Source organism: Xanthomonas sp. BRIP62409 (assembly GCF_003992965.1).
Taxonomy (GTDB): Bacteria; Pseudomonadota; Gammaproteobacteria; order Xanthomonadales; family Xanthomonadaceae; genus Xanthomonas; species Xanthomonas euroxanthea.
Map to the genome: position 1 here is coordinate 633,353 of NZ_QEZJ01000020.1, position 171,085 is coordinate 804,437.

Below are 171,085 nucleotides of genomic sequence, written 5' to 3' on the forward strand. Positions count from 1 at the left end.
ATTCCGACAAAGTAGCTTTGCCGTGATGCCTAACAATTCATTCAAGCCGACACCGCGGTGCGGCGCGGCTTCATTCAGGCGTTAGGCCATACAGGGGACTCTGTTGCAATCTATCAAATTCTTCGCATTATCGTGTTTGGCGGTGGTCGTGTTTGATGCGGTCACATCTCTCGCGTCTCTGGTGCTTGGCTTTCCTTACACTTACGCAGCGTTCGGATCCGCTATTCTCTACATCGCATTTGCATTCTTCGCTGCTCGTAAGTTTGGGTTCTGGGCTGCAGTTTTGCTCGGTTTAGCTATGGGCATCACTGATGCAACGCTTGGTTGGGCCGTCTCTTGGGCCATTGGTCCAGGCCGCCTTGCCGCAGGCACTCTTACCCTGTCGGTTTGGCTCTACACTGCGACGTTTGTCGTAGTCTTTGGCGCAATTTACGGGCTTATTGGCGGTGGCATTGGTGCGGTCACGGGGCGGTGGCGTGTGGCCTGATAATTCATTCAAGCCGAACCGGATCCTAACGGCCTAATTCAGCCGTTAGGAGCATAAGGAGTGCAGCCATGCATCAGGAAGCTGAAAGGACCATCAATCACGGCCTCAGCCATGGTGCGAGACTGCTCCTTGGCGTCTTTGCCATGCTGTTTTGCGCCGTCATGGTCGTTGTTGCGCCGCCTACCGACAAGGCGATTTATTTCTACTTGTTTGCCGCTTTTTGCTTGCTACTCGCCCTTGCCTGCTTTACTCAAGGCCGAGTCAGGCAATTCATTGGCAGCCTCATGGGAACAAGCACTGGCGTACGTGACTAAAGAGGTAAGATCTTTTATTAAGAACTCATCTACCTCACAGGCAAATGTGCTTCGCATCGCTACCGCAGTATGTGTCGGTTTTGTCGATGATGACTTGGTCGAGGTTTGGCCCGCAGATGAGGGCTAATTCAAGCCGACGCCGCTTAGCGACGCGGCTTAATTTAGGCGTTAGGCACCATGCCGAAGTGTTTCGTAATCGAGGACGAGAGCCACGCCGAGCAGATCGGTGAGTACGCGTCGCTAGACGACGCCTGGGCAGAGTTAGGGCGGCTGGCCGCCATCCCTTGGGACAAATTTCCAAACGTTGCACCTTGCACGAGCTGGCAAACCTGCGGCCGCACCTATGAGATCATCGAGTACGAAACCTCAGGCAGGCCATGGAAAGAGAAAAGGCGAGTTGCCGGCCTTGACGTAAGCGTCAATGGTGTAGCGTGGGGCTCCGAGGCGCCTCTTTATGGTTCCTAAGAATTCATTCAAGTCGAACTCGCTTCGCGGATCGGCTTAATTCAGGCGTTAAACGTGCAAGACAATAACCCGCTACTTGCGAAGCTAGAGGCCGAGCTATCCGACACTACGGGCGTGTACGTCAATTCCGGCGTTGACGCCAAAAACTACTTTGCTGGGCTAACGGATAGCATCCGGCGCAACGTCTGCAAACCATTTCCCGTTAGCGCTACAGTCATGACGCCTGGCTTTCCCGACATGGCGCTTGGCCAAGTCATCTGGCGTCAATGCGTCGCTCATCAAGCAGGCTACTGGCTCGTGTACCAGCCAGAGCAGAACCGTTTCTATTGCTTTTGGGGTGAGAGTGCAAGCAACCTTGGTGCCCATGGCGTGTTCGGCAGCCCACTACATTGCTGGTCTGCGTAGGCACGTCTAACAATTCATTCAAGCAGAACTCGCTTCGCGAGTCGGCTTAATTCAGGCGACAGGCACTGCATGAAAGTTCGATGGCTATTTGTTGCATGGGGAATCTTTGCAGCTCTGGTTCTTTTGCTGCGTTTCGGTGTGGTCGGCCCACGAGAGTGGCTGACCACGCTCTATATCGTGGGTAGTCTTGCACTTGCCGGCGGTGCTGGCACCCTACTCAACATCCGCTTTCGTCGAGATCTTCTGGCAGTTGATCGAGCCACCTGGGAACACCTCACGCAATTTCCTGGTCTTGGTCCTGGCTACCACAACAATTTTCGTGAGCTAGGCTGGATCGCACGACCGTCGTCTACTATCCCGCCCCACCTCAAACCGCTGTGGCTCCGGGCACGTAAGCTCGTCTGGCTACCAGTTGTTTGGTTCCTAACCACACCGGCAATCTGCATTATTGTAGGCGTCGGCGGTACCTAGCAATTCATTCAAGTCAGACCCGCTTTGCGGGCCAGCTTAATTCAGGCGTTAAATGCAATGAAAAGAGAACTTCCACTCCCAGATGGGGCTGCCGAGGACTTGGATGCCTTTGAGGTGGCACGAATTTGGGTAACACGGCAAGATCTTTTGGTATCCCTCAATGTTGGCCTTTATCCACCAGAGGAGAGTGCTGGAGAGACGACTGCTTGGGGAGACATTCTGGCTGACACGGTCAAGCATTTGGCCAAAGCTCTCTCACTCCGCTACGACCAAAATCCGGCGGTGCTAGAGCAAGAGATCATTGCCAGGTGTAATCTGTCGCTCGGACAGTTCCGCAAAGACATCTCGGGCAGCCTTAAAGATTGCAGCTAAAAATTCATTTAAGCCGAACCCTCTTCGCGGGTCGGCTCAACCAGGCGTTAGGCGGCAGAGCAGACATGATCGCAACTCTATTTATCGCACTTCTCGCTGCTAGCTCGTCGACTGTGCCTGCCACTGAGCAACCCGCGCTTCAATGCAACATTGGACCGGCCTTGAAACAGTTCGGAGGCAAGGAGTGGTTGATATATGGCTGCGCTGACGGGCATTCCGTAGTGGTCGCTGCCCGCGCGCCCAATCCCGCTGCTCCGTTCGTTTTTATCCTCACGCCGGACGGTAACGGTGGCATTGAGTTGCGCGGCGAAGGTAATGGGACCGAGTCCGCTACCAAACCCACGTATGACAGGCTCAGCAAGATGTCCAGCTCGGGCCTGGCCGCGCTTTTTCAGGGGGCTAGTCGTGCCAGTCGGCGGTAAGCTGCCGCTGAACACTTCATTCAAGCCGAACACGCTTCGCGGGTCGGCTTAATTCCAACGCTAGACACCGCAGGAGGGATTCTTGAGCCCCAAGCAACGCCATCGCCGCATCCCACAAGCTTTACTGTTGGCGGTAGCCCTGATCTCGGGTACTTTGGCGACCCTCTTTGGCTTCTTCTACTTTTCGCTCTATTGGCCATATCGCTGCCTTTTCAACGAGGAGGGGCGCTATTTCGACGGGCGTAATTTAGTTGTCTATCACGAGCAGAACGGCCTGCTCATAGTTCCCGCTCTTGCATTCTTGGCGTCCGCGTTATTCTTTGCTGTCGTATGGTGGGTTCGCCGTCGCCCCGTCGGGAGCATCACGGATGGGCCCTAATAGTTCATTCAAGCCGAATCCGCTCAGCGACACGGCTTAATTCAGGCGTTAGGTCGCAAGGGAGACCGCGTGGAAGGCCCAACCAACAAGCTCCTCATCGTCGGCGGCGCATTGAGTGGCGCTGCAGCACTGATACATCTTGCGTGCTTAGTAGTGGGCGCGCCACTGTTTCGCCTCTTGGGCGCCGGAGAGCAGATGGCGCATCTTCACGCTGAAGGCAGCTGGTATCCCACAGTGGTCACGCTCGCAATCGCCGCCGTCTTGACCACTTGGGGAGCGTACGCGCTCTCGGCCGCGGGCGTATTCCGGCCGTTTCCGCTACGTCGAACAGTCCTTACGGCGGTCACAGGCATTTACATCGTTCGCGGTGTAGCGTTCGTCCCGGTCATGGCCTACTTCCCTGGCAACAGCCTCACCTTCTGGGTCGTGAGCTCGGCGATCTGTCTCGCCATCGGTCTGGTGCACCTCGCGGGGCTTCGCAAGTCGTGGGGCGGGCTGCGTCAGCTTGCGGCCTAACAATTCATTTAAGCCGAGCCCGCTTCGCGGGTCGGCTTAATTCAGGCATTAGGTAACCCAGATTAACTTAATCGTGCCGCTTACCGAAGACCTGTCTGTCGGCGTTTTCACCCTCGACGTAGAAGACAACCAGTGAGATATCATCGGCACATTCGAATCTACACGCGCAGACCTTTCCGAGCACGTGACAAGCCACGTGATACTAAACCAGGGAGCACCAGCCGGCTTCTTCATAATAGATCTCGACTATCCGACACGTTATGCATTTGCGGCTGCCGGGTCGGTCGGACTAAGGTCATTTCTTTATTGCTAGCAACTACCAGGGTAAAGGCTTGGCGAGGCGCGAATTCCATAATCTTTCCACATATCTCCAGGCCCAACGAGTAAAGGCAAGACTGATATTCTTAATGGTAAACTTTCGGAACACGGCAGCAGCGTCCCTGTATCGCAAGTGTGGCTTTGTCGATAATGGCAAGCTGCGCTTGAGTGGTTCGCGCGGTCCGCAGCACATTATGGCTCTACCGCTCACTTAACTATTCATCCAATCCGACGCCGCTTCGCGGCGCGGCTTAACTTAGGTGTTAGGCATAATGAAGATCAGTGCCCACGGCCTTGACCTGGAGCTCAAACCACGGAGCGCCGCATCCGATGAGGGCTGGTTCCGCGTGAACGTCTCCGCTCGGACCACCGGTTTCGAGGGAAGTTTTGATGCGTGGCTCCAAACCGACGATATAGTGGCGTTCGAATCAGAGCTCAGCTTGCTGTACAAGAATTTTGGCCAACCTGGCACCGCTGCTCTGGCGTCAGCTGAGCCCGACATTAAGATCGTTCTCACGATCGATCGTCTGGGAAGCATCGTTGGAAATTACTGGCTAGAGAGCGAACGCCCTGGTGGAGTGCCAACCCAACTGTCTGGTCGCTTTGAGGCAGATCAGAGCTACATTCCAGGCCTCCTAAGCGATCTTGAGACGCTCCTCACCAACGTCGGCGGCATTCGTGAGGCCTAACAGGTCGTTTGACCCGGGCAGGCAATGGCATTGCGCCACAAGGCCTGCTGGCGAGCGTGCGCTTTGTGGCGCAATGCCGTTGCCTGCCGGCCAGCTCCGATGCTAGAGGGCTATGGACAGTTCTGATGTCATCGCAGGTCTTTCACTAATTGTCAGTGTGGCATCTGCCTATATTAGCTACAGAGCCTACGCACTCCGTCGGGGTGCATGAGTTTGAGTCAACTCTCGTCGCATTTGAGAGAGATAAGTCTGAGCTGCTCATGCACGTGGAGCAGAGCCGTAACCTCTTCCCCTCAGCGCGCCGAGAGATTGAGCAACTACAGCTTATGTTGTCTCATGAGCCTCCCCAGGTGCAAAGCACCTTGAAGAGCTGCGACAATCTGTTCACTGAGTCCCTGCCTAGGCTTGTTGGCTCTGAGCGACAAGCCGGCCTGTTCTGGGATGAGATCTATAAGTGGCGTGACAAATCGGGCAGGAGTGCTTTCGCTCACCACACGCCAAGATTCAGGTTGCTAATTGAGAACGACTGCGCGGCGCACGACTCTGCTTTATTCTGCACACAGAAGGTAAGGGCGCAGCTGACACGCGCGCAGGAGCTTTTCAACAGAGGATTGCTTGGTTAGCCCTCTAACAGTTCATTCAAGCCGAAACCGCTTCGCAGCTCGGCTCAATCCAAACGTCAGGGCTTACCAGCATGTCTCGCGTCGCTAGATACAGAACAGTTTATGTTCTCATATTTGGGGGGCTGGGCGCGCTAACCTATGTTGCGGTCCGTGCGGCAGGCGGCTCCAGCTCTGCATTACTTGCGGCCGGCCTCCTCCTTTTCATGCCTGGCAGGCTTCAGGGCTTGCTCTTGCGGCCGCTGTTTCGAGGACAGCGCGCACTCGCCCACGGCAAGCCTGAGGAAGCGTTCCGCCACTTTCATTACCAGCTCAGTCAGCTCCAGGCCCAGCCGTGGCGGCGTCTCGCGCTATGGCGGGGTTGGTCTACGTACACTCCAAGCCTCGCTGCCATGGTCACCAACAACCTCGGAGCAGCTCACGCGGCGCTAGGTGAGCTTGAGCAGGCGCAAGCTGCGTGGAGACACTCATTGGCGCTAGACCATCTGTACCCGATTCCGTATGCCAACTTGGCGGCCGCGGCTGCCGCCCGTGGTGCATCCGACGAGGCCCACTCGCTATTGGGCCAAGCACAGGAACTTGGCTACAGCGGCGGTCCTTTGGATCAGGCCACGCATCGAGTGATGCAACTACTCGCCGCGGTGGAGTCTCGAGGGCCAGCGGCGTGAGGCCCTAGCAGGTCATTCAAGCTGATGCCGCTTTGCGGTGCGCCTCGGCTCAAGCTCTAGCCGATGGTGCAGCACATCAGTTGGTGACTTCGGCTTCGGTAGATTCGCTGGCAGCGGCCGGCAACGGTGCTTAGTCGCCACCATTGCTGGTTGCGATAAATTCGGCGATTTGCCCGCGCCCTTATCGCCACACTCCACTCATTGCTCTTGGATTAGGTGGCATCAGGTGCCGCCGTACCGCTGGGCAGGCTCCGTCTCGCAAACTATGGCAGACTCCGTCCAGGCGGCAGTGCTGGGGAGCATGGTCGTACCATCCAAACTTTGCGGCACTTTAATTCAACCGTTAGGCCGCAGGAGGCAACATGCGCGCGCTTATGACGAGTTTTGGCAGATTTGTTCAGCCGTCACGTCGACCCGCAACTATTTCCCTGCTCCTGATCACGACGCAGCAAGGGATATCGCTCTTTACGTCGAGGCCATCGCAGGCAGAGGCCCTTTTGCGGGACAACAATTTCAGTACTCTTGTATCGGGGCTTGCTCTGACAATCAAACGGAGCTGTCCTGGTTGCGGCTGGATGAGATCCAGTCGGCCCGGAGAAGTGACTGCGGCCCAATGACTCTGAAGCATCCGGACTGTTATGAAATCGAGGTTGGCTCAGGCGTCGGACGGTTCCCTAAGGTGTTCCGGGTGTACGGCAGCAACTACATGAACAAGACAATCGTCGTTCGCGTATCCGTTGATGTAGGCATGACACTGGCGGGTCAGCGGATTAACAACTCCATCAAGCCGATGCCGCTTTGCGGTGCGGCTTGACTCAGGGGTCAAACTCGGGGAAAGCATGCGACGCATACTGCTAGTTCTAATTGCCACACTCATTCCAGCAACTTCCTTCGCAGGAGTTCCCTTCGAGGCCACGCTTGAGGAAATGGCGCAAGGGGCTGATCACATCTTGATTGGCCGCGTTACCGGCGTTGACATGATCGACGGCCGGGGCAGACCCATTCGGGACAGGAAAACAATGACTGGCCCTGGGCTCAAGAACACCATCAGGCTACTCGTTGCGGTTGACGAGGTTCTTATCACGAATGCGGCTTCTGTACCGAAAGTTCTGGCGGTTCCGCTGGCCAGTCATCTGCACTACAATCTTGGGCAAATTACTGATGCACACGCCGGCGATACGACGGCGCGACTTGCGCTCCTTCAAAAAAACTTTGTTGGCATAAAGCCCGGCGTTTTCATGCGTCCTGTTAGCGACAAGGATGAAGCTCTTCGCATCTACCACGCTACGCATCCATAGGCCCCCGGCCCGGTGATTCATTCAAGTCGAACCCACTCCCAGGCTTGGCATATTCAAGTGTCAGGCGCCGCACCTCAGTGATTGCAGCATGAGGGGCGAAAGCGAACAACGATCAGTCCCAAATCATTGGCGGCAGGTATTTCGGGATGTCGTAGCTGCCTTCGCCACTGCCGACTATCGTCTCGGAGGAATTCCAGGAGTCGAGCCAATCTCAACTCAGACGGCCACTCAGATTCAACGCAGCGTCCATAGCTATGGCGCCACATTGACGGCGCTCCCGGATGAGACTTGGGGTTCTTCTGTTTGTATCTGGACCGGTAGCAACTGGGACGTGCTTGTCGACCTGTGGACCCAAGAAGAGGGTCGGGGTGACCTAGTGCTCCATGCCCAGGTTACCGACGCTGCTTTCTCGGTTAAAGTTCATCAGGTCTATGTGCCGTAAGTGGGTGGCACCTACCACTTCATTCAAACAGACGCAGCTTCGCGTCGCGGCTTAATTCAGGTATAAGGCGCATGACCGATCTTACTCGCAAGCTTCAGTTTGCGCTTCAGACAGATGGCGATTGGCCACCTGTCTCTAGCGAAGCAGTCTGGTGTAAAAGCGTTGGGACTGCATTCCAGTTGAAAAATGCGCCATTTTTTATCAAAGGCGTGGCAGTTGGCGATATCTTTAAGGCTGAGCCTGATCCAGTCAACAACCACATCTTTGAGTTTGAGGTCACTCAGTCCTCCGGACATTCCCTCATCTGGCTTCTCAACAGCATTCAAGAAGACGCTGGCCCAGTACTGTCACGGCTTGGGCGGCTTGGCTGTTCAATCGAAAGCCTGCAGAGATTCTCGATTCATGCGATTGATGTCCCACCTCACGTTCCAGAGGCAGAATTGAGTGCTCTTTTGGACCTCGCCGATAACACAGGATTTGATCTTGCATTTCCGGTTTGGAGGCGCCAGTGAGACCCGTTCCATGAGGGGCCACCCACGCGCCCCACAACGCTGCACCTTTGGCTACGGCTACTACCCCGACAGCCACCAACGCATCCCCACGCTGCGCCTACGCGGCCGCTGGCTGGAACAACTCGGCTTCACCATCGGCAGCAAACTCCACATCCGCATGCGCAACGGCGAGCTGGTCGTCACCGTGGCACCCAAGGACTAAGCAGATGCGCCGCGCAGCATGCACGCCAACGCCCGCATCAAGCGCAACGCGTTTAGCATCACACCTTGCGCGCTCACTACTCCTCGTGCAGGACCAAGATGGAGCACCAAGCCGTCGTCCTGCATCTCACGTTGGATCAACTTGACTATGGCATGGCACACGGTCACGGCCAGCCGCACTGGCATAACGAGCGTTTGCTGCAAAGGTTTGCGGCGATTGACGGCCATGGACGACTCGGCGAGGATTGTTTTCACACCGCACACGGGCAGCCCCAGTAATGGTCAGGCGACTTTGGAGGTTGGGATGGAGTTGATGCTTCTATTGGGTGCGGTACTTGCTCTTGGCAATATCGTCGCATCGGTTGCAGTGCTTCGCGTTTCGACGCTGTCGCCATCACAACGCGCATTGCAAGTTGCTGTCATCTGGCTTGTTCCAGTCATTGGCGCGGTCGTTTGTGCGGCATTTGCTTCTTCTCAGGCACCTGGCTCCACATCGTCCAGTACAAGTGACCCGCTCTATCTGTCATCCGATGGTGGCGCATCGGGTGGTCAGGACATTGGGTTCTCCGGCTGCGATGCGGGGGACTTTGGCTGTGCCGGGAGCAGTGACTAGTGGCGACGCCTGGCAAGTCGTTCAAGCCGGATCCACCTCGCGGGCTGGCTTAATCCAGTTGTTAGACCGCTAGAGATGTTTCGAGAGAGACAGATGATTCTTTGGGGATGGGGCGAGCGAGTGCTGACCTTCGACCTGGCAGAACATGAGTACTGCCAGAGGTGCGAGCAGAAGCAGGACTTCACGCTGCGTCTCAAGTACAAGTACGGACACTTCTATCATCTCTTCGGGTGGGTCATCTCCAAGCAGTACCAGCTCATTTGTCCTGTTTGCTCCCACGGCTGGATAGTTAGCGCTTCGGCGGCAGAAGCGCAGATCGGGTGCAACCCAGTGCCGTTCCATCAAAGATCAGGATGGATCGTCATGCTTGTGCTTGCAGCAATCATTTGGTTTGCAGCCGTGACGTATCGGCATGCGGCCTGACAATTCACTCAAGCCGGAACCACGTCGCGGGTCGGCTTGACCTAGCGATTAGGCCCTATGAAAAAGATTATTGCAGCCCTTGCTTTTCTCCTCTTCGCATCAGGCGTAGCCTGCTCGGCATCCGCTCCAAAAATTGACGTCTCTGGTCTCTCCGAAGCTTCCATGAGCTTCGATCAGGATGGGGTTGGACCATTCCTACATGAGTTGTCTGGCTCTGTCAGTACCAATCTAGACGCCGACGCACTCAAAGAATCAATCGATGCGTTGCCGGTTGAGACAGTGGGCAATTGGGAGTTCTCGGCCACCTTAAATGGTAAACGCGAGCGCTTGGTGGTGGTTGCGTTCAAGGATGACGTGGACGCCCCTGACCTTGCGTTCTACACGTCACCGGAGCTAGCTGCCAAGGTTCAGCAACAACTTGAATCATTTGCGCAGGCTCAGGGGTGGTAGGGCCCAACACCTCATTTAGGCGTTAGGCCGCTCTGCACATGTGCACACATCCGAAATCAACAAAGACGCCGGTTGGATATCGGGCGCTTCGGCGATTGGCTGCGCTACTGGTGGTCTTCGGTGCTTCCGTTACGCTCATCTGGTGGCATCACACCAAAACTCCTTCGCCCTGCGCCACTTTTGCGTCCACCGCAAGAGACCCGGTCGCGTGTCATTCTGGCCTTTGGCTGTTCGGCATGTCCTGGGCGGGGCTTGCCGCTTTTCTGCTTACGCTCTTCGGCGTCTGCTTGCTCTTCTCATGGGCATGGTCCTTGACTCGCCGCAGGCGAAGCTAAAGCCTTAAAATCTGTCCAGTCGCCCAGCGATCCGATCTCCTAGTCACGCCTTACCGCCAAGGAAAGCATGTTCTCCATCTTCAAGAAGAAAGCCGCTCCGTTATTGATCGTTCGCGCCGATGGGCGAGAGTTGTGTCGCGTTGACCAGAGCGATGTCCCGTGTGAGATCAAGCCTTCTGCGTGGTTGAAAGCCGATAGCATCCTGGAGTTTGCCGACTCGGCGGGGGAGGTGCACCGGCATGAACTTGGTACTGCGACCGGATGGTTCCACTTCTCGGTTCGCGTACATCCCAACCTCGGGTGCCAGGCGGACTGCGTCATTTCGCAGACCGAGCAGCTCGATCCGGACGCATTTGCGACCGGCAAGGCATCCGGGATCAGGTTTCAGCCGTTCTTCCTGCCGGGTGCCAGCGTCAACAGTTCCGCCCTTGCGGGCAAGGGGCTGTTTGCCAGGGGGCTGCACTTCAACGGCTTGGTCACAAATAGCAACGTGGTGCTTTCCTGCGAATGCGACCATTGCAAGCGTTCGTTCCTGATCCGCTCCTACCACGCCGGCTTTAGCAACGCGGGATACTTCTACTCGGGGTCTGGCAACTACACCATCACGGTCGATAGCCATCTGCCTGGCAGCCCTGCAGCGCTGTCCGACCCGGATGCCGAAGCGCTTGCTGCGCTGGAAGATGCCCTGCCGTTGGCGCCGGATGGGTCCCGCTACGCCTACCTCAATCCCTTCCGCTGCCCGCATTGCTCCGAGCCTTACATCGATTTTGAGGCGAACCCGGGTTTGCGGGCGGGCGAGTATTACGGGAATTACTTCGAGGGTTCGACGCTACTGCGATACGCGCCGGTGGATGTCTAGCATCCTTCCGGATGGCTCCATTGTTGCGTTGCCGCTGGTCTGGCCTTGCTCGCTAGATAACGCTTCCCTAACGGTTCTGAACCCGCTTGAGCGGGCGTCTAATGACGCGTCGCTTGCTGTAAAACATCGGCCTTTTGGATGTCGTGACTTCACGCTGCCGCTGACCCAGCGCGCAGGCTCCTGTGTTGCAACGCGAGCCCAAGGCATTAAAATGAAGGCCGTGGTGTGTGTCAGTGACCGCCTGCGCAGTGCAGGGCCATCGCCAGGCGGATCGGTTCAACCATCAACGAAGGAATGCTCATGTTGAAACCAGCAGATACCAAGCTCTATTCCAAATTGGTCGGCGCCAGCATTGCCATCGGCGCAGGCCTTGGGGCGGCCCTCGGGGGAGCAATGGGCAACCTGGCTCAAGGGATCGGTCTGGGTCTCTCGCTTGGCTCCGTTTTCGGCATTGCCTTGGCGCGTCGGCGTGGGGCCATCTGACGCCTGCATGAGGTGACAGGGGCATGTCGCTAGGCCGACGGCGCTGTGCCGCTGGGGCTGAGGTTGATTCCGTTTGGTAACCGCTGTGAAATGCGGCCTTGGCAGCGGATCCGCAGCTGTTTCGGTACCGCCCCTCGATGCCGGTCGGCAAGGTACTTTCATGCGCTACCATTCGCCGATGAATATTAGATCGTGTCTTGCAGTGTTCCTGCTCGGTGTCTGTGCATCGGTTTCAGCCCAAGGGATTTCGCCCGCCACCACGCGCGAGGTCGGTCAGCTTTTCAGGGTCCTTGAACACTCCAACTGCGAGTTTTCGCGCAATGGGTCGTGGTACGCGGCGCCGAAAGCCAGCGAACATCTGCAGCGCAAGTACGAGTATCTGCAGAAAAAAGGACTGGTGACGTCCACCGAGTCCTTTATCGAACTTGCCGCCACCAAGAGCAGCATGTCGGGCAAGCCGTATCAGGTGCGTTGCGGCAATGCTGCGCCTGTATCGAGCCAATCCTGGTTCACCGGCAAGCTGCGCAAGCTACGCAAGTAGTCGGCAGGCGTCAGCATCAGGCCCTGCGCTGCGGCATCTGCCTTGCAGCGCCGCCTGTTGTAGGCGCTGGCAACGCCGCTGGACAGTTTCTGTGGACCGGCAGGCCGAAGGCGATGGTTGCACCATCGGCCTTGGAAAACCCGGCGTCAGCTCCGGCGATCAGGCAAGATGACGCGTGGTGCTATCGCGCGCCGAAGATACGCTGATGTAGATCAGGCAACGCGCAGCCGCTGCACTGCACCAGCGCTGCCATCGCGCTCGTCGGCCACAAACGCACTCACTGCATCCTGCAGCTGCGCGGCATGGTCGCCCATGGCGCGTGCGGCGGCGCTGGCGTCCTGCATGCGAGTGACGCCGTCGCGCATGTCCGTATCCACACCGGCGAGGGTGTGATGCACCTGCGCGATGCTGCCCGCCTCTTGTTGTGAGGCGGTGGCGATCCTGCTGAGCGTGCTGCTGACCTGGCCGATGGTGGCGACGATATGCTGCATGCCTTCGCCTGCGTGGCGCACCTGCTGCACGCCGGCCTGCATATGCGTGACCGATTCGCCGATCAGGGTCTTGATCTGGCTGGCGGCGGTGGACGAGCGCAATGCCAGCGCGCGCACCTCGCCGGCGACCACGGCAAAGCCGCGGCCTTCCTCGCCGGCGCGTGCGGCTTCGACCGCGGCATTGAGGGCCAGGATATTGGTCTGGAAGGCGATGCCGTCGATGACCGAGACGATGTCCTGGATGCGGCGCGAGGCCTGTTCCATCTGCTGCATGGTGCCCATCGCCTGGTGCATGGTGTCGCCGCCGCTGCGCGCGGCCTCGGATGCGGCGGCAGTGAGCTTGTCGGCGTCGGCCGCCTGCGCGGTGTGCTGCTGCATGGTGCCGAGCACGGCCTGCATCTGGGTGGCGGTACGGCCCAGGGTGGCCGACTGCCGCTGCACCTGCTGCTCCAGCGCATCGTTGCGGGTGAGGATCTGGCCGGCAGCGTCAGTGATGGCGGTACTGGAGCTGCGGATCTGCGCAATGATGCGCGCCAGCTCGTCGGCGGTGGCATTGGCGTCGCGCTTCATCTGCTCGAACACGCCTTCGCAGTGACGGTCGATGCGCTGCGACAAATCACCACGCGACATCGCCGCCAGCATGCGGCGCATGTCCCGCAGGCTGTCGTCGGTGATGGCGAGGAACTGGTTGACGCCCTCGGCCAGCTGGCCGAGCGTGCCGCCGCTGGCGTGCCCCTGCAGACGGGCGCCGAGCTCGCCACGCGTCGCCTGTGCAATGACGGTGGCCAGCTGTTCTTCCAATGCCAGGTCCTGCGTGCGGTCCTGCCACTCCACCACCACGCCCAGCGAGGCGCCGTCGTGATCGCGGACGGGGGTGATGTTTTCCTGCAGCTGCAGCGCCGCCAGCGCGCGCGTCCTGCTGGTGCCGGCGTCATGCCCGGCCTGCACCGCATCGGCCAGTGCGCTGTGCAGCACCTGTGGGTCGACCTGCGTGCTCAGTTGCTGGAACGACTGGTTGCGATAGATGGCAGCGCCCTGCCCGTCGACGATGGCCACGGCCATTGCCGATGCATCCAGCGCCAGGCGGATACGGCGATTTTCCAGCAGCAGCTGCTGCTGTTGGGCGATGCGCTCTTCCACCTGCACGCTCATGCGCACCAGCGCCTGCGCCAGCGAGCCGCTGCGGAAGGGCTGCTGCAGGATGGCCGGCGGCAAGGTCGCACCGGTGGCCAGGGTGTCGGCCAGTTCGACCAGTGCCTCGGCCTCGTGGTCGAGGGCATCGACCTGGCGGCGCAGTTGAATCGCCATCACGCAGACGAAGGCGGTTTCGACGATCACATAGCCGGCGTGCAGCACCACGATGCCGAAGCCGCTGCCGACAGTGAACGCCTGCACCGGCATGCCACGCGACTGCAGCCAGTAGAACGCCAGGTGATGCACGGCGATGGCGCCTGCGGCGACCACCACCGGCAGCCAGTCGCGGTAGTACAGCAGCAGCGCCAGGATCACGAATACACCGAAGTGCATTTCCACCAGGCCATGCGCCTGCTGGATGGTGGCCGCGACCAGGGCCATCAGCACCAGCGCATTGGTGATGCGGGTCAGCCGCGTACCGGGGTTGGCCTGCACTTGCCAGGCCATCAGCAGCAGGCTGGGCAGCGTGACGGCGACAAACGTGGTCCATTGGCCCTGGTACCAGGCCAGGCCCAGCGAGCCGATGCCCTGCAGCACGGCCAGCCACAGGAACAGCCGGTCGGCCTTGATCGCCAGGCGGGTGGCGTAGGTGGAGGTCGGCGGTGCCGATGCGGACAGTTCCATCATGACAGCGACTCCACGGCACAGGGACAAGGGGACACCAGCGCGGCACCGGGGGTGCGCGCCAGGACATCGGGTAACCAGCGCGACCACTCCGCCGCGCCGGCCGTGCCGCACACGGCGCCACCGTCTGCAGGGCCGGCATAGCGCGGTTGGCCGTCGGCGCCGAGCAGCCACACGGCATAGCCGCTGCCACGCAACGCAGGGGTGTCGAGCATGCGCACCTGCCCGCCACGCGCGCGCACCGCGCTGCTGAGCACGGCCCAGGCACGATCAGCGGCCAGATCGCTACACGCACAGGCGCCTGCGACGCCGATCAGCATCGGCGTCTGCTGCGCGGCCGGCAGGCTGGCCTGGACCTGCGTCCACGCACTTGCCACGTCGTTGGCGTGCGCAGGTGGCGTGGTCCAGGCCACGGCGATCCAGCCGCACCATAGCGCGAGCAGGGCAGCGCCCAGGGTGCGTCGCGTTGAGGCGGACAAGGTGCCGAAGACAGGCATGGCGCGGCGGATTCACGAGATCAGGTGAGCCCTTATCGGATACCGGTGCATGCGCTTGAGCAGGCGTGCGATTGAAATTTGCGATGGCGGTGATAGCGCGCGGCCGGCCCGTGATGCATCAAGGGTTTGCGGGCTGCGGCCCTGATGGTGGCGCCATCGGGCGTTTATCCGGCGCGGGATTTTGTGAGCACCATTTCACAATTGCCATTGGTGCACCGGCGTGCCGGCGGTGCCGCAGAGACGGCGGCGGCAACGTGCGCAGCGGCCATCGCGGCAGCTCGCTGTTGGCGTAAGGCGGCCGTGATGCCCTCACCCGTGGTGTGGATCACACGCCGGACTGCGCCTGTCGACGGCAGCGGCGCACGACACGCCCTCGCCGGGGCTGACCCGCGCTTGAGGGACCGAAGACCGATGCGCCACCAATGCACGAGCAGCCCTTGGCAAACGTGGCATCGGCCCACCGCTGCATCCCTGTCCCGCACACCGACGATCAAGCAGCGCGCCGACCGGCCCACCCGGCAGTCAGCGCCACCAGCTTCCTCTTCATTACGGCAGGCGGATGCTTATGCCATCGCTTCGTCGGCATCCAGCGCAACCGCCGCCTGCTGGGCACGATCGAAGCGTTCGCGTGCGGAGCGGATGGCGGCATGGTTTTCGCCTGCCCAGTTGAGCAGCTGCGAGATCGGGTCGAGCAGCGCCACGCCTAGCTTGGACAAGGCATATTCCACGCTGGGCGGCTTGGTTGCGTAGACCTTGCGGGTGATCATGCCGTTGCGCTCGAGGTTGCGCAGGGTCTGGGTCAGCATCCGCTTGGAGATGTCCGGCACGGCGCGCTGGATGGCGCTGAAGCGGGAGGGACCGGGGATCAGCGTCAGCAGGATCAACATGGTCCATTTGTCGCCGATCTGATCGAGCACGTCGCGCACCGGGCACTTGGTGGCGTCGAACGGCATGCCTTGCAGGGACGGCGGCGGTGGAAACAGAGCAATCGCGTTCACTGGGATATCTCACGGTAACCAGGGGGTGGAAAACTGCCTCCTTGCGGAGGTTTGAACGGCACTGACAATAGGTGCGCGGACCAAGAGTCTAGATAGTAGACCACACCTCTTATCAATACCTACTGGAGTTCACCATGGCACACACCTCCCCCCTGATCCTCGTCACCGGCGCCAGCGGGCAGCTGGGCGCATTGGTGGTCGAAGCACTGCTGGCGCGTGTCCCGGCCGCACGGATCGTAGCAACGGCCCGCGATACAGCGTCACTCGCGCAGTTCGCAAAACGCGACATCAACGTGCGTCGCGCCGACTATGCGGACCCGCAGAGCCTGGACCAGGCCTTCGCGGGCGTGGGCCGGGTGCTGCTGGTGTCGTCCAACGCGGTGGGCGAGCGCGTGCCGCAGCACCGCAACGTGATCGAGGCGGCCAAGCGCGCCGGCGTGGACCTGCTGGCCTACACCAGCGTGCTGCACGCCGATACCAGCACGCTGTCGCTGGCACCCGAGCATGTCACCACCGAAGCGCTGCTGCGCGACAGCGGCGTGCCGCATGTGCTGCTGCGCAATGGCTGGTACACCGAGAACTACACCGGTTCGATCGCGGCTGAAGTGGCGCATGGCGCGGTGATCGGCAGCGCCGGCGAGGGCCGGATCAGCGCGGCCACGCGCGCCGACTATGCCGAGGCCGCCGCAGCGGTGCTGGCCGCCGACACGCCGCAGGCCGGCAAGGTCTACGAGCTGGCCGGCGATACCGCCTTCACGATGGCCGAGTACGCCGCCGAGGTGGCGCGGCAGTCCGGCAAGCCGGTGGCCTACCACGACCTGCCCGAAGCCGACTACGCGGCGGCGTTGGTGCAGATCGGCCTGCCGGCCGCCTTCGCACAGGTGCTGGCGCAATGCTCGGCGTCCTCGCGTGGCGGCAGCCTGTTCGACGACAGCCACACGCTGAGCCAGCTGATCGGCCGCCCGACCACGTCGCTGCCCGATGCGGTGGCGGCGGCGTTGCAGGCGGCGCCGGCCGGCTGAGGCGAGCCCTGGCATCGCGCTGCTTGACACCCTGCAGCAGCACTGGCCCGGCAACCTGCCAGGCGTTGAGTGATCCGGCGAAGGTGGGCGACGACCCGCCTTCGCCCCGCTCTGATTCACCGCCCCCTCGCCCGCTCGCGCGAGAGGCAACCGCCGCGCCGCGGCCCTGTACGGCGTGCGGCTACGGCCTTGCACGGACACCCGCATCCTGCTTCACCGTCTCCGCGTGGCCCTGCGTGGCCTGGTGCCAGCATGGCACCACAGGCGCCCGGCGCCCGACCTGCGCGCCGATGGGCCCGCCTTCCGTGCGTCGCACAACTGACACGCGCCGGACACGCAGCTGACACAGCCTTGCGCCTTGCAGGCTGCCGATGTCACCAAACTGACATCAAATCTAAATATAACTGCACGCATTGCCGCACCGTCAGGACGACCGGTCGCCCTGGTGGCGTGCCGGTGCCGTGTTCGCCGCCCCGCCGGGCAGCGCCGGCCTGATGCTGCCGCCGACCCGTTTCCCTTGCACGAGCCGGACCCATGAAAAAACGCAATCTCGCCACCGTCCTGTACGCCCTCAGCGCAACCGCCAGTGGCAGCACGCTGGCTGCCGAGCTGGAGCTGTACGTAGACCGCAAGACCAAGCAGATCTTCGCCGAGCCGGCCCCGGGCCGCGACAAGCTGGGTAAGTTCGTGCAGGTGGACGAGAATGGCAAGCTGCCGGCGTCGGCGATGCCGGCCGCCCCGGCATTGCCGCCCGCCCCTGCAGCGCCAGTGCCAGCCGATACCGCCATCGCCCAGGCCGCACCTGCGCCCGTGCCCGCACCAGCGCCGGCCAAGGCCAGCGAAGCCGGCAAGAAGTGGTACGACAAGCTGAGCCTGCGCGGCTACACGCAGATCCGCTACAACCAGGGCATCGGCGGCGACGCGCAGGATCTGCGCGCGCCGGGCGACCGCTTTATCGGCAACGACCAGAGCCTGGGCATCCGCCGCGCGCGCCTGGTGCTAAGCGGCGATCTCAACGAGCACGTGTCGCTGTACTTCCAGCCGGACTTTGCGAGCACGCCGACCGGGTCGACCACCTCCAACTTCGCGCAGCTGCGCGATGCGTATGCCGACATCTACTTCGACAAGAAGCGCGAGTACCGCGTGCGCGTGGGCCAGTCGAAGATGCCGTATGGCTGGGAGAACCTGCAGTCCAGCCAGAACCGTCTCACGCTGGACCGCGCCGACGCACTCAACTCCGGCCTGCGCGACGAACGCGATATCGGTGCGGTGTTCTACTACAGCCCCACCGTGGCCAAGGGCCGCTTCCAGGACCTGGTCAAGTCAGGCTTGAAGGGCTCGGGCGACTACGGCGTGATCGGTGCCGGCGTGTACAACGGCCAGGGCGCCAACCGCGCCGAGCGCAACGACAGCATGCATGCGGTGGTGCACGCCACCTACCCGTTCAAGTTCGCCAACGGCCAGTACCTGGAAGTGGGTGCCGACGCCTACAGCGGCCGCTTCGTGCCGACCGCGGCGGCGGTCAACATCGGTGGACGCAGCTTCACCCCGGCCATCACCGACCCGAACGGCTACACCGACCAGCGCGTGGCCGCGCACATCATCTACTACCCGCAGCCGTTCGGCCTGCAGGCCGAGTGGACGGTAGGCCGCGGCCCGGAGCTGGATGTTGCACAGCGGCGCATCCGCACCCGCTCGCTGAGCGGCGGTTATGTGCAGGCGATGTACAAGCACGATGGCAGCTACGGCACCTTGCTGCCGTACCTGAAGTGGCAGACCTACCGCGGCGGATCCAAGTTCGATACCAATGCGCCGCGCATGCGCCTGGACGAAGTGGAAGCCGGCGTCGAGTGGCAGCCGATGGATGCGCTGGAACTGGTGTTCGCCTATTCGAAGATGAAGCGCACCGACGTCACCACCGCGCCGTACCCGGTGGTGGAAGGCGACCTGCTGCGGCTGCAGCTGCAGGTCAATTACTGACCCCTGCCCGCCGATGGAAAACAAACAAGCCCCCGCATGCGGGGGCTTGCTCGTTGTTGCTTCACCGGTCGTGACCAGCCGTGGCGGCGGCAGGATCGTACTCGCCTCGGCCCTGGTGCCTTGACCGCCGATCCAGTGCCGGCACCGGCGTGCTAGCGGGCTGCCAGCTCTCCACGAATGATCTCTGCGCCCGCACTGAGTGCCTTGAGCTTGCCCCTTGCGACGTCCCGGGCAAGCGGCGCCATCCCGCAGTTGGTGGACGGGTAGAGCTTGTCGGCATCGACAAAGCGCAGCGCCTTGCGCAGCGTCTCGGCCACCTCCTGCGGTGTTTCGACGGTATTGCTCGCCACGTCGATGGCCCCGACCATCACCTTCTTGCCGCGCACCAGTTCGATCAGATCGATCGGCACGTGCGAGTTGTGGCACTCCAGCGAGATGATGTCGATCGACGATGTCTGCAGCTTGGGAAACGACTCTTCATACTGGCGCCACTCCGAGCCCAGGGTCTGTTTCCAGTCGGTATTGGCCTTGATGCCGTAGCCATAGCAGATATGGACGGCGGTCTCGCACTTGAGCCCTTCGACCGCGCGTTCGAGGGTGGCCACCCCCCAGTCGTTGACCTCGTCGAAGAAGACATTGAAGGCCGGCTCGTCGAACTGGATGATATCCACGCCGGCCGCTTCGAGCTCCCTGGCTTCCTCATTGAGGATCTTGGCAAATTCCCATGCCAGCTTTTCGCGGCTTTTGTAGTGCGCATCAAACAGGGTATCGATCATCGTCATGGGACCGGGCAGCGCCCATTTGATCGGCTGCCGGGTCTGCTGGCGCAGGAACCTGGCATCGTCCACGAAGACGGGCTTGGGGCGGCTGACCGCGCCAACCACGGTCGGCACGCTGGCGTCGTAGCGATTGCGAATCCTGACGGTTTCGCGCTTTTCGAAATCGACGCCGCTGAGGTGTTCGATGAAGGTGGTGACGAAATGCTGGCGGGTCTGCTCGCCATCACTGACGATATCGATGCCGGCATGCTGCTGTTCCTGCAGCGACAGGCGCAATGCGTCCTGCTTGCCTTCGATCAGTTCGGCGTCCTGCAGCTTCCAGGGAGACCAGAGTTTTTCCGGCTGCGCGAGCCAGGAAGGCTTGGGCAGGCTACCGGCGGTAGATGTGGGGAGCAGCTTTTTCATGATGAGTGGTGTCTTGCGTTCCTGTTGGTTAGACAGCGTGGCTGGAGGCCCACTGCGCGAGCATCGTCCCGTAGGGCCTGATGAAGTGCTCTTCGGTGAATTTCCCCTGCGTCACCGCGAGCTGGCTGCGCTCTTCGCGGTCGTAGACGATCTGGGTAGCGGAATAATCCTGGTGCTTCAGGCTCGGCTGGTAGATGGCCCCTGCCGCGGAATTGGCGTTGTAGATCTCTGGCCGGTAGATCTTCTGGAACGTTTCCATGGTGCTGATGGTGCCGATCAGCTCGAGGTTGGTGTAGTCGTTGAGCAGGTCGCCGATAAAGTAAAAAGCCAGCGGGGCAACGCTGTTCGGCGGCATGAAATAGCGCACCTGCAGGCCCATCTTGGCGAAATACCGATCGGTCAAGGAGAAGTCGTCCTGCCGGTATTCGATGCCCAGGATGGGATGCCGGTTTCCGGTTCGGTGATAGAGCCTGCTGGTGGAGACGCTGATGCAGATGACCGGCGGTTTGGTGAAACGCGCCGTGTAGGCGTCCGAGTCCACGAAGTGCTTGAACAGCGTTCCGTGCAGGCTGCCGAAATCGTCCGGGATGCTGAAGCCGGACGCATCCTGATTGTGCGCTGGCAGCAGCACGCTGAAATCGTAGTCGCGCACGTAGGAGGAGAAGTTGTTCCCTGCAATGCCCTCGATGCGCGCGCCGGTGGTCTTGTCGAGGATGCTGGGCTTCAGGATCTCGATCAGCGGAAAGGCATCGCTGCGTTCGCGCGCATCGATGTGCATCTGGACCGAGATGATGTCCAGTTCGACAGCGTAGCGGTCGCGCCCGGGGTTATCCCAATGCGCCAGGTCGTTGCAGCGGTTGTCGATCATCGCAAGCGTGTTACGCAGGTTTTCCTGCCGACGCTGCCCTCTGGCCAGGTTGGCAAAGTTGGTCGTGTTGCGCGTATTGGCCGCGGGACGGTAGTCCTCGTCAAACCGGACGCTGTTGATGCTGAAGGTGAATTCTTGAGTCATTGCAAGCTGACGCCTTGTTTCCGAGTTGAATACGAGCGCAGTTCTCGGCGCAGGTATGGATACCCGCCGGGTGGATGCCGCCACTCCGGACCGGCCGGCAATCACCCACCGATCCTGTGGCCGGCGACGGGTGTGGCGGCCCGCCGAGCAGCTGTGGGCTGGATGGCCTCAGGCCGCAGCCACGTCTTCTGCAGCGATGGCACGTGCCTGCCGCGTCAATGCGATCAGCGGCAGTGCCCGCTGCACCGCCAGCCTGGCCCGCTCGGCCAGGGCCTCGTTGTGCACGCGGTAATCCAGGAAATCGCGGTCGGTGGCGTAAACGCCCAGTGGCAACGTGCGTGCCTGGAAGAAGCTGAAAAGCGGCCGCAACTGGTGGTCGATCACCAATGCATGGCGCTCGCTGCCACCGGTTGCCGCCAGCAGCACCGGCGTGTCGATCAAGGCATCCTGATGGATGAAGTCGAAGAAGTGCTTGAACAGCCCGGTGAAGGAGCCGCGATAGACCGGCGTGGTCACCACCACGACGTCGGCCTGCTCCACCGCCGACAGTGCCTGCTCCACCGTTGCCGGCAGCTGCGAGCGCCACACTGCACCGGCAAACTGCGGTGCCAGCGCCCCGAGTTCGACCAGCTGTTGCTCGCACGGCACGGCCTCGGCGATCAGGCCCAGCAGGTGCTCGGCCAGGGCGACGGCCTTGGAGGGGCGCTGCAGCCCGCCGGAGACCGCGACGACGCGGAGGGGATGTGGCACGTTGACAGTCATGCGGGGTCGACCTGAAACGACGAACCCCGATGCTAGGGCTCGCATTCAATGAAGTAAAATGGTGTTATTTCAACAATCCATGAATTCGGATCATCTGAATGCTTGAGCGCATCCATCTCACCATCGTCCAGCAGGTCGAGCAGCAGGGCTCGCTGACAGCCGCCGCAGGTGTGCTGAACCTGACCCAGTCGGCGCTGAGCCACAGCATGAAGAAGCTGGAGCAGCAGCTGGGCACCGACGTGTGGCTGCGCGAAGGCCGCAACCTGCGCCTGACCCAGGCGGGCCAGTACCTGCTGGCAGTGGCCAACCGGGTGCTGCCGCAACTGGACCTGGCCGAAGAGCGCCTGGGGCAGTTCGCGCAGGGCGAACGCGGCGCCCTGCGCATCGGCATGGAGTGCCATCCCTGCTACCAGTGGCTGCTCAAGCTGGTGGCGCCCTACCTGGCCACCTGGCCGGACGTGGATGTGGACGTCAAGCAGAAGTTCCAGTTCGGCGGCATCGGCGCGCTGTTCGGCTACGAGATCGACCTGCTGGTCACGCCCGACCCGCTGTACAAGCCCGGGCTGCGGTTCGAGCCGGTGTTCGACTACGAGCAGGTGCTGGTCGTGGCCAAGGGCCATGCGCTGGCGTCGGCGGCCTACGTCAAGCCCCAGCAGCTGACCCGGGAGGTGCTGATCAGCTATCCGGTGGACCTGGAGCGCCTGGACATCTACAGCCAGTTCCTGCTGCCAGCCGGGGTCACGCCCCGGCGCCACAAGGCCATCGAGACCACCGACATCATGATGCAAATGGTCGCCAGCGGCCGCGGCGTGGCCGCGATGCCACGCTGGCTGGTGGAGGAATATGCGTCCAGGATGGACGTGGTGCCGGTGCGGCTGGGCGCGCGCGGCATCCCCAAGCAGATCTTCCTGGGCGCACGCGAGGCGGATATCGCCGTCGACTACCTGCGTGCCTTCATCGAACTGGCGCGCCAGCCCGCCAATGGCACCGCCAACACCACCGCCGACACAACGACCACTCCGCCGGGAGCCCACTGATGGACAGCATCGCCACGCGCACGCCACTGCCACTACCTGCCGGCCACGACAAGGTCTTGCTGCATTCCTGCTGCGCGCCATGCTCGGGTGAGGTGATGGAGGCCATGCTGGCGTCCGGCGTCGACTACACCATCTTCTTCTACAACCCCAACATTCACCCGCGCAAGGAATACGAGCTGCGCAAGGACGAGAACATCCGCTTTGCGCAGCAGTGCGGCGTGCCCTTCGTCGATGCCGACTACGATCGGGACAACTGGTTCGAGCGGGCCCGCGGGATGGAGAACGAACCCGAACGCGGCATCCGGTGCACGATGTGCTTCGACATGCGGTTCGAACGCACCGCGCTGTATGCGCACGAACATGGCTTTCCGGTGATCACCAGCTCCCTGGGCATCTCGCGCTGGAAGAACATGCAGCAGATCAACGACTGCGGCGTTCGCGCTGCGGCCAGGTATCCCGGCCTGATGTACTGGGAGTACAACTGGCGCAAGGGCGGCGGTTCCTCGCGCATGGTCGAGATCAGCAAGCGCGAGAACTTCTACCAGCAGGAATACTGCGGCTGCGTCTACTCGCTGCGCGACACCAACCGGCACCGCGCCGAAAGCGGTCGCAATCGCATACAACTGGGCGTGAAATTCTATGGCGATGGGGAACAGCAAGACTGAATGCCTCGCCAGGGCAACGACGCTGTCCGGGATCTCAGTCTGTGTCATGGCGCCCTTCCCGCTCGCCCAGGGCCCACGTAGCGGCGCCACCCAATGACCACCAACGCACGGCAAGATCGTTTGACTCATCCGCACACGCCACGCCTGGCCAGCACCATCACCGATGCCTATTCCCTGGAGGTCAGCGCAACCGACATTGCCGGGCTGAGCGCAGCGGCGCCCGCGCTCATGCGTGGCGCGACCATTGCTATCCCCTACCTGCCCAACCAGGACGACGCCGCGCGGCTGGCCGCCGCATGCATGGTGCGCAAGCTCGGCTTTGCGCCCATGCCGCACCTGTCCGCGCGCCGCATCGGCTCGCGCGACGCACTGCACGCCTTCGTCAGGCGCGCCGTCGATGAGGCTGGCGTCGAGCGTTGCCTGGTGATCGCGGGCGATCCACCGTCGCCGATCGGGCCATTTCCGGACAGCGTGTCGCTGATCGACACCGGGGTCTTCGAGCGCTGCGGCATCCGGACCATCGCCGTGGCAGGGCATCCGGAAGGACATCCGGGCATGCCCGCAAGCGAGCGCTGGGATGTGCTGGAACGCAAGTGTCGCAGCATCGCCGAGCGCGGCATGGCACCGCTGATCGTCACCCAGTTCGCCTTCGATGCCGACCTCGTGCTGACGTGGTTGCACGCGCTGCGCGCGCGTGGCATCGCACACCCCGTGCGGGTGGGCGTGCCTGGTCCCGCCGGCGTGGCGGTGCTTGCACGCTATGCCGCACGCTGCGGTGTCGGCGCCTGCGCCGCGATGCTGTCCAAGTACGGCATCTCGCTGGGCAAGCTGTTGGGCACCGCCGGGCCGGATCGCTTTGTCGATTGCCTGGCCACCGGCCTCACCGGAGCGCATGGAGAGGTCAGCCTGCACTTCTTCCCGTTCGGCGGCATCGCGCAGACGGTCGCGTGGGTGGAGCAGTACCGCGCCCGCACCGCGCCGCACCGCGCCGACTGACACCTGCCGGGCACGCCGCGCGTCATCGGCCGCAGACCTCGAATGGGCGAGCACGAACGTGCGGGTGGGCGAGCTGTCCACGACCTGGATCACAGTCTGGAATGCTTCATTTCTGTGGCTGTGCTTGCGGCGCGCCGGGTGCTGCAGCGCACAGCGGACCTGTCACACGGGCGCGGTATAACCATCGGCGAATCGCGGCGAGGGGGCGCTGCATCCGGTGTCGTTGCACTGCGCGACGGCATCGCTTCTGCAACGTTCAAGGAGAGATGTCGCCATGCCGAAGCCGTCGCTGTTGTCCTTGCTGTGCACCCTGTCGCTGGTTTCCCTGCCGCTTGCCGCGGCCGAGCTGCAGCCCAAACAACTGGCTGGCCCGCCGGAGGAGTTCGCGCAGATGCGCGCACCCGACCCGGCCGAGTCGGCGATTCTGTCCAAGAGCGCCTTGCTGCCGGTGGAATTGACGCCAGCCGGCAACTCCGCACGCTGGCAAGGCACGCTGCCGGTGGAAAACGGCCATCTGCGTTTCATGGTGCTGGCCGGTGACCAACCGTGGGAGGCGGCGGTGACTGCACCACGCATTGCCGGCGCGCGCGCGGCCGCCGTTGCTCCGCAACTGCAGGCGCAGCGCACGCTGCTGGGCACCGCAGAAAGCGGCACCAGCGGCATGCGCTATGCGGTGGAATCGGCGCAGAACGGAGCGTGGTCGCTGACCCTGCAATCGGCAACGCCGGTGGCGCAACGCGGCTATGTGCTGATGGAAGGCGATGCACGCACACAGCTGGCCTCGTACCCGCGCCATCGCCGGCAGCAGGTCGGCCAGACGCTGACGCTCAACGCACTGCTCAGCGGCAACGATGCGCGCGGTGCGACCCTGCTTGCCGCACAGGCCGGGCAGATCGACACAGCGAGCCTGCGCGTGATCGATCCGCAAGGGGGCATCCGCACGCTGCCGATGGCAGACGACGGGCAACACGACGATGGTGCTGCCGGCGACGGCGTGTATGGCGGCACGTTCCAACCGACGGCCGAAGGCACCTGGATTGCGCAGGTGATGGTGCGCGGTCACGACCAGGCCGGGCAGCCATTCGTGCGGACCAGCGAGCACGTGTTGCCGGTGCTGGACACCTCGCTGCGCCTGCTCGGCAATGCCCTGAGCGCACGTGCGGCCGACGGCACACGGCTCAACATTGCCTTGCCCATCGCCGCACGCGGCAAGGCCCCGTCGCATTACCGCGTGTTCGGCCAGGTCTGGGGCACCGATGCCAAGGGCAGGCAGGTGCCGGTGGCATGGATCGGCGGCATGTTGACGCCGCAGCAAGGCCAGCTGCCGTTGAGCCTGGACGAACGCTGGATCGCGCGTGCCGGCGCGCGTGCGCCGTTCACGCTGCGCGGGCTGCGTATCGAAGATCCGGACCATTACATCCCGCTGGTGCAGGCCGACACGCTGCCGTTGCAGCTGCCCGCGTTGCGCCGTGCCAGCATCGCGCGGTCTGCCGGTGCCATCGACGAAAGCATGCGCATGGGGCCGCGCCCGACAACGCTGGCCCGCGCCAGTGCGATGGCGCAGCCGCAGGCCACGGGGTCGCAACTGGTGCTGGTACATGGCTATTGCTCCAACGGCGTGTGGCCGCAGGCGCAGTTCACCAACGCGTCCTCGTTCCTTGATGCCAAACAGAACCGCAGCAACGACCAGTTCGCACAGCGCTTGGCGCAGTTCGCCAGTCAGTGGTCCTCGTTCGCGACGGTGGCGCACAGCCAGGGCGGCATGGCCGCGCTGCATCTGTATACCTACTACTGGAGCGGGCTGGATAACGCCACCGGTGGGCGGGTGATGCAGTCGGTCGGCACGCCCTACCAGGGCACCAATCTGTCCGGCATCCTGGCGGCCGTGGGCTCGTGGTTCGGGGTGGGCTGCGGCACCAATACCGACCTGACCTACGACGGCGCCAAGGCCTGGCTGGCCGGCATTCCGGCCGATGCGCGCGCCAAGGTGAACTACTACACCACCTCGTTCGCCAAGACCAACTGGTACACCAACGACTACTGCAACGCCGCTTCGGACCTGGTGTTGAACGACCCGGAAGACGGCACCGTGGAGCAGGTCAACGCGCAGCTGCCGGGTGGCGTGAACCGTGGCCACACCACCGGGCAATGCCACACCACCGGCATGCGCGACCCGGCGCAGTATCTGGACGCAAGCCGCAATGCAGTGATGAACGCCAACGCCGCGAAGTGATGCGGCATCCATTGCAGGGTCCGTGGCCGCCCACCACGCACGCCGTACATGCGTGCGTGGTGGTTCCGATGCGGCCTGCCGCCTCGGCTCCCGCGAAGGTAGGCGGACAAGCCCGCGCTGCGACGAGGTCCGCGTGATGCGGGCAGCGCACACCGCGCTGCCCGCCATCCACCGCCTGCATGGGCTGCACGGTCCCGACGACGACATTGACGAGCCTGCACCCCACCCTTCGTAGGAGCGTGCCAGCGCGCGACGCACATTGCCGAAGAGTCACCGACTGCAGGTCGGTGACCCAGCACACTCACACCCTCAACCAACGCGTCGACACCGCCACGCCCACCATCAACACCGCGACACCGAGCAGGGCGCCGACCAGGCCGATGCCATGCGCGGCGAAACCGATCAGTGCCGGCCCGGCCAGGATGCCGGCGTAGCCCAGGGTGGTGACCGCGGTGATGGCGATGCTCTCCGGCATGCGCGTCTGGTTGCCGGCCAGCGAGAACAGGGCCGGCACGATATTGGCGCAGCCCAGGCCGACCAGCACGTAACCGGCCAGCGAGGCCTGCCACGGGCTCACCAGCGTGAGCACCAGGAAGCCGGCGCTGGCCAGCAGCGCGCCCACCACGATCGAGCGGATGCGCCCCAGGCGCTCCACCACCGCATCGCCGAGCAGGCGCGTCACCGTCATGGTCAATGCAAACGCGACATAGCCCACGCCGGCGGTGCTCGGGGCAACCTGGTGCACATCGGCCAGGAACACCGAGCTCCAGTCCAGGATGGTGCCTTCGGCCAGAAACACCACAAAGGCCAGGATGCCGATGAACAATACGATGCCTCTGGGCAGGGCCAGCAACGGCCCCTGCTGCGCCACGCGCTCGGTCCGCCAATGGCGCACCGACAGCACGCCGACCACGAGCATGGCGATCACCCCGGCGAGCGCCGCGCTCAGCGGGGAAACCCGCGCCGACAGCAGCAAGGTCATCGCGCCGGCACCGACGAAACCGCCGATGCTGAAGAACGCATGGAATCCGGACATCATCGCGCGCCGGGCATCGCGCTCGACCACCACCGCCTGCATGTTCATCGCGCAATCCATCGCGCCCACGCCGGCACCGAACACGAACAGCACCGCGCCCAGCATCCACGGATTGGCGACAACGGCCAGCAGCGGCAGGCTGAGGCAGATCAGCGCCGCCGTCCCCGCCATGACCGCACGGAAGCCGAAGCGAGCCGACAAGGCACCGGCCAGCGGCATCGCCAGAAACGAGCCTGCCCCCAGGCACAACAGGATCAGGCCGAGCGCGCCATCGTCCACGCCGGTCCTGGCTTTGGCAAACGGCACCAGCACCGCCCAGATCGCGGCAGCAAAGCCGGGAATGAAGAACGCCGCGCGGGTGGCGTGCTGTTGCGCGCGAGCGCTGGAGCCGGGGACAAGCGACATGCAGGCAATTCCAGAAGGGAGCGGCGAACCGAGTGCGACGGTGGGCGCCAGGCCGGCGCGTTCGCGGGCCGTGGGGTGGCTTGAGCACCACGCCACATGCGTGCTGCAAGCGTCCCCGCGCCATGCGCAACGGTGCGCTAGCGAAACACCACCGTGCGATGGCCATTGAGCACGATGCGGTGTTCGACATGGCGACGCACCGCACGCGCGAGCACCAGCGATTCGGTGTCGCTCCCCAGCCGCACCAGGTCGCGCGGTGTCATCGCGTGATCCACGCGCGCCACGTCCTGTTCGATGATCGGGCCTTCGTCCAGGTCTTCGGTGACGTAGTGCGCGGTGGCACCGATGATCTTGACCCCGCGTGCGTGCGCCTGGTGATACGGCTGCGCGCCCTTGAAACTGGGCAGGAAGCTGTGATGGATATTGATCGCGCGCCCCGCCAATGCGCGGCACAACGCCGGCGACAGGATCTGCATGTAGCGCGCCAGCACCACCAGATCGATCTGCAGCGCTTCGATGAGGGCAAGCAGCTGCGCTTCCTGCGCAGCGCGCGTGTCGGCGCTCACCGGCAGATGGTGGAAGGCGATGCCGTAGGAGGCGGCCAGCGGCGCGAAATCGGCGTGGTTGGACACCACGGCGGCGATATCCACCGGCAATTGCCGGCTGTGCATGCGGAACAGCAGATCGTTGAGGCAATGCCCCTGCTTGCTCACCAGCACCAGCAGCCGGGCGCGACGGCGCGCATCGTGCAGCTGCCAGTCCATCTGGAATTCCTCGGCCAGCTGCGCAAAGCGGCGTTCCAGCCCGGCAATCTCGGTGCCCGGCGGCTTGTCGAAGTGCACGCGCAGGAAGAAGCGGCCACTCTCGTCGTCGCCGAACTGCTGTGCGTCGAGGATGTTGCAGGCCAGGTCGAACAGCAGGCCGGTTACGCGATAGACGATGCCGGTGCGGTCGGGGCAGGACAGGGTGAGGATGTAGTCGGAGCGCATCGGCACAATGATAGCCAATGCACCCGGCTGCGGGCGCAGTGCTTGCGCCCGTAACTTTCCCGTGCGGCTCAGCGCGGCGGCAGGCGCAGCATCAGTCGGCGGTTGATGTCATCCAGTTGCGCCATCGATGCCTCCACCGAGGTCTCCATCGCTTCCTGGGTGGTGATGTGCGCACGCAGATGCGCAGGGTCGGCCAGTTCGCCACGCACCAGGAACACGTTCTCGCCCACCTCGCCGACGTGCCGGCTGAGCACCACGTAATCCACCTGGTCGAAGCCATGCTGCTTGGCCAGCGGCAGCAGGCGCGCGGCCATGCGCACACTGGCCTCGTCGGTGGGTTTGTCCAACTCGGCATCAAGTACGGCCACCGCTTCGCGGATCTGCGCAAACAGATAGTGGTCCGGATGCTCGGGATGGTCCGGGCCCACCGGGCCCTGGTCGACGACCGGTGCGGCGGTCATCGTCTACCACCGGCGCAGCGCAGTGCGCGCGGTGTGCGCCCGGTCGAACCGAGCGTGATATGCAGGTGTCGCATCGCATCCTCCCTGGAGCGGCGGCTGTCACGAGCCGGCATTTTAGAAGGTCTGCTGCATGTTTAGGTGAGTGAGAGATGGGCTGTGCTGCTTTGAAGCGACGCGGCCTGAGCGTGGGCGGCAGATGTCGCTGACAGCATGCGACATCTGCTGCATGGGCTTCGCCCCGTGCCCTCACCTTGACCCCCGCTCCGCGCCCCCTGCCCGCGCTGGAGCGCGGGCGCTTCAAGGCACGCACGCCAGTGACGCGCAAGCGGTGCCTTCCCGCCTCGCCGAGAGCGTGGCTAGCTCCGCCTTGCGGATGCGGCGATCAGGCCTGCCCTGCCCGCCGCGCCGATACCTCTGCCAGCACGGCCCAGTCGGCATTGCCGTCGCCATGGGCGATCGCCTCGTCCAGGCCGGCGCGCAGCAACTCGCCCAGCGGCATCGGCACCTGCTTGTCGGCACCGGCCTGGATCGCCAGGTCCACGTCCTTGCGCCCCAGGGTGGCGGTGAAGCCGGCCGGCAGATAGGCGCGCTGCATGATCAGGCGGCCATAGCCCTGGTACGCGGGTGCGGCGAACAGGGTGCTGGTGAGCATGCCCAGGAACTGGGTGGCGTCCACGCCGTGGCCGCGTGCCAGCGCGCTGGCTTCGGCCATGGCGCCGATCGCGCTGGCCAGGCAGAAGTTGGCCGCCAGCTTGACCGCATTGGCCTGCTCGGGGGTGCGGCCGATCTCCCAGGTGCGTAGACCGAGCACGTCGAACATCGGCTGCACGCGCGCCAACGCTGCCTCGTCGCCGGCGGCCAGGATGTTGAGCTTGCCGGCTTCGGCCACATCGACGCGGCCAAGCACCGGTGCGGCCACGTAGGCCACGCCGCGCTCGGCATGCAGGGCGGTCAACTCGTGCGCCAATGCCACCGAGATGGTGGCCATGTTGACGTGCACGCTGCCGGCCGGCAGCGCGTCCAGCACGCCATGCTCCAGCAGGGTCGCGCGCACCGCGTTGTCGTCGGCCAGCATCGAAAACAGCAGCGGGCCATGCGCGGCGTCGCGCGGTGCATCCACCACCGTGGCGCCGGCTTCGCGCAGCGATTGCGCGCGCCCGGGCGAACGGTTCCACACACTCAGTTCGAACCCTCCGCGCAGCAGGTTGTGCGCCATCGGCAGGCCCATCGTGCCCAAGCCCAGAAATCCTATCGGCATCTGTTTTCCTTATTCGATCTTGCGTCAAGAGCGGCAATCCAGACACCGCACGCTCTGCTTCTTTACCACTCCCCGCGTTAATCAGCTGGCGAACACGCCACGCGCCTCACGCGGCTCGCAGCGCAGGTATTGCGGCGCGGGTGCGACCGACGCACCAAGTGCAGCGGCCGCATGCCACGGCCAGCGCGGGTCGTACAGGATGCCGCGCGCCAGCGCGATCGCATCGGCCTGGCCGTCCTGCAGGATCGCCTCGGCCTGCGCCGGCTCGGTGATCAGGCCCACGCCGATCACCGGCGTGTTGACCTGCGCCTTGATCTGTTGCGCAAACGGAATCTGGTAGCCCGCCTGCACGGGAATCTGCTGGCGCGGATCCAGCCCGCCGCTGGAGACATGGATGTAGTGCGCACCGCGCGCATCCAGCGCCTTGGACAAGGCGATGCTCTGCTCGACATCCCAGCCGCCCTCCACCCAATCGGTGGCCGAGATGCGCACGCCGATGGCGATCTTGTCCGACACCGCCGCGCGCACCGCATCGAAGATGCGCAGCGTCAGCCGCATGCGGTTTTCCAGCGAACCGCCATAGGCATCGCTGCGCTGGTTGCTCAGCGGCGACAGGAACTGATGCATCAGATACCCGTGCGCGGCATGCAGCTCGATCAACTCAAGACCCAGGCGTTCGGCGCGCTGCGCCGCATCGACGAATGCCTGCACCACCGCATCGATACCGGCATCGTCCAATGCCTGCGGCAGCGGCTGGCCGTCACCGAACGCCAGCGCCGATGCGGACACGGTCTGCCAGCCATGCGCGTGATCCGGCGCGATCGCCGCGCCGCCGTTCCACGGCAGATCGGTGGAGGCCTTGCGCCCGGCGTGCGCCAGTTGGATGCCGATCGGCATCGGCGACCAGCGCCGCACCGATTGCAGTACCTCATCCAGCGCCTGCTCGGTGGCATCGTCGTACAGGCCAAGGTCCGCATAGGAGATGCGCCCCTGCGGCTGCACCGCGGCCGCTTCCAGGATCAGCAGGCCGGCACCGGATTGCGACAAGGTGCCCAGATGGATGCGGTGCCAGTCGCTGGCGCGGCCGTCCTGCGCGGAGTACTGGCACATCGGGGCGACGACGATCCGGTTGGCGAGCGCAAGCGGACCGAAGCGGATGGGGGAGAACAGCTGGCTCAAGAGGACATCCACAGATGACACGGGGGTGCCCATTGCACTGCGCCGCGCGCGTGGGCACAACCGCTGCGATGGATCACTGCGTCATGCCGAGCGCGCACTGGCGTCATCGATGCTGCGTGCAAGCAACGGGTCGAACGGCGCGTGCAGGAATGCCAACGCCTGCGCGCACGACTGTTCGACCTTCAGGCTGAGCAGCTCGTCCGCGCGGGTGCGCCCGAAGTTGAGTGCGGCGATCGGCAGGCCGTTGCGTGCAGCGGTCTGCACGAAACGAAAACCCGAATACACCATCAGCGACGAGCCCACCACCAGCACTGCATCGGCCGCCTGGAGATGCGCAAACGCACGCTCCACACGCTCGCGCGGCACGTTCTCGCCAAAGAACACCACATCCGGCTTCAGCACGCCGCCACACACCGGGCACGGCGGCACCGCAAAATGGTCGAAGGCCACATCGTCCAGGTCCGCATCGCCATCGGGCGCCTGCGCCGCGTCCAGGTCGGCCCAGCCGGGGTTGGCCTGTTCGAGCAGCAGCTGGAAGTCGGTACGCGGCATGCGCCGCTCGCAGCCCATGCAGCGCACCACATCGAGCCGGCCATGCAGGTCGATCACCGCCTGGCTGCCGGCCGCCTGGTGCAGGCGATCGACGTTTTGCGTCAGCAGCACTTCCAGCTGGCCGCGCGCTTCCAGTGCGGCCAGTGCGTGATGGGTGGCGTTGGGCCGCGCCAGGCCGAAACGCGGCCAGCCGACCAGGCTGCGCGCCCAGTAGCGCTGCCGCGTGGACAGCTCGCCCATGAAGGCCTGGAACGTCACCGGTTGCGGGCGCTTCCAGCCGCCTTGCAGATCGCGGTAATCGGGGATGCCCGAATCGGTGCTGCAACCGGCGCCGGTGAGCACGAACAGGCGCCGGTGGCGTTCGATGAAGTCCTGCAGCGGGTTGCCGTCCTGCACCGGTGACGCCGTCATCGTGCAACTCCGGTGGCCATGAGGTAACTGTGCAGCAACACCACCAGTTGCGCCTGCAGCGGCGCAATCCGTACAGCCGGCGCGCCATCCTCGAGCAGGCTCTTCAACGGCCCGGTGATGGCCGCCATGCCGATCTCGGCCACCGCCTTGCAATCGTCGAAGCGCACATCCGAGGCGGTGGCGAGCGCGGCGGCGAACGCCTGCTGCGAGCGCCTGCGCGCCTGCGCGCCCAGGATGGCGCCACCATGCAGCTCGGCAATGGCGTACAGCGCACGCGACACCTCCACATGCTGCAGCTTGGCCTGCACGAAGGCACGCACCAGCGCCTGGCACTGCTGCGCAAGCGTGCGCCCGTGCTGTTGCGCGCAGGCCAGCTCCACTGCATCGATCACCGTCTGCAGATGCCACTGCAGCAGCGCGATCAACATCGCCTGACGATTGGGGTAGTACTGGTACACGCTGCCGACCGACACGCCGGCGCGCTCGGCTACCCGCGTGGTGGTGCAGCCCTGCAGGCCGTCGGCCACCAACACCTGGATGCTGGCCTGGCGAATGACCTCCACGGTGGCGCGCGAGCGCGCTTGCTGCGGGGCTTTACGCGGTGCGGGCAGGGGCAGGGAGGTGCTCACGAATGCGAATGTCCACATGGATGGATGGCACATAGTCTGGGGGCCTTCTGCCTGATTCCAAGGAAGCGCCTCGTCCAGCTCCGCCCCGGTGGCGCTGATCGCCGACGCCGGCCGCGCTTGATGCCTTCACCGCCCGCCGCGTACGGTTGAAGCCGCTTGAAAACAGGCGCCACGTCACAAATCGTGGTGCCGGATCACGCAGTTAGCGTGATCCGGTGCACACGCAACGCTGCGGAAACATGGCACAGCGACAGTGGGCAGCTCCCCCGCTACCCCCCATCCCTGCCATGCCCTACACCCACACCCGGACGCGCTCCGGAGTGCGTCGTGCCGTGTCGCGTCGTCCGCTCGTCGTCGCGCTGGCACTGACCCTGGCCACCCCCGCGCTCGCGCAGGAAGCCGCGCCCGCCACGCCTGCCACCCGCAAGGGCGAGGACGGCATCTTCTCGCTGGACCGGATGATCGTCACCGGCGCCGGCCAGGCCCAGAACCAGTTCGACGCCTCGTATGCGATCACCGCGCTGACCGCCGAGCAGATCGACAAGCTGGCCCCGCTCAACCTCGCCAGCCTAATCGGCTCGATGCCGGGCATCTATGCCGAATCCACCGGCGGCGAAGTGCAGAACGTCTACCGCATCCGCGGCATTCCCGACGAAGGTGCGTTTGCGGTGATCCAGGAAGACGGCATCAGCCCCTACCCGGACAACAACGGCTACTTCTACAAGACCGAAGGCCTGGTGCGCCCGGACCTGATGGTCGAATCGGTGGAGACCGTGCGCGGCGGGCCCTCGCCGATCTTCGCCTCCAATGCCGCGGCCATCGTCAACTTCGTCACCCGCCAGGGCGGCGACACACCCGAAGGCGCGGTGCGCACCACCGTCGGCGACACCGGGCTGTACCGGCTCGACGGCTATTGGTCGGGCAAGCTGGCCGACGGCTGGTATCTGGCTGCCGGCGGCTTCGTGCGCCGCAACGACGGCTACCGCGACGTGGACTTTCCGGCCGACGAGGGCGGGCAGTTCCGCATGAACCTCACGCACACGCTGGACCACGGCAAGATCACCTTCACTGCCAAGCATCTGGACGACAAGAATGCGTTCTACATGCCGATCCCGCTGTACGACCCGCGCGACACCACGCGTTCGCTGGACCCGTTGATCGACCGCTTCACCGGCACCTTGAGCACCGCGCAACTGAAGCACGCCAGCATCGTGTCCAGCGATGCCGACGGCGCGCCGCAGCGCGAACTGCGCGACCTGTCCGATGGCCGCCACATGAAATTCAACCATCTGGGCGCGAACCTGGACCTTGCCTTCGACAATGGCTGGAGCCTGTCCAACAAGGCCATCGTCAATCGCCTGGACATGACTTTCGACGCGCTGTATTCCAGCAATGCGCCGCAGGACGCCAGCGCGTATGCCAACAGCCGCCGCGCTGCCGCCAGCGCCGCGTTTCCCGGCCTGAGCTCGCTGGGCTACGTCTACACCGACGATGGCAGCCGCTTCGATCCGGCCAGCACCGACGGCCTGGTGATCCAGGGCCAGTACCGCGCCATGAACGTGCGTGCCGATTCGTTTGCCGACGACCTGCGCCTGCATCGCCGCTTCGACTGGGGCGGCGACACCCACGACATCACGTTGGGCGTGTACGGCGCCTACTACGCGCGTTCCTACAATTCGCGTTACCAGAGCTATCTGTTGGAGATGCGGCAGAACCCGCGCACCATCGACCTGCTCGGCTACGACGCGGCCGGCAACGTGGTCGGCGGCGTGACCAAGGACGGTGTGGTGATCTATGGCGCCGACCGCACCCAGGGCAAGGCCTACACCAGCATGCTGGCGCCCTACATCGCCGACACCTGGCAGGTGACCGATGCGCTGCGCCTGGAAGCCGGCGTGCGTCACGAGCGCTACCGCTACCGCGCCTGGAGCATGCTGCGCAGCACCGGCAACCTGGGCATGGCCGACACCCTGGCCGACGATGCCGCGCGCCTGTTCACCGGGGCCCGCGCGCACACCGCGCTGGACGTGGGCGTGACCAACTGGACCGCGGGTTTCAACTACGACATCAACCCGACGGTCGGCATCTATGGCCGCGCCTCGCGTGCGCACCGCGCGCCCAGCGAGGGCGCCAACGAAGGCAACGTAAACATCCCCACCGCCGACCAGTTCGAGCTCGGCACCAAGCTCAACTTCGACACCCTGGACGTGTTCGCCACCGCCTTCTACACCAAGTACGACCCGTACAACATCGGCACCAGCGCGGTGAATCCGCAGACCGGCGCGGCCGAATCCAAGGACTACCGCGGCAGCGTCACCAACCCCGGTATCGAGCTGGCGGCGGTGTGGACGCCGGCGCAGTGGCTGCGCTTCGACGCCAATCTGACCTACAACGACACCCAGGTGTCCGACCTGACCGAGGTGGTTGCCAATGGTGCGGTGGCGGTGGTTGATGTGGACGGCAACATGCCCAACCGGCAGCCCAAGCTCTATGGCAATGCGGGGCCAACGGTGTTCTTCACCACCGGCGCGTTCGATTGGGAAACCTCGTTGCGCTACGCCTATGTCGGCAAGCGCTACGCCGACCTGGAGAACACCACCGAGCTGGCCGCCTACGACACCCTGGCGGCCAACATCCTGGTGCGCAACGGGCCGTGGGATGTGCAGCTGTCGGTCGACAACCTGACCAACACCTTTGCGCTGACCGAAGGCAACCCGCGCACCGACACCATCTCCGGCCAGGGCACGCGCGAACCGATCTACGGCCGGCCGATCTACGAGCGCAACTCGCGGCTGGTGGTGACTTACCACTTCTGAGTGCACCGATGTCCGGGGTGTCGCAGCCTCGCTACCAGCGCTCCACTTCCCGATCCATCGCCTGCAGCGTGGCGTACGCGCTGCAGGCCACAAGGACTGCCATGACACCTTCCCCTATTGCCTGTGCGCTGCTGTTTGCGGCAGCGACCTGTTCCGGTAATGCCGCCGCCTGGGGCCACCGTGCGCACGCGGCCATCGACAGCGCCGCCGTGCAGGCACTGCCCGACGACGGCCCGGTCTTCCTCAAACAATACGCGCAGGTGATTGCCGACGGCGCCACGCTTCCGGATGGCTGGCGCAGCGAGAGCGAGCCGTTTCTCAAGATCGAAGAAGACCCCAACCACGGCTGGTTCCGCGAGCAGTTCGCCTTCATGCAACACCCGCCGCGCTCGCGTTACGCCTTCGTGCTGGCGCTGTATGACGAACAGCGGCGCATCGCCAGCAGCGACCCGCAACGGGCGCAGCGCATGAACGTACGCTGGGCCGGCACCTTGCCGTACGCGGCCACCGAAGGCTACCAACGCATCGTGGCAACCATGCGGCAACTCCGCACGCTGCGTGCCAAGGGCCAGGACACCCGCGAGCTCGAACGCACCTGCGCGTTCTATGTCAGCTGGTTCGCGCACTACATCGGCGATGGCGCACAGCCGCAGCACGACAGCATCCACCACGACGGCTGGCAGGGGCCGAACCCGAACGGCTACAGCACCGACCCGAAGGTGCACGGCAAGTTCGAGAGCGATTATGTGGACAAGATTGCGCTGACCCCGCAGGACCTGCTGGGCCGCATGCCGGCCCTGGCGCATCAGCAGGGCGATGTGTTCGAGCAGATCCTGGACTTTCTCGACGTGGGCACCGGCCGTGTCGAGCAGGTCTATCGCCTGGAAAAGGCCGGCGCGTTCGACGATGCCTCCAGCAGCGACGGCCGCGCGATGGTCTACCGCACCGCCGGCGATGGCGCAGCGATGCTGCGCGACCTGCTGGTGCGCGCCTGGCGCGAAAGCGCGCTGCAACCAGAAACATCCACGCGGCCGCGCAGCATGGATCCCAGCCATCCGCAGTACGACCCGGCCACCGGATCTGCACCTGCCGGTAGATCGCCCACCGCATGACCGCCGTTGGCGACATCGGCTGCCGCCAGCGGCGTGCCGACCTGCGCGCCGGCACCGCTCGCTGCGCGCCTGTCGGCAGGACGGCGCAGCGGGCCCTGCGGCTCGGTCCTGCCGTCACGCGGCGTCAATGGACCTTGTTGAGCTGTTGGACAAAGCGCAGCAGATCCTGATTGACAAGCGCTGCCACCGGCAACCGCGCGCGCCAGCTTTTACGACTCCCGAATCCCGAATCCCGAATCCCGAATCCACCAAGCCAACCACCCGCATGCCGGGCACGCCCATGCAACGCGCAGCTGGCGTCCATATCGGCCTCGGTGGTTCCCGGATGCTCGCGCCGATCGCTCCTCACTCGCCGCGTGCGGGATGCGGCGCAAAGCGCCCGTACGGCCGCGCGTCGTCGGCGCGCTGGCGCAGCACGTAGGCCGCCGCAAAGGCGAGCGCCAGCAAGGTCAGGCACATGCCGACCAGGGCGCCCCAGCCACCGTGCTGCCAGAACCAGCCGCCGAGCGCGCCGATTACGCTGGAGCCGGCGTAGTACGCCAGCAGATACAGCGATGCGGCATGGCTGCGGTGCGCACCGCCGAGCCGGCTCACCCACGCGCTGGCGGCCGAATGCGCAATGAAGAAGCCGATCGTCAGCAGCACGATGCCGGCCACCACCAGCGCCAGCACATGCGCCAGGGTCAGTGCCACGCCGAGCACGCACAGCACGATACCGGTGCTGACCACCGGGCCGCGCCCGAAACGATCCGACGCCGCGCCGGCCACCGACGAACTGACGATGCCGAACACATAGGCGCTGAAAATCATGCCGATCTGGCTCTGGCTCAGGCCGAATTCCGGCCCGCCCAGCCGGAAGCCGGCGTAGTTGTAGAGGCACACGAACACGCCCATCAACAGGAACGGCAGCGCGAACAGGAACGGCAGGTTGCGGTCGCGCAGATGCCCGGCCCAGGCGCGCAGATGGAAGCGCAGATTGATGCCGTGCCGGCGCACGAAGTTGCGCGACGGCGGCAGCAACCAGAAGAATGCCAACGCGCACAGCAGGTCGAACACGCTCAACATCGCCAGTGCAGTGCGCCAGTCGTAGTGATCGGTCAGCACGCTCATCACGATGCGCCCGCTCATGCCGCCAAAGGCATTGCCGGCCACATACAGGCCAGTGGCGGCGCCCATCTTGTTGGCCGGCAGCTCTTCGCCCAGGTACACCATCGCCACCGCCGGCACCCCGCCCAGCGCGATACCGGACAAGGTGCGCACCAGCACCAGCGCGCCCCAGTGCGGCAGGAACGCGGCGAGCAGGTTGAGCAGCGCGGCCAGCGCGATCGACACGAACATCAGCCCGCGCCGGCCCAGGTTCTCCGACACCGCGCCGGCGCAGAAGATCGCCAGGGCCAGCGCGCCGGTGGCCAGCGACAACGGCAGCGAGGCGGTGGCCGCGTCCACGCCGAAGGCGCGCGCAAACTCGGGCAGCACCGGCTGCACGCTGTACAGCAGCGAGAAGGTGGCAAAGCCGGCCAGGAACAAGGCCAGCCGGATGCGGCCGCTGGCGGGCGCGTCGGCGGCGGGTGCGTCGGCAGGGCCGGCGTGCGTGCCCGGCGAGCTGCCGGCGTGGCGATCAGGAGAGGACACGGGCGCAGCATCGAGACAGGGGACGGCGAGTATTCGCCCGCTACGACCCCCTGTCCAATATATGATGCTGGCAGTTGCCATATGCAGGACAGATAGCATGGAACTTCGCCACTTGCGCTATTTCCTGGCCGTCGCCGAAGAGGGCAACTTCACCCGGGCCGCAACGCGGGTGGGGATCGGCCAGCCGCCGTTGAGCCAGCAGATCCAGGCGCTGGAACGCGATCTGGGCACGCCGCTGTTCCGGCGCACCCACAGCGGCGCCGAGCTGACCCCGGCCGGCGAGGCCTTCCTGGTCGAGGTGCGCCGCGTGCTCGCCGACGTGGAGCGCGCCGCAGAAACCGCGCGGCGGGTGGCGCGTGGCGAATCCGGCCGGCTGCGCCTGGGCTTCACCGCCTCGGCCGCGTTCAATCCGGTGGTGCCGCACCTGATCCGCGACTTTCGCAGGCAATGGCCGCGGGTGGAGCTGTTGCTGGAAGAAACCAATACCGCCGGGCTGCTGGTGGCCCTGGCCGAAGGCCGCCTGGACGCGGCCTTCGTGCGCTACGGCCTGAGCACGCCGCCCGACCTGCAATTGCTGCGCTTTGCCGACGAGCCGATGAAGATCGCCGTGCCCACCGCGCATCGGCTGGCCGCCCGCAACAGCGCGCCGTTGGCGGCGCTGGCGGGCGAGCCGTTCATCCTGTTCCCGCGCAGCTTCGGTTCCAGCCTGTACGACGAGATCCTCGCTGCCTGCCGGCAATCCGGCGTGACCCTGCGCATCACCCAGGAAGCGCCGCAGATGTCGTCCATCGTCAATCTGGTCGCCGCCGAACTGGGCGTGTCGGTGGTGCCCGCCTCCACCGCCCAGCTGCAACTGCCCGGCGTGCGCTATCTGGAGATCGAAGGCCAGATGCCGCTGGCCCGGCTCGCGCTGGCGGTATCGCCGGGCGCCCTGGACACGGCGCCGCTGGTGCGGCATCTGTGGGCGCTGGCGGAAGTGCTTTAAGCGAGGTTGCGTTGCGCCAATAACAGCGAACGCACCGCGGCTGTTGTAGGAGCGCACCTGGGCGCGATGTGGCTGTCCCGGTAACGCCCTCGCGCACGAGTGCGCTCCTACCCGCAGGCAGGCTTACGTTGCTGGGTCGCGTTCCTCACCACCGGCTCTAGCGCTGGCTTTTTTGAGCCGACATCTGACTAACACACCCTGTCAGCCACACAAGCGACCGCTGATCTTGTAGAAGTGCGCATGCGCACGATGCGGCTGGCCTGCAGACATCATCGCGACTGAAGCCTCTGCCACAGACATCACGCGCCTCGCTATCGCTGGCAGATGCTCTACAGAATTCGAACACATGGCTTGACCTCAACCGCGATTGAGGTCGTTCAATGCCCGCTTCTTCCACCACCTGCGCCTGCCATGCATCTTCGTCACCTGTTGCTGCCCTGCCTCGACCCCGACCTCAGCCTGCGCTTCTATCGCGACGTGCTGCAGCTGCCGCAACACGGCAACAGCGTTCGCATCGGCTGGAGCACGCTGGAATGCGTACAGGCGCAGCAGCCGGTGGGCAGTGTGCATCTGGCGTTCAACGTGGCGCCCTCGCGCTTCGACGCCGCTGCGCAGTGGATTGGCGCGCGCAGCAACCTGCTTGCCGATCCGCACGGCCGCCGGCAGTTTCGACTGGATGGCGTGTGGCAATCGCACTCGGTGTATTTCGCCGGCCCCGATGGCGCGGTGCTGGAGTTGATCGCGCGCCAGGCCGTGCAGGACGTGCTCACCGGCGACGGCGCGTTCCACGGCGAAGAACTGCTGTGCCTGAGCGAGATCGGGCTGCCCAGCAACGATGTCGCGGTGGTGACCAGCAGCGTCGCCCATCACTTCGGCGTGCGGCCATTTGCGCCGGCGGTCGAGGGCTTTGCCGCGCTGGGCGACGATGATGGCTTGTTGATCGTCGTCGATCAGGCACGCCGCTGGTTTCCACAGCAGCGGCAGCTGCCATGGGCCAGCGGTGTGCGGGTCAGCGTGGATGCACCGCAACCGGGGCTGCGCCTGCGCGATGCGCAGGGCTGGGAGTTGCTGGCGGCGTGATTGCCCACGCCGCGCACCTCATGCCGCGGCTGCAGGCGCGGGCAGACGGAAGAATGCCCGCGCGGCGGCCGTGCTGTTGGCCGCGGTCAGCGCCACGTCCTCGCCACGATCGCGCGCGAGTTCTTCGACGATATGCGACAGGAACCTTGGCTCGTTGCGGCGGTCCTTGGGCATCGGCTTGAGCGTGCGCGGCAGCAGGTAGGGCGCATCGGTCTCGATCATCAACCGGTTGGCCGGGATATTGCGCACCAGCTCGCGCAGATGCCCACCGCGGCGCTCGTCGCACAGCCAGCCGGTGATGCCGATGTAGTAATCGCGGTCCAGGTAGTCGAACAGTTCTTCGCGGGTGCCGGTGAAGCAATGCACCACGGCCGGGCCCAGGCGGCCATCGAAGCTGCGCATGATCGACAGGAAATCGTCGTGCGCCTCGCGCTGGTGCAGGAACAGCGGCTTGCCGTTGTCGGCGGCCAATTGCAGCTGGCGCTCGAAGGCCTTGTGCTGCGCCGGGCGCGGGGCGAAATCGCGGAAATAATCCAGCCCGCATTCGCCCACCGCCACCACCTGCGGATGCGCCTGCAGCGTGCGCATTTCGGCCTCGCATTCGGCGGTGAATTCCACTGCGTGGTGCGGGTGCACACCGGCGGTGGCGTAGAGGAATCCGGGGTGCTGCTGGGCCAGCTGCAAGGCCAGCGGCGAATGTTCCCGGCTGGCGCCAGTGATCACCAGCTGCGCAACGCCTGCCTCGCGTGCGCGTTGCAGCACTGCGTCGCGGTCGCGGTCGAAGGAGTCGTGGGTGAGGTTGGCGCCGATATCGATCAACTGCATGCTGCGGTGTCGCCTGAAAGAGCAGATGTAATTGTACTGGGTGGACGTTGCCCTCATCCGCCCTGCGGGCACCTTCCCCGCAGGCGGGAGAAGGGAGACACACGGCGTCAGCTGCGTGTTATCGGCGTACCTGCATGCGAATGGCCGTACCTGTATGCCCTCATCCGCCCTGCGGGCACCTTCTCCCGCGGGCGGGAGAAGGGAGACACACGGCGTCAGCTGCGTGTTATCGGCGGTGCCTGCATGCGAGTGGCAGTACCGGTATGCACTCATCCGCCCTGCGGGCACCTTCTCCCGCAGGCGGGAGAAGGGAGACGCACTGCGCCAGCTGCGTGTTATCGGCGTACCTGCATGCGAATGGCAGTACCTGCATGCCATCGGCCTGCACGAACGCACGGTCTTTCCCCTCTCCCGCCTGCGGGAGAGGGGCAGGGGTGAGGGCCGCTTGCGCAGCACACTCACCCCACCACCGGCACCACCATCGCATCGATCTTCGCCGCCAGCGCCTGGATCGCCAGTTGCGCCGAGCGCGAGAGTTGCCGCTGCGGGGCCACGCACAGCGCCAGCGTCATCGGCTTGGTCAGGTGGCGGCGGAACGGCACGAACGCCAGCCGGCCGTCGGCCACATCCGGTGCGGCATCCAGCCACGACATCAGGCCCACGCCGGCACCGGCGCGCACCAGCCCGCGCAAGGTGCGCACGTCGTTGCAGTGGGTCAGCCGCTTCACGTCGATGTGCTGGCGCTGGTACAGCACCTTGGCATGCTCGCCGACGATCAACGGCGCGGCCGGCAGCAGCAGGCGATGCTCCAGCGTCTCGCTCAGCTGCAGCTCGGTGCGGGTGCTGAGCGGGTGGCCGACCGGCATCGCGATGCCCAGCGGGACGTCGGCAAAGGCGCGCACTTCCAGGTCCACACTGCTCACCGGGTCCAGCAGCAGGCCGATGTCCACATCGGCCGAGGTCACCATTTCCATCACCCGCTGGTTGCGCGCGGTGGACAGGTTGAAGGTGATGCCGGGGTACTCCTGCACCAGCGCCGCCACCGCTGCCGGCACCACGCCCTCGCTGAGCGCGTCGATCATGGCGATCTCCACATGCCCGCGGCGCAGCCCCTTGAGCTCGTCGAAGCGCTCCAGGGTGCGGGCGTAGGCCTTCTCCCAGCCGCGCACGTCCACCAGCAGCAGCTCGCCGGCGGCGGTCAGCCGCAGCCGCCCGGGCAGGCGCTCGAACAGCTGCGCGCCCAGCTCTTCCTCGGCCTTGAGGATCTGCCGGTCGATCGCCGAGGCCGACACGTGCAGCACCTCCGAGGCCTTGCGGATGCTGCCGCAGCGGGCCACCTCGATGAAGTAACGGGTGAAGCGGGAAAAGGTCAGCATGCGGCGGGGCCCGGTTGGTGTTGCATTTTTTGCAATGGCTTGGCTGAAAATCGATGTTTGATAACACACCCCCGGCTTCCTAGAGTCAATCCGGCACCGCTCCCGCCCTCCGCCAGAGACTGGACCCATGGATGTCGCCGTCCCCGCCCTGCCGCTGCACTGCACCTTCGCCGCCGCCGATTGGCAACGCCTGGCCCAGCACTGGCACGCGGTGGCGCTGAGCAGCGAGGTGGGCGAGGCGCCATTCAAGGCCACCCTGCTGGACGAGCCGCTGGTGCTGTACCGGCTGGGCGAGGAGCTGGTGGCCGCGCGCGATGTCTGCCCGCACCGCGGCGTGCCGCTGAGCATGGGCACCGCCGATGGCGGCGGCGTGGTCTGCGCCTATCACGGGCTGCGCTTCGGCGCAGGCGGGCGCTGCAACCACATCCCGGCCAGTCCCAATCAGAACATCCCGGCCAAGATGCGCCTGCACACCTATGCGGTGGCCGAGCGCTATGGCTTGATCTGGGTCTGCCTGGCCAAACCGGCCGGCGTCAGCGAGGCCGAGGTGCAGATCCCGCCGATGCCGGGCTGGGACGAGGAGGGTTTCCAGCAGATCGTCTGCCCGGCGTTCGATATCGGCGGCAGTGCCGCGCGCCAGCTGGAAGGCTTCATCGACGTGGCGCATTTCGCCTTCGTGCACACCGCCACCTTTGCCCAGCCGGACAAGCGCGAGGTGCCGGCCTACACCACCACCGAAACGCCGACCGGCTTCAATGCCGACTATCTGAGCTCGGTGGCCAATTATTCGGTGGACATGCCACTACCGGACGTGGACCCCAACTTCCAGTGGCTGCGCCATTTCGAGGTGCACCTGCCGTTCACCGCCACCCTCACCATCCACTTCCCGGTGCCGGGCAAGCGGCTGGTGATCATGAACGCGGCCAGCCCGGTGTCCAAGCACAAGACGCGCCTGCTGGTGCCGATTGCGCGCAACTTCGACACCCATCTGCCGGTGGAGGACGTGCACGCCTTCAACCTGCGCGTGTTCGAGGAAGACCGCGCCATGGTCGAGGCGCAGCGCCCCGAATACCTGCCGCTGGACCCGCTGCTGGAAGTGCATATCCCGGCCGACCGCAGTTCCATCGCCTATCGCCGTGGCCTGCGCAGCCAGGGCTATAGCGACTTTTTCCTGCGCTGAAAGCCGAGGAGCACGCCATGCAGTTGCACGAGGTGCGCGTTGCCGAGGTCGTCGACCAGGGCCATCGCCAACGCGCGATCCGGCTGGAGCCGGTCGGCGCGCAATTGCCGGCCTTCGAGGCCGGCGCGCATGTGGACCTGCATCTGCCCGACGGCATGATCCGCCAGTATTCGATCGCCAGCGCGCCGCATGTGCGCGATCACTATCTGCTGTGCGTGAAGCTGGCCGACGCTTCGCGCGGTGGCTCGCGGCATCTGTGCGAGCAGCTGAGCACCGGCGATCGCCTGCGCATCTCCACACCGCGCAACCTGTTTCCCCTGCATCCGGGCGAGCGCCACGTCCTGCTGGCCGCCGGCATCGGCATTACCCCGCTGCTGTCGATGGCCGAAGCGCTGGAAGCGCGTGGCGAGCCCTTCGTGCTGCATTACTACGCGCGCCGGCACGCCGATGTGGCGTTCGGGCAGCGGCTGCAGCAGGGCTTCACGCATGGCCAGGTGCAGGTGCATCTGAGCGACGGCGGCGAAAGCCCGCGCGTGCATGTGCCCGACGAACTGGCACAGGCACGTGCGCGCGACCAGCTGTACCTGTGCGGGCCGGCCGCCTTCATGGACCATTTCACGGCGCTCGCCAAGGCACACGGCTGGACGTCCGAGCAACTGCACCGCGAACACTTCGCCGCCGCCGCACCCAGCCTGACCCACGATGCCGACAGCGCCTTCGAAGTGGAGCTGGCCGCCAGCGGCCGCGTGGTGCAGGTGCCGGCCGAGTGCAGCATCGCCAGCGCCCTGCTGGATGCCGGCATCGAGGTACCGCTGTCCTGCGAGCAAGGCATGTGCGGCGCCTGCCTGACCGGCGTGATTGCCGGAACGCCCGATCACCGCGACAGTGTGCTCAGCGACAGCGAGCACGCGCAGAACCGGCAGATCACGCTGTGCTGTTCGCGTAGCCGCTCGCCGCGGCTGGTACTGGATCTTTGAAGGTGCCTGTCTGTCGTGACTGCCTAAGCAGTGACATTGCCACCACGGCTGTGCACGCGTGACGACTGCACTGACCGATGCAGCCGGCGACCACGGCGCATGACAACCCGCGATACCGATGGGCCCGACACACTGCCCAGCGTCGCAAGGGCACAGTGTCCGTCCGGGACAGCGAGGCAATGCGCACCGCGCAGGTCCCGCACGTATCGTGTGCCCGACGTCGGAGAGCACTCCGTCCATGCAGCGCGATTATTTGCAATGCCCCTGTGCGTGTCACGCCAACTGTGCGGACGCGCAGCATGCAAAGCAGCGCGTCCGCAAGCCGCAGCGCTGGAAGCCAGCGCTCCGCATCTGGCGGGCGACATGCGCAGCTGCTCACGCGTTGCGTCATGCAACGCGGAGGTGTCTTGCAGCCTCACCCGTGCAACGGGCGGCCGGCGTGATCTCCCGTGCCAACCTAAACCACCTCAACCGCTGGCCGTCCACCGCGCTGCAAGGCATTCTTTGTGTCTACCGGCGCCGTGATTGCGCCATTGTTTTTTCTTTCCGAGTTCTCCAACGCATGTCCATCGTTCATCGCAGCCTGCTTTTGGCGTTATGCGTCCTGTTGCCCACCGCCGCGCAGGCACGCAACCAAGCCTTGCCTGCACAGCAACGCGAGCAGCAGGTGGCGCAGCTGTTGCGCACCGCCGCCGATCACCCTGCGCAACTGCGTGCCTGGCTGCAGGCGATGCCCAAGGGTGGCGACCTGCACAATCATCTGTCCGGCTCGGTGTATGCCGAGGACTACCTGCAGTGGGCCAGCGACGATGGCGCCTGCGTGCAACTGGACGAGCTGAGCCTGCGCGCGCCGCCGTGCGCCAAGGGCCAGGAGCCCGCACGCGACCTGGCCACGCGCAATGCCGCGCTGTATGGCCAGCTGGTGGATGCCCTGTCGATGCGCAAGTTCCTGCCCAGCCCGTCGCAGCCCACCGGACACGACCAGTTCTTCAGCACCTTCGGCAAGTTCGACGCGGTGGTGCGCATGCGCGTTGCCGACACCGTGGCCGCGGTGCTGGACCAGGCCGCGCGCGACCGCGTGCCGTATGTGGAAATCATCGCCAACCCGCCACAGATGGACCAGGCGGCAAAACAGATGCAGGCGTTGCCATGGAAGGGCGACGACGACGCGGCCAACCTGCGCGCCCTGCAGGATGCCTTGCCACCGCTGGTGCAGGCCGCACAAGCCGCGCTTGCCGACACCGACGCGCAGGTGCGCCGTGTGCTGCACTGCGACCAGCCCACTGCGCGTCCCGGCTGCCAGGTGACGTACCGCTACGTGCCTTATGTGCTGCGCGTGTTGCCGCAGCCGATGGTGTTCGGGCAGATGGCGCTGGCGCACGCGCTGATCGCCGCCGGTGGCAGCCGCGCGGTGGCGTTGAACATCGTCGCGCCCGAAGACAACCCGGTGGCGCTGGCCGATTACACCCGCCACATGGCGATGTTCCGCTTCTTCGCCACGCGCTATCCCGACGTGCCGCTGTCCCTGCATGCCGGCGAGCTGGCACTGGGCCTGGTGCCGCCGGCGCAACTGCGCTCGCACATCCGCCAGGCGGTGGATGTCGGTGCACGCCGCATCGGGCACGGCGTGGACCTGCCCTACGAAGACGACGTCGATGGACTACTGCAGCGCATGCGCGACCAGCAGGTTGCGGTAGAGATCAACCTCACCAGCAACGATGTGATCCTTGGCGTCAAAGGCGCCGCGCATCCGTTGGCGATGTATCTGCGCGCCGGTGTGCCGGTGGTGCTGTCCACCGATGATGCCGGCGTCTCCCGCGCGGACATGACCCACGAATATCAACGCGCGATGCAGGAACAAGGCATCGATTACCCCACGCTCAAGCAGCTGGCCCGCAACGGCCTGACCTACAGCTTCCTGCCGGGCGCCAGCCTGTGGGATGCCGACGGTAGCGCTGCGCAGGCCTGCGCCACCGCGTTGCAGCGCGACACCGATGATGCTGCCTGTCGAGCATTTCGCCAGGGCAGCGAGAAGGCTCGGCTGCAATGGCAGCTGGAAACCGACCTGGCCCAATACGAGCGCACGCTGTTGCATGTAGGAGCGCGCCCGAGCGCGAACGGGCTTTCCCGGTAACGCCACATCGCGCGCAGGCACGCTCCTGCCAACGCGCCTTCCGATCCATCGCCGCTGCAATGCATCCCACCTTCCACGACAAAAAACGCAATGACTCACCCGCACACCCCCTCCTCCAAACGCCGCGTCATTCTCGAAGACGACATCGATGGCTTCACGCCTGCGCAGCTGTTGCTGTTGCAGTCGCCCGAGGTCGAGGTGCTGGGCATCAGCGCGGTCAGCGGCAACATCTGGCGCGACGAGGTGCTGGCGCATACCTGCCGCCTGCTGGAACTGGCTGGCCATCCCGACATCCCCGTGCTGCCCGGCCCGGTGCATCCGCTGCTCAACAGCGAGTTGGCCACCGAGCGCTGGGAAGCGCTCTACGGCAAGCTGGTCTGGAAAGGGGCATGGACCAGGCACTGGGTGGACGGCGACACCGTGCAGAGCGCGCCGCGCTATCACGCCCACGACGTGGTGCCCGAGCTCGCACTGGGCAATCCCAGCGTGGTGCGCGCGCGTGAGGAGCCAGCCGCGTTGTTCATGCTGCGCATGGTGCGCCAGTATCCGGGCGAGGTGAGCATCATTGCCACCGGCCCGTTGACCAACCTGGCGCTTGCGCAATCACTGGATCCGGCCTTCGCCACGCTGGCGCGCGAGCTGGTCTACATGGGCGGCAGCCTCAACCCGCGGCAGCAACGCAACAGCATCAGCGCGCAACAGTTCGCACGCGAGTTCGTCAACTCGCCACGCCGCGAATTCAATATCCGCTGGGATCCGGAGGCGGCCAGCATCGTCATGCGCGCACCCTGGCGCAGGATCACCATGGTGCCGGTGGACCCATCGACCGCGACCGAACTCACCCCCGACCTGCTTGCGCGCATGAGCGCTGCCGATACCAGCATCGGCCACGCATTGCGGCGCCGCGAACCGGGCTTTCCGATGTGGGACGAGCTGGCCACCGCGGTATGGCTGCGCCCGGAGCTGGCGACACGGACCGAAACGCTCTATGTCGATACCAACACCGCCTTCGATGCGGGGTACGGCGACATCCTGTCGTGGGCACCTGGGTATCAACCGGGGCTGGGCGAGCAGGCGCAGACGGTGGTGCACGCGGTGGATGTCCAGGCGTTCGAGCAATTGCTGGTCGACCACCTCACTGCGCCGCAACCACCGGCAGTCGGCTTGCCGCTCCCCAGTCTCCCCTCGGGAGAAGATGCCCGAGGCGCGGATGAGGCAGCGCCCCCGAGCCGTGGCGATTGACTGGCAATGCTGAAACGCCGCGCCTGTCATCCACCTTGGTCGTGGCAGCAACCGCAGCTCACTTGACGCATCTGTGCATCCTGCACCATCCGCCGCAGCCCACCAGCCGGTCCAGCAGCGGCGCATTCGCACCACCTGCAGGCCGCGACATCGACTCCCGACTCCCAACTCCCAGCCCTTGACCAGGTGACCCCATGCAACTTCCAGCGCAGTGGCAGGCCGGTATCGATCGCAATACCGAGGTGCTGCGCGGCCACGCGCAGCTGCTCGCCAGCTTCAACGCCCCGCGCCCCGCCGCGCCGGACACCGCCACTGCGCGCGGGTTGATCGCCTCCATCGTCGGCGCCACCCGCAGCCAGCCCACGCTGGCCGCACGCCATGCCACCCAGACGCTGGCGCGCATCAACCAGGCCAACGACAGCCTGCGCGCGATCACCCGCCTGCTGCCCACACGCGCCGCCGCCGATGCCGCGCGCGTGCAGGCCGCGCTGGCCGGTGGCAGCGACGGCGGTGCGCTGGCCGGCGTGCCGTTCGTGGTCAAGGATCTGTTCGACGTCGCCGGCCAGGTCACTACCGCTGGTGCCGCCGTGCGTGCGCAGTGCGTGCCCGCCAGCCGCGATGCGGCCGTGGTGCAACGGCTGAGCGATGCCGGCGCGTTACTGCTCGGCACCGCCAACATGGACGAGTTCGCCTACGGCTTTGCCACCGTCAACGCGCACTACGGCACCACCGCCAACCCGCACGATCATCGCCATCTGGCCGGTGGCTCGTCGGGCGGCTCGGCCGCCGCGGTGGCCGCCGGGCTGGTGCCGTTCGCGCTGGGCTCGGACACCAACGGCTCCATCCGCGTGCCGGCCGCGCTGTGCGGTGTGTACGGGCTGCGCCCCACGCACGGCACGCTGCCACTGGAGGGCGTGTTCGGCTTCGTCGATGCGCTGGATGTGGTGGGCCCGTTCGCCACCTCCATCGCCGACCTGCGCCGCGTCTACGAAGTGATGCTGGGGCAGCCACTGGCCCACTGCACCGCCGGCAACTTGCGCATCGCCCGCCTGGGCGGCTGGTTCCAGCGCAACCTGGATCCCGCGCTGGACGCCGGCCTGGGCGAACTGCTCACCGCCTGCAATAGCACCGCCCTGATCGAACTCCCCGACGCAGAGCGCGCCCGCGCCGCCGCCTTCGTGCTCACCGCCGCCGAGGGCGGCCACCGCCATCGCGCCGGCCTGGGCACGCACGCCGAGCAGTTCGACCCGGCCACCCGCGACCGCCTGCTCGCCGGCCTGCAACTGCCCGCCAGCGCGGTGGCCGATGCACACCGCTTCGCGCAGTGGTTTGGCGCGGCCATGCAGCGCCTCTGGGACGAGGTGGATGTGTTGATTGCGCCGGCCACGCCCTGCGTAGCACCGCGCATCGACCAGGACAGCATCCAGATCGACGGCCTGCCGGTATCCGCACGCGCCAACCTGGGCATCTTCACCCAACCGCTCGGCCTGGCCGCGTGCCCGGTGCTGGCCGCGCCGTTGCCGCGCCCCGGTCGCCTGCCGCTGGGCGTGCAGCTGATTGCCGCACCCGGCCGCGAAGACCGCCTGTTCGCGCTCGCCGCGCACCTCGAACGCGACGGCCTGCTCGCCTTCAGCCCGCCAGCGGAGACACGCTGATGCTGCATACCTTGCGCGCACGCCGCGGCATGGTCGTGGCCCCGCATCACCTTGCCGCGCAGGCCGGGCGCGATGTGCTGCGCGACGGCGGCAACGCCATCGAAGCCGCCGTCGCCACCGCCGCCTGCCTGGCCGTGGTCTACCCGCACATGACCGGCATCGGTGGCGACGGCTTCTGGCTGATCCACGACCCCGACGGCCGCGTGCACGCCATCGACGCCTGCGGCCGTGCCGCGCAGGCCGCGACCCTGGACTTCTATCGCGGCCACGCCAGCATTCCGTGGCGCGGCCCCGGCGCGGCCAATACCGTCGCCGGCACCGTCTCCGGCTGGGCGCTGGCCCTGCAACAGGCAGGCGGCGGCCTGTCGCTGCAGCGCCTGTTGCAGGACGCCATCCACCACGCCAGTGCCGGCGTGCCGGTCACGCTGGGCGGCGCGCACATCGCCGCCAGCAAGAGTGCCGAACTGCGCGTGCAACCCGGTGCCTACGCCAGCATCTTCGAACCGCACGGCGCGCCGCTGCACGAAGGCGCACTGCTGCAACAACCGCAGCTCGCACACACCCTGCAGCGGCTGGCCGACCAGGGCCTGGACAGTTTCTATCGCGGCGCACTGGCCGAGGACATCGCCGCCGACCTGCAGGCGCTCGGCAGCCCGCTGCGCGCGCACGATCTCGCAAGTCATCGCGCCGAGCCCAGCGTACCGCTCTCGGTCGCCATCCACGGCGCACGCCTCTACAACCACGCGCCGCCCACGCAAGGCCTCGCTTCGCTGCTGATCCTTGCCTTGTTCGATCGCCTGCAGGCCGAACACGCCGACAGCTATGCGCACCTGCACGGCCTGATCGAAGCCACCAAACAGGCCTTCCTGATTCGCGACGCGCACCTCGGCGACCCCGCCTGGATGACGCTGGACGCACAGGCGCTGCTCGATGACAGCGCCGCGCTCGATGCGCTCGCCGCACGCATCGACATGCGCAGCGCACTGCCCTGGCCGCAGCCCTCGCAGGCCGGCGACACCGTCTGGTTCGGCGCCATCGACGCGCACGGCCGCGCGGTCAGCTGCATCCAGTCCACCTATTTCGAATTCGGCTCCGGCCTGGTGCTGCCGCGCACCGGCATCACCTGGCAGAACCGTGGCTGCAGCTTCCGCCTCGCCGCCGACGGCTGGAACGCGCTCGCCCCGGGCCGCAAACCCTTCCACACCCTCAACCCTGCCCTGGCCACCTTCGACGACGGCCGCGTCATGGCCTACGGCACCATGGGCGGCGAAGGCCAGCCACAAACCCAGGCCGCGATCTTCTCCCGCTACGCGCGCTTCGGCATGCCGCTGCAACAGGCCATCACCGCACCACGCTGGCTGCTCGGCCGCACCTGGGGCGAAGACAGCACGTCACTGAAGCTGGAAGACCGCTTTGATCCGGCGCTGGTGCAGGCACTGCGCGATGCCGGGCATGCAGTGGAGCTGTTGCCCGCCTACACCTCGGTGATGGGACACGCAGGCGCACTGGTGCGTGAAGTGGACGGCGTGATCAGCGGGGCAAGCGATCCGCGCTCCGATGGTGCGGCGGCCGGGTGGTGATGGTCGGGGCTTGTCGGCGCTTCCTGCATCTGCCTCGGTGAGGGGTGGACGTTGCCGGCAGCCAGCTGCGCCATCGCGCCGGAGCGGCGGCTTGCACGCTGGCAGAGGCGAGCGCTAGCGATCAGGACTCCAGCCAGGGCGGAACATGGCATAGACTCCGGGCATGCTCTCCAAGGCGATGATGGCGGACCCAGCCGCGCCGATCGCTGCACAGGACGCGCTTGCTTTTTTGGGCATGCGGGGCGATGAAGAGGGATGTCGCCGCGCTTATTCGACACACGCATCAACCCTTCCACCAAGGAGAGCCACATGACAGAGCAAGACGACAACCAACCGAACCTGGAGGACGTCAAGCTGGCGTTCGACGGCCAGAGCGTGGATTGGTATCTGCAGAAGCTGGTTGCCACCGTCAACACCTCGAACGTGCAGTTCGGCATCACGCTGTTTGTCGAAGGCATCATCGTGTCGGGCCAGCTGGTCAGCGGGAAGCAGTACTTCGAGGCGTTTGCGCAGGAATTCTCTGCCGCCTATCCCGGCGATGCCGAGGAAAAAGAGGATATCCGTCGTGCGTTTGCCAGCCACGCCAGCATCTACGACACCGAAGAAGATGCCGAGCAGAGCAGCACGCCGCCGCAGTTCCTCCACCTGATCGACTCGCGGTGCTTCTCGCCCGGCGGCCAGCCCCTGCCCAGCAACCGTGGCGTGCTCTGGCGCGGCAAGCTCAATGCCGTGTCCGGCTTCACGCTGGGATCGCTGTCGGCGGATTGAGCCTGGCAAGCTCCACGTTGGTGTGAGGTGCTCGCCACCTCACAGTGGACTATTGGAAATAACGCCAGGAGCACGCTCACGGCTGCACAGCAGCCAAGCGTGCTTGCGCTTGCTGACAACGGTGCGCTCGCCAACGCCTTCCGTTGGCTCTCGGCATCAGACCGGCGCTGCTCGAATGGCAGCAGCGCCGCGCAGCAATGCCGACGCAGACAGCTTGAGCGTGGGCCGCGGGCTGTGGCCAATGGCAAACGTCACTGCCGCGCAAGGCACGCGCGCTCGTGGCTTCGTGATGCGCTTCAGAAAATCCGCTGCCGCCCTCGCGTCGTTGCGTGACACGAACTGGCCTCCACGCACTGCGCGCTGCATCGCGCAACCGCCGGCACTCACGGCTGCAAACGATCGCCCCGCCCTGCAACCAGTGACGCTGCCAGCAGCAACACGCTGGCACCGACGAAGGTGGCGCCGATCGACACATGATCCAGCAGCACGCCGCCTGCGGCGCCGCCCAGCAGGATCGAGAGCTGGATTGCGGCCACCATCAGGCCGCCACCGCTTTCCGGTGCGTCCTTGACGCAGCGGCTCAGCCAGGTGGACCAGGCCACCGGCATCGCCGAATTGAGCGTGCCCCAGGCAATCATCGCCACGGCCACGGCCCACACCAGATGGCCGGCCAGCAGCATGCTGATGGTCGCCACACCCAACGCAACCGGCAGCACGCTGAGCAGGGTGAACAAGCGCTTGGGCACCAGCGCGGTGGCGGCATAGGTCCCGACGAATCCGGCCAGGCCCAGGCCGAGCAGCAGCAACGACAGCTGCGACACATCGACCTGCGCGACGGTTTCTAGAAACGGGCGGAAGTAGGTGAACGCAGAAAACGCGCCGGCAAACCCGAGCATTATCGCCAGCATGGCGCGCGCCACATACCCACGCTTCAACAAGGTGACGATGCCACCCAGCGAAGTGGCGCCCTGCGCGGGCATCGATGGCAGGCTGCGCCATTGCCAGAAAATGGTCAGCGCCACCAGCGGCAACATGCCCCAGAACACCCCGCGCCAGCCGATGGTGGCGCCCAGGTAGCTGCCCAGGGGCGCGGCGAATGCAGCAGCGACCGCGTTACCGATAAATATGATGCCCAAGGCCTTGGGCACCGCATGCTCGGGCATGATGCGCATCACCGTGGCAGTGGACAACGCCCAGAACCCGCCGATGGTGATGCCGAGCAGCGCACGCGCCACCATCAACATGCCAAAGCTGTGCGCGTTGGCGATCAACAGCAGCGACACCAACATCACCCCGGTCAGGGCGAGCAACACATGGCGCCGGTTGAAGCGCGACGACAACGGTGCGATCAGCAGGCTGGCGGCCACCGCGAACAGGCCGGAGATCGAAATCGCCTGGCCGGCCATGCCGGCGCTGGCATGCAGATCGGCAGCGATTGGCGTCAGCAGGCTGACCGGCATGAACTCGGAAGCGATCAGCAGCGCAACGCAGAGCGACATCGAGCCGACCGCGCTCCAGGAACGGCGTGTTGCGACAGGTGCGGCGCGCGAAGATGGATCGGTAGCGAGCGAACTGGCTTGCATATTTGGCCCTTGTGCGAAGTGGCATGCGAGACGAACGCCACGCCGCAAACGCGCTGACGCGGCGCTCGATGGCCAACGTGGTGTCCGGAAGGAATGCGCTGCAGGCAGCGATGCACTGCATCGACCTGCCACCGCAGCGACGCACGACGGGCGCGATGCAGCAACGGATGCTGCGGCTCGGGCATGCGTATGCCTGGAGGTGCCGCAGCTTACGCAGGCAGCGGGCGGCGATAAAGCTGGTGGATCAGCACAGGCCTATGAAGCCGGCTCATCAACCGCGCATCCGTAGGTGATCGTGCAGCGTGATGCGCCACCATCGTTCGACACCGACTTCGGTTTGCGCGAGTGCAGCGCAGGCGTGCGCCCATGCTGCGATCGCACCGGAACGATCGGTCGGTGCCAGCTGTGCCGGCTGCGCGCATCGGTGCTGCCGGCAACGCGGCAGATCCATCAGCCTTTGTAGCGCAAGGCGTCGACCACCAGGTTGAAGGCGGAGGAGGAATGTCGGCGGCTGGGGTAGAACGCGTGCAAGCCCGGCCAGGTCGGCGACCAGTCCTTCATCACCCAGCGCAGCCGCCCGGCTTTGATGTGCGGGCGCGCCAGATCCTCCTGCACGAACGCGATACCGAAGCCGTCCACCGCCGCGTCCAGTGCTTCGTAAGTGCCGTTGAAGGTCAGCTGGCCGTCCACGCGCACGATGACTTCGCGGCCGTCCTTTTCCAGCTCCCAGGCATAGATGCCGCCGGCGGTTTTCATGCGCAGGTTGATGCAGCTGTGCGCGGTGAGGTCCTGCGGCGTCCTGGGAACGGGGCGGCGCGCGAGATAGGACGGCGCGGCGACGATGGCCATGCGCATGTCCGGCGCGATACGCGCGGCGATCATGTCCTTCTCGACCTGATCGCCCAGCCGCACACCCAGGTCGTAACGGTCGGCGACGATGTCGGTCAAGCCGTTGTCGACCACGATTTCGACCTTGATTTCGGGGTAGTCGCGCAGCAGCCCGGACAGCTTGGGCCACAGGATCGCGCGCGCGGCGTAGTCGGTGGCGGTGATGCGCACGGTGCCTGCGGGGGTGTCGCGCATGTCGCCGAGCGCAGCCAGCGCCTCCTCGATTTCCGCAAAGCGCGGCGCCACCGTCTGGATCAGCCGCTCGCCGGCTTCGGTCGGCGCCACGCTGCGGGTGGTGCGGGTCAGCAGGCGCACACCCAGCGTCGCTTCCAGCCCGCGGATGGTGTGACTCAGCGCCGACTGCGAAACCCCCAGCTTGGCGGCAGCACGGGTGAAGCTGCCCTCGCGAACGATGGCGATCAGCGCCAACAGGTCCTTGAAGTTGTCGCGCGCCATTGGTGAATCTCTTTCATGGAATACGGGAAACTGTAGCAGTTGGTGCCATGGGGACCGCGTGGACTGCGCTTCTCCCGCTGGGGACGCTGATGCAGCGCCTGCACGCGACGAGCGTGCTTGCAGTGGTGCGACCGCGCCAGCGATTTCTCGACCAGGTAGCCGGTCAGGAACTCCAGCCCGATGCGGTCGGCTGCCCAGCGCGGGCCGGGGCGCTGCGCGAAGGTTCGGGTGAGGGTACGTGGCCAAGCAGGCGAGGTGTCACTTCTGAATCCGCGTGGCGGCGCGTTTGTCATTGCAAGGGCTGACACCCCTGTGCGGCGCCCCCCTCATCCGCCCTGCGGGCACCTTCTCCCGGCGGGAGAAGGTGCACAACGCTATGCAAGCTGCCTGTCGCATTTTTTGCAACGCGCACCCCTAAAAAAACCGCTTTGGGGTGACAGGGCCGGTTCGTATAGTCCAATCGACAGGCGCCGCCTGGCACGCGTGCCTGTCGCCACGATGTCACCGGGCAATCGCCGGGCAATGGACCGCCCAGCGTGCTCCCCCTTCCACGCCGCCTGCGGAGGCCTCATGCATCAGTTCCTGTCGCATCGCGGTCCTGGCAGCGCCGGCAGAACACCACATTCGCACGGCACCCCATGCTGAGCGCGCAACGCACCTCATCCGCCCCCTGCTCGGGCGCACGCGCGGTTGCCCGCTGCGATGCCCTGGGACTTGCGCCCTACAGCGACACACCCGCCGGGCTGTTCCGCGCCTGGCTCAGCCCGGCGCATCGCGCCGCCGTTGCACAGGTGGGCCAGTGGATGCACCAAGCCGGCATGCAGGTGCGGCTGGATGCAGCGGCCAATCTGGTCGGGCGCTACGAAGGCGCACGCGCCGACGCACCGGCGCTGCTGATCGGCAGCCATCTGGACAGCGTCCGCGATGCCGGGCGTTACGACGGCCCGCTCGGCATCCTGCTCGGCATCGAATGCGTCGCCGCGCTGCATGCGCAGAGGCGGCGCCTGCCGTTCGCGATCGAGGTGATCGCCTTCGGCGACGAAGAAGGGTCGCGCTTTCCTGCCTCGATGTTCTGCAGCCGTGCAGTCGCCGGCACGCTCGACCCCGCCACGCTGGCGGTCACCGATGCGGCCGGCATCGACGTGGCCAAAGCGCTGGCGGAGTGGGACCTGGATATCGCCCAGATCCAGCAGGCCGCACGCGCGCCCGGGAGCGTGCTGGCCTATCTGGAAACCCATATCGAACAAGGCCCGGTGCTGGAAGCGGCAGGCCTGCCGGTCGGCATCGTCACCGCGATCGCGGCGCAGCGGCGCTTTGCGCTGCGCTTCGACGGCCGCGCCGGCCACGCCGGCACCACCACCATGGCCCTGCGTCGCGATGCATTGAGCGCCGCTGCCGAGGCCCTGCTGGCGATCGAAGGGATTGCACGCGCCGGCAGCGACGACCTGGTCGCCACGGTCGGCAAGCTCAACGTCGCACCCGGCGCCACCAATGTGGTGCCGGGCCGGGTGGACTGCACGCTGGACGTGCGCGCCGGCGACGACGCAACGCGCGATGCGGCGGTGCAGGAGATCGAACAGGCGCTTGCACGGATCAGCGCCAGCCGCGGCATCGCCATCGCCCTGGATCCACTGCAGACCTTGGCCGCCAGCCCCTGCGCACCGGCGCTGATGACCCGTCTGCAACACGCAGTCGCCGCACAAGGCATCGCGCCACGCCAGCTGGTGTCCGGCGCCGGCCACGATGCGATGGTGATGGCCGCGCTCTGCCCCACCGCGATGCTGTTCGTGCGCTGCGCCGGCGGCATCAGCCATCATCCGGACGAACACGTGGCCCCGGCCGATGCCGAGCTCGCACTGGCGGTCATGCGCCACTTCATCGAACACCTGGGAGATCCCCTTGTCACCTGATCTGCGTCACCTGCCTACCTTCGGCGAACTCGATCCCCCGCAACGGCTGTTGATGGGCCCGGGCCCGGTCAATGCGCATCCGCGTGTGCTGCGCGCGATGGCGGCCGACCTGCTCGGCCAGTTCGACCCGGAAATGACCACCTACATGAACGAGGTGATGGCGCTGTACCGGCCGCTGTTCGGCACCGAGAATCGCTGGACGTTTCTGGTCGATGGCACCGCGCGCGCCGGTATCGAAGCGGCGCTGGTGTCGCTGGTCAGCCCGGGCGACCGCGTGCTGGTGATCAACTTCGGCCGCTTCGGCCTGCTGCTCACCGAAATCCTCGGCCGGCTCGGTGCCGACGTGCACACCGTGGATGCGCCCTGGGGCGAAGTGGTGCCGCTTGCTGCAATCGCCGAGGCGATCGAGCGCGTGGCCCCCAAGCTGGTCGCTACCGTGCACGGCGACACCTCCACCACCATGGCCCAGCCGCTGGATGGCGTGGGCGCGCTGTGCCGCGCGGCCGGCGCGCTGAGTTACGTGGATGCCACTGCCACCATCGGCGGCATGGAGATCGCCAGCGATCGCTGGGACGTGGACGTGGTCACCGGCGGCCTGCAGAAATGCCTGGGCGGGCCGTCCGGCTCGGCACCGATCACCGTCTCCAACGCGGCGGCCGAGGCGATCTTCGCGCGCCGCCATGTCGAACGCGGCATCGTGCGCGCCGACATCGTCGACGGCAGCGGGCCGCGCATCGCCTCCAATTATTTCGATCTGGCGATGATCATGGATTACTGGTCCGACAAGCGCCTCAATCACCACACCGAAGCCACCACCATGTTGTACGGCGCCCGCGAATGCGCGCGCGTGGCGCTGCAGGAAGGCCTGGACGCCCGCTTCGCCCGCCACGCCGCCGCCGGGCGTGCGGTGAGCGCGGGCATCCGCGCGTTGGGGCTGGAGGTGTTCGGCGACGATGCGCATCGCATGAGCAATGTCACTGGCGTGGTGATTCCACCCGGCATCGACAGCGATGCGGTACGCCGACGCATGCGCGAGGATTTCGAGATCGAGATCGGCACCGCGTTCGGTCCGCTGCAGGGCAGGATCTGGCGCATCGGCGCAATGGGCTACAACGCGATGAAGCACAAGGTGCTGATCACCCTGGCCGCGCTGGAAGCGGTGCTGCGCGCCGAAGGCTACGCCTGCACACCGGGGCTGGCGGTGGATGCCGCCCTGGCGGCCTGGCACGCGGAGCCGCATGCATGAACACCGCGCGCGACCTGGTCGGCTATGGCGCCACCCCACCTGCGGTGCAGTGGCCCGGGGGCGCACGCATCGCGGTGCAGTTCGTCATCAACTACGAAGAGGGCGCGGAAAACTGCGTGCTCAACGGCGATGCCGGCTCGGAAGCCTTCCTGTCGGAAATGGTCGGCGCCCAGTCGCAGCCCGGCGCGCGCGCCATGGCGATGGAAAGCCTGTACGAATACGGCAGCCGCGCCGGCTTCTGGCGGCTGCATCGGCTGTTCACCACGCGCAACGTGCCGGTGACCGTGTTCGGCGTGGCGCAGGCCTTGGCCTCCAATCCCGAGGCGGTGGCCGCGATGCAGGCGGCCGACTGGGAAATCGCCAGCCACGGCCTGCGCTGGATCGATTACCAGCAGGTGGACGAGGCCACCGAGCGCGCGCATATCGCGCAGGCCATCGCCGTGCACACCCGTGTCACCGGCAGCCGCCCGCTGGGCTGGTACCAGGGCCGCACCAGCCCCAACACCGCGCGCCTGGTCGCCGAAGAAGGCGGCTTTGTCTACGACGCCGACAGCTATGCCGACGATGTGCCGTATTACGACACGCGCCACGGCCGCGCGCAGTTGATCGTGCCGTACACACTGGACGCCAACGACATGAAGTTCGTCGCCTACAACGGCTTTGCCGATGGCGAGCCATTCTTTCGTTACCTGCGCGATGGCTTCGAGCAACTGCGCAGCGAGGGCGGCCGCATGCTGTCGGTCGGCCTGCACGGGCGCATCGTCGGCAAGCCGGCGCGTGCCGCGGCCCTGGCACGGTTTGTCGATCACGTGCTGGCTAGCGGCGATGCCTGGATTGCGCGCCGCATCGATATCGCGCGGCATTGGCTGCAGGTCCATCCGGCATGAGCATCGACACCACCGACATCGACCTGCCCGAGGTGATCGCGCAAGTGACCGCGGCCTTCCACGCGTACGAACAGGCGCTGATGGACGACGACATCGCCGCAATGGACGCGCTGTTCCACCCCGCACCCAGCACGGTGCGCTACGGCGTGGGCGAAGTGCTGTACGGCATCGAGGCGATCCGCGCCTTTCGCATCGGCCGCGGCGGCTCGCCGCAACGACAGCTCGTGCAGGTGCAGGTGCACGGCTTCGGTCACGACTTCGCCACCACACATGCGGAATTCGTTCGTGCCGGCAGCAGCGCGCGCGGCCGCCAGAGCCAGAGCTGGGTGCGGTTTTCCGACGGCTGGAAGGTGGTGGCCGCGCATGTCTCGCTGCAGGGGACGCATGCATGAGCGTGATCGACGACAACATGCTGGACGATGCCGCCTTCGTGGCACGCTACCGCGAGCTGTTCGAGCATTCGCCGTGGGTGGTCGAACGTGCTGCACGGCGGCGCCCGTTCGCCGATGTGTACCGCGGGCTGATGCAGGTGGTGTTCGACGCGTCGCAGGAGGACCAGGTTGCGTTGATCCGCGCCCATCCGGAGCTGGCCGGCAAGGCGGCGATCGACCGCACGCTCACCGCCGCATCGGCGGCCGAGCAGGCCGCGGCCGGATTGGACAGGCTCAGCGACGCCGAGTTCAAGCGCTTCCACGCGCTCAATCAGGCCTATCGCCACCGGTTCGGATTTCCGTTCGTGATCTGCGTGCGGCTGCACGACAAGGCCGGCATCCTGGCCGCACTGGAACGCCGGCTGGATGCATCGCGCAGCGAAGAACTGTCCACCGCCCTCGCCGAGATCGGCAAGATCGTTCACCTGCGCCTGGAGGCACTGCCATGAGCCTGGCCCAACTCGAACGCGAGCTCCACCACGATCTGCAACGCCTGGCCCACGGCGGCGATGCATGGACGCAGCCGCGCGTGCATCCGGCCGGGCACGTGTATGACGTGGTCATCGTCGGCGCCGGCCAGAGCGGCCTGGGCGCGGCGTTCGCACTGCAACGCGAGCGCGTGCACAACGTGCTGGTCATCGATGAAAACGCCGCGGGACAGGAAGGTCCGTGGGTGACCTATGCGCGCATGCAGACCCTGCGCACGCCCAAGCAGATCACCTCGATCGACCTGGGCGTGCCCTCGCTGACCTTCCGCGCCTGGTGGGAAGCCCAGCACGGCAGCGCCGGCTGGGACGCGCTGGACAAGATTCCGCGCGGCAGCTGGATGGACTATCTGCGCTGGTACCGCGCGGTGCTGCGCTTGCCGGTGCGCAATGCCACCCAGCTGGCGCGCGTGGAGCCGGACGTGGCGCCGGGCATCCACCGCCTGCATCTGGCCATGGGCGCGCCGCTGCTCACGCGCAAGCTGATCCTGGCCACCGGCATCCAGGGCGGCGGCCAATGGATGGTGCCGGACTGGATCAGCCGCGCCCTGCCCGCGCAGCGCTACGCGCACACCTCCGGCCACATCGACTTCGCCGCGCTGGCCGGCAAGCGCGTGGGCATCCTGGGCGGCGGCGCCTCGGCATTCGACAATGCCTGTTTCGCGCTGGAGCAAGGCGTCGCCAGTGCCGAAGTCTTCGTGCGCCGCAGCGCATTGCCGCGCATCAATCCGTTCCGCCACATGGAACAGGCCGGCATCATTCCGCGCTTTCTCACGCTGCCGGATGCGGACAAGTACCGGATGATGGCCAGCTTCTTCGCACACAACCAGCCGCCGACCAACGACACCTTCCAACGCGCCTGCGCGCATGCCGGCTTTGCGCTGCACCTGGGCGCGCCGTGGCTGGAGGTGGCCGAGCGCGATGGCGAAGTGGTGGTCCGCACACCGCAGGGCGAGCATCGCTTCGATTTCCTCGCCGTTGCCACCGGCCTGGTCACCGACCCGCAGCTGCGCCCGGAACTGGCCGCGCTGTCCGGGCGCATCGCCTGCTGGGCCGACCGCTACCAGCCGCCGCCGGGCCAGGCCAATCCGGTATTGGATGCACATCCCTACCTGGGGCCGGGCTTCGAACTGCTGCCGCGCACGCCCGAGGATGCCGCGCTGCTGCATGGGGTGTTCGCCTTCAACTATTCGGCGCTGATCAACCACGGCCCGTCGGCGGCAGCGCTGTCCGGGCTCAAGGTCGCATTGCCACGGCTGGCCCGCGCGGTGGCCGATCAGCTGTTCCTGGACGACCGCCAGGCCATCGTCGACAGCTACCTGGCCTACGACCAGCCCGAATTCGTCGGCCAATGGCCGCAACCGACCCAGGCGGTGGCATGAGCACGCTGTCCACCCATGTGCTGGATACCGCCACCGGCCGCCCCGCCGCCGGCATCGCCTTGCGTCTGTTCGCCGACGCCGGCCTGCACTTTGCCGGGGTCACCAACCAGGACGGGCGTTGCCCCGAACTGGCCGCGCTCACGCTGCAACCCGGCCGCTACCGGCTGGAGTTCGAGGTGGCCGGCTATTGGCGTGCCACCGGCACCGCACTGCCGGACCCGCCATTCCTGGAGCAGATCCCGATCGCGTTCGGCATCGCCAACGACGGCCATTACCACGTACCGCTGCTGCTTTCGCCGTACGGGTATTCCACCTACCGCGGCAGCTGAGCGGTCGCCGCTTCGGCAACGGACCGGCGGGGCATACGCCGCGTTGCGCATCGGCCCCGTAGAATGGCGCCTTTCCGGCGACAGGCCGGGGCCCCGGAATTGTCATGATCCACAACGATGTACTGCGCAGCATCCGCTACATGCTCGACCTCAGCGACGACAAGGTAGTGGAGATCACCCACCTGGCCGACCCGGAGTTCGCGCTCGACAAGCCGCAGGTACAGGCCTGGCTGAAGAAGGAGGACGAGCCCGGCTTCGAGCCCTGCACCGACGCGATGCTGGCGCGCTTCCTCGACGGCCTGGTGCTGCGTTTCCGCGGCCGCGACGAAAGCCAGCCGGTACGTCCGCTGGAAACCCGTGTCGGCAACAACCTGGTGCTGAAGAAACTGCGCGTGGCCTTCGAGCTGAAAGACGTGGACATGCACGCCATCTTCGCCAGCGCCGGCTTCCCGCTGTCCAAGCCGGAACTGTCCGCGCTGTTCCGCCAGCCCGGCCACAAGAATTTCCGCCCCTGCGGCGACCAGCTGCTGCGCGCCTTCCTCAAGGGCCTGACCGCCCGGATGCGCGAAGCGGGTTGACGACCTGATACCGAGGTCGGCCTGGTGTGGCCTGATCGTCTGACGACGCCGCGACTTGAACTCGCAGGTTTTTAGCGCAGTTTTCGTGTATCTCGAAGTGGCTGGATGGTGTCGATGGATCGATCGTGGAGCGGTTGATCTGTTGCTTGGCTGCAGGGCCCTTGCCCGCCCACCATCGCAGGACACGCCGTGAATCCGTCCATGGAGGCTCTTACGCGGCATCCATGCCGCGTAAGGTCCCGCGACGGTGGGCGGGCAAGGACCAGTCGAGATGGTCGGTGTGCTTGGTGCAAGCAATGCACGACGTGTGTTGTTCGGATTGTGGGAGCCCAGTGAGCCCCTCAATCGAAGCCGAGCAACAGGCAAGCGGTGAACAAGGCGATCTCAAACTCCTCGGCGTTCCAAAGCAAAAACGGGTTTTGACCCGGCCACCGACCAACGCTCTGGTGCGGTGTCCTCGTCGATTGCGGGACCGTGTGGCGGCATCGATGCCGCCACCGAGCCTCACGGATGGATTCACGGCGTGTCCCGCGAGCGGTGAGGGCACCGCACGCTCGACCGACCAGGCGTTTGACCTAGCTGTTGACTGCAGCTAGGCGTGTGCCTGGCATCTTTGCGCGTGGTCCTGTGTCACGCCGCAGCCGCCAGGCGCGGCCGGCGTGCATCCAGACGGAACACCGCTACCGCTTCGCTCAGTTCCACCGCCTGCTCTTCCATCGCTCGTGCTGCGGCGGAGGCCTCTTCCACCAGTGCGGCATTGCGCTGGGTGGTTTCGTCCATGTCGTTGACCGTGCGGGCGACCTGCTCGATGCCGGACGACTGCTCGCGCGACGCCGCGGAAATTTCCGCGATCAAGGTGGTGACCTGCTGCACCGACTGCACGATCTGCTGCATCGTCTGCCCGGCCTGATCCACGCGCGCGCTGCCACGCTCCACGCTGTCCACCGAGGCATCGATCAGGTGCTTGATCTCCTTGGCCGCGCCGGCCGAACGCTGCGCCAGCGCTCGCACTTCCGAGGCGACCACGGCGAAACCACGGCCCTGTTCGCCCGCCCGTGCGGCTTCCACCGCCGCGTTCAAGGCCAGGATGTTGGTCTGGAACGCGATGCCGTCGATGACGCTGATGATCTCGGCGATCTTCTTCGACGAGACCTCGATCTCGCCCATGGTGTCGACCACGCTGGCCACCATCTCGCCGCCGCGGCCGGCGATCTCCGCGGCCGCCTGCGCGCCGCGGCTGGCCTGCTGCGCGGTGTCGGCGTTCTGGCGCACGGTGGAGGTGAGTTCTTCCATCGAGGCGGCGGTTTCTTCCAGGTTGGCGGCCTGCTGTTCGGTGCGCTGCGCCAGGTCGTTGTTGCCGGCAGCAATCTCCGCCGAGGCGGTGCGGATGGTCTGCGCGGCCAGGGTGATGTCGCCGACGATATCGGTCAGGCGCTGCACGGTGGCGTTGGCATCGTCGCGCATGCGCGCGAACACGCCTTGCTGGTTGCCGTGCATGCGCGCGGTCAGGTCGCCATCGGCAATCGCCTTGAGCAGCTGCGACAGCTCGGCCAGGTTCTGGTCCACGTTCTGCATCAGACCGTTGACGCCGCTGACCATGGCGCGGAATTCGAACTGATAGGCCTCTGCATTTCCGCGCGTGGCGAAGTCGCCGGCCGCAGCCGCCTCGACCAGGCCACGGATTTCGCCGTTGATCGCCGCCAGGTTGCGCTTGGTGGTGTCCATCGCCTCGGTGATCTGCGCCTTCTCGCCCGGCAGGCGCGGCATGTCCACCGACATGTCGCCCACGGCGTAATGCTGCATCACCTGCAGCATGTCGCCGATCAGACCGACCTGTGCGCCGATCAGGCCATTGGTGTCGTCGACCATGCGGCCGTACGCGCCCGGGAAGGCCTGCGCGTCCATGCGGTAACTCATCTGCCCGGCTTCGTGGCGCTGCGCCATGTCGGCCTGCGCGGTGGAGACATCGCTGAGCGTGTTGACCACCTGGCCCATGGCCTGGCCGAGCAGACCGATTTCATCGCGATTGCTGACCGCCGCACGCACCGACAGATCGCCGGCTGCCACCTGGCGCGCCGCGCGTGCGACGTGTTCGATCGGGCGCACGATCGAGCGACGGATCCACCAGCCCAGCGCCGCCACCAGACACAACGCCGCCACGATGGTGGCCACCGCCGACAGCACCAGCTTGTGCTGCGCCGATTGCGAACCGGCCAGCACCGCGGCACCGGCCAGGGTCTTGCTGCGCGTCACCAGCGCTTCCAGCGTCTGGCTGGGCGCGCGGTCCTGGCCCTTGACCAGCTGGTCGCCGACCTGGGTGTCGTAACCGGCTTCGGCAAACTTGCCCAGCGCTGCTTCGTAGTGGCGCTGCAGGCCCAGATGCGCCTTGGCAAAGTCCTGCGCCAGCGTCCGCACCTGCGGGTCCCGGGTTGCCTTGGCCAGCGCCTCGGTGCCTGCCTGCACCTTCCTGCCCTGCTCGCGGAAGGCGCCCAGGTGCTTGTCCAGCTGCGCCGGGTCGCGTCCGCGGATCAGGACATTCTTCCACTCCTGCACCTGCAGGCGGAAGTCGCGGGTGATCTCCTCGCTGCTGGAGGCCTGCGCCACCTCCGGCGGTACCTTGCCCGACAGGCTCAGCCACGCCGTGCCCAAACCACCGAGGGCACACAGCAGGATGACCGACAGACCTAGCGCGAGCGCGCCGAGCAGCTTGCTTTGCAGGCTGACGAATTTCGGTGTGGCAACAGACATGGGGCGTCCAGAGTGGGAATTGCACCGGTTATCGACAGGTGTACTACCGATCTGAAGCAGCGCCCGGCGCCAGAATCTGCCTTGAATGCCCAAAGAGGTGAGCACTTCCGGATTCCCCGACAGGCTTCACCCGTCCGCCCGACCATCGCGCCATCGGTGGTGGCCCCGTATCCTTCCCGCGCATGACCGAGCCTGCTTTTCCGATCTCCCCCCTGCTGCCGCAGGTGTGCGACAGCCTGGCCGCCCATCCGCGGCTGGTGCTGGAAGCCCCTCCCGGCGCCGGCAAGACCACCCAGGTGCCGCTGGCCTTGCTGGACGCGCCATGGCTGGCCGGTCGCAAGATCGTGATGCTCGAACCGCGCCGCGTGGCCGCCCGCAGCGCCGCCGTGTTCATGGCGCGCCAGCTGGGCGAGCCGGTCGGCGAGACCGTGGGCTACCGCATCCGCTTCGAGAACAAGACCTCCGCGCGCACCCGCATCGAGGTCGTCACCGAGGGCATCCTGACCCGCATGATCCAGGACGACCCGATGCTGGAGCACGTCGGCGCGCTGCTGTTCGACGAATTCCACGAACGCCATCTGGCCGGCGACCTCGGCCTGGCGCTGGCGCTGGACGTGCAGGCACAGGTGCGCGAAGACCTGCGCATCGTGGCGATGTCGGCCACGCTCGATGGCGAGCGCCTGGCCGGCTTTCTCGACGCGCCGCGCCTGAGCAGCGCCGGGCGCAGCTTCCCGGTGGAGATCGCGCACTTCCCCGCGCGCCGCGACGAAGCGCTGGAGCCGCAGACCCGGCGCGCGGTGGAACACGCCCTGGCCGCCCATCCGGGCGATGTGCTGGTGTTCCTGCCCGGCCAACGCGAGATCGCACGCGTGCACGGCGCCCTGCAGGACGTGCTGGACCCGGCGGTGCAGGTGCTGCCGCTGCATGGCGAGCTGTCGGTCGAGGCGCAAAGCCAGGTGCTGCAGCCGGACCCGTCGGGGCGCCGCCGCGTGGTGCTGGCAACCAATGTGGCCGAGTCCTCGGTGACCCTGCCCGGCGTGCGCGTGGTCATCGACAGCGGGCTGGCGCGCGAGCCGCACTACGACCCCAACAGCGGTTTCTCGCGGCTGGACATCACCACCATTGCGCAGGCCTCGGCCGACCAGCGCGCCGGCCGCGCGGGGCGCGTGGCCAGCGGCTGGGCGTACCGGCTGTGGCCGCAGTCGCAACGGCTGGAACCGCAGCGGCGCGCGGAGATCACCCAGGTGGAACTGGCCGGCCTGGCGCTGGAACTGGCCGCCTGGGGCAGCGCCGCGCTACGTTTCGTCGATGCACCGCCGGCCGGCGCGCTGGCTGCCGCGCACGAGTTGCTGCAGCGGCTGGGCGCACTCACCGGCAGCGGCGGCATCACCGCGCTGGGCCGGCGCATGCTCGCGCTGGGCACCCATCCGCGCCTGGCCGCGATGCTGGTGCAGGCCGGCGATGCGACACGCGTGGCGCTGGCCTGCGACCTGGCCGCCTTGCTGGAAGCACGCGACCCGCTGCGTCAGGGCGGCGATGGGCTGGCCGCGCGCTGGCGCGCACTGGCTGCCTTCCGGCAGGGCCGCAGCGCGCACGATGCCAACCGCGGCGGCCTGGCCGCGATCGACAGCGCCGCCAAGCAATGGCGACGCCGGCTGCGCTGCGACAGCGCCCCGCCTGCCAGCGTGGAGGCGCATGCACTGGGCGACCTGCTCTCGCACGCCTTCCCCGACCGCATTGCCGCGCGCCACCCCAACGACCCGCTGCGCTACCTGCTCGCCAACGGCCGCAGCGCGCGCCTGTTCGACCACAGCGACCTGCGCGGCGAGCCGTGGCTGGTCGCCAGCGAACTGCGTTACGAAGCCAAGGACGCGCTGCTGCTGCGCGCCGCGCCGGTGGACGAAGGCTATCTGCGCCGCAGCGTGCCAGAGCGCTTCGTGCAGCAGGACCTGGTGCAATGGGATGCAGACAAGCGCGCCCTGGTCGCGCGCCGGCAATCCAGCTTCGACCGCATCGTGCTCGACAGCCGCCCGGCCGGCCGCGTCGATCCGGCGCAAGCCGCCGGCGCCCTGACCGAAGCTGTGCGTCAGCTGGGCCTGGATGCCTTGCCCTGGACCGACGGCCTGCGCCAATGGCGTGCACGCCTGCAATCGTTGCGCGCCTGGATGCCCGAGCTGGCGCTGCCCGATCTGTCCGATACGGCGCTGCTGGACACGCTGGACACCTGGCTGCGCCCGGCCTTCGCCGGCAAGACCCGCCTGGATGCGCTGGACGACGCCACGCTGGGCGAAGCGCTCAAGGCCGCCCTGCCGTGGGACCGCCGCCAGTTGATCGACCGCCACGCGCCCACCCGCATCAGCGTGCCCTCGGGCATGGAGCGGCAGATCGTCTACGCCCTCGACCACGCCGGGCAGCCGTTGCCGCCGGTGCTGGCGGTCAAGTTGCAGGAACTGTTCGGCCTTGCCGAAACCCCGCGCATTGCCGACGGCCGCATCCCGCTGACCCTGCATCTGCTCTCGCCCGGCGGGCGCCCGTTGCAGGTCACCCAGGATCTGAAGAGCTTCTGGGTCACGACCTATCCGGATGTCAGGAAGGAGATGAAGGGGCGGTATCCCAGACATCCGTGGCCCGACGATCCTTGGACTGCGACTGCAACCCATAGAGCAAAACCACGTGGCACTTGAGGCCCCTCTCCCCGCGGGAGAGGGACTGGGGTGAGGGTACGAGCGAAGCCACGTGTGGTTGAACAACGCGCGGGCATCGCCCGTACCCGCATCCGCCCTTCGGGCACCTTCTCCCGGTGGGAGAAGGGAAGCGACGCGCATGCGCATCGCTCTGTTATTTACCGCTACTCAGACGCCCGCGCCCAATGCGCCCCACCTCATTACTTAACCGCAAGCCAAACAAGCTCCACCACCGCTAACACGGTCTATACGCATCAGCCCACACACTGCGGCCCACGTACTCAGAAAGGAAACGCCTCCAATGAGCAAGCTGACTGTGATCACCGAACGCGCCCTGGAGCGTGCCCTGGAACTGGCTGGCAATGCTGGCGACCACCTGCGTCACGCCGCATCCAATGCTGGTGATCAGGCCCGTCATGCAGGCAGCAGCCTGCGTCATTTCGGCCCGGGCGCCAGCGAATGGTTGAAGACCGGCGCAGCACTGGGTGCCGTGCGGACCGGCGGCAAGGTCGTTGGCAAAGCGGTCAAGCGCAACCCGGCCGTCACCGTGGCTGCTGCCGTCGCCGGCCTGGGCCTGATCGGTTATGCCGTGTATCGCAAGCGCCAGCGTGACCAGCAGCTCCCCGGCGGCAACGTGCACCGCCTGGATCGCGAAAACGCCAGCAATGCCAGCGCACGTCGCGCGGCCTACCAGCGCCGCGGCGCGGTGACGCCGAGCGACGGCATCGAATAAGCCGTCCTTCCAGGCACAAACAAGAACGCCACGGCCCTGCGCCGTGGCGTTGTTGTCTGTGGATGACATCGGTGCGACCACCTCGCTAAGTCATCGACACCCACTCGCGCGGTCGAGGAATGCGGCACACCATGTGCGGGTCCAGACCATCGTCGCATTGCCTGTCCACACCCGCGCCCCTCTCAGCAAGCATGTCCTGAAGCACTGCAGGTCGAGGCATCGTTGGAATGGATGGCCGTCCAGACACGCAACCGTTGCATCCTTCCTGCGTTGCCAATCCAGCGGGTGATGCTGCATGGGCGGTGCAGTAAAGCGGCCGGTGTACTGAATGCATCAACTCAGCGTCGCGTGCGGTGAAGCTACCGCGGTACCGGATGCATCAGGCTCAGAGTCGCGTCCTGCCCGGCCGCGCGGCATGCGGCTGTTCGACGCGCCATTGGCCGGGCGCAAGCGCATCCAGTCTCCAGTCGCCGATCGCCACGCGGATCAGACGCAGGGTCGGAAGGCCGACCGAGGCGGTCATGCGCCGCACCTGGCGATTGCGGCCTTCGGTGATCTGCAGTTCCAGCCAGGCATCGGGCACGGTCTTGCGGGCCCGCACCGGCGGATCGCGGGGCCACAGGTCCGGTGCCGGGTCGAGCCTGCGCACCTTGGCCGGACGGGTCGGGCCGTCGTTGAGCAGCACGCCATCGCGCAAGGCCTGCAGGTGCGCAGGCGCCGGGTCGCCTTCCACCTGCACCCAATAGGTCTTGGGTTGCTTGTGGCGCGGGTCGGTCAGGCGATGCGCCAATGCGCCATCGTCGGTCAGCAACAACAAGCCTTCGCTGTCGTGATCCAGACGGCCCGCCGCGTACACATCGGCCGGCAAGCCGAATTCGGCCAGCGTGCGTTTGGGCGGCTGCGAGCGGTCGCTGAATTGCGACAGCACGCCATAGGGTTTGTTCAACAACACCAACATGCCAGTCCTGTTGCGCAAGATCGTTGCAGGCCAGGCGCGTGGCGCGTGGGTCGTGCACCGAATTGAAGAAATCGCGCCGCGCGCGACGCCGAGGCGCTGCACCTGCCTGCAACGGCGTTGAATGCGGATGCAGCAAGCATCGCGACGCGGGCGCTGCTGCAGCATTGGCCTGCTGCGGGCGACCACCGCTGACCGCGCTATCTGTACGGCTGTGCGCCTGGTAGCGCCGTCATCGCATGGCGCACGTCATTCCAGCAGCGACGCACCGCGACGGACCGCCAAAGACCTGCACGCCGACGCGCGATGCGTCGGCATGCAGGCAAAGCCTCACTGCTTGACGAACTTCAAGGTCATGCGGTCGCTCTCGCCGATCGCCTTGTACTTGGCATCGTCGGCCTTGTCGTGGCTGTTGCTCGGCGGCAAGGTCCACACGCCACCGGGATAGTCCTTGGTGTCGCGCGGATTGGCGTTGACCTCGCTCTTGCCGGCCAGCTTGAACCCGGCCGCTTCGGCCATGGCAATCAACTGCGCCTGGCCGACATAGCCGCTCTTGTCGTCGGCCGGCACGTCGGCCTTGGCACGGTGCTCGACCACGCCAAGCACACCGCCGGGCTTGAGCACCTTGTAGAAGCCGGCAAACATCGCCTCGGCATTGCCGGCCATGCGCCAGTTGTGCACGTTGCGGAAGGTCAGCACCAGATCGGCCGAATTGTCCACGCCGAACGAGGGCGTCTTGGGCACATAGGAGACGAACGACGGCTTGCCGTACACCTGCGGCTTGGCGGCAAACTTCTTCTCCAGCTCGTCGCGCCCGCGCTGCGCCGAATCGCGGCCACGGCCTTCCGGCACCGCCGCCGGGTCGACCACTGCCGCCACGTACTTGCCCTTGTCGCGCAGGTAGGGCGCCAGGATCTCCGAGTACCAGCCGCCGCCCGGCGTGATTTCGATGACGGTCTGGGTCGGCTTGATGCCGAAGAACGCCAGCGTCTGGCCCGGATGACGATAGACATCGCGCTGCACGTAGACACGATCGCGCCAGTTGCCGTCGATGGCTTTCTGCAGCGCCGCGTCGGGCGCCGGCAGGCTGGCGCTATCGGCCGGTTTCATTGCCATTGCCAGTGGCGCGCTCATCGCCACTGCCATCCCCACCACACATGCACACACCAGCTTGTTGCGGATCATCGCAGCGCCCTTTGCGGGAAAAAGTAGCGCGAGCCTAGCATGCGGCCGGAAGCCTGCCATGTGCATGGATCAAGGCGCCGCATGACGCGTCGCACCAGGCGGGAAGCGACATGTTCAAATGATGTGAGTCGAGGAGGGCGATCGGCGGAACGCAGAATCCACGCAGGTGTCACACGCAACATCGACACGCATGACTATGCTGTCGGCAGTTCGAATCAGGAGCATCCGTGATGACCCATTCCCGCGCGTTAGGCCGCTCCGGCCTGCAGGTTCAACCGATCGTCTTCGGTGGCAATGTGTTTGGCTGGAGCGCCGACGAGACGACCTCGTTTGCGTTGCTCGATGCCTTCGTCGATGCCGGTTTCAATCTGGTCGACACCGCCGATGCGTACTCCGGCTGGGTGCCGGGCAACCGCGGTGGCGAGTCGGAAACCATCATCGGGCGCTGGCTCGCACGCAGCGGCAAACGCGACAAGGTATTGATCGCCACCAAGGTGGCCAAGTGGAGCGAGCATCCGGGCCTGTCGCCGGAGAATATCGCCGCTGCAGTGGACGATTCGCTGCGCCGTCTGCAGACCGATGTGATCGATCTGTACCAGGCGCACGAAGACGACGCATCGATTCCGCTGGAAGCCACGCTGGCCGCGTTCGGCCGCTTGATCGAACAGGGCAAGGTGCGCGCGATCGGTGCGTCCAACTACAGCGCCGCCCGCCTGCGCGACGCACTGGATGTTTCCGAGCAGTACAAGCTGCCGCGTTACGAAAGCCTGCAACCGGAATACAACCTCTACGACCGCGCCGGCTATGAAGCCGAGCTGGAGCCGCTGGTGCGCGAGCGCGAGCTCGGGGTGATCAGCTACTACTCGCTGGCCAGCGGCTTTCTGACCGGCAAGTACCGCAGCGCCGACGACGCCGGCAAGAGCAGCGCGCGTGGCGCCTCGGTGGTCAAGCAATACGTCAATCCGCGCGGCCTGCGCATCCTGCAGGCGCTGGACGATCTGGCGGCCACCCACACTGCGACGCCGGCCCAGATCGCACTGGCCTGGCTGATCGCGCGTCCGGGCCTGACCGCACCGATCGTCAGTGCCACCAGCGTGACCCAGTTGCACGATGTGCTGGCCGCTGCACAGCTGTCGCTGAGCGCCGATCAGATTGCACAGCTCGATGCCGCAAGCGCCCCCGAGCCGGCCGACGCGGCCTGACGCATCGGTTTGCAGCACGCGCGCATCGCAGCGACGGACACAGGTCTTCCCGCGTGCAGCCGCCAGCGCGGCTGTGCCTTCCGGCCGCGTACGCGCGGCCCTTTCCGCAAGGAATCCCCATGACATCGATCACCAACCGCCGCATCGTGCTGGCCTCACGCCCGCACGGCGAGCCGAGCGCCGACAATTTCCGCATTGAAGAGGTTGCCCTGCCGCCCACCGGGCACGAACAGATCCTGGTGCGCAATCGCTTCCTGTCGCTGGACCCGTACATGCGCGGACGCATGGACGACGGCCCGTCCTACGCCGCACCGGTGGAGATCGACGCGGTGATGGAAGGCGGCACCGTCGGCGAGGTGCTCGAATCGCACCATGCCGGCTATCAGCCCGGCGACCTGCTGGTGCTGCCCGGCGGTTGGCAGAGCCATAGCCTGCTCACGCCCACCACGCCGCTGCGCAAGCTACCCAAGGACGATGCCCTGCCGCCCAGCACCGCGCTGGGCGTATACGGCATGCCCGGCTTCACCGCCTACGCCGGCCTGCACGAAATCGGCAAGCCGCAGGCCGGCGAAACCCTGGTGGTGGCGGCGGCCAGCGGGCCGGTCGGCGCCACCGTGGCCCAGCTGGCGCGCCTGCAGGGCCTGCGCGTGGTGGCCATTGCCGGTGGCGAGGAAAAGGTGCGGTACCTGCGCGAGGTGCTGCGCGTGGACGTGGCATTGGACCATCGCGCCGACGACTTCGCCGAGCAGCTGCGCGCGGCCACCCCGGACGGGATCGACGTGTACTTCGAGAATGTCGGCGGCAAGGTCTTCGATGCGGTACTGCCGCAATTGAACGACTTCGCGCGCATCCCGGTCTGCGGCGTGATCGCCACCTACAACAGCCGCGGCCAGGCCTCGCCGGGGCCGGATCGCCTGCCGGAGTTCATGGGCCAGGTGCTGCGCAAGCGGCTGACCGTGCGCGGCTTCATCCAGCACGACTTCATCCGCCTGATGCCCGCCTTCCTGCGCGAGATGGGCCAGTGGCTGCGCGAGGGCCAGATCCAGTACCGCGAACACGTCCTGCACGGCCTGGACAGCGCCCCGCAGGGCCTGATCAGCCTGCTGCGCGGCGAGAACTTCGGCAAGGCCGTCGTTGCCCTCGACTAGCTCGACTCGCAGCGCCGGATACGTTCCGCGCTTTTACGATTCCCCATTCCCGATTACCAAAGGAACACAATGACAGTCCCCGCATTCGGCCTCGGTACCTTTCGCCTCAAGGACCAGGTCGTCATCGACTCGGTGCGCAACGCACTGGCGTTGGGCTACCGCGCCATCGATACCGCGCAGATCTACGACAACGAAGAGCAGGTTGGCCAGGCCATCGCCGCCTCCGGGCTGCCGCGCGACCAGCTGTACCTGACCACCAAGATCTGGGTCGACAAGTTCGAACGCAGCGCCTTGCTGCCCAGCCTGCAGGACAGCCTGCGCAAACTGGGCACCGACCATGTCGATCTGACCCTGATCCACTGGCCTTCGCCGAAGGATCAGGTGCCGATGCGCGAATATCTGGAAGCCTTGAACGAGGCTCGGAAGCAGGGCCTGACCCGTGCGATCGGTGTGTCCAACTTCACCATCGCGCTGATCAGGCAGGCCATCGAGATCCTGGGGGCCGATGCCATCGCCACCAATCAGATCGAAGTGCATCCGTATCTGCAGAACCGCACCCTGATCGCGTTCTTGCGCGAGCAGGGTATCCATGTCACCTCATACATGACACTGGCCGTGGGCGAGGTGCTGAAGGATCCGGTGATCCAGGCAATCGCTGCGCGCCACGACGCCACTGCGGCGCAGGTCACGCTGGCCTGGGCCTTGCAGCAGGGGTATTCGGTGATTCCGTCCTCGACCAAGCGCGACAATCTCGAAAGCAATCTCAAGGCGCAAACGCTGCGGTTGAGCGAGCAGGACATGACCGAGATCGCCGCCCTGGACCGCGGCCAGCGCCTGGCCAATCCGAAGGCCATCGCACCCGACTGGGATTGAAGTCCCGGCGGTGCCACGGATCGGCGCTGTCCGGTCCGTGGCACCGCCACCGCGGCGACCGCTCGTCGTCGCGTGCTGGTTGCACACGGCAGGCGCTGCTACGGTGCCAGGCACAGGGGGGTAGCCTCGGCAACGGAGTCCTACCCATGCATAGCGCATCCGTCTTGACCCGCCGCACCGTCAATCTCGATACAGAGATCGCCTACTGGCGCAATGCCCACGCCGAAGGCCACCTGGGTGGCTACGCCTTTGCCGATTACGCCCGGTTACTGACGCTCGGCTACGATATCTATCTGGCCTATCCGCGCGCGACCGAAGCGCAGCTGTACCGCGTGCTGCAGGACGGCTATTACCACTGTCGACCGATGCTGTCGGTGCCCTGGGACCAGGCGCGCTGGATCGTGCGACATGCCTGGCGCCATCTGGAAGAAACCGCGGTCCGGCATTGAAGCGACCGCCCTGACGTAACGTGACCACTGCGACCACTGCGCAGCCAGTGCGGCCGCGCAGCGCCTCAGCTCACTGCCCCAGCGCCATCGCCTGGCGATCGATGCGGTGCTTGTCGGCCAGTGCCTGCATGCCCTGCAGCGTGGCGGCGATCAGGCTGGCATAGCGCAGCCGCCACAGCGTGGCGCGGGCGTTGTCGTCGTGGGTATTGCCCAGGCCATCGAGCACCTGCGGCAGACGGCGGTCGGCCAGTGCGGAAGCGGCCAGGTACGGCTTTTCCGGTGCAATCACGTCCACCGGTGCGCGCCAGTCGTTGGCAACCTGCTGGGAAATGCCGGCCAGATGCGAGAGCTGGTGCATGCCGATCAGCGTCTCGTGCAGCATCTCGCGGCACGCCCACTGCCAGAGCGCCACCTTCTCCGATGGGTCCTTGGCAATCTCGGTGAGTGCCAGATCAACCTTGTCGATGCGTAAGTCGCGCATTGCTGAGCTCCGATGCTGCTGTGCAACATAATTCACACCATACACCGTGAGTATCGAGTGAGCCAAACGTTTGAAAGATGTGGGCGCGCCGATGCTCGACCCCCTCACGCGGTGCGCCATCGGCCCCCGGCCGCCGCCGCGGCACCCTGACTTCCTGCCCATGGCAAGGCGCGCAGCCGCACGCCATGCTGCCGCATCCCCGCTCCCAGGCATCGTCATGCGCTTGCCCACCGTCCTGGCCCCGCTCCTGCTGCTGGCGGCCTGTAGCGCACAGGCCACAGCCGCCAAGCCGCAGGTGTCCGCCGAACAGTGCGATGTCAGGACCTCCTACGACGTGCTGGCCGACAGCGGCGGCATCTGGCTGCGTCGCAAGCAAGGCATACCGCGCGAGATTTTCTTCCACGGTGGCGAGCTCAACATCGACCGCCAGCCACAACCGGTCAGCGCTGCCGATGCGCAACGCCTGCGCGACCTCGAGCAAGGTGCCCGCGCCTTGATGCCGGCCGTGACCGCAATTGCCCGCTCGGTGGTCGACATCAGCTTCGACGCACTGGCCGGGGTGGTGCAGATGCTCACCGACAGTACGCGCCAGGAGCGCAAGGTCGAGCGCCTGCGCGGCACCGCGCTTGCGCAGGTCGATGCCACGCTGGGGCGTGGGCGCTGGGAACAGGCACTGTTCGACGAACGGTTCGAAGCCAGTGTCGAACGCGCTGCCGACGCCCTGGCCGGTAGCCTGACCCGCAGCGTCATGTGGACGGTGATGACCGGACGCATTGCGCAGCTGGAGCAGCGCGGCGAACAACTGGACGCACGCATGGAGCAGCAGATGCAGGCACGCAGTCAGGCGCTGGAAGCGCAGGCACAGACGCTGTGCACGCAGGCGCAGGCACTGTATGGGCTGCAGCAGGCGCTGGAATATCGCTTCCAGGGCGAGCGGCTGCAGATGCTGGAACTCGACACGCACCGGCAGAACGACCAATCCGATGTGCCGGCGTCCAACAGCGTCGTGGTGACGGCGGCGCACTGACAGCGGCGATGCAGTGCAGGCGGCATGGGCGTACCTGCAAATCGGTTCTCGCAGCACACTGGCTCGCGTCGACTGTCCGGTTGCGGTGAGTGCGCATGACATGGTGCATGCATGCATCACGTATCAGCCAACGGCGCGTTGATGGTCTTGCCAGAACCGCTGGTCTTGAGCTGGCTCAGTCCGCGCTGGTTGACGCCCTCTGCCGCAGGGCGGTCGCACGGCCACAGGCGTGGTTGCGTCAGCTCTTCTGCCGCAGTCAGGCGAGCAACCAGTGGCGCAGCGCATCCGATACCGCCTGCGGCTGCTCCAGTGGCGACAGATGCCCGCAGGCAGGCACCTTTACCAGCCGCGCGTGTGCTGCCAGTGCGGCCATTTCCTCGTGCAATGCAGGCGGAGTGATCGTATCGTCCTGACCGCACAGCACCAGCAGCGGGCCGGCATAGGCGCGCAGCAGTGCGCGGCCGTCCTCCCGCTCCAGCCGGTTCTGCCGCAGGAATACCTCCACGCCCAGACGTTGGGTCATGCCACGCACCCGTTCCAGCAAGGCCTCGTCGTGCCAGCGCGAGGGGTGCACATAGTGCCGCAGCAGCCGTTCGCCGAATCCGTGGAAGGCACTGGCGCCACGCACGCTCGCTTCCTGCGCGCGCCGTTGTGCCGCGCGCTCGGGCGAATCGGCACGTGCAGAGGTATCCAGCAACGCCAGCCGCTCGACGCGCTCAGGGGCGATACGCAGGATGTCCTGCGCGACGTAGCCACCCAGCGAAAACCCCGCCAATGCAAAGCGCGGCGGCATCTGCACCAGCAGCTGCGTTGCCAGCGCGCGCATGCTCTCGCCCCGGGCGAGATCGCCGACCACGCAGTCGGCAACGTCGGCCAGTGCCGCGCGCTGGGCGTGCCACAACTGCGCATCGTTGAGCAGACCGGGAAGCAGTAACAAGGTGGGACGCGTTGCGCTCATGCGCAGCAGCGTCCGATCGAGGGCGCAGAAACAGGCACTGTCATCGCCACAGTGTGCCGCGCGGCGATGCACATCACCAGCACATGCATGCGCATCCAGATGCGCGTCGCATCGACTGCTATGGCGTCTCGTCCCGCGGGCGTGCCAGGTTGCGCTGTCGGCGACGCCGGTCGCCGGTGGTTCTGCGCAGCAGCGCTGCGCTGCTGCAACAAAAACGGCCCGACGCATGCGCCGGGCCGTTTCTGGCGCCACCCCATGGCGCGGGTGGCGATGCTGGCGTGGATCAGGCCAGGGTCAGGGTGACGTCGATGTTGCCGCGGGTCGCGTTGGAGTACGGGCAGACCTGGTGGGCCTTGTCGACCAGCGCCTGCAGTTCGGCCTGATCCATGCCCGGCACTGCGATGCGCAGTTCCACGGCAATGCCGAAGCCGCCCGGAATCTGGCCGATGCCGACGCTGCTGTCGATGCTCACTTCGCCCGGCAGCTTGAGCTTGTCCTGGGCCGCGACAGCTTTCATCGCGCCGATGAAGCAGGCAGCGTAGCCGGCAGCGAACAGCTGCTCCGGGTTGGTGCCATCGCCGCCGGCACCGCCCAGCTCGCGCGGGGTGGACAGCTTGGCATCCAGGGCCTTGTCGGAAGACACGGCGCGGCCTTCGCGGCCACCGGTGGCAGTGGCGTGGGCGGTGTAGAGGACTTTTTCAAGTACAGCCATGGTGGTTCTCCAGGTGAGCGCTGTCAGCGCGTGATGTGAATGAATAGTTGGCGATTGAATCGTGTGCGACATGTTGCATGGTACATAGGCACTGCTGGCTCGCCTTACCCCGCGCCGAGGTTGGAGCGTAATGTCTCCAGCTGCTGCTTGAGGTGACGCAATTCCTCCAGGGAACACGCCGAGGCACAGAAGACCTGCTCGGGTACTGCGCCGGCCTTGGCGCGCAGCGCGCGGCCGCTATCGGTCAGCGCGATGATCACCTGACGCTCGTCGCTGGCAGCGCGCGTGCGGGTGACCAGTCCGGCGGCCTGCAGCCGCTTGAGCAGCGGGGTCAGCGTGGCCGAGTCCAGGAACAGGCGCTCGCCGATCTCCGACACGCTGCGGCCATCGGTTTCCCACAGCACCAGCAGCACCAGATATTGCGGATAGGTCAGGTCCAGCGTCTTGAGCAGCCCGCGGTAGAGCTTGTGCATCGCCAGATTGGCCGAATACAGCGCAAAGCACAGCTGGTTGTCGAGCTGTAGCAGCGCGTCGGTCCGGGCGGTGGGGGCTGTGGCGGTGTCCATGCCTACAATCTACATCGCACGCTATTTAATAGCAAGCGATTTCCGGTGTGCCGTTCCTGCGGGTAAGCGGCTGCGCCACCGCCACGCCACCGCCCTGAGCCACGGCTCAGGTGAACTGGATGAAGAAATGCCCCGCCGCAGCGCCGTCGCCCAGCTTCCTGGCGCGCTGGTCTGCAAACAGATAACCGGTGCCATCACCGAACAGGCCGGCGTAGCCGGGATCGACGCGGCGTAATTGCGACTCTACAAACTGAGCAAGGAAGTAGTAGCGCGGGCTCGTATGGATGGGATCGTGCACCCAGCACGGTCGCCCAAGTTGCTTGCTCATGCCTGCGCCGTTGTCGTCGTCTTCCAGTTCTTCGGCCATGTCGTCGTCATTGAATGGCTGCAGACCGATCCAATGACGCCCGAGCAACAACGCACCGTCACCGACGCACACTTCCTGCGCGGCACGTCGATGCAGCAGCACCTTGCTGTGGCCCAGTGCGAGCTTGTCGCATTCACCTTGCTGATTGACGGTGAGCCTGCGGAGCGACGATCGGCTGTGACCGCCGCCAGGTCGTTCGATCGAGGCGAAGACGGTCAGCGCCATCTCCTCGGGCAGATACGGCGTGGGCAGGAACGACCCGGTAAGCATGACGATGGGCAGCATCGGCTGCCCGGTCGCTGGATCCGTTGGCCATCGCGCGGCATCGTGCAACCAGGCACCGCCGCCGAACTGGCCCAGGCCGCGGTCTTCGTCGGCAACGACGATCTTGTGGAGTCCGGGGCCGGGGCGCGCCTGCATGTCTATGCGCGATGCGCGGTGGCCAGATAGTCGGCGCTCTGCATCTCGATCAGGCGCGAGGCGGTGCGCTCGAATGCGCCGGCCAGGCGCTGGCCGCTGTATAACGCGGGCGGGGCGTCCTGCGCGGTGCAGACCAGGTTGACATGGCGGTCGTACAACTCGTCGATCAGATTGACGAAGCGGCGCGCGGCGTCCTCGTTCATGCGGTCGAAGTGCGGGATGCCGCCCAGCAACACGGTGGTGAACTCACGCGCGATCTCGATATAGTCGCCCGGGCCGCGCGGGCCCTCGCACAGCGCGGCAAAATCGAACCAGGCGATGCTCTTGCCGCGCGCACGCACGGCAATCTTGCGTGCCTCGATTTCGATGTTGCCGCTGCGCGCCTCGGAATTTCCGCTCAGTTCGCCCCAGCGCTGCAGCAGCCACGCGTCGGCCTGCGCATCCAGCGGCGCGCGATACACCGGCGAGCGCGTCAGCGCGCGCATGCGGTAATCCTCGGTGCCTTCGGCATAGAGTTCCACGCAGAACTTCTGCAGCAGGCCGATCGCCGGCATGAAGCTGTCGCGTTGCAGGCCGTTGGCGTAGAGGTTTTCCGGCGCGGTGTTGGAGGTGGTCACCAGGGTCACGCCTTCGGCGAACAGGCGTTCCAGCAGGCGCGCCAGCAGCATTGCATCGCCGATGTCGGTGACGAAGAATTCGTCCAGCACCAGCACGCGCAGATTCTCCCGCCACTGCTGCGCGATCTTGGCCAGCGGATCGCTCTGCCCGGCGTGCTCGCGCAATTGCTCGTGCACCCCGCGCATGAAGCGATGGAAATGCGTGCGGTACTTCTGCTTGATCGGCAGGCCGTCGTAGAACAGGTCGACCAGAAAGGTCTTGCCGCGCCCCACCCCACCCCAGAAATACAGGCCGCGCACCGGCTCGGGCTTCTTCCAGAACGCCGACAGCCGATCCAGCCAGCCGTCCTGCGCGCTATCCACCAGTGCCTCGTGGATGCGGTCCAGTTCCGCCAGGGCCGCCTGCTGCGCGGGGTCGGCGCGCCAGTCGCCGCGTTGTACGCCGGCGGCGTAGCGCTGCGACGGGGTCATCTCACTCATCGTGTTCTCCGCGGGCCGGCTGCTGCCTTGCCCGCTCAACGGCGCATCGCCGGGCGATACGCATGGGCCCTGCCGCAGTCAGACGGCGGCCGGCAACCAGCGCCGGACACCATGCTGGATCGCACCGCGCAGGTCGATCAACTTGCGGTGGAAAAAGTGACTGGTGTCGGGCATGCGGACCAGTTCGGGCTGCTGCTCCAGGGTTTCCAACCAGTCGTACACCGCCTGCGGGTCGACGATTTCGTCGGCATCGCCCTGGATCACCAGCCAGTGCGCCGGCGGCTGCACGTCGCTGAAATCCCAGCGCCCGGCCGGCGGCGCGATCGAGATCAGCACCTGCGGCTCGAGCGAGCCGGCAGCACGCAACGACACATAGGCACCGAAGCTGAAACCGGCCAGCCACAGCGTGTCGCCCGGGCGCTGGCTGCGCACCCACGCGGCAACCGCGCGCAGGTCGTTCTGCTCGCCATCGCCATGGTCGAACGCACCGGCCGAATTGCCGACACTGCGGAAATTGAAGCGCACCACGGTGATCCCCAGCTCGCGCAACGCGCGCGCCGCCATGGTGACGACCTTGTTGTGCATGCTGCCGCCCTCGGTGGAGAGCGGGTGGCAGACGATGGCGGTGACCGGTTGCACGGCGGCATCCGGCTCGGGCAGATCGACCGCGACATCCAGCGGGCCGACCGGCCCATCCAGCGTCAACGCAGCCGATTCGGTGGGGAATAAGGGATTGGACATACCGTCATAATAGCCGCCCCGCCGGCCGCGTTCATCGCCCTGCCTGCACACTTCGTTGCGTTGCCCATGCATTTTCTGTTGTTTGCCGTCGTTTGCAGTGTCCTGGTGTCGGTGGTCCTCAAGCTGCTGCCGCGCTATCGCCTGGACGCTGCGCAGGCGATCACCTGGAACTACGCCACTGCCGCGCTGCTGGCGTGGCTGACCCTGCATCCGTCGCTGGACACGCTGCGCGCGCCGACCACGCCCTGGCTGGCACTGTTCGCATTGGCGGTGGCGCTGCCTGCGATCTTCATGCTGCTGGCACGTGCGGTCGCCACCGCCGGCATCGTACGCACCGACATTGCACAACGGCTCTCGCTCCTGCTCTCGCTGGCGGCGGCCTTCACGCTCTTCGGTGAACCGGTCAATGCCTGGAAGCTGGCCGGACTGGGGCTGGGCCTGCTGGCCATCGTCTGCATTCTGCAACGGCCACGTCACCACACCGCTGCGGATGCAACGCCGACCTCCATCGGCTGGCCGTGGCTGGCAGGCGTGTGGATGGGCTTTGCCCTGATCGACCTGCTGCTCAAGCACATTGCACAGGCCGGCACGCCGTCGTTGACGTCATTGACGCTGTGCTTTGCCCTGGCATGGGTACTGATGCTTGGCTTGCAAGGCATCCGCCGGGGCGGTGTCGCAGGTCTGAGCTTGCGCAACCTGCTCGCCGGCGTACTCCTCGGCGCGCTCAACTTCGGCAACATCCTGTGTTACGTGCGCGCCCATCAGCTGCTGCCGCATAGCCCGGCCACCGTCTTCGCCAGCATGAACCTGGGCGTGGTCGTCCTGGGAGCGCTCGTCGGCAAACTGGGGTTTGGCGAGCACATCGGCCGCCGTGGATGGGCGGGGCTGTTGCTGGCGGCACCGGCAATTGCGGCGATCGCCTGGGGGATGCGGTTGGGCTGACGAAGGCATTCGGCCGGCGCGACTCCGGTTCGCAACTCGCCTCGAGGGCGCGGCAGCGCTGGCTATCATGCGTGCAGATGACCCACGGGAGTGTGTGATGCGCCTGAGTCACTTATTCGGCAGCAGTCCTCGTGTCGCGCCGGACCCGCACAGCGCCAACTCGACCGAAACGACGCCTTTAATTGCAGGCGCCTCACCCCAGCACCCGCTGTCTCGAGCCCCCAAGTCCGCCGCAGCACAGGGCGCACCGAACTCGCATCGCGGCATGCTCGCCTCCGCGCGTAGATCGCTGGCATCGTTGCGCAAGCAGCTGCCGTTGACGTGCATGGGCTCCCCGACGCTTGAATCAGTGGAGGGCCCACCTGCACGCACGCCACCGGTGACGCCCGGTCGCACGCAGCAGATGCACGGGAAGCAAACCCGCGTCGATGAGCGTCGGCAGCCACCCATGCCCCATAGAACGGATCATCAGCGGGTGCAGTGGCCGCAACCGCAGCAGGCGCCGCCCACCAGGCCGTCCGTTTCGATTCCGTCTAAGCCATCGCGTGCGCAGCAGCTGCACGGGCAGCAACGTCCCATCGATCCGAGAATGCAGGCGCCTGTCCCCGAAAGAATGCGCCGTGACGAGGGGCCAGCGCCGCAGCACGGCATGCCGGCGTCGGATTCGGTGCCGATCACGCCCAAGCCCTCGCGATCGTCGGTGCCCTCTCCACGCCCCCAGCTCGGAAGGCACCCCTCCTTGCGCAGCCTGGATCGGGAATTGGCCGAGATAACCAAGCGGTGCAGCGACATTCAAAAACAGCTGTTCATCGAGGACCGCGAGGCCACTCCGGAGGAGCAACAACTGCTCGAGACGCGTGCGGTCCTGATCGCCCGGCGCAATGAGGTCCGCGACAGTCAGCTCGATGCACTCTTGGTCGCGCTTGCACCGATGGAAGACATCCGTGCACCACGGACCACGACCAGCGGCCTGGCCATGGTCCAGATGGACGTCATGCAGCACAATCGCCGCGAAGTCCTCAAGGCACGGCGCAAATCCGTCGACAGAACTGCCCTGGCCAAAAATTACGCGCGCGCGGAACGACGCCTGGAGTCCCTGAAGAAAGGCGACGCACCCGACGACCAGATACGGCGCCTGCAACGCATGATGCAGGGCTACCGAAACATGCTCGCGTTGGAACAGATCGTCAAAAACACCGACGACCAGTTGGAAAGGCTGGGAGCGCCACGGCTGATGGCCGGCATCCCCACCACCGCCGAAGAGCGCCGGCAGTCCGTCAGGAAAGAAAGGGATGCCCATCAGGAGGCCATCGACAACGGCTACTCCTGAGGGTCCGGACAGCGCTGCTTGCACGTGCGCGCTGCCCGGCTGCCGCCTGTGAGGCATGCGACGCGTCGCCACGTAGCGCCGCATCTGCACGCCGCACCGAAGATGCAAGCCCGCAGCCGTTCGCATCCAGACAACGAACGACGGATGTCGACAGCGTAATCCAGCCCGCCATCAACGCTCCCAGTGCGGAAACGGATCGTCCAGCAGTTGCCACTGCGCCGGGCCCTGGCGCAGTTCGTAGTCGCTGAGCAGGCAGGCATCCAGCGCAGCGCGCGTGCGTGGCGCATCCATGTCCACGCCGATCACCGCCAGCTCCTGGCGGCGGTCGCCCCACAACGGGTGCCACAACCGCTGCATCGCGGCGTATTCGCCGGCATCGCCTACTTCGTGCAGGCGCGGCAATGGCGCGGTCCAGCATTGCGTCTGCTGACGCTGCCAGCCGATATCGGTATACGGCAGTGGCGTGATGCTGGTCTGCAGCGGCTCGCCGATGGCGTGCGCATCCACCCGGTGGCGTGCGGCAAACCAGAAGCCGGCTGCATTGGTCTGGGTCGCGCCGCCGACGCTGGACAATTCACCGACCCAATCCATGCGGCTGGCCAGCCAGAAAAAGCCCTTGCTGCGAATCACCTGCGGCAGCCCGCGCTGCACCATGCGCGCAAAGCGCTGCGGATGGAACGGCCGGCGTGCGCGATAGACGAAACTGCTGATGCCGTATTCCTCGGTTTCCGGCGTGTGCTGGCCGCGCAGCTCCTGCATCCAGCCCGGTGCCAGCTGCGCACGGGTGAAATCGAAGCGGCCGGTATCGAGCAACTGTTCCAACGGTACCTGACCCTGCACGGCGTCCACGATCGCCGCCTCGCGATTGAGCGCACGCAACACCGCGCGCAGGCGTTGCAACTGCCGTGCGTCGATCTGGTCGCACTTGCTGATCACCAGCACGTCGGCGAACTCCACCTGTTCGCCCAGCAACTGCACCAGCCCGCGGGTATCGTCCGGGCCGGCCTGCTGGCCGAGCTCGGCCAGCGTGGCGGCCGAGGCGAAATCCTGCAGGAAGCGGCTGCCGTCCACCACCGTCACCATGGTGTCGAGCCGGGCGATGTCGGCCAGGCTGAAGCCGTCGGCATCGGGCACCGCAAAGGTGGCCGCCACCGGCATCGGTTCGGCAATGCCGGTCGATTCGATCAGCAGATAGTCGTAGCGCTTCTGCTCGGCCAGCCGCCGCACTTCCTGCAGCAGATCATCGCGCAACGTGCAGCAGATGCAGCCATTGCTGAATTCCACCAGCGTCTCTTCGGTGCGTCGCAAGGCCGCACCGCCATCGCGCACCAGTTGCGCGTCGATGTTGATCTCGCTCATGTCGTTGACGATCACCGCCACGCGCAGGCCGGCGCGGTTGTGCAGGAGGCGATTGAGCAAGGTGGTCTTGCCTGCGCCAAGAAAGCCGGACAACACGGTGACGGGGAGGCGTGGATCGCGCTTGGGGGACAGGGACATCCTGAGAGCCTGGCTGGAGCGAAGTGTTACTATATAACACTTACTCGACAGGACCCGCTCCATGCGTGTTACCGCTTCTGTGCTGGACAACTCGGCCATCGCTCTTTCCAGTCTGTGCCTGCTGCACTGCCTGGCGCTGCCACTGTTGGCCGCCGCGCTGCCGCTGCTGGGCGCGTGGAGCCGGGCCGAATGGGTGCATGTGGTGTTCGCCGCGGCAGCCGTGCCGCTGAGCGGTTATGCGCTATGGAGCAGCCATCGCCGGCATGCACTGCCAGCGCCGGTATGGGCACTGGCGGTCTTCGGGCTGGCCGGTCTGGTCCTGGGCGCAAGCGGCGTGGCCGGCGCGGCGCTGGAAACCCCGGTCACGGTGACCGGCAGCCTGCTGCTGGCCAGCACGCACCTGGTCAATCTGCGGCTACGTCGCCGGCATGGAAAGTGCACGCGCTAGGGGCACGGCCGACCACCGGCGCTGCTACAGCGAAAAGCCCAGCAACACCGGATCATGGTCGGAACTGCGCCACGGGCCGGGCAGGTTGCGCTTGGCGTAGCCGGCGTCGTCGCTGGCATCGGCGTTGATATGCCATTCCACCGCGCCGCGCAGCTGCTTGGCCATCGCCGGGCTCAACAACGCATGATCCAGCCGTCCGCTCATGCCGTCGTAGACATAGCTGTAGGGCTGCTTCACGCCAGCCACCGCGAAGGCGTCCTGCCAGCCGCTGGCGCGCAGGCTGCGCATCGGGGTTTCCATGGCGTAGGCGTTGAAGTCACCCAGCAGCACGGCCAGTTTGGTCTGCGCGCCGGTGGGGTCGGTCTGCAGCCACTGGTGCAGGCGCTTGGCCGACTCGGTACGGGTGGCGTTCCAGCAGGCCTGGCCATCGCGCTGGTCGGCATCGGCGCCGCTGGCGCTGCCGCAGCCCTTGGACTTGAAGTGGTTGGCGACCACCACGAAGGTCGCCCCGCGGGTGCTGCGGAAGGCTTGCGCCAGCGGCACCCGGCTATGGCTGTCGAACGGGCCGCCGGTCAGCGTGGCCGGCTTGCCGACCGGGGTGACCTGGGAACTGCGATACACGATGCCGACCCGGATGTCGTCATCGCCCGGGCCGCTGCCGGTGTCCACGAACTGCCAGTCCTTGTCGGTGCCGGCCGCGTTGAGCGCGGCGACCAGTTGCGCCACCGCCGCATCGGCGCCATTGCCGTCGTTTTCCAGCTCCATCAACGCGGCCACATCGGCGCGCAACGGCACGATGGTGGACACCAGCTTGGTCAGCTGGGCCTGGAACTGCTCATGCGTGCGCGCACCGCGCTTGGTCGGGAAGCCGCCGCCGCGGCCATTGCCGTTGAAGAAGTTCTCCAGATTGAACGAGGCGATCCGCAGATCGCCACCCACCTGCGGCGCCACCGCGGTCGGTATGGCCGGCAGCGTCAACGGAGTCAGCACCTGGATGCGGTAGTTGCCGTCGTAGCGCTGGTCGACAATGCCATCGACCGACTTGAGCAGGCTGCCGGTGCGCAGCGCCGGATCGGCCGGCAGATAGGTCACCGTCTTGGGGCTGCGGCCGTTGCGTGCATCGTCCAGCACCACCCGGCGACGGGCGTTGTCGGCCTCCACCTGCGCAAAGGCCGGGGTGCCGGCGGCGGCCACTTCGCTGGGCTGCCACAGGCGCCCGCCGAAGGCGGCGACCAGCTCGCCGTCGCCGTCCAGGCGATCGCTGCCGTTGAGCGTCAGCGCGGCGATGCGCACGTGCTCGCCCTCCAGCGCTTCCCAGCTGGCCGGCGGCCCGCTGAGCATGCGCACCGGTACCGGCTGGCCGCTGGCGAGCCGCTCGATGCTGCTGGCATCCAGCGTGGTCAGACTCGCCTCGCCACCTGCCGACACCTCGCGCACCGTACCGACGATGCGCACGCGGTCGCCCACCGCCACCTCGGCATTGCCGGCACCGGTGACGAACAGGCCATGCGAGCGCCGCGGCTCGAAGCCGGGCTGCTGCACGAACAGCCCGCCCAGGCCGACGCGCGTATCGGCGGTGACGATGCCCTCCACGTCGACCACACGGCCGTCGTGGGGGCTACGGGTGTCTTCGCCCTGGACGTCGGCGATGGACAGACGTTGCGGCGCGCCCTCGGCGGCACTGCCCAGCAGTGGCACCAACAGACCGATCACACCGAGCACAACCAGCGAGCAACGCGACATCGACACACTCCGGAAAGACCTGGACCACCTGCAGGCGCCGCCTTGAAGGCGGCGCGTGAGAACCGTGACAGGCTAGCAAAACGTTGCAAGTGGCGACCAGCTGCTGCGTGGATGACGTGGCCGGTGCACAGCTGCCGGCAATTGCGGCATTCCCCTAAAGCAACGGTGCTGAGGCGGTCGCGCAAGGCTGGCGTCGTCGTGCAAGCACGTCGCGCAGCGAGCGCAAACGCGCGCGCAATGCCTGCCGCCTATAAGAAAAAGCTTGCTCCCGTGCGCGCAGGCCTCGCGGTTGCCAGTCGACGCACCCGCGCACGGCATGCGGCCACCTGGCCACACACCGACTGCCTGTGTCAGCCACGTGTTCCAGGCGCTTGCTGCTTTAGAGGCTTACTTCAGATTGCTCAGCATCCAGTCGACCGTGGCCCGCACCTGCTCTTCGGTCAGTGCCGGGTTGCCACCCTTGGGCGGCATGATGCCGCCGTCCGGACCGGTGTAGCCCTCGATCGCGTGCTTGTACAAGGTGTCCTTGCCCTGGGCGATGCGCGCGTCCCAATGCGCATGGTCCAGCGTCGGCGCCTTGCCCACGCCGGTGGTGTGGCAGGCCGTGCACAGGTTGTCGAAGATGGTCTTGCCGTCGGTGCTGCCACCGTAGGCGGACTGCGAGGCGGCCTTGGCCAGCGCTGCGGCCTGGGCCGCGGCCTGTGCGGACGCACCGGTGGTGCCGGCATAGACCGCGCCGGCCGGGGCGATGCGTTGCTGCACGCGTTCGGCCGCGGCGGGCGAGACTTCGTCGGGAATGGCGCGTTGCAAATAGGCTGCCAGGGCAATCAGGCCCAGGGTGATCACCACCAGTAGTCCGATCACCATCGAGAATTTCTTCAGGAACTCGAGGTCGTAATTCCGCACGCGCTCACCCCTGGCTGTTGGTCGAAGACCTCTGCTAGCGCCGGAGTATAGAGCACAGTTCGCGCCCGTCTGGCCACTGTGCATGACAGTGATTGCAGCGGTGTGCGCTGCGCCCTGGCGCGCTATGGGTCCTGCAGGCACGCCGGTCTGCGCAGCCCGATGAATTGCCGCAATGCCGCATGACACGTTGGTCTCGCTCGAGGGAATTGCGTATCATTCCCATCAATCCACGGTGACGCGGTTCTCGCCTCGCCCGGTCCCGCCTACGAGGAGTCGCCGCGATGAAGTCCTTCCTGCTGTCCTGCCTGGCCTTGGCCAGCATCAGCCTGTCTGCCCAGGCCCACGAGATCTGGATCGAGCGCGACGGCAGCGGCCCGGTGCGCATCTACTTCGGCGAGCCGGCGCAGGACACCCTCGACCATGGCGAAGACGAGATCAAGCGCGTGGTCAAGCCGACCGTGTTCGGCACGGCCGGCAAGGCCGGCGCCCTGCAGCGCGGCAACGCGTTCCTCACCGCGCCGCTGTCCGGCAGCGGCGATGCGTGGCTGAGCGACGACAGCGTGTTCGAGCCATGGAAGGGCGAAGCCGGCAGCTTCGAGACGGTGAGCTACTACGCACGCGCCGGGCGCGCCACGCCGTCGGCCAAGCTCGATTTCGAGCTGGTGCCCACCGCTGCCAACAGCAATACGCTGACCGTGCTCTATCGCAACAAGCCGCTGCCCAAGGTCGAGGTGACGGTGATCGACCCGCAGAAGTGGCAGAAGACGCTGACCTCCGATGCCAACGGCGAGGTGACCCTGCCCAAGCTGCGCGCCGGCCGGCACATCCTGGTCGCCACCAATAAGGAGCCGGTGAAGCGTGAGATCGCCGGCAAGCAGGTGGCGATGATCCACCACATCAGCACGTTGACCTTCCTGGCCGAGTAAGCCGGCCACACGCGCCGCCGATCCGATGGCTACCGCACCGTCCCTGCCGCTTCCCTGGTTCAGGCGCCCCTGGCTGGGCGTGCTTGCACGCACGCTGGCGGCGATGTTTGGCGGCTATGCGCTCGCCAGCGCCACCAATCTGCTGCTGGCGCTGGTGTTGCCGCTGCCACGCAGCGAAGCGGTGCTGACCAGCATGCTGGTCGGCATCGTGGTGTGTGCCTGCGCGCCGCTATGGGCCTTCGCCACCGCCAGCGTGTGGCGCGCCTGGGCCGGCATCGCCGTGCCGGCGGCGCTGATGTTCGCACTGGCCGCATGGCTGCAACGGGGCGTGGCATGAAGCAGGGATTCCGCCAGTCGATGGCGTGGCTGCACACCTGGACCGGGCTGCTGGTGGGCTGGGTGTTGCTGTTGATCTTCATGGGCGGCACGGCGAGTTATTACCGCGACGAAATCAGCCGCTGGATGCGCCCGGAACTGCCCACCACCACGGTGAGCAGCGCGACCGCGCTGCGCAGTGCCGAGCAGTATCTGCAGACGCATGCCGCCGATGCGCAGAGCTGGAACATCACCTTGCCGGACGCGCGCAATCCGGTGGTCAGCATGTACTGGCAAAACCCCGCGCCAACCGATGGCAAACCGGCCAGTCGCCGCGAGATGTATGGCAACGCCATCATCGACCCGGCCACCGGCAGGGAGATCGCCGCGCGCGACACCCTGGGCGGCGAATTCTTCTACCGGCTGCATTTCGATCTGCATTATCTGCCGGTGATGTGGTCGCGCTATATCGTGGGTTTCTGCGCGATGTTCATGCTGGTGGCGATCATCAGCGGCGTGATCACGCACAAGAAGATCTTCAAGGATTTCTTCACCTTCCGCCCGGGCAAGGGCCTGCGCTCGTGGCTGGATTTCCACAACGTCAGCGCGGTGACCGCGTTGCCGTACCACGCGATGATCACCTACACCGGCATCGTGACCTTGATGTTCATGTACCTGCCGTGGGGCATCAAGGCGCAGTACCCGGACAACGAAATGCGGTTCTACGAAGAATCCGCCAACCGGGTCGCCGATACGCGACAAGCGTCTGGTACCCCGGCGCGCATGCTGCCGCTGGAGCAATTCGTGGCGCGTGCGCGCAGCCACTGGCGCGGTGGTGAGGTCGGCAACGTGGCGGTGTCGCTGCCCAACGATGCGCACGCAGCGGTCGGCGTCACCCAGGTGTCCGATCGTCTGTCCACCAATGCGCCATCGATCCTGTTCGATGCGGTCAGCGGCCAGCGCCTGCAGCACAGCGGACCGCCCGGTGGCGCCAGCCAGACGCGCGGGGTGATGGTGGGCCTGCATATCGCCCACTTCGCCGGGCCATGGATGCGCGCGCTGTTCTTCGGCTCCGGCTTGCTCGGTTGCCTGATGGTGGCCAGCGGCGTGGTGATGTGGGCGGTGAAGGAACGCCCCAAACACCTGAAGGCCGGGCGCATCGGTTTCGGGCTGCGGCTGGTGGATGCGCTCAACATCGGCACGGTCGCCGGGTTGCCGATCGCCTTTGCCAGTTTCTTCTGGGCCAACCGGGTGTTGCCGGTGAGCCTGGAGGCGCGCGCGGCAATGGAGGCCAACCTGTTCTTTGCCGCATGGGCCGCTGCATTGCTGGCGGCGTTCGTGTGGCCACGGCGCGCGATGTGGAGCTGGCAGCTGTATCTGGGCGCGGCCTTGTTCGCCTTGGTGCCGGTGGTCAATGCGATCACCACCGATGTGCATCTGGGCGTGACGCTGCCGGCCGGGCAATGGATGTTGGCCGGGGTCGATCTGGTCTGCCTGTTCCTTGGCGTGTCGCTGGGCGTGGCGGGCTGGCGCCTGCAGCAGTGGAAGGCACCACAAGCCGCATCGGCGCGACGCGCGCGCACCACTGCCGCCGCGCCTGCGCAGGGCAGCGTGCCGCTGCAGGAAAGCGCATGAGCGTGTGGCTGCTGCTGGCGCTGAATTTTTCCGGATTCGCCGCGCTGTGCCTGGCGATGGACAAGCATCAGCAGGACGTCACGGGTCGCACGCTGGGCGCGGCGCGCTCGCGGCAACTGCGCGTGCTGGGCTGGCTGCTGGTGCTGCTCACCTTCGGCCTGGCGGTACACGCACAAGGCTGGGGCGTCGGCCCGGTGCTGTGGCTGGGCACATTGACCGGCGCTGCCGCGTTGCTGTCGCTGTGGTTGCTGCCGTATCGGCGTGGATTGATCCTGCCCACGGCAGTGGCCGCGCCGCTGCTGGCGGGTGCGCTGCAGCTGTTGGTGGGGTGAAGGACGTCCGTCGCTACGCCACGATCGGCGGATCGCCCCAGCTGCGCCCGTCGCGCGGCAGGCGACCATCGTCGAGCACGCGCAACACGTGTTCGGGCTGCAGCATGTCCATGAACAGCACCACGTTGATGCCGTCCGGCAGCGCCATGCTGGGAAAGATCACGCCAGGAATCTGCGCCTCGCGCAGCAGGTCGCCGAGCACCCAGCTGACCGGTTCGATCTTGTTGACCAGCGCCTTGCGCCAGTCCTCGGTCCAGTCGGCCCAGAGCGGATCCCAGCTCGCATCGAGCAGGCGCAGATCGGCCAGCGCCGGCAGGTCGGCCGCATAACTGACCAAGGTCAATGGCGGCAGGAACAGCGCCGCTTGCGCGTATTCGGCTGCGGCGGTCTCCAGTTGCAGCGATAAATACAGGGCCGGCTGTCCAAAGCGATTGAAGCGCCCGCCCGAGCGTGCCGCACCGGCGCCGCTCAACGGTTCGGCAGCCCAGCGCGGCGTGAAGGCGCGATACAGCGTGCAGTGCGCCGGAGCGCTCAGCTTCAACCGGCGGCCCCCGCGGCAACGGTGCGCAGATAGGTCAGCGCATCGTCGGTGCGGCCCTGTTCGACCACTTCCAGCAGGGTTGCGAACTCGAACGCCGGAATCGGGGTGTTCTTGAGATGGAACACCACCTGGCGTTCGTCCGGCTGGACTTGCGTCATCGCCACCAGCAGGCGCGACAGGTTGCGCAGCAGGTCCTGTACGCGCGGGCTTTCCGGATGCACGCGCAGGCTGTTGCGATGCACACCGGCCAGCTCGGCCAGTTCCTGCTGCGACAGATCCAGCAGGCCGGCCATGGCCGAGGGCGACAGGATGGTGCGATCCGGCACGCGCAGGCGTTCGGTCAGGGCCAGGGGATTGAGAACGGCGACCATTGCACGACTCCGGCAGGGCGGGTGCACAGTATATGCACAGTTATCTGCCTCGGCACAGCCCAGCAGCACGCCCGGTCAGTGCACTGTCAGACCGCCGGCTGCCGCGCGCCCACCGCGCGCAGGCAGAACCCGCAGATCGCCTCGACCAGCTGCTCGCCCTGCTGCGGATCGCTGCGACTGGGGGCGATCGGTCCCACCAGGGCCTCGGTGAAGGCGCCGACGATGCACGCCGCCGCCGCGTCCAGCGACTGCTGCGGGAACTCGCCGGCCGCCACGCCTTCGGCGAGCAACTGGCGGAACACCTCGCCGAACAGGCGTCGGCCACGGATGCGCTCGGCATCCACCTCGCTTTCCACCGGCTCGGCAATGAAGGCGTACGCCAGCGCGGGGCCGGCCAGGGCCCGCCGCACGAACGTGGCGATCGCATTGCGCAGGCGCTCGGCAGCACTGGTCTGGGTGGTGGCGATGGCGCGCAGGATGGCCATCTCGCGCTGCACCGCCTCGTTGAGAACTTCCACGAAAAGCTCGGCCTTGGACGGGAAATGACGATAGATCTGCCCGGTGGACACGCCGGCGGCAGCGGCGACGGCGGTCACCGGCGCGTTGCGGTAGCCGCCTTCGGCGATCAGGGCGCGGGCCGCGTGCAGGATGCGTTCGCGGTTGCCGGCCAGGCGTTCTTCCATCAGGGCGGAGCGTCGATAAGCCATGGTGTGATTCTTGGTTCAATAGTTGAATTTTAGTTCACTTTTTTACTGCGGACCGCTAGGCTGCGCACAAGCGCCGTGCGGCCTGCCCGCTCCCACCCGGCACATCCCGATCCCTGCGGAGTCGCTCCATGCACGTGCCGTCCCTGAATTTTGCGCTTGGCGAAGACATCGATCTGCTGCGCGAAAGCGTGGCGGCCTTTGCCAGCCACCATATTGCCCCGCTCGCGGCCACGGCCGATCAGGACAATGTCTTTCCCGCCCAGCTGTGGCGCCTGTTCGGCGAACAAGGCCTGCTCGGGCTGACCGTGGAAGAAGAGTACGGCGGCAGCGGCATGGGCTACCTGGCGCATGTGGTGGCGATGGAGGAAATCTCGCGGGCCGGCGGGGCGATCGGCCTGTCGTACGGCGCGCATTCCAACCTGTGCCTCAACCAGCTGCGCAAGAACGCAACGCCCGAGCAGAAACAGCGCTACCTGCCCAGGCTGTGCACCGGCGAGCACGTCGGGGCACTGGCGATGAGCGAGGCCGGCGCCGGCTCGGATGTGGTGTCGATGAAGCTGCGCGCCGATGCGCGCAGCGACCGCTATGTGCTCAACGGCAGCAAGATGTGGATCACCAACGGCCCGGACGCCGATGTGCTGGTGGTGTACGCCAAGACCGACCCGGAGGCCGGCGCACGCGGCATCACCGCCTTCATCGTCGAAAAAGGGATGGAGGGATTCTCCACCGCGCAGAAGCTCGACAAGCTGGGCATGCGCGGCTCCAATACCTGCGAGCTGGTGTTCAGCGACTGCGAAGTGCCGGCCGAGAACGTGCTGGGCACGCTCAACGGTGGCGTGCGTGTGCTGATGTCGGGCCTGGATTTCGAGCGTGTGGTGCTGGCCGGCGGCCCGTTGGGCCTGATGGCCGCCGCGATGGATGTGGTGCTGCCGTACGTGCACGAGCGCAAGCAGTTCGGCGCGCCGATCGGCACCTTCCAGTTGATGCAGGCCAAGCTAGCCGACATGTACGTCGGGCTCAACGCCTGCCGCGCCTATGTGTATGCAGTGGCGCGCGCCTGCGACGCGGGGCTGACCACGCGCCAGGATGCGGCTGGTGCGATTCTCTACGCCGCCGAAAAAGCCACCTGGCTCACCGGCCAGGCGATCCAGGTGCTGGGCGGCAACGGCTACATCAACGACTACCCCACCGGGCGCCTGTGGCGCGATGCCAAGCTGTACGAAATCGGTGCGGGCACCTCGGAGATCCGACGCATGCTGATCGGCCGCGAGCTGTTCGAACGCACCGCCTGACGGAGCCACCATGAGCGTGATCACCAGCCAGCTGCAGGCCAGCGGCGAAAGCTTCCAACATAACGCTGCGGCCATGCGCACGGTGATCGAGGATCTGCGCCGCACGCTGGCGCAGACCGCGTTGGGCGGCAGCGATGCCGCGCGTGCCAAGCACACCGCACGCGGCAAGTTGCTGGTGCGCGAGCGCATCGATGCCTTGCTGGATCCGGGCAGCGCCTTGCTGGAAATCGCGCCCCTGGCGGCGCACGGCATGTACGACGATCAGGTGCCATGCGCCGGTGTGGTGGCCGGCATCGGACGGGTGTCCGGGGTGGAATGCGTGATCGTGGCCAACGACGCCACCGTCAAGGGCGGCACCTATTACCCGATGACGGTAAAGAAGCATCTGCGTGCGCAGGAAATCGCCCAGCAGAACCGCTTGCCGTGCATCTACCTGGTCGATTCCGGCGGCGCGTTCCTGCCGTTGCAGGATGAAGTGTTTCCCGACCGCGATCACTTCGGGCGCATCTTCTACAACCAGGCCAACCTTTCGGCCAACGGCATTCCGCAGATCGCCTGCGTGATGGGCTCATGCACCGCTGGCGGTGCGTACGTGCCGGCGATGAGCGATGAAACGGTGATCGTGCGCGAGCAAGGCACCATCTTCCTCGGCGGTCCGCCGCTGGTCAAAGCGGCCACCGGCGAAGAAGTCAGTGCCGAAGAGCTCGGCGGTGCGGATGTGCATACGCGCATCTCCGGCGTGGCCGATCACTTCGCCGACAACGACCTGCAGGCCCTGGCACGCGTGCGCGCCATCATCGCCCGGCTCAACTGGCGCAAGCCGGCGGCATCGCTGGCCCTGCAGGCACCGCTGCCGCCGCGCCATGCGGCCGACGAGCTGTATGGCGTGATTCCCGCCGATACGCGCAAGCCCTTCGATGTGCGCGAAGTGATCGCCCGCATCGTCGACGACTCGCAGCTGGACGAATTCAAGCCGCGTTATGGCAGCACCCTGGTCACCGGCTTTGCGCATCTGCATGGCTACCCGGTCGGCATCATCGCCAACAACGGCATCCTGTTTTCCGAGTCCGCGCTCAAGGGCGCGCACTTCATCGAGCTGTGCACGCAGCGCGGCATTCCGCTGGTGTTCCTGCAGAACATTACCGGCTTCATGGTCGGGCGAAAATACGAACATGGCGGCATCGCCAAGGACGGCGCCAAGCTGGTGATGGCGGTGGCCTGCGCCAAGGTTCCCAAGTTCACCGTGGTGATCGGCGGCTCGTTCGGTGCCGGCAATTACGGCATGTGCGGCCGTGCGTACTCGCCGAACTTCCTGTGGATGTGGCCGAATGCGCGCGTCGGTGTGATGGGCGGGGAACAGGCCGCCAGCGTATTGGCCACCGTGCGCCGCGACGGTATCGAAGCCAAGGGTGGCGCCTGGTCGGGCGAGGAAGAGGATGCGTTCAAGGCACCGATCCGTGCCCAGTTCGAGCAGCAGGGCCATCCGTATTATGCCAGCGCGCGCTTGTGGGACGACGGCATCATCGATCCGGCCGACACCCGTCGCGTGCTGGGGCTGGGGCTGTCGGCCGCGTTGAATGCGCCGATCGAGCCGACACGCTTCGGCGTGTTCCGGATGTGAGGTGGTGATGCCCGCTTGCATGTACGGCTCTTCATTGCCAGGCACTGCGCGTGCACCTGCACGCAGGGTGCCGCGTGTTGCCTGGAGCAGTGCATGAGTGCGCGCACGTTATCTGCTCCAAGCAGTGAGTTGCGTTCGCGCAGTGCGGCGTCGGCCATCGCATTGTGTCCCGCGTACTCCGTGCAGCCGTTTTTCCATCGCAGTGCCCGCCGCCATGGCGGGGTGCAGAGACCCTTGCCATGACCCAGCGCGATTCCACCGCCGCAGCAAGACAGCCGTATTTCGACAAGGTCCTGATCGCCAATCGCGGCGAGATCGCCTGCCGCGTCATCGCCACCTGCCGTAAGCTCGGCATCGCAACGGTGGCGGTGTACTCGGATGCCGACCGTGATGCGCGGCATGTGCGGCTGGCCGATGAAGCGATCCACATCGGTGCCGCACCGGCGCAGCAGAGTTATCTGCGTGGCGATGCGATCCTGGATGCGGCATGCAGGAGCGGCGCACAGGCAATCCATCCCGGCTATGGATTTCTGTCGGAAAACGCGGCATTTGCCGATGCCTGTGCGCAGGCCGGCATGGTGTTTATCGGCCCGCCGGCGGCAGCCATCCGCGCGATGGGCGACAAGAGCGCGGCCAAGGCGCTGATGCAACGCGCTGGCGTGCCGCTGACGCCTGGCTACCACGGCGACGAACAGGCGCCGGCCTTCCTGCGTGCACAGGCCGACGCGATCGGCTATCCGGTGTTGATCAAGGCCAGCGCCGGCGGCGGCGGCAAGGGCATGCGCCGGGTGGATGCGAGCGCGGCATTCGAAGACGCATTGGCCAGCTGCCAGCGCGAGGCGCAGTCGGCATTCGGCAATGCGCAGGTGCTGGTGGAAAAGTACGTCGAGCGGCCGCGCCATATCGAGATTCAGGTCTTTGGCGATACCCGGGGCGAGGTCGTCTATCTGTTCGAACGCGATTGCTCGGTGCAGCGCCGGCACCAGAAAGTGCTGGAAGAAGCGCCCGCCCCCGGCATGAGCGAACAACGTCGCGCCGCCATGGGCAAGGCGGCCGTGGATGCCGCACGCGCGGTGGGTTATGTCGGCGCCGGCACGGTGGAGTTCATTGCCGGCCCGGATGGCGATTTCTATTTCATGGAAATGAACACCCGGCTGCAGGTCGAGCACCCGGTGACCGAGTTGATCACCGGCACCGATCTGGTCGAGTGGCAATTGCGTGTTGCCGCGGGCGAACCGCTGCCGCTGCGTCAGCAGGAACTGCGCATCCATGGACATGCGCTGGAAGCGCGCCTGTATGCCGAAGATGCCGACCGCGGCTTCCTACCTTCCACCGGCACGCTGCACCAGTTGCAGTTTCCCGCAGCAAGCGCGCATGTACGTATCGATGCCGGCGTGGAGCAAGGCGACAGCATCAGCCCGTACTACGACCCGATGATTGCCAAGCTGATCGTGTGGGATGTGGATCGCCCCGCCGCACTGGCACGCATGCGCCAGGCGCTGGCGCAGTTCCATGCGGTGGGTGTCACCACCAACAGCGCGTTCCTTGCGCGCCTGATCGGTACGGCGTCGTTTGCGTCGGCCGATCTGGATACCGCACTGATCGAACGCGAGCAGGCAGTGCTGTTTCCCGATGCGGTGAGTCCGGCCACTGCCTGGTGGTGCCTGGCAGCGGCGTTGATCGCCGAAGCGTTGCCGAAGGCCGCCGCCGCCGATCCAGCCGACCCGTTTTCGCCGTGGCAGCACACCGATGGTTGGCGCATCGGCGCGCATGCGGCACACACCATGACCCTGGAAGCGTTAGGCGAGCGCCGCCAGTTCGGCGTGCGCCCGCTTGGCGATGGCTGGCAGGTGACGTGCGCGGGCCATACCCACACGCTGCGCTACCACGTACAGGACGGGGCACTGCGCGTGGAAATGGATGGCCGGCAATGGCGCATGCAGGCCCTGCGCGACGGCAATGCACTGACATTGCGCGATGCCACGCAGCGGGCGAGCTTCCGCCACCATGACGCGCTGCTCGAAGCCGATCAGCCCGCGCACGACGCCGGTGGCCTGACCGCACCGATGCCGGGTCGCATCGTGTCGCTGGTCGCCCCCGCAGGGCAGCCGGTCACCCGCGGGCAGGCCCTGGTGGTGCTCGAAGCGATGAAGATGGAGCACACCCTGCACGCGCCCAGCGACGGCACGGTGTCGGCGTATCTGGTGGCAGAAGGCGAACTGGTCGCCGAGGGTGTCGCGTTGGTGGAATTCGTGTCCGCGTCTGCGTAGCGGCGCCTCGCAGCGTGACCAACGGCACGTCCACAGGGACGGACCTTGGCTCTAGCGTGAGGAAAGCGGCTGGAATGGCCGCGCTCACGACCGGAGACCTCCATGCAACGCCTGCTTCTTGTTTCCAGCATGCTGCTCGCGCTGTCTGCCTGCAGCGATAAAACCGCGCCCGCCACCGACAAGGCCGCCACGCCGGCCCCGGCTGCTGCTGCGGCACCCGCGGCACCGCCCGAACTGATCACCCGCGATGCGCTGTTCGGCAACCCGGAGCGGGCGAACGTGAGCATCAGCCCGGACGGCAAGTACCTCAGCTGGATCGCGCCGCTGGACGGCGTGCTCAATGTCTGGGTCGCCCCGGTGGATGCACCGGATCAGGCGCGCGCGATCACCAAGGACACCGCACGCGGCATCCGCAATTATTTCTGGACCTATCAACCCAACACGTTGCTGTACCTGCGCGACAATGGCGGCGACGAAGACTTCCATCTGTTCTCGGTGAATCTGAGCGATGGCAGCAGCAAGGACCTCACCCCGTTCAAGAAGACCAACGCCGAGGTGTATCGCGTCAGCGCGCAGCACCCCGAGTCGATCATGGTCGGCATGAACGACCGCGATCCCAAATGGCATGACCTGTATCGGGTGGACCTGGCCTCGGGCAAGCGCAGCCTGGTGCAGCAGAACACCGACAGCCTGGATTCCTATCTGCTCGACGGCAACTACCAGCTGCGCTACGCCACGCGCGCCACCGACGATGCCGGCAGAGAGCTGCTGGTACCGGATGGCAAGCGCTGGAAGCGCGTGGACCGCATCCCGTTCGAGGATGTCAGCAACACCTCGCCCGACGGACTGACCGACGACGGCAAGACGCTATACATGCAGGATTCGCGCAATCGCGACACCGCGGCACTGTATGCCATCGACACCGCCAGCAATGCGCGCACGCTGCTGTTCGAAAACCCGCGCACCGATGTCGGCGCCACCTTGAACGACCCCAGGACCGGCTTGGTGCAGGCCGTGTCCACCGACTATCTGCGCGAGGAATGGAAGGCGCTGGACAACGGCATTGCCGCCGACCTGCAAAAGCTCAAGTCACTCGGCAGCGGTGATGCCAGCGTTGCCGCACGCACGCTCGACGATCGCATCTGGATCGTGGGGTATTCGGCGGCAGAGACACCGCTGAGCTACTACCGCTACGACCGTGCAGACGGCGGCAAGCTGACCAAACTGTTCTCCGCCCGCCCCGCGCTCGACGGCAAACCGCTGGTCCCGATGTGGCCGCAGGAACTGACCGCGCGCGACGGCCTCAAGCTGGTCAGCTATCTCACCCTGCCCTCTGAGGCTGACGCCAATCACGATGGCAAGGCCGACAAGCCGGTGCCGCTGGTGCTGTTCGTGCATGGTGGCCCGTGGGCGCGCGACAGCTACGGCTACGGGCCGTATGAGCAGTGGCTGGCCAATCGCGGCTATGCGGTGCTGGCGGTGAACTTCCGTGGCTCCACCGGCTTCGGCAAGGCCTTCACCAATGCCGGCAACGGCGAGTGGGCCGGCAAGATGCACGACGACCTGCTCGACGCCGTGCAGTGGGCGGTCAAGCAAGGTGTGACCAGGCCCGAGGACGTGGCGATCATGGGCGGCAGCTATGGCGGCTACGCCACGCTGGTCGGCCTGACCTTCACCCCGGACGCGTTTAAGTGCGGCGTGGACATCGTCGGTCCGGCCAACCTCAACACCTTGCTCGGCACCGTGCCGCCGTACTGGGCCAGCTTCTACAAGCAGCTGACCAAACGCATGGGCGACCCGGCCACCGACGCCGGCAAGCAGTGGCTGACCGAACGCTCACCGCTCACCCATGTCGACAAGATCAGCAAGCCGCTGCTGATCGGCCAGGGCGCCAACGATCCACGCGTCAAACAGGCCGAGAGCGACCAGATCGTCAACGCGATGAAGGCCAAGAACATTCCGGTCACCTACGTGCTGTTCCCGGACGAAGGCCACGGCTTCCGGCGGCCGGAAAACAGCAAGGCCTTCAACGCGGTGACCGAGGGGTTCCTGGGCCAGTGCCTGGGCGGCCGCGTGCAACCGATCGGCGACGACCTGGCCGGCTCCAGCATCACCGTGCCGGAAGGCGCCGACAAGGTGAACGGCCTGAGCGAAGCGTTGAAGACGCATACGCAGGCGATTCGGCGGTAGGTCTGCGGACGTGGTGGCTTGCTTTACATCTACGTCGTCGCTCGCCTGCAAAGACGAGCGACGACGGCTGTATCGATGTTCTCCAACGCGCCGCCACGCCGGTATTCCCGCCCAGCGATCCAGACAGGAAGATGCCTGACTTGGTTGCTCACTAATGTGGGGCGGTGTCCTTGGCGGCCTCTGAATCAAGACCAGCCGGCCACACTGCCCCACCGGGATCCAACTCGGTGTTGTTCATTTCCTCGCCCCGCCAACCGAACCCACAGATGGCGAGCGGGCCGTCCTGCAGGCCGTCCAGGCCAAGTGCCTGTTCGATATCCACCTCGTTGATTGCCGAGGTGACAAATGCGCCCAGGCCCAGGTCGGTCGCGCTCAGATACAGCGTCTGCGCAATATGGCCGACATCCAGAATCATCGCGCGGTAGGCCTTGGCGTGGTTCCGATACTTCCAGAAACTACGTAAAAACCGCGGCACCAGGATCACCAGCACCGGCGCATCGGCAAACCAGTGCTGCCCGGACACAGCGCGACGCGCAAACTCCGCAAGCGGCTGTGGTGGCGACTGCAATGGCTGCAATGCATGATCGACAGGGCGATAGTGATAGAGACCGCTCGTCATTCCCTCGACACGCTGGACCAGCAAGTAGGTTTCGGTGGGATGGAGACTGCCTCCCGAGGGCACCGGTTTCTTCAAGAATGCGGTGTCGTGCCCCACTTCGATCCGCGCACTTGCCATGACGCTGCGCTCAAGCATCTGGCCCAGCAAGCTGTGTGACAGTGGACGCTGCGTATCGAAGTTGCGACAGGTGACGCGACGCGACAGCAGCTCATCGAACGTGCCCGGGGTTGACCGTGGCAAGGCAATGCGCGCTTCGATGCCCCCCTCGCCTCGGTCTACGATCTCTGCTGGGGGGGCGCCCAGTCGGCCGACCATGCCTTCCGCAGTAGTCAGGCCGTGTGCTTCCATCGTCGCCACGCTGTCCTCGCCGCGCCAGCGCGCCGATCGATGCCACAACGCGGCTAGCGGCCACCAACGCTGCTGCTGCACGCACTCGTCGTTGCGGCGATGCTGAACGTGTTCTGGTTGATCGCTGACCACAAGACCTTGCTCGATCAAACGCGCCACCTGGAACGGCAAGGGCTGCATCTGATCGATGCGATGCCAGCGCGAGGGACTCAACCCGCCCAACCATTCGCGCTCGTCCTTGGAAACCTCCACATCTCCATCAAGATGAGGCGCCAGCGCCAGCCATCGTGTGCGGCGATTCACGCCATCTCCACCGGCAAGCAATCGTGCAAGATCAAACACCGCATCGTCGCGCAGCTCAAAAAACAACGTGGTACAGCGACGAATTTGCATAGGAACATCTCAAGGACGCATGAGCACGGTCGATATTGTGTCAGGTCCCATGTCATACAACACCACAGACCCTCACTCTCCAGGCAAGACACACCATGACCGACTCCGCCCCCCAAACCCATTTTCCGTTTGATGCATCCACCGCCGACAAGCTGCTGGAACTACTGGCAACCGACGACGACTTCCGCGACTGCTTTCAATGCAATCCGGCGCAGGCGCTTGCCCGGATCGGTGCACCTGGCGTGAGCGCCGACAATGCCGCCCCCAGCGCAGGACAGGCCTATTACTGCATGACGACCAGTCAGCTCGCGTCCAAGCAGGACATTGCAGCGGCTCGTGCCGAGCTGCAAAGCTACTTGACCGAAAAAGCCAATCACACCGTCATCTTCGCCTTCGAATCGGACAGCATGCGCTCTACCCTGCTGCGTAAGTAAGCAGGCAGACCCGATACGGGCCAGGCGCGCACGAATGCCTGCGCCTGTTCGCGCGCCTGCTGGGTATGGCCGAGTGCATGCAGCGACTCGGCCATCCAAAGCTGCGCCAGACGTGTATCGGCAACATTGAGCGGCTGCAGCGTTTGCGACGCATTTGCTTCTATATATGCACGCCCACGATGGAGATACAGCCAACGTGCTTGCTGCAACGCTTCAGCGTGCCGACCACTTTCGTGCAGCAGCATGTATAGCGTCACGCGCGTCTGGAAAAGATCGTCGTCACTGATTGGCAGACGCGCGATGGCGGCCGCGCGGTCGCCCGACAGCGCCAGCTGCTGGGCTTCGACAATGGCGCGCAGTTCGGCAAGCACCGGCGTTTCATGCACAAGTGCCGGCTTGATCGCCGCAAGCGCGCGGACGGTGAGACTGTCATCGCCGGCCCGCTGCGCCTGGCTTGCCAGGATCAGCACCATTGCGGCATTGTCCTGCAGGTTTACCGTTGCCGATCCATCGTCGATGACTGCGGACACCAGCCGATCAAACGTCGGCTTGAGCGCTGCCGCTGTCGACAGGGATGGGTCGCCCAATGCATCGGTGGTCAGTGCAATGACCGAGAATTGGCGATGGTTGAAATCGTCGCCTTGCCTGCTGCGCCTCAGGCCTTGTGTGATTGCTGCGCGTGCGGCGGTCCAGTCGGCCTGATCGATCGCGATGCTGGTGCGATCGATCAAGGGCACCACATCATCGTTGGCATAGCCTTTCTCAACGATCCTGTCGAGTGCCTGTTTCGCTTCGGCATGACGATTCAGCACCGCAAGCGCGTTCGCTTGACGCCGGAGCGGGCCGGCGCGATCGGCATCACCGGGAGCGGAAAAGCGCTGCAGAGCCGCTTCTGCCTTTCCCTGCGCCAGCAAAATACGTCCAACCCGATCAGTCGCAATCGCGCGCAGCGGGTCCTGCGGAACATCAGCCGCCTGCGCATACGGCAGCGCCTCGGCAAATCGATTGGCAACGAACAGGTGCCACGATGCATTGGCGGTACCGGCAAAATTGTCCGGGTAGAGCGAGCCCAACGTTCGCCACAGCGTCAGTGCCTTGTCGGGTGCAAGCAGCTCGGACGCCCATGCATCCAGATACAGTTGATCGCGCTCGGGCAAACGTTGGCGGAAACGAATTGCCTTCTCCAAATACGGGAGCGCGCTACGGCGATCGGAGACCGCCACCTTGATGCGTGCCGCGCCCAGATACGCGAGCGCAAACTCCGGATCTATTCCCACCGCGCGCTCGAACAGTTCCAGACCTTCTTTCCATTGGCCTTTCACCGTTGCATCGACTCCCAGGGCGTACGCCCGTAGTGCATCCAGGCTGGAGGTGGTCACAGCGGGTAACGGCACAGAATTCTTGTCTATCGAGGCCACCACCTCACCCAGGCCCTGCCTGAGCTTACGGGTGACCTGATCCACCGAGGACAATGCCGATGGCAAGCCATCGCCTTGTACAAACTCCGAGTAGACCGTGGTCTGGGTACGTGGATCCACCAACTCCACGCTGAAACGAAGCTTGCCTCCAATCTCGGCGACAGTCGGCAGCAACACGGCGCTGGCACCATCACGCAGCGCCACTTCCGAGGCGATGGCGCGATCGACGATCACGCGATCCGGATCACGCTTCATCCGGGCCATGGTGTCGCGCACTTTCATATCGCTCAGGACATTGACATAGCGCGACTGTTCCAGACTGATGCGCAGCGCCTGATCAAGCGAACTGTCGAGCAATGTGTTGCCGGTCAGATTACGTAGATCGCCGACCACCACCCACCCACGTTCGGAAAACGCAATGGCTGGCTCGGAACGGGTGAAAAACCACACCGAAACACACACAGCGACGACCAATACCGTCTCCGCCAGAAGTGCCGCCGGCCGCCGCCACAGCGGAACATCGCGCCAGGCCTTCGCCGAATTCTTCGGCGTGCGCAATGGCGTCAGGCCGACTTCGCCGACTTCATAAATCTCCATTGGCGTGGGGACGCCCTTGAAGCGCCAGCGGCCGTGGGATTTCCACAGGATGCGTTCGCCGCGGTCGCCCAGTTCGCGTGCGGCGCGGTGGGTCAATGACTCGGCCACCGCCGACAACAGGATCTGCCCGGGCCGCGCCATCGACATCAGGCGTGCGGCGGTGGGCTTGGCCAGGCCTTCGACTTCCAGCGGTTTGGCACCGATGCTCACTGCTTCGTCGCTGTTGCGCCAGGTCAGCACTTCGCCGACGTGCAGGCCCTGGCGGGCGCACAGCGTCAGCGCGCGGGCATCGCCCATCGCCTTGAGGCCGCGCGCGTAATCCAGCGCAAAGCCCAGGCCGTCGATGGGGCGATCAAACAGCAACAGCAAACCGTCCGAACGGTCGATCAGGCGGCCACGCCACTGCTGCTGCAGTTTGACCACCAGCCGGTCATGCTCGCGAAACAGCGCGGCGGCGGCGTTGTCACCGATGCGCTCGACCAGCGCGGTCGAATCGCACAGGTCGGTCAACAACAAGGTACGCAAGCGCGGTGCCTGGATCGCTTCCGACGACGCATCCTTGCGTGCGTGGGCGCGGGCGCTCATTGCTCAGCGATTGTCCGACGTGGTGGCGTTGCCGGATGGCGGCGTGAGGCCCGACGCCAGCGTGTCATGCATGCACAGCACGTTGCCGCCCTGTCGCTTGGCCTCGTACAACGCGCTGTCGGCCAGCGTGTACCAATCGTTCCATGCCGCGTCGGGGTCGATCATGCACAGGCCCAGGCTGACCGAGCAGCCCTGCTCGCTCTGGCCATTGCACAGGCGCGCTTCCACCGCGCGCACGATGCATTCGCCGATGTGGTGCAGCAGTTCCTGGGTGCCTTGCGCGACCAGCACACAGAATTCATCGCCGCCGAGCCGGCAGGCGAGGTCGCCGTCGGCGATCACCGAACGCAGCGCATGGGCGACGTTCTGCAGCACGCGGTCGCCGGCCAGGTGGCCGAACTCGTCGTTGATGCGCTTGAAACGGTCGCAATCGATCAGGATCAGGCCAACGCCGGGCACGTTGCCGGCGCGTCGGCATTCCTGCAGATGCAGGGCGAGCCCGCGGCGGTTGTGCAGGCCGGTGAGCTCGTCGGTGCGGCTGAGTTCTTCGGTGTGGTTGAGCTGGTGCGAGGTGACGTAGAGATTGTCCAGCGCCGCTTCCAGGTCGTGGTTGCGGCGGCGTAGCTGGCGGATCAACAACTGCTCGTTGTTGACCACGCGCACGATGGAGCGGCGCAGAAAATGCGCCACCATCGATGGGTCGTGGTCGACCAGGCGCTGGAAGTCCTCGTGCGCCAGCTCGATCAGGCGGGTGTCGGTGGATGCCGTGGCGCCGGCACTGCGCGCATGGTCGCCGATCAGCAGGCCAAGTTCGCCGAAGAATTCGCCCGGGCCCAGGTGCTTGAGCATCAGGTCTTCGCCGAAATCCAGATCGATCTGGCCGCTGACCACGATGAACATCTGCGTGCCCACCGCCCCGCGCTCGAACAGCGCCTGGCCGGCCGCCAACTCACGGGCACGCCCGAAGCGGGCGAAAAACGCCAGCTCCTGGGCAGTCATCAGCGCATGCAGCCCGTCCGACAGCGTCTTTGCAACGCTCCCCGTCGGCTCTACTGCGCCGGCAGTGTTATGGCACGTCATCCAAATCCCTTAGACCGACCTGCAGCGCCGGCCTGCCCTGGCATCGTACAGCAGCGTTTTGTTCAGTACCAGGTCACACTCGTTCTCACAGCGCTCGAGACGAAATGACGGGTATCGGCAACAAAAATGGGCTCGGTTCTCCGAGCCCATCCCCCTCCCGGCAGCGGCCTGCCGGCCATCTGTGACAGACCACGAGCGATGCGGGCGCCGTTTCGCGGTGCTGGTACGGGCCTGCCGGTGGGCGTCGACCGCACGCTCCGAACCACCCCGCGGCCGCCGGGCGACCGCCCCGTCGCCCCATACGCTGCCTTAGGCCGCCTTTTCGCCGTGAAACTGCTCTTCCTCGGTCGAGCCACGCAGCGCGGTGGTGGACGACTGACCCTGCTGGATCGCCTGCGTCACCGCGTCGAAGTAGCCGGTGCCCACCTCGCGCTGATGCTTGACCGCGGTAAAGCCCATCTCGGCCGCCGCGAACTCGGCCTGCTGCAACTCGACGAAGGCGCTCATCTGGCGGCGGGCATAGCCGTGCGCCAGGTTGAACATGCCGTAGTTCAGGGCGTGGAAACCGGCCAGGGTGATGAACTGGAATTTATAGCCATAGCTCGCCAGCTCGGTCTGGAACCTGGCGATGGTGGCGTCGTCCAGGTTCTTCTTCCAGTTGAAGCTCGGCGAGCAGTTGTAGGCCAGCAATTTGCCGGGGAACCTGGCGTGGATGGCTTGCGCGAAGGCGCGGGCAAATTCCAGATCCGGCTTCCCGGTTTCGCACCAGATCAGGTCCGCGTACGGCGCGTAGGCCAGCCCGCGGCTGATGGCCTGATCCAGCCCGTTGCGGGTCTTGAAGAAGCCTTCGACGGTGCGCTGCCCGGTGGTGAAGGGCTGATCGTTGGCATCCACGTCGCTGGTGATCAGATCGGCAGCTTCGGCATCGGTGCGTGCGATCAGCAACGTGGGCACGCCCAGCACATCGGCCGCCAGACGTGCGGCATTCAACTTTTCGATCGCCTCGCGGGTGGGCACCAGCACCTTGCCGCCCATGTGGCCGCACTTCTTCACCGATGCCAGTTGATCTTCGAAGTGCACGCCGGCCGCGCCGGCTTCGATCATCGCCTTCATCAACTCGAAGGCGTTGAGCACGCCGCCAAAGCCGGCTTCGGCATCGGCCACGATCGGCTGCAGGAAATCGATGTCGTCGTTGCCTTCGGCGTGATGCAGTTGATCGGCGCGCAACAAGGTGTTGTTGATGCGCTTGACCACCGCCGGCACCGAGTCGGCCGGATACAACGACTGGTCCGGATACATCTGTCCGGCCAGGTTCGCATCGGCGGCGACCTGCCAGCCGGACAGGTAGATCGCCTTCAACCCGGCCTTGACCTGCTGCATCGCCTGGTTGCCGGTCAACGCGCCCAGCGCATTGACGAACGGCGTGGCGTGCAACGCGTTCCACAACTTGTCCGCGCCCAGCCGCGCCAGCGAATGCTCGACATGCACGGTGCCGCGCAAGCGCACCACATCGGCGGCGGTGTAGTTGCGGGTGATGCCGGCCCAGCGCGGGTTGCTGGCCCAGTCGTGCTGGATCTGTTCGGCGGTCTGCAGTGTGCTGCTCATGGTGCGTTCTCCTGGCAGGAATACGACGGATGCAACGAGGAAGGACGGTGCGTCACGGCGCGCGTGAGGCATGGCAATGCCGTCGTTGCGCGCATCGGCGCAACGGGCGGTGTGGTGCATTACGTGGACGGATTGCAGCGACAGCGCGCGGACGCCGGCGTGTCGCTGCCGCGTTGGCTCACTCGATCAGGCGATATGCCGGCACGGTGAGGAAATCGGCCAGCGCATCGGCACGGCTGAGTGTGTCCAGCAATGCAATGGCGTCGTCGATGCGCGCGGCGCCCGGCAGTGCATCGGTCGCGCCCAGGCGCGCCGGCAGCGCACGCAACGTGGCCTGCAACAAGGGCTGGTCGATCGCGGTGCCGTCGTCCAGATGCTGGCCGTGATGCAACCACTGCCACAGCTGCGCGCGGCTGATCTCGGCAGTGGCGGCGTCTTCCATCAGGTTGTGGATCGGCACGCATCCATTGCCGTCCAGCCATGCGGCCAGATAACGCACGCAGATTTCGACATTGCCTTCGAAACCGGCGCGGGTGATGGTGCCCGGCGAAGGCGCGATCAGCATGTCGCGCGTCACCTGCACGTCGTTGCGCAGGACATGCTGCTGATGCGCGGTGGGCATGTGCTCGTCGAAGATCTTCATCGCCACCGGAATCAACGCCGGATGCGCCACCCAGGTGCCATCGTGGCCGGCGCTGACCTCGCGCAGCTTGTCGGCACGCACCCGTGCCATCGCCTGCTCGTTGGCGGCCTCGTCGTGATTGATCGGAATCTGCGCGGCCATGCCGCCCATCGCATGTGCGCCGCGGCGATGGCAGGTCTTGATCAGCAGTTCCGAATACGCCTTCAGGAATGGCTGGGTCATGGTGACCTGGCCACGTTCGGGCAGCACGCGGTCGCGATGCGCGCGGAAGGTCTTCAGGTACGAAAAGATGTAGTCCCAGCGCCCGCAGTTGAGCCCGACGATGCGCGCGCGCAGCGCGTGCAGGATCTCGTCCATCTCGAACACCGCCGGCAGCGTCTCGATCAGCACGGTCACCTTGATCTGGCCATGCGGCAGGCCGAGCATGGCTTCGATATGCGCCAGCGCGGTCTCCCACAGCGCGGCCTCTTCCATGCTCTGCAGCTTGGGCAGATACAGATACGGGCCGCGATCCCTGGCCAGCAGCGCGCGGGCGTTATGGAAGGCGAACACCGCCGCGTCGAACAGCCCCCCGGCCAGCGGCTGGCCATCGATGAGCACGTGCTTCTCATCCAGATGCCAGCCACGCGGACGCACGATCAGCACTGCGCGCTCGGCTTCCGGGCGCAGCGCGTAGTGCTTGCCGTTGGGCGCATCGAAGCTGAGATCGCCACGCACCGCAGCGGCCAGCGTGCGCTGGCCGGCCAGCAGGTTGCGCCAGGTCGGCGCGGTGGAATCCTCGAAGTCGGCCATGAACACCTTGGCGCCGGAATTGAGCGCGTTGATGACCATCTTCGGATCGGTGGGGCCGGTGATTTCCACCCGGCGGTCCTGCAGCGCCGCCGGTAGCGCGGCCACGCGCCAGTCGCCATCGCGGATGGCGCGGGTGTCGGGGCGGAAGTCCGGCAACTGGCCGGCATCGAACTCGGCCTGGCGGACGCGCCGCTGTGCCAGGCGTTGCTGGCGGCCGGGCTCGATGGCCCGGTGCAGCGATACCAGCAGGGCCAGCGCAGCGGCCGGCAGGAGGTCGGCCTGGCCTGCGACCTGCGTGGTCAGCGACAGACCGGGCGTGGCGCGTTCGGTGGGACGTGGGGCGAAAGCGGTGGCAGACATGTCGGGAGTCCTTGTGCATCCGGACCTGCACCGTGCGCCGCATGCAACTATTTGACAAAGCAGTTTTATCAATGCTGTAAATAAGGCAGGCTTATACAGCGTCGTTGCAGACATCCAGATGGCGCCAACTCCTCGATTTTCCTACAAATCTGATCGGCTCAAGCCGCTGCGTGCGTTCTGCCAGACAGTGCGTTTTGGCTCTGTCTCACGGGCGGCTGAGGCGCTTTATGTGAGCCAGCCGGCAGTGACCTTGCAGTTACAGGCGCTGGAACGTGACCTGGGCGTGGCCCTGTTCGAGCGCTCGGGGCGACGCATGGCACCCAGCCGCGAGGGCCAGCTGCTCTACGACATGGCGCTGCCGCTGGTGGAGAGCCTGGACGGGCTGGAGGCCAGCTTCCGCGAAAAGGTGCGCGGCCTGGATGCCGGCGAGCTCAATATCGCCGCCAACAGTTCCACCATCCTGTACCTGCTGCCGCGCATCGTGGCGAAGTTCCGCGCGCGCCACCCGGACGTGCGCCTGACCCTGCACAACGCCATCAGCGCCGACGGCACCGACCTGCTGCGCGAAGATGCAGTGGACCTGGCGATCGGCTCGATGCTGGACGTGCCGGCCGACCTCAATTACGCGCCGGTGTATCGCTTCGAACAATTGCTGATCACCCCGCACGACCACCCGTTGGCCGGCACGTCCACGGTCACGCTGCAGGACCTGTCGCCGTATCCGCTGATCCTGCCGCCACGCCGGCAGGTGACCTATCGGCTGGTCGACCTGGTCTTCCAGCAGGCGCGCGTGCCCTACACCGTGGCACTGGAAGTGGGCGGCTGGGAAGTGATCAAGCAATACGTGGCGATGGGCATGGGCATCTCCATCGTCACCGCGATCTGCGTCACCGAGGCCGACCGCGACACACTCGCCACCCGCTCGCTGAAGGATTACTTCCCCACCCGCAGTTATGGCGTGGTGGTGCGCAAGGGCAAGTATCTGTCGCCGCAGGCACGCGCCTTTATCGAGCTGATCCAGCCGGATCTGTTTCCCCCGCGCGGGTATGACGAAAGTGGTGACTCGGAGCGGTGAATCTTGTGACTGCTGCAGGCGTGAGTTCGCATGGCGCCTGAGCTTGCTCGCCATGCGCTGCGTATGAGGTCACCATGCGCTCTTCATCGGCGATGCCGTGTGCGGTATGCGGTACGCCATTGAAGGCGTTGCTTGATCAAGCCATGCGAGCGCAGCACTGACGGTTGATTCCAGCGTGCAGCGCGAACCACTCCGCATTGCGTTGCATCGATGTCGGCCCGATCTACTGCACGATGGTTGTCGTCATAGACTAGGCCGATGCTGTGGGTATCACTGCAGGTCATCAACGGCTGGTCAATCCGGGGACTCACTGACCAGATGCGTAGCCGTCCTGCACCGCGGGGCGAGCCGACTCAACCAACCAAGGCTGACGCAATGAATCCGACCACGTTATTGCTGGTGCAGTTGGCGCTGATCCTGGGCGCGGCACGTGCGTGCGGCGCGCTGCTGCAGCGCGTCGGGCAGCCGCCGGTGATCGGCGAAATGGCCGCCGGCCTGCTGCTGGGGCCGATCGCATTCGGCGCGTGGCTGCCGGAATTGCATGGCATGTTGTTTGCCTCCGGCAGCTTGCCGCCGCTATCGGGCCTGGCCAACATCGGCGTGGTGCTTTTCATGTTCGTCGTCGGCGTGGAGCTGCGCGCGCCGGAAGGCACCGCCGCGCAGGTGCGTGCGTCGGTGCTGGTGGGCCTGTCCGGCATCGTGCTGCCGTTGCTGCTGGGGCTGGCCGCCGCACCGTGGTTGTTTGCGCGCTTTGCACCGCAGGGCATCGGCTTCTGGCCCTTCGCCTTGTTCATTGCCGCGGCGATGTCGGTGACCGCGTTTCCGGTGCTGGCGCGCATCCTCAAGGATCGCAACATGACCCGCACACCCGCAGGCCGGTTGGCGCTGGGCGCGGCGGTGATCGACGATGCCACGGTGTGGATGTTCCTGGCGATCGTGCTCACCCTGACCGGCGGCAACAACCATGGCGGCGTTGCGTTTACTGCGACAGCTGCGGTGGTGCTGATTGCGGTGGTGTTCGGCGTGCTGAAGCCGCTGTATGCGCGCGTGCTCAAGCCGCGCGCACGCGATGGAGGCTATGCGCCAACCGCGCTGGTGTGGGTGCTGATCGGTCTGCTGGCCTGCGCCGCGGTGGCCGAATGGATCGGCCTGCATGCGATCTTCGGCGCATTCCTGTTCGGCGTCTGCGTGCCGCGCGACGACCGCCTGCAGGAACACCTGGCCGGGCGCATCGAACCCCTGGCGATCACCTTGCTGATGCCGGTGCTGTTTGCGGTCGCCGGCCAGGCCACCAGCCCCGGCGTCTTCGTTGGCGCAGGCATCGCCGGCTTTGCGTTGGTGGTCGGCGTGGCGGTGACCGGCAAGCTGGCCGGCTGCACCCTGGGCGCGCGCCTGAGCGGCCACGACTGGCGCGACAGCCTGAGCGTGGGTTCGCTGATGAACGCACGCGGGCTGATGGAACTGGTGGTGATCAAGATCGGCCTGGACAGCGGCGTGATCGGGCCGGACCTGTTCACGCTGCTGTTCGGCATGACGCTGGTGACCACGGTGATGGCCTCGCCGATGGTGGCCTGGTGCCAACGCGGCCGGCAGGCCGCCACAGCCACCGGGCTGGGTGCGGGCCAGTCGCCGCAATGACGAGGCAGCGCTCAAACACGGTGCGGCGTCGTTGCGCGACATGGCGCGTCACGTCTGCCCGCGCATCGCAGGCCATCACGCGCGCCCGTACAAACCCAGGAACATCGCCACCGCCGATTCGGCCACCTGCGTGCGTTGCTGCGGCGACAGGGGCGGCTGGCCCATGGCGATCTGCGGCCAGAACGCGAAGCCCTTGATCAATGCCTGCAGTTGCTGCGCGCCGACCTCCGGCTCCACGCCTGCCAACCGGCCGTCGGCCAATGCGGCGCGCACCCAGGTGGTGGTGCCTTCCTCCTTGCTGCCCAATTGCGCGATCAGTTCGCGCGCGCGCGCGGGCGAATGGATGCCTTCGGCAATGGCGACGCGCGACAGGTCGATGAACGCCGGGTCGTCGAGCAGGTGCAGTTTCTGCTGCAGCAGCTGGATCAGCTGCGCACGCAACGGCTGGTCGGGCCGGTAGACCAGAGTCACTGCATCGGCGCTGCGCTGCCACAGCCCGCGCAGGATCTCGCCAAACAACGCGTCCTTGCTGGGGAAGTGGTTGTAGACGGTGCGCTTGGATACGCCCGCATTGGCCGCCACGCGGTCCATGCTGGTGGCCTCGAAGCCATGCTGGCGGAACTCGGCAATGGCCGCCTCGACGATGGCGAGGCGCTTGCGGTCGGTCAGCCGTTGCGGCGCAGTCGGGGGGGAAGATGCAGTCGACATTGGGTCATTTTACACCGGACAGTTTACTTTCAGCCCGATGAAACTACACTGCTCAGTGTAACTTTTCCCTGTTGTCACCCCCCTGCCCGGTCGGATTCCCCAATGGCTTCCTCGCGCCCTTCCCGCTATGCCGCTTCGCCACAGTTTCGCGATGGCCGGTTCCGCAATGCAGTGCCGCTGCCGACCACCGTGCTCAGCCTGCGCGAGCAGATCGGCCTGATGTGGAGGTTCTTCTTCGACAAGCCCGGCACCACGGTGCCGTCCACGCCGCTGCCGGTGCAGCCGCTGACCCGCGCGCAGCTGCTGGCCGCGCCCGACCGCAGCCTGTATCGCCTGGGCCATTCCACCGTGCTGATGAAGCTGGCCGGCGGCTTGTGGCTGACCGACCCGGTGTTCTCCAAGCGCGCCTCGCCGGTGCCCTTCGCCGGGCCAAAGCGCTTTCATGCGCCGCCGATCGCGCTGGACGCGCTGCCGCCGCTGGCCGGGGTGATCCTGTCGCACAACCATTACGATCATCTCGATCGCACCAGCATCCGTGCACTGGCCGACCGCGTCGGCGTGTTCGTCGCGCCCTTGGGCGTGGGCGATCTGCTGGTGCGCTGGGGCGTGGACCCGGCCAAGGTGCGCCAGCTGGACTGGTGGGAGGCGATCACCATCGATGGCCTGCAGCTCACCGCCACCCCGTCGCAGCATTTTTCCGGGCGCGGCCTGTTCGACAGTGGGCGTTCGCTGTGGTGCTCCTGGGTGATCCAGGACCGCGAGCTGCGCCTGTTCTTCAGCGGAGACGGCGGCTACGGCCCGCATTTCAAGACCATCGGCCAACAGCTCGGGCCCTTCGACGTGGCGCTGATCGAAAACGGCGCCTACGACCAGCAATGGCCGCACGTGCACATGCAACCGGAGCAGAGCCTGCAGGCCTATCTGGACGTCGGCGGGCAGACCCTGCTGCCGATCCACAACGGCACCTTCGACCTGGCGATGCACGCGTGGCAGGAGCCACTGGACCGGATCGTGGCACTGGCCGACGGCGCCGGCGTTGCGCTGGCGACGCCGCGCATGGGCGAGCGGGTGGACCTGGAAGCGCCCGCCAATCGCCTGCGCTGGTGGCGACAGGATGCTGCGACGCAAGCCTCGGACGGCCTGGTGGCAACGCGCTAGCTGAGTGCATCGCAGCGTTGGCGTTGGCGCATGAGCGGGCGGCGTTCACGCATTGCCCTGCGCCATCGCGGCGGCATGCATGCTTGCTGCCTACAAAACTCTGCGCTGCTTCGTCAGCGCAGGGCGCCAATGCCGCCGATTCGGATCATGTGCAAGCGCGCACCACGCATCACAGGCGCTGCCACTCCAGATGGGGCAATCGCACCCCCGTCACCTGATGCACCAGCCGCAAACAAGAACGGGATGGCGCGTGGCCATCCCGTTGCGATTGCTGACTGCAGCAACTACACACGCATGCGCCAACGACGCATGCACATCACTCGGTCACTCACTCGGTCAGACCGCGATTTTCCAGCAGCGCCTTGACGCTGGGGTCCTTGCCGCGGAAATCGCGATACAACGTGGCCAGGTCGACCGTGTTGCCGCGCGAAAGGATCTTGGCGCGGAAGATGTCGCCATTCTTGCGGTTCAAGCCGCCGTGTTCCTTGAACCATTCGAACGCGTCGTCGTCGAGCACTTCCGACCAGAAATACGCGTAGTACCCGGCCGAATAACCGCCGCCCCAGATGTGGTCGAAATAGCTGCTGCGGTAGCGCGGCGGCACTTCGGCCAGGTCCACCTTGAAGCGCTTCAACGCATCGGCTTCGAACTTGCTCACGTCCTGCAGCGGCGCGTCGGCCGGCTGGGTGTGCCAAGCCAGGTCGAGCAACGCGGCCGACAGGTACTCGGTGGTGGCGTAGCCGCTGTTGAAGGTCTTGGCCTTCTTGATCTTCTCCACCAGCTCGGCCGGCATCGCCGCGCCGGTCTGGTAGTGCTTGGCGTAGTTGGCGAAGACCTTGGGATCGGAGGCCCAGTGCTCGTTGAACTGCGAGGGAAACTCGACGAAGTCGCGCGAGGTGCTGGTGCCGGCGATCGAGGGATACTTCACCTTGGAGAACATGCCGTGCAGCGCGTGGCCGAACTCATGGAACAGCGTGGTGACGTCATCGAAGCTCAGCAGCGCCGGCTGGCCGGCGGCCGGCTTGGTGAAGTTGCAGACGTTGTAGACCACCGGCTTGGCACCGGTGAGGCCGTCCTGCTCGACGAACACATCCATCCAGGCGCCGCCGGACTTGCTGTCGCGCTTGAAGTAGTCGGTGTAGAACAGCGCCATCGAGGTGCCGTCCGCATCGAACACTTCATACACCTTCATGTCGGCGTGATAGGTCGGGATGTCGGTGCGCTGCTTGAAGGTGATGCCGTACAGCTGCGTGGCTGCGTAGAAGACGCCGTTCTGCAGCACGTTGTCCAGCTCGAAATACGGCTTGATCTGCGCCTCGTCCAGGTCGTACTTGGCCTTGCGCACCTGCTCGGCATAGAAATCCCAATCGGACGCGGCGAGTTTGAAACCACCCTTCTGCGCGTCGATCACCTTCTGCATTTCGGCCACTTCGCGGCGTGCCTTGGCGGTGGCGGCCGGCACGGTGTCGGTCAGCAGCTTGAGCGCGGCGTCCGGGGTCTTGGCCATCTGGTCGCCCAGGCTGTAGGCGGCGTAGTTGTCGAAGCCGAGCAGCTTGGCCTTTTGCGCGCGCAGCTGCGCCAGGCGCTGGATGGTCTGGCGGGTGTCGTTGGCATCGCCCTTTTCCGCGCGCGTTTCCGAGGCCTTGAGCACCTCGGCGCGCAGCTGGCGGTCCTTCAGCGAGGCCAGCACCGGCTGCTGGGTGGTGTTCTGCAGGGTCAGCAGGTACTTGCCATCGAGCTTGCGCGCCTTGGCCGCATCGGCGGCGGCGGCGATATCGCCCTCGCTCAGGCCATCGAGCCTGGCCTTGTCGTCCACCACCACCGCGCCGGCGGCCGAGGCGGCCACCAGACGGGTATGGAACTGCGTGGAGAGCGTGGTCTCCTCGATATTGAGCTTGCGCAGGCTGGCCTTGTCGGCCTCCGACAGCTGCGCGCCGGCGCGCACCAGCTCTTCGTAGTCGCGTTCGACCAGGCGCTTCTGCTCCGGCTCCAGGCTCAGCGTGTCGCGCTGGTCGTAAATGGTCTTGACCCGCGCAAAGAGCTTCGGGTCGAGATTGATCTCGTCCTGGTGCGCGGCCAGCTTGGGCGCGACCTCTTCCTGGATCTTCTGGCGTGCGTCGCTGGTATCGGCCTGCACCAGGCCGAAGAAGATGCGCGATACGCGCGTGAGCGTTTCGCCGCTGCGCTCCATCGCTTCGATGGTATTGGCGAAGCTGGGCGGCTCGGGGTTGTCGGCGATCTTGCGGATGTCGGCCAGGTGCAGGCGCATGCCTTCCTCGAAGGCCGGCAGGTAATCGGCGTCCTTGATCTTGTCGAACGGCGGCGCCTGGAACGGCAGCGTGCTGGCGGTCAGCAGCGGGTTCGGCGCGGCATCCGCGGCCGGGGTGGTGGCGGTCTTTTCGGGCACGGTGGTGGACTCCTTACCGGACGGCTCTTTTCCGGAACAAGCGGCCAGTGCCAGGGTGATGGCAGCGGCCAGAACGACGGTACGCGACATGGCGTGTGATTCCTGAGTGGGTAGTGCAGCCGGCCACGCTAGCGGGTTTGCGCAGCGTCGGCATGTGCCGTTGGATTGGATGGAGGGGCGCGGTCGAGGATGCGCGCTACAGCGTCTCGTCCTTGAAGATGGCCACGTGCGGGGTACCATCGGCGCCGATCCAGCCGCGGTACATGCCCTCGGTATTGAACGGGAATGCGGCGTTGCCCTGTGCGTCCAGCGCGATGGCGCCGCCGTCGCCGCCGGCCTTGGGAATCTGCTGGTCGATCACCGTCTCGGCCGCCTGTTGCAAGGACTGCCCGGCGTATTTCATGCGTGCGCAGATGTCGTAAGCGGCCACCGCACGGATGTAGAACTCGCCCCAGCCGGTGCCGGACACCGCGCACTGGCCGTTGGCGTAGGTGCCGGCACCGATGATCGGCGCATCACCGACGCGGCCGTAGCGCTTGTTGGTCATGCCGCCGGTGGACGTACCGGCGGCCAGATGGCCGTCGCGATCCAGCGCCAGCGCGCCCACGGTGCCGAAGTGCTTGGCGGTTTCCAGGTCCAGTTCGGCCTGCGCCTGACGGTCGCCGGCTTCGGCCTTAAGCGCTTTTTGCAGCTGCTGCCAGCGCTTGTCGGTGCGGAAGTAGCGTGGGTCGACCAGGGTGACACCCTGCTCGCGCGCAAACTGTTCGGCGCCGTCGCCGACAAGCATCACGTGCCTGGAATGGTCCATGACGCTGCGCGCCAGCTGGATCGGGTTCCTGACCGTGTGCACGCCGGCAATCGCACCGGCCTTGCCGGTGGCGCCATCCATGATCGCGGCATCCAGCTCGTTCTTGCCGTCATGGGTGAACACCGCACCGCGCCCGGCGTTGAACTGCGGCGCGTCCTCCAGCACGGTGATGGTGGCCGCCACCGCGTCCACTGCACTGCCGCCACGTTGCAGCACCGCATGCCCTGCGCGCAGCGCGCGTTGCATCGCCTCGCGCGCCTGGGCCTGTTCCTCGCTGGAAAGACTGGATTTCTCCACGCCTGCGCCGCCGTGGATCACCAGCATCGGCGTGGCCGCCCATACCGGGCCGGCGGCGAGCAGGAGAGAGATGGACAGACACAGTGCACGTGCGGACAGGCCAATCATGGTGTTCCCTCGATGGAGGTCGCAACGTGCCTGGCGACGCCAGGCATGGATGCAGGCGACCCGGAGCGACAAAAACCCCGGCGCGGTGGCAAACGGAAGCGGTCCTGGCGATCGGTCATCGGCACTCGGGATCGGCACGCAAGGTCGCGCCTGCCAGCACCTGTGCGCGCACGACTCGCCCTTCGGCAGCGGTGCGTGAGGTGCATGAGCGACTTGCCGCCCGCGGGGGCACGCTCACAACGTATCGCGATGCTTGCCGCGCCACGGCCGGTACCAGGCGCGGATGGCGGCGATATCGGCGGCCATGTCGGTGCCGGTCCAGAACGGCTCGCCGATGCCCACGGTCTTGCTGGGGTAGTCGAAATACACCGGCAGGATCGGCACCTTGGAATCGGAGGCGATCTTCCAGAAGCCGGCCTTCCAGTGCTCCACCCGCTTGCGGGTGCCCTCGGGGGTGATCACGTACCACATCTGTTCGGAATTGCGGATCAGCCGCACCGCCTGGCCGATGGTGCCCTGGGGCGAGCTGCGGTCCAGCGGGATGCCGCCGAGCTTGCGCAGCAGCGGGCCCAGCGGCCACCAGAACAGCTGCGCCTTGCCCAGCACGCGCACATCGAAGCCCAGCGCGAACTTGGCCGCAAAGCCCAGGAAGCCGTCCCAGTTGGACGAGTGCGGCGCGACGATCATCACCAGCTTGGGTTCGTCGGGCAGTCGCCCGAGCAGGCGCCAGCCGGTCAGCCGTAGCGCCGTGCGCCCCAGCCAGCGGCCGAAGCGGCCGTGGGCGCGGGGCATTCTGGGTGGAGAGGGCTGCAGCAGGATGTTGGCCTGTGTTACCGGTGGCAACGACGGGTCGGTGTGACTCACGCTTACTCCCAGTGGGACGCAGAGCGTCCACGCTTGATATGGCTGCGCTCACGCTTGGCATCCAGCCGCCGCAGCTTGGCACCATGACTCGGTTTGGTGGCGACCCGGCGCTTGGGCACCGACAGGCACGCACTGATGATCTCGGCCAGCCGCTCGCGCGCATCCTCGCGGTTGCGGTCCTGGGTGCGGAAGCGCTGCGCGTCGATCACCAGCACGCCCTCGGCGGTCATGCGCCGGTCGCGCCGCGACAGCAGCCGCGCGCGCAACGGTTCGGGCAGCGACGGCGAGCCGGCCACGTCGAAGCGCAGTTCTACCGCAGTGGAGACCTTGTTGACGTTCTGCCCGCCTGCGCCGCTGGCGCGCACGAAGCGCTCGACGATCTCGCTGGGCGGGATCGTCAGGCTGGGGGTGATCTGGATCGGGTCGCTGGCCATTCAACCCGATTGTATCGGGACCGGCATGGACGCGCGCGCGAACGCCGGCTTCCCGTATGCTGCGGCCGGTTCCCCAGCCTGCAGGATGCTCCGATGACCCCACCCCGTTCCGTCGCCACCGCCCGCGCCCTGGCGCGCCGCCTGATCGTGCTGGCTGCGCTGGCACTGGCCACGCCCGCCGCCTTCGCGCAGGCGCCCAGCGATGCCGACATCAACCGCCTGCTGGCCGCCTCGCGCGCGCAGACCATGCTGGACACGATGCTGCCGCAGATCGAAGCGATGCAGCAGCAACAGTTCGCCCAGCTCACCGCCCAGCGCCAGCTCGACGCCGACCAGCAGGCGCAGCTGCAGCGCATCCAGGAGCGTACCCGCCAGACCGTGCGCAAGGCGCTGTCGTGGTCGGAGCTGCGCCCGATGTATGTGGACATCTACAAGCGCTCGTTCTCGCGCGAGGACGTGCTGGCCATGGCCGAGTTCTACGAGAGTTCGGCCGGCCAGAGCCTGCTGGACAAGACCCCGGCGCTGACCCAGAACCTGATGGGCGCGATCCAGCAGAAGATGCTGCCGCTGTTCGCCGATTTGCAGAAGGATCTGGAGAAGATCGTCAACGAGCCGGCGGCGGCACCGCAGAAGCCCTGACGGGCGGGGATTGGGGATTGGGGAGTCGCAACGGCGTGCTTGCTGCGGCGGTTGCGGATCCGGGGTGAGTGCGTTGCCGGTTATCGCAATGCTTCAACTTTTCCGCTGACCGAAGCAGCCCTCCCCCATCGGGGAGAGCCGCGGTCCTGAGGCTCGGTGGCGATCAGGCCCCCCATCCGCCCTTCGGGCACCTTCGCAAGCGAGGGAAGGACGCAACTTGGAAGGCGAGCGGGGAAGGCGGGAACGCGGGAAGGCGGGCAGTGGGCGTCGTGCTTGAGCCCCTCCCGCCTGCGGGAGAGGGGTTGGGGTGAGGGGGACGCTTGCGCAGCTTTCTTGCATGCCGAGTGGACGTCTCGATCTCTGGACCAGGCACGCCAATCACGCCGCCGGCATGACTCCCAACCCCGGCATCTCCCACCCGAACAACGCGCAGGCCTTGGCGAATTCCACATCCAGCGGCGCAGTGACGCTGATGCGCCGTCCATCGGCCGGATGCGGGAATCCCAGGCGCTCGGCGTGCAGCAGCATGCGGTGGATGCCAAGCATGCGGAAGCTGCGGTTGTGCCGGCCATCGCCATGGCTGGTGTCGCCGATCATGTGATGCGACAGGTGTTTCATGTGCCGGCGGATCTGCCGGAACCGCCCGGTCTGCGGCTGGCAGCGCAGCAAGGCATAGCGCGAGGTGGCAAAGCCGGTGGACGGGATCTCCAGCTCGCCGGTGGCCAGGCGCTGGAAGTGGGTCACCGCCGGCTTCTTGACCGGCTTGCCGGGGCCGCCGTCCAGGTCGTGGTCGACGCTGAAGCGCTCCTCGGCCGGCCAGCCGCGGCACACGGTCAGATAGTCCTTCTCCACTTCGCCGGCCATCAAGGCCTTGCCCAGCGCACTGGCGGCCTCGCGATCGAACGCCAGCAGCAGGCAGCCGCTGGTGGCGCGGTCGAGCCGGTGCACCAGGAAGATCGGCCGGCCCAGCTGTTCGCGCAGGCGGTCGGCCAGGAAGTCGTCCTCCCCGCGCGCCAGCTTGCTGTCGTGGACCATCAGGCCGGCGGGTTTGTCGACGACGGCCAGGACCGCGTCCTGATGGAGAATCTGCAAGTGCTTGGGGGATGTGCTCACCGGCGGATTATCCGCGCCGTGGGCAGCGCATGCCACTGCGCCGGCGCGCCATGACGCCGTTGACCGCACCCGGCGCCGTCAGAGCAGGTGGCGCATACCAGCCGTGCGGCTTGGGGCGTGAGGTCTGGCAGGTGGGCAGTGCACGCTCAGGCCCCGCCGCACACCGCCAGCAACTCGCCCTTGCCCACCGGCACCACGCTGCAGGTGACTGCCGGATCGTCAGCCAGCAGCGCGGTGAACGGCGCCAGTTCGTCGGCATGCGAGAGCGCATTGTCGACCACCAGCAGGCCACCGCCGCGCAGCACGCGGCGTAGTGCCGGCCACCAGCGCACGTACTCGCCGCGCGCCGAATCCAGAAAGACCAGATCGATGCTGGCGCTGGCCGCCTGGGCCAGCCATGCGCCGCCATCGCCGTGCACCAGCTCCACCGATGCCGCCAGGCCGCTGCGCGCCAGCGTGGCCTGCGCCAGGGCCACCTTGTCGGCCGCATGTTCCACCGTGGTGACATGCCCACCGATCGCCGCGGCCGCTTCGGCCAGCCATAGCGTCGAATACCCGTTGGAGGTGCCGATCTCCAGCACGCGCCGCGCAGCGGTGGCACGCACCAGCACCGCCAGCAACTGCCCGGTGTCGGGCGTGATGTTGAGCATGCGCCGGTCGCGCGCCAGCTGCTGCGCATCGTTGTCGCTGCCGAACCGTGCCAATTCGTCTTTCAACGCCTGCAGATCGATCATCACCACCTCGCCGGGAACGGCTTCGTCATCGTGCTGCTGCAGGCACCGCCGCTACCCAGCCGGATGCAGCAGGCCACCTGCGGCAGTGCTTCAGCATTAGTGCTTCAGCGCCGTAGCCAGGCGACCAGCAGGGCCACCGAGCCGGCCGCGCCGCTGATCCAGCTCCACACCGGCACCGTGCCCAGGTACCAGCCATTCGGGTGCAGGCCATACAGCACCGCGGCCACCACCAGCAGGCCGCTGCCGGTGATGGCGGTGACCACGCGCGTCTGCAGCTTGCGCAGGCTCAGGTCCAGCGCGCGCAGCTCGGCCGAACGGATGTCGAGCTGATGGCGGCCCTCGACCTGCTGCTTCAACCAGCTGTGCACCAGGCGCGGCATGTCCGGCGCATGCGTCATGATTTCCGGCAGCCGCTTGCGCAGCTCGCCGAGCACGCGGCGCGGGCTGTAACGCTCGCGCAGGATGCGTTCGAGCACCGGCCGTGCCACGGCCCAGATATCCAGCCTGGGGTCGAGCTGGCGGCCGACGCCTTCGATGTTGAGCAAGGTTTTCTGCAACAGGATCAGCTGCGGCTGCAGCGTCAGTTCGTAGCGCTGCGCGACGCGGAACAGCTTGATCAGCACTTCGGCCAGCGAAATCTCCGACAGCGGCCGGGTGAAGTACGGCTCGCACACCGAGCGCGCGGCCGCTTCCAGTTCGTCGATGCGCACGTTGTCGGGCATCCAGCCCGCTTCCACGTGCAGCTCGGCCATGCGGCGGTAATCCTTGTGGAAGATCGCCATGAAGTTCTCGGCCAGGTAGTACTGATCCTCCTGCGAGAGCTGGCCCATGATGCCGAAATCCAGCGCGATGAAGCGCGGATTGAGCCGGCGCTCCGGATCCGAATCGACCCAGATGTTGCCGGCATGCGCATCGGCATGGAAGAAGTTGTCGCGGAACACCTGCGTATAGAACACCCGCACGCCCTTGGCCGCCAGCGCCTTGCGATCAATACCGGCCGCATCGAGCCTGGCGATGTCGTCGGACGGAATGCCGTACACGCGCTCCAGCGTGAGCGCACGCTCGGCGGTGTGCGACCAGATCACCTCGGGCACGTACAGATCGTCCGAGCCTTCCCAGAACCGGCGCAGCACGCTGGCGTTGGCGCCTTCCCGCTGCAGGTCCAGTTCGGCCGACAAGGTGCCTTCGATCTCGGCCACCACCTCGCGCGGCCGGATCTTGTCCGCACGCGGGTGGGTGCGCTCGACCAGCGTGGCCAGCGACTGCAGCAAGGCGATATCGGCATCGATCTGGCGCTCAATGTCCGGGCGCAACACCTTGACCACCACCTCGCGGCGCACGCCGTTGGCATCCGGCGGCAAGGTGGCCGCATGCACCTGCGCGATCGAGGCCGAGGCCAGCGGTACGGTATCGAACGCGGCAAACGCCACGCTCACCGGCAGGCCCAGCGCGCGCTCGACGATCAGCCGCGCCGCTTCGCCATCGAAGGGCTTGACACGGTCCTGCAGCAGGGTCAATTCATCGGCCACGTCGGCCGGAATCAGGTCGCGCCGGGTCGACAGGATCTGCCCGAACTTGACGAAGATCGGCCCCAGTTCCTGCAACGCCAGCCGCAGCCGCGCACCGCGCGATTGCGCGGCGATCTCGGCACTGGCGCGTGGCACGAACGGCTTGGCCAGGCGCAGCCAGCGCTCGGCCGGGGTGTCCTGCAGCAGGTCGTCCAGGCGATAGCGCAGGATCACCCGGCCGATGCGGCTGGCCCGCAGCAGCGCCTTCATGCCGCACCTCCGGCCGCGCGCAGGCGCGCCACGCGTGCGGCCAGCCGTTCGACGTCGTCGCGCAGTTCGTCGACATCGTCGTGGAAGGCCTCCAGTTCGGCGCGCGGCACCACATCGCGCGATTCCTCGGTCACGAATTCAGCCGCGCTCTGCGCCAGATCCACCGCGCTGCGGCGGGCCTGCTGCAGCGCTGCGCGCACCGCATTGGCGATCTGCACGCCGAGGATCTGCCCGAACACCGCCACGAACGGCAACTGCCAATCCGGATCGAAACGGCCGGCCAGTTGCTGCAGCTGGCGCGCCAGTTCGGCATCGCCGGAGACCTTGAGCCGCCCGGCCGGTGCGCCGCTGCGGCGCGCATTGGCCAGGAACGGCAATTGGCCGAGCAAGCCGGCCAGGCTGCTGCGCACGGCCAGATCCGGCTCCTGCGCCTGGTCCACCGGGCCGACCAGCAAGCGGCGCTCGTGCACGCGGATCTGCAGGGCCAGCGCAGGCGCCTCCAGCGTCAGTGCGATGCGTTGGCCTTCCAGCGGCAGCAAGGCGTCGCGGGTATCGGGGTCCAGTGCCAGCGCGCGGTTGAGCGCGGCTTGCAGGGCCTGGCCGGCGAGCGGCTTGAGTGAGTTGAACAGGGATCCGGGCATGGGCGCATTCTACCGTCCCTGCATGTCGCTACTGCTTGATGGTGTGTGGCAGGTGCAGGCCGGAGACCAGGATGACGCGCATCGCAGGGCGCCTCGGCAGCCAGGCCGCAGCAATCGCAGCCGCATCCCCACCACAGACAGACCCGGCCGTTGACCGTGCACCTGCCCTGGATCGCCACACCGCATACGGCGGCGATGCAGGACTTCCGTCGGCGCGCCTGCCGCGGGCATGCTGGCGACCTCATCACGCCAGGTGGCAGGAGCAGGCAATGCGCAAGATCCGGGTCGGTCTCATCTTCGGCGGCAAGTCGGCCGAGCACGAAGTCTCGCTGCAGTCAGCGCGCAACATCCTCGATGCGCTGGACCCGCAGCGCTTCGAGCCGGTGCTGATCGGCATCGACAAGCAGGGCCAGTGGCACGTCAACGACCCCGACAGTTTCCTGCTCAATCCCGACGACCCGGCGCGCATCGCCCTGCATCGCAGCGGTCGCGGCGTGGCTTTGCTGCCGGGCGCGCAGCAACAGCAATTGCGTCCGACCCAGCCGGAGCAGGCGCTGGCGCAAATCGATGTGGTCTTCCCGATCGTGCATGGCACGCTCGGCGAAGACGGCTCGTTGCAAGGGCTGCTGCGCATGGCCAACCTGCCCTTCGTCGGCTCCGGCGTGCTCGGCTCGGCGCTGGCGATGGACAAGGACCTGGCCAAGCGCGTGCTCCGCGATGCCGGGCTTGAGGTGGCGCCGTTCGCCTGCTTCAACCGCCATACCGCCGCAGGTGCCGACGTGGATGCGTTGATCGCGCAGTTGGGTTTGCCGCTGTTCGTCAAGCCGGCCAACCAGGGTTCGTCGGTTGGCGTCAGCCAGGTGCGCAGTGCCGATGCGTTTGCCGACGCGCTCGCATTGGCGCTGGCATACGATCACAAGGTATTGGTGGAAGCGGCGATCGCCGGGCGCGAGATCGAATGCGCCGTACTGGGCAACGCCAGCCCGCAAGCCAGCGTCTGCGGCGAAGTGGTGGTGCACGACGCGTTTTATTCCTACGAGACCAAGTACATCAGCGAACACGGTGCCGACATCGTGATCCCGGCCGACATCGATGCGCCGACGCAGCAACGCATCCAACAGATTGCGCTGCGGGCCTACCAGGCGCTGGACTGCGCCGGCATGGCGCGTGTGGACGTGTTCCTGTGCGCCGATGGCCGCATCGTGCTCAACGAGGTCAACACATTGCCGGGCTTCACGCGAATCAGCATGTATCCCAAGCTCTGGCAGGCAAGCGGGCTGGACTATCGCAGCTTGATCACGCAGTTGATCGAGCTGGCGCTGCAGCGGCATGCAGACGATCAGGTGCTGCGCAGTGCGGTCGGTCCAGGCGCATGAGCCAGGCCCGTGTGCGTGCGGTGCAACGCGACGACCACCGCGCACTGCTCGCGCTCAATAATGCCCATGCCACCGAATTGTCGCTGCTGGATGCCGATGGACTGGCCGCATTGCTGCAACTGGCCTGGCACGCACGCATCGTCGCGCCTGCGGATGGTCTGCTGATCGCGCTGGATCAGCGCGCCGTGTACGCCAACCCGAACTTCGCCTGGATGGCGCGACGCTTCGCGCGCTTTGTCTACATCGACCGCATCGTGATCGCTGCGCATGCACACAGGCGCGGGCTTGCCAGGCAGCTGTATGACGAACTCATCCACGCCGCACGTGCAGCGGCGCAGCCGCGCCTGGTTTGCGAGGTCAATCTGGTCCCACCCAATCCGGCATCGCTGGCGCTGCATCTGCAGCTGGGTTTTCAGCCTATCGGCGATGCGCTGCTGGGCAACGGCAAGCACGTGCAGTATCTCGAGAAACTGCTTTGAACCAGCCGTAATTGAATTTTTGAGTATCCACAACGCACATGGCCCGCCTCCTTGCGGAAGCGGGCCATGTGAGCGTCCGCCGGCAGCGCCGCTGCCGTAACGTATCGCAGCTAGGCGTTATACCTTGCCGCGACGGAACATCGAGATCACTGCCAGGATCAGGAACACCACGAACAGGATCCAGGCGATATTGGTCGCCGCACCGGCGATACCACTGAAGCCCAGCACGGCGGCGATGATGGCGATGACGAAAAAGATGATGGCGTAATGCAGCATGGCAAGGATTCCAGAAGTTGTCGTGCCGAATCGGCGCAGACGTATCCTGAACGCATGACGGTCTTTATCGAGTGATGGCGATGTCGTTGGAAGATGAGGATCGCAGCCGTTGCAGTCCTTCCTCGATGCTGACCTGCGGAACATAGCCGAAATCACGGCGTGCCGGTTCCATGCTGTACCAGTGCGGCGTACACAGCTGTTCCACCAGAAAACGCGTCAACGGCACTTCGCCAGGCAGACGCAACAGTGGCCACATGGTCTCGCAGATTGCACCGATTCTGTACGCGGTCTTGAACGATAGCGAACGCGTCACTGCCGGTGCATCCACCGCGGCCAGCAGGCGATTGAGCAACTCGCGCATCGGCAGGGGCTCGCCGTTGGAGATGAAGTACGCCTTGCCCGCACACGCGGCACCGGGAGCGAGATGCGCGAACGCATCGAAATGCGCCTGCGCGGCATTGTCGATGTAGGTGCTGTCCACCAGGTTGCTGCCGTCGCCGACCATGCGCAGGCGGCCGGCACGCGCACGCGCGGCCAGGCGCGGCAACAGATGATTGTCGCCCGGGCCCCAGATCAGGCGCGGGCGCAAGGCCACCGTCGCCAGTTGCGCATCGTTGGCCGCCAGCACCGCGCGCTCGGCGATCGCCTTGGTTGCGGCATATGCAGCGCGCAGATCCTCGCCATACGGCACTTCGTCGGCGCCCAGGCCTTCCACCGGATTGGTCGCGCGATGGGTCACGCTCGGTGTGGAGGTATAGATCAGGCGCGGCACACCGTTGGCCCGACACGCGTCGAGCACGTTCTGCGTGCCCACCACATTGGCCTGGTGATAGCTGTCATAGCTGCCCCATGCACCGGCCTTGGCGGCGTTGTGGAAGACCGCATCGATGCCGGCGAAGGCATGCCGCACCGCCTGCGGGTCGGCCAGGTCGCCACGGATCTGGCCCACGCCCAGGGTCTGCAGCACCGGATAATCGCCGCGCTGGAAACTCACCACCTCATGCCCGCGCGCGCGCAGGCCGCGGCACAACGCCTGGCCAAGAAAGCCACCACCACCGGTCACCAGGATGCGCACGCATCACCTCCATCGCAAGGGTGCACACCATAGCGGGCGCAGCCGGGATTGGCGATGCGGCCAAGTCCCTGCGCGATGTGCATCGACAGCTCAGCCACGTTGCTGCGCCGCCCAGATCGCCAGCGTTTCGCGGCCAATCTTGGCATTGTGGCGGATGTCCACCGGAAACCCGGAATGGCGCAGGAAACGCGTGATGCCTGCGGTGTGCGGATGCGCCGCGCCCAGCGCGCGCAAGGCGGTTTCCACTTGCGCAAACGCCGATGCCGCAACGCCTGGCTGTAGTTCCACGCACAGCACCGGCTGCTGCTGTCCGGGCGCGCCGACACCGACCAGGGCAGTGCGCCGCACCTGCGGGTGCACGTTGAAGACCGGTTCCACCTGCTCGGTGTAGAGCGGGCCGGTGGCCGTTTCCACGCGGTGGGTCTTGCGCCCGCAGAACCACAAGCGTCCTTCGGCATCGAAATACCCCACATCGCCCATGCGATGCACGATGCGTTCGCTGCCATCCGCGTTGCGCTCGCGGATCTTGGCAATCCGCGTGGCCGCGTCGCGGTTGAAGTAGGTGTCGGTGGTGGTGGGGCCGGCGACGGTGATCTCGCCGACCTCGCCCACCGCCAGCACGCGCGCGCCGCTCCATTCGGGAATGGCCGCATCGTCGATGGCGATGATGCGCACCTCGTTGGGCGCGACGACCTGGCCGACACAGGTGCCGGCACCGGCCTCGGTGGCCGCGCGGGTGGCATCCAGCGTGCGCCCTTCGATCGCCGCCACCGGCAGGCATTCGGTGGCGCCATACGGCGTCCAGAATTGCGCATCTGCCGGCAACAGCGTGCGGATCTTGGCCACCACATCCGGCGGCACCGGCGCGCCGGCCGAGGTGGCCAGGCGCACGTTGGGAAGCGGCTGCCCATAATCGGCCAGCACGCGCATCAATGCCGGCGAGCCGAACAACTGCGTCACGCCGAAGCGGTCGATCGCATCGTGCAATTTGTGCGGATCGGCGGTGGCCGGGCGGGTCGGATCCATGTCCGGAATCACCGAGGTCAACCCCAGTGCCGGATCGAACAAGGCAAATGGCGGGAACGTCGGCAGATCCACGCCGCCGGGCTGCATGCCGAAGGCATTGCGCAGCAACTCGATCTGGCCGACGAAATGCCGGTGCCGGTACACCACGCCCTTGGGCACGCCGGTCGAGCCGCTGGTGAACAGGATGGCGGCCACATCGTCCGGCCCGGTATTGGCCAGCTGACTGCCGGCGCCGACACCATCGCGCTCCACGCGTGCCAGTGTCACCCCGCCCCAGCCGTAACGGCCACCGACGCTGACGATCTGTTTGGCAGAACGCGCCCAACGCAACAGCCGACGCGCCAGCTGCGCAAGCGGAATGCCGATAAACGCCTGCGGCTGCGCTTCGTCCAGGCATTGCTTGAGCGCGCGCTTGTCGATGCCCGGATCCACCAGCACCGGCACCGCGCCGGCCTTGAACAAGGCAAACATCAGCAGGAAGAATTCCGGCGACGGCCGCACCATCACCACCGCGCGCGCACCGCGTCCGATGCCGTGCAGCGCCAGCCCGGCGGCGATCGCATCGCTGCGCGCATCCAGCTCGGCATAGCTCAAGGTCACATCGTAGGCGGCAAACCCATTGGCGCCGCGGCGGCCCGGGCAACGGATGGCGATCTGGTCGGGGCGCTCGCGCGCGAGCTCCGGCAGGGTGGCGGCGATATTGCAAAGAGTGGTCATTGCCGCATTATCACCCATCCGCCGACGGTACCGGCCGCTTGCATCCGGCTCAACGTCGCAGATGCACGCGACGCTCGGCGACGGCACAACGATGGTTTTGCCTGCAAGGCAACCAGGCCTTGGCAGCGCAAGTGAGCAGTAATCACTGCCGCCTCCCGCGCCTGCGTCTTTTATTTTCAGGCGCATTGCAACGTGGTCGAGTGCCTGCGAAAACGCGCGTCAGCGATTCCCCCGGTCGCTGGTGATCGTTCTACACGCGATCACTCTGGCGATGCCGACGCGGCAGGCGGTCGTCAGCACCCGACAGGCAACCTGCTCGCCCCCAGCGCGCAACGCTCCTCCGGCGCGCACGCGCATGAATCACTAACCTGCCGCCGCGATGCGCCACTTGTATCGCGCCGTGGTTCGGTCAGAATGCCGCGCTCTCCACGTTGTTTTGCCGCGCAAGGCCCGGCATTCCATGGCACATCCCTGCCTTACCTGCGGCGCCTGCTGCGCCTACTTCCGCGTCAGTTTCCACTGGAGCGAAGCCGACCCGGCATTGGGCGGCAGGGTGCCGATCGAGCTGACCGATGCGCTGCGCACGCACGAGCGGGTCATGCGCGGCACGTCGCAATCGCAGCCGCGCTGCATCGCGCTGGACGCAGACATCGGCCGCTACAGCCGCTGCAGCATCCATGATCGCCGACCCTCCTCCTGCGCCGCCGTACCGGCCTCGCTGGAGTTTGGCCAGCGCAGCGCGCAATGCGACAAATCCCGGTTGGCGCACGGCCTGCATGCACTGACCGAAGCCGACTGGCTGGGCGTGGACGATGCCCAGCGCAATCCGCTGCCGCCGCTGTAGCGACTATCGCTGCGGGTGCATGCACGCCTGTTTACGGCGCGCGGCACCGCACGCGACGCGGCCGATGCCCGGCATCGGCCTGGCCACTGACCTACTCCAGCCCCGGCGCGTGCCCGCACCTACCTGCCGGGCGCCCGCGGCATCCTGGTGACCGGGTCAGAGCGGATTGCGCTCCAGGAACGCACGGATCGCCGGCACCAGCACTTCGTGCTTGTCTTCCAGCACGTAGTGATTGGCATCGTCGAACGCGGTGACTTCGGCGTTCGGCAATGCCTTGCGAAAGCCGGCCAGGAAGTGCTTGTCGAAGCAGATGTCGCGCAATCCCCAGGCGATAAACGCCGGCCGGTCGGCGAACGCGGGCAATGCCTGCGCCGAGCGCTCCAGCAGCGACCAGGCCTGGTCCGCCGGCGACAGCGGAATATCCTGCATGAAGCGAATGGTGGAGATGCGGTTGCGCCAATTGTTGTAGGGCGCCACATACGCACGGCGTACATCGGCCGGCATCCGCCGCGACACGCCGAACCAGGACGCACCGGAGGAAAACGCATTGAACGTGCGGATGAACCACTCGCCCGGGCCCCAATGCCGGCCCATCGCGATCTGCCATGGCATCGGCTTTTCCGGCGGCAACGGGAACGCAGCGGTATTGGTGATCACCAGCCGCTTGACCTGCGCGTGATGCGACAACGCCCAGCCGAACCCGATCATGCCGCCCCAGTCGTGTACCGCCAGCGTGACCGGGCCGGTGATGCCCAGATGCCGCAGCAGCGTGTCCAGGTCGTCCACGCGCGACTGCAGCGTGTAGTCGTAACGTGGCTGCGCGTCGGGCGCATCGTCCGGCTTGTCGGACAGCCCCATGCCGATGTGGTCCGGCACGATGCAGCGGTAACGGTTCGACAGGCCGCTCACCAGATTCCGCCACAGGTAGCTCCACGACGGATTGCCGTGCAGCATCACGACCACCTCGCCATCGCGCGGACCTTCGTCCAGATACGACATCGCAATACCGGGACGCACCTCAAGGCGCTGGGGAGTGAAGGGATAGCCGGGGTAGGTCATGGATCTCTCTATTTGCTGAAGCTTGGACTGGGTGCGTCTGGCACGTCGCCAGCTACATCGCCACGACAGTATCGAACATACGCCAGGTGTCTCTGCATCGTCGGGAACGGCCGTGCGCAAACGAATCGCTCACAGCGGCTGCGCTCCTTCGCTGAGGATGTCGAGATAGGCGTGATAGGCGAAAATACGATGCCGCTGCTGGCCGGTGAGTTCGTTGACGATTTCCAGCTCCTGCAGGGTGCGTACTGCGGCACGGATGGTGGGCGCACTCAACGACAGGGCGGGCGCCACTTGCGGCACCGCCAACACCACGCGCCGCGCGAACTGCTCAAACACCAGGCCGACGTTACCTGCTCGCTGGTTCAAAGCGGCAATGCGGGCCCGATCACGTGCCAACAGTGCCAGCAGGCGCTGCGCGGTGTCGACGGCTTGTTGCGCGGTCTCTGCCACACCATCCAGAAAGAAACCCAGCCATCCTTCCCAGTCACCGTTGAGTCGCACCGCATTGAGGCGGTCGTAGTAATCGGCGCGACGGCGCTTGAAATACAGGCTCAGGTTCGACATCGTCGACAGGCACGCCCGCTGCCGCATCCATCTCGAACAGCAACAGGTCCGAGAGCGATGACTGGGTCCCTTCGATCTGGGACGACAGCAAGGCTTCCTTGCGGATGTACTGATAAAGAAACAGTTCCGGGTCCGGCAGCATCAGCGTGATGCCGTCCAGTCGCCCTAATGCCTGGTCGGCGCGCTCCTTGCGGGCCACCAGTTCGGCCTGTGCGAAATCCAGTGCCGGCACTGGCGGCAACGGATCAGGAACGAACGCCTGGTAACGGCTCCCTGCGAGAGCGCCAGCAACGTCGTGTCCGGTGATGCGCTGAGCCATCGTCTTTCCTTACAGACCGCATGCATTCCTGCAAGGAAACTTAGATACCACTTCCTTACCTAAGCGGTAATATTGCCCGGCGTACAAGAGCAGCGACCGGGCACTATCACACGCATCACCAGACCACTTCGGCCATCGAGCAGTTCAGCCCCGAACCGATGCCCATCAACGCGATGCGGTCGCCCTTCTTCAAGCGGCCGAGTTCCTTGAGCTTGCTCAGCACAATCGGCACCGAAGCCGGGCCGATGTTGCCGTGTTCGCCGAAGATGGTCATGACCTTGGCCGGATCGATGCCGAACGACTTCACGAATGAAGCGGTGTGCGGGCGGCTGACCTGGTGGATGACGAACTGGTCCAGCTCGTCCACTGCCCAGCCCATCGCCTGCTTGGCGGCCAGGAAGGTCTTCTGTGCCAGCTTGATGCCTTCGATCAGCAACAGGCGGGTGTCGGTGACCATGCGGTCCAGGTTGCCGCGACACAGCTTGTTCCACTCGGTGGCCGACCGGGTCACGCCACCCTTGTAGCGCGGCGCGTCGGGCACCAGCTCGGTGCGCGCCATCACCATGGCCGCGGCGCCGCAACCCAGGGTCAACGCAGCGAGTTCATTGCGGAACTCTTCTTCGGTGACGTCGGGCGAGGTCATGCGCTCGAGGGTCTTCTCGTACACCAGGTTGGCGGTTTCACCGTCGACGACCAGCGCGTAGTCGATCTCGCCGCGCTCGAGCATGCGGGCGGCGATGTCCATGCCGTTGATGAAGGCGAGGCAGGCGTTGGCCACGTCGAAGGTGACGCAGTGATCGCCGACCCCGAGGTTGCCGGACACGATGGAGGCCGTGGACGGCTCCAGGTAGTCGCGGCTCACCGAAGTGTTGACCAGCAGGCCGATCTTCTCGATGCCGATGCCGGCGTCGAGCAGTGCCTTGCGTGCAGCCTGGGTGGCGGCGTCCGAGGCCTGGACATCCTGGTCCCACAAGCGCCGTGCATGGATACCCGCAACGTCGCCCAACACGTCGGTCCGAATCCCGAGGCGGTCGTAGGTCGGTTGCAGGCGCTCGTTGATTTCCTTGGAAGTCAGCGTGTGCGGCGCATCAATATGCGCCAGTCCCGCGATGGAGACATTCTGGAAGAGCATCGAAGTAGCGCCATGGCGTCAGGCGAGGGGGCGCTAGTCTAGCCGCTGGCTCGTTTTACCGCATCTTTACAATTGCAGCAGCCGCGCCCCAGCCCAACGGTTCAGCGCGGCGGGCAGCGGAAGGCATTGAAACGCTGGCTGCCATCGGCCGGCTGACCCTGCGCCTGGACCGTATTTGCATTGGCGCCCGGCGCCTCGTTGCGTGCCAGCGTTTCCAGCTCTTCCTGCACCCGCAACGGGTTACGGTTGTAGAAGCCGACCTTGCTCTTGACCGACACCACCACCTCGCCCTGCTGCTGACAGCCAGCTGGCACAGGGCCTGCGGGCAGCACCTGCACGTTTTTGCCGCTTTGTTCGATGGGCACCCAGGTGCAGGCCGCGGTGGTGGCGGCAACCAGAACAGACAGCATCAGCACGCGCATAAGTCGTAGACCCCTGAGGAGGAAGCCGGATTGTGCCGCAGTTGCCGGCCGGCGATCTGGTTGCGCCGCATGGCCGCACGCCACTCGTTCAGCGCACTGAACGTCGCCCCGATCGTGGTGTTTTCTCGATTCCACCGGTGTCCGCCGCCCGCACACACGTCCGGGTGTCCGGACGCGGACACAGCCTCCTCGCATAAATCCCTTGCAAAACAATGATCTGCCATTGGCACGTTGCTTGCTCCATGTCATGGGCAGGCAACGGACCCAGTTGTCTCGACGACTGAAAATGACTGCAGGCTGAATAAATAAAATCGCGCCGCGAAAGTCGTTGCACTTACCGAAACGGTGTACTACCTTACTACCACACCACTGATCACTCACACCAAGAGACCTCGCCATGAAGACCCAGACCCTGCGCATCGCTCTCTCCGCCGCCCTGCTTGCCGGCACCACCCTGGCCGGTTTCGCCCAGGCCAACAGCCTGACCACGCTGGACACCGTGCAGGTGCGCCCATCGGCCGACCAGCTTGCCCAGCAGACGCTGGAACGCACCAGCGCCATCCGCACCCTGGCCGCCGTGCAGGTGCGTCCGTCCGCCGATCAGCTGGCCGCCTTGGCCGCCGAACAGGCCGGCCCGCGCGTCGTCACCCTCGCTGCGATGCAGGTGCGTCCGTCGGCCGACCAGCGCGCCGCACTGGTGACCCGCAGCACCGCTGCCACCGCGCAGAGCACCTCCGGCCAGGCTGCCGCTGCCATCGGCGCGCTGATGGGCCAGGTCATCGTCAACCTGCCGGTGCCGCAGCTGCAGCCGGCGCCGGTCGAACTGGAAGCGCTGGTCAACGCCGCCATCAGCCTTTGAGCATGCGCGCAGCTACACTGCGCGCATGTCAGCCCCCGTCCTCGATGTCATCCTGTTCCAACCGGAAATTCCGCCCAATACGGGCAATGTGATTCGCCTGTGCGCCAACACCGGCGCGCGCCTGCACCTGATCGAGCCGCTCGGCTTCGACCTCAGCGACAAGCAGCTCAAACGCGCCGGCCTGGACTATCACGAATACGCCACCCTGCAGGTACATGCCGACCTGCCCACCGCCCTGGCCGCGATCGCGCCCAAGCGCGTGTTTGCACTGAGTACGCGCAGCACCGTGCGTTACGACGCACCGCAGTTTGCCGATGGGGATGCCTTCCTGTTCGGCCCGGAAACCCGCGGCCTGCCCGCTGACGTGCTGGAGTCGATCCCGCCGCAGCACCGGCTGCGCCTGCCGATGCGCCCGGACAACCGCAGCCTCAATCTGTCCAACACCGTTGCGGTGATGGTGTTCGAAGCCTGGCGCCAGTGGGACTTCAGCGGCGGCAGATAGCCGCGGCGATGCGGACGGCTGCCTGACGGGGAATCCATCCGCCCGCTGCCGACGCGCTGCATGCCGCACACGGCGGTCCAGCGTCCGGCGCATGCTCCACGCGCATGACCGCCCCGGGCGTTGCGGTTTGCTTGCCGCTGCGGAGCACGTGCCAACGCCTCACTGCATCACCCGGCATCGCTTGCTGCCTGCAGCATGCCACGGCAGCCTGCCCACAACGCCACCGCCAGCACGGCGATGCCGCCCAGCGCCAGAAACGCGATGCGATAGCCGAAGGCATGCGCCAGCCAGCCACCCACGGCAGGGCTCAGCGCCGCGCCCACGCCCTGCACCGTCATCACCGCGCCCTGGCCGACATTGACGCGCCCGGTGCCCTGCAGCAATCGCGCCACCAGCGCAGGCACCACCACGGCCTGCAGGCCGGCGCCGAGTCCGTCGAGGATCTGCACCGGAAACACGCCCCAGCCCTGGATCAGCGATGCCGCCACCAGCGCACGCAGTGGCAAGGCCATGAAGGCCACCAGCAGCACCCACCAATGCCCGTGCACGCGGATCCAGCGCATCGCCAACAATGCCACCACCACCATGGTGGCTTGCGCGACCACGATGGTGGTGGCCGTCAGCGCGTTCGCATCGCCTGCATGCGCAGCCACGATGGCCATGCCGTAGAGCGGCAACATCGCCGCATTGCCCAGGTGGAACAACCCCAGGGTGATGGCCAGCAAGGCCAGCGGTCGGCAGGTCAGCAACACCCGCCAGCCGCTGAGGCTGTCCGCGCCATCGGCCTGGCCCAGGCCGCGCGCGGCGCGGTGGTCGATGGCCGCAGACGGAATCAGCAGCACCGCCGCGATCGCCAGCACGCCGAAGGCGGCAGTGAGCACGAACACCGCCGCAAATCCGAAACGCCACCCCAGCCAGCCGGCCAGCACTGCGGCCAGCATGTTGCCGGCGTGGTTGGCGACCTGATTGCGCGCCAGTTGATGATCGAACCCGCGCGCGTGCACCAGGCCCAGGGTGATGCCGGTGAGCGCAGGGCCAATACCGGCTGCCGCCAACGCCGAAACGATCTGCGCGGTGACCACGCCGGAGGACGTCGGGTGCAGCCAGATCAGCGCCGTGGCCAGCAGGATGGCCAAGCAGCCAACCACCACCACGGCGCGCTTGCGCCGGGTGGTGTCGACCAGTGCGCCGGCCGGGGTGGTGGCAAGCATGCCGGCGATGCCGCCCGCACTCATCACCGTGCCGATCGCTGCCACCGACCAGCCCCTGGATTGCAGGAACACGCTGAGAAACGGCCCCAGCCCGTCCTGCACGTCGGCCACGCTGAAATGCAGCGCCTCCAGTGCGCGGCTGCCACGGGGACGCGGTGTGCTCATGCGCATCGGCGCTCTCCACGAAACGATGAAAGGCGACTGCGCGCGCTGGGCTGCATGGGCAACCCGATGCCGATCGCATCGCGCCAACGCGGCAGTCGCATTGCGTGCTGCTAGTGCTTCGGCTTCGGCTTATGCGCACCCGGGCCATGCGGATGCTCGATCTGCTTCAGCGACGCGGCCTTGGTGCCCAGCGCATGCGCGTGGATCAGCACGCCGTGCGGGGTTGTCCTGGTATCGCCTTCGGCCACCAGCGTCTTGCCGACCACCAGTTGTTTGGCGAAGTCCGCACCGGCGTGCGGCGGAAACCGCACCGTGACCTCGTCGTCCAGCAACACGCCATGCACCTGCCCATGCGGGCCATGCAGCAAGCGCGCGATGGTGCCGCTGTGCTGGCTAAGCTGCGGCTTGGGCGGCTTGCCGGCGGGCGGTTTGGGCTTGGGCTTGGGCTTGGCGTGCGGCCCGTGCGGGCCGTCATCGACGATGCGTTTGCCGCCTTCCGGATCGATCGCCAGGGCCACCAGCATGTCCACATCGCGCGGCTTGAGGCCACGCACGGTCAAGGTGCTGCCGGGCTTGAGCGCCTTGAGCAAGGCGGCGGACAGATGCGGCGGCATGTGCACCTCGGTGCCGTCGGTCAGCAGCAGGCCGTCGATATCGGCCTTGGGGTTGAGCAGAAAGCGCGCCAGCGTGCCGCGGGTTTCGGGGAGAAAATCAGGATCGACCCAATGCATGAAAGAACTCCAGAGAAGGAAGGACCGGCCACTGCCGGCAAGCCGCGCCCGCCGCCACGCATGACACGTGGCGGAAGGTGCATAAAGGAAAGCGCAACGGAGGTACGCGCCACCGCGTGGACGGCGACGCCGTGAATCAACGCGGCGCCGGAGCTGGCGGCGGCGGTGCTGCTGGCGGAACAGGCGGCGCCGGCGGTGCGGGCGGCACCGGGCCGTCCGGGCGCGGTGGGCTGAACAACGCGCGCTGCGAGGCACGATCGCGGCCCAGTTGCGTGGCTTCGATGGCGCGGCCGTTGGCGGTGGCCACCCCGAACCCGCTCACGCTCAACGGCGCGCCAGCCCGCAGCAGATCGCCGAACTGCAGTGCCAGGTGCGGCGGCATCCGCACCAGCGTGCCATCGCTGAGCAATGCACCATTGGTCTCGCCACCCGGGCCGTAGACCAGCCGCTCGATGCGGCCTTCCGCCTGTAACGGCGTCAACGCGGCAGGTGCCGGGGGCGCTGGCGGCATGGCGGCGGTTGGCGGGCGATCGACCACCTCACGCCCTCCACGATTGGAACGGATGCTGCTGGCGCGCAGCACCGGCAGGCTGCCCAGGCGATAGCCCTGCACGCTCACCGTATCGCCACGGCGCACCGCTTCCTGCAACTGCCCGGACAGATGTGGCGCAAACGCCACCTGGGTGCCATCGCGCAACCACAGGCCATCGACCTCGCCGTTGGGATTGAGCATGAAACGCTCGACCGTGCCGGTGATGCGCACTGGCGTGGCGGCCAGCGGGGCAGGCGGTGCTGGCGGCAGCGGCGGTGCCGGCGGTGGCGTGCCGACCGGCGCACGCGGTGCCACCGGTGCCGCAGGCGGTGTGGGAGCCTGCGCGGCGGCGGTCGCCACGCTGCAGGCCAGCGCGAAAGCAAGTGCGGTCTGACGAATCATGCGATGTCTCCAACGCGGCAGGGATGCCGCTCGCCCTGGAGATAAAGCAGCAATCGTGCCAACGTCGAGTCCGTTGTTTTACAAGGGTTTGCAGGTGCACGCTTACGGACAGGCGTCTGCGTTTCATACACCGCTGTCCGCTTTGCAGACACTTTGTAGCCAGGGTTGTGCGTCGACTCTGCAGGGCAAGAACGTGTTGGACACGCTCAACGGCGGCGCGCGCGTGCGGATGTCAGGGCTGGATTCACACGTGTGGTGCTGCACTTTCGGCTGCACCGTTTGACTGCTTGCTGGTGGAATGCCCTTGGCCAATGCTGCAAGTGGCAGCGGCGGCAAGCAACCAGCAACAGTGCACGCGGCAACAAGTGCGCGTGCTGCTGTGCGCTTCCTGCGTCGTGACCAACGCGTCAGCCTGCACACATGGCGTTCGGCCTGATCGCTGCGACTACTGCAAGCCGTACTCATCGAGCTTGCGGTACAGCAGCTGGCGATGGATGCCGAGCCGGCGCGCGGCTTCGGCGCGGTTGCCGCTGCTGTGCGCCAGTGCGTCCTGGATCATCTGCTTCTCCAGCCGCGCCACTGCCTCGGGCAGGGTGCCTTGCAGCGGCGCGGCCGTCAGGGGTTGCTCGGCACTGTGATCGAGCGCGTCGCCCAGATCCGCGGCAACGATGCTGTGGCCGCGCACCAGCAGCTGGCTGCGTTGCATGACATTGCGCAGCTCGCGCACGTTGCCGGGCCATGGGTAGGCCAGCAGCCGCGCTTGCGCATCCGCTGACAACGCACGCGCCGCACCGTCGCCGGTACGCAGGAAGTACTGCGCGAGCAGCACGATGTCCTGCCCACGCTCGCGCAGCGGCGGCAGTTCGATCGGCACCACATTCAGGCGATAACGCAGATCGCTGCGGAACTGCCCTGCGGCCACCCACGCGGCCAGATCGCGGTGCGTGGCCGCCAGCACGCGCACATCCACCTTCTGCGCGCCGCGCCCGCCCAGCGGCGTCACCTCGCCTTCCTGCAGGAAGCGCAACAACTTGGCCTGCATCGGCAGCGGCATGTCGCCGATCTCGTCCAGGAACAGCGTGCCGCCATCGGCTTCGCGAATCAGGCCGATGCGGTCGCTGGTCGCCCCGGAAAAGGCGCCCTTGCGATGGCCGAACAATTCGCTTTCCATCAACTCCAACGGAATCGCCGCGCAATTGACTGCAACGAATGCCGCCGCTGCGCGCGCACTGGCGCGATGCAGGGCGCGCGCGACCAGTTCCTTGCCGGTACCGGTTTCGCCGGTGATCAACACCGGCAGATCGGAAGCCGCCGCCAGCCCGATGCGTTTATGCACGTTGCGCATCGCCGGGCTGTGGCCGACCAGGCCATCGTCGTCGGGTGGTTCGCTGGCTTCGGCATCGGTGTGTCCATCGGCGCGACTTGCCAATGCACGCTCCACCACCTCGACGATATCGGCACGCCCCACCGGCTTGACCAGATGATCGAATGCACCCAGCGTCATCGCCTCGATGGTGTTGCCGCTGGACGCGTACGCGGTGAGCATCACCAGCGGCACCTGGCGCGCGCGCGGATCGTCCGCACGCGCACGCAGCACCTGGATCCCGTCCATCCCGGGCATGCGGAAGTCCACGAACGCCAGCGCGATGCCGCCCTCGCTCAGGCGCATCAATCCATCGGCGCCGTTATCGACCGCGATCACCGTATGGCCGAGCGAGCGCAGCGTTGCCTGCAAGGTGGCCAGAAACGCCGCGTCGTCGTCGATGATCAGGATGCGCGCCATGGCAGCTCCAGGATGAAATGGGTCATGCCGTCGGCGTGTGCGTAACGCACCTGCCCTCCATGTGCGCGGGCGATCTCGCGCACCAGCGCAAGCCCCAGGCCATTGCCGTCGCTGCGGCCGCTGACGAACGGCTCGAACAGCTGCGCCGCGATGGTCTCGGCGATGGCCGCGCCACGATTGCTCACCTGTAGCTGCAGCAACCCATCGCTGGCGCTGGCCTCCAGTGTCACCGTGCTGCCGGCATCGGCGTGCTGCAGCGCGTTGCGCAGCAGATTGTGCACGGCGCGCCCGAGCTGCTGTGGGTCGAACGTCCACTGCAGCGGCGTGTCCGGGGCACGCAACCGGGGCGCAGGCGCGCCTGGTGGGCGCAAGGCCGGATTGAAAAAGGTCGCCAGCCAGTCCTGCACCACCACCGTTTCCAGCTGCAGGCGGATCGGCTGCACCATGCCGAGCAGGCTTTCGACCACCCCGTCCAGGCGACGGATCTGCCCCAGCATCAGCTCGCCGTGTGCGGCATCGTCCGGCGTGTCCTGGCGCATGGCGATGTCGTTCTCCACCGCCAGGCGCATCGTGGCGATGGGGTTGCGAATCTCGTGTGCCACCGTGGCCGTCAGGCGTCCAAGGGCGGCCAGCCGCTCGTGCCGTGCCAGCTCTTCGGCCAGCCGCCGTGTCTGCGCCAGGGCCTGCGCATTGCGCTGTGCGTAATCGCTCACCGCAGCGCCCAGCCGGTCCAGTTCGGGGGCACCGGTGACCGGAATCTGCGGAAGTTCGGTATCGGCGGCCAGCGCCTGCTGGATGCGCTGCAGGCGCTGGCTCCAGCGCCGCACCACCACGCCCAGCGCGATCGCCGACACCGCCACCATGGCGAAGATCAGCAACATGCCGATCACCAATGGCCGCCAGGCATCGGAGGTGCTCGCCGGCACCCGCGACATGGTCCATGCCACCGTGCCGGCGGCCAACGGGCAGGCGCTGATCAACACCACTTCACGGCTGCCGTCGCGACGGAACTCCACGGCCTTGTTGCCCACCGCACTCTGCCGTGCAGTACTGACGATCGTGGTCCACTCGGCAGCCGGGATATCGGTCTTGTGATCGCTGCCGTCATAGGTGGGATAGGCGTAGGCAACGAATCCCTTGTCGAGATTCCACACCCCGCCCTCCACACCGGGCGCATCGGCCAGCACCAGTTGCACCACCACTGCAGCCAGCCCGGCGCCGTTGTCACCGCTGCGCGCCGCCTCGCTCGCGCCGGCGTAGCGCTGCACGATGCGCGTGCACTGCGCGGTCAACTGCTGGCGCGCCTCGTCCAGGCGCACGCCTTCGGTCTGTCGGTACAGGCCATACAGCATCGTGGCCACGCCCACGCAGGCAGCCAGGATCACCACCCAGATCAGCAGCAACTGGCGCAACAACGAACGTGGCATGCGAGGGTCCGGTAAAGACGTGCAGTTTCAGAGCGCTGCCACTGTGTCAGCGCATGTTGGTCTTGACCAGATCGATCACTTCATCGCCGCGCCCGCTCATCACTGCCTTGAGCAGATACAGGCCCATGCCTTTGGCCTGTTCCAGCTTGATGGCCGGCGGCACTGCCAGTTCCTGCGTGGCGATGCGCACATCCACCAGCGCCGGGCCGGAATGCGCGAAGGCCTGCCGCAATGCGCGCTCCAGTTGCGCGGACTCATCGACGCGGATACCCAGGATGCCCATTGCATTGCTCATCGCAGCGAAGTCCGGATTACGCAGCTCGGTGCCGGTATCCAGATAGCCGGCAGCCTTCATCTCCATCGCCACGAAGCCGAGCGAGGCATTGTTGAACACCACGATCTTCACCGGCAGGCGCAGCTGCGCCAGCGAGATGAAATCGCCCATCAGCATTGCAAAGCCGCCATCACCGGACAGCGCAATCACCTGACGGCCCGGATATGCCGACTGTGCACCCAGCGCCTGCGGCATCGCATTGGCCATCGAACCGTGGTTGAACGAACCCAGCAAGCGGCGTTGTCCGTTCATGCGCAGGTAGCGTGCGGCCCACACCGTGGGCGTGCCGACATCGCAAGTGAACACCGCATCCTGGTCGGCGATCTGGCTGATCATGCGCGCCACGAATTGCGGATGCAGCGGCTCGCCCGGATCGGCCGGCACCGCCAGATCGTCCAGCCCTTCGCGCGCCTTGCGATAGTGCGCCAGCGACTTGTCCAGGAAGTCGCGTTTTTCGCGCCGCTGCAGCTGCGGCAGCAAGGCGGCGATGGTTTCGCCTACGTCCGCTGCGATGCCCAGCTGCAATGGCGTGCGCCGTCCCAGCGCGCCCGGGTCGCGATCCACCTGCACGATGGTCGCGTCCTTCGGGTAGAACTGCCGATACGGGAAGTCCGTACCCAGCATGATCAAGGTGTCGCAGTTGAGCATCGCGTGGTAGCCGGAGCTGAAACCGATCAGGCCGGTCATGCCGACGTCGAACGGGTTCTCCCACTCCACGTGTTCCTTGCCGCGCAAGGCATGCACGATCGGCGCGCCCAGGGTGTCGGCCAATGCCACCACCGCATCGTGCGCACCCGCGCAACCGCTGCCGCACAGCAGCGTGACTGCTTCGCTGCGCTGCAGCAGTTCGGCCAGCTGCTGCACATCTTCGGCGGCCGGCAGCACGCGCGGCTGGCGCAGTGGCGGCCAGGCCGTCGGGAGGTGCTTGTCCACTTCCAGCAGCGCGATATCACCGGGGATCACCACCACTGCCACACCTTGCTGCAGGATGGCCGCACGCATCGCGCGGTGCAGCACTTCCGGGAGTTGCGCCGGGTTGGTCACCAACTCCACAAAGTGACTGCACTCGCGGAACAGTTCCTGCGGATGCGTCTCCTGAAAATAATTCAGCCCGATCTCGGACGAGGGAATATGCGCGGCAATCGCCAGCACCGGCTGGCGGCTACGATGGCAATCGAACAGCCCGTTGATCAGGTGCAGGTTGCCCGGCCCGCAGCTCCCCGCACAGACCGCCAGCTTGCCGGTCACCGCCGCCTCGGCGCCGGCGGCAAACGCGGCCACCTCTTCATGGCGCACATGCATCCACTCGATCGTCTGCATCTCGCGCAGGGCATCGGTCAGGCCGTTGAGGCTGTCGCCGGTCAGCCCCCAGATCCGCTCCACCCCCGCGCTCTGCAGCGTCTCGGCCAGAAACCGCGCCAACGTCTTTTTCTTCGCCACGATGCAGCTCCACGCTTGTTCGACAAGCCTGGCATGCTCCCAGCCACGGCGTCAGCACAATGTGCTTGCAGGCAGCAAACGCGGCAAACATCACTGAAAAACAGCTGCTTCTAGACATGCGCGTCACATCAAGGCGAGGTAACCACCAATGCATCACGCTTTGTACGTGCGCTGCGCGCATTGCGTTTTGATGACAAGGAAGCGCAGCTGAACCGGGCGCGATGATTTACGCACCAGTCAGTTCAAAATTCAGGCCGCGTTCCATCGAATAACGGAGAATTTACATCTCGGCAGCGAACGGCATCCGCCTCAGCGCCGGCCCAAACCATAAGTACAGGTATCGATCATGAAGAATTCACTGCTGGCCCTCGGCCTTCTCGCAGCCCTGCCGTTTGCGGCCTCCGCTGCTGAAAACCTCTCCTACAACTTCGTCGAAGGCGACTACGTGCGCACCCCGACCGAAGGCCGCGATGCGGATGGTTGGGGCGTGAAGGCGTCCTACGCCGTCGCTCCGAACTTCCACGTGTTCGGCGATTACAGCAAGCAGAACGCTGACGACAACGACAACGTGTTCGAAAGCTCCAACTCCGACTTCCAGCAGTGGGGCGTCGGCGTGGGTTACAACCAGGAGATCGCCACCAGCACCGACTTCATTGCCCGCGTTGCCTACCGCAAGCTGGACCTGGACACCCCGAACATCAGCTTCGACGGTTACAGCGTTGAAGCCGGCCTGCGTAATGCCTTCGGCGAGCACTTCGAAGTCTACGCCCTGGCTGGCTACGAAGACTTCTCCAAGAAGCGCGGCATCGACATCGGCGACAACTTCTACGGCCGCCTCGGCGCCCAGGTCAAGTTGAACCAGAACTGGGGCATCAACGGCGACATCCGTATGGATGGCGACGGCAACAAGGAATGGTCGGTCGGCCCGCGCTTCAGCTGGTAAGCCGCACGTTTGACTGCAACGCGACTCTCTCTCCCGCGTTGCATTGGAAGCCCGGTCCCCCGACCGGGCTTCTTTCTTTTGGGCGATCGGTTGGCGATACGATGCGCATCGCTGCACGGCGGTGGTGGGTAATGCGGGTCCTGCAGGCGCATGGAACCTCGCGCTCAGGCTGTTCGTCTTCCCGCCAGTCGTTGCGATCCGCATCAACAAAAAGCCCGGCATTGCCGGGCTTTTTGTTGATGTCCGTGCAATGCGCGCCAACGCGCCATGCCGCAATCAGGTGAACAAGGTCTGCGGGTATTCGGGCTTGCGCTCGCGTGCCAGCAATTCCTTCAAGCCTGCTTCCGGGGTGATCTCGCCATGCAGCACCGCACGCACGGCGTTGGAGATCGGCAGCTCGATGCCGTGATGCTCGGCCTGGCGCATGACTTCGTCGGCGGTCTGCACCGATTCCACCACCTGGCCGATCTCGCGGATGGCATCGCTCAGGCTCTGTCCGCGTCCCAGTGCCAATCCCAGCCGTCGGTTACGCGACAGATCGCCGGTGCAGGTCAGCACCAGGTCGCCCAGGCCAGCCAGACCCATCAAGGTTTCCGGACGCGCGCCGATCGCCGCCGCCAGCCGCAGCATCTCGTTCAAGCCGCGCGTGATCAGGCCGGCACGTGCGTTGAGGCCCAGCTGCATGCCATCGGCCACACCGGTGGCCACGGCCAGCACGTTCTTCATCGCGCCACCAAGCTCGGCGCCCACCATGTCATCGCCGGTGTAGGCGCGGAAGGTGGGGCCATGCATGGCATCGGCCACGACCTGCGCAAACGCCGCATCGTCGCCGTGCACGGTGATGGCGGTCGGCAGGCCGAGCGTGACTTCCTTGGCGAAGGACGGCCCGGTCACCACGGCCAGCGGAACGCTGGGGCCGAGGATGTCGCGCGCCACTTCGTGCAGGAACCGCCCCGAGCCGGGCTCGAAGCCCTTGGTCGCCCACGCCACGCCGGCACCGGCCGGACGCAACGGTGCGATCAACCGAATCGTCTCGGTGAACGCATGCGAAGGCACCACGACCAGGATCCAGCCGGCATCGGCAATGGCCAGCTGCAGGTCGGTGGTCGCGCGCAGGCTGTCGGGCAAGGCAATGCCCGGCAGATAGCGTACGTTTTCATGACGGCGGTCGATGGCATCCACCATCGCCGCATCGCGTCCCCAGAGCACGGTCGGGTGACCGTGTCTGGCGAGCAGCGCGGCCAGGGCCGTGCCCCAAGAGCCGGCGCCGAGAACGGCGATCTTCTGCGTCGAATCGCTCATCGGCGCACGCAAGGCTTAGGCGTTGCCAGCCGGCTCGGAATCGGCCAGCGAGGTGCCTTCGCCCTGCGAACGCTGGCGCAGGGTCTCTGCATACAGCGCTTCGAAGTTGATCGGCTGCAGGTAGAACGGCGGGAAGCCGCCTGCCTGGATCAGGTCGCTGACCAGGGTACGCACATACGGGAACAGGATGTTCGGGCACTGGGTACCGAGCAGCACGTCGATCGCCTGCGGCTCCAGGCCGACCAGGCCGAACACGCCGGCCTGCTGCACTTCGGCCACGTAGGCGGTCTTGCCACCTGCGGTGCAGGTCAGGGTCACGGCCAGCACGACTTCGAAGGCGTTGTCGTTGAGGCGCTGCACCTTCTGGTTGAGGTTCAGCTGCAGCTCGGGCTGGTTGGCGTCATTGAAGACAGCCGGCGCGTTCGGCGATTCGAAGGAAACGTCCTTGACGTAAATCTTCTCGATGGTGAAAGCGGGGCCAGCAGCGGCGTCGGCCGGCGCAACCGCGCCGTTGATGATTTCGTCGGACATTCCTAACTCCAGAAACGGTTCGGTGGATGCAGCGTTGAATGATGCAGACGTGAAAGTGCAAGTCTCTCACGCCAGCAATGGGGACTTGCCCGGCGCCTCACAAGATGCGGTCAGGCGCGGCCCTTGACCAGCGGCAGCTCGGCGATCTGCCAGGCGGCCACGCCGCCCTCGAGCCAGTAGACCTGCTCGAAACCGGCTTTCTTCAGCGTCTTGGCCGCGCCTGCGGAGGCATTGCCGTTGCGGCACACCACCACCACCGGCGATGCCTTGGCGTTGGCGAGCAGCTTGCCGGCCGGGTCGAACTTGGCCAGCGCCACGTTGCGGCTGCCGGCGATATGGCCTTTTTCGAAGTCGGCGGTGGGCGACAGGTCGATCACCAGCGCGTTCTCGCTGTTGATCAGGCGGGTCAGCTCGGCCGGCTTGAGTGCGCGGTACCCACGGAACAGGCGCGCGACCTCGGTGACGATCAGGGCGATGGTCAGGCCCACCAGGGCCAGCGACAACATGGGGTTGCGGCCGACAAAGGCCTGCAGCTCTTCGAAATTCACGGGGTCAGGGTCAGTCAAGCGGGCGGGAATTGTCGCACAGCTGGCGCGCGCGCCGGCCAGCGCCCTCGGCACGGGCTATTGGCCCTGCCACAGATCGGGCAGGCCGCTGGCCAGCCACCAGCGTTTGTGCTCGGCGTCCCAGCGCCACAGCTCGATGCTGCGCACCAGCCGTTCGGCCTGGGTATTGCGGTTGATCACCCGTAGCTCGACCTCGCGGCGCAGGTCGCCGTTGACGTCTTCGCCCACCCGCATCTCGCGGTAGCCGGAGATCTGCACCTGTTCGTAGCGCGAGCGTTCCAGGTCGCTGAGCGGATGCGCCTGGGCATAGGTCGGTTCGACAAAGCCCTGCGCGGCATCGAAATCGCTCCAGCGCACGGCGGCCGTGTAGGCGGCCTGGGTGGTTTCCAGCGCGCGTGCCTGGGCACGGCTGCCGGCAGACACCATCCCGCTGACCATCGTCAGCCCGAGCAACAGCATTGCCCCGATCACTGCACGCATGCGCATTCCCCCAAGTCCAGCGCGCATCCTACCGTTTTGGAAACGCCACGAAGCGCCCGCTCAAGGTGGCCGCCGCCGCGCCGGAACCCAGCGCGATCTGCGCACGCATGCCGATGCGCGCCTTGCCGCGCTGCCGGAAGGTCGCCAGGAACGCCTCCCAGCTGCCGAGTTCGGACGGCTCGGCATTGGCCACCAGGTCTTCGTAGACCGGGGCGACATAGCGCAGCTGGCTGTCGGCCACATAGACATCGGCACTGTGTCCGGCCAGTTGCAGCTGCAGCGTCAGCCAGCCCCAGCTGGCCAGCGTCATCAACGACGCCAGGCTGCCGCCGAACGCATTGGCCTTGTCGTTGACGTTGGCCTGCAGCGGCGCACGCAAGCGCAACGCGCCGTCATGCAGGCCGTCCACGGCAATGCCCATCGACAGGACCGGCGGCATGGCGATGAACTGTTGCTGCAGCGACTGCAGGGCGGATGCGAGCGTGCACGAAGGAGTCATCGGCAAAGGCTGGAAGACGGCGAAGGGCGGCATCATGCCGCAATGTTCCGCGAGCGTCTTGTGCACTGGAATGACATGCGGTACCGCATGGTGAAACACGTTCAGCGCCGTCTCGTTGCACGCCTTCGCTATCGCGCCGCTCAGGGCGCGAACACGACCTTGCGGTAGCCCTGCGCCACCCGCAGCAACGCGGTGGCCCTGGCCTTCCACTGCGCACTGCGCTGCTTCTGCGCCTGCGTCAACGGCGCATCGATGGTGCTGGTGAACACGATCTGCTCCGGAGCGGCGTGGAAGAACTTGTCCTGGATGCACGCGGCCGGCGACAGCTGATAGGTGGACAGTTGCTGTGCGACCGGCGATTCGTTCCAGCCGAACAGGAAGATGTCGGCCATGGTGTGCCAGCGCACATCGGCCGCCAGCAGCAGGCGCGCCGCCTCGCGGCTGAGGAGCAACGCCCCGGCGCAGACCGGCCAGCAGTGTTGATGGGGCGAGGGACGCACCAGGCGCAGCTGCCGCCCGCCGACTTCGGCGACCTTGGCGTCGAGCTTGATGCGGTTGTAGGACGGCTCCAGCCGCACGATGCTGTTGCCGCCCGGCAGCCACGCGCTGCTGCGCAGCAGCACCGGCAGCGCGTCGGACAGATGCATGTCGTCTTCGAAGATCGCGGTGTAGGCGTCGTCGGAGTCGGCTGCGATGCGCCACGCGGCCTGATGGCTCAGGAAGCAGCCGATATTGGAGGCGGTCCACTTGCGCGGGCCGGTGCTGAAGGCATCCCCGGAGCCTTCCAGCGGCCGCGCGCGTGCGAAGTCGGCAATCTGCGCAGGCGTCAGGGTGGCGCCATCCACCGCGGCAATCCGCTCGAACGGCAGGCCCAGCGCCTGGAACCGCGTCGCCATCGCCTGCAGGCGGTCACCGCTGCGCTGCATGTTGATGAGGTAGGACTTGATCACGGCGCCACTCCAGCTCGATTGTCGTGGCGGAGCGTGGGCGGAAGCGATCAGTGGCACAGACCCGGGGACGAGGTTCTGGCCGCAGAAACGCAGGCATCGCGCCGGGCAGGCACGCAAGGCCGGACAACGCGCCAGGATCAACGCGTCGTCGGCGCCACCGCAACGCGCGACAGCTGCCCCGATACCTCATTGCTCTCGCATAATCACTGGATGACATCTCCCGCCCCCGCTGCCGACGCCTGGACCTTGATCTCGCTGCGGCCCAGCGGTGAGCACGCCCCACTGCGCCGCGCCGCCGCGCGGCACGGCGGACGGTTGCTGGCACTGTCGCCGTGGCGGCTGCAGACCAACCACACCCCACAGGCACTGGCCGCATTGCGGCAAGCCTTGCACGCGCCGATCGCGGTGTTCACCAGCCCGGCCGCGGTGCATGCGGCGCATCGCCTGGCGCCGCTGCAACGGCCGGCGCAGGCGCACTGGGTCAGCGTGGGCGATGGCACCGCGCGCGCGCTGCAGGCCTGCGGCATCGACACGGTGATACGTCCGACGCGCATGGACAGCGAGGGCCTGCTCGCGTTGCCGTTGTTCCGGCAACCGCTGCAGGCCGTCGGGCTGATCACCGCCCCCGGGGGGCGCGGCATGCTGGCGCCGGCCCTGGAGCAGCGTGGCGCCCGCATCCTGCGCGCCGATGTCTATCAACGCGTGGCGCTGCGCCTGCGCGCCTCGTCAGTGCAGGCGCTGGCCGATGCGCTGCCGGGATGTGTCTTGGCGCTGAGCAGTGCCGAGGCGCTGACGTTGGTGCTGCAGCAATTGCCGACATCGCTGATCGACGCGTTGCGGCAACGCCCGGTGGTGGCGTCCAGCGAACGCATGCGGGAATCCGCACACGCCGCCGGCTTCCATCAGGTGGTGCGCGCCGCAGGGCCCTTGCCCGAGCAATTGGCTGCGGCTGCCGCCGCGATCGTGACACCATCGCGACCTTGCTGAACTTCGAACGCGAGCACGGCTTGCGGGTGTCTGCCGCTGCACGCCATGCTGTGGCAGATGATGGCGGCACCTGCACCCGTCGTGACCGCGCGAGGATGGACGAATGACCGAACTGCCCGCTTCCACGCGACGCTTTCCCCTGGCATGGCTGCTGCTCGTCCTCGCGCTGGCCGCCGTGGGCGTGGCGCTGTTGTTCGGTTGGCGCGCGTGGCGGGACTACCAAGGCACGCAGCTGCAGGCCGCCCAGGCGCAGCAACAGCGCTGGGATGGCGCACAGCAGATGCTGGAGATGCTGCGCCGTGACCAACGCCTGGCCAACGAACGCCTGGCGGATGCGGCAGCCACCAACCGCGTGCTGCGCGACGAGATGCTTGGTCTGAGCCAGCGCAGCGCCCTGCTCGAGGAAACCGTGCAAAAGCTCGCCGATCCCAACCGCCATGGTGCGCAGGCGCTGCGGCTGGATGAGGTGGAGCTGCTGCTGCGGCTCGGCCAGCAGCGGCTGAGCATCGCCGGCGATGCCGATGGCGCGCGCCGCGCCTATGCGCTGGCCAATGCCGCACTCAATGGCGTCGACGATCCCGGCTATCTCAATCTGCGCCAGGCGCTGGTGCAGGAACGCGACGCCCTGGATCGCCTGGGCGCCGGCCCGCAGGCGCAGGCTGGTCAAACCCTGGATCAGTTGGCCGGTGAGCTGCAGCGCCTGCCCGAACAGACCGCCACCGACAGCGAGGCCGCGCGACCGTGGTGGCAGAAAGCACTCGCGCCGCTGGTGGACATCCGTCCCAGCCGTGGCGATGCGCTGCTGACCACCGGCGCCGACCGCCACGCCGCGCGCGACGCCCTGCAGATCGAAGTCAGCCTGGCCCGCGCCGCGGCCGAGCGCGGCGATGCCGCCGGTTTTGCGCAATCGCTGCGGCGCGTGGATACCTGGACCACCCGGCTGTGGCCGGATTCGCCACAACGTCGCCAGGCGCGTACGCGCCTGCGCGCACTGCAACAAGCGCCACTGCGTCCGCACCTGCCGGAACTGGGCACCACCCTGCTGCAACTGCAGGCCATGCGTGAAGGGAGATCCACCCAATGAAAGTGTTGCGTACCGTCTTGATCCTGTTGGTTGCCGTGGCGCTGGGCGTGCTCGGTGCGCAATGGCTCTCGCATCAGACCAGTTACGATCTGGGCAATGTGGTGGTGAGCGTCGGCGGCAACGACTATCGCGCCGCCATGCCGCAGGCGTTGCTGATCCTGGTCATTGCGCTGCTGGTGCTGTGGCTGGTGTGGACGCTGGTCAGCCTGCCGTTCCGGGTCTGGGGCAAGTATCGCCGCAAGAAGGGCCGCGCCCGCCTGATCGAAGGCCTGCGCGCAGCCGATCATGGCCAGTGGCAGCGTGCCGAGCGCCTGTTGGTCAACGCCAGCGAGGATGCCGACGTCAGCGGCATCGCCCTGGCCAGTGCAGCGCGCGTTGCCGATGCCCGCGGCGATGAGGCGTCGGCAAACGCGCTGGCCCAGCAATTGGCCGAGCGCGACCCCACTGCGCATGCGCTGCTGCAGGGCGAGCGGCATCTGGCGCGGCAACGCCCGGTCGAGGCGATCAACGCGCTCGATCATGCCAGCGCGCAGCCACTGCCGGCGCGCGGCCTGCTGCTGCGCACGCACGCCCTGGCGCAAATAGGCCGTGCCGACGAGGCCTACGGTCAGCTCGGCGCATTGCGTCAGCAGGCGGTGCTGGCACCGGAGGCCTACAGCGCACTGGAAGCCACGCTGGCCGAGCAGACGCTGTTGCAGGCCGGCGATGCCAATGCGCTGGCCGAACGCTGGGAAGCGCTGCCCAAACCGCTGCGCACCTATCCCGCGGTGGTGGGCGCCTACGCACAGCGCGCGGCGGTGCTGCACTGGGACGATGCGGCGGTGCATAGCCTGGAACAGGCGCTGGACGCGCAGTGGGACGAATCGCTGGTGCGTCTGTACGGCGTGCTGCCATTGGAAAAATACGATTCACGCCGCGCCAGTGCCCAGCGTTGGCTGACCCAGTACCCGGACAGCCCTGGCCTGTTGCTGACCCTGGCACGCCTGGCGCGGCACCAGCAGCAGTGGTCGCAGGCCGAAGAGTTCCTGCATCGCGCAGTCGCCAATGGCGCGGGCAGCGAGGCCTGGGAAGAACTCGGCCACGGCTTTGCCGCCGCAGGCGACCTGCTGTCCGCGCAGCACTGCTACGCCAATGCCCTGCGCGCCGCACGCGGCGAGCCGGTGCACGAGGGCCTGCCGCAGCAGTCGCTGCGCGGGCCGATCGTATCGGCATACCCAACGCCGCCGGCCGACCCGCTCGTACCGGACGATCGCCTGCCTTGATCGCTGGGGTCTGATCGCTGCGGACAAGCAAAAGCCCCGGCCTGTCCGGGGCTTTTGCTTTGTCCGCGTCTGCACGCGAGAACCGCCACGCAGGTTTACCCGCTGGCCGGGATATCTGCAGGAGCGCGACGCACAACCGCTCTGAAGGCGTGTGCAGGCGCACCGCCACAAATTACCAATCGCGTGCGCGCCGGGGTGGCGCCGGCAACTCGTGCAAGAACGCATCGCAGGCGCCCAGGAAACGCGACTGCGCGTCGTCGACCGAGTGCGGCGACAAGACACGCGACCCCAGTCTGCCGATCAACAGCATGACCGCCATCCCGCCCGCGCCGGCCAGCCAGCCGATCGCGCCATCCAGCGCCAGGCCACCTGCCAGCAATGGCAAGACCGACGCTCTGGTGATGACGGCATAGCGCACCCGGCGCCGCTCATGCTGCAGGCACAAGGTCACCACATGCGCGCTGCGCTTGCGCAGCACCAGGGCCAGGATCAGATACGGCAGTACGCCCATCAGCAGCGCCAGATAGATCGCCGGATGATGCCAGTGGAAGATGTAGCGGCGCGGCGAAGTGTCGGCCGGCGCATTGCACTTGACGCAACGTGGCGGCAGATCGGCGCCCGGCGTGCACACCAGCACATCGCCCTCGCGCCACACGGCACCGTGCGCCGGAGGCAGGTAGAGCGTGGGTGGTTCGCGTGCATCAACGTTCGACATCCATGCGTCCTTGCAGGTTGGGGATTCGGGATTGGGGATTGGGGATTCGTAAAATCAGGAATCCGCTTCATGCTTTGCGAATCCCCACTCCCGAATGCCCAATCCCACGCTGCCAAGCAGCGTCAGCGCTCGACGATGGCCACCACGCCCATGCCGCCGGCGGTGCAGATCGAGATCAACGCCCGCCCGCCGCCGCGCTCTTCCAGTTGCTTGGCGGCAGTGGCCACCACACGGGCGCCGGTAGCGGCGAAGGGGTGGCCGGTGGCCAGCGACGAGCCCAGCGGGTTGATCTTGTCCGGGTCGATACGCCCAAGCGGCGCTTCCAGCCCCAGGCGATTGCGGCAGTAATCCTCGCTTTCCCAGGCGCGCAGCGTGCACAGCACCTGGGCGGCGAAGGCCTCGTGGATTTCGTAGATGTCGAAGTCCTGCAGGGTCAGGCCCTGGCGCGCCAGCATCTGCGGTACCGCAATGGTGGGCGCCATCAACAGGCCTTCGCCATGCACGAAATCCACCGCCGCCACCTGCGCATCGCGCAGATAGGCCATCGGGGTGTGGCCGTGCGCCAGCGCCCAGGCTTCGCTGGACAACAGCACTGCGGCCGCACCGTCGGTGAGCGGGGTGGAGTTGGCCGCGGTCAGCGTGCCGCGGCCGGAGGTCTTGTCGAAGGCCGGGCGCAGCGTGGCCAGCTTTTCCAGCGAGGTGTCGGCGCGCAGGATGTTGTCGCGCGAGACGCCGCGGAACGGCGCGATCAGCGTGTCGAAGAAACCGCGCTCATAGGCGGCGGCCAGCTTGTGGTGCGAGGACACCGCCCATTCGTCCTGTGAATCGCGCGAGATGTTCCATTCCTTGGCCATGTCCTCGCAATGGTCGCCCATGCTCTTGCCGGTGCGCGGCTCGGCCACGCCGGGGAATTCGGGCTTGAGCTCGCCGAACTTGAAGCCACGCAGCAGCGCCTTGAGCTTGTCGCCGGTGGCCTTGGCGCGGTTGGCGGCCATCAGCCGCGCGCGCAGCTTCTTGCCGTAGACGATCGGCACTTCCGAGGTGGTGTCCGAGCCGCCGCCGATGCCCGAATCGATCTGGCCCAGCGCGATCTTGTTGGCGATGGTGATCACCGAATCCAGGCTGGTGCCGCAGGCGCGCTGCAGGGTGATGCCCGGCGTCAGCGGCGACAGCCCGGACGACAGCGCCGCCTCGCGGGCCAGGTTCCAGTCCGAGGAGTGCTTGATCACCGCCCCCATCGCCACTTCGCCCAATTGTTGCCCATGCAGCCCGAAGCGCTCGACCAGCGCGCCCAGCGTGCGCACCGACATGCCCAGGTTGCCCACGTCCGCATAAGCGGTGTTCTGACGACAGAACGGGATACGAACGCCGCCCAGGATGGCGACGGGACGGGCTGCGGGCATCGGTTGACCTGGCATGGAGGACTCGGGGACATGGCCTGCACAGGGCCGGCAGGCATAATGGCCGCAGTGTAGCTTCGACCCCGTGATGGGCCAACCGCGAATCATGAGCAAGACCGAACACGGCGTGACCGCCATGGGTGTGATGGCGCTGGAATTGACGGGCGGCACCGCCCCCGAGCGCGGCGCCCTGGCGCCGGACCAGGCCGGCATGCTGGCCGAACGCATCGGCCGCGACCTGGCGCAATGGATCCCCGAAATCCGCGAGCTCGAGCTCAGCGTGGCAATGGCGCATTTCGACCCGGCCGAAGTGCTGCGGCCCGGCTGGCCGCTGCATCGCCGGCTGGACGAGTTGCATGCACGTGCGCCCGGGCGCGACCAGGGCCCGCGCGTGCTGGCGTTTGGTGCCGATGCGCAGGGCGAGATCCCCTTGCCCTTCCAGGCCGACCCGCAGCTGATCGGCGGCGGCCTGCGCGTGCTGCCGTTCCTGCTGTCCGGCGATCCGGAAATCGTCGCCACGGTTGCCGAGGCGATGGAAGAAGTGCTGCTGGCCCAGGGCATGGCGCAGGCCGATACCGCGCTGCTGGCGCAGGAAAGCTTCGGGGCACGCATCGAGCATGCGCGTTATCTCACCGCGCACGACCTGGCGGCGATGATGTCGATGCAGTACGACAACCAGGGCCTGGCGCCGCTATGGCCGCTGATCGAAGCCGCCCTGCTGGCCCCGCACACCGAAGAATGGCTGGAGCAGCCGCCCGAACCGGTGCTGCGCTATGTCGACGGCGAAGTGCGCATCGCGCTGTTCGACCCGGCTGGCTGGTGCGATTACTACCAGCACGACCGCGAGCATTGCGAGCGCCTGCGCGGGGTGTATGAGCAGTATCTGTCGCGTCAGCGGCAGATGGCCGCGGTGCTGGAGGCCCACGGGCTGCCGGTGCTGTACGTGCATGTGGAACCGGGCCAGGATCCGCGCCAGGCGCTGGCCGCGTGAGCCGGACGCCGGCTTCCACGGCACCTGCGTTGCAGGGCATCCTGGAAACCGGCGTGTATGTGGCGGATCTGCAACGCGCCTGTGCGTTCTACGCCCGCGTGCTGGGAGTGGACGCGATGTATTGCGACGCACGCATGGCCGCATACGCAATCGCGCCCGGGCAGGTGCTGTTGCTGTTCCTGCAAGGCAGTACCGCCGCGACAGTGACGCTGCCGGGCGGCACGATTCCGCCGCATGATGGCAGCGGGCGCACGCATTACGCACTGGCCATCGCTACCGATGCACTCGCCGCATGGGAAGCACACCTGCAGGCCTGCAACGTGCCCATCGAAGGCCGCACGCAGTGGCCGGGCGGCGGGCAGAGCCTCTATTTCCGCGACCCGGATGGGCATCTGCTGGAACTTGCAACACCGGGGCTGTGGCCGAATTACTGAGCCGGCGATGCCGCCGATCTGGTGCCGGCGATCAACGTCAGCTGCCTGCACAGCGCGCCCGGATCGGTCCGTAGCGACATCTCGTTGCGTACCGACAGGCCCCATGCAACGCGCGATGCGCGGCATGCCGAAGGCGCCATGCGCCCGCACACACACACATGAGCGGATCGCTCCCAGTGCGGCCCAAAAACAGCAACGCCGCGGTGATCGATCACCGCGGCGTTTTGCCGGGCTGCTGGCGTGTCCTGCTTACTTGGTTGCCGCTGGCGCGTTGTCGGTGGTGATCACGCCGCAGGCCAGGCGACCGCCGGCGTTGCCGGTGGGCTGGGTCTTGTAGTCGTCGGCATCGGCATGCACGATCACCGCGTGGCCGGCGATGTCGAACTGGTCGGCCTTGCCGAGGTTGACGTTGCTCGACACCGGGCCATCGATGCTGGCATTGCCCTGCGCATCGGCCTTGATGTTGGGCATGTCGCCGCCGTGGTGCGGGTCGGCACTGACGGCGCCGTGATCGGATTGGGCCGGATTGAAGTGGCCACCGGCACTGCTGCCGTCCGGTGCGCTGCAATCGCCCTTCTCGTGGATATGGAAGCCGTGCTCGCTATCGGGCTTGAGGCCACTGAGCTGACCGGTGACACGCAGCGCGCCGTCGACGATCTTGAAGCTCACCGTCCCTTTGACCTCGCTGCCCTTGGTCGGCTTGAGTTCGGCGGTTGCGGTGGTGGTGGCCGCCGCTTCGGTGACCATGGACGCGGCGTGCTCGCCGCCATGCGCCGCTTCGGCCGGTGCGCCGGCCTGCGGCGCGGGTGCGGGATCGGCCGGGGCGGGCTCATCGCGCTTGCACGCGGTCAGCACCAGCGCGGTGGCCAGGAACAAGGTGGTTGGAAGAATGCGCATGAGTAACTCCTGTAGAAAGGCCGCAGCTGCAGCCAGGGGTGCCCCGACTCAGGGCTGCGAAGGGGGTGTGCGCCACTGGGTGACGCGGATGACGCCGCAGGCCAGACGTGCGCCGGCATTGCCGCTGGGTTGGCTGCGATAGTCGTCGGCATCGGCATGCACGACCAGCGACTTGCCGACCACGTCGGTGGGCGCGGCATCGCCCAGGGTGATGCCGGCAACGATCATGTCCAGATGCGCGACACCTTCGGCATCGGCACGCAGGTTGTCCATGTCGCCGGCGTGGTGGGGAGTACTGCCGGCACGCCCGTGCGGCGCACCGGCGGGATTGAAGTGCGCGCCGGCGCTGCTGGCGTCGGCGGCGCTGCAATCGCCGCGTTCGTGCACGTGGAAACCGGCCACGCCGCCGGGGCGCAGGCCACCGACCGTGCCGGTGATGCGGATGCCCTGCAACGCCGGCACCAGCACCACCCGACCGCTGACCAGGCTGCCCGACGCCGATGCCAGCGCCGCTTCGGCCTGCTGGACCGGACGGACCGGCACCACGCGCGCCGCCGGGGGTGGAGGCGGTGGCGGCGGTGGCGTGCTGCTGCAGGCGGCAAGCGCCAGCGCGGTGAGGGCAACGATCGTGGGCGACCGGTAACGCATCGAGCTGTTCTCCTGATCAGGCTGGAAACCTATGCGGGCGCATGTTCACGTGTCATGAAAAGCGCCTGGGGCAGCCCAGGAGTTTACGGGGTTGGTGTCGCGAGCCGGGACATGTGCAAAAAGCACCCTCACCCCAACCCCTCTCCCGCAGGCGGGAGAGGGGCTCGACTGCGAAGATTCATGCCCGCCTTGCCTGCCTTGCCTGCCTTGCCTGCCTTGCCCGCCTTGCCTGCCTTGCCCGCCTGCCTCGCCTGCCTTGCCTGCCTTGCCCGCCTCGCCTTTTCCTGCCTGCCTTCCCTTTCCCGCGTGTTTGACCTTGCTCGCGTGCCTTGCCTTCTCCCGCGTGCGGGGGAAGGTGCCCGAAGGGCGGATGGGGGCGTCGTGCGCCGCCAGATAATCGAGGCGGTGGCACGTGCGAGCGAAAAACGGCGAGTTCATCCCCGCTTGCCGCCGTGATGCGCGTCAATCCCGCCTGGTTCGCTGCTTGGCTCGACCACCTGCGCGCGCAGTACGGCTTTTCGCGGGCGCCCTCACCCCAACCCTGCTCCCGCAGGCGGGAGAGGGACTCAACTCCGCCTGCCGGCCAATCAGCGGCGCTTGCGCCCCGGGCCGAGCTTGCGGGTGACGGTGTTGCGGCCCAGACCCAGGCGTGCGGCCGCTTCGGCGCGGCGGCCCTGGGTCAGTTGCAGGGCGGCTTCGAGCAGGGTCTTGTCCAGGCGTTCGCGCGCTTCGGCATGCAGGCCCTGGGCGCCTTCGCTCAGGCGTTGCGCGGCCCAGCTGGAGAGCATCTCGTCCCATTGCCCGTCGCCGCGGCCGGCACGCTGGCGGCGGCCGCCGCGTGCCAGCGCCGATTCCACGTCGACCACGTCGATGATGTCGGCGGTGGACAACGCGGCCAGGCGCCAGCACACGTTTTCCAGTTCGCGCACGTTGCCAGGCCAGTCGTAGTGGCGCAGTTGTTCCAGTGCGGCCGAGGACAGTCGCTTGGGCAGCATGTCGAGCTTGCGCCCGGCCATGGCCAGGAAGTTCTCGGCCAGTTGCGCGATGTCGCCGCGGCGCTCGCGCAGCGGTGGCAATTGCAGGCGCACCACGTCCAGGCGATGCAACAGGTCGGCCCGGAAGCGGCCTTGTTCGACCAGCGCCTCCAGGTCCTGGTGGGTGGCGGCAATCACGCGCACATCGACGCGAATCAACTCGCGCCCGCCGACACGGAAGAATTCGTTCTCGGCCAGTACGCGCAGCAAGCGGGTCTGCAGCGGCAGCGGCATGTCGCCGATTTCGTCCAGGAACAGCGTGCCGCCGTCGGCCTGTTCGAAGCGGCCGATGTGGCGTTTGGTGGCGCCGGTGAAGGCGCCGGTTTCGTGGCCGAACAACTCGCTTTCCAGCAGCTCCGCCGGAATGGCGGCGGTGTTGAGCGCGACGAAGGGTTTGCGCGCGCGCGGCGACTCGTTGTGCAGCGCGCGCGCGACCAGTTCCTTGCCGGTGCCGGTTTCGCCGTTGATCAGCACCGACAGCGGTGCCTGCGCCAGCCGGCCGATCGCGCGGAACAGCGCCTGCATCGCCGGGGTGTCACCGATCAGCGCCGCCGAGCCTTCCGCCAATGGGGTCCCGATGATCTCCTCGACACCGGCGTCGGCATCCGGCAGCGCGCGTGCGGCCAGTGCCACCGCATCGTCCAGGTCGAAGGGCTTGGACAGGAACTCGTGCGCGCCGCCCCGGAAGGCGCCGGCGGTGCTGGCGACATCGGTGTAGGCCGACATCACGATGACCGGCAGCTGCGGGTGCCTGGACTTGAGCTTGTCGAGCAGGCTCAGGCCATCCTCGCCGGGCATGCGCACGTCGGTGAACAACAGATCCGGAGTCGGCCGCATGGCCAGCGCCTGCAATGCGGCGGCGGCACTCTCGAAGCCGTCGACGGCGTAGCCGGCATCGCGCAAGGCGGTGGACAGCACGAAGCGGACCGAACGGTCGTCGTCGACCACCCAGATGTGGTGGGATGCGGCGGCGGCCTCAGCCATGCAGATGTTCCTTGTCGTGGTCGCCGGCCAGCTCGGGCAACAGCAGGGTGAAAACGGTATGCCCCGGCCGCGAGCGGTAGGTCAGCGTGCCGTGGTGTTCGCGCGAGACCTGCTGGGCCAGCGCCAGGCCCAGGCCGCTGCCTTCGGCGCGCCCGCTGACCAGCGGCAGGAACAGGTGCTCGGCCAGTTCTTCCGGCACGCCGCCGCCGTCGTCGATGATTTCCAGCCGCAGCGACATCGCATGCACGCGGTCGCGGATGCGCTGGCCGTGCTCGACGCGGGTGCGCAGGGTCACGCGGGTGGCGCCGGCCTGGAACGCATTGCGTACCAGATTCCACACCGCCTGGGTCAGGCGGTCGCCGTCGCCGAGGATGTCGGGAATGCTGGGGTCGTAGTCGCGCTGCACCTGCACCGACCAGCCGCCCTCGGCTTCGGCCAGGCGCAGCACGCGTTCGAGCACGACATGGATATTGAGGCGGTCGTGCGGGCGCGCCGGCGTGGGCGAGAGCAGGCGTTCGAGCAGGGTGTTGAGGCGTTCGATCTCGGTGCCGATCAACTCGATCAGCTCGCGCTCGTCCTCGTCGCGGCCGGCCGAGCGCCGCGCCAGCAACTGCGCCGCGCCCTTGAGCCCGGCCAGCGGATTGCGCAGTTCGTGCGCCAGGCCCTTGAGCGCGGCGCTCAAGGCATTGGGCAGCGCATGGGTGGGATCCAGCGCGGGGAATTCGTCGACCGGGTGGGTTTCCAGCAGCCAGCCGCCATCGTCCAGCCGCGACAGCCAGCCTTCGGCAAAACGCGGTGCGTCATTGGGCAGGCCCAATGCCAGCCGGTGCAGGCGCAACACGTCGCGCTCGTCGTTGAGCAGGAAGCGGGCGAGCGCATCGCCCTGCACCTCCAGCGCGGCCAGCGGTTGATCGACCAGGCGCCGGGCACTGACCCCGAGCCAGCGCGCGAAAGCCGGGTTGACGCCCAGCACGCGGCCCTCGCGGTCGGCCCAGGCCACCGGTGTGCCCAGGCTGTCCAGCGATGGCAGGAGCGATGGCATCAGCATTGCACCAATTTAGTGCATGCACGCCCGGCCTGCGCGTGTGTCGCGCAACACGCAGCATGCGTTGAAGGAATTCGGGCCGGACGGCGGCAGGTCGCACCGATCCAGCGGGCATCCGCGCCGACCGTCACAGGCGTGGGGCTGGTCATGCAGGCACCTCGGCAGTTGGTCCGCCGCCAGCGCGGCAACGGGGAAAAACGGACCCGGCACGGCTCTCCCGGCCGGGTCGTTGCGCCACCCGCGGCAGCGTGGCCGCGGGTGTGCATGCTCAGGACTCGTATGCCGCTTCGCCGTGCGAGGTGATATCCAGGCCCTCGCGCTCGGCTTCTTCGGTGACGCGCAGGCCGAACACCAGCTTGGCGACCAGGAAGCCCACCACCGAGACCACGCCGATCCAGACCAGGGTGATACCCACGCCCAGCGCCTGGATGCCGACCTGATGCAGCATGTCGTAATCGCCGCCCTTCTGGCCGCCCAGCGAAGCGGCCGAGAACACGCCGGTCAGGATCGCGCCGATGATGCCGCCCAGGCCATGCACGCCGAACACGTCCAGGCTGTCGTCGGCGCCCAGCAGGCGCTTGAGGCCGGTGACGCCCCACACGCACAGCACGCCGGCAGCCAGGCCGATGACGATCGCACCGAACGGACCCACCGTGCCGCAGGCCGGGGTGATGCCGACCAGACCGGCGACCATGCCCGAGGCCACGCCCAGGGCGGACGACTTGCCCTTGATGATCTTCTCGGTCAGCGACCAGCCCAGGATGGCAGCGGCGGTGGCCAGCAAGGTGTTGAGAAAGGCCAGCGCCGCACCGGCATTGGCTTCCAGGTTGGAGCCGGCGTTGAAGCCGAACCAGCCCACCCACAGCAGCGAGGCACCGACGAAGGTCAGGGTCACGTTGTGCGGCTTGATCGCCTCACGCCCCAGGCCGGCACGCTTGCCGACGAAGTAGGCGCCGACCAAGCCGGCGATACCTGCGTTGATATGCACCACGGTGCCGCCGGCAAAATCGAGCGCGCCCAGGCCGAACAGGTAACCGCCGGTGGCCCAGACCATGTGCGCCAGCGGCAGGTAGCCGAAGGTGAACCAGATCACCGAGAACAGCAGCACCGCGGCGAACTTGGCGCGCTCGGCAAAGGCGCCGACGATCAGCGCGCCGGTGATGCCGGCGAAGGTCGCCTGGAACGCCACGAACACGTATTCCGGCAGGCTGACACCCTTGGTGAAGGTCGCCGCCAGCGTTTCGATGGTCACGCCCTTGAGCAGCGCCTTGTCCAGGTTGCCGATCCACGGGCCTTCGCCGGAGAACGCCAGGCTGTAGCCGTACACCACCCACAGGATGGTCAGCAGCGAGAACACCACCGCGACCTGGATCAGCACCGACAACACGTTCTTGGCGCGCACCATGCCGCCGTAGAACAGCGCCAGGCCCGGCACCACCATCAGCAGCACCAGCAGCGTGGAGGTCAGCATCCAGGCGACATCGCCCTTCTCCACCACCGGTGCGGCCTCGGCGGCGGCCACCGGTGCGGCGGGCGGCTGCGCCGACGGCAGCGGTTCGGTGGTGACCGGCTCGGTCGGCAGCGGGGTGACCTGCGGCGTGGACTGCGCGTGCGCACTGCCCATGCCGCCCACCACCAGCGCGCTGAACAGCATCAGCATGCAGACACTGTAGAACCGGGCCTTCCACCCGGCAAAGAGAGCTGTCTTCATAAGAACTCCGGGGGTGGGGGATTCAGAGCGCATCGGCGCCGATCTCGCCGGTGCGGATGCGCACGACTTGCTCGATCGCGGTCACGAAGATCTTGCCGTCGCCGATCTTGCCGGTGCCGGCGGCGTTCTGGATCGCCTCGACCACTGCGTCCAGCCGGTCATCGGTCACCACCGTCTCGATCTTGATCTTGGGCAGGAAGTCGACGACGTACTCGGCGCCGCGGTACAGCTCGGTGTGGCCCTTCTGGCGCCCGAACCCCTTGACCTCGGTCACGGTGATGCCCGACACGCCTGCTGCGGACAGGGCCTCGCGGACCTCGTCGAGCTTGAACGGCCGGATGATGGCGGTGATCAATTTCATGCGCATACCCCGAATGGTGGAAAAGACCGGCCGGCATTGCGCCGCCCGGCGGTGTCATTCACCTGGATGCCAACCCCGGCATCCGCGCGTTCGCGATTACGCAGACCTCGGCCGATGCCGATGCATCCGCCTCGTGGGAGAGGTCAGGCCCGCGCGTCGCGAACTGTGTGCTCTCTCAATCCCCTACGATCCACGGCCGATGCCGTGGACCGATCGAACGTGTGCGGCGATGGCGGAGGTGGGAGGGGGGGCCTCCGCCATCACCGCGGTGGAACTCAGTTGCCGTAGTACAGCTGGTACTCCAACGGGTGGGTCGCAGCACGGAACTTGGTGACTTCCTGCATCTTCAGCGCGATGTAGCCGTCGATGAAGTCGTCGCTCATCACGCCGCCGGCCTTGAGGAACTCGCGGTCCTTGTCCAGCGCTTCCAGTGCCTGGTCCAGGCTGGAGCAGACCTGCGGGATCAGCTTCTCTTCTTCCGGCGGCAGGTCGTACAGGTCCTTGTCGCTCGGGGCGCCCGGGTCGATCTGGTTCTTGATGCCGTCCAGGCCGGCCATCATCAGCGCAGTGAAGGTCAGGTAGCCGGACTGCAACGGATCGGGGAAGCGCATTTCGATACGGCGCGCCTTCGGGTTGGTGACCCACGGAATGCGGCACGAGGCCGAGCGGTTGCGGGCCGAATAGGCCAGCATCACCGGTGCCTCATAACCCGGGACCAGACGCTTGTAGCTGTTGGTGCCGGAGTTGGAGAAGGCGTTGATCGCACGCGCGTGCTTGAAGATGCCGCCGATGTACCACAGCGCCATCTGCGACAGGCCGCCGTAGCCGTCGCCGGAGAACAGGTTGACGCCACCCTTGGTCAGCGACTGGTGCACGTGCATGCCCGAGCCGTTGTCGCCCACGATGGGCTTGGGCATGAAGGTCGCGGTCTTGCCGTTGCGGTAGGCGACGTTCTTGATGATGTACTTCATCGTCAGCAGTTCGTCGGCCTTCTGCACCAGCGAGCTGAACTTGGTGCCGATCTCGCACTGGCCGGCGGTGGCCACTTCATGGTGGTGCACCTCGGTCTCGATGCCGACCTGTTCCAGCGTCTTGATCATTTCCGCGCGCAGGTCGTGCAGCGTGTCGGTCGGCGGCACCGGGAAGTAGCCACCCTTCACGCCCGGACGGTAGCCGCTGTTGCCGCCGTCGTACTTGGCGCCGGTGTTCCAGGCAGCCTCTTCCGAGCCGACCTGGAAGAAGGTGTGGCCCATGTCGTTGGCAAAGCGCACCGAATCGAAGATGAAGAATTCCGGCTCCGGGCCGAAGAACGCCTGGTCGGCGGTGCCCGAGGACTTCAGGTAGGCCTCGGCGCGCTTGGCGATGCCGCGCGGATCGCGCTCATAGCTCTGCATGGTGGCCGGATCGAGGATGTCGCAGGTCAGCACGATGGTCGGATCGGCGAAGAACGGATCCAGATACGCAGTGCCGGCGTCCGGGAGCAGGACCATGTCCGACTCATTGATGCCCTTCCAACCCGCGATCGAGCTGCCGTCGAACATCTTGCCTTCTTCGAACAGCGCCGGCTCGATGATGTTGGCCGGAAAGGTGATGTGCTGCTGTACACCACGCATATCGACGAAGCGCAGGTCGACAAACTCGACCTTGTTGTCCTTGATCAGCTTTTCAACATTTTCCACGGACATCGGAAGAAACCTCTGCAGAGTTAAGTGGCTCGTGGGCGGAGCTACAGCAGGGACCATGCCAAGCGCCGGACCTTCACAAGTCGTTGATTTTGCTTGCTTCGCTTGAGGCCGCTGACGCAGCGATAGCACCCTTAAGGTGCTAATCAGTCGCATGTTGCACCGATATGGTGCATGCCGCAATGCACTATCCTGACGCCTCCCCCATCCCCTCTCCAGTCCGATGTCCGATCTGATTTCCGCCCTGTTGTTGGGCATTCTCGAAGGCCTCACCGAATTCCTGCCGATCTCCAGCACCGGCCACCTGCTGATCGCCGAACAATGGCTCGGACGCCGTTCTGACTTCTTCAACATCGTCATCCAGGCCGGCGCGATCCTGGCGATCTGCCTGGCACTGCGGCAGAAGCTGTGGACCCTGGCCACCGGCCTGGGCGAGCGTGCCAATCGCGACTACGTGCTCAAGGTCGGCGTGGCCTTCATGGTGACTGCGGTGGTGGGCCTGATCGTGCGCAAGGCCGGCTGGCAGTTGCCGGAAACCGTGCATCCGGTGGCCTGGGCGCTGCTGATCGGCGGGCTGTGGATGCTGGTGGCCGAGCACTTCGCCAGCAAGCTGCCCGAGCGCGATGTGGTCACCTGGAAGGTGGCCATCGCGGTAGGGCTGGCGCAGGTGGTGGCCGGCGTGTTCCCCGGCACCTCGCGCTCGGCCTCGGCGATCTTCCTGGCGATGCTGCTGGGCCTGAGCAAGCGCTCGGCGGCGGCGGATTTCGTGTTCATGGTGGGCATCCCGACCATGTTCGCGGCCAGCGCTTACGCCCTGCTGGAGATGTACAAGGAAGGCGGCTTCGGCAGCGAGAACTGGGCCGATGTGGCGGTGGCCTTCGTGGCGGCGACCATCACCGGCTTTGTGGTGGTGAAGTGGCTGCTGGGCTATATCAAGAAGCACCGCTTCACGGTGTTTGCGGTCTACCGCATCGCGCTGGGCGCCGCCCTGCTGTTGTGGCTGCCGGCGCTGGCCTGAGACGCCGGAAGTCGCATGTCGTGCCGTTTGCGCCGGACGCGAGGTGCAGGGCAGATGGCCGGGCAGTGACTTGCGTCATTGCCCTGGCCGCGCGGTGGCGGTATCACTGACGCATCGATCACCGGGAGCCGCCGCATGCGTGCCGTGTTGTTTGCCCCTGCACTGCTGGCAGCGGGCGTGACAGCCTGCGGGTCGGGCGCCGCGCCGGAGCTGCCCAGGTCCGGTGCCGACACTGCTGCCGCCGAGTCGGCCGCGTTGGCCGCAGCGGCTGCCGCCAACGCCCCGCTGCAGGCTGCCCTGCAGGCGCAACACTGGCAGCTGCAGCAGGCCAGCGACGCGCATGGCACCGCCTTGCGCAGCCTGTTCGTCGCCGGCACCGCGCCCTTGCAGCTGGATTTTCGCGATCAACGCATCCAGGTCAGCCAGACCTGCAACGCATTGGGCGCCGATTACAGCCTGGCGCAGGCGCACTTGCAGATCGGCCGGGTGGTGTCGAGCAAACGCCTGTGCGCGCAACCGCGGCGGATGGCCCAGGAACGCGCCGCCAGCGAGCTGCTGTCCGGTCGCTTCGCGGTGGCGCTGAACACCGCGCAGACCACGCCGCAACTGACCCTGACCCGCAGCGACGGCACCCGGCTGGTGTTCGACGGTGTCGCCACCGCCGACACCCGCCATGGCGGCCCCGGCCAGACGCTGCTGATCGAAGTGGCCGCCGACACCGTGCCCTGTCGGTCCGATCCGGCGCGCCACTGCCTGCAACTGCGCGAACAAGGCGCCGATGGACAGCCCGCGACCCGCGCCTGGCAGCCCTTCGATGGCAGCATCGAAGGCTTCGAGCACGAGGCGGGCATCCGTACCCTGCTGCGCGTCACCCGCTACCCGGCCGCCGCGGGCACGGACGCTGCGCCGGTGTACGTGCTGGAGCAGATGATCGAGGCGAGTGGGTAGTTTGGGAATTGGGAATTGGAGGCGGGAATTGGGAATTGGAGGCGGGAAGCGGGAAGCGGGAAGCGGCGACGTGTTGCGTGACCGTTATGCAATGGCGCTTCGGAAGCGACAGCCTGCTCTGCTTGAGGCGCCCGGGTGACGCACGTGCTGATCGCCCTGACATCTCGGTTGCGGCGCTTGCAGCTTCCCTGTCACCACCACCGCGCGGCCTGGTGGCCGTGCAGTGGTGGTGATCTGCACTTAGCGCAGCGCCGGATTCAGCGTGTAGGTGCCGTGCAGGGCCGCCTCGGCCAGCACGTGGCCCTGGATTGCCGACAGCACATCGGCGGCGGTGAAGGTCTCAGGCAGGCTGAGCTGCGCTACGTCCAGCGCGAACACACGGAAGAAATAGCGGTGCACCCGCAGGTCGTTGAACGGCGGGTACGGGCCGTCGTAGCCCAGGTAATTGCCGGCCATGTCGGCATTGCCGGCAAACCACTGGGTATACGAATTCAGGCCCTGGCGCGCCCCGGCCGGGCCGGCCGGCTGCTGCTTGCCCTTGGGCACGAAGCCGTCGCTGCAGCTGCCCGCGGTGATCGCATGCACGTCGGCGGGGATATCGGCCATCGCCCAATGCACAAAATCGGTGCGTGGCTGATCGACCGGGATCTGTACGTCGTCGCGGCCCACGGTTTCCGGCACGGTCGGCACATCCGGGTCCAGGCACAGCAGCGCAAACGAGCGCGTGCCGGCCGGCACTTCGCTCCAGGCCAGGTGCGGGTTGCGGTTGGGCGCAAAGCCCTCGGGCGTTCCGGCGGCAAATTCCACCGCGATCGGCTTGCCGTTTTCGATGCTGTTGCTGGTCAGGCGCATGCAGGAGTCTCCGCGGGAATGAGGCCGACCAGGGTGCCTGGGTCCGCGTCGCAGAGGAAGCCGTCGCCATGGAACCCTCTGGTGCGCGCGGGCGGGTTTATCGCTGCCGCTGCATCACGCCGCCGAACACTGCGGCCGCCGGCGCCGGCTGCGGCGTGCGCGTGCTGCTTGGCGCACCCTCCCCGCGCTCCGACAAGAAGCGCGATATCCAGTCGATACCCAGCCCCGTAGGAGCGGACCTGGCCGCGACGGGGCGTTACGGGGAATGCCTCCGCACCGATGAGGCGTTCCCGATAAAGCCCCGTCGCGGCCGGGGCCGCTCCTACGGGTGTGCGAGCTGCTGCGGGCGGCGCTTAGTCCTGCGGGTAGCCGAAGCGCACCGCGATCAGCGTCAGCAGATCGAATTGCGCGCCCAGTACGTTGCGGTAGCTGCGCCAGCGCCCCGCGGCCAGGCGCGCCGGGCCGCGCGGTTCGACCAGCGGGAAGCGCAGGCCGAACGCCTGCTCCAGCGCGGTGGAGATGCCTTGCGGGTCGCTCTCGATGCCGTCCAGGCGGATGATCCGGTGCGGATACAGGTCGCGCTCGTGCAGCACGGCGAGCTGTTCCAGCGCCGCCAGCAGCCAGTCGGCGGCCTGCTGCGGCGATTGCACGGCCAGCGGTGCCGGCGCGCCGGCCGACAGCCAGTCCAGCAGCATGTCGCGCGGGTCGCGCAGCGCGATCGCCAGCCGGCCTTCGGGCAGGTGCGGGCGCAGCGCGGTCAGCAGGGTGTTGTCCCACCACAGCAGCCAGTCGATGACGTTGCCGTCGTCGATGCCGCGCCGCGGCAGCTGCGCCTTCCAGCCTTCCACCAATGCCATCGGCGCCAGCTCGCCGGACGCCAGCTGCTCGACCGTGCGGTAGCTCTGCAGCGCATCGGACGGCGGCGTGGTGCCATACCGGTCGTCGCGCACCAGCGGGGTGGCCGCGCCCATCACCGCGATCAGGCGTTCGACATGCGAGCCGGGCGTGCCAAAGACGAACAGCGGCCGTGCCGTCACGGTCTCGGGGATGGTCCCGATGTCGGGCCACTGCATCGGCTGCCTGGCGGCCTGCGGCGGCAACGGCAGGCGGTGCTGGGCCTGCTCGCGCTGGAACTGCATCCAGGTGGCCACGGCGGCGTCGGGCTGGCCGGCGCGGTCCTGCACATTGCCCAGCCACGGCCGCAGCACGGTCTGCTGGGGCGCGGGCAGCGAGTCGATCAGCGACTGCACGCAGGCGATCGCCGCCGGTGGGTCGCGCTCCAGCAGGGCTTCGACGATGCGCTGCTCGCCGCTGATGCGGCCTGGCTCCACCGCCACGATCTGGCGGGCCACCATTTCGGCCTGTTCGGCATGGCCCTGCATGTCGTGCACGCGCATCAGCGCTTCCAGCGCCGGCAGATGCTCGGGCATGGCCAGCAGCCAGCGCTCGATCACCGCCTGCGCCTGCGGCCCGCCGACCGGCTCCACCGCCAGCCGTGCCAGCCACAGGTCGTGCGCCGTGGCCGAGGTGGCCAGCGCCGCGTCCAGGGTGTCGCGTGCATCGTCCACCGCGCCCAGCCGCTCCCAGGCGGTCAGCAAGGCGTGCAAGGTGCGCCGGTCGGCCGGCCAATGGGCCAGCGCCAGGCGCAGGTGCGCGGCGGCCTGGTCGGGGCGGCCAGCCTGCAATTCCATCTCGCCGGCGAGCCGGCGCATGGCCGGGATGTCGCCGCCGGGCTGGGCGAACACGCCCTGCATCGCGGCCAGTGCATCGTCCAGGCGGCCCTGGCGCTGGGCCAGCTGGGCGATGAAGGCGCGCAGCGCGGTGCCCGGCGGGTTGAGCTCGACCACGCGCTCGAAGGCGCGCTCGGCAAATGCGAAGTGTTCCTTCTGCAGATACGCAAAGCCCAGCGCGAACATCACCCGCGGGTCATCCGGCAGTTGCTCGGCGGCGCGGGTCAGCAGCGACAGTGCGCGATCGCCCTGGCCGCGGCGCAGCTCCACCACGCCATCGACGGCCAGCAACTGCGGGTGCTCGGGCGCCAGCCGCGCGGCGGTGCGGCTCAGCCGCTGCGCCTCGTCCAGATCGCCGCGCGCCACCGCCAGATGCGCCTGCATCACGTAGGCATTGAACTGGTTGGGGTCGAGCGCGGTGGTACGCGACAACGCGTCGTCCGCCGCAGACAGCGCGCGCGTGGCCAGCAGCAGCCCGGCGCGCAGCAGATGCAGGTCGGCATCTTCCGGCGTCAGCGTCAGCGCGGTTTCGATGCTGGCCAGCGCCAGCGCCGGTTGCCCCTGCTGCTGCAGGGCCAGGCCGAGCCAGCGATGCGCGGCGGCGCTCTCGGGCGCGCCGAGGACCCACTCGCGGGCCAGCGCCACCGCATCGTCGGCCGCATTGCGGCGCAGGGCTTGAAGAATGGCGTCTTGCATGGCGGTGGGCGTGTCCAGGACAAACGCCTATTGTAACGATGCGCGGGGTGGCGCCGACTTACACCTGCGCGGCCAGCCGCTCGGCCACCCAGCGCTCGGCGAATCCGTCGCCGCGGGCGTTTTCCAGAAAGCCGCAGTGGCCGCCCCAGCGTGCGATTTCCAGCTGTGCGTGCGCCGGCAGCTGCCAGGCGGCGAAATCCTCGAACGGAATGACCGGATCGTCCTCGGCCATCAGGATGTCCACCGGCACCTGCAGGCCGGCCAGGCGCTCGCCGGCGATCGAATAACTGTCGAAATACGCTTCCAGCGAGCCGTGCCCGGTGTGCTGTTCGGCCAGCCAGGCCATCAGCCCGCGCATGTCCAGCGCCAGGGTGGCATCGTCGTAGCCATGCTGGTCGGGGAACAGCTTGCGCTTGCGCAGCAGCGACTCGCGCCACTTGCGGCGGAAATACCAGTCGTAGAACTGCGGGCCTTTTTCCAGCTGCAGCATCGTCGCTGCCGGGTCCAGCAGCGGGCATACCGCCGCCACGCGCGCCAGCGGCAGGCCGGCCGCCGGTGCACGCAGCGCCAGCCGCAACGCGAAATTGCCGCCCAGCGAATAGCCCGCCGCCAGCAGCTGCGGCGCGGGAAACCGCCGCCACAGATCGCCCGCGGCATTGACCACTTCCTCGATGCGGTCGGAGTGGAACAGGTCCACGTTGAGGTGGTGCGTGCCACCGTGGTCGCGGAAATTCAGCCGGAATACCTGATAGCCCAGGCCAAGCAGGCGCGCGGCGGTCAGGCGCATGTAGTTGGAATCGGCGCTGCCTTCCCAGCCATGCAGCAGCAGCACCGTGCCGCGCACGGGGGCATCGCCGGGCGGGATGCTCATCCAGCCCTGCAGGCGCACGCCGTCGCCGCCGTCGAGGATGTGTTCGCTGGTGACCGCACCGCTGGCGGCCAAGAGCTGGCGGCTGCGGAGCCGGCGCAAGGCACTGCTGCCCAGCACCGACTGCACGTGCGGATTGCGCAGCCAGCGCGGCGGCAGATAGTCGGAGGCGTTCATGCGCTTATCGGGCCGGACAAGCGGGTGCCGGCCGCAGGGAGGATGCGCGCTTGCATCGTCGGCTCAGGACTCCATCGCGGCGATGATGCGTTGCCGCGAGGTATCGGCCAGGCGGCGACGTCCGTCGATATCCAGCGCACCGATCGGCTCGAGAAAATGCACCTCGGCCAGCCGCGACGGCTCGCCGAGCAGGCGCACGATATTGGCGAAGAAACTCTCGCGCTCGCCGAACGCCACCACTGCCTGCGCATTGCCGCGCTCGCCGTAACGCAGGGCCACCGGCTGCACCGGCACGCCGGCCTCGACCGCGGCCTGGAAGATGCGCGCATGGAACGGGCCGACCTCGGTACCGCCACGGGTGCGGCCTTCGGGGAACACGCCCACCGGCTTGCCGCTGCGCAGGCGCTGCAGCATTTCCTGCAGCACGCCGCCCAGCGACTCGGTATTGCCGCGCTGGTGGAAGATGGTTTGGCCCTTGGTCGCCAGCCAGCCCACCAGCGGCCAACCGGCGATCTCGCGCTTGGCCACGAAGCCCATCACGCGCTGGCTGTGCAGCATCGAGATGTCGACCCAGCTGACGTGATTGGCCACGAACAGGGTCGCGCCCGGCAGCGGGGTGCCGAAGCGACGCAGGCGGAAGCCGAACACGCGCATCAGGTTGCCCTGCCACCAACGGATCATCAGCTCGTCCAGGGTGTCGTCGGGGCCGGTGCGGATGCGCGCCAGCGGCGGCGCCACCACGCACAGCATGGTGATCGGCAGGCAGATGCTCAGATGCAGCAGCAACAGCGGCACCCGATACAGGTACCGGAACCAACGCAGCACGCCGCCAGCGTCGCGCGTGGCGTCCAGGGATGACTCGCTCATTGACGGAACGGGACCGGTACCAGGGGAAGGAAGCGCAACTATTGTGACAGCAGCGTGGCCTGCGCGCAGTGCCCGCGGCGGGTGGCGCTGTTCCACCCATGCACTTGCACGGCGTGCTCAGCCATTGCTGCGTGGCACCACGGCCAGGGTCAGCCGTGACACGCACACGCGCTTGCCGGCCGGATTGTCGATGGTGATGTCCCAGACCTGGGTGCTGCGCCCCACATGCACCGCGCGCGCGGTGCCGGTGACCAGGCCATCGGTGGCGGCGCGCAGATGGTTGGCATTGATCTCCAGCCCGACGCACATCCGGGTGGTCATGTCCACGCACAGGTTGCCGGCGCTGCTGCCCAGGGTTTCGGCCAGCACCACCGACGCACCGCCATGCAGCAGGCCGTACGGCTGCCTGGTGCGCGCATCCACCGGCATGGTGGCGCGCAGCCAGTCGTCGCCGGCATCGGTGAACACGATGCCCAGATGTTCGATCAAGGTGTCGCGGCTGGAGGCGTTGAGGGCGGCCAGGTCGACGGGTTCGCGGAAGGTCATAGGCTGGGGATTGGGGATTGGGGATTGGGGATTGGGGATTGGGGATTGGGGGAATCGGGAATCGGGAATCGGGAATCGG

At 66.5% G+C, this 171,085-nt stretch carries 158 protein-coding genes and 2 pseudogenes; 78 read left to right on the forward strand and 82 right to left on the reverse strand.

The genetic code is table 11. The annotated features are described in order from the left end of the window. Positions 1-103: 103 nt before the first annotated feature. From EO170_RS11965 to EO170_RS12030, 11 genes and pseudogenes are all read left to right on the forward strand, one after another. Positions 104-487, forward strand: coding sequence for a hypothetical protein (locus EO170_RS11965; protein WP_126945129.1), 384 nt, complete (start codon positions 104-106; stop codon positions 485-487). 68 nt (positions 488-555) lie between these two features. Further along, entirely contained in the window at positions 556-801 is a 246-nt protein-coding gene (locus EO170_RS11970) for a hypothetical protein (protein ID WP_126945132.1), read from the forward strand. A gap of 939 nt (positions 802-1,740) precedes the next feature. Continuing rightward, positions 1,741-2,142: a hypothetical protein gene (locus EO170_RS11975; RefSeq protein WP_126945135.1), complete on the forward strand. Its 402-nt coding sequence runs from the start codon at positions 1,741-1,743 to the stop codon at positions 2,140-2,142. Positions 2,143-2,199: 57 nt separating this feature from the next. Then, positions 2,200-2,514: a DUF5076 domain-containing protein gene (locus EO170_RS11980; protein ID WP_126945138.1), complete on the forward strand. Its 315-nt coding sequence runs from the start codon at positions 2,200-2,202 to the stop codon at positions 2,512-2,514. 504 nt (positions 2,515-3,018) lie between these two features. Continuing rightward, positions 3,019-3,315: a hypothetical protein gene (locus tag EO170_RS11985; protein WP_126945141.1), complete on the forward strand. Its 297-nt coding sequence runs from the start codon at positions 3,019-3,021 to the stop codon at positions 3,313-3,315. A 69-nt stretch (positions 3,316-3,384) separates the two neighbouring features. Further along, positions 3,385-3,831, forward strand: a complete 447-nt coding sequence (locus EO170_RS11990) for a hypothetical protein (protein ID WP_126945144.1) — start codon at positions 3,385-3,387, stop codon at positions 3,829-3,831. A 590-nt stretch (positions 3,832-4,421) separates the two neighbouring features. Continuing rightward, complete coding sequence (locus tag EO170_RS12000) at positions 4,422-4,838, forward strand: hypothetical protein (RefSeq protein WP_119129356.1); 417 nt, start codon at positions 4,422-4,424, stop codon at positions 4,836-4,838. Positions 4,839-6,391: 1,553 nt separating this feature from the next. Then, on the forward strand, positions 6,392-6,940 hold the full coding sequence (locus tag EO170_RS12015; protein WP_164741016.1) for a hypothetical protein: 549 nt from the start codon (positions 6,392-6,394) through the stop codon (positions 6,938-6,940). A 25-nt stretch (positions 6,941-6,965) separates the two neighbouring features. Further along, entirely contained in the window at positions 6,966-7,424 is a 459-nt protein-coding gene (locus EO170_RS12020; protein WP_126945149.1) for a hypothetical protein, read from the forward strand. Between the two features lie 513 nt (positions 7,425-7,937). After that, positions 7,938-8,378 (forward strand): DUF4265 domain-containing protein, encoded by a 441-nt coding sequence (locus tag EO170_RS12025; protein WP_126945152.1) that lies wholly within the window; start codon positions 7,938-7,940, stop codon positions 8,376-8,378. A gap of 22 nt (positions 8,379-8,400) precedes the next feature. After that, positions 8,401-8,580 (forward strand): annotated as a pseudogene (locus EO170_RS12030) (SymE family type I addiction module toxin); the annotation flags it as partial. Here the strand turns inward: EO170_RS12030 and EO170_RS12035 are convergent. Next, positions 8,577-8,807, reverse strand: coding sequence for a hypothetical protein (locus EO170_RS12035; RefSeq protein WP_126945158.1), 231 nt, complete (start codon positions 8,805-8,807; stop codon positions 8,577-8,579). The pseudogene EO170_RS12030 and the gene EO170_RS12035 sit on opposite strands and share 4 nt — an antisense overlap. 76 nt (positions 8,808-8,883) lie before the next feature. Here EO170_RS12035 and EO170_RS12040 point away from each other — a divergent pair, with 76 nt between their 5' ends. The 6 genes from EO170_RS12040 to EO170_RS12065 all read left to right on the forward strand — a co-directional run bounded on the left by EO170_RS12040 (position 8,884) and on the right by EO170_RS12065 (position 12,283). Beyond that, complete coding sequence (locus EO170_RS12040; protein ID WP_126945161.1) at positions 8,884-9,192, forward strand: hypothetical protein; 309 nt, start codon at positions 8,884-8,886, stop codon at positions 9,190-9,192. 93 nt (positions 9,193-9,285) lie between these two features. Then, positions 9,286-9,615, forward strand: a complete 330-nt coding sequence (locus tag EO170_RS12045; protein WP_115675706.1) for a hypothetical protein — start codon at positions 9,286-9,288, stop codon at positions 9,613-9,615. A 57-nt stretch (positions 9,616-9,672) separates the two neighbouring features. Beyond that, positions 9,673-10,065, forward strand: a complete 393-nt coding sequence (locus EO170_RS12050) for a hypothetical protein (RefSeq protein WP_126945164.1) — start codon at positions 9,673-9,675, stop codon at positions 10,063-10,065. A gap of 402 nt (positions 10,066-10,467) precedes the next feature. Next, the gene (locus tag EO170_RS12055; protein ID WP_126945167.1) at positions 10,468-11,259 is read left to right on the forward strand and encodes a hypothetical protein; all 792 of its coding nucleotides are present in this window, start codon (positions 10,468-10,470) and stop codon (positions 11,257-11,259) included. 300 nt (positions 11,260-11,559) lie between these two features. Beyond that, positions 11,560-11,742 (forward strand): hypothetical protein, encoded by a 183-nt coding sequence (locus EO170_RS12060; RefSeq protein ID WP_180496860.1) that lies wholly within the window; start codon positions 11,560-11,562, stop codon positions 11,740-11,742. 160 nt (positions 11,743-11,902) lie between these two features. Further along, positions 11,903-12,283 (forward strand): YfeK family protein, encoded by a 381-nt coding sequence (locus EO170_RS12065; protein WP_241239428.1) that lies wholly within the window; start codon positions 11,903-11,905, stop codon positions 12,281-12,283. Positions 12,284-12,495: 212 nt separating this feature from the next. On the opposite strand, the gene EO170_RS12070 is transcribed toward EO170_RS12065, so the two are convergent. The 3 genes from EO170_RS12070 to EO170_RS12080 all read right to left on the reverse strand — a co-directional run bounded on the left by EO170_RS12070 (position 12,496) and on the right by EO170_RS12080 (position 16,087). Continuing rightward, positions 12,496-14,595, reverse strand: a complete 2,100-nt coding sequence (locus EO170_RS12070; protein ID WP_241239429.1) for a methyl-accepting chemotaxis protein — start codon at positions 14,593-14,595, stop codon at positions 12,496-12,498. Then, on the reverse strand, positions 14,592-15,089 hold the full coding sequence (locus EO170_RS12075) for a hypothetical protein (RefSeq protein ID WP_115675703.1): 498 nt from the start codon (positions 15,087-15,089) through the stop codon (positions 14,592-14,594). Before EO170_RS12075 ends, EO170_RS12070 begins: the two co-directional genes overlap by 4 nt. 563 nt (positions 15,090-15,652) lie before the next feature. After that, the gene (locus EO170_RS12080) at positions 15,653-16,087 is read right to left on the reverse strand and encodes a helix-turn-helix domain-containing protein (RefSeq protein ID WP_104583885.1); all 435 of its coding nucleotides are present in this window, start codon (positions 16,085-16,087) and stop codon (positions 15,653-15,655) included. A gap of 134 nt (positions 16,088-16,221) precedes the next feature. On the opposite strand from EO170_RS12080, the gene EO170_RS12085 reads away from it, so the two are divergent. Together EO170_RS12085 and EO170_RS12090 are read left to right on the forward strand one after the other, a co-directional pair. Then, positions 16,222-17,109: an SDR family oxidoreductase gene (locus EO170_RS12085; protein ID WP_126945170.1), complete on the forward strand. Its 888-nt coding sequence runs from the start codon at positions 16,222-16,224 to the stop codon at positions 17,107-17,109. A 534-nt stretch (positions 17,110-17,643) separates the two neighbouring features. After that, a complete protein-coding gene (locus EO170_RS12090; protein ID WP_126945173.1) occupies positions 17,644-19,089 on the forward strand; it encodes an OprO/OprP family phosphate-selective porin in 1,446 nt (481 codons plus the stop codon). Positions 19,090-19,241: 152 nt separating this feature from the next. Here the strand turns inward: EO170_RS12090 and EO170_RS12095 are convergent, their stop codons facing one another. The 3 genes from EO170_RS12095 to msuE form a co-directional block, all read right to left on the reverse strand. After that, positions 19,242-20,273: a methionine synthase gene (locus EO170_RS12095; RefSeq protein WP_104583888.1), complete on the reverse strand. Its 1,032-nt coding sequence runs from the start codon at positions 20,271-20,273 to the stop codon at positions 19,242-19,244. Between the two features lie 28 nt (positions 20,274-20,301). Next, positions 20,302-21,285, reverse strand: coding sequence for a DUF1852 domain-containing protein (locus EO170_RS12100; protein ID WP_119129343.1), 984 nt, complete (start codon positions 21,283-21,285; stop codon positions 20,302-20,304). Between the two features lie 168 nt (positions 21,286-21,453). Continuing rightward, entirely contained in the window at positions 21,454-22,047 is a 594-nt protein-coding gene (gene msuE / locus EO170_RS12105) for an FMN reductase (protein WP_164739280.1), read from the reverse strand. Positions 22,048-22,145: 98 nt separating this feature from the next. Between msuE and EO170_RS12110 the strand changes: the two genes are divergently transcribed. The 4 genes from EO170_RS12110 (at position 22,146) to EO170_RS12125 (ending at position 26,978) form a co-directional block, all read left to right on the forward strand. Then, a complete protein-coding gene (locus EO170_RS12110) occupies positions 22,146-23,084 on the forward strand; it encodes a LysR family transcriptional regulator (RefSeq protein ID WP_104583889.1) in 939 nt (312 codons plus the stop codon). Next, complete coding sequence (locus EO170_RS12115) at positions 23,084-23,749, forward strand: epoxyqueuosine reductase QueH (RefSeq protein ID WP_104649552.1); 666 nt, start codon at positions 23,084-23,086, stop codon at positions 23,747-23,749. Before EO170_RS12110 ends, EO170_RS12115 begins: the two co-directional genes overlap by 1 nt. 93 nt (positions 23,750-23,842) lie before the next feature. After that, positions 23,843-24,745 carry a methylenetetrahydrofolate reductase gene (locus EO170_RS12120; RefSeq protein ID WP_126945176.1) on the forward strand — a complete coding sequence of 301 codons (903 nt, stop codon included), beginning with the start codon at positions 23,843-23,845 and terminating at the stop codon, positions 24,743-24,745. A gap of 274 nt (positions 24,746-25,019) precedes the next feature. Next, positions 25,020-26,978: a choice-of-anchor X domain-containing protein gene (locus EO170_RS12125; protein ID WP_164741017.1), complete on the forward strand. Its 1,959-nt coding sequence runs from the start codon at positions 25,020-25,022 to the stop codon at positions 26,976-26,978. 301 nt (positions 26,979-27,279) lie between these two features. Here the strand turns inward: EO170_RS12125 and EO170_RS12130 are convergent, their stop codons facing one another. The 7 genes from EO170_RS12130 to EO170_RS12160 all read right to left on the reverse strand — a co-directional run bounded on the left by EO170_RS12130 (position 27,280) and on the right by EO170_RS12160 (position 33,886). Further along, positions 27,280-28,419, reverse strand: a complete 1,140-nt coding sequence (locus tag EO170_RS12130; protein WP_126945179.1) for an MFS transporter — start codon at positions 28,417-28,419, stop codon at positions 27,280-27,282. A 137-nt stretch (positions 28,420-28,556) separates the two neighbouring features. Beyond that, positions 28,557-29,408 carry a formyltetrahydrofolate deformylase gene (gene purU / locus EO170_RS12135; protein WP_164739953.1) on the reverse strand — a complete coding sequence of 284 codons (852 nt, stop codon included), beginning with the start codon at positions 29,406-29,408 and terminating at the stop codon, positions 28,557-28,559. Positions 29,409-29,476: 68 nt separating this feature from the next. After that, positions 29,477-29,869: an XVIPCD domain-containing protein gene (locus tag EO170_RS12140; RefSeq protein ID WP_104583895.1), complete on the reverse strand. Its 393-nt coding sequence runs from the start codon at positions 29,867-29,869 to the stop codon at positions 29,477-29,479. 382 nt (positions 29,870-30,251) lie between these two features. Then, complete coding sequence (locus EO170_RS12145) at positions 30,252-31,127, reverse strand: NAD(P)-dependent oxidoreductase (RefSeq protein WP_119129338.1); 876 nt, start codon at positions 31,125-31,127, stop codon at positions 30,252-30,254. Positions 31,128-31,208: 81 nt separating this feature from the next. Then, a complete protein-coding gene (locus EO170_RS12150) occupies positions 31,209-32,327 on the reverse strand; it encodes an NADH:flavin oxidoreductase/NADH oxidase (protein ID WP_164741018.1) in 1,119 nt (372 codons plus the stop codon). Between the two features lie 60 nt (positions 32,328-32,387). Then, a complete protein-coding gene (locus EO170_RS12155) occupies positions 32,388-33,269 on the reverse strand; it encodes an NAD-dependent protein deacetylase (protein ID WP_126945185.1) in 882 nt (293 codons plus the stop codon). Beyond that, positions 33,266-33,886: a TetR/AcrR family transcriptional regulator gene (locus EO170_RS12160; protein WP_126945499.1), complete on the reverse strand. Its 621-nt coding sequence runs from the start codon at positions 33,884-33,886 to the stop codon at positions 33,266-33,268. The genes EO170_RS12155 and EO170_RS12160 overlap by 4 nt, the downstream gene beginning before the upstream one ends. Before the next feature lie 344 nt (positions 33,887-34,230). On the opposite strand from EO170_RS12160, the gene EO170_RS12165 reads away from it, so the two are divergent. Beyond that, positions 34,231-36,714, forward strand: coding sequence for a TonB-dependent receptor (locus EO170_RS12165; protein ID WP_241239431.1), 2,484 nt, complete (start codon positions 34,231-34,233; stop codon positions 36,712-36,714). Positions 36,715-36,815: 101 nt separating this feature from the next. Beyond that, a complete protein-coding gene (locus EO170_RS12170) occupies positions 36,816-37,826 on the forward strand; it encodes a nuclease (protein WP_126945188.1) in 1,011 nt (336 codons plus the stop codon). Positions 37,827-38,171: 345 nt separating this feature from the next. Here EO170_RS12170 and EO170_RS12175 read toward each other — a convergent pair whose 3' ends face one another. Next, a complete protein-coding gene (locus EO170_RS12175; protein ID WP_126945505.1) occupies positions 38,172-39,539 on the reverse strand; it encodes an MFS transporter in 1,368 nt (455 codons plus the stop codon). A 16-nt stretch (positions 39,540-39,555) separates the two neighbouring features. On the opposite strand from EO170_RS12175, the gene EO170_RS12180 reads away from it, so the two are divergent. Then, positions 39,556-40,443, forward strand: a complete 888-nt coding sequence (locus tag EO170_RS12180; protein WP_119130237.1) for a LysR family transcriptional regulator — start codon at positions 39,556-39,558, stop codon at positions 40,441-40,443. Between the two features lie 411 nt (positions 40,444-40,854). After that, positions 40,855-41,523: a hypothetical protein gene (locus EO170_RS12185; protein ID WP_126945191.1), complete on the forward strand. Its 669-nt coding sequence runs from the start codon at positions 40,855-40,857 to the stop codon at positions 41,521-41,523. Between the two features lie 18 nt (positions 41,524-41,541). Here the strand turns inward: EO170_RS12185 and EO170_RS12190 are convergent, their stop codons facing one another. Further along, the gene (locus EO170_RS12190; RefSeq protein WP_126945194.1) at positions 41,542-42,348 is read right to left on the reverse strand and encodes a TatD family hydrolase; all 807 of its coding nucleotides are present in this window, start codon (positions 42,346-42,348) and stop codon (positions 41,542-41,544) included. 458 nt (positions 42,349-42,806) lie between these two features. Continuing rightward, positions 42,807-43,724, reverse strand: coding sequence for a LysR family transcriptional regulator (locus EO170_RS12195; protein ID WP_126945197.1), 918 nt, complete (start codon positions 43,722-43,724; stop codon positions 42,807-42,809). A 127-nt stretch (positions 43,725-43,851) separates the two neighbouring features. On the opposite strand from EO170_RS12195, the gene EO170_RS12200 reads away from it, so the two are divergent. The 7 genes from EO170_RS12200 (at position 43,852) to gvpU (ending at position 53,260) form a co-directional block, all read left to right on the forward strand. After that, positions 43,852-44,904 carry an aromatic ring-hydroxylating dioxygenase subunit alpha gene (locus EO170_RS12200; RefSeq protein ID WP_126945200.1) on the forward strand — a complete coding sequence of 351 codons (1,053 nt, stop codon included), beginning with the start codon at positions 43,852-43,854 and terminating at the stop codon, positions 44,902-44,904. Between the two features lie 17 nt (positions 44,905-44,921). Then, positions 44,922-45,881: a PDR/VanB family oxidoreductase gene (locus EO170_RS12205; RefSeq protein WP_126945203.1), complete on the forward strand. Its 960-nt coding sequence runs from the start codon at positions 44,922-44,924 to the stop codon at positions 45,879-45,881. Positions 45,882-46,443: 562 nt separating this feature from the next. Beyond that, on the forward strand, positions 46,444-48,015 hold the full coding sequence (locus tag EO170_RS12210) for an adenosine deaminase (protein WP_164741020.1): 1,572 nt from the start codon (positions 46,444-46,446) through the stop codon (positions 48,013-48,015). Between the two features lie 90 nt (positions 48,016-48,105). Beyond that, positions 48,106-49,257, forward strand: a complete 1,152-nt coding sequence (locus EO170_RS12215; RefSeq protein WP_126945206.1) for a nucleoside hydrolase — start codon at positions 48,106-48,108, stop codon at positions 49,255-49,257. Between the two features lie 194 nt (positions 49,258-49,451). Further along, entirely contained in the window at positions 49,452-50,912 is a 1,461-nt protein-coding gene (locus tag EO170_RS12220; RefSeq protein ID WP_126945209.1) for an AtzE family amidohydrolase, read from the forward strand. Continuing rightward, on the forward strand, positions 50,912-52,492 hold the full coding sequence (locus tag EO170_RS12225) for a gamma-glutamyltransferase family protein (protein ID WP_126945212.1): 1,581 nt from the start codon (positions 50,912-50,914) through the stop codon (positions 52,490-52,492). Before EO170_RS12220 ends, EO170_RS12225 begins: the two co-directional genes overlap by 1 nt. Positions 52,493-52,801: 309 nt before the next feature. Next, on the forward strand, positions 52,802-53,260 hold the full coding sequence (gvpU, locus tag EO170_RS12230; protein WP_104583975.1) for a gas vesicle accessory protein GvpU: 459 nt from the start codon (positions 52,802-52,804) through the stop codon (positions 53,258-53,260). Positions 53,261-53,643: 383 nt separating this feature from the next. Here gvpU and EO170_RS12235 read toward each other — a convergent pair whose 3' ends face one another. Then, a complete protein-coding gene (locus EO170_RS12235; RefSeq protein ID WP_126945215.1) occupies positions 53,644-54,843 on the reverse strand; it encodes an MFS transporter in 1,200 nt (399 codons plus the stop codon). A gap of 450 nt (positions 54,844-55,293) precedes the next feature. Further along, a complete protein-coding gene (locus EO170_RS12240; RefSeq protein ID WP_104583911.1) occupies positions 55,294-56,187 on the reverse strand; it encodes a LysR family transcriptional regulator in 894 nt (297 codons plus the stop codon). A 638-nt stretch (positions 56,188-56,825) separates the two neighbouring features. Between EO170_RS12240 and EO170_RS12250 the strand changes: the two genes are divergently transcribed. The 8 genes from EO170_RS12250 to EO170_RS12285 all read left to right on the forward strand — a co-directional run bounded on the left by EO170_RS12250 (position 56,826) and on the right by EO170_RS12285 (position 63,435). Beyond that, positions 56,826-58,097 carry an allantoate amidohydrolase gene (locus EO170_RS12250; RefSeq protein ID WP_126945221.1) on the forward strand — a complete coding sequence of 424 codons (1,272 nt, stop codon included), beginning with the start codon at positions 56,826-56,828 and terminating at the stop codon, positions 58,095-58,097. Further along, positions 58,087-59,343 carry an alanine--glyoxylate aminotransferase family protein gene (locus EO170_RS12255; RefSeq protein WP_115675681.1) on the forward strand — a complete coding sequence of 419 codons (1,257 nt, stop codon included), beginning with the start codon at positions 58,087-58,089 and terminating at the stop codon, positions 59,341-59,343. The genes EO170_RS12250 and EO170_RS12255 overlap by 11 nt, the downstream gene beginning before the upstream one ends. Next, positions 59,340-60,230, forward strand: coding sequence for an allantoinase PuuE (puuE, locus tag EO170_RS12260; protein ID WP_119129326.1), 891 nt, complete (start codon positions 59,340-59,342; stop codon positions 60,228-60,230). The genes EO170_RS12255 and puuE overlap by 4 nt, the downstream gene beginning before the upstream one ends. Continuing rightward, positions 60,227-60,622 (forward strand): oxalurate catabolism protein HpxZ, encoded by a 396-nt coding sequence (hpxZ, locus tag EO170_RS12265; RefSeq protein WP_104583916.1) that lies wholly within the window; start codon positions 60,227-60,229, stop codon positions 60,620-60,622. The genes puuE and hpxZ overlap by 4 nt, the downstream gene beginning before the upstream one ends. Continuing rightward, positions 60,619-61,110 (forward strand): 2-oxo-4-hydroxy-4-carboxy-5-ureidoimidazoline decarboxylase, encoded by a 492-nt coding sequence (uraD, locus tag EO170_RS12270; RefSeq protein WP_115675678.1) that lies wholly within the window; start codon positions 60,619-60,621, stop codon positions 61,108-61,110. Before hpxZ ends, uraD begins: the two co-directional genes overlap by 4 nt. After that, positions 61,107-62,528, forward strand: a complete 1,422-nt coding sequence (gene hpyO / locus EO170_RS12275; RefSeq protein WP_119129324.1) for an FAD-dependent urate hydroxylase HpyO — start codon at positions 61,107-61,109, stop codon at positions 62,526-62,528. Before uraD ends, hpyO begins: the two co-directional genes overlap by 4 nt. Then, positions 62,498-62,857: a hydroxyisourate hydrolase gene (uraH, locus tag EO170_RS12280; protein WP_119129323.1), complete on the forward strand. Its 360-nt coding sequence runs from the start codon at positions 62,498-62,500 to the stop codon at positions 62,855-62,857. Before hpyO ends, uraH begins: the two co-directional genes overlap by 31 nt. 104 nt (positions 62,858-62,961) lie before the next feature. Beyond that, positions 62,962-63,435: a DUF1456 family protein gene (locus EO170_RS12285; RefSeq protein ID WP_016901421.1), complete on the forward strand. Its 474-nt coding sequence runs from the start codon at positions 62,962-62,964 to the stop codon at positions 63,433-63,435. A gap of 630 nt (positions 63,436-64,065) precedes the next feature. Here the strand turns inward: EO170_RS12285 and EO170_RS12290 are convergent. Further along, a complete protein-coding gene (locus EO170_RS12290; RefSeq protein WP_164741021.1) occupies positions 64,066-66,183 on the reverse strand; it encodes a methyl-accepting chemotaxis protein in 2,118 nt (705 codons plus the stop codon). A 182-nt stretch (positions 66,184-66,365) separates the two neighbouring features. On the opposite strand from EO170_RS12290, the gene hrpB reads away from it, so the two are divergent. Both hrpB and EO170_RS12300 read left to right on the forward strand, forming a co-directional pair. Beyond that, the gene (gene hrpB / locus EO170_RS12295; RefSeq protein WP_126945224.1) at positions 66,366-68,867 is read left to right on the forward strand and encodes an ATP-dependent helicase HrpB; all 2,502 of its coding nucleotides are present in this window, start codon (positions 66,366-66,368) and stop codon (positions 68,865-68,867) included. Between the two features lie 301 nt (positions 68,868-69,168). Further along, entirely contained in the window at positions 69,169-69,600 is a 432-nt protein-coding gene (locus EO170_RS12300; protein WP_104583920.1) for a hypothetical protein, read from the forward strand. Between the two features lie 385 nt (positions 69,601-69,985). Here EO170_RS12300 and EO170_RS12305 read toward each other — a convergent pair whose 3' ends face one another. Further along, positions 69,986-70,558, reverse strand: coding sequence for a pseudouridine synthase (locus tag EO170_RS12305; protein ID WP_126945227.1), 573 nt, complete (start codon positions 70,556-70,558; stop codon positions 69,986-69,988). Between the two features lie 327 nt (positions 70,559-70,885). After that, entirely contained in the window at positions 70,886-71,740 is an 855-nt protein-coding gene (locus EO170_RS12310) for a class I SAM-dependent methyltransferase (RefSeq protein ID WP_053046057.1), read from the reverse strand. Positions 71,741-71,970: 230 nt separating this feature from the next. Between EO170_RS12310 and EO170_RS12315 the strand changes: the two genes are divergently transcribed. The 4 genes from EO170_RS12315 to EO170_RS12330 all read left to right on the forward strand — a co-directional run bounded on the left by EO170_RS12315 (position 71,971) and on the right by EO170_RS12330 (position 75,412). Further along, the gene (locus tag EO170_RS12315; protein WP_126941612.1) at positions 71,971-72,942 is read left to right on the forward strand and encodes an aldo/keto reductase; all 972 of its coding nucleotides are present in this window, start codon (positions 71,971-71,973) and stop codon (positions 72,940-72,942) included. A 119-nt stretch (positions 72,943-73,061) separates the two neighbouring features. Next, a complete protein-coding gene (locus tag EO170_RS12320; RefSeq protein ID WP_126945230.1) occupies positions 73,062-74,090 on the forward strand; it encodes an NADP-dependent oxidoreductase in 1,029 nt (342 codons plus the stop codon). A 69-nt stretch (positions 74,091-74,159) separates the two neighbouring features. Beyond that, positions 74,160-74,963 (forward strand): 2,5-didehydrogluconate reductase DkgB, encoded by an 804-nt coding sequence (gene dkgB / locus EO170_RS12325; protein WP_119129319.1) that lies wholly within the window; start codon positions 74,160-74,162, stop codon positions 74,961-74,963. A 146-nt stretch (positions 74,964-75,109) separates the two neighbouring features. Next, a complete protein-coding gene (locus EO170_RS12330; RefSeq protein WP_126945233.1) occupies positions 75,110-75,412 on the forward strand; it encodes a hypothetical protein in 303 nt (100 codons plus the stop codon). Positions 75,413-75,482: 70 nt separating this feature from the next. Here the strand turns inward: EO170_RS12330 and EO170_RS12335 are convergent, their stop codons facing one another. Beyond that, positions 75,483-75,893 (reverse strand): hypothetical protein, encoded by a 411-nt coding sequence (locus tag EO170_RS12335; RefSeq protein ID WP_164741022.1) that lies wholly within the window; start codon positions 75,891-75,893, stop codon positions 75,483-75,485. 160 nt (positions 75,894-76,053) lie between these two features. On the opposite strand from EO170_RS12335, the gene EO170_RS12340 reads away from it, so the two are divergent. Further along, on the forward strand, positions 76,054-76,920 hold the full coding sequence (locus EO170_RS12340; RefSeq protein ID WP_126945238.1) for a DUF2884 family protein: 867 nt from the start codon (positions 76,054-76,056) through the stop codon (positions 76,918-76,920). A 256-nt stretch (positions 76,921-77,176) separates the two neighbouring features. Here the strand turns inward: EO170_RS12340 and EO170_RS12345 are convergent, their stop codons facing one another. The 6 genes from EO170_RS12345 to EO170_RS12370 form a co-directional block, all read right to left on the reverse strand. Continuing rightward, positions 77,177-77,878: an alpha/beta fold hydrolase gene (locus EO170_RS12345; protein WP_126945241.1), complete on the reverse strand. Its 702-nt coding sequence runs from the start codon at positions 77,876-77,878 to the stop codon at positions 77,177-77,179. Between the two features lie 283 nt (positions 77,879-78,161). Beyond that, positions 78,162-78,590, reverse strand: coding sequence for an organic hydroperoxide resistance protein (locus EO170_RS12350; protein WP_104583929.1), 429 nt, complete (start codon positions 78,588-78,590; stop codon positions 78,162-78,164). A 104-nt stretch (positions 78,591-78,694) separates the two neighbouring features. Beyond that, positions 78,695-79,156: a MarR family transcriptional regulator gene (locus EO170_RS12355; RefSeq protein WP_104583930.1), complete on the reverse strand. Its 462-nt coding sequence runs from the start codon at positions 79,154-79,156 to the stop codon at positions 78,695-78,697. A 106-nt stretch (positions 79,157-79,262) separates the two neighbouring features. After that, positions 79,263-79,943, reverse strand: a complete 681-nt coding sequence (locus tag EO170_RS12360; protein ID WP_241239432.1) for a hypothetical protein — start codon at positions 79,941-79,943, stop codon at positions 79,263-79,265. A gap of 2 nt (positions 79,944-79,945) precedes the next feature. Beyond that, a complete protein-coding gene (gene zapE / locus EO170_RS12365; protein WP_104649585.1) occupies positions 79,946-81,040 on the reverse strand; it encodes a cell division protein ZapE in 1,095 nt (364 codons plus the stop codon). Between the two features lie 78 nt (positions 81,041-81,118). Continuing rightward, complete coding sequence (locus EO170_RS12370; RefSeq protein WP_126945244.1) at positions 81,119-81,781, reverse strand: alpha/beta hydrolase; 663 nt, start codon at positions 81,779-81,781, stop codon at positions 81,119-81,121. A 66-nt stretch (positions 81,782-81,847) separates the two neighbouring features. On the opposite strand from EO170_RS12370, the gene EO170_RS12375 reads away from it, so the two are divergent. Continuing rightward, positions 81,848-82,723 (forward strand): EamA family transporter, encoded by an 876-nt coding sequence (locus EO170_RS12375; RefSeq protein ID WP_164741023.1) that lies wholly within the window; start codon positions 81,848-81,850, stop codon positions 82,721-82,723. A gap of 97 nt (positions 82,724-82,820) precedes the next feature. Then, positions 82,821-84,053, forward strand: a complete 1,233-nt coding sequence (gene xopR, locus EO170_RS21880) for a type III secretion system effector protein XopR (RefSeq protein WP_126945250.1) — start codon at positions 82,821-82,823, stop codon at positions 84,051-84,053. A gap of 171 nt (positions 84,054-84,224) precedes the next feature. On the opposite strand, the gene EO170_RS12385 is transcribed toward xopR, so the two are convergent. Continuing rightward, positions 84,225-85,550 carry a GTP-binding protein gene (locus EO170_RS12385; protein ID WP_126945253.1) on the reverse strand — a complete coding sequence of 442 codons (1,326 nt, stop codon included), beginning with the start codon at positions 85,548-85,550 and terminating at the stop codon, positions 84,225-84,227. A gap of 61 nt (positions 85,551-85,611) precedes the next feature. Between EO170_RS12385 and EO170_RS12390 the strand changes: the two genes are divergently transcribed. Then, the gene (locus EO170_RS12390; RefSeq protein ID WP_104583933.1) at positions 85,612-85,998 is read left to right on the forward strand and encodes a MerC family mercury resistance protein; all 387 of its coding nucleotides are present in this window, start codon (positions 85,612-85,614) and stop codon (positions 85,996-85,998) included. 24 nt (positions 85,999-86,022) lie between these two features. Here the strand turns inward: EO170_RS12390 and EO170_RS12395 are convergent, their stop codons facing one another. Together EO170_RS12395 and EO170_RS12400 are read right to left on the reverse strand one after the other, a co-directional pair. Next, a complete protein-coding gene (locus EO170_RS12395) occupies positions 86,023-87,741 on the reverse strand; it encodes an ExeM/NucH family extracellular endonuclease (RefSeq protein WP_126945255.1) in 1,719 nt (572 codons plus the stop codon). A gap of 387 nt (positions 87,742-88,128) precedes the next feature. Further along, on the reverse strand, positions 88,129-88,647 hold the full coding sequence (locus EO170_RS12400; RefSeq protein WP_126945257.1) for a c-type cytochrome: 519 nt from the start codon (positions 88,645-88,647) through the stop codon (positions 88,129-88,131). A 281-nt stretch (positions 88,648-88,928) separates the two neighbouring features. Between EO170_RS12400 and EO170_RS12405 the strand changes: the two genes are divergently transcribed. From EO170_RS12405 to EO170_RS12420, 4 genes are read left to right on the forward strand one after another with little or no spacing between them, the layout of a single operon-like run. After that, the gene (locus tag EO170_RS12405; protein WP_126945259.1) at positions 88,929-89,573 is read left to right on the forward strand and encodes a DUF4198 domain-containing protein; all 645 of its coding nucleotides are present in this window, start codon (positions 88,929-88,931) and stop codon (positions 89,571-89,573) included. Between the two features lie 25 nt (positions 89,574-89,598). Beyond that, on the forward strand, positions 89,599-89,910 hold the full coding sequence (locus EO170_RS12410; protein WP_104649592.1) for a DUF3649 domain-containing protein: 312 nt from the start codon (positions 89,599-89,601) through the stop codon (positions 89,908-89,910). Next, positions 89,907-91,523, forward strand: coding sequence for a PepSY-associated TM helix domain-containing protein (locus EO170_RS12415; RefSeq protein ID WP_126945261.1), 1,617 nt, complete (start codon positions 89,907-89,909; stop codon positions 91,521-91,523). Before EO170_RS12410 ends, EO170_RS12415 begins: the two co-directional genes overlap by 4 nt. Beyond that, entirely contained in the window at positions 91,520-91,855 is a 336-nt protein-coding gene (locus EO170_RS12420; RefSeq protein WP_104583938.1) for a DUF3325 domain-containing protein, read from the forward strand. Before EO170_RS12415 ends, EO170_RS12420 begins: the two co-directional genes overlap by 4 nt. Before the next feature lie 13 nt (positions 91,856-91,868). Here EO170_RS12420 and EO170_RS12425 read toward each other — a convergent pair whose 3' ends face one another. The 3 genes from EO170_RS12425 to EO170_RS12435 all read right to left on the reverse strand — a co-directional run bounded on the left by EO170_RS12425 (position 91,869) and on the right by EO170_RS12435 (position 93,474). Then, on the reverse strand, positions 91,869-92,396 hold the full coding sequence (locus tag EO170_RS12425; protein WP_119130185.1) for an RES family NAD+ phosphorylase: 528 nt from the start codon (positions 92,394-92,396) through the stop codon (positions 91,869-91,871). Next, the gene (locus tag EO170_RS12430) at positions 92,393-92,767 is read right to left on the reverse strand and encodes a DNA-binding protein (protein ID WP_164741024.1); all 375 of its coding nucleotides are present in this window, start codon (positions 92,765-92,767) and stop codon (positions 92,393-92,395) included. Before EO170_RS12430 ends, EO170_RS12425 begins: the two co-directional genes overlap by 4 nt. A gap of 86 nt (positions 92,768-92,853) precedes the next feature. After that, positions 92,854-93,474 carry a TetR/AcrR family transcriptional regulator gene (locus tag EO170_RS12435; RefSeq protein ID WP_126945265.1) on the reverse strand — a complete coding sequence of 207 codons (621 nt, stop codon included), beginning with the start codon at positions 93,472-93,474 and terminating at the stop codon, positions 92,854-92,856. Positions 93,475-93,602: 128 nt separating this feature from the next. Here EO170_RS12435 and EO170_RS12440 point away from each other — a divergent pair, with 128 nt between their 5' ends. The 4 genes from EO170_RS12440 (at position 93,603) to EO170_RS12455 (ending at position 100,847) form a co-directional block, all read left to right on the forward strand. After that, positions 93,603-94,766, forward strand: coding sequence for an isovaleryl-CoA dehydrogenase (locus EO170_RS12440; RefSeq protein WP_126945267.1), 1,164 nt, complete (start codon positions 93,603-93,605; stop codon positions 94,764-94,766). Between the two features lie 10 nt (positions 94,767-94,776). Then, on the forward strand, positions 94,777-96,387 hold the full coding sequence (locus EO170_RS12445) for a carboxyl transferase domain-containing protein (protein WP_126945270.1): 1,611 nt from the start codon (positions 94,777-94,779) through the stop codon (positions 96,385-96,387). A gap of 239 nt (positions 96,388-96,626) precedes the next feature. Next, the gene (locus EO170_RS12450) at positions 96,627-98,657 is read left to right on the forward strand and encodes an acetyl/propionyl/methylcrotonyl-CoA carboxylase subunit alpha (protein WP_126945274.1); all 2,031 of its coding nucleotides are present in this window, start codon (positions 96,627-96,629) and stop codon (positions 98,655-98,657) included. A 102-nt stretch (positions 98,658-98,759) separates the two neighbouring features. Next, positions 98,760-100,847, forward strand: coding sequence for a S9 family peptidase (locus tag EO170_RS12455; RefSeq protein WP_126945277.1), 2,088 nt, complete (start codon positions 98,760-98,762; stop codon positions 100,845-100,847). A gap of 151 nt (positions 100,848-100,998) precedes the next feature. Here the strand turns inward: EO170_RS12455 and EO170_RS12460 are convergent, their stop codons facing one another. Then, on the reverse strand, positions 100,999-102,207 hold the full coding sequence (locus EO170_RS12460; protein ID WP_126945280.1) for a putative peptide maturation dehydrogenase: 1,209 nt from the start codon (positions 102,205-102,207) through the stop codon (positions 100,999-101,001). Between the two features lie 95 nt (positions 102,208-102,302). Between EO170_RS12460 and EO170_RS12465 the strand changes: the two genes are divergently transcribed. Further along, complete coding sequence (locus EO170_RS12465; protein WP_126945283.1) at positions 102,303-102,641, forward strand: NHLP-related RiPP peptide; 339 nt, start codon at positions 102,303-102,305, stop codon at positions 102,639-102,641. Here the strand turns inward: EO170_RS12465 and EO170_RS12470 are convergent. From EO170_RS12470 to aceB, 4 genes are all read right to left on the reverse strand, one after another. Then, a complete protein-coding gene (locus EO170_RS12470; protein WP_126945286.1) occupies positions 102,581-105,241 on the reverse strand; it encodes a putative peptide modification system cyclase in 2,661 nt (886 codons plus the stop codon). The two genes, EO170_RS12465 and EO170_RS12470, sit on opposite strands and share 61 nt — an antisense overlap. A gap of 3 nt (positions 105,242-105,244) precedes the next feature. After that, positions 105,245-106,321, reverse strand: coding sequence for a GGDEF domain-containing protein (locus EO170_RS12475; RefSeq protein ID WP_104583948.1), 1,077 nt, complete (start codon positions 106,319-106,321; stop codon positions 105,245-105,247). Positions 106,322-106,630: 309 nt separating this feature from the next. Further along, positions 106,631-107,926 carry an isocitrate lyase gene (aceA, locus tag EO170_RS12480; RefSeq protein WP_016902041.1) on the reverse strand — a complete coding sequence of 432 codons (1,296 nt, stop codon included), beginning with the start codon at positions 107,924-107,926 and terminating at the stop codon, positions 106,631-106,633. A 178-nt stretch (positions 107,927-108,104) separates the two neighbouring features. Further along, complete coding sequence (aceB, locus tag EO170_RS12485) at positions 108,105-109,721, reverse strand: malate synthase A (RefSeq protein ID WP_126945289.1); 1,617 nt, start codon at positions 109,719-109,721, stop codon at positions 108,105-108,107. 118 nt (positions 109,722-109,839) lie between these two features. On the opposite strand from aceB, the gene EO170_RS12490 reads away from it, so the two are divergent. Together EO170_RS12490 and EO170_RS12495 are read left to right on the forward strand one after the other, a co-directional pair. Beyond that, positions 109,840-110,796: a LysR family transcriptional regulator gene (locus EO170_RS12490; protein WP_126945292.1), complete on the forward strand. Its 957-nt coding sequence runs from the start codon at positions 109,840-109,842 to the stop codon at positions 110,794-110,796. A 375-nt stretch (positions 110,797-111,171) separates the two neighbouring features. Further along, positions 111,172-112,434 carry a cation:proton antiporter gene (locus tag EO170_RS12495; protein WP_126945295.1) on the forward strand — a complete coding sequence of 421 codons (1,263 nt, stop codon included), beginning with the start codon at positions 111,172-111,174 and terminating at the stop codon, positions 112,432-112,434. A 75-nt stretch (positions 112,435-112,509) separates the two neighbouring features. On the opposite strand, the gene EO170_RS12500 is transcribed toward EO170_RS12495, so the two are convergent. Beyond that, positions 112,510-113,142: a TetR/AcrR family transcriptional regulator gene (locus EO170_RS12500; protein WP_126945298.1), complete on the reverse strand. Its 633-nt coding sequence runs from the start codon at positions 113,140-113,142 to the stop codon at positions 112,510-112,512. Between the two features lie 102 nt (positions 113,143-113,244). Here EO170_RS12500 and EO170_RS12505 point away from each other — a divergent pair, with 102 nt between their 5' ends. After that, the gene (locus EO170_RS12505) at positions 113,245-114,300 is read left to right on the forward strand and encodes an MBL fold metallo-hydrolase (protein ID WP_126945302.1); all 1,056 of its coding nucleotides are present in this window, start codon (positions 113,245-113,247) and stop codon (positions 114,298-114,300) included. 328 nt (positions 114,301-114,628) lie between these two features. On the opposite strand, the gene dcp is transcribed toward EO170_RS12505, so the two are convergent. The 4 genes from dcp to arfB all read right to left on the reverse strand — a co-directional run bounded on the left by dcp (position 114,629) and on the right by arfB (position 119,218). Continuing rightward, positions 114,629-116,797 (reverse strand): peptidyl-dipeptidase Dcp, encoded by a 2,169-nt coding sequence (gene dcp, locus EO170_RS12510; protein WP_164741025.1) that lies wholly within the window; start codon positions 116,795-116,797, stop codon positions 114,629-114,631. Positions 116,798-116,903: 106 nt separating this feature from the next. Then, on the reverse strand, positions 116,904-117,920 hold the full coding sequence (locus tag EO170_RS12515; protein WP_164741026.1) for an isoaspartyl peptidase/L-asparaginase: 1,017 nt from the start codon (positions 117,918-117,920) through the stop codon (positions 116,904-116,906). Positions 117,921-118,154: 234 nt separating this feature from the next. After that, the gene (locus tag EO170_RS12520) at positions 118,155-118,784 is read right to left on the reverse strand and encodes a lysophosphatidylcholine acyltransferase (RefSeq protein WP_104583954.1); all 630 of its coding nucleotides are present in this window, start codon (positions 118,782-118,784) and stop codon (positions 118,155-118,157) included. A gap of 2 nt (positions 118,785-118,786) precedes the next feature. Next, on the reverse strand, positions 118,787-119,218 hold the full coding sequence (gene arfB, locus EO170_RS12525; RefSeq protein ID WP_104583955.1) for an alternative ribosome rescue aminoacyl-tRNA hydrolase ArfB: 432 nt from the start codon (positions 119,216-119,218) through the stop codon (positions 118,787-118,789). Positions 119,219-119,311: 93 nt separating this feature from the next. On the opposite strand from arfB, the gene EO170_RS12530 reads away from it, so the two are divergent. After that, positions 119,312-119,857: a DUF2059 domain-containing protein gene (locus EO170_RS12530; protein WP_104583956.1), complete on the forward strand. Its 546-nt coding sequence runs from the start codon at positions 119,312-119,314 to the stop codon at positions 119,855-119,857. A 378-nt stretch (positions 119,858-120,235) separates the two neighbouring features. On the opposite strand, the gene EO170_RS12535 is transcribed toward EO170_RS12530, so the two are convergent. The 4 genes from EO170_RS12535 to EO170_RS12550 form a co-directional block, all read right to left on the reverse strand. Continuing rightward, a complete protein-coding gene (locus EO170_RS12535; protein ID WP_119130619.1) occupies positions 120,236-120,970 on the reverse strand; it encodes a pseudouridine synthase in 735 nt (244 codons plus the stop codon). 146 nt (positions 120,971-121,116) lie between these two features. Beyond that, positions 121,117-121,704: an O-methyltransferase gene (locus tag EO170_RS12540; RefSeq protein ID WP_126945306.1), complete on the reverse strand. Its 588-nt coding sequence runs from the start codon at positions 121,702-121,704 to the stop codon at positions 121,117-121,119. A 104-nt stretch (positions 121,705-121,808) separates the two neighbouring features. Then, positions 121,809-123,482: a ubiquinone biosynthesis regulatory protein kinase UbiB gene (gene ubiB, locus EO170_RS12545; protein ID WP_104583959.1), complete on the reverse strand. Its 1,674-nt coding sequence runs from the start codon at positions 123,480-123,482 to the stop codon at positions 121,809-121,811. After that, on the reverse strand, positions 123,479-124,123 hold the full coding sequence (locus EO170_RS12550; protein WP_104649612.1) for an SCP2 sterol-binding domain-containing protein: 645 nt from the start codon (positions 124,121-124,123) through the stop codon (positions 123,479-123,481). Before EO170_RS12550 ends, ubiB begins: the two co-directional genes overlap by 4 nt. 269 nt (positions 124,124-124,392) lie before the next feature. Here EO170_RS12550 and ddlA point away from each other — a divergent pair, with 269 nt between their 5' ends. Further along, a complete protein-coding gene (gene ddlA / locus EO170_RS12555; RefSeq protein ID WP_126945309.1) occupies positions 124,393-125,499 on the forward strand; it encodes a D-alanine--D-alanine ligase in 1,107 nt (368 codons plus the stop codon). Next, a complete protein-coding gene (locus tag EO170_RS12560) occupies positions 125,496-125,978 on the forward strand; it encodes a GNAT family N-acetyltransferase (protein ID WP_126945312.1) in 483 nt (160 codons plus the stop codon). The genes ddlA and EO170_RS12560 overlap by 4 nt, the downstream gene beginning before the upstream one ends. Before the next feature lie 117 nt (positions 125,979-126,095). Here the strand turns inward: EO170_RS12560 and EO170_RS12565 are convergent, their stop codons facing one another. From EO170_RS12565 to oleC, 3 genes are all read right to left on the reverse strand, one after another. Then, positions 126,096-126,254: a DUF1328 domain-containing protein gene (locus EO170_RS12565; RefSeq protein WP_003468167.1), complete on the reverse strand. Its 159-nt coding sequence runs from the start codon at positions 126,252-126,254 to the stop codon at positions 126,096-126,098. Between the two features lie 64 nt (positions 126,255-126,318). Next, a complete protein-coding gene (oleD, locus tag EO170_RS12570; protein ID WP_104649615.1) occupies positions 126,319-127,329 on the reverse strand; it encodes a 2-alkyl-3-oxoalkanoate reductase in 1,011 nt (336 codons plus the stop codon). Between the two features lie 90 nt (positions 127,330-127,419). After that, positions 127,420-129,072 carry an olefin beta-lactone synthetase gene (gene oleC / locus EO170_RS12575; RefSeq protein ID WP_126945315.1) on the reverse strand — a complete coding sequence of 551 codons (1,653 nt, stop codon included), beginning with the start codon at positions 129,070-129,072 and terminating at the stop codon, positions 127,420-127,422. Between the two features lie 460 nt (positions 129,073-129,532). Here oleC and EO170_RS12580 point away from each other — a divergent pair, with 460 nt between their 5' ends. After that, a complete protein-coding gene (locus tag EO170_RS12580) occupies positions 129,533-129,916 on the forward strand; it encodes a YkgJ family cysteine cluster protein (RefSeq protein WP_104585398.1) in 384 nt (127 codons plus the stop codon). 156 nt (positions 129,917-130,072) lie between these two features. Here the strand turns inward: EO170_RS12580 and EO170_RS12585 are convergent, their stop codons facing one another. From EO170_RS12585 to EO170_RS12600, 4 genes and pseudogenes are all read right to left on the reverse strand, one after another. After that, the gene (locus EO170_RS12585) at positions 130,073-130,975 is read right to left on the reverse strand and encodes an alpha/beta fold hydrolase (RefSeq protein WP_126945318.1); all 903 of its coding nucleotides are present in this window, start codon (positions 130,973-130,975) and stop codon (positions 130,073-130,075) included. A 129-nt stretch (positions 130,976-131,104) separates the two neighbouring features. Beyond that, positions 131,105-131,858, reverse strand: a pseudogene (locus EO170_RS21925) (Fic/DOC family N-terminal domain-containing protein). Positions 131,859-131,973: 115 nt separating this feature from the next. Beyond that, the gene (locus EO170_RS12595; RefSeq protein ID WP_016903994.1) at positions 131,974-132,990 is read right to left on the reverse strand and encodes a 3-oxoacyl-ACP synthase III; all 1,017 of its coding nucleotides are present in this window, start codon (positions 132,988-132,990) and stop codon (positions 131,974-131,976) included. 101 nt (positions 132,991-133,091) lie between these two features. Then, positions 133,092-133,412 carry a DUF4156 domain-containing protein gene (locus EO170_RS12600; RefSeq protein WP_104649618.1) on the reverse strand — a complete coding sequence of 107 codons (321 nt, stop codon included), beginning with the start codon at positions 133,410-133,412 and terminating at the stop codon, positions 133,092-133,094. Between the two features lie 397 nt (positions 133,413-133,809). On the opposite strand from EO170_RS12600, the gene EO170_RS12605 reads away from it, so the two are divergent. Further along, a complete protein-coding gene (locus EO170_RS12605; protein WP_126945321.1) occupies positions 133,810-134,271 on the forward strand; it encodes a hypothetical protein in 462 nt (153 codons plus the stop codon). A gap of 25 nt (positions 134,272-134,296) precedes the next feature. Continuing rightward, a complete protein-coding gene (locus EO170_RS12610) occupies positions 134,297-134,773 on the forward strand; it encodes a tRNA (cytidine(34)-2'-O)-methyltransferase (RefSeq protein WP_104585404.1) in 477 nt (158 codons plus the stop codon). Between the two features lie 167 nt (positions 134,774-134,940). On the opposite strand, the gene EO170_RS12615 is transcribed toward EO170_RS12610, so the two are convergent. From EO170_RS12615 to poxB, 6 genes are all read right to left on the reverse strand, one after another. Further along, on the reverse strand, positions 134,941-136,155 hold the full coding sequence (locus EO170_RS12615) for an MFS transporter (RefSeq protein WP_126945324.1): 1,215 nt from the start codon (positions 136,153-136,155) through the stop codon (positions 134,941-134,943). Positions 136,156-136,259: 104 nt separating this feature from the next. Further along, entirely contained in the window at positions 136,260-136,880 is a 621-nt protein-coding gene (locus EO170_RS12620; RefSeq protein ID WP_126945327.1) for a hypothetical protein, read from the reverse strand. Between the two features lie 136 nt (positions 136,881-137,016). Continuing rightward, positions 137,017-137,814 (reverse strand): hypothetical protein, encoded by a 798-nt coding sequence (locus EO170_RS12625; protein ID WP_126945330.1) that lies wholly within the window; start codon positions 137,812-137,814, stop codon positions 137,017-137,019. Between the two features lie 445 nt (positions 137,815-138,259). Beyond that, positions 138,260-139,597, reverse strand: coding sequence for a sigma-54 dependent transcriptional regulator (locus EO170_RS12630; protein ID WP_126945333.1), 1,338 nt, complete (start codon positions 139,595-139,597; stop codon positions 138,260-138,262). Next, positions 139,582-141,024 (reverse strand): ATP-binding protein, encoded by a 1,443-nt coding sequence (locus EO170_RS12635; RefSeq protein WP_126945336.1) that lies wholly within the window; start codon positions 141,022-141,024, stop codon positions 139,582-139,584. The genes EO170_RS12630 and EO170_RS12635 overlap by 16 nt, the downstream gene beginning before the upstream one ends. 46 nt (positions 141,025-141,070) lie before the next feature. Next, a complete protein-coding gene (gene poxB / locus EO170_RS12640; RefSeq protein WP_184649790.1) occupies positions 141,071-142,780 on the reverse strand; it encodes a ubiquinone-dependent pyruvate dehydrogenase in 1,710 nt (569 codons plus the stop codon). Between the two features lie 364 nt (positions 142,781-143,144). Between poxB and EO170_RS12645 the strand changes: the two genes are divergently transcribed. Next, the gene (locus tag EO170_RS12645) at positions 143,145-143,741 is read left to right on the forward strand and encodes a diffusible signal factor-reguated Ax21 faimly virulence factor (RefSeq protein WP_104585418.1); all 597 of its coding nucleotides are present in this window, start codon (positions 143,145-143,147) and stop codon (positions 143,739-143,741) included. A gap of 276 nt (positions 143,742-144,017) precedes the next feature. Here the strand turns inward: EO170_RS12645 and EO170_RS12650 are convergent, their stop codons facing one another. From EO170_RS12650 to EO170_RS12675, 6 genes are all read right to left on the reverse strand, one after another. Next, positions 144,018-145,043 carry an NAD(P)H-dependent glycerol-3-phosphate dehydrogenase gene (locus EO170_RS12650; RefSeq protein ID WP_104585456.1) on the reverse strand — a complete coding sequence of 342 codons (1,026 nt, stop codon included), beginning with the start codon at positions 145,041-145,043 and terminating at the stop codon, positions 144,018-144,020. 15 nt (positions 145,044-145,058) lie between these two features. Then, positions 145,059-145,574 (reverse strand): protein-export chaperone SecB, encoded by a 516-nt coding sequence (gene secB / locus EO170_RS12655; RefSeq protein WP_006451124.1) that lies wholly within the window; start codon positions 145,572-145,574, stop codon positions 145,059-145,061. A gap of 110 nt (positions 145,575-145,684) precedes the next feature. Continuing rightward, positions 145,685-146,122 (reverse strand): rhodanese-like domain-containing protein, encoded by a 438-nt coding sequence (locus EO170_RS12660; RefSeq protein WP_104585420.1) that lies wholly within the window; start codon positions 146,120-146,122, stop codon positions 145,685-145,687. Between the two features lie 75 nt (positions 146,123-146,197). Next, positions 146,198-146,620: a hypothetical protein gene (locus EO170_RS12665; RefSeq protein ID WP_126945342.1), complete on the reverse strand. Its 423-nt coding sequence runs from the start codon at positions 146,618-146,620 to the stop codon at positions 146,198-146,200. Between the two features lie 28 nt (positions 146,621-146,648). Continuing rightward, complete coding sequence (locus tag EO170_RS12670) at positions 146,649-147,119, reverse strand: YiiD C-terminal domain-containing protein (protein WP_026064546.1); 471 nt, start codon at positions 147,117-147,119, stop codon at positions 146,649-146,651. Between the two features lie 140 nt (positions 147,120-147,259). Beyond that, positions 147,260-148,069 (reverse strand): glycosyltransferase family 25 protein, encoded by an 810-nt coding sequence (locus EO170_RS12675; RefSeq protein ID WP_115675630.1) that lies wholly within the window; start codon positions 148,067-148,069, stop codon positions 147,260-147,262. A 189-nt stretch (positions 148,070-148,258) separates the two neighbouring features. Between EO170_RS12675 and EO170_RS12680 the strand changes: the two genes are divergently transcribed. The 3 genes from EO170_RS12680 (at position 148,259) to EO170_RS12690 (ending at position 151,402) form a co-directional block, all read left to right on the forward strand. Continuing rightward, positions 148,259-149,056 (forward strand): uroporphyrinogen-III synthase, encoded by a 798-nt coding sequence (locus EO170_RS12680; RefSeq protein ID WP_277601086.1) that lies wholly within the window; start codon positions 148,259-148,261, stop codon positions 149,054-149,056. 103 nt (positions 149,057-149,159) lie between these two features. Then, the gene (locus EO170_RS12685; protein ID WP_104649628.1) at positions 149,160-150,140 is read left to right on the forward strand and encodes a uroporphyrinogen-III C-methyltransferase; all 981 of its coding nucleotides are present in this window, start codon (positions 149,160-149,162) and stop codon (positions 150,138-150,140) included. Next, entirely contained in the window at positions 150,137-151,402 is a 1,266-nt protein-coding gene (locus EO170_RS12690) for a heme biosynthesis HemY N-terminal domain-containing protein (RefSeq protein WP_126945348.1), read from the forward strand. The genes EO170_RS12685 and EO170_RS12690 overlap by 4 nt, the downstream gene beginning before the upstream one ends. Before the next feature lie 172 nt (positions 151,403-151,574). On the opposite strand, the gene EO170_RS12695 is transcribed toward EO170_RS12690, so the two are convergent. Next, positions 151,575-152,117, reverse strand: coding sequence for a hypothetical protein (locus EO170_RS12695; protein WP_126945350.1), 543 nt, complete (start codon positions 152,115-152,117; stop codon positions 151,575-151,577). A 122-nt stretch (positions 152,118-152,239) separates the two neighbouring features. Beyond that, positions 152,240-153,535, reverse strand: a complete 1,296-nt coding sequence (locus tag EO170_RS12700) for an acetyl-CoA C-acetyltransferase (protein ID WP_104585434.1) — start codon at positions 153,533-153,535, stop codon at positions 152,240-152,242. Between the two features lie 88 nt (positions 153,536-153,623). Here EO170_RS12700 and EO170_RS12705 point away from each other — a divergent pair, with 88 nt between their 5' ends. Both EO170_RS12705 and EO170_RS12710 read left to right on the forward strand, forming a co-directional pair. Beyond that, entirely contained in the window at positions 153,624-154,508 is an 885-nt protein-coding gene (locus EO170_RS12705) for a hypothetical protein (RefSeq protein ID WP_164741028.1), read from the forward strand. After that, positions 154,505-154,942 carry a VOC family protein gene (locus tag EO170_RS12710; RefSeq protein ID WP_164739938.1) on the forward strand — a complete coding sequence of 146 codons (438 nt, stop codon included), beginning with the start codon at positions 154,505-154,507 and terminating at the stop codon, positions 154,940-154,942. The genes EO170_RS12705 and EO170_RS12710 overlap by 4 nt, the downstream gene beginning before the upstream one ends. Positions 154,943-155,191: 249 nt before the next feature. On the opposite strand, the gene EO170_RS12715 is transcribed toward EO170_RS12710, so the two are convergent. From EO170_RS12715 to glnA, 7 genes are all read right to left on the reverse strand, one after another. Further along, entirely contained in the window at positions 155,192-155,839 is a 648-nt protein-coding gene (locus EO170_RS12715) for a superoxide dismutase family protein (RefSeq protein WP_104585440.1), read from the reverse strand. Positions 155,840-155,887: 48 nt separating this feature from the next. After that, positions 155,888-156,487 carry a superoxide dismutase family protein gene (locus tag EO170_RS12720; protein WP_164739296.1) on the reverse strand — a complete coding sequence of 200 codons (600 nt, stop codon included), beginning with the start codon at positions 156,485-156,487 and terminating at the stop codon, positions 155,888-155,890. Positions 156,488-157,074: 587 nt separating this feature from the next. Continuing rightward, the gene (gene ntrC, locus EO170_RS12725; protein WP_104649633.1) at positions 157,075-158,505 is read right to left on the reverse strand and encodes a nitrogen regulation protein NR(I); all 1,431 of its coding nucleotides are present in this window, start codon (positions 158,503-158,505) and stop codon (positions 157,075-157,077) included. Then, on the reverse strand, positions 158,498-159,553 hold the full coding sequence (locus tag EO170_RS12730) for an ATP-binding protein (protein WP_164739297.1): 1,056 nt from the start codon (positions 159,551-159,553) through the stop codon (positions 158,498-158,500). The genes ntrC and EO170_RS12730 overlap by 8 nt, the downstream gene beginning before the upstream one ends. A 265-nt stretch (positions 159,554-159,818) precedes the next feature. Continuing rightward, positions 159,819-161,261, reverse strand: a complete 1,443-nt coding sequence (locus tag EO170_RS12735) for an ammonium transporter (RefSeq protein WP_164739298.1) — start codon at positions 161,259-161,261, stop codon at positions 159,819-159,821. A gap of 22 nt (positions 161,262-161,283) precedes the next feature. Then, positions 161,284-161,622, reverse strand: a complete 339-nt coding sequence (locus EO170_RS12740) for a P-II family nitrogen regulator (RefSeq protein WP_002808480.1) — start codon at positions 161,620-161,622, stop codon at positions 161,284-161,286. A gap of 275 nt (positions 161,623-161,897) precedes the next feature. Next, on the reverse strand, positions 161,898-163,307 hold the full coding sequence (gene glnA / locus EO170_RS12745; RefSeq protein ID WP_006449210.1) for a type I glutamate--ammonia ligase: 1,410 nt from the start codon (positions 163,305-163,307) through the stop codon (positions 161,898-161,900). Between the two features lie 220 nt (positions 163,308-163,527). Here glnA and EO170_RS12750 point away from each other — a divergent pair, with 220 nt between their 5' ends. Both EO170_RS12750 and EO170_RS12755 read left to right on the forward strand, forming a co-directional pair. Next, entirely contained in the window at positions 163,528-164,322 is a 795-nt protein-coding gene (locus EO170_RS12750) for an undecaprenyl-diphosphate phosphatase (protein WP_104585446.1), read from the forward strand. A 135-nt stretch (positions 164,323-164,457) separates the two neighbouring features. Then, on the forward strand, positions 164,458-165,270 hold the full coding sequence (locus EO170_RS12755) for an META domain-containing protein (protein WP_126945356.1): 813 nt from the start codon (positions 164,458-164,460) through the stop codon (positions 165,268-165,270). Positions 165,271-165,510: 240 nt separating this feature from the next. On the opposite strand, the gene EO170_RS12760 is transcribed toward EO170_RS12755, so the two are convergent. The 5 genes from EO170_RS12760 to EO170_RS12780 form a co-directional block, all read right to left on the reverse strand. Then, the gene (locus tag EO170_RS12760) at positions 165,511-166,122 is read right to left on the reverse strand and encodes a YbhB/YbcL family Raf kinase inhibitor-like protein (protein WP_126945359.1); all 612 of its coding nucleotides are present in this window, start codon (positions 166,120-166,122) and stop codon (positions 165,511-165,513) included. Positions 166,123-166,475: 353 nt separating this feature from the next. After that, a complete protein-coding gene (locus EO170_RS12765; RefSeq protein WP_126945361.1) occupies positions 166,476-168,548 on the reverse strand; it encodes a tetratricopeptide repeat protein in 2,073 nt (690 codons plus the stop codon). Positions 168,549-168,606: 58 nt separating this feature from the next. Continuing rightward, on the reverse strand, positions 168,607-169,593 hold the full coding sequence (locus EO170_RS12770; protein ID WP_119130125.1) for an alpha/beta fold hydrolase: 987 nt from the start codon (positions 169,591-169,593) through the stop codon (positions 168,607-168,609). A gap of 63 nt (positions 169,594-169,656) precedes the next feature. Beyond that, positions 169,657-170,556, reverse strand: a complete 900-nt coding sequence (locus EO170_RS12775; RefSeq protein WP_180707992.1) for a lysophospholipid acyltransferase family protein — start codon at positions 170,554-170,556, stop codon at positions 169,657-169,659. Positions 170,557-170,577: 21 nt separating this feature from the next. Continuing rightward, the gene (locus EO170_RS12780; protein ID WP_115675620.1) at positions 170,578-171,006 is read right to left on the reverse strand and encodes a hotdog fold thioesterase; all 429 of its coding nucleotides are present in this window, start codon (positions 171,004-171,006) and stop codon (positions 170,578-170,580) included. Positions 171,007-171,085: the final 79 nt, after the last annotated feature.

What these genes read in the sequence shown, in the direction of transcription:
- EO170_RS12420 (WP_104583938.1), top strand. Translation starts at nt 91,520, where the DNA reads ATGAGCGTGTGGCTGCTGCTGGCGCTGAATTTTTCCGGATTCGCCGCG.
- EO170_RS12600 (WP_104649618.1), bottom strand. Translation starts at nt 133,412, where the DNA reads ATGCGCGTGCTGATGCTGTCTGTTCTGGTTGCCGCCACCACCGCGGCC.
- EO170_RS12770 (WP_119130125.1), bottom strand. Translation starts at nt 169,593, where the DNA reads ATGAACGCCTCCGACTATCTGCCGCCGCGCTGGCTGCGCAATCCGCAC.
- EO170_RS12305 (WP_126945227.1), bottom strand. Translation starts at nt 70,558, where the DNA reads ATGTTGGTGTTGTTGAACAAACCCTATGGCGTGCTGTCGCAATTCAGC.
- EO170_RS12310 (WP_053046057.1), bottom strand. Translation starts at nt 71,740, where the DNA reads ATGATCCGCAACAAGCTGGTGTGTGCATGTGTGGTGGGGATGGCAGTG.
- ddlA (WP_126945309.1), top strand. Translation starts at nt 124,393, where the DNA reads ATGCGCAAGATCCGGGTCGGTCTCATCTTCGGCGGCAAGTCGGCCGAG.
- EO170_RS12395 (WP_126945255.1), bottom strand. Translation starts at nt 87,741, where the DNA reads ATGTCGCGTTGCTCGCTGGTTGTGCTCGGTGTGATCGGTCTGTTGGTG.
- EO170_RS12615 (WP_126945324.1), bottom strand. Translation starts at nt 136,155, where the DNA reads ATGCGCATGAGCACACCGCGTCCCCGTGGCAGCCGCGCACTGGAGGCG.
- EO170_RS12450 (WP_126945274.1), top strand. Translation starts at nt 96,627, where the DNA reads ATGACCCAGCGCGATTCCACCGCCGCAGCAAGACAGCCGTATTTCGAC.
- EO170_RS12550 (WP_104649612.1), bottom strand. Translation starts at nt 124,123, where the DNA reads ATGCCCGGATCCCTGTTCAACTCACTCAAGCCGCTCGCCGGCCAGGCC.
- EO170_RS12100 (WP_119129343.1), bottom strand. Translation starts at nt 21,285, where the DNA reads ATGACTCAAGAATTCACCTTCAGCATCAACAGCGTCCGGTTTGACGAG.
- EO170_RS12315 (WP_126941612.1), top strand. Translation starts at nt 71,971, where the DNA reads ATGACCCATTCCCGCGCGTTAGGCCGCTCCGGCCTGCAGGTTCAACCG.
- EO170_RS12530 (WP_104583956.1), top strand. Translation starts at nt 119,312, where the DNA reads ATGACCCCACCCCGTTCCGTCGCCACCGCCCGCGCCCTGGCGCGCCGC.
- oleC (WP_126945315.1), bottom strand. Translation starts at nt 129,072, where the DNA reads ATGACCACTCTTTGCAATATCGCCGCCACCCTGCCGGAGCTCGCGCGC.
- EO170_RS12225 (WP_126945212.1), top strand. Translation starts at nt 50,912, where the DNA reads ATGCTGCATACCTTGCGCGCACGCCGCGGCATGGTCGTGGCCCCGCAT.
- EO170_RS12140 (WP_104583895.1), bottom strand. Translation starts at nt 29,869, where the DNA reads ATGACCGCCGCACCGGTCGTCGACCAGGGCCCGGTGGGCCCGGACCAT.
- EO170_RS12750 (WP_104585446.1), top strand. Translation starts at nt 163,528, where the DNA reads ATGTCCGATCTGATTTCCGCCCTGTTGTTGGGCATTCTCGAAGGCCTC.
- EO170_RS12355 (WP_104583930.1), bottom strand. Translation starts at nt 79,156, where the DNA reads ATGGACACCGCCACAGCCCCCACCGCCCGGACCGACGCGCTGCTACAG.
- EO170_RS11975 (WP_126945135.1), top strand. Translation starts at nt 1,741, where the DNA reads ATGAAAGTTCGATGGCTATTTGTTGCATGGGGAATCTTTGCAGCTCTG.
- uraD (WP_115675678.1), top strand. Translation starts at nt 60,619, where the DNA reads ATGAGCGTGATCGACGACAACATGCTGGACGATGCCGCCTTCGTGGCA.
- EO170_RS12250 (WP_126945221.1), top strand. Translation starts at nt 56,826, where the DNA reads ATGCTGAGCGCGCAACGCACCTCATCCGCCCCCTGCTCGGGCGCACGC.
- EO170_RS12440 (WP_126945267.1), top strand. Translation starts at nt 93,603, where the DNA reads ATGCACGTGCCGTCCCTGAATTTTGCGCTTGGCGAAGACATCGATCTG.
- EO170_RS12290 (WP_164741021.1), bottom strand. Translation starts at nt 66,183, where the DNA reads ATGTCTGTTGCCACACCGAAATTCGTCAGCCTGCAAAGCAAGCTGCTC.
- EO170_RS12110 (WP_104583889.1), top strand. Translation starts at nt 22,146, where the DNA reads ATGCTTGAGCGCATCCATCTCACCATCGTCCAGCAGGTCGAGCAGCAG.
- EO170_RS12505 (WP_126945302.1), top strand. Translation starts at nt 113,245, where the DNA reads ATGGCTTCCTCGCGCCCTTCCCGCTATGCCGCTTCGCCACAGTTTCGC.
- EO170_RS12780 (WP_115675620.1), bottom strand. Translation starts at nt 171,006, where the DNA reads ATGACCTTCCGCGAACCCGTCGACCTGGCCGCCCTCAACGCCTCCAGC.
- EO170_RS12185 (WP_126945191.1), top strand. Translation starts at nt 40,855, where the DNA reads ATGCATCTTCGTCACCTGTTGCTGCCCTGCCTCGACCCCGACCTCAGC.
- EO170_RS12540 (WP_126945306.1), bottom strand. Translation starts at nt 121,704, where the DNA reads ATGATCGATCTGCAGGCGTTGAAAGACGAATTGGCACGGTTCGGCAGC.
- EO170_RS12040 (WP_126945161.1), top strand. Translation starts at nt 8,884, where the DNA reads ATGGAGTTGATGCTTCTATTGGGTGCGGTACTTGCTCTTGGCAATATC.
- EO170_RS12435 (WP_126945265.1), bottom strand. Translation starts at nt 93,474, where the DNA reads ATGGCTTATCGACGCTCCGCCCTGATGGAAGAACGCCTGGCCGGCAAC.
- EO170_RS12330 (WP_126945233.1), top strand. Translation starts at nt 75,110, where the DNA reads ATGCATAGCGCATCCGTCTTGACCCGCCGCACCGTCAATCTCGATACA.
- EO170_RS12115 (WP_104649552.1), top strand. Translation starts at nt 23,084, where the DNA reads ATGGACAGCATCGCCACGCGCACGCCACTGCCACTACCTGCCGGCCAC.
- EO170_RS12765 (WP_126945361.1), bottom strand. Translation starts at nt 168,548, where the DNA reads ATGCAAGACGCCATTCTTCAAGCCCTGCGCCGCAATGCGGCCGACGAT.
- EO170_RS12625 (WP_126945330.1), bottom strand. Translation starts at nt 137,814, where the DNA reads ATGATTCGTCAGACCGCACTTGCTTTCGCGCTGGCCTGCAGCGTGGCG.
- EO170_RS12130 (WP_126945179.1), bottom strand. Translation starts at nt 28,419, where the DNA reads ATGTCGCTTGTCCCCGGCTCCAGCGCTCGCGCGCAACAGCACGCCACC.
- EO170_RS12645 (WP_104585418.1), top strand. Translation starts at nt 143,145, where the DNA reads ATGAAGAATTCACTGCTGGCCCTCGGCCTTCTCGCAGCCCTGCCGTTT.
- EO170_RS12695 (WP_126945350.1), bottom strand. Translation starts at nt 152,117, where the DNA reads ATGTCGAACGTTGATGCACGCGAACCACCCACGCTCTACCTGCCTCCG.
- EO170_RS12170 (WP_126945188.1), top strand. Translation starts at nt 36,816, where the DNA reads ATGACACCTTCCCCTATTGCCTGTGCGCTGCTGTTTGCGGCAGCGACC.
- EO170_RS12445 (WP_126945270.1), top strand. Translation starts at nt 94,777, where the DNA reads ATGAGCGTGATCACCAGCCAGCTGCAGGCCAGCGGCGAAAGCTTCCAA.
- EO170_RS12715 (WP_104585440.1), bottom strand. Translation starts at nt 155,839, where the DNA reads ATGCGCATTCTTCCAACCACCTTGTTCCTGGCCACCGCGCTGGTGCTG.
- glnA (WP_006449210.1), bottom strand. Translation starts at nt 163,307, where the DNA reads ATGTCCGTGGAAAATGTTGAAAAGCTGATCAAGGACAACAAGGTCGAG.
- EO170_RS12720 (WP_164739296.1), bottom strand. Translation starts at nt 156,487, where the DNA reads ATGCGTTACCGGTCGCCCACGATCGTTGCCCTCACCGCGCTGGCGCTT.
- EO170_RS12000 (WP_119129356.1), top strand. Translation starts at nt 4,422, where the DNA reads ATGAAGATCAGTGCCCACGGCCTTGACCTGGAGCTCAAACCACGGAGC.
- EO170_RS12405 (WP_126945259.1), top strand. Translation starts at nt 88,929, where the DNA reads ATGAAGTCCTTCCTGCTGTCCTGCCTGGCCTTGGCCAGCATCAGCCTG.
- EO170_RS12195 (WP_126945197.1), bottom strand. Translation starts at nt 43,724, where the DNA reads ATGCTGACCTTTTCCCGCTTCACCCGTTACTTCATCGAGGTGGCCCGC.
- EO170_RS12200 (WP_126945200.1), top strand. Translation starts at nt 43,852, where the DNA reads ATGGATGTCGCCGTCCCCGCCCTGCCGCTGCACTGCACCTTCGCCGCC.
- EO170_RS12475 (WP_104583948.1), bottom strand. Translation starts at nt 106,321, where the DNA reads ATGACGTGCCATAACACTGCCGGCGCAGTAGAGCCGACGGGGAGCGTT.
- ubiB (WP_104583959.1), bottom strand. Translation starts at nt 123,482, where the DNA reads ATGAAGGCGCTGCTGCGGGCCAGCCGCATCGGCCGGGTGATCCTGCGC.
- EO170_RS12465 (WP_126945283.1), top strand. Translation starts at nt 102,303, where the DNA reads ATGACCGACTCCGCCCCCCAAACCCATTTTCCGTTTGATGCATCCACC.
- puuE (WP_119129326.1), top strand. Translation starts at nt 59,340, where the DNA reads ATGAACACCGCGCGCGACCTGGTCGGCTATGGCGCCACCCCACCTGCG.
- EO170_RS12085 (WP_126945170.1), top strand. Translation starts at nt 16,222, where the DNA reads ATGGCACACACCTCCCCCCTGATCCTCGTCACCGGCGCCAGCGGGCAG.
- EO170_RS12650 (WP_104585456.1), bottom strand. Translation starts at nt 145,043, where the DNA reads ATGAGCGATTCGACGCAGAAGATCGCCGTTCTCGGCGCCGGCTCTTGG.
- EO170_RS12345 (WP_126945241.1), bottom strand. Translation starts at nt 77,878, where the DNA reads ATGAGCGCAACGCGTCCCACCTTGTTACTGCTTCCCGGTCTGCTCAAC.
- EO170_RS12515 (WP_164741026.1), bottom strand. Translation starts at nt 117,920, where the DNA reads ATGATTGGCCTGTCCGCACGTGCACTGTGTCTGTCCATCTCTCTCCTG.
- EO170_RS12335 (WP_164741022.1), bottom strand. Translation starts at nt 75,893, where the DNA reads ATGCGCGACTTACGCATCGACAAGGTTGATCTGGCACTCACCGAGATT.
- EO170_RS12340 (WP_126945238.1), top strand. Translation starts at nt 76,054, where the DNA reads ATGGCAAGGCGCGCAGCCGCACGCCATGCTGCCGCATCCCCGCTCCCA.
- purU (WP_164739953.1), bottom strand. Translation starts at nt 29,408, where the DNA reads ATGCGCTCCGACTACATCCTCACCCTGTCCTGCCCCGACCGCACCGGC.
- EO170_RS12500 (WP_126945298.1), bottom strand. Translation starts at nt 113,142, where the DNA reads ATGTCGACTGCATCTTCCCCCCCGACTGCGCCGCAACGGCTGACCGAC.
- EO170_RS12375 (WP_164741023.1), top strand. Translation starts at nt 81,848, where the DNA reads ATGCATTTTCTGTTGTTTGCCGTCGTTTGCAGTGTCCTGGTGTCGGTG.
- EO170_RS12390 (WP_104583933.1), top strand. Translation starts at nt 85,612, where the DNA reads ATGCGTGTTACCGCTTCTGTGCTGGACAACTCGGCCATCGCTCTTTCC.
- EO170_RS12095 (WP_104583888.1), bottom strand. Translation starts at nt 20,273, where the DNA reads ATGAAAAAGCTGCTCCCCACATCTACCGCCGGTAGCCTGCCCAAGCCT.
- EO170_RS12580 (WP_104585398.1), top strand. Translation starts at nt 129,533, where the DNA reads ATGGCACATCCCTGCCTTACCTGCGGCGCCTGCTGCGCCTACTTCCGC.
- EO170_RS12285 (WP_016901421.1), top strand. Translation starts at nt 62,962, where the DNA reads ATGATCCACAACGATGTACTGCGCAGCATCCGCTACATGCTCGACCTC.
- EO170_RS12300 (WP_104583920.1), top strand. Translation starts at nt 69,169, where the DNA reads ATGAGCAAGCTGACTGTGATCACCGAACGCGCCCTGGAGCGTGCCCTG.
- hpxZ (WP_104583916.1), top strand. Translation starts at nt 60,227, where the DNA reads ATGAGCATCGACACCACCGACATCGACCTGCCCGAGGTGATCGCGCAA.
- EO170_RS12565 (WP_003468167.1), bottom strand. Translation starts at nt 126,254, where the DNA reads ATGCTGCATTACGCCATCATCTTTTTCGTCATCGCCATCATCGCCGCC.
- EO170_RS12190 (WP_126945194.1), bottom strand. Translation starts at nt 42,348, where the DNA reads ATGCAGTTGATCGATATCGGCGCCAACCTCACCCACGACTCCTTCGAC.
- EO170_RS12490 (WP_126945292.1), top strand. Translation starts at nt 109,840, where the DNA reads ATGGCGCCAACTCCTCGATTTTCCTACAAATCTGATCGGCTCAAGCCG.
- EO170_RS12320 (WP_126945230.1), top strand. Translation starts at nt 73,062, where the DNA reads ATGACATCGATCACCAACCGCCGCATCGTGCTGGCCTCACGCCCGCAC.
- EO170_RS12055 (WP_126945167.1), top strand. Translation starts at nt 10,468, where the DNA reads ATGTTCTCCATCTTCAAGAAGAAAGCCGCTCCGTTATTGATCGTTCGC.
- EO170_RS12155 (WP_126945185.1), bottom strand. Translation starts at nt 33,269, where the DNA reads ATGACGGCGTCACCGGTGCAGGACGGCAACCCGCTGCAGGACTTCATC.
- EO170_RS12455 (WP_126945277.1), top strand. Translation starts at nt 98,760, where the DNA reads ATGCAACGCCTGCTTCTTGTTTCCAGCATGCTGCTCGCGCTGTCTGCC.
- EO170_RS12015 (WP_164741016.1), top strand. Translation starts at nt 6,392, where the DNA reads ATGGCAGACTCCGTCCAGGCGGCAGTGCTGGGGAGCATGGTCGTACCA.
- EO170_RS12145 (WP_119129338.1), bottom strand. Translation starts at nt 31,127, where the DNA reads ATGCCGATAGGATTTCTGGGCTTGGGCACGATGGGCCTGCCGATGGCG.
- EO170_RS12760 (WP_126945359.1), bottom strand. Translation starts at nt 166,122, where the DNA reads ATGCGCCTGACCAGCAACAGCATCGAAAACGGCAAGCCGATCGCGGTG.
- EO170_RS12605 (WP_126945321.1), top strand. Translation starts at nt 133,810, where the DNA reads ATGAAGACCCAGACCCTGCGCATCGCTCTCTCCGCCGCCCTGCTTGCC.
- EO170_RS12075 (WP_115675703.1), bottom strand. Translation starts at nt 15,089, where the DNA reads ATGCCTGTCTTCGGCACCTTGTCCGCCTCAACGCGACGCACCCTGGGC.
- EO170_RS12585 (WP_126945318.1), bottom strand. Translation starts at nt 130,975, where the DNA reads ATGACCTACCCCGGCTATCCCTTCACTCCCCAGCGCCTTGAGGTGCGT.
- EO170_RS11970 (WP_126945132.1), top strand. Translation starts at nt 556, where the DNA reads ATGCATCAGGAAGCTGAAAGGACCATCAATCACGGCCTCAGCCATGGT.
- EO170_RS12120 (WP_126945176.1), top strand. Translation starts at nt 23,843, where the DNA reads ATGACCACCAACGCACGGCAAGATCGTTTGACTCATCCGCACACGCCA.
- arfB (WP_104583955.1), bottom strand. Translation starts at nt 119,218, where the DNA reads ATGGCCAGCGACCCGATCCAGATCACCCCCAGCCTGACGATCCCGCCC.
- secB (WP_006451124.1), bottom strand. Translation starts at nt 145,574, where the DNA reads ATGTCCGACGAAATCATCAACGGCGCGGTTGCGCCGGCCGACGCCGCT.
- EO170_RS12620 (WP_126945327.1), bottom strand. Translation starts at nt 136,880, where the DNA reads ATGCATTGGGTCGATCCTGATTTTCTCCCCGAAACCCGCGGCACGCTG.
- EO170_RS12350 (WP_104583929.1), bottom strand. Translation starts at nt 78,590, where the DNA reads ATGGCTGTACTTGAAAAAGTCCTCTACACCGCCCACGCCACTGCCACC.
- msuE (WP_164739280.1), bottom strand. Translation starts at nt 22,047, where the DNA reads ATGACTGTCAACGTGCCACATCCCCTCCGCGTCGTCGCGGTCTCCGGC.
- ntrC (WP_104649633.1), bottom strand. Translation starts at nt 158,505, where the DNA reads ATGGCTGAGGCCGCCGCCGCATCCCACCACATCTGGGTGGTCGACGAC.
- EO170_RS12065 (WP_241239428.1), top strand. Translation starts at nt 11,903, where the DNA reads ATGCGCTACCATTCGCCGATGAATATTAGATCGTGTCTTGCAGTGTTC.
- gvpU (WP_104583975.1), top strand. Translation starts at nt 52,802, where the DNA reads ATGACAGAGCAAGACGACAACCAACCGAACCTGGAGGACGTCAAGCTG.
- EO170_RS12665 (WP_126945342.1), bottom strand. Translation starts at nt 146,620, where the DNA reads ATGCGTGCAGTGATCGGGGCAATGCTGTTGCTCGGGCTGACGATGGTC.
- EO170_RS12705 (WP_164741028.1), top strand. Translation starts at nt 153,624, where the DNA reads ATGAGCAAGACCGAACACGGCGTGACCGCCATGGGTGTGATGGCGCTG.
- EO170_RS11980 (WP_126945138.1), top strand. Translation starts at nt 2,200, where the DNA reads ATGAAAAGAGAACTTCCACTCCCAGATGGGGCTGCCGAGGACTTGGAT.
- EO170_RS12210 (WP_164741020.1), top strand. Translation starts at nt 46,444, where the DNA reads ATGTCCATCGTTCATCGCAGCCTGCTTTTGGCGTTATGCGTCCTGTTG.
- zapE (WP_104649585.1), bottom strand. Translation starts at nt 81,040, where the DNA reads ATGAGTGAGATGACCCCGTCGCAGCGCTACGCCGCCGGCGTACAACGC.
- EO170_RS12740 (WP_002808480.1), bottom strand. Translation starts at nt 161,622, where the DNA reads ATGAAATTGATCACCGCCATCATCCGGCCGTTCAAGCTCGACGAGGTC.
- EO170_RS12035 (WP_126945158.1), bottom strand. Translation starts at nt 8,807, where the DNA reads ATGGCCGTCAATCGCCGCAAACCTTTGCAGCAAACGCTCGTTATGCCA.
- hrpB (WP_126945224.1), top strand. Translation starts at nt 66,366, where the DNA reads ATGACCGAGCCTGCTTTTCCGATCTCCCCCCTGCTGCCGCAGGTGTGC.
- uraH (WP_119129323.1), top strand. Translation starts at nt 62,498, where the DNA reads ATGGCCGCAACCGACCCAGGCGGTGGCATGAGCACGCTGTCCACCCAT.
- EO170_RS12025 (WP_126945152.1), top strand. Translation starts at nt 7,938, where the DNA reads ATGACCGATCTTACTCGCAAGCTTCAGTTTGCGCTTCAGACAGATGGC.
- hpyO (WP_119129324.1), top strand. Translation starts at nt 61,107, where the DNA reads ATGAGCCTGGCCCAACTCGAACGCGAGCTCCACCACGATCTGCAACGC.
- EO170_RS12220 (WP_126945209.1), top strand. Translation starts at nt 49,452, where the DNA reads ATGCAACTTCCAGCGCAGTGGCAGGCCGGTATCGATCGCAATACCGAG.
- EO170_RS12235 (WP_126945215.1), bottom strand. Translation starts at nt 54,843, where the DNA reads ATGCAAGCCAGTTCGCTCGCTACCGATCCATCTTCGCGCGCCGCACCT.
- EO170_RS12700 (WP_104585434.1), bottom strand. Translation starts at nt 153,535, where the DNA reads ATGCCAGGTCAACCGATGCCCGCAGCCCGTCCCGTCGCCATCCTGGGC.
- EO170_RS12670 (WP_026064546.1), bottom strand. Translation starts at nt 147,119, where the DNA reads ATGACTCCTTCGTGCACGCTCGCATCCGCCCTGCAGTCGCTGCAGCAA.
- EO170_RS12045 (WP_115675706.1), top strand. Translation starts at nt 9,286, where the DNA reads ATGATTCTTTGGGGATGGGGCGAGCGAGTGCTGACCTTCGACCTGGCA.
- EO170_RS12415 (WP_126945261.1), top strand. Translation starts at nt 89,907, where the DNA reads ATGAAGCAGGGATTCCGCCAGTCGATGGCGTGGCTGCACACCTGGACC.
- EO170_RS12595 (WP_016903994.1), bottom strand. Translation starts at nt 132,990, where the DNA reads ATGCTCTTCCAGAATGTCTCCATCGCGGGACTGGCGCATATTGATGCG.
- dkgB (WP_119129319.1), top strand. Translation starts at nt 74,160, where the DNA reads ATGACAGTCCCCGCATTCGGCCTCGGTACCTTTCGCCTCAAGGACCAG.
- xopR (WP_126945250.1), top strand. Translation starts at nt 82,821, where the DNA reads ATGCGCCTGAGTCACTTATTCGGCAGCAGTCCTCGTGTCGCGCCGGAC.
- EO170_RS12240 (WP_104583911.1), bottom strand. Translation starts at nt 56,187, where the DNA reads ATGGCGCGCGACAACTTCAAGGACCTGTTGGCGCTGATCGCCATCGTT.
- EO170_RS12020 (WP_126945149.1), top strand. Translation starts at nt 6,966, where the DNA reads ATGCGACGCATACTGCTAGTTCTAATTGCCACACTCATTCCAGCAACT.
- EO170_RS12560 (WP_126945312.1), top strand. Translation starts at nt 125,496, where the DNA reads ATGAGCCAGGCCCGTGTGCGTGCGGTGCAACGCGACGACCACCGCGCA.
- EO170_RS12205 (WP_126945203.1), top strand. Translation starts at nt 44,922, where the DNA reads ATGCAGTTGCACGAGGTGCGCGTTGCCGAGGTCGTCGACCAGGGCCAT.
- aceA (WP_016902041.1), bottom strand. Translation starts at nt 107,926, where the DNA reads ATGAGCAGCACACTGCAGACCGCCGAACAGATCCAGCACGACTGGGCC.
- EO170_RS12050 (WP_126945164.1), top strand. Translation starts at nt 9,673, where the DNA reads ATGAAAAAGATTATTGCAGCCCTTGCTTTTCTCCTCTTCGCATCAGGC.
- EO170_RS12090 (WP_126945173.1), top strand. Translation starts at nt 17,644, where the DNA reads ATGAAAAAACGCAATCTCGCCACCGTCCTGTACGCCCTCAGCGCAACC.
- EO170_RS12180 (WP_119130237.1), top strand. Translation starts at nt 39,556, where the DNA reads ATGGAACTTCGCCACTTGCGCTATTTCCTGGCCGTCGCCGAAGAGGGC.
- EO170_RS12175 (WP_126945505.1), bottom strand. Translation starts at nt 39,539, where the DNA reads ATGGCAACTGCCAGCATCATATATTGGACAGGGGGTCGTAGCGGGCGA.
- EO170_RS12125 (WP_164741017.1), top strand. Translation starts at nt 25,020, where the DNA reads ATGCCGAAGCCGTCGCTGTTGTCCTTGCTGTGCACCCTGTCGCTGGTT.
- EO170_RS12410 (WP_104649592.1), top strand. Translation starts at nt 89,599, where the DNA reads ATGGCTACCGCACCGTCCCTGCCGCTTCCCTGGTTCAGGCGCCCCTGG.
- aceB (WP_126945289.1), bottom strand. Translation starts at nt 109,721, where the DNA reads ATGTCTGCCACCGCTTTCGCCCCACGTCCCACCGAACGCGCCACGCCC.
- EO170_RS12495 (WP_126945295.1), top strand. Translation starts at nt 111,172, where the DNA reads ATGAATCCGACCACGTTATTGCTGGTGCAGTTGGCGCTGATCCTGGGC.
- EO170_RS12685 (WP_104649628.1), top strand. Translation starts at nt 149,160, where the DNA reads ATGACCGAACTGCCCGCTTCCACGCGACGCTTTCCCCTGGCATGGCTG.
- EO170_RS12470 (WP_126945286.1), bottom strand. Translation starts at nt 105,241, where the DNA reads ATGAGCGCCCGCGCCCACGCACGCAAGGATGCGTCGTCGGAAGCGATC.
- EO170_RS12755 (WP_126945356.1), top strand. Translation starts at nt 164,458, where the DNA reads ATGCGTGCCGTGTTGTTTGCCCCTGCACTGCTGGCAGCGGGCGTGACA.
- EO170_RS12610 (WP_104585404.1), top strand. Translation starts at nt 134,297, where the DNA reads ATGTCAGCCCCCGTCCTCGATGTCATCCTGTTCCAACCGGAAATTCCG.
- EO170_RS12385 (WP_126945253.1), bottom strand. Translation starts at nt 85,550, where the DNA reads ATGTCCCTGTCCCCCAAGCGCGATCCACGCCTCCCCGTCACCGTGTTG.
- EO170_RS12460 (WP_126945280.1), bottom strand. Translation starts at nt 102,207, where the DNA reads ATGCAAATTCGTCGCTGTACCACGTTGTTTTTTGAGCTGCGCGACGAT.
- EO170_RS12070 (WP_241239429.1), bottom strand. Translation starts at nt 14,595, where the DNA reads ATGATGGAACTGTCCGCATCGGCACCGCCGACCTCCACCTACGCCACC.
- EO170_RS12735 (WP_164739298.1), bottom strand. Translation starts at nt 161,261, where the DNA reads ATGAAGACAGCTCTCTTTGCCGGGTGGAAGGCCCGGTTCTACAGTGTC.
- EO170_RS12430 (WP_164741024.1), bottom strand. Translation starts at nt 92,767, where the DNA reads ATGGTCGCCGTTCTCAATCCCCTGGCCCTGACCGAACGCCTGCGCGTG.
- EO170_RS12690 (WP_126945348.1), top strand. Translation starts at nt 150,137, where the DNA reads ATGAAAGTGTTGCGTACCGTCTTGATCCTGTTGGTTGCCGTGGCGCTG.
- EO170_RS12635 (WP_126945336.1), bottom strand. Translation starts at nt 141,024, where the DNA reads ATGCCACGTTCGTTGTTGCGCCAGTTGCTGCTGATCTGGGTGGTGATC.
- EO170_RS12370 (WP_126945244.1), bottom strand. Translation starts at nt 81,781, where the DNA reads ATGTCCAATCCCTTATTCCCCACCGAATCGGCTGCGTTGACGCTGGAT.
- dcp (WP_164741025.1), bottom strand. Translation starts at nt 116,797, where the DNA reads ATGTCGCGTACCGTCGTTCTGGCCGCTGCCATCACCCTGGCACTGGCC.
- EO170_RS12630 (WP_126945333.1), bottom strand. Translation starts at nt 139,597, where the DNA reads ATGGCGCGCATCCTGATCATCGACGACGACGCGGCGTTTCTGGCCACC.
- EO170_RS12360 (WP_241239432.1), bottom strand. Translation starts at nt 79,943, where the DNA reads ATGCAGGCGCGCCCCGGCCCCGGACTCCACAAGATCGTCGTTGCCGAC.
- EO170_RS12730 (WP_164739297.1), bottom strand. Translation starts at nt 159,553, where the DNA reads ATGCTGATGCCATCGCTCCTGCCATCGCTGGACAGCCTGGGCACACCG.
- EO170_RS12215 (WP_126945206.1), top strand. Translation starts at nt 48,106, where the DNA reads ATGACTCACCCGCACACCCCCTCCTCCAAACGCCGCGTCATTCTCGAA.
- EO170_RS12060 (WP_180496860.1), top strand. Translation starts at nt 11,560, where the DNA reads ATGTTGAAACCAGCAGATACCAAGCTCTATTCCAAATTGGTCGGCGCC.